The sequence below is a fragment of the Amphibacillus cookii genome (assembly GCF_016908375.1).
GTDB classification, from domain to species: domain Bacteria; phylum Bacillota; class Bacilli; order Bacillales; family Amphibacillaceae; genus Amphibacillus_C; species Amphibacillus_C cookii.
Genome location: NZ_JAFBDS010000001.1, coordinates 173,015 through 403,700, shown reverse-complemented (window position 1 = coordinate 403,700; position 230,686 = coordinate 173,015). Strand labels below are relative to the sequence as shown.

The window sequence follows — 230,686 nt, the reverse complement described above, 5'->3', positions numbered from 1 at the left end:
CTACATCTAATAGATCAAGAAGGGTTGGCGCCAAATCACCTAGGATACCACCATCTCGAACGGATCCCCCTTGTTCTGTAACAATAACAGGTACAGGATTCGTTGTATGTGCGGTCATTGGCTTTCCATCTAGTGAAACAACTTCATCAGAGTTACCGTGATCAGCGGTAATGATGGCTTTCCCACCTTTTTCAATGATCTTATCTACGATCTTACCTAAACATTCATCAACAGCTTCAATCGCTTGAATAGTTGGCTCAAGCATACCTGAGTGTCCTACCATATCCGGGTTAGCAAAGTTTAAGATGATTGCATTTTGATTACCTTCATCTAATTCTTTAAGCAATGCATCTGTGACCTCATAAGCGCTCATCTCAGGCTTTAAGTCATAAGTTGCCACTTTAGGTGAATCAATTAAAATGCGTTTTTCACCATCAAATTCTTGCTCCCGTCCACCACTCATAAAGAAAGTGACATGTGGATATTTTTCCGTTTCAGCAATACGCAGTTGATTTAACCCGTTATTTGCTAATACTTCACCAACTGTGTTCGTTAATTCAGCTGGAGGATAAGCAATTTTCCCTGACACCGTGTCACTATACTTCATTAAACAAACAAAATAAATATCTTTCGGTGCTACTTCACCACGATTGAATTCAGAGAAATCATTATTAGCAAATGCTTGAGATATTTGAATCGCACGATCTGGACGGAAGTTAAAGAAAATAATGGCATCTTCTGATGCAACTTTTCCTATTGGCTCCCCGTTACTATCAACCATAACGGTTGGCAGCACGAATTCATCATAAATATCTTCAGCATAAGCCGCATCAACAACCGCTAATGGATCTGTTGCTTGTGGTCCTTTACCATAAACCATTGCATCATATGCTTTTTGAACACGATCCCAGCGTTTATCACGATCCATCGCATAATAACGGCCAGAAATAGTAGCAAATTGACCGACGCCCATCTGATCCATTTGTGCTTGTGCTTCTTTGATATATTGTTTTGCCGATTTTTGACCGACATCACGTCCATCTAAAAAGCCATGAACAAAAACGTTGGTAAGTCCTTTATCTTTGGCTAACTTTAGGATCGCATACATGTGCTCAATATGACTGTGTACCCCACCATCAGACAATAATCCGAAGATGTGTAATGCTTTATTATTGTTTATCGCATGATCAACCGCATGAACTAATTGTTCGTTGGTGAAAAAGTCACCCTCACGAATCGATAAGTTTACACGAGTCAAACTTTGATAAACCACTCGACCAGCACCAATGTTTAAATGGCCAACTTCAGAATTACCCATTTGTCCTTCTGGCAGACCAACAGCCTCACCAGAAGCGATCAATTGATTGTGTGGATACTGTTTCCAATAACGATCAAAGTTGGGGGTATTGGCTAATTTAACTGCATTACCTTTTTCTTCATCTCGTATTGCATAGCCATCTAGGATAATAAGTGCAGCTAACTTATCTTGGCTCATTGTGCACCAGCCTCCACGAGTTTCAAGAATGAATCAGCTTCTAAACTAGCACCACCAACAAGCGCACCGTCAATATCTGACTGTGCAAGTAGTTCATCTATATTTCCAGGTTTGACACTACCACCATATTGAATACGGACAGCTTCTGCTGCATCAGCAGAAACAGCTTCTACAACTGTTTGACGCACATGTGTACATACTTCATTAGCTTGTTCAGAAGTTGCTGTCTTCCCAGTACCTATCGCCCAAATTGGCTCATATGCAATAACAACTTGTTTAACCTGTTCTTCTGTTAAACCAGACAATGCTTTTTTCACTTGATCTGCTACAAGTGTCATCGTTTGATTTGCTTCGCGTTGCTCAAGTGTTTCACCAACACAAATAATTGGTGTCATTCCATATTCAAATGCAGCATGCGCTTTTTTGTTTACTGTTTCATCTGTTTCAGCAAAGTATTCACGACGCTCCGAGTGACCTAAAACAACGTACTTAACACCAAGATCCTTCAACATTGCTGGACTTACTTCACCAGTAAATGCTCCACTTTCTTCAAAGTGCATATTTTGTGCGGCAATGGCAAGATCAGTACCTTTCGCTTTGCTAACGAGTGCTTGTAAATACGGAAAAGGTGCACAAACGATCGAATCAACTTTGTCTTGTGCTGGCACTTTGTCTTTCGTATCAGCTACAAAAGCTTCAGCATCTGCTAATACTTTATTCATTTTCCAGTTTCCTGCAATAATTGGTTTACGCATAATCTGCTCCCTTTCATGTCTCGTTTATTAAAAATATTAGACGTCTTAGTTAAGAACGCATAAATATTTTAATTAAAACATACAAATTCATTCATGTTTTGGGGATTATTTGTTACTAATCGCTGCTAGTCCAGGTAACTCTTTACCTTCTAAATATTCTAATGATGCCCCACCACCAGTAGAAATATGTGAGAATTTTTCCGCAAAACCTAGTTGCATGGCAGCAGCAGCTGAGTCACCACCACCAATAATCGTTGTTGCATCATCTAAATTAGCAATGGATTCACAAACACCGATTGTTCCTTTGGCAAAATTAGACATTTCAAACACACCCATAGGCCCGTTCCAAACGACTGTTTTTGCACCTGTTAATTCCTGTTCAAATTGCTTAATCGATTCTGGACCAATGTCTAATCCCATTTGGTCTGCTGGAATTTCATCTACTGAAACAGCTTTAATGTCACCGTCATTAGAGAATTCTTTATTAATCATTGCATCTACAGGTAAAACAATCTTACCGCCTGCTCGCTCTAATAACGTTTTGGCTAAATCTACTTTGTCAGCTTCAAGTAGTGATGTTCCAATTTCTTTTCCTTGTGCTTTGAAGAAAGTATAAGACATACCTCCACCAATAATTACCTTATCAGCTTTTTCAAGGAGGTTTTCAATAACACCGATTTTATCACTTACTTTAGCCCCACCCAATATCGCTACAAATGGGCGTGTAGGATTATCAACGGATTCTCCAATGAATTTAATTTCTTTCTCCATGAGAAAACCTGCAGCTGATTCTAAATTAGACGCTATTCCAACATTAGAAGCATGTGCACGGTGGGCTGTACCAAACGCATCGTTAACAAATAAATCGCCAAGGCTTGCCCAGTACTTCCCTAATTCAGGATCATTTTTGCTTTCTTTTTTACCGTCGATGTCTTCAAAACGCGTGTTTTCAAACATTAAAACATCGCCATTGGCTAAATTGTCAATCGCGCTTTCAAGTTTTGCTCCTCTTGTTTCACTAACAAATGTGACATCTTGAGCTAATAATTCACCTAAACGATCGGCAACAGGTTTTAATGATTTGCCTTCCTTATCTGCTTCTTCAGCCACACGGCCTAAGTGTGAGAAAAGAATAACTTTAGCCCCTTCAGAAATTAAATGTTTAATGGTTGGAAGGGCCTGAACAATACGATCATCATTGGTAATATTTCCATCTTTCATCGGGACATTAAAGTCTGCACGTACAAGTACTTTTTTTCCTGTTACATCTAAATCAGTTACAACTTTTTTCGCCATTTCATAATCCTCCATTAGATAAATTTAAAAACAACAAGCGGGAAGCGCGATCGCTTCCCGCTTGACTGTTATTACTATCAGATTTAACTAATTATAATGTTGAATTATAATTTAGCAAAGTATTCTAGTGTGCGCACAAGCTGTGCAGTGTAAGACATTTCGTTATCATACCAAGAAACAGTTTTCACTAATTGTTTACCATCTACACTCATTACTTTAGTTTGTGTAGCATCAAATAGCGAACCATAAGTCATACCGATAATATCTGAAGAAACGATTTGATCTTCAGTATACCCGTAAGATTCGTCCGCTGCTTTTTTCATTGCTGCATTAACTTCATCAGCAGTTACTTCTTTATCTAAGACGGTTACTAATTCAGTTAATGAACCTGTAGCAACAGGAACACGTTGTGCAGCACCATCTAATTTTCCATTTAATTCAGGGATAACAAGACCAATTGCTTTAGCAGCACCCGTAGTATTAGGAATGATATTTTGAGATGCAGCACGCGCACGACGATAGTCACCTTTAGGGTGTGGTGCATCTAATGTATTTTGGTCACCAGTAAAGGCATGGATAGTTGTCATAAGACCTTCAACAATACCAAAGTCTTTATGAAGAACGTTAGCCATAGGAGCTAAACAGTTAGTGGTACAAGAAGCACCAGAAATTACTGTTTCTTCACCTGTTAAAATGTCATGGTTTACATTGTAAACAACTGTTGGTACATCATTACCACCTGGAGCAGAGATTACGACACGTTTCGCGCCACCTTTAAGGTGAAGCTCAGCTTTTTCTTTAGAAGCAAAGAAACCAGTACATTCTAATACGATTTCTACACCTAAGTCTCCCCATGGTAATTCTTCAGGGTTACGGTTTGAAAGGATTTTTACATCTTTACCGTTAACAGTAAAGTAACCATCTTTTACATCAACATCACCTTTAAAAGGTCCTTGTGTAGTATCATATTTAAGCAAATGAGCGAGCATGTTAGCATCAGTTAAATCGTTAACCGCTACTACTTCAATCCCTTCTACTTCTTGAATACGACGGAAAGCCAAGCGGCCAATACGACCAAAACCATTAATACCTACTTTTACAGTCATTCTTGTTTCCTCCTTATGTTTACATAAATTTATTTAAAGGGAAAATCCCTTTATTAACGCTTTTGCTGCAGCCTCATCAGTAATGAGGACATTACTTTTTCCTTGTCTAAAATAGGAATCAATTGCTTTAGCCTTAGATTCCCCACCAGCTATCGCAATTACTGTTCTTATCTTTGACAAATCTTCCAATTGCATACCTACGGTTCGAACTTTATAGACCACTTGGCCATATCGATCAAAATAATAGCCAAAAGCCTCACTTACTGCTTTACCCGATTGTAACTTTGCTAAAACATCATTGGTCGCTTTGCGACGTTTGGCCATTGTTATTGCATCACCAATGCCGTGCATGACAATATCTGCTTGTCTAATGATATGTAAAATTTCCTTAACACCAGGCTCTTGAATAATTGAATGATAGGTTTCTTCACTCAAAGGGTCTGGCACATAAAGCAGTCGGTAATCGCCATGTACTTTCTTAGCCATCTCAGCACAAATCGTGTTCGCCTGATTCTCAACGCGCTCTCCTAAACCACCTCTAGCCGGAACAAACATGCAATTCACCGTCTTGACCATAGGTTTCATCATCATAGCTGCAGCTGCCATTGATGTTCCGCCTGTTACAGCAACGGTTGCATGTGGGGTAAGACGCGATTGTAAGAAATCTATCGCTCTACGCCCTAAATCATGTTTAACCCATTCTTGCTTATCGCTGTCCCCGGGAGTAATTATAACATGATCAAGGTTTAATGTCTGCTTGATTTGATTTTCTAATACACGGAAATCGTTAATTTCTTCAACGTATGATGTTAATTCCATCATAATTTCTCTACCCGTTGCGGTTAAAGAAACACCTTTTGTACTAACAACCAGCATACCTTGTTGTGTTAAATAGTCTAATTCACTACGAACAACACGTTCTTTCAAATCAATTTGTTCTGATAAGCTACGTCTCCCAATCGGCTCTAGCAGTTGTATTGTGTGTAGGATTTGGTAACGTCTTAGCATGACTTCAAGTAGATCGGGGCATAGTAATTTTTGCAAATCAATTAGCGTCGGCATGCTTTGCCTCCCTCACTCTTTTATCAACGGGGTGATTTTCGTCCCGGAAGAACGTTTTTTGTCCCACATACAATAAAAAAATTCCAACACAGTAATTGTAGCAGATCAATAAGCATTGCTCAAGTATTTCTTTTTTACACGGCAGGCTGCATCTATTGTGCAGCCTGTCCCCATAGCTAGTATTCAATGTCTTCTACCATTTTCTTTAATATGCTAGAAGATTCTTCGAGTTGCTTTTGTTCGCGATCTGATAAATTAAGTCGTAATATTTCTCTAACACCAAATTCGTTAACAACAGCTGGGATGCCTAAATATACCCCGTCTAGTCCATATTCTCCTTCAAAGTAGGTTGACACCGTTAAAATAGAGTTCTCATTGTATAACAATGCTTTGGTTAGTCTTGCTAAACCCATCCCTATCCCGTAATAGGTCGCACCTTTACGTTCTATAATATGATAAGCGGCATCTCTTACATTTTCAAAGATCTCTTGCATATCACGGTCTTCATAATAATTTTCAATTCGACCATATACATTTAATGGAAGTCCACCTACTTGGACATGACTCCAAACCGGCAATTCTGAATCGCCATGTTCTCCGATAATATAGGCGTGAACATTTCTAGAATCCACTTGAAAATACTCACTTAATAAATAACGAAAACGTGCTGTATCTAATATTGTACCAGAGCCAATCACACGCTCTTTTGAAAGTCCTGACACATCATAAGCGACTTGTGTTAACACATCAACAGGATTAGAGGCTACAACGAGAATACCCTTGAAACCCGCCTCCATAATTTGTTCGACAATCCCCTTCATAATCTTTGCGTTTTTCGAAGCTAGGTCGAGTCGTGTTTCCCCAGGTTTTTGGTTTGCACCAGCCGTTATCACAACAAGATCTGCATCAGAACACTCCTCATATTCACCTGCTCTAATACGCATAGGCGAACCAAACGGCATACCATGATTAAGGTCACGCGCCTCACCATCTGCTCGCTTGTAATCAAGGTCAATTAACACGATTTCATTTACTATTCCTTGATTTAATAAGGAATATGCATAGCTAGATCCAACAAAGCCTGTACCTACAATTACAACTTTTCGTGTTTTTGTGTAACCAATTGTCATGCTAAACACCCCTTCTGTAAAAATGAAAGGCTACCTTATCAAAAGCTAAGCTCTTGATAACATCCCTTATATAGATCGTAACATAATTTAGTATAGCTATCATTTTATAGCATTTAATTTCGTTTCTCTTTACCATACCCTTTATCGTCAAAGATTATGTCTAAATCTGTTTTTTATCACAGATAACTGTCTGTAACAAAATAGAGCGTAGAATTCACCCACTTAAGCGGGAGTTAACGGACGCTCATGTCCGGATTCACTCAACGACCAATCAGCGGGAGAATGACGAAAACCTCCACGAATTGAAGACTACCGTTGTTGAATCATGGTAATTCACTTAAAGTAATTGCGTTCTATGTGTTTCTGTTACTAAAATTTTATAAATCCGCATTATCCTTCCTTTAGTGAGTGGGCGGGGCTCAGAATAAGAAACTTCTTATTTCTAGTCGTGTCACATCTTCTTCACTTTATTTCGTGCGGTTGGGCTTACGCATTCAGTATGAACCCTCAGTCTATGTGGAGATAAGAGCAAGGGGTGAGACTTCTTCGGGAATAGCATGAGCTGAAGATCCACTTGAGGAGTGTGCGACTCAAGTTAGCTGAAACCCATCCCCATAGCCGTCAAGCTAAGGATCAATTACAGAAAAAGCAAGTCTAGAGTGAATAATTTTTACACAAAATTATATTATTTTCCAATTCGGTGCATGATTAGTAAAAACCACTTTATTGCTTTTTTTTTAATATTACGCTGTTAAAAGTGGCTGTTGATTTGCGATCCAGGCATTTCGCTTTCCGCGGGCTCGCGCTGAGCCTCCTCGTTCGCACAGAACGCTCACTGTGGGGTCTCATCGTCTTCGCTTTTCCCGCAGGAGTCGAATGCCTTCCTCTCCAATCAACAAAGTTAAAAAACAATAAGCTTTGGCAAAACCCAAATATTAATCTATACTGCTTTGAAAGTTCGTTCATAAGTAAGATTTAAGATATCAAAAGGACTCATATGCTCATAGCGATGATCTTTCCTTCCATGTCGGTATACATTTTGATAAATATTCTTCATCAGTGCACGAAGTGAAGAGATATCATGCAATGGCTGTCCTTTCTCATCTTCAATGGCGCTTTTTGCAAGGTCGATACACTTGTATTCACTACCTTCGATCTGATGCTTCTTATGGAGATAATAACGACATTGAAAAGCAATCATAGACGAAAGAAGAATATGAATTAGCGTACCGTATAAATGACACTCAAACCGCTCTGGATTCACAGCTCGCACCTTATCGATATCAAATAATGATTTCCATGTTTTAAATAGAATCTCCACTTGCCAACGCAAGGAATAGATCGGATACAACGCTTGCATATCCAATTGTTGCCGTGTTATATTGGTGGCAAGAATTTGGATTTGATTCTTTTTTGTGGCGGATTGGGTGTGACCCCCTTTCCGCCTTCTTCTTTGTAAATAGCCTTCCCGTTTCTCTTGTTGTTTTTCAGTCAATTGTTGAACAACTAGACGTGTTTGGCGTGTGTTTTTTCCCTTCTTACCCATTTGAATATGTCCATAATCTATCATTTCTCCTGATTCCAGTTCTGTTGCATCTTCTTCTGGTTTGATTTGTATCATTCGATCTTCTTCATTCCGTTTCCAACTATTTTCAGTCGAAAGTTGAGTAACAGTTTAAAAACCTTAGTCCATTTACAATTCTTTGTGAAAATTTTATACTCTTTTCATTATGTAAAAAAGGATTCTACATGGCCACCATGCAGAATCCTTTTTAATTTATTGACCTTTTTTGCTGACTATATCTCATTAATAATTTGTTCCATTTAATATCTATATTTAATAAATAAGCAAAATAGACAACGAAAATGACATTAGCTAAATATTGCCAAAAAGCAGAAAATCCAAAAATATCTTGTAATGCATTTGTTTCCCACAACACTAATATAGACAGAAAAAACCAGTAAACATATTTCACAACATCACCTCCACTAACATTCGTGAAATAGTGTTGCACATATTATAGCCTATTTTCTTTAATAATGAAATATTAAAATTGTGTAAATATCGATATAACGATAACATCCCACAAAGGTTAGACCAAAAGACATAGGCTCCTTCAAAATAATGGGGTAATTACCTGATCATTCTCTTACACAGCTAGGATTTTACACATGTTTAGTCAGATATTAATGTTCGGTTTCCCTATCTAAATTTAATTTATAAATAAGCGATAAATGTCGTCGCTATAGTAAAATAAATAATTAATCCTAGAATATCATTAACGGTCGTAATAAATGGACCTGAAGCAATCGCCGGATCTAATTTCAATTTATTAATGACAACTGGAACAATAGCACCAATCACTGTAGAGAAACTTAATGTTAAAAATAGTGAGGCAGCAACAATAAAAGATAATGCAAAATTGCCATACACTATCGGAACTAAAATCAATAATACAACTCCAGTAATAACACCAAGCATAATACCTGTCCCAAATTCTCGCTTAACAGCATGTAATAAACCTTTCTTTTCAAAGGAATCTGTCGCAATTGCACGTACAACAACCGCTAATGATTGTGTTCCTGCATTTCCTGCTGAATCCATGATTAAAGGAATAAAAGCGGCAAGGATGACAACCTGCTCTAAGGACTCTTCAAATGAATTGATCACACCACCGGTAATAAAACCAAAAAATATCAACATAACAATCCATGGCGCACGTTTTTTCGCTGCTTGAAAAGAACTTATATTAATGTCAATCGCCCCTTTAGCTGCGATAAATTCATCAAAGTCTTCTGTAACTTCCTCATCCATTACTTGCATAACATCGTCAACGGTAATAATACCGGTTAAGACATCTTCTTTCGTAACAACTGGGACAGCCAAAAAGTCATAACGTTTCATCAGCTTCGCAACATCTTCTTGATCCATATCTGTTGTGACGGTAACAATATCTGTTCCCATAATATTTTCAACCGTTTCAAACGCCGGTGCTATAATTAAATCCCGCAAGGATAATACACCTACAAGTCTTGACTTTTGGTCGAGCACATATAAGTAGTATATCGTTTCTGCATCAGGTGCTGAAAATCTCAAATTATCAATAACCTCACTGACTTTGTCAGTAGACTTTATCGTGACGAATTCTTTCGCCATGATCCCACCAGCTGTTTCAATAGGATAACTTAATAATTCACGAATAATAATCGCACGCTCTTTATCCATTGAATTCAATATTTTACTCGCTTCAAAAGTTTCTAATTCAGCGAGTAAATCAGCTACTTCATCAGTAGGAATGGCATTAAATAGTTCAGCAATATATGCTTCATCTAATTCTAAGATGATTTGTTTTTGTCTTTCTAAATCTAGTCCTTCAAATAATTCAGCAAATTCTTCACCTGAAATTAATACATACAAACGATCTCGCAATTGACGATTCAACTGAACAAAAATATCAAGTTGATTCGTTGGATGGAGTTCCAAAAAAAGTTCTCTAAATTTATTTTTATTTTCTTTTTTTAAATAATGTAGCACATCAGTTGCATAATCTTCTCGATTTAATTCTTCAAACTTGACCATATTATATCCTCCTCATTTAGAGACCGATACCGACAAATACAGTAGGGGCCTTTTTATACTGCTCTGCCTATAACTCGAATCAGAATCTGCGCAACTTCCCATACCGTATTCCCCCTTTTTTAATATGGTTAAATCATTAAGTTTTACCCTTATACTTCCCTCAGACATAGGAAAAGCCCACCTTTGAATGAAGGTGAGCTTTAATTATTTAAGTGCATCCCAAATAACCTGATCGCCTCCATTCGTAGAGCTTTAGCACTGTGCGGCATAGGATCAAGTCCAGCTACATTAAAAACCACCTTAATTCGATAGTCTCTGTTGACCCATTGGCGTCTTTGGACGTTTTTGGGCAGTAGCATATCTCCAGCACAGGAGCCTCACCTAACGAGGAATTATAATATACATTCACCATCATAAAGTATCGATCTTGTAATGTCAATTCCTAAATTTCGACTAGCGAACCATAATAAAAAATGTTAAGCTATTCTAAAGTTTTTTTAAAAAGTGAGGTTTACTATGTTACATTCTACCAAGATAATCGTGATTTCACTTATTATCTTTTTATATACGGCAATTGCAACAACTATTTTACCCTGGCGTTTATTGGATACTATTGGTGTTAGGATCACGGAATTACTCAACAACTTTTCACTTATATATGTTGTTAGCCACTTATCATTTCTTGGTGCTATTGAATTTGTTCTTTCCATTTCAATTATTGTAGTTATTAGTCTCATTTATAAAAAGCGATGGGACTTTGCTATTTTGTTTACGGTTATGTCTATCGGTGGAGTGTTTTTGAACTATCTGCTCAAAGTATTATTCCAACGTACACGCCCAGGTTCAGAACGGATGATTCAGTTTTTTAACATTGAATTTGAACTTGTCTCCTATAGCTTTCCAAGTGGACATACGATGCGCACGACCTTATTATTTATGTTCATTATCTTTCTTGTCTATCATTTGCAAGCGAATAAACGATTAAAAGCAGGTGTTCTATCACTCGGGATAACAGCTATTACAGGCGTGGCATTAAGTCGAATTATTTTAGAGGCACATTACTTAACAGATATTGTAGCTGCTATAAGCATATCGATCTCATGGTTGGCGCTATGTATAAAAATTTGGATCAACAAAAGATCCAAATTTCAAATTAGAAGCATGTCTTAAAGAGCATCATTTCTCCAATCATAATTCGTACTTCTTGCTTCTCAAAAGATGCTCTAATCGATCAAGCCTCTACTGTCTAGTAATCCTTTACATGCATCAGCGCACGCATAACAAGCTTTAGCACAATCCTGGCAGTGATCATGTTCATGTTTAGCACATTCATAGCCACATACCTGACATGCTTCAATACACAGTTTTGCGTAGCTCTCAATAAACTGTGTATCAAAGAATAAAGCTTGCTCAAATTGAGCACAAATCGTTGCGCATTCTTGACTCATTTGGATACATTTAGCCATATGATTTGCATCTTCTTTGAAACAAGATCGATAACAGTGCAAACACGCCTCTCGACAATTTTGTAACGCAATCACTACGGATTGATATTGCGCATTATTCATTATTTATCACTCCTTATCATTGATTTTCTTTTCCCACTTATGTAAGTTTTTAAACGATATTTATAGAAAAGGCCTCTCTTTAAAGAGAAGCCTTTTTAATTAGCATTTTTTCGGTATTTTATTTCGATCGAGCTCCACTGGTGTCATCGGTTCATTGGCAAACTCATGATCAAAGCGTCTTGGCGATGTCTCTTTAATTGTTTCATGATCATTGCGCCCTTTACGTTTACGTTTTTCAGCTTTTTTCTCATGACTCATTACTATCACCTCCACAACCATTAGTTTGTCCCATTATAAACCGACTATCCCTACAGCTATATGGTTAACTTTCCATGTCATGAACAGCGACTTACAATATCTAGAATTTTAAGATTAATTTTTTAAACAAGCTTGATATCAATTAGCATGGTAACACTTTATAATTAACCAGCATTTGCTTCGATCAATCACGCAAAGCATATTAATAGAGTGAACCAACAATAGCAGTGGTTCACTCTATTTTTAAAAAAGAAGCTTTTTACAATGGAAACTACCTATTTTATTCCAACCTTGACGTCACGCTTACTTTTTATATTCAGCATGATTCTTATTTCTTCTCGGATGGGATATTAATTCATCAGCAAATTCATGTCCGTAATCTCTTGACAATGTTTTATCCACTTCTCGATGATCACTTTCACGCTTTGCACATTTACATGAATCTTTTGCTTTATGGTTATTTTCCATCATAAATCACCTCCACTTATATTATGGATGTAAATAAAGAATATATGTGGGGATAATGAATAGTAACTTTATCAATTCAAGGTATTTTAAGTAAAGAAAGAAAACGAAACTTCAATCAGTGGGCGGAGGCCTACAGGATGTAGGTTATGCAGACGTGGGCCTACAGGATGTAGGTCATGCAGACGTTGCCACAGGACGTGGCGGTCTTAGTCTGTAATCCTTCTTAAGGAAGTGGCGATCTTAGTCTGTAATCCTTTTTAAAAATGTGGCGGTTTTAGTCTACGATCTTACTCACCCACTAATTGGTAGTTGAGTCAATCAGGAGATTAGCATCTGTTATCGCCCACCTAAATCGATTGACCTCTGCTCTCTATTTTGTGGTGGCTGTTTACTGACCATTATCTGTGATAAATCCGTTCATATTTTTATAATTTAGTGCATAATAGGTTTGATTTGGCTTAATGGGTTAAGTTTGTTATAGTGGAACAGTAAAAAAATGACCGACCAAACATTGGTCACTATATTTTAGGAGGATTTTATTATATGTCGAACATTCAAGAAAGTGCGAGTGCACTTGAACAAGCTATCCGTGATAGCGAAGAATTTAACAGCTTAAAGGCTGCTTATGATGCAGTGATGAGTGATGAAATCGCAAAGAAAATGTTTGATGATTTTCGTAATACTCAATTAGAACTTCAACAAAAGCAAATGCAAGGTCAAGAAATTACTGAAGAAGAAGTTGATCAGGCACGTAAAATTGTTGAAACTGTGCAACAGCATGATCAAATTTCTAAGCTTATGGATGAAGAACAACGTGTCAATGAGTTAATCAATAATATTAGTCGTACGATTACAAAGCCATTAGAAGAACTTTATGGCGCACAAGATTAATGCTGAAAACCTTAAAAACCATTAGGCCTCTCTAAGGACTAATGGTTTTTTTATATCGACTCTAATAGTAGAGGACAAATAAAAGGCTCTATACTAAATATGATGGTAGTGTTTATCGTATCAAGGCTTTAAAGGAAGTCAAAAAAATACACAGATCCCTCTCTTTTATTACCCTAAATTGCTAAGAGCAAGAGAGAAAGCATGCACATTCATTTTATGTTCATGTAAAAACTACAATATAATGATAAATAGGCGTTTTATGGATAGTTATGCCTTTTAACAAAGAGATGGTCTGGATATGACTATTCTGTTATATCGTTATCCACCGCTCATAAATTTTATAATTTTCTAGACGAAAAAAAAGCTAGCTAATGCTAGCTTTTTACCTTATTTCTTCTCCATCACCTTATCAATTAAACCATATTTTTTAGCTGCCTCTGCTGACATGAAATTATCACGGTCTGTGTCTTTTTCGATCACTTCTAATGGTTGACCAGTTCGATCAGAGAGAATTTGGTTTAATTTTTCCCGCATTTCTATAATTCGTTTAGCATGAATTTGAATATCTGAGGCTTGGCCTTGCGTCCCGCCTAATGGCTGGTGAATCATCACTTCACTATTTGGCAAAGCATAGCGTTTTCCCGGTGCTCCAGCCGCAAGTAAAAAGGCACCCATTGAAGCAGCCATCCCGACACAAATCGTCGATACATCAGGTTTAATAAACTGCACCGTATCATAAATCGCCATACCAGCTGTAATCGAGCCACCCGGTGAATTAATATAAATAGAAATATCTTTGTCAGGACTCTCTGCTTCTAAGAATAAAAGTTGAGCGACAATACTATTTGCAACATTGTCATCAATCCCACTACCTAACATAATAATCCGATCTTTTAATAAACGAGAGTAAATGTCATATGCACGCTCTCCTCGATTTGTTTGCTCAATAACTGTAGGTATTAAATTCATAACTATCTTCCTCCTTAAGGATACACATAATAAAATTTCTTCATTACTTTAATAGTACCTAATTGGTCAATAAAGGTCAAATAAAACGAACCTTCAACCCGTGGACGGATACAGGACATAGATCATGCAGACGTGGGCCTACAGGATATAGGTGATGCAGACGTTGCCACAGGACGTGACCTACGATCTTACCCGCCCACTGCGGTTAATTGAGTGAATTAGGACAAGAGTATCCGTTATCTCCAGCCTTAATAGATGAGCTCTGTTCTCTATTTTGAGGCGGGCCTTTTACGGACGGTTATCTGTGATCGTTCAATTCAACACATTTATTAACTACATCTTCCCCGAACAAATGGAAAATTAAACCTCGTTCATTATTATAACAGACAGCTGACTATTTTTCTTGTTTTATCAATGATTAGGTAAATCTGTAATATTGCTCATTGAAATATATGCTTATATCCGTTATAATATTTCTTGTCCTTTTGTTTCTATTATGCGCTCGTAGCTCAGGGGATAGAGCAATGGTTTCCGGTGCCATGTGTCGGGGGTTCGAATCCCTCCGAGCGCGTTAACAGACAAGATTTCATCATTATGATGAAATCTTTTTTTATTTTAAACCCGTTACAACAAGGAAGCTGAGCGATCGTATAAATAAAACGAACCTTCAATCCGCGGGCGGAGGGCTACAGGATTGTAGGTCATACAGACGTGGGCCTACAGGATGTAGGTCATGCAGACGTTGCCACAGGACGTGGCGATCTTAGTCTGTAATCCTTTTAAAGATGTGGCGGTTTTAGTCTACGATCTTACCCACCCACTAATGGTGAGTGCATCAGGACATGAGCGTCAGTTATCACCTACACCTAGATAGATTTATCTCTACTTTCTAATTGAGAGGGGGTTTTACAGTCGGTTATCCAATTATCATTACCGCTTCATAGGGCAATTTGCTATAATATAAAGAAATAGTTATTAGAGGGGTTTAAAGTATGATCAACCAATTAAAACAACTTTATCCTAGTTTAACCATTATCAATGAGCAGGAAAGTGTGGATTTCTATGCGTATAAATGGTTTACGACATCATCGAATGATGTGATCGGTATTGCAAAAACAGAGCTAGATGATAAAGATTTAACCTTGTTATCACTTATGTTAACACCCTACCATGGTGCACATCCACCCATTACAGCTCGAGAGCAACTTTGGTATCAATTACTATTTGAACAATTTCCAGAAACGTTTAACCTTCTGTCTAAAGATTATCGCTTTGTCTACTTTAGCTTATCTGAATCGTTAACAGATCCAACAGATTTTCGTGAAGCAATTGATGGGTTATATCCCATCACCCCACCACTGATGTGGATTGATCAGCAATCAGGTATTATCATTGAAGAACAGCGTTTTCTCGAGGAAGATAATCCATCATATTTTGAAATGGCTGAGATTTTCACAAGCGATTTCTTAATTGACGTCCATTTTTATATTGGCCCATATATGACTTCTCCTACCGATGCAAAACGTTATTATCATTGGATGAAAGATAGCTTTAATCAAATGAAAGCTTTTAATGTCAAGTCAGTGATGTCTTATGTTTCTGCTGTACCTTATTTATTACCGACATTAAGTGCAGAACACGATTATCATTTTTTAGTTAAAGCAATTTTAAAAGAAACAGCAACTGATGAAGAATTATTGCGCTCCATCCAAACATTTCTTGAATGCAATTCAAACACAAGTCTTGCTGCTAAAGAAATGTATATGCACCGTAATAGTCTACAGTATCGAATTGATAAATTTATCGAGAAAACTGAAATTGAGGTAAAACAATTTGAGGGTGCTATTTCTGTATATTTAATTTTGTTAATAAAGCGCTATCTTGATTGAATGATAGCTGAAAACCATTTTTGTAAGCGTGCACAAACAAAAGATAACTTTTTGTGCATGATTAACATTTACCAATACACCATTTTAAAGTAGACTTAACCCATCAAGTAAAACGCTTACAATTTTGAGGAGGATTTTACAATGGCTGAATTATCATTAAAGAATATTGATAAAGTTTATGAAAAGGATGGCGTCAAAGCGGTTGATGATTTTAATCTTGAAATCAAAGACAAAGAATTCATCGTATTCGTTGGTCCATCGGGTTGTGGTAAATCAACAACTTTACGTATGATCGCAGGTCTTGAAGAAATTACAGCAGGTGAATTTTACATTGATGATAAGCTAATGAATGATGTCGCACCTAAAGATCGTGATATCGCCATGGTGTTCCAAAACTATGCCTTATATCCACATATGAATGTATATGACAACATGGCATTTGGTTTGAAGTTGCGTAAATTTAAAAAAGATGAAATCGAACGCCGGGTTAAAAATGCGGCACAAATACTTGGTCTTGAACCTTATTTAGATCGTAAACCAAAAGCACTTTCTGGTGGGCAACGCCAACGTGTTGCGCTCGGTCGTGCTATCGTTCGTGATGCAAAGGTATTCTTAATGGATGAGCCATTATCAAACTTAGATGCTAAACTGCGTGGTCAAATGCGTGCTGAAATTCAGAAGCTTCACCAACGTCTACAAACAACAACCATTTATGTTACACACGACCAAACCGAAGCGATGACGATGGCAACGCGTATTGTCGTACTTAAAGATGGAGTAATTCAACAAGTTGGGGCACCGAAAGAAGTATATGATAAACCGGACAATATCTTTGTAGCTGGCTTTATCGGGTCACCTGCAATGAACTTTTTCAATGGAACGTTAGAAGAAGCTGGATTCCGCCTTTCCGAAAAACAAACCATTCAAGTCCCTGAAGGAAAAATGAAAGTTCTTCGTGAACAAGGCTATATTGGTAAAGAACTTGTGCTGGGTGTGCGCCCTGAAGATATTCATGATGAACCTGTTTTTGTCGATGCAAACCCTGGTTCAACAATCAAAGCCCAAATTGAAGTGGCGGAGCTGATGGGATCTGAATCTTACTTGTATTCAAAATTATCTGATCAAGAATTCATTGCTCGTGTAGATTCACGCACCGATGTCGATGGTGGCGATAATATACAATTGGCTTTCGATATGCACAAATCCCATTTCTTTGATGTAGAAACAGAGTTAGCCATTAAATAAGTGTTTACCCCCCTTTATGATACAAAGAGAGGCATCGATTATAATTATCGATGCCTCTCTTCAATTTTCTAACTTATAGCTTTACAGATAGCCGTCCTAAAACGCCCACTGATTAAAGTTTTTTTTATTTAAGAACGTGGGCCGATTTGATGCTGTGCTTCTTGGACGAGTCTTTTAGTGATTTCACCACCAACTGATCCATTTGCACGTGCAGTTTCACTCGGTCCAGGTGTAACTCCGAATTCTTGTGCAATTTCATATTTCATTTGCTCTAACTTTTGCTCAACACCGGGAACAACAAGTTTATTTGTTTGATTTCTATCAGTCATCGTTGTTCACCTCCTTACTGCTAGTATGGGTAAAACTATTTACTTTAATAGCGTTAATTACTAGCTCGCAAGGAAAAATCTAGCGCGATTGACTACACATCGCCAATCATTCGTTTAGGATCTACCCATTGATCAAATTCAGCTTCCGATACCAAGTTAGATTGTATCGCGGCTTGCTTTAATGTTAATTGCTCATCAAAGGCTTTTTTAGCAATTTTCGCGGCTTTTTCATACCCTATATATGGATTTAATGCTGTGACTAACATAAGTGAATCATTTAAATAAGCAGTCATTTTCTCTTCGTTAGGTGTTAGGCCCACCAAACAACGTTCAGTAAAAGAACAGATACTGTCTGCTAACAAACGTACCGATTGGAGAAAATTATATGCAATAACAGGTTTAAACACATTTAATTGAAAGTTACCTTGACTAGCAGCAATACCAATCGTGGCATCATTCCCCATCACTTGAACAGCAACCATTGTCAATGCCTCGGCTTGAGTAGGGTTGACTTTCCCTGGCATAATTGAACTTCCTGGTTCATTAGCAGGAATGTCAATTTCCCCAAAACCTGCCCTCGGTCCACTAGCTAGCCACCTAACGTCATTGGCTATCTTCATCAAGTCGGCAGCTAATGCTTTCAAAGTACCATGTGCACGTACCATTTGATCATGGCTCGTTAGTGCATGAAATTTATTAGTAGCTGATTGAAAAGGGCGATTTGTAAATAACGTTAATTGTTCTGCAACGATTTTCCCAAATTGCGGATTAGCATTAATCCCAGTACCAACTGCGGTGCCACCGATTGCCAATTCATGCAAATACGTTAAATCTTCTTTTATCATGATAGTCATTGTTTCAACCATATGTAACCAACCCGTTATTTCTTGTCCAAATGTCAGTGGTGTTGCATCTTGAAGATGTGTACGTCCTATCTTAACGACATGTTTGTACTTCTCACTTTGGTGTTTTAATGTTTGTGTGATCATCAACAATGCGGGTAATAATTCTTCCTCTATCGCTAACACACTGGCTATATGCATAGCAGTGGGAAAGGTATCATTAGAGCTCTGCGATTGATTGAGATCATCATTTGGGTGAAGGCGCACGTCTTGTTGTCGATTCATTAAATATTGATTACCGATATAACTGAGCACTTCGTTTACGTTCATGTTCGTTTGGGTGCCACTACCTGTTTGCCAAACAACAAGTGGAAAATGCTCTGTTCGCTCACCAGATAACAAGCAATCACACGCATAAATAATGGCTTCCCTTTTTAACTTCGATAGATTGCCTAACTGATGATTGGCGATCGCAGCACTTCGCTTTAGCATAACAAAAGCTTCTATCAATCGATCTGGCATCTTTTCATTACCAATCGGAAAATTTTCAAGACTTCGTTGGGTTTGAGCGCCCCAATATTTATTTTGTTCGACTTCAATCGGTCCGATGGTGTCATACTCCGTTCTTTTATCCATTTCCTAATTCCTCCGCTAACCGTTTTTCTTATTGTATCATAATTTTTAAGTTTTTCTTCAGTTAGCTTGACTCAGTACAGGACAACAAGCTATCTAACCTAAAAAAGCACCTGCAAAACTACTTTTTGCAGGTGCTTTTTATTAATAATGATAGCCAAAATATTCTTCTAGTGTTAAATCTTCTTCATAGAGATGAGTGGCAAGTTCCTCACCAAGATAGCGAAGGTGCCATGGTTCAAACTCATAACCCGTAATGTCTGTTTTTCCTTCCGGATAACGAATAACAAAACCAAACTGATGGGCATGCTCAACTAACCAACTACCTTCATCCGTTTGATCAAAAGCTTGATCAAGTAAAAATGAAACAGAAGCCGCACTTACATCCATCGCTAAGCCGGTTTGATGCTCGCTCGTCCCAGGCTGCGCTGAAAAACGATCGGCCTCCTCTTGCCCTTTATTAGCAACATTACTTTGATAAATCGTCTTTTGGCGCTCATAAGAGCGATAACCTGAGACCGCAACAAGATCAATTCCCTGTTCATCAGCCTGTTCAAATAATAACTCTAATGCTTCAGCCGCCTCTTGTCTTAATAAACGACGATTAACACCTTGTTGCGATAAGTGCTCAACATCGGGTTCAACTAAATCATCAGGTTCGTAGCCTTCAGGTAAACGACGTTGTTTATTAACATAAACCTCAATACTGTCAGGGTTATCAACCACATATAATTCTGTCTCTGGATCAATACCTGCGACGTTCTTATCATGATCTTGTTCGTCAGATAATTCAACAATTCCTTTTTCGATTAGAACAGATCCGCGCTTCTGTGACACCATATCAGCATGTTTAGCCGTATCATCTTGCTGTATTTGCTGACAGCCATTAAGAAATACTAGCGTTATTAGCGTTGTCGTTATTAATAATTTCATTGTGAGTCACCTCAATTTATTACACTCCCTACACTATAACATAAATTTATCATTAACAAATAGACACATTTTTCCTCAACTGTAAAGATGACATGATAAAACCTTGTCAGATACTGACAAGGTTTTATCATGTCAATATTCCCAAGCATAATGTTTTTTAGCCTCACTTATTTCTTTAAAACGTTCAACATCGTGTTGGTCAATGGCTTCGTTAATTTGTCGATCAAAATCTGCTTTATTCCAATCTGCAATAAGCGAATCTAACATTAGTTGTGCAGTTAGCTTTATTTCAAATGATAAATCTCGCTTTGCTATCATGTATTTTGCATAATGACGATGGGTGCGTTGCAAACAATAATACACTTTTTGTTTTTTCATGGAATCCAGCCCCTTTTATCCCATTTTAGTTGATGCTGTAGGGTTAATTATCTATATTTATATTTTATATACCCTTTTCCATGATAAGTAAACGGTTTTTTTTTTGCATTATGGGTAAATTATCATAAGAGAAATTGATAGCTGCTAACTGAAGAGCAACCCATTTTTCAAGCGTAATCATCCCGCGTGTATCTTAATCGTTCACTTATAGTCTAAATTGAATCAACATAGGAAAAAAATAGTGTAAGATGTTCTGATTTAATGAACCAGCCATGATTAAAGGTTCGTTGAGTGAATCAAAACATTAGACTCCGTTATCACCCACCTCAATTGATTTGCTCTACTCTCTATTTTGAGGGAGGTTTTACGGACGGTTATCTGTGATAAACTGTTTTTATGCCGTTTTCAGGAAGGAAGAGACGCAATGAATCCATATGATCAATTAAAAAAAGGAGAACGCGGCGCATGGGTAAGTATCTTCTCATACCTTCTTCTCGCTATCGCGAAATTAATCGTATCTTATTTTGCCAATTCCCAAGCCCTTCGAGCGGATGGATTGAATAATACAACCGATGTCATCGCCTCAATCGCGGTGTTAATTGGGTTACGCATTTCTCGTAAACCACCGGATGAGGATCATCATTATGGACACTTCAAAGCTGAATTAATTGCGTCTTTAATGGCCTCTTTTATAATGGTGACGGTAGGTTTACAGGTAATCTTAATTTCCTTTCAAATCATCTGGTCAGGTACTTATACACAGCCAACTGCATTGGCAAGTTGGACGGCTTTAATTTCTACAATGATAATGATTGCTGTCTATGTATTTAACTTACGTTTATCAAAAAAAATAAATAGTAGCTCATTGTATGCAACAGCTCAAGGCAATAAATCAGATGCGTTAATTAGCTTATCCGCATTAATTGGTATTTTAGGCGCGCAAGTAGGTTGGTACTGGCTTGATCCCATTGCCGGTATTTTTGTTGGGGGTGTTATCGTTTATACTGCTTGGAAGATTTTTAAAGATACAAGTCATACGTTAACAGATGGATTTGACGATGATACCGTTGCGGTAATTCGTACATTTATCGAGGAAGATCCCGAAATCATTAAAGTGAGAGATATTAAAGGGCGACATCATGGTAATCAAACATTTCTTGATATTATTATCTATGTGAATCCCTCAATTACCGTTGCGCAAGGGCATGAGATTACTGATCGTATTGAAATTGCTTTAGCTGATCAATATAGTATTCCTCATGCACATATCCATGTAGAACCCAACCTTGAGACCATTGATGATTAAAGCACGAAATAAACAACAACCGAAGCGCCTAAAACCACAAGGACAATATGAACACGGAATAGCGCTAAAATAATAGCTGCTACCCCACCTACTAGCCCTATGTATGGACGCTCAGGAACCACTGTTAAAATACCAGGGAAAATCAAAGCACCTAATGCCGCATATGGAATGACCTCTAACCAGCGACCGATCCATGTTGGAAATTTTACACGTTCAATAATAAAAGCGGGCATAAGACGTGGAATGGCTGTAACTACTGCCATTAAAGTAATAATGAAAAGTGTTGGCATTACTTTTCCCTCCTTATGATAAACGTTCCAAAGAAGCTTGCTAGTATTGTTGCAATTACAATCGCCCAACCTTCTTGTATGAATGGGTTAAAACTGTAATTAGATAACATTGCTAAAATAGCAATTATAGCATAGCGGACATTGGTCTTCACAGATGGTATAAGTAAAGCAATAAACATCGCATAGAGGGCAATGCCTAAACTCTGACTAATCGATTCCGGCATAACGTCACCAAGCATTCCGCCCAATAGGGATCCAACTACCCAAGATAAATAGGCTTCAAGAAAAATCGCTCCATAAAAGTAGTAGCCCTTCTCTTGCTTTGTAGGTTTCACCTCTATCGAAGCCACTGAAAAAGATTCATCTGTTAAGCCAAGTGTCAACGGTGCTTTCCAACGCAAAGGAAAATCTCTTGCTTGATGCATAAAGCTTAGGCTCATAACAAAATGTCGAAAATTCAACACAAAAGTAGCTAGTACAATTTCAATCGAACCCGCTCCAATCGCAAGCATGTTCGTCCCCATGAATTGAGCAGCCCCCGCATATACCAATACACTCATACTGGTTAGTTCAAATAAACTTAACCCCGCTTGTTGCGCTAAAACACCGTATGTGATCGCAATTGGGATATACCCTAACATAATGGGTAAGCCAGCAGTTAAACCTTTTTTGAATTGACTACGAGCTTGCATGACATCCCCACCTTTTTATTTTTTTATCTAAAAGTATAGCATGTATAACAACTATTTGTCGGCGTTTTTTAAAGAAATCAAAAATAATTTCACTCATCAGAATTTTTTAAAAAATGCTAACGCCATTTAAAAAGCTAGCCACTCAATGGCTAGCTTTTTGACGTGTCTTGTTCTGTTAAAATTAATGGTCCGTCTTTTGTTACAATAATAGTATGTTCAAATTGCGCAGAGCGTTTGCCATCTACCGTGCGTGCCGTCCAATTATTATCATCCATTTTACTATGCCATGCCCCTTCATTAAGCATCGGTTCAATGGTAACTGCCATTCCTTCTTTGAGGCGCGCACCTTTACCTGGTAAGCCATAATGAGGAATGTGAGGCGATTCATGAATCGTTGGACCAATGCCATGTCCAGTAAAATCACGAACAACTGAGAACCCCTCAGCCTCAGCATATTGCTGAATAGCATGACCAATATCACCAAGGCGATGACCGACTTGTGCTTGCTCGATGCCTTTATATAATGACGTTTTTGTTACATCCAGTAAATGTCTCGTTTTTTGGTCAGCTTCTCCGACAGCATAAGTCCATGCTGAATCCGCCAAGCCTCCATTCAAGTTAACGACCATATCAATCGTCACGATGTCACCTTGTTTTAGTTTTTCATCTCTTGGAAAACCATGACAAATTTCATCATTAATTGATGCACAAGTTGCATACTCGTAACCATTGTATCCTTTTTGTTCTGGTGTTGCGCCATGGTCAGCTAAATATTTTTCTACAAATTGATCAATCTCTGCTGTTGATATACCTGGCTTTATCATTTTAGCGATTTCTTTATGAACATTTGCGAGTAATTGACCTGCTTTTGCCATCATTTCAATTTCACGCTTACTCTTTCGTTGAATCATCGTTCAAACCCCTTTCTATCCATAGATACTATAACATATTTTCTCTTTATGTGTCTGCTACTATTTATGTTAGTATTTATTGACTATACTCAGGATAAACAGTACATTCAACAAGAATTTAAACGTCATCTAAGCGTCCTAACACCATATAACCCGCCAGCAATCTTTTCTGGTCCAGCCACAAACCGAACTTCAACTTCTGATTTACCCACAGTTAACTGTTCTGGAATAGGATAACAATGACTAATCAGGACTCCGGGTTGTTCTGCCTTTAATTTCTCTGTTACAATCGATTCACCTTCAACCAAAATATTAAATTCTCGTTGATAATTCACACCCTCAATAAACAAATCTGTATCGCCTCCGTAATAAGTGACCATTAAAGTGTTAGATAAATGTGGTTCTACTGTAAGGATATAGCTTACAAATCCACCATTACGTGCATCGCGCCAATGGCGGTCAACAAGATTTAAATAACCAGTTTGTGAGTTTTCAAATTTGATCTTGTGTTCTGTCTCTGGTTGTTGTTCACCCGGCTGAACCACATCAATAGTTTGTTCACGGAGTTGTTTCGTAGTCTGTTTATCTTTATCAACACCCTTTATATAATCTGATTCACTAGTAACTCGCCAATATAACGTGTATCGCTCATGATGTAAGTTGTAAAAAGGAATCAGCTCGATCGTTTGATCACCTGGTTGAGCAATAGGGGCTGTCTCAAAAAGCAGTTGGCTTTGGTCTTTAAGATGTAACCAAGTTTCAATTGGATCTGTAGTTACTAGCGTCGGTACATCAATTAACGGATGGTTATTATAAACTTGATGATCTGCAACGATATCTGTCTCAGGAAACTGTTCTCTACCTAACTTTCCAGCTAAAACAACCGGTCCATATAAGAAAGCTTGATGATCGGGTTTGTCCTTAGCCAGATAACGGTGTAGTGCCATAGGGAGTTGCCATGTGATCATATCACCTTTAAACCATTCGCGTGAGATCACGAGATAACCCTCTTCTAAGTGGTAATCAACCCGTTCACCATTGATACGAAGTTGACTATCTCCTATCAACCAATAGGGTTGGCGAATATGTAACGTTAATGGGCTACCACTCCCTTCATTAACAATAAGTTGACTCACTGGTTCATAAGGAAATCGGGTCTCTTGTGTAAACTGCAACTGTTTATCTTCTAAAGTTATTGTTGCTGGAATAAACAGATTGATATATAACGACTGATCTTGACGTATAAAAATATTTTTTGCATAACGTGCAGGATTTTCCATACCACTTCCTGTACAACACCAGAAAGACTGATCAGGTGTACAGTAGACTTTAAAATGTCCAGGTTCAGTTGAAACAAAATACGTTTTCATACCTGAATCTGGATCTTGCGAAGCTAAAATATGATTGTATAATGCATTCTCATAGTAATCCATGTAACGACTATCGGGAGACCATTTAAAAAGATATTCCGTCAATTTTAACATATTATATGTGTTACATGTTTCAGTAGTAAGTACACCTAAAGGTTCCGTATCTTCTCTTCCAAAATGTTCTGCATGACTATTCCCACCGATAACATAGGAACGGTGATAAACAACGCGATCCCAGAAATATTCCGCGATTTTTCTATAATCTTCCTTTCCTGTTAAGTCATACAATCGTGCCACGCCTATTACTTTTGGAATTTGCGTATTGGCATGTTTGCCAGCAAGATCATCAATTTGGTTACGTAATGGCTGTAAAATTACTTGATGGTTAAAACGTTCAGCTAATTGAAGAAATCTCTTTTCATCTGTTAATTGATATATATCTGCCATCACTTCATTCATACCACCAAACTCACAAATTAACATGCGTTGAAATTGTTGGTTTGTTAGATGACGCAAACCTCTTTCTGCCCAATTGGCAAGCGTTACAACGACATCCTTAGCCTTATTGACGTGTGCAAAATGATAAGCATCAATAAGACCAGCAAAAATTTTGTGAATACTATACCAGGGAACCCATGATCCAGCTAAACTAAAATGTTCAACACGAAATTCACCGGTAAATACTTCCTCGAAACAATCCTTCTTAAACCCACTCACATAGCCGTCCGCATCTAATTTTTGCAGATAAGCCAATTCATCAACTGCATATTCTATTTTCTCTTTTAGCTTATAGTCATGTGTGTACTGATACATCATCGAAGCTGCCGATAACCAATGTCCTGCTGAATGACCTGCGATCTCCATTTCCTCCCATCCACCATAGCGAGGCGCTTTCGCTTCTTTTCCTAAAGCTTCATAACATGGGGCAATCAGTCGATCAATCTCGAGTGCAAGTAAATAGTCCTTTCCTTTTTGTTGCGCATCTTGAAAAAAACCTGAATTTAATTTAACAGATTCCATGTACACCATCCTTTCTAACTCGCATTTTTCTGACATTCACATATTAATGAAAAATACTGTCTATATAAGGAGTTTGCAATACTTTCAAATCAGTAACCATGCCATTCCTTTGGATTGACCTATCTTTTTTTTAGATATTAGGTATATAATAAGGGAGAAGGGAGAGATACCTATTGCATGAAGTGGTTTTACAAGCATACCAACTACCATTACTTAATGAAGTCGGCTATTTAGAAGATGAAAATGGGGAGTTCATTCATCCAAAGCGATTACTAGAAGATTTACATGTCTTTATATTTGTTGAATCTGGTACAATCGAAGTCGTTGAAGAACATATTCATTATGTATTGAAAGCAGGGGACTACCTCTTTTTACATAAAGGCATTAAACACTGGGGAACCACCAGATATCAACCACACACACGGTGGTATTATATCCATTTTTTCACACCAGATCCCATCATCAAACCACACGATGAATATCAATCATCCATTGCACCATCAATTATCCCGAAAGAATTATATGATAAGCAGATTACACTATCAAAGTCGGGGCATGTTGAGCAAATCATTGACATGATGACACGCTTGAACCAAGTGATCAAGAAACAAGATGAAGGACCATTGGCCCAATCTGTTGAGAGTTATCAAATGTTTTTATTTCTATACAACCAAGCTAAAAAAGCCCGTAGAAAACCAAGGCATCAGCAGATTGTTGATGACATCATCGATTTACTTCAGAAAAAGCAACAAAAATGTTCAAGTCAAGAGATCGCTAACTCCATTCATTTAGATTATGCTTATATTTCGACTATTTTTAAAAAAGTAACAGGTAAAACGATCCGGCAATTTCAAAACGAAGTCATGATTGAAAGAGCCATTACAACATTTACCTATTCTAATGCCAATATTACAGAAGTAAGTGACCAATTAGGCTTTCCTAACCCTTATTATTTTAGTCGTGTCTTCAAACAGGTGACAGGTATCAGTCCATCACAGTATATAAAACAACGCTATCAACAATAGGATCAATAAGCTTCTGCTTCATCAATGGAGGATTTTCGAAATGTTTTTCAACATAATAAATAAGAGGACCCGTCTATGGATCCTCCTTTACTAATTAGTAAGCGCCGTAACCCCAAGATGCCCCAATAATGATCAATAAGATGAATAAAACAACAATTAACGCAAAACCTGATCCATATCCATATCCTGCACCCATCTTGAACCCTCCTTTTCATCTCGAGTCAATTATAGAATATGTTACTTCATGAAAAACGGGAGGGTTTAACTAAAAAATGGGTAAATGTCTTCTATCGTCTAAACATAATCCTTTACACTGTAATAATGACCATTGTTAATTTCAGTTGGTTCAATCAATATATTAACGAACACTTGGGCAACAAAGGCTGCATCACGTAACTTGTTTTGCTTTTTATACTGCTTAAATTGTTCAACTTCTTGAAAGGCTTCTTGACCAACAGCACGTATATCTTGTTGCATCTCAGTGTCCATAATACTTGGATCAAATAAAATAATTTTATTTGATGTTCCGAGTTGATTTTCTTCAAGTGCCACGGTCTGGGTATAACGATTCAAGCCAGCTTTAGAAGCCCCATAAGCACTCCAACCATAAGTAGAGCGATCGGCAGCTCCAGAAGAAATATTAGCTACTATCGTTTCCATACCCGATTGTTTCGCTTTCTTTAAGACGAAAGAAGTTGTTAACATCGGGGCAATTAAATTGGTTTGCATATGCGCTTGAATGGCCTCAATTGTATGATTAGCAACGGTATCAATAGGATTGACGGTTGCAGCGTTATTAATAAGATACACACGTGTTGTGTCTTTTTTAAAAATCTGATCGTTCACCTTTTCAAATGTTCGATCAAGTTGATCAACATCAGCAATATCACAGGAAAAATGCTGGTAGGTGACCTTGGATTGATCAGCTAATTGGCTTAAAACCTTATTCTCGTGTCTAGCAATACCAATGACATTTATATCGTTTTTTAGTAATAGCTCTGCAATTGCTGCTCCCAGTCCTTTTGATGTTCCAGTTACAATCGCATACTTCATGATACCTAACCTCCAATTATTTATCTTATTTACTCAACTTTCTCATCTAAATTTTTAGGTTCAGCATATCTCACCTGCGCGTCTAAATCGAAAGTTTTATAATCAATCGAAAATCTTATTCTAATCGTGTCACATCTTCTTCGCTCTATTTCGTGTGTTTGGGCTTACGCATTTAGTATGAACCCCCATTCTAAGTGGAGATAAGCAAGAGGTGAGACTTCTGCGGGAATAGGATGAGCTGAAGATCCACTTGAGGTGTGATCTTTGCGACTCAAGTTAGCTGAAGCCATCCCCGCGAAAAGCGAATCCCTTGCTTTTCGGAACAAAATAACGTGCTAAATGTAATGGGAAGGTCGCATGCGGTGCATCCATACAAAAGTAAAGTCAACAAGCCTATTGAATACCGCGTCTATTGAACACGATCAAGGTTGAATAACTATTTTCAGTGTGCGAAAGTTGAGTTATTATTATAGACGAAATAAATTGGAAATTAAAATAACAATTGATAACGGTTATAATTTTGCCAGCTTAATCGCTTTTGTAAATACTCGAATAATATCGTCAATGGATTCGATACCGACTGAGATACGCACAAGTCCTTCTGTAATTCCTAATTGTTCTTGGGCCTCGGGTGATAAAGCTCGATGTGACGTTGTACGCGGATAAGAAACACTTGTTTCTACCCCTGCTAAAGTTGGCACAATTTTGACCCAATCAAGTCCTTTAAAAAAGGTTTCTGTATGACAAAAGCCGGTTAAATCAATGGTAACAATAGCACCATTCCCTTTTTCAGATGCGTTTGATGGATAATAAACGCATCGAACAGCAGGGTGATCTTTAAGTACATTTGCAAGGTTTTGGGCATTACGAACTTGTCGCTCCATACGAACATCCAAAGTTTTCAATCCTCGGCAGGCTAGCCAAGCTTCAAATGGGCTTAAAGTCGTCCCCAAATTTATTGCTTTTCGCTTCACTTTTTCAATTGATGACCGATCACCAACAACGACGCCAGCAGTGACATCACTATGACCACCTAAATATTTTGTCGCACTGTGAACAACAAGATCAACCCCTAAATCAAGTGGCTGGATAAGGTAAGGCGTTGCAAACGTATTATCAATCATTGTTTTTAGCTGATATTGTTTAGCGAGCTTAACGATAGCTTCGATGTCTTCAACACGCAATAGAGGATTGGTAATCGATTCAGAATAGATCAATGTTGTCTTGTTTGTAATGGCTGAAGCCATTGCTTGTTGATCAGTAAAATCAACAAAACTAACATCAATACCAAAGTCAACCAGTTCTCTAGAAAATAATTCGTATGTACCACCATATATATCTTTGGACGCAATCACATGATCTCCTGCTTTTGCAAGGGCAAGTACCCCAATTAGAATGGCAGCTAATCCAGAGGAAGCAGCAACACCAGCATCTGCATGTTCAAGCAAAGCAACAGCTGCTCCTAGCTCATCTGTATTCGGGTTTCCTACTCTAGAATATAAGTAATCCTTATCTCCTTGATAAAAGTTTTCAATATCTTCGAGATCGTTAAATTTAAAAGCCGTCGTCTGGTAAATCGGCGTAACCTTACTTTCAATCTTTTGTTTATGTTGAGTAGAAAAATGGACCGATTGTGTTGAAAAATGTTCTCCCATCTGAATATCCCTCTTTTCTTTAATTCTAACTTTAACGCAATCAAAGAGAAAAGAGCAAGGTAAATGATTAGAAAATCTTAAGTCTTTTCCGATTAAATTAATCAATTTTTGTGATAAGGATATAGGTCATTTAACCTTTTCCTTATATTTTCTAATGAGCATTGCTAAAGATAAAACCGTTGCCACCGTCAACCCTGTAATATAAGACAAGATCAGATAGGTTGAATTCATCATCTCAAAATCGTAAAAGATATTCGGTAAATTCGTCATCGCTGTTGCTAATAGGATCATACCGAGTGGTACCGTTAAGCTGTGATAGTTTTTTACCTTTAGCATATGTTGTAAGGCTATGGATAGAAAATAGAAACATGTACTCACCTTAAAAAAAATCGTAATAAACCAAATAAAAGCAACGAGTACTTCTATCCGTTCAAAAAATTCAGCGATTTGTATATTTTGACCGAGCACGTAAATAGAATAGGCATGCCTAACTGTACCATCAACACCCAACACCGCAATTGCCGCGAAGGTAACAATAATAATACAAAAACCAGCTAATCCACCACCAATAAGAAAGGCCTTCTTTGCTTGGCGAAGATCATTGACATGTGGAAGGACAACAAGCATTACAATTAATTCCATGTAGGTAAGGGCAATCACCGGTAAAACGCCAACAAAAGTTGCCGCTTGATTAAGCTGCATGACCGGCTGAACACGAATTAATTGAGCTTCCGGCCAAACGAGTAATGCAAGTAGCGTTAAACTGAGCATCGTAAAGGGGAAGAAAATTTCCGCACTTCTTACTATCACTTCAAGTCCGTAACGAACAGCGATTAAGCCAGTAAAAGTTGATATTAATGCCAATACTTGAGGGGGTGTCCCCATTAATATTTGTAACGATACAAACTGTGCGATTGACCAAATGTTAGCAAATGTCGTAAAGAAAATAAAAGAAACCATTAGCAGAATTAAGCAATAACTGATAAGCTTACCTACACGATTATCCATTATTTTAAAAAAGTTAGTATCATCCTCTTGTCCGATTAACGTCGTTAACCATAAAATAAATACCATTCCTAATAAAGTAGCAAATATCACGGTAATCCAACCATTTTCACGACCATACCTTGTTGCAATGGTTGGGATAAAGATGATCGCTGTCCCCAATGTATTCATAAAAACTAATACGGTAAATTGAATGCTACTTATCTTCTGCTCCACTATCATCACCTAATTATTATATTTGAAATTGATCAAGCCAAGCTTGTAATGGTTTTTTTAAAGGAGAAAGTAAGAAATCAACACCTTGTACATATTCCGGTATTCTCCAATCAACAATAGCTGCTAGTAAATAGATACTTGCTAAAGCAAACAACATAACAAAGACATACCGATCGCGACCTTGATAGTGTTTCCATTCATAAATCAGGATGACTATAATAAAGGTTATCAATAACAACACATGAAATAACATGTATTACTCCTCCAATCCATTCGCTTTATCAACTTCTGGATAAATTGGATCAGTAATCATACCTCCGTGACGGATGTCGACCTCTGTATCAAAACGAACCTTACAATCTTCAAAATGATCAAGCCAATCTTCCTTATAATTTGCCTCCCATTCTCTTGGATGATCTCGTCTTAATTGCTCGCCAAACCCAAAGATATCAACATGGAAGTCTTTAGCTGTTTCGATACTAGCTAACATCAATGCTTCAATCGTTTTAGCAAATCGTTGCTCGATCTCATGCAATGTATCTTGACTTTCAAAGGACACATCTGTCTCAACATCTGCAATATTGACAACCATTTTCGAGCTTATCTCAACGATAAGCTCACCATCCAATCTGGTTGATATTTTAGATTGATGTTTAGTAATTTCAAGGCTAATATCATCTGAACCTTTCCAACTAATTGACTCTATTGTATTATCGATATTATTAGTGATAAAATTAAAGCCTTTACTTTCTTCTTCATTAAGCCACCCGACTAATTGATCACCACTGAAAACACTCATATTCTCCACAAATAGGCTTGCATACGGAACCGTTGACTCCACATTCTCTATTGTTTTCCCTTTTTCCTCATCTCCAACAATGGCCAATCCAGTGATCACCGCATCTTTACCCTCTGTTATGATTGCATTTGCCAATTCATTGAGTTTAACCTCCTTACTAGGCGCCCAAAATTCTTCAGATGCCTTAATACTCGTATAAACCCGCTCAGCCGATATTTTTTCAAGCGGGGTCATAATACTTAACACTTCTTCTGCGGTTGCCTCCCTAGCAACCGCAATCATGAAGTCAGCTCTTAACTCATGATCGCGCATTAAGAAATCAAGGGTATCAACAATCCCTTCAATGGCTAACGCTTCTCCAAAGATAACGGTACGAATATGGCTGACAAATATTTTTCTAGGAGAGGTTGCCGTTAGCTTTCTAATCGCTTCAAATAATGTATCACCTTGAATCGTATAATTGGTTATAGCCGTTCGTGATGTTTTCTCCTCATTCCCTGCGACTTCAGCTGGATTTAAAACTTGCAACGTAATAATGATTTGATCATCGACTAAATCGACTCCAATTGCTGTTGCGATTGCCATATCGGACAGTTCAGTAGCACTCCAGCAACCCGTAAATATGATTAAACTTAGTAAAATGATCAATAATTTTTTCATGATCAATCCTCTTTTGGTGGTTTTGGTGGTTTAGAATCACTTCTGACTATATTCTTTTGACTAATTAAATGCGGACGGGTCATTTCTTTCCACAATGGTGCACGTATGAAGATATCTTTTTGACCAGTTAGATTAAATGGTGCTAGTGGAGATAAATAAGGAATACCAAATGATCGCAAACTCGTCATATGCAATACGAGTATAATGATACCGGTAAATATCCCATAAAGACCAAGAGAGGCCGCTAACATCATAAAACCAAAACGAAGGATTCGAACAGTAATTGCAAGATTATATGCTGGAAATACAAAACTACTTATGGCAGTCAGTGAAACGACGATAACCATCATCGCTGACACAATACCAGCTTCAACCGCAGCTTGACCGAGCACTAATGCACCAACGATTGAAATAGCAGAACCAACAGCACTTGGCAGTCTAATCCCCGCTTCACGTAGCAATTCAAAGGTGAGTTCCATGAGTAATGCTTCAATAAAGGCTGGAAAAGGGATCCCTTCTCGTTGTGCAGCTAGACTGATCAATAAAGTGGTCGGTATCATTTCTTGATGAAAGTTCGTTAAGGCAATATAGAGGGAGGGGGTTAATAATGCCAGTAAAAAAGCTAACATCCGCAAAAGTCGAAGCAATGTAGCAATATCAGTACGTTGATAATAATCTTCACTTGATTGCAAAAAATGTTCAAACAAACACGGTATTAATAATACAAATGGGGTGCCATCTACAAAGATCGCAATTTTCCCTTCTAAAAGCCCCCCTGCTATCGCATCTGGTCGTTCAGTATTATAGACAGTTGGGAAAGGCGTATACGTCTTGTCTTGAATAAGCTCTTCAATATAGCCACTTTCAAGAATGGCATCTATTTTAATGCGCTTTAGCCGCCTGTCCAACTCTTCAACCAATTTATCGTTAACCACGCCATTTAAGTAACCAATTGTAACATCGGTTTGCGTCTTCTCACCGATACAATAGGACTTCATCCACAAGTTAGGGTCTTTAATGCGCCGGCGAATTAAAGCAATATTTGTACTAATTCTTTCTGTAAACGCCTCTTTGGGTCCTCTAACTACTTCTTGACTCGTTACGGTTTCAACACCGCGACCTTCTCCACCACGTGTCCCAATCGCAAGTGCTACGCGTTGACCATCTAAAATGATGATTGAATCACCCGACAATAAAACATGGAATAATTCTGCAATCGTATGCAGTTCATTAACATTTCCTATCGACACAAGGTGTTTTTTTATCGTATCAAAACAATTAGCTTTGTAAGTTTGCTCAGCTTCTCGACTCTCTACTACCAATTCATGTAATAAGTCATGTTGAACACTTGCTTCATTAATCAATCCATTAATATAAAAAATAGCAGATTGAATAGGCTCTCTAGCACCTATGACAAATTTTCTAGTAATTAAATCGGAACTATGTCCCAGCATTTCTTTGATAATATCAATGTTTTCATCTAAATCAGAAGAAAGTGCTACATCATGGTCAGCTGATATATTTTCAATAATCGCTTGCTTTTGTTTTTTGGTTCGTCGACGCATCGCTTATCGCTCCATCCAAAAGATCGTGCTATTATCTTAAACAAATTTAAAGGAATTATGTATGTTTTTAAGTTAATCACTCAACTTTCGCACACTGAAAATAGTCATTCAACCTTGATCGTGTTCAATAGGCTTGTTGATTTTACTTCTGCATGGATGTACCCGCCCTGCGTTAAGAATGTTATTTCGTTCCGAAAAGCAGTGGATTCGCTTTTCGCGGGGATGGCTTCAGCTAACTTGAGTCGCAAAGATCACGCCTCAAGTGGATCTTCAGCTCATCCTATTCGAGACTGCTGAAAAAGTGGTATTTTTCTCCCGTAATCATAAAATAAAAAAACGGTTGTATACTATTTGACGTTGGTGAAGGGAATTCTCCATCTCATGCGTTTGTGAAATGGGGGTAGACTTTCGCTAACGTCTTTTCTATTTCTCTAAAAATAGAAATGGGTTCGATCATCCCAGTGATTCGCTTTCCGCAGGCACGGCTTCAGCTAACTCATGTGCGCACCAAACGCGCACATGAGTGGATCTTCAGCTCGTGCTATTCCTGCAGGAGTCTCATCACTTCCTGACCGAACCCGTATGAATTTACGTATAGATAGCTAAGTTAAGATCTATTGAATCGAAATCAGCCCAAAATGCACCTAACCAAACAAACATTCAAGCAGCATAATCCGACTTGAATATTTGTGAAATGCATCTATAAAATTGCCGGGAAAAATTTTGATCAACGTCATTTGACAAGGAATCTATTTTTCTTTTCTATCTGCAATAAAAAAACGCCTTTTACAGGCGCTTTCTTTTAACGGCTCTTCACGAGTAAATTCACCGCTTCTTCTATATAAGCTTTAGGATCCTCTCCGTCACGTTCCTCTGCATGCAATACACACTCCACTAGATTGGAACTAACCACTAAACCCATCGTCCGATCCATTGCTGTGCGGACCGCAGACATTTGGGTAACGACATCTTTGCAATCTTTTCCCTCTTCCATCATTCGGACAATGCCCCTAACTTGTCCCTCGATACGTTTCATTCTATTTCTGACTTGCGGACTGTATTCCATGTCTATTCCTCCTAACCATAAAGTGATAACGTTAACTTACACCCATCTTGTGTACCATTTGTTGCACCCACATGGCTTATCAAGCATGGCATACCCTAATACTTTATGACCATGTCGTTGTAGCAAACGAATCCCTATATTTCTTTCGACTTTATTAGATGCAATGACACAAATATCTATATGAGGCAATTGACCGTGATGCCGTTTAATATAGGCAATCGGTAAAGAGATTGTTCCAGCAATGGTTTCTTTAGCTGCATCATTGTAATCACGAAGATCAATTTTAATCATATGTTCAGGTAAAGATTGAGCATTTAAACATTTGATACCCCTTACTGGGACATAGCGCATATAAAAGAAATAGCTGATCAATAGGACAAGAAATAAGACAGACCCCATTACCATGTACTGAACCTCCAATGCATAACATTTTCATTTCACCCATTATATACCCCAGATCGTATTCAGTCAACGCAAAGGCTATCATTAACCATGTGACTATTATTCTATATTAAAACGAACCTTCAATCCGTGGGTGTTTTCGTTTTCCCCAACTGATGGAACACAAGCTAACGTCTTCGCGTCGTGCGAAAACGCTTGTGTGACCAACATCCTGTTGGCCCGAGTGAATCCAAACATTAACGTCCGGTATCACCCACCTAAATCAATTTGCTCTACTCTCTATTTTGAGTGAGGTGTTTTACGGACGGTTATCTGTGATAAAGTAAGACACCCTTATCTCGTCTTTTGTAAATATAGCGCTCTTTATCCCTCGTTAAGGCTCGTTAAAAAATCAACTAACGTCAATAATCCACGATCAAAGTTTGCTAATGGAAAGCTTTCATTAGGTGAATGTAAGCGGTCATCTGGCGTACCAAAGCCTAATAAAACGATCGGTATATTAAAAATATCGTCTATCCATTCGACAACAGGAATGGACCCACCCATTCGTACAAATACGGGCTCTTTGTCGAAAGTCTTACCATAGCTCAGTGCTGCTTGTTTAATTAATGAATGATTGGGATCAACTTTATAAGCTTTTGCCGATAAAGGCTCACGTTTAATTGAAACCCGCACACCTGATGGTAAATTTTTTTCAATATGATCAATTAATAAATCTTGTATGGTGGTCGGATCTTGCCCCGGCACTAATCGACAAGTCAACTTCGCCGTTGCATACGAAGGAATAATCGTTTTTGTACCTTCTCCCTGATATCCCCCATAAACACCGTTTATTTCCAAAGTCGGGCGTGCCATTGTATGCTCAATTGCACTATAGCCTAATTCAGATGTTGTAGACGGTGAACCGGTTGTTTTTACATAATCTTCTGCGGGAACTTCTGCGATCAATTGACGCTCTTCGTCTGTTAAAGGGTCTACATCATCATAAAAATGGGCGACCTGAACCACCTCATCCTGATCCTTCATCGAACTCAATAGATGCGCCATTGCCATAACCGGGTTGCGAACTGCGCCCCCATACAAGCCAGAATGGAGATCATTATCAGGACCATGGATGGTAAATTCTAAACCTGTAAAGCCCTTCAAACCATATAAAATAGTTGGTTGGTCATTATCGACCATACCAGAATCAGAAATAATGGCAAAATCAGCACTAAATTGCTGTTTTTTTGTTTGTAAAATATCATATAAATGCTCGCTGCCAATTTCCTCTTCGCCTTCTATACATACCTTTACATTTACAGGCAACTTCCCTTCTGTCTTCAGAAAGGCTTCAAAGACAGCTAAATGCATAAAGACTTGACCTTTATCATCACTTGCACCTCTTGCATAAAGGCGCCCATTTCTTACTTCTGGCTCAAATGGTGCGGACTCCCATAATTCCAGCGGATCAGCCGGCTGAACATCATAATGACCATAAACAAGCATGGTTGGTGCTTCCTTACCGGCACCTAACCATTCACCATAAACTAATGGGTGCCCCTCAGTCTCTTGAATTTCAACTTGGTCAAATCCACTATTTACCAAGTGTTGATAGACAAATTGAGCTGCTCTATCAACATCTCCTTTATGCTCAGGATCCGTACTTACACTTGGTATTTTTAAAAAAGATTCTAGCTCTTGTAATTGTTGCTTTCTATGTTGTTGTAAATATTCAATAACACGAGTTGTCAACAATTTCAACCTCCTTTATCTATTCTGAAAAAACGTTAGGCCAACTTGATTTTTTAGCTAACATTGTCTCTGCTATCATTTTTGCTCCCGATAAACTGTGATTAGCTGCCCAACCACATTGTACTTCATTGCATGCAGGGACTTCAGTTGCTTCTAATACATCATTTAATGTTTTATCTAGTGCTACTTGAATCGCTTCAAATGAATCATTATTCAAAACACTTAGATAAAACCCTGTTTGACATCCCATGGGTCCAATATCAAGCACGTGATCAAGGTGATTTCTGATAAGTTCTGCCATTAAATGCTCTAATGAATGGAGACCATCCATCTCCATATGTTCTTGATTAGGCTGGCAAAAACGAATATCATATTTATAGACTTTATCTCCATTGGCACCTGTCGTTACACCAACCAATCTAATGTAAGGTGCCACTACTTTAGTATGATCTAAATTAAAACTTTCGACATTCATTTTTTTCATTTTAAAAACTCCCTTCCTAACATTCTTTTCTAATTAATAAGATACCATAAACCGTTAATCAATCCAATTTAAAAGAGTCCCACTAGGCCTTGGATATATTTGATCAAAAAAAAGCAGCGAACATTAATTGCTCACTGCTTTAGGACTAGCGATTTCGTGAACGATCTCTTGTAGGGAAGATACGTTCAATCATCTCACCAAATTGATCGAAAAACCCTTCTATCGGTTCGCCACGATCAACGTCATTCATATAATTTGAAGTTAAATCAACAAAATCAGGATTTGAGGAAACAAATACTTGATCGATTTGATTGTCTGCATCTTTTACAGCTTCAGTTACTTTGCGCTCAATTCGATCTGATAAATCATCATTATCTCCATTACCTTGATTATTATCTAATTGGCATGCAACATAAGCGGTGTTCCCCATTGTTAGAACATTAGCACGGTCAATTTCATTAACTTCTGATGTCACTTGTTCAGCGATATCTTCTGCAACTTGATATTGTCCTTGATTTCCTTGCTGATCATATAAGCCTTCTCTTGGAACTTGATCTGTAGGTGTTCGACCATCTAGTGGAGCTTGTTGATTTTGATCAAGTCCTCCTCGCCCTGTTGTCCCAGGGTGTTGATAAGTGCCATCGTAAGTTGTATTTTGACGTTGCATTTGATTGGGTTGATTTCGGACAGGTTCAATATTATCCCAGCCTCTATCATTCGCTTGTTGGGTATTATTCGTACCGCAACCGATTAACGTCGATAATGCAACCCCTGTAATGATCATATGTTTGATGCGCATTTTAACGCCTCCTTTTTTTAAAAGTCGTTATTAATATGTGCAATCAACCCTGTGTAATGCAAAGAAATGCTAGGTAATATTGTTAAACTTCACCATGCGTCGAATCATCAAATTCGGATACAATAAGAGGTGTCCCAACTTGTTCTGTAAAAGGAGCGAAACCAATGGGCACACTAGACTACGACAAAGCACTTTACTACACCATGTGGCAACAATGGGATGATCTTTTAGTGATTATGGTGCGAACAAAAGATGATCTATTATCGAAAAAAATCGAAGCCTTTCTTCATGCTTTCCGATTTGAAAAAAATACGAAAACGATCATTCAGTTGCATGAAAACTTGCTTCACTATTTAGATCATGCCATGGAAAATCAAGCTTTTGCCAATTAACTTTTTTAAAAAAACTAAGGCTTTTCACCCATATGTTATGGAGAAAGCCTTAGTTTTTATTATTATCTTTTTTATTCTTGTAATGATGCCGCGGATTGCCCAGCAATACGTCCAAACGTAATAATGTCAGCAACAGCATTACCACCTAGTCGATTGGCACCATGGAGTCCTCCTGTTACTTCACCGGCTGCATATAATCCGGTAATTGGTTGATCTGATTCATTTAGTACTTGCCCTTCATTATTAACTGTTAATCCTCCCATTGTATGATGGACAGACGGAACAACTGGTAGAGCATACCAAGGTCCTTCTGTTAATGGCTCTTCTAAGTTTTCTCTCTCAAATTGCTGATCTTCACCAGCATCAACAGCATCAGCATATTGCGTAAACGTTGCTTGTAACACTTCTTCATCTACTTCCATCGCTTGAGCTAATTCAGCTATTGTTTCACCACTGACTGCATAACCATCTTCAATGTAATTGCTAAATGAAGCATTTTTGTCTTTCATTACTTCATTACCCACTAAAAATGCGATGCTATCTTCTTGTTCAATAATCGCTTGTGATACAACATCTCTTGTCGTCAATTCATTAACAAATCTTTCACCATCTAAGTTAATTAAAATACCGCCATCACCACGAACCGCTTCGGTAAACATATATCCCGTTTCTGGATCTGTTGTCGGGTGTGCCTGGATTTCGACGATGTCAGTATAAGCTGCACCTACAGCTTCAGCCATCAAAAGACCATCGCCCGTTGCACCTGAATGGTTTGTTGTCGAATAGCCTTCCATATCATCGCGATATTCTGTCACTAAATCACTATTTGAACTAAAGCCACCTGTTGCCAAAACGACAGATTCAGCTTCAACAGTAAATTGATGACCAGTGTTATCGACTGCTGTTACTCCAACAACCGCTCCATCTTCTTCAATTAACGTTTCTACCGTTGTATTTAACATAATATCAACATCCAACTCAGCTAATCGCTCTGATAATACGTCAACAACAACAGGTCCTACTGGTGATCCATCAGCGGGACGGTGTGTACGCGCAATAGATTGACCGCCAAAAATAACAACATCTGTCAATCCTGCTCCCATATCATTTAACCAATCGATTGACTCGGCAGCATGATCAACCAATGTTTGCACCAATTCTGGGTCGTTAATCTCTCCACCACCAGTTATTGTATCTTCATAAAATGAGTCGGTAGAATCTTCAATTCCTAATTGCTCTTGAACGCTTGTTTCAGCAGCATTCATACCACCCGTGGCACGATTTGTATTCCCACCTATGATCGGCATTTTCTCTAAAATAACCACTGATTTCCCTGCTTCACTAGCTTCAACTGCCGCTGCCATACCAGCACCACCAGAACCAACAACAACAACATCAACCGAAAAATCATCAACTTGTACTGCGTCTACAGTTAATTTATTATCTGGGTCAAGTAATGCATCAATATCAGCATCGGCTTCCTTCATCGCATTCGTGACCGCTTCAATAATAGCTTCACTAGATTCACTAGCACCAGACACGACATCCACTGCCAAACTTTGTGAGTTTAACATGTCATTAACCAATTGATTGATCGCACCATCTCCAATGCTACCTGTTTCACCATCAGCAGATATGTCGATAGACTCAATCTTATCTTCAGTTAATGTGACAACCGCAACAACCTCTCCACCATGTCCAGTTGACACACCTTCATATGTACCAGGTGTAAAACGATTTGCATCTGATTGGGCCTCTTCACTACACGCCGCTAGCAACATAACAGCTGCCATCACTAATAATAAAACATACTTCTTCATAAAAAACTCCCCCAATATAACTTTTTGCTAAAGTTAACCTTGCTCGTATATATGTGATTTAATGAGCAATACTCCAACTCTTATAATTATAATTGGTAGGGACCAAAAAGCAATGGACTTTTTGTGAATTTTTTCACTATTTTATATAATGAACGTCAAAATAGGAGGGGCGTTCTTCTCCTGCTAATTTAACGTTAAGTGAATCAAAACATTAGCGTCCGTCAGCCTCCTAAATAGATATAACTTCTGCTCTCAATGTTTTCAATATTGAGGCGATGCTTTACGGACGGTTATCTGTATATTTCTTAATCTTCAACTAAGCTGGATGAAATGATATGGTGAAAAGCATCAACCGGTATCGCTAAACCCACACGACCGTACTGTTCATCATTTAGTGTCGCATAAATCATTCCAATCACTTCCCCATCTTGATTAATGACCGGGCTTCCACTATTACCACGATAAACAGGTGCATCAATCATCATCACCTCAGTTGCTAAGCTCATTTGTTCAATAAATCCTGTAATCATACCTTGATTAGCAATACCGTTAAATCGTAACGGGTTACCAATAAAATAGACTTCTGTTTGCTCTATTCCCTCAGTATTTTCTGCTAAGTCTAAAAAAGGCAGATCATCTTCTGCAACCTTTAACAAAGCTAAATCAAGCGCTTCATCTACCTGAACCACTTCTGCTTGATATAGCCCTTGCTCTGGAAAAGACACGGTGACATAACTTTCTTGAGCAACAACGTGTTCGTTGGTCAAAATATACCCATCGTTCGTAATTGAAAATCCTGTCCCCTTGCTATTAGATGTTTCAATGACCACAATTGATTCTTTATACAATTGTATGTCTTCATTCACAGATAACTCAGCCGATGTCGATAAAAACTCTAAAGCTGGGATTGAAAATGTTCTAGGTATTAATGCAATCACATTTAATATTAATGTAAAGGCAACTAGCCAAATGAGCCAGCGTGGAAAAGAAGACTGAGCTGGTTTCTCTTCTTCCTTTTGTTTACTTCTCTGTTCTTCTTCAAGCAATTCCAACATTGTGTCAGGATCCAAATCTTCATATAAATCTTGATCAATTAATTCTGAATCATGATTATTCTTTTTTTGATCCATACCTTTCACCTCAATCGATTGCATATCCTTCTTTCATTCTAACAAAGCAAGGTATGACCTTACAGTGTTGTTGCCTAAGAAATATGTTTGTTACCTGTAATTCAGTGTTTCAAAAACAATTAAGTCAATTAGGTTGACAATAAATTTGTCGCTAAATATAATATAAAGAAGATGGGTAGCCTTAACCACTATTCGTAGAATAAGGGTGACGGAAATCCAACCATAATAAAAAACAAGGTTGCTTTTGTAATCACTTTTTTATAGTGCGTACCAAAGAGACCAACGTTGATGTTTTCATCTTCGTTGGTCTCTTTTTTTATCGTTAGTAAACGCTATCGTTTTGGTGAATATAGGGCAAGCTAAGTATAAGAAAAGTTGCAAAGCAGTGAAAGCGAGGAAGTTAAAATTTTTAAGTACTAAGTATAAGCAAAACTGGACATTCGCTAAAACACAAATGAATGTGAGTTCTTCTTGTACTTAAATTGGGGGAGAGGTTCTAATGAATCGTTGGTTAGTCGTTTTAGGAGCAATTATCGTACAAGTAAATATAGGTGCAGTCTATGCATGGAGTTTGTTTAATCAACCCCTGGCCGAAACATTTGGTTGGGCGCGTGAAGATGTCGTTATTACGTTTTCAATAACGATTGCTGTCTCAGCATTTACCACTATTTTCGCTGGCAAACTTCAAGATAAGATTGGACCTCGCTGGGTAGCAACAGCAGGGGGGTTTTTATTAGCAGCAGGGTTACTGTTAACCAGTCAAGCGACGACGTTAATTGAAATATATTTATCCTATGGTGTGCTTGCAGGTGCTGGAATTGGTATGGTTTATGTTTGTCCACTATCTGCATGTGTTAAGTGGTTCCCAGATAAACGAGGTCTGATTAGTGGGATTGCTGTTGGTGGATTTGGTTTAGGCGGTTTAATTTTCCAACCTGTTATTCGGTTCTTCATTACCAATTATGGGGTCTCAGATACATTCTTATACTTGGCTATCATTTATTTCATATTGGTTATCATTGGCGCACAATTACTACGTAATCCACCGAGTGAAAAGGCAAATGATGCACTGGCGTCTAATAACCAAGTCAAGCGTAATGAAGCAAAACAATTTTCAACCAAAGAGATGTTACGCACTTACCCGTTTTATTTATTTTGGTTTATGTTTTTATTTGGTAGTATGGCAGGGTTAATGGTGATTAGCTTTGCCGTTGATATTGGTGTAGACGTTTTTCAACTCGATGTGGCTAAAGCAGCCAATGCCGTAATGGTGATCGCACTTTTTAATGCAAGCGGGCGAATTGTCCTTGGTAACCTTTCAGATCACATTGGACGAATTAATACGCTTAGACTTATTTATATCCTTACTGCTGCAACGTTAATTTACATGAGTGTTGGCATATTAAATTATCCGATGTTTCTCATTACAACCTCATTAATGGGTTTTTGTTTTGGTGGATACTTGGCTGTCTACCCTTCAGTCACAGCAGATTATTATGGAACGAAAAATATGGGGATTAATTATGGCTTTATGTATCAAGCTTATGGTATATCCTCATTTGCAGGAACCTTTATTCTTAGTTTCTTTCCTTTTTCGCAAGCATTTATTGTGGCTGGGGTTTTATGTATAGTCGCCCTTGTGATGTCAACGTTCATTGTGACACCAGAGAAACATAGACGCGTGAATTTTTCCGTCAAACAAGTTGACGAAGTATAAACGCACCTTCACTCAGTAGGTGGCGTGCTACATGATGTAGGGCATGTTGCCGTGGGCCTACAGGATGTAGGTCATGCAGACGTTGCCACAGGACGTGGTAGTCTTAGTCTGTAATCCTTCTAAAGGATGTGGCGGTTTTAGTCTACCACCTTATCCGCCCGCTGATTGTTAGTTCAGTGAATCAGGGTATTAGCCACCGTTAATGCCCAGCTAAATAGATCATCAGCTCTATCCTCTATGTTGTGACAGACGTTTTGCGGACGGTTAATTTGTGATAAATTAACCGTTTCTTACGGGGCTTCTTAAAAGGTGTGCAATGAACCCCAAAGTTGACAGGCTTTGATATTATCGCTAAAATTCTTAACATATCTGTTTAGGTTCTTTTTTATTGTGATACGATAAGCGTATGAACCTAAGCTCACTGCTGTAAATGTTAGGAGTATGATGATGAGCAAATCCAAAGGTTTTATCGAAGCAGAAATTAGTAAAGCACTGACAAGTTGGGAAAAAGAATATCTAGGTCGAGGTTCCGTTTCTGTAAAGACAAATATTTTAAATGATATGATTATTGTCACATTACAAGGCGTTTTAACACCTGCTGAATACGCCGTTTGTCAAACAAAAGAAGGAAGATATTCAATTAAAAAATTACGCTCTGACTTAGTGGAATCTGGTTATGATTTGCTTAAGAAGCTAATACTGGAAATCACAGGAGAAACAGTGATTAGTTTTCATACCGATATAAGTACGCGCACAGGAGAGCGTATTATCGTTTTTAAACTTCCATTAAATTACGAAGAAACCTTAGTTAGTAAGCAAAAATAAAACGAATCTGCAATCAGTCGACGTTTTTATTCTTTTCCCGCTGATTGGTCGTGGAGTGAACTAGCCCATCGCCCGTTAACTCCCCTTACACAAATCAACTTTACTATCAATGTTGTGGTGGTGATTTATCATTCTCTGTCAAATGTGGTGGTGTAATGTTCATTCCACCATTCATCTTTGTTAAAAGCTCTTTTTCCATAAAGTAGTGCTATTGCTAAGCCGCAGAGGGAAATATACTCGCTTTCCGCGGACGAACGCCCAAGCCTCCTCGCAAAGACCGCTGTGGGGTCTCGGTCGCCCGTTTTTCCGCAGGAGTCTCGCATATTTCCTCTGCTATGTGCTATTTCAAACTAGAGCCTTTTTAACCTCTGATAAGCAAATAATCGAAGGAGACGGTTCGTTGGCATCCCTACCAAGCGAGCTGCAGTACGAAAAGAATGGAAGGCCATGTATGTTAATGCTGTTGTTTTCAAAGCATTTGTACAACGTTGATAATAATCCGCCATTTGTAATCGTTCATAAAAAGGACGACTACAATTAGGACACAAATATCTTCGCTTTTTTAATGATATCTTCACATCTTTATTAGAAAGTACTGGACCTTGAATCTCCTGTCTTCTATAACTATGCACTCGGTTTGTTTTCTCCTTACAGAAAGAACACAGTATAGAGCCTGATTTATGGACGACTACCTCTGATAAGTCTATTAGAAAAGTAACGCCTTCGCTCATAACGAGCGAAGGCGTTACTTTTCTATACTTAATTCTTCGAAACTTAATGGCCCTCAACCATTGGTAACATGTTAGCAATGATTTTAGAGAACGATGAGGGCATATTGCGGTTCATTTAACAGATGGAGTGGTTTAACGTTGCTTGGCAATAGAGTAAATCGTTGAAATCACTTGGTCTGTTGCATCTTGTCGTTGATATTGTTCCATGTTCTCTTTCAGCTTTGGTGCAGCTTGCTTTAACTTATCTAACGATTGAATTAATGCATCTGGATGTAGTTGTTCTTCTTCCAATACGTGAGCATAACCTTGCGTAGCAAACGCCTCTGCATTTAAGATTTGATCCCCACGACTAGCTTGTCGAGACAATGGAATGAGTAGCATCGGTTTCTTTAATGCTAAAAATTCAAAAATTGAATTAGCTCCGGCTCGGGAGATAACTAAATCCGTTGCAGCAAGTACATCTGGGAGCTGTTCGTTAATATATTCAAACTGTTTATAACTCGGAATGTTTAATGCCGGATCTACATTATTTTTCCCACAAATATGTATAATTTGATAGGTCTTAGTTAATTGCTTTACTTTTGCACGAACCGCCTCATTTATCCGTTTAGCACCGGCACTTCCCCCCATAATAAGTAGAACTGGCTTACTTGTCACTAAATCAGCAAACAAAACGCCTTTTTTCTTATCACCTTCAAAGAGTTCGGGACGTACAACCGCTCCGATCCAAGTTGATTTCTTTTCGGGTAGATGCTCGATGGTCTCTGGAAATGTAGATAAAATTTTCTTCGCAAAAGGCATGGCCAGTTTATTAGCTAGACCAGGCGTAATATCGGATTCATGAATAATAGCAGGTATGCCTCTTAATCGTGAAGCAATCAAGACAGGCACAGATACGAATCCGCCTTTTGAAAATATCACATTCGGCTTTGTTTTGCCTAAAATAGAGAATGACTGGCCTATCCCTTTCATGACTTTAAACGGATCCTTCAGATTCTCCAATGACATATATCTTCGCAATTTCCCTGTAGAGATGGGGTGATAGGTAACGGCATTAATCGGTTCTATTAGCTCTCGTTCAATTCCGTTTTTCGAACCAATATAGTCAATTTTCCACCCTTGTTCCTTTAGTATTGGTATAATGGCAAGGTTAACCATCACATGACCTGCTGTACCTCCACCGGTTAACACAATTTGTTTATTCTTCATTTTATTCAGACCTCTTTCATTTCCTATCTTTTCTATAAATATGATTTTAGCATACTTCTCAATCAAACAGATAGTAGCTATGATTAGAAAGATTGATCAACTTCTATTAATTGATCTTTTGATGCAAAAATACCAATAAAACGAACCTTCAATCCGTAGGCGGAGGACTACAGGACGTAGGTCATGTAGATGTTGCCACAGGACATGGCGGTTTTAGTCTAAGTGGAGATAAGCAAGGGGGGAGACTTCTGCGGGAATAGGATGAGCTGAAGATCCACTTTAGAAGCGCTCTTAGCTTCTAAAGTTAGCTGAAGCCATCCCCGCGAAAAGCGAATCCATTGCTTTTCGGAACGAAATAACTTCTAAACGTATACAGCACATCTATGCAGAAGTAATGTCAACAAGCCTATTGAATACCGTGTCTATTGAACACGATCAAGGTTGAACGACTATTTTCAGTGTGTGAAAGTTAAGTAATTAATAAAAGGTGGTCAGTTTTTTGATACGATTATCTCGATGGTGTCTAGCATTAATTCATGCAAGAAGATTAAAAATACATGCGTTCGCTCGAAAATACGAGCAAACGCAAAATATCAAAAAATTATTTTTCATTTAGAAAGTCTAATGCTGCTGAGGCGAGTACTTTTGCTCCGTTTAGCAATGCTTTTTCATCAATATCAAATTTGGGATGATGATATGGATAAATAAAGCCTTTTTCTTCGTTGGCTGATCCTGTAAAAAAGTAGGTCGCAGGAACTTGTTGAGAAAAATAAGAAAAGTCTTCTGCTCCCATATTTGGTTCCATTGATTGAATATTATCTTTTGGAAGCACATCGGCGGCGGCACGTACCATTAACTGATTAATCGTTTTATCATTTTTAGTGGCAGGATAGCCAAATTGATAATCAATGGTAAAATCAGCTCCAAAGGCTTTTGTTGTATGTTCAGTCACCTGCTTGACCCAGTCAGCTATTTTATAGCGTACCTCCTCATCAAACGTACGAACAGTACCTTCTAATTTTGCCGTACCAGGGATAATATTGGCTTTATCACCTGCTTGGAAGGAACCTATAGTTAGGACTGCAGGTTTAAGTGGATCAACCTTGCGACTAATAATCTGATGTAAGCTATTAATTAACTGTGCACCGATTTGCACGACATCCGTGGTATCTTGCGGAAAGGCACCATGTCCACCAACACCCATTATCGTAATTTCAAAGTCATCACTAGCACCTAATATATAGTGGTCACTGTGCCAAATATAATCAACAGGTAAGTAATTCTCCATATGTGTGGCAAAAATAGCATCCACCCCTGCTAAAGCACCATCTTCAATCATCGCCTTTGCTCCCCCAGGATCCTGCTCCTCTGCATGCTGATGGATAAAGACAATAGTACCTTCCAGCTCTTCTTGGACAGCTACCAATGCTTTTGCTATACCTAAAGCAATTGCTGTATGCGCATCATGCCCACATGCATGCATAACACCCGGGTTTTTTGACTTATATGGCACATCATTCTCTTCCAAAATAGGTAAAGCATCAAAGTCTGCACGAATGGCAACCGTTCTGCCTGGCTTACCTCCTTTTAGTGTGGCGACAACACCTTGGCCACCTACCTTTTCACGCACTTCCAACCCGAGTTGACGTTGATAATTTGCTATTACTTTCGCTGTTCGTTCTTCTTGAAAAGAAAGCTCTGGATACATGTGAAAATCACGTCGAATATCAACCATTTCCTTGTATAATTTTTCAATTATTGCAAAAACACGTTGCTTCATTTCATCACTCCTTTAAAAAATCTATGATTACAGCTTGTAAATCTACCCCGTTTGCAGGATTAATCTTTAGTACACTAAAAACGAATGATCCATTCATTGGATAAACGGATCATTCGTTTTTTTGTCTTATTTCTTTTGTTTTTGTCCAGCCTCTTTCATTTTACTTCTTTTACTTGGTATCCATCTTCTTTTTAATTAGCAAATCTTTTTTTGGTTTTCTTTTCAACCAAACCAAGGATTAAGTCAGCTATAATGGCTAATGCTGCAGCTGGTATGGCACCAGCATACAGGTAAATATCATTTTGCAAGTTGATACCACTAATGATTTGACGCCCAAGTCCACCCCCACCAATATATGGTGCAATGGTGGCAACAGCAACTGCGATAACTGCTGCTACTCTTAACCCAGCCATTAGAAAAGGAATCGATAACGGAAATTGTATTTTCACTAATAATTGTAGTGGTGTCATACCAATTCCTTTACCGGCCTCTGTGACACTAGCGTCTACTTCTTTCACCCCAACATAGGTATTTCTGACAATTGGCAATAAGGAATAAAAGAATAATCCAATCACGACGGTTTGCGTACCTAGTCCAAAGTAAAGTAGCAAGATTGCAAGCATCGCAATACTAGGGATCAATTGCAAAATGTTAACTAACGATAAAATTAATGGCGCTAATTTTTCTACTTTTGCAGCTAGAATACCAAGTGGAACTCCGACAATCAATGCCAATCCTATCGCATAGAGCACCATGAAAATATGTTCGATTGTTAGTGATACAAGTTCAGATGAATGATCAGCCATATAGCGACCAAGTTCGATTATAAACTCCATCATTGGATCCCCACTTTATTTATTAGTCTAAAAATCCTTCTTCTTCTAAAAATTCACGGGCAACTTCTTCTGTAGAACGTCCCATCATATCAACTTGACGAATCAACTCTGACATTTGTTCAGTAGAAACGGCACCTACTAAGTCTTCAAAAATTTCATTTACTTCAGGATAGTCATCAAGTACCTCATTACGTGCAACAAGTGATGCATCATATGGAGGGAAAAATTGCATATCATCTTCTAACAAACGTAAGTCATATTCGATAATTTGTGGATCTACAGTATAAGCTGTAACGACATCTAATTCATCTCCAGCAATACCTTCATACATTAACGATACTTCCATCCCACGCACATCACCAAAACCAAAACCATAAGCCTCTTGGAAGCCTCGATAACCATCATTATCTCGTTCAACCCATGTCGTATCTGTTCCTAAACGTAAATCATCAGCAAACGGTTCTAAATCCGAAATGTTTGTAATATTATTCTCATCAGCAAATCCACCTTGAATTGCTACCGCATATTCATTGGTAAAACCAATGGTATCAAACCAAGTCATATCATATTCTGGTCCGAATAATTCTTGAGCATTCTCAATCGTTTCTTGCGGATCAGTTGAATATTCAACTTCATCAAAATGATTATTGTAGACTTCGCCTGAATAAAGCATAGCAAAATCAAACTCTTCACGATCAATTGAAGCTAAAATCTGTGGACTCGCTTGAATATCTTCTGTAATATTTACTTCATGATCTGTCTTTTCTTCAACTAAAATTTTAACGATTTGACCAGCAATTTTTGGATCGGTGTATGATTGAGCACCATATTCAAAAGTTTCTCCACCGTCAGCAGAGCCGCCTCCACCGCATGCTGCAACAAAAATAAGTGTAAATGTTAATAAACTTGCTGTTATCATTTTCTTCATTATAGTTAATCCCCTTTATTTTAATTTTTATATTAAGCTCTTGAGAGTTTCTTCTCAATGAGACCAAATAACAAATCAATTATTAATGCTAATACAATCGCTAGAAATGTACCTGTAAATATCATAAACGTATTATTAGAGCCAATACCAGCCATCACTAAATCGCCAAGGCCACCCGCACCAATAACGGTTGCTAAAGTGGTCCAGCTAATAATATAAACGGTTGTAATTCGAATCCCTGACATGATATAGGGTACAGCAATCGGTAGTTCAACTTTAACTAAGCGTTGAAATTTATTATATCCCATACCCTTTGCCGCTTCGACAATCCCTTGATCAATCGATTCAATACCTGCATAGGTGTTGCGCAATAATGGTAACAGTGCATAAAGGAATAGTGCGATTACAGCGGGTCTAAAGCCAATACCAAAGAACGGAATAAGAATGGCGAATAACGCAATTGTCGGAATCGTCTGAAAAAAATTAGCAAGATTAAATATACCGTTCTTGACCTTTTCGTTTTTCATCTTTGTCATCCAAATCGCTAATGGCAAGGTCAGAATAATCGCAAAAAAGATTGAAACAAAAGCAATCGTTATATGCTCCCATAGATAGGTTAAAATATTTTCATAGCGTATTTGCCAAAATTCAATATATTCTGTTATTAAATTCATGACTTCACACCACTTTTAGCGTCGAACTTATCATGCAGGTTTTCCAGCAACAAATCCTGATCAAGCACACCGATAAATGTATCATCAGCTTCGACGATCGGTGCTATCGTATCTTTACTTGCAACAAACTTTTCAACCTCTGCAGAACGACGATAAGCGATAATATCTTCATTTAGTAAATCTTGTACGGTTTTATCTGTTGCTCTAACGGCACGATATAAAGATATAATCCCCAAATATTTATCTGCTACATCAACTACTGGTAATTGATCTTTTTTATGATCAACCATTAACGTAATAACATCTTCTACAGATTGATCAATTTTTGCATAAGGAAAATCTTCATCTACAAAAGCAGTCATTGGTGGTAAACCACGTGCTTGCTCTAAGCGATCAGAACCAATAAATTCTTCAACAAATGCATTAGCTGGACTTGTTAGTAATTGATGCGGTGTTCCTTTTTGAACAACTTGTCCGTCACGCATTAAAATAATTTGATCAGCAATTTTGATTGCCTCATCCATATCATGTGTCACAAATACAATGGTTTTATTAATTTCCTCTTGAAGTTTAACCAATTCATCTTGTAATTGTTCACGGCTAATCGGATCAAGTGCGCTAAATGGCTCGTCCATTAATATAATTTTAGGCTCTGCTGCAAGTGCACGAATCACACCGATCCGTTGTTGCTGCCCGCCACTTAATTCATTAGGATAACGCTTCTTATAAACTTCAGGGTCAAGGTCAACCATCTTCAACAATTCATCAACCTTTTTATTAATCTTTTGCTTGTCCCATTTTAAAAGCTTTGGTACAGCTGCAACATTATCATATATCGTCATGTGTGGAAATAAACCAATACTTTGGATCACATACCCCATCTGACGACGTAAATCAATCGGATTAATATCTGAAATGCGTTTACCATCAATGGTTAACTCACCATTCGTGTAATCTATTAAACGATTTAATAATTTCATCGTTGTGGTTTTGCCACAACCACTTGGCCCAATCAGGACATTAATTTTACCTTCTTCAAAGGTAAGGTCAATATCTTTTAAGGCGTGAAAGCCATCCTCATAAATTTTGTTGATCTTCTTTAATTGAATCAAACGGAGTCCCTTCCTTCATTCGGTCATTTTGTTCTAAACTTATTGTAGCTGACTTTAGTCAAGAAACAAAATCCGATATAAACTTTTTATTGTACAAACTTTATACAAAATAAAGTGTATGAATTGCATAAACTTTTAATACTTAAAAATACGGCAAATTACTTCGAAATCCTACTAAATCGTTAATTTCTATCTATTTCCTTTGTGTGTTACACTATAACAAAAATGGAAAAAGAGCTGATAATCTATGAATCATGAGGAACAACTTGAACAGATTAAACATCGTGTGAGTGAGCAAATTGCTGAAAATATGAAATCTTATGGTTTCCCAGGTACGATTGGTCGTGTCATCGCTGCTATCTATTATGAAGGTAGAGCGCTTGATCTTGACGAACTTGCTGAGCGAACGAGCATGAGTAAAACAAGAATGAGTCAAGTTTTGCGTGAAATGGTCCATTATAATATTGCCGAGAAAGCATTTGTTCGCGGATCAAGAAAAGACCATTACACAGTTGAAGAAGACTATTATCAAACCTTCATCTCATTATTCACCTCAAACTGGCGTGATGTCATTACACGGAATCGAAAAATTGAAAGCCGAATTATGCATGAGTTAAAGGAGATCATTAACGATCCAACAGCCACAGAAGAGATCAAAGAAAAAGCTCAACTCTATATTGCTGATTCTAAAGCATCGATGGCTTATTATAATTGGATTGAAAAGCTTGTTGAACTCTTTGAATCACAGCAAATTTTTGATATCGTTCCTAAACCTAATCCAGACCAAATAAAAAATGAAGGCCCTCGCTTTAAATAAGTGAAGGACTTCATTTTTATTTGTAGCCATTTAGCTACATCTATTCTTTTTATGTTTAAAACCGCTTTATTTATCACAGATAACCGTCCGTAAAACCCCCTCAAAATAGAGAAAGAATAGAGCAAATCGATTGAGGTGGGTGGTAACGAACGCTAATGTTTAGATTCACTCGGGCCAACAGGATGTTGGTCACACAAGCGTTTTCGCACGACGCGAAGACGTTAGCTTGTGTTCCATCAGTTGAGGAAAACGAAAACACCCACGGATTGAAGGTTCGTTTTATATACTAAGATTTCCAAGGTTTTCAAAACAAAAACATACTTGATTGTCTTATTAATGCATATTAGGAAAACCTTGTTGTCTCAATACATCGTAAACCAGAATAGCAGCAGTATTGGACAAGTTTAACGATCTGACTTTATCATTATCAGCCATATGGATGCGTAAACAGCGATCTTCTTTTCCAATCAGTAATGACTTTGGAATTCCATTCGTTTCTCGACCGAAAACGAAAAACAAATCTTGGGTACGATCACTAAAGTCGTAATCTGTATAGTATTTCGTACCAAAGTTCTCAATATAATAATATTCACCTTGTTGATATTTTTCATATAGAGCCTCAATCGAATCATGATATTGAATCTTCACATCATGCCAATAATCAAGCCCTGAGCGTCTTAACATTTTATCCTCCGTTGAAAAGCCAAGTGGACGAACTAAATGCAGTGTCGCATTAGTCGCTAAACATGTCCGTGCAATATTTCCTGTGTTTGCTGGAATTTCTGGTTGATATAAAACTACATGTATGCCCAAAATCTTTCACCTCTATCTATTAATTCCACCATTATTATAGCATATCACTACCAATCCGAAAGAATTTATATTGGCAACTTGGTGTCCATGCTGCTGAATCTTGGTAGTCCCAATAGCGCTGACGACTATTATTTGTATGGGCATTTACAAGTGGTTGCTGATGTGCATCCTTTGCTACGACGATGGTCGTATGATTAAAACGTCCATCACCTTCAAAATCATAACAAATCACATCACCAGGCTTTAATTTTTCTGGCGTATCCACTTCAAAGCCACGCAAACCCTTAGTTGAGCCACTTAGATACCACCTAAAAGCATGAGCAACTGACCAGCTAAAGCTCCAATCATTGTTTTGATACCACCAACCTGTAGACCGATTCGGCACGCCTCGCATCGGTGCACCTCCCGCATGTAAACATTGTGAGATATAATTGGTACAATCATTCTCCTCAAAAAAACGGTAAGCCGGATTGGCATCATTCCACCACCGTTCTGCGTATTTCACTGCCGCTCTGCGATCATAAGCAAAACGCATCGTTTCTTGAATAGGCGTTAACTCAATGATTGGATTGCTTCTTTTCTTAGAAGATAATGTTGATTCAGAATAAATTTCTTCATGATCGATTAAACGTTTATTCTTTAAAAAACAGGCCCGGTGTAGTCGAGACTGCTCCTCTTGATAAAATACTTCATCTTGTCTAACCAAAAAAATAACCTTCAAAACATAGTGGTATTGATAGTCTTGATTAGACGTGGTTTGTCTACTATAAATTTGTCCATCACCAGTTATCCGCACCACAACATTTCCCCGTCTCTCATGACATTCACGGACACGATTCACCCAATTATCTTCACGGTTTATCAATTGCTTGTGCCAATATTTATTTAGAACCACTTCGCATCTCCCCTTCCCATGATACTTTATGAAGGGAAGGGGTACGATTATGCGTTGATGCTTTCAAAAGCGAGTCCTTTTTCCATTTCTGTTAATACCTCTGGATCACGTTCATTTGCTTGAGCTTGGCGAATAGCTTGATAGCCATCTTCACGACCAATTTTCCCAATTGCCCAAGCTGCTGTACCTCTAATAACAGGTCGAGGATCCTCTCTCATGAGTCGAATTAATTCATCAACAGCTGTAACTTCTTTATAATGAGCGAGAGCAATAATCGCATTTCGTTGAATCGGTTTTTTACCCCGCCATGATCCTGCCATCTTACCAAATTTCTCTTTGAAATCACGATTTGAAAGAGAAAGTAGTGGCAATAATTCTGGCTTAACCAAATCGGGATCAGGTTCGAGTTCTGGGTGTAAATGCGTATCAACTCCTTTATTTCGTGGACATACCAATTGGCATGTGTCAAAACCATAAAGTTGGTTACCGATCTTGTCACGGTATTGATCAGGCATAAAACCTTTGGTTTGCGTCACAAAAGCAATACAGTTTTGAGCATTTAGTCGCCCTGGCGCAACAAGGGCACCAGTGGGACAGGCTTCAAGACACAGATTACAATCTCCACAATCGTCATCAACAGGCGTATCAGAAGGAAATGGAAGGTTGGTAATCATCTCACCCAGATAAACATATGAGCCAAATTCCGGTGTGATGATTGCACAATTTTTCCCACTAAACCCAATACCCGCACGTTCAGCTACAGCTCGATCAGATAACTCACCTGTATCGACCATTGATCTTGAATAAAAACCAGGCACTTTTGAAGCAATAAAGGTTGCTAATCGGTCTAACTTCTCATTTAAAACATGATGATAATCATAGCCCCAAGATGCACGGCAAAAGTTACCGCGTCGTTTACCTCGTACATTTTTTGGCCGTGACTTCATTCGAGATGGGTAAGCTACCGCAATCGCAATAATCGATTCTGCATCTTCTAAATGTAACTGGGGTTCAGTTCGTTCATCAATGGTTCCTTTTTCAAAACCCGATTGATATCCTGCCTCTTGTTGCATTTTTAAACGCGCCTTCATTTCAGCAAAAGGGTTAGCAGCAGCAAAGCCAATTTTATCAATACCGATGGTTTTAGCATAAGCAATAATTTCCTGTTTTAATTGTTCATTAGCCACTGATCTCCCCCCTTTTTCTTATACTTTGAACTTTAAAATTTCAACGTCGTCGAGGATACTTCTGCGCTGAAATTTTATGAAACATAACGTATTAGAAAAACGACATGTGCTGTGTTTTGCACATGTTCCTTTTTTCTTATACTTTGAACTTTAAATTTCAACGTCGTCGAGGATACTTCTGCGCTGAAATTTTATGAAACATAACGTATTAGAAAAACGACATGTGCTGTGTTTTGCACATGTTCCTTTTTTCTTATACTTTGAACTTTAAAATTTCAACGTCGTCGGTGATACTTCTAAGCTGAAATTTTATGAGACATAACGTATAAAAACGCAACATTTCGTTGTCTTTTAAACGAAACACTGCGTTAACCTACAAAATGTAATATTAAGTATTATAACAAGCACACCAAAAAGAAGCAATAGCTCGGTCAAATGAACTATTTTTCAAGTCATATTGTTTAAATCTAATAGACGCGGGTATGTTATTACTAAATCTAATTGAAAATTAGTAATATTTTCAAAAACTAAAATAACATTAATCATTTTAGTTTATCTATTAATCACAAATCAACCGAATGATTTAGCAAAGGAGGGTGTTCGCAATGATTTGGACCATTATTGGTATTCTAATATTGGTTTGGCTACTAGGTTTAATCTTTGAAATCGCTAGTGGTTTCATTCATATTTTACTTGTTATTGCCTTGATTGTGTTCATTTTCAATTTAATAACAGGACGCAACAGAGGTGTTTAACAACGAGCTAAGGAGGGGCATTTGATGCTTTGGACGATTATTGGTATATTACTGATCGCCTGGTTAGTCGGGTTCTTATTTAATATTGGAAATTTAATTCACATTTTACTTGTTATTGCTCTGATCGTCTTTATTGCGAGAATGATTAGAGGCAGATAAGGGACTGACTAATGAGAAAAGAATAAGATTTTAGCATAAGTCATGTTAAGTGATTAGTTTTTTAACTAAGACTTTATTCTTTTTACTAACATAAGAAAAACCGGGGAAAACCACCCGGTCCTTTAAGAGCTTAGTGTACAGCATGGACAATGATAGAAAAACGTACCGCTATGGAAATACACTGCACTTTCCGTGGGCCCAGCTTCAGCTCGCGCTTTTCCAACAGGATAAGGAAAGCCTCGTCGGTCATACATCGCACGAAGAAAATTGTTCTTTATTTTCGAGGAGTCTTCGTGTATTTCCATAGCTAGTTTTATCGCTTATCTCGGAGTGACAAACGCTTACTCCAAGAAGGCTCTTAACCCATGGTATATCAGCAAATTTTTTATGCTTTCTTACTCTTTTAAAAAAGCACAGATGTGTACTCGCCTTAATTAATATTAAGACCAGTATCGGACACATCTGTGTTTTCCTATTTTGCTAATGCTTGTAGCCATGTTTGTGCCATCAATCGATTACCTGTGCTACTCATATGCACGCCATCTACCGTTAATGGTAAGGGGCCTGATCGATGTAAATAATTTAAAAAAGCTTGATGAGTGGGAACGACAGTTAACTGATATTCATCAGCCAGTTGATTAACAATTTCCACATAAGGTTTCAATAATTGATTTCCTTTAGATTGCGGATCTTCATCAATAATAGTAGGTTCCATCAAAACGATTTTCTGTGCTCTGGTTTGTTCGATTAATTCACGATAAAGCTTGGCATAATCACTAGGATAAACATGCTCCATATCCGAATTATCTAGTTGTCGCCATACATCATTTATGCCGATAGATATCGAAACAAGATCAGGCTGATTGGCAATCACGTCAGTTTGCCAACGTTCAACAAGATCCGTTATTCGATTACCACCAATCCCTCGATTAATAAACTCAGGAAAGGAATATGGCAAATGAATCGCTAGATCATCACGAATCATCCGAACATAATTATCTCCTAGTCCTTCACTATCTTCAAACCTGCCCCATTCTGTAATACTGTCACCAATAAATAGATACTTTGCATGATCACTCATTTGTTATCCTCCTCTGCCTAAAACAACCTTTATCCTTCTATTATCCCATATATATTTGAAATTGTCTTGATATTTTTTCCTAAACTAAATCAAACAAAGTAGATATAGTACATATTCAATATGGGTAATACCTCTCTTCTATCAGTCGGAACATTGCTGATCAGATTGAATGCAAGGCCTACTTTATCACAGATAACCGTCCGTACCCCCCTCAAAATAGAGAGTAGAGCAAATCGATTGAGGTGGTCGCTAATGTCCTTGATTTACTTAACTAACAATCAGTGGGTAGGTAAGATCGTAGACTAAAACCGCCACGTCCTGTAGCCCTCCGTCCACTGATTGAAGGTTCGTTTTATGTTTGTATAAGTCACTTAAAATTGCACATCGATAATCGATTTGTTTTTACCTGTGCGTTTCGCGCGATAGAGAACCTGATCTACTTTTGAAATGACAGATGAAGCTGAGATATGCCCTTGGCGCAACAAAATAGCCCCTAGACTAACGCCAACTTGAAACGTATTCCCTTTTAGTCGATAAGCGGCTTGAAGTGTCCGCTCAATCCGCTCAATGATATGAATTAAATTAGCTTTCGTCTCAATCTCTGGAAGAAGAACAATAAATTCATCCCCACCTAATCGGGCAACTGTGTCCATGTCTCTAACAGCTTGTTTTAATCGTTTGCCTAGCTTCTCAATTACATAATCACCCGTATCATGCCCCATCTGATCGTTGATTCCTTTAAAATCATCCAAATCAAGCATCATCACAGCAAACGCTTTTTGGTTTCTTTCATATAAAGAAATCACCTGCTCAAGACGGGCATTAAACAACCTTCGATTAGCTAAGCCTGTAAGTGGATCATGATAAGCAAGACGCTGAAGTTCATGTTCATATGTTTTGCGTGCTTCAATATCACGAGCAACAACAATCGAATGCTTAAAAATACCAGCATCAGAAAAAACGGGTTCCAATTGTAACTCAAACCAACAATAATCTGCATTAATATTCTGAAAACGCACTTCAAATTTTTGCGCTTTGTTATAAGTTATGGCCGTCTTTAAATGTTGGTTAAAGCTATCATGATCATCAGAAGCCATAATATCATAGATATGTTCCCGTTCATCACCGATTAATTGTAGCCCTAATACTCGTTCGTGTGAAGGAGATAAGTAGACAAAATAACCATCTTGATCAAGTAATTGAATTAAATCAGATGAATGTTCAGCAATAAGTCGAAATCTCTCTTGGCTTGCAAGAAGTGTATCTTTAGCAAAGTGTTCAGCTGTCATGTCTTTTAAAATAGCATAGACTCCTTGCACATGTTGCTCAATAATCATCGGAATAAATTTTATTTGCAAACGAATTTGATACTGGTCTTGACTGTTAACGGTTGTATCCGCCGTGTGAGCTTGTCCCTTTAACGTTTCATCAAACGTTTGTTTAATGAATTGAAGGTCTTGTTGACTGATTAAATCAAAGATATTTCTTCTGTCTTCTGTTCGATTAATTTGCTTGAGTAATTGTTCACATGCACGATTCATACGAACAATCTTACCAGATAAATTTAAATAGCTAATCGCATCTGTATTCTCATCAAATAACGATTTATAACGCTGACGACTATATTGAAGGCGTTGACGACTTAACAAACTTTGTGTTTCTACTTGTTTTAAATTGGTTATATCTCTCGTTACAGCCACAATATGGCTTACCTTATTTTCACTAACTAGTGGTGTAAGTATTGTTTCACTTATCTTCTGACCGGCATTCGAAATAAAATAATTATCTTCATACGTATGCGTTTGCTTGCTTTGCACGACTTGTTGGTATTGTTGTGTCAAGATAGTAGCCATAGTAGATGGAATAACTTCATTTAATTCTTTGCCCACCATTTCACTCGTCAGGTTTAAAGCCTTTTTGGCTATGTGATTAACTAACTCATAATAGAATTTTTTTCCATCGTCACTGACACGCATAACAAAAACCATATCCTGCATTCCATCAATCAGAGCTTGCTTCGTTAGGTCCATGCGTATCCCCTTTTCCCGAAAAATGATTCTCTATCATTATAGCACTTTAGTCTCAGTATATATAGCACTGAAATAAAACGAAACTTCTATCAGCGGGCCTTCTCGTTCTTCGCCCACTGATTGCAGATTCGTTGAGTCAATCAGGACATTAGCGCCCATCTTAATAGATTGAACGCGGCGGGCGATTTACGGACGGTTATTTATGAAAAATTAACAGATAGCTCATAAGCTACCTGTCAATCCATAACTTTATTATTTACGTAAACGTTGATAAAATACCTTTACCATTTCCATAAGTATGACAGCACCGACAGCAAGTCCAGTTGCCATCAGCCATTGGATCAAATTAAAATTTGTCGGGATAGAGAAAATCACGCGCAAACCAGGTAATACCGTTAATAAATATAAACTGAAACAAAGGGCAACCGCTCCTAGTACATACAAATTAGATCGTAAGCCGACACTGAAAAAAGTTTGACGATTAGATCGTGCTGAGAAGGTTTGTAGTGTCCGTGCTAAAATCAAGGTGGTGAATGCCATCGCTACACCGGTCTCGACGCCATCTTGTAAACCAATTAAGTGTGAGACAATGACCATCGCCCCAATAATCGAACCACGGGTTACGACCGCACGTAGTGTCTCACCTGCAAAAATACCTTCATCAATAGAACGCGGGGCGCGATTCATCACATCTGGCTCCGATTTTTCCATCCCTAGAGCGATAGCTGGCAATGAATCATTAACTAAATTAATAAACAGTAATTGTAGTGCAGTGAAAGGATTAGGTAGCCCTAACACAACTGCAAATAGAATCGCAATGATGGCACCTAAATTACCTGAAAATAAGTAAGCAATCGCTTTTTTAATATTATCAAAAACCGTTCGACCGACTTCAACAGCATTAACAATCGAGACAAAATTATCATCAGTTAAAATCATGGCGGCCGCATCCTTACTTACATCTGTACCACTGCCCATCGCAATGCCGATATCCGCTTGTTTTAAAGCGGGCGCATCATTGACACCATCCCCAGTCATGGCAGAAATTTGGTTTTTACTTTGCCACGCTTTGACAATCCGAATTTTATTCTCGGGTGAGACACGTGCATAAACCGTAATATGCTTCAATTTCTCATTTAACTCTTGATCACTCATCCGATCAAGTTCCTGTCCAGTAACAGCAAAATCACCTTCCTCTACTAAGCCGATATCTCGACCAATCGCCTCAGCTGTCGTTTTATGATCACCAGTAATCATCACTGTTTTAATACCCGCTGCTTTTGTTTCTTTAATCGCATTATAGACCGCTTCTCGAGGTGGATCGATCATGGCAAGTAAACCGACTAAGACAAGATCATCCTCATCATCAAGACTCAACTGATTTTTACTTTTATCATACTTTTTATAAGCGAAAGCCAATACACGTAGCGCTTGAGCTGAAAATGCTTCATTTTGCTCGGTTAGCTTCCGCTGCCATTGGTCATCTAAAGGCAATTCTTCACCGTTAACAAGGATAAATTTAGCTAGTCTAAAGATCACATCAGGACCACCCTTTGTCAGTAGCATGTGTTGCCCATGCATATCATGCAAGGTTGACATTCGTTTGCGATCTGAATCAAATGGCAGTTCATCAAGACGGGGATACTGTTGTTTGATGTCTTGCTCACTTTGCTGATGTTGATTGGCATAATGAAGCAATGCTACCTCAGTCGGATCACCGACTTCATCACCCTTTGCATTGAGATAACTATCGTTACATAAAACAGCGATATCAATAAGTAACTGTTCAGAGGATAATCGATCTGTCTCTTTCGGATTAAACGCTTTTTCCTCTATTGTTGGTAAATAACTATCTGTTACGGTCATTTTATTTTGCGTTAACGTCCCTGTCTTATCTGTACAGATTACACTCGCCGAACCTAGCGTCTCAACGGCTGGCAATTTACGAATAATCGCATGCTGTTTAGCCATCTTGTTGGTGCCCACAGACAACACAATCGTGACAATCGATTGAAGTGCCTCAGGTATCGCAGCCACAGCTACAGCTACAGCAAACATTAAGGCTTGTAATAATTCTGTTGTCAAATCTACAGGCTGATCACCAAACCAAATTCGTGCCGCTTGGACAATAAAAATACCAACCGACAATAAGAAAATCCAGATACCTAACTTTTTACTAAAGGCATCAAGCTTGCGCTGAAGTGGTGTTTGTTTTTGTTCAGCCTCATTCAACAGATTGGCAATCTTTCCGATTTCTGTTTTTGCTCCGGTATCTGTCACCACAAATGAAGCACGACCATTCGTTACCAGTGCACTGCTAAACACCATATTAGTCCGGTCACCAAGGGCAACCTCCTCTGTAATGGCTTCCTCTGTTTTATTGACCACATGCGACTCCCCTGTGAGCATGCCTTCATTAACTTGAAGAGATCCGCTTTCTAGAATACGACCGTCAGCAGGTATGTAATCCCCAGCTTCAAGGTAGACAATATCCCCTCGAACCAGTTCACGTGCTGGAATTGTCTGCTTATCTCCTTGACGAATCACTTTCGCTTCAGGAGCTGACATTTCGCGCAAGGCTTCAAGGGAACTTTCTGCTTTCTTCGTTTGAATCACACTAATAGCAGCATTCATGATTAACACAATTAGAATAACAATCGTTTCAATATATTCACCAAGCAGCAATTGTACCGTTGCCGCCACTAAAAGTACAATCACCATCGCATCTTTAAATGATTCGATAAATAACTGCCATGTTGATGTCTGTTTGCCTTCCTCTAATTCATTGAACCCCTGTTTTGACTGACGTTGTTCAACTTCTGTTTGTGCCAAACCGGAGTGATCAGCTTGAAGTTCCTCCAAAACCTGTCGTTTATCTTTTTGATAAGCATTCATTCCACTATCATCTCCTGACTTCATCTATAGTTATAACCAATCCTGAATCATTCCACTCAAGCTTTTGTTCATTGATTAAATTCCATTTTTTTCTATTTATCACACAAAAAAGACCCTTACCGATAAACTCCCGAATAAAAAATTCGGAAATCTATAGGTAAAGGTCTTGCTAACAACAGATCGTTGCCAATAATGCCGGAGATATTAATTCTCGTAATGACGACACTATTGCTTGAGCTACTCCCCTTTATGCTATTACGTATTTTACGCTTCTAATTAGGAAAAGTCAAGCACTAGCTTAACAGATCAACGATTAGCGTAGTAATTGTAAAACAGACTGTGGTTGTTGCATAGCTTGTGCTAACATCACCTGTGAAGCTTGATTAAGAATATTATGACGCATAAAGTACATCATTTCTTTTGCGATATCAACATCACGAATTCTTGACTCTGCTGCTGTTAAATTCTCAGCAGATACACTTAAATTTTGAATCGTGTGATGTAGCCGATTTTCCTTTGCTCCTAATTTTGACCGCTCACGAGACACTTGCTGAATGGCTGCATCAAAACGACTGATCGCTGCACTTGCTTCTGTCAGTAATGATAATGGTTGACCATTATCAACAATATCGAGCGCTTCAGCCCCCATATCGTCGATTGATAGCGAAAAAGACTGCCCAGCGTTTGCACCAATTTGAAATCGTCGATCTTGATAACTACCATCTAATAAGTTGATTTTGTTAAATTGTGTACGGGTGGAAATATCGGTTAATTCTTCTGTAAGGTGGTTGATCTCATCCTGCATCGCTTTTCGATCCTTGTCGTCATATACACCATTAGCAGCTTGAACAGATAATTCTCTCATCCGTTGCAAGATCGCATGTGATTCGTTTAAAGCACCTTCAGCCGTTTGAATTAAAGATATTCCATCTTGAACATTAACCATCGCCCTATTCAATCCCCGAATTTGACCGCGCATTTTCTCAGATATGGTCAAACCAGCTGCATCGTCAGCAGCACGGTTAATCCTTAGCCCAGACGCCAACCGTTCAATCGACAAATGTAATGCTGAATAATTTCTTGATAAAGCTCGGTAAGCGAGCATTGCACTTCCATTATGAAGAATACGCAACATTTCCACCTCCAATGGTAGTAAAAACTTTACATTCACATGATTATAAAAGGATTATAGCACCATATGTCAGCGTTTGTCACGTTTTATTTTATTTAAATTCACAAAATATTGCATGAAAATTAAGCGGATCGGAAAAGAATTAACATAGGATAACTTTATTCATTAAATAGGGGCAGGGACTAAAGAGTAATTAGATAAGAAAAATCCGAACATTAATGTCTGATACATGTAGCGCTTCGGTAAAACACTTCGCTTTTACTCTCCCAAGCACAAGGGAGACATCTTGGTAAACGCAGTGTCTCCCTAGCCGTGGGCACGGCTTCGGGCCTACAGGATGTAGGTCAGTTAGACGTTGTCCCAGGACGGGAACGGGATTAGTCTAACATTCCTCCACTGTGAAGAAGAATACTTCACACAGTGGATCCTCAGCTCGTGCTATTCCCACAGGATAAGGAAAGCATCCTCGATCATACATCGCACGAAGAAAATCGTTCTTTATTTTCGAGGAGTCTACATGTTTTTCCTACGCTTTGTTCAGAATGTTCGGATACGCCATTTCATTATTTAGTTATCTCCCAGCCTCTATAAGCTCTAGTCTCGCTTGATTGAAGGGCAGGTACAGGCCATTAACGACCGTTATCTCCCACCTAAATGAGATGCGCACTGCTCCATAGTTTGCGACAAGCGTACTACGGACAGTTATCAGTAATAAATGGTCTACTGGGACGATACACTAAGCTTGCATATCAATCGATTGTCCTAAGTATGGATGTGTTGATTTTTCCATCATCTCAATCAGTCCGTCACCTTGCATTTCGGCTTGATCCATCGTCTTACTCATTACACTTAGCGAAACTTGTTGTTGAACATTCGCTTGGCTCATTGCTGTTGACAACCTTGCAATATCCATCTCTTGTTCACCTCACTTGTTGGTTTGACGTGTTATAAAAAGTGTAACATATAGTACTTCTTCTGACGATTGGGTAAAAGGAACTTAATCTCAAATGCACTAACCGCCCAACTCCGTTAAAAGTAGAGAGGGCGGTTATTAAATGGTTTGCTACATTACTAAACTTTTTTTCATCCAAAAGTACGTTGTTATAAAAGAAAGTAACACTTCTCATGTCGGTATTTACAAATCGGGGGACTTACGCCTACGAGTCGACACGATTAATACAATCTATACAAAAGGTTAATTCAAGTAATTAATTGTTGGTATTGCTTCTGCGCCACTAGCATAATAATAGTTTAGCACACTAAAAAAATCTATTGTTTGATTCGTATCTAAATCATATACGAGAATGTGGTCTCCCCAGTTTGTTAAGTCGTCTGCGTCCAATCGTCTTGGCGTTACTTTACCGATCGTATCAACAAAAGAGTTTTCATACTGTGTCGGGGGACCTGATCGGAAATAAGCTTCAAAATGGGTAAATAGTGTCTCTCTATCTAAATAGATAAGTATTGCATTATTTGAACTAGCATAGCTTGCTTGATAACTTACTGGTGCAGAGATGCTCTTAATTTTAACACTTGATACTTTATGCAGCCGTCGATTGTAATTACCATCCCATTCAAAAACAAAATTGCGCTCCCAATCTAAATGATCATTAGCTTCCAATTCATTAAAAACATAGGAACCATTAGCATAAACATCGCCATTTCCATAGCTCAATACAAGATATTGTAACGATGTTGAAGCCGACACAATGCCGGTTGCACCTTGTGGATTAGTGGCATTCATTCTAATCGTATATGGCTGACCTACCTCACCTTTTGAGTTAACAACTAAAGCCCAATCACCTTCAGGAAGTGAACTATGGGCGACTGTTTCACCAGACTGCCCCTTCAGACCCATAGGAGTAGCCGTACCATTACTCCAATCAACTCGATACAATTCAACAAAGTAGTCACTATTGTCTGAATCTAATTGAAATATGATCGTTCGATTACTATCGACTGTAAAAAACCATAGATCATTTTGACTAGCATCTGTTAGCGAACCACTATCTATAAACCGATCGGAATCAGTTGCGATAGAGCCACTTGTTGTATACTGTTTATCCTTTACTTCTATAGCTTGTTGTTTGTTTGCTTCCAATTTAATATCACTAAAAGTTATGTCAATCTCAAATATATTCGATTCAAGCTCAAACGCTTCTAAATCAACTTCTTTTTCAATAGGTTCAACGAGAGTATCCTTTGCTATTAATGTTTTCATGGTGAAAAAACTGGTCAAAATAAGCAATACTACTGTCACCTTGTAAAAATGTTTTGGTTTACCAATTCTCATATGATCACCTCACGTTTTTTAATGTATGCCGATAGCAATGTTGATTAAGCTCATTCTTCATGATAAATCTCTTTTGACTACTATCATTTTCCTCCTCTCTACAGAACAAAATGAAAGACAGCTAAAATATAACATATTAAATGTAAAAAAATTGTCGAAATTAGGTGATTATCTAGAAATTTCACTAAAGGTTTTGAACTAACTTCTTAACATATAAACACGATAATGTAAGCGTTAAATTACTTTTGGAAACTAACTATCTTTTATTAACCAATCTGCTTTGATTGAGAGAACAGTAAATTTAACGAATAACTTTAATCATACTTAATCATAACTACCTAAACATATGATGTTTTATCAATTTCTAAAATCATATTTAGAATAGAATAGATTAAAAAAACCAGATAACTTTTATTTAAGATAGGGAAAGCAATTTAAAATTGCAAAGGAGCTTTTGAAGCATTGCTTTCATCATAAAGCATCTAAAAACCCTAGATCTATTGCGAATCTAGGGTCATAAATTGTCTAACGTGTTGATATACGCTATACCTTATCGGTAAATAATGCTCTCATTTTCTTATAAACGTTGGAATTGGCATGCCCTCCAAATCCAGTAATAAAGAGTAAAAGCCCAGTCTCATCATTAACACCATTATCAGGTTCAGAAAATATAGTTTTAAGTTACTCTCACTATAATAATTATGGATATATGGATGACCATAATTATTTAACTCATAACTTTTTACATAATAATAGTTTTCAGCTTCCATAACTATTAACTAATTTTTGAGACCTCTTATTATTTCTCATACTGATGAAGTCTCCCTATCAATATTAGAATTATCTTTTTTACCAACTTTTGTGTATATAAATTCCTTAATCAGATCTTATCGAATTTATATTTCCTTTAGTGAAAATTTAATCGTTATATCCGAAATTGATAGCGTAAAAGACTGCCCAACGTTTGCTTGAATTTTATAATATCCGATTTTGATAGATACCACCTAACAGGCTGTTCTATTAAATTGTGTACGGATGCAAATATCGATCCAAGATTTCGTTAGCTGAGAATTTTCATCCTGGATCATCTTGTCAACCTTTATCATCATCATAAGCTCCATTCGCAAGCTTTAACAACAAGTTTTCTTAGTCAGATTTGATCAAACCCGTTGAAATTCTTTCATAAATGAAGGATGACTACCTTTGAAATTAGTCTGCATAATTATTGGTGAATGATACGCTTCTGTTAGTTGTCCACAGTGTGTGTCGAATACGCCTTTGTCAAAAGCAGCCTGCTCTTCTGTTGAGCGTGCAGCATTTGGGTAAGCTAGTTGCTTAATTGGTAGTGGTGGAAATAAACTATCCGAAGCACTATTCCATTCATTACCTAAATAAAAAGTTAGCTTACCACATGTTGGGCATTCTCTAAAACCATGACAACCATGCGGGAAATAAAATTCACCAATTCTAACTCTTCTTTCAGTAGAATGATCAGGATCATTTAACCTTTGCACCGCAGTTTCATTCATTGGGAACCATGGCGATGGACTATCTCCCTCAATTTGTCTTACCGCCATAAAATGAGCCATATCATGAAATAACTTCATCGGTAAATTCGGCTCACCAATATAAGGGAGGGGCTTGATTCACTTTCTTATGTGCATTAAAGATAAGCCATAAAAAAATGGGATCCCAATTCATGGATAACACACTGTAACTGAATAAATAAAATGCTCTGTCATCAAATGCCGTTTGTTCATTTGCCCTCATTAAGCCTTCTTGCTGCATTAAAAGAGCTAATACTTCAGTAAATTCAGTATATTGATCAAGTATATTTTTATGATCACGTAACATGTTCTGATATGATGTTGAATGGAATAAAACCGTCAACAAATTCAATAGATTTCTAGCAGCGATCATCCGCTCAGGTCGTATCGGATTCTCTTTATTCCCTGAGAATCCATGTCCAGTTTGCAAGTGCATATCAATCAGATTGTAGGCATCTTCTATATGTATAATTTGATGTTTATCTTTAGGGCATCTCGTTAAAATTTGCATAAGCGCATCCCAATCATAAATGACTCTTAACTCATTTATTCTTTTCGGAGAATAATCAGACTGATCAGGAGTTTCCCCTTTTAGTATTTTAATAAATTGATGGATGGCTTCGATCACTTGATCACTTGTGTCAGAAAATACTTGTTTTAAAGATTGATCACTTCCGCTTGTTTCACCAAGTCTACTAATAGCTTTAGCGATTTGATAAGTTGATTTTATCTTTAAATTTATTGATGCATCAGCTCCTATAATGAATAAATTTTCAGGCCAATAAGGCGTATACCTTTCCATTTATGATAGCTCCATTTTCTTGATCTCGATCATTTTAATTTTTCCTTGATCGCTACTCTGAGCCTCTTGGTTCTTGATGCCGGTTTCTTTGTTCTCATCTCTATCTATATAGACAACAAGGGGCTTCTTTTCTTTTAAAATACTAAAAAGAAGATCAGTTGAGAAGGAACTCATATCAAATTTATAATCATTAGCAAATAACCCCATAGGAAATTGATCTAAATCGTCTGTTTTGGTATCATCAACAAATATAGTATATTTTTTAGCCCTCACCTGAATTGCATAATCTGAAGTAGGATTAATCAATACGTCTACTCTTTTATCTTTAATAATTTTTTTCAAGTACTACGAGCGTGTAACATTTGCTACATCCTTACTAATTTATATTTTGAACGATCTGACAAAATTGTTGATTACTTAAATTAAACATTGAAGTGTAAAGTGCTCGCTTTCATCAATATGTCCAAATTTGAGAAGAAAACGGATAAAAAAGAAAGGGCTTACTCACAAAATGTTATTTAATTTAAATTCATTTCCGTTTTCTCATAGTATTGCATTGCAATCAACTTATACATATCATGATAACTACTATAGTTTAATTTTTCTTTACTAATTCCCAGTGTTTAGATCTAGTTCCTTGGCACTTTAAATTTTCAATATTTTTACATCATTTTTTGATAAATTGTTCTAAATATTTGTTTGCTTTTAAATTGAATAATTTGGAATCAGATTATACTTGAATTAGATAACATAACCTAAGATGTAGATTATCTTTATCTTCAAGAATATTTTTAATTAAAGTAAACCTTATTATCTTTATCCATTAACATGTCTGCAACCTTAAAATCTAACTCTTCATCAATATCTACAGAATGCTTCTTTGACATAATATATGCATATGAATCCTGATTGTATAAGCTTTTCCCCTCTAAAACATCTTGGACATACGTAAGATAAATAGCTCCATTCAACCGATAATACACTTCTAATTCCTGCCTTCTTAAATCAGTGTGTGCCTTTGAAATAAAAGTTTCCATTGATAGACTATCAGGCAAAACATTTGATAGTACGGGAGAATGATCTACTTCGCAAACGGATACCACAGACCTTGCCTTCTTTTTATCAAACAAATCAAATGCACTAATGATATCATCAGAGGTGCGTAAAGGAGAAGTGGGCTGCAGTAGTCCAACTAGATTAAAATTTTCTCCTTTATTTAGATAATAAGTTAAAACTTCTCTGACAACGTCCCAAGAAGACGCGGTATCGGTTGCTAAATGCTCGGCTCGTAAAAAAGGCACTTTTGCTCCATATTGTCTAGCGATGCCTGCATATTCTGACGAGTCCGTCGATACGATCACTTTACTAAATTTTCTGGAATGAATAGCTGCTTCGATCGTATAAGCAAGGAGGGGTTTTCCATTCAATAAGCGAATATTTTTATTAACCAAACCTTTCGAGCCACTTCTTGCTGGAATAACCGCTAAAGCTTTCATGTTATTTCCCTCCACAATCATAAAATGTTTTCTTCAATTCTATTTTATCATTTTTTAGAAAATCGTTTATTTTTGTTACAATCTTTTCCGATGTATTTCCATCACCATAAGGATTAATCGTTTCTTTTGCCTTTTGCCTAAATTCGGGACTGAGCGCTATTTCAATGGCTTTTTTTATCTCTAACTCACTGGGGTGACAGGTAATAACACTACTTGCTTCCAATCTTCCTCTTTGACGGTCCCCTATATTGATCGTTGGAATGCCAAAACTAGGCGCTTCTAATAAACCACTAGAGGAGTTTCCGATTACACATGTTGCATAACGTAAGCCACTTAAATATCTTCTTAACCCAAGTGAGGTGAAGGCTACCGCATGATGATGCTCTTCCACGTATTTATCGATCATGGCATTAATAATCCGCCCATGAGCATCTGCATTGGCTTTTGTGAAAACAAATTGCATCTTTGGATAAGAGGCAATCGCATTCAGTAAAGCTTGACATTGCTCTTCTACTCGATTATCTTCTAAGGTGACCGGATGAAAGGTAACCATAGCATACGGACGATTTAAATTAAAGTTGATCGCGTTGACTAACTCTTCTTTTGACATAAGATCGTACTGCAAGATATTCTCTACCCCTAAACCACCAACCGTATATACTCTGGTTGGGTCTTCACCTAATTGAATCACACGGTCCCGATAAGCTGATGTGCTTGTAAAATGTAAATAGCTTAACTTCGTAATCGCATGGCGAATCGACTCATCGATTGCTCCCTCTGTCGTTTCTCCTCCGTAAAGGTGTGCGATGGGGATACGTTCGTTCATTGCGACTATTGCCACGGCTAAGGTTTCATAACGATCCCCTAACACAACTAGAAGATCAGGTTTATTTTCTGAAAAATAATCTGCAAAACCCATCATCGCAAGTCCCATGGATTTTGAAATCGATGCTGGTGAATCGGCACTTACTAAGATTTCTATTTTTTTATCTATGCAGAAACCATCACTTTCAATATCGCGATAGGTTAATCCGAACTCTGGCGAAAGGTGAGCGCCTGTAGCCACAATTTTTAAATCTATACTCTGTTCATTTGTCAATCGATCAAGTAGCGGCTTTAATAAGCCATACTCAGCACGAGTTGCCGTTAATATACATATCCGTTTCATTGTTCAATCAACTCATCTTCTAAGAAATCACGTGTAGCCTTGGTTCCAAGGATATCAAACCATTTCATCGGACTGATACCATGGCCCGGTCGTTTGACCGTAAGGTTCTCATCACTAAATACTTCTCCAGCTTGAATGTTTTTTTTAGCAACAATACTCTTTCTTGCAACAGTCATATTTTTCTGTTCTGATGGACTTGGCTCTTTTACGCCATCACCTAAAGCCGTCTCAATGTGACGAATCGACTGAACCATTTTAGCTAATTCATTGGGTTCTAGGCTTGCTTGGTGATCTGGTCCTTCCATAGTACGATCCAACGTAAAATGCTTTTCAATCACCTTTGCTCCCATCGCTACTGCGGCAACAGGAACTTCGATTCCCATCGTATGATCAGAATACCCAACAGGGACTTTAAATTGATTACGGAGCGTCTCCATTGCACGTAAATTGACTTCTCCGTATGGAGTTGGATATTCTGTGGTACAGTGCAAGATCGTGAGGTCTTCCACACCATGTGTTTTTAAAACACCAACGGCAGCTGTCACATCGTCCATGGTCGCCATTCCTGTCGATAGGATAATCGGTTTGTTCAACGTTGCAATTTTCACTAAATAAGGTAAGTTCGTTATTTCACCAGAAGGAATTTTCCATCTACTCATGCCCAGCTGATCTAAAAAGTTGATACTATCAAAATCAAAGCCAGTAGAAAGAAATTCAATTCCCCGTTCCATACAATAGTTGTGTAACTCAACAAATGCCTCAAAAGATAATTCAAGCCTTTTCAACATATCTAATTGGCTTTCTACTTGTCCCTGCTTCGACTGATATGTTGCTGTTTGGGCTTTCTTTGAAGCTAATTTTTTAGAAACAAACGTTTGAAATTTAATACAGTCGACACCAGCTTCTTTTGCTTTGTCTACTAATTCTTTTGCTATTTCAAGATCACCGTTGTGATTAACACCAGCTTCGGCAATAATATAGACACTCATTTCGATGATACCTCCTTACACGGATTACCATACGCGATTACGCCGGCTTTCATATGGCGTAATACAACACTTCCCATACCGATCATGACATCTGTTCCGATGGTTACTTGTTGTCGGATGACACTATTTGCTCCGATATGTGTTCGATCTCGGACCTCTACTCCCCCACATAACACACTACGGGGAGCAAGATGAACGAAATCACCAATCATACACTCATGTTCTACTAACGCACAACTATTGATAATGGTGCCTTCTCCAACTTTAACATCCGCATTAATTACAGCTTGCTTTCCAACATATATCCCGTCAGATAACTCACTATAAGTACTTACCGTGGCGGTTTCATCTACAATGTTAGGTAAGCTAAACCCAATTACTTTTAATTCTTTTGTTAATCGCACCCGTAATGAAGGATTACCGACGCTTCCTATCGTAACAAAGGCCTCTTTATATCCCTCGCTAAACAATTTCGGTAAATCTTCGTCTGTACCGATAATTGGTGTCCCTAAAATAAAGCTACCAACTTTCTCTTGGCGATCAATAATAGCTATTTCGTCAAATTCTTTATTCTCATAGAGACTATTTAAAACCGACTTACAATGGCCTCCACCACCAATGAGCAATAAATTACGCGTCATCTCTCTCTAACCTCTTCCGCATTTTTTCCATCTCGTCTATTTGCCCCATATCTAACCATGCTTCTTCACTAATAGGAAACACACCAATCTTTTCTCCTGCCTTTTGGTGTTTTTCAATAATATCAGGGAACCCAATCGACTGATTATCCTCTAACTCTTCAATAACTTCCGGTTCAACAATATACATGCCTGTATTAGTGAAGAAAGAAAATTCTGGTTTTTCCTTCATCGCTTCAATGTTCCCCTGCTCACCGATTTCAATGACGCCATATGGGATTTTAACGTTTTTTAATGAACAAACCATAGTCACAAGGTTCTTATGTTTTTTATGATATTGGTATATTTTATCATAATCTTCTTCAATTAAAATATCACAATTGGTTAATACGAACGTTGAATTTATTTTATCCTTAAGCAGACTCAACCCACCACCTGTTCCAAGTGGGACCTCTTCATCTGCATAAAATACGTTATACTGACGATCAATTTCATTAAAATAAGCTTTAATCATATTTTTTTTATGATTCACAATCAAATGAAATTCAGAACTACCAACTTCGTGAAATCGATTAATGATATGCTCAGCAATCGGGATATCTCCAATCGGAATTAAAGGCTTTGGTAAAATCCGCGTGTATGGATAAAGCCGTGTTCCAAACCCACCAGCCATCATCACAACAGGAAGATCGAATTTTGTCCTGTTTTTCACTTCATCATTCCATAAAACAACAGAAGTAAGTTTCCCCTCTTCAGACAGCACGGGTAAGGCTTCAATCGATAATGCTTTCATCTGTTGTCGAGCAGTAGAACGATCTTTTTCATAAATATATTTTGGATTATAATTAGCAATTTCCTTCACTTGTGCATCAAGGTTTCCTTTTTTGAGAATCCATCGCCGAATATCTCCATCTGTAATGGCTGCAACAAGCTTATTATTCCGTTCTATGAATAATACTTTTTTTGCTACTTGATCCAATACTGCCATTGCTTCAAGCATAGTTGAGTTTTCACTAATTAAAAAATCTCTCACATTCATGATTTGTCCTCCTCAATGCCTGCACTAAGCCTTTTTAAGGTAGCTACAATAAAACTCACATCATTTTTGGCTAGATTTGAGCTACACGGTAAATTAATCACAGATTCTAAATATTTAGGGGCTGTTTCAATTGTATAAGCACAGTTTTTTTTGTATGGGATTTGTTGGTGTATCAAATCCCATATTGGACGCGCTTGAATATGATGATTCCCTAAAAGTTCAATCAATTTATGACGTGAATGTCCAAAACTTTTATCTACCTCTATTGCATAAAACCAATAGTTTGGACGTGTATCTTTTCGGAAGGATAAAAGGTTAAGGCCATTTACTTCTGCTAGTTCTTTTTTGTATTGGAAATAGTTTTGTTTTTTTGTTTCAATAAACGTTTCCAGTTGCTCTAACTGTGCTATCCCTAAAGCTGCCTGTATATTGGTCATCCGATAATTAAAGCCAATGTCATCATGAATATAATAGAGTGAGTCACGCTTTGCTTGTGTCGTTAAATAACGTGCGCGGTCGATTAACTTGATGTTGTTTGAAACGATCATCCCCCCTCCACCCGTTGTGATAATTTTATTACCATTGAAGGAATAAACACCTAGTGTCCCAATTGTCCCCGCATACTGTTGGGCGTAGCGACCACTGGTGTAATAACTGCCCAACGCTTCTGTGGCATCTTCAATGACAGGTAACTGGTAGCGCTCCGCAATTTTCATAATACCTTCCATATCTGCAAGGTTACCAAATACATGAACAACAACAATTGCTTTTATGGTCTTGTCTGTTGATTTATTTCTCAAAACACCATCTTGAAACACACATTCCTTTTCAAAATAAGCTTGCAGCTTATGAGGATCGAGTCCAAGCGAATCATCACAATCCATAAATATAGGATCTGCACCGCAATATTTTATTGGGTTAACAGCCGCAATAAAAGTTAACGTCGGAACAATGACTTCATCAGCACTACTTACACCTAATAACTGAAGCGCAGTATGTAATCCTGCCGTGCCGTTTTGGACAGCAACGGCACCTTTCGCCTTCACATATCCAGATACCTTCTCCTCAAACTGTTGAATGTAAGGACCCGCAGTTGACACCCATTCTGTTTCAATAGCTTCTGTAACATACTTCAACTCATTCCCCTGCAAACTGGGTACAGAGAGCGGAATAAAAGGTTTACGCATAACAGCCCTCCTAAATGTTATAAATATCGGATTTGTATTGATCTAGATGGTTTCGGAAAAACTCAATCGTTTCTGCCAATCCTTGTTCGAAAGAGTAATCGGGTTTCCAATTGGTTAAACGCATGATTTTTTCATTAGAACCTAACAAACGATTCACTTCACTATTTTCAGGACGAAGACGTTGCTCATCACATGTAATTTGTGCCTTAGGGTTAATTTGTCGAATTAATTCTTCTGCAAGTTGTCCAATTGAAATTTCATCTTGAGTCGCAATATTAATTTCTTCACCAATGGTTTTATCAGACTCAGCTATTTCTATAAACCCATTGACTGTATCTTTCACAAAATTAAAATCACGCGTTGGTGTTAGTGATCCGAGTTGAATCTCTTCTCGTCCGGCTAGAAGTTGCGTAATAATGGTTGGAATAACAGCTCGGGCTGATTGACGAGGACCGTAAGTATTAAAGGGACGAACAATACTAATTGGCAGATCAAAGCTCCGATAAAAAGATTCAGCCAAACGGTCGGCTCCTATTTTTGTCGCTGAATAGGGGGATTGGCCTTGGTAAGGGTGATTTTCATCAATCGGCACATACTGTGCTGTCCCATAAACTTCAGATGTGGAAGTTATTAATAAACGCGAGGTTTCTAATTCGCGCCCTGCTTGTAATACATTTAAAGTTCCTTTGATGTTGGTATCAACATACGTATCTGGCGAATGATAGCTAAAAGGGATGGCAATAAGGGCGGCTAAATGATAAACTTCATCCATCCCTTTCATGGCTTCTTTCACACCATTTGGATCTCTGATATCTCCAGTAAATACCTCAACATCTTTTATGATTTCTTTTGGTAATGTATCTAGCCACCCCCAACTATTAAAGGAGTTGTAATAAGCAAATGCTTTTACTTTATATCCTTTTTTTACTAACGCTTCGGTTAAATGACTTCCTATAAAACCATCGGCACCGGTAACTAAGATTTTTTTCATTTATTAATTCACCCTTACTATATTTCCCCTTTGTAGTGGATGTCAAAATATTACATTGACATAAATAAACTTCTTAGTGACAAATGGGATAATATTTTTAAAAAAAATTTAACCTGAAACACTGCTAATTTGGGAATCATTCATGATTTTTTATTTGTTCAAGCATCTCCTTATAGTAACGAGAGATATAATGATAGCTTTTCATAACATTAGTTATATAATTTCCATAGTGCTTGTTGATTAATGCAACTTTTCTCTGTTGATCATATTCAAAACTTATTTCCTTACTGTTTCTTACCAATACGTCGTAATTCACCTTTATAGTTGGTAAAATAAATGATAGATAAAACGTATTTCCTGTAATAGATTTGAACGTTTTTTCAAATTGGTTAATTAATTTATTAATTGATTTTCCGCTTGAATTTGCTTTTAAGTTCATTCTCTTTAATATGTTTGAAATGGTCTGTAAATCTTCATTTAATTTCACTTCATTTTCAACCATAAAATTGACCTGTTTTTTTGTATAATCAAGATCATAGTTCGGTTTTTCATTTAACCACATAGAGTCTACAATGTCTTTATCGACTAGTTTTGTCTTTATCACATCTGTTAACCTTATAAAAGGAGCACCAGTAATTTTAGCCCCACCTGTTGTCGTGTTTAAAATCTCAGCACCCTCATTATTAGCAATATAATGCTCTAAACTTTTCTTCATTCGAAGAAAACTCTTACTCGTTAGTAGTTCACTTCCGTCTACAGATTCTACCGTTATCAAATTTTTCTTTACTTCATCCGAAATATGATTATATTTTTCATTATAATCAATTCCCTCAGCGTAACTTTTCTCATTTTTGTATGCGAGGTTCTGACCCACTAAGATAATTTTTGAAAACCCCAATCTCATCAAAAGTTGAAGGGTAATGATGGCAATTGATGGAGAATCTACCACAACTTCATGTGCTCTTTCTCGATTTTTCAGTAGTGTTGGAGAAATGTTATCTTGATTTGTAACCATATGAATCAATGCGCCTGGATAGTCCTCTAACGTTTCAAACCCTACTGAACTCCCAAAGATTAAAGGTATTTCCTTAATATTTCTCTCTTTAAGTTTATCAAAAACAACCTGGTTCTTTTCTGTCGGATCATAGGTGCAGGCTGCATCAGGATAAATATCATAATCAATTAGTGTATTAATCGCTGATCCTACTGAAAAAATATAAGCTAATCCTTTCTGCTTTATATATCTTAGATTATCTATTTCTTCAGTCAATGAAGGACCTGCCGATACAATAATAGCAGGTTTATTAGAAAAATACTTATTGTTTACATCCAACATAATATTGGGTGTTTTCAACAGTAATGGAAGATTCTTCACAGCGTTTAATGTCCAACGCACTTGATAAGATAAGTTCACATGTAAAGCCATTCTATTGTTTGTAACTTTTTCTTTAAAATCATGAATAAATTCAAGGTAGCTATCGTTAAAAATTCTCTCATAACTTGGTAATGGAACTAACAAAACTTTTTTGTTTAGTCTAGAAAAAAAGCGAGTTAAAAACTGCAATCTACTGTTTCTATCTTTTTCAATATGGATCGTATCCAACTGTTCAAGAGGTAGTTGAGCTAGTTGTTTTTCTGATAAATAATGATACATTATTTCAACATTTGGTTCATATAATGTAAAGGTCTTATTTGGATACTTCTGCATTAATACCTCAACATGATAGGCTAATCCAATCCCATAAAAAAAGATATGATCACACGCTTCGACCTTTTTGATATACTGTTTTATGAGTCGAGTAGCTTCATTTACTGGATCATACTTACTATGCAAATAATAAAAATCATCATCACTACTAACCTGTAAGGTTACCTTCCCACTTTTTGAATTGACTTTTTTCACCTCGGTGGCACCCTGATTTTCTTCAAAGTCGATCAACATTTCTCGTATCTGGGGAAACCTTTCTTTTAATAAAACAATATTATCAATTAACATCTTTTCTTTCACCTTCTTGATCTATGCATGCAGTAAATACTAATTTGAGTTCTTCCATTATTGGCATGACCTCATAATTTATAATGTCTGCAATTAACGTTTGATCTCTCATTTTTATAGCATCTTCTAAATTAACCAATTCCATCCGAAGTTTTGTATAAATAAAAGTAAATTTATCCCAATTTAATGGTTGTTTCCTTGCTTGGTCTATCGCCTCATATAGCTGGTCAAGCCAAGTTATCCCTTCGATTAGCTGTTCTAGCCCTCCCCAAGCCTCTTGATCAGGCGTCTGATAAAATTTCTCGGTTAACTTTTCTATTTCTGGTAAAGCTCGAATTAAATAGGCTTCTCCAGACAAATACAGCTCATTTAAAAGTTCTGATTCCGTCTTTAACACAACTTCTATCTTTTCAATTTCAGTAATTTTATCGGAAATAACGAGATCAAATTGTTCATGCACCTCTTGATCGTCAATAAGTAAATGACTAAAATGCTTGTCTGATTCATTAACCACTTCTTCAATCCATTTTATTAACGGAGTTACCGATTCTATATGATTTTCAAATGTTTTTTGTTTTGTGCCAATCGTCACGATCATTGTATAAACCCCATTCATTATATTTTTATTCGTTATCTATTATATCGACAAAACCATCCGAAGTTCAATTCAATCCGACAGATTGACAACTTTTACTCAAAAAAAAGCTATCTCAGTAGAGATAGCTTTTTAAAAAAATTATTGTAATAATTGTAATACACCTTGAGGTGTTTGGTTAGCTTGTGCCAACATAGATTGAGAAGCTTGAGTAAGGATGTTATTCTTAGTGAATTCCATCATTTCTTTCGCCATATCTACGTCACGGATACGTGATTCAGCAGCTGTTAAGTTTTCTTGAGAGGCACCTAAGTTGTTGATTGTATGCTCAAGACGGTTTTGTACCGCACCAAGTGCTGAACGTTGAGAAGAAACTGCTTCAATTGCAGAATCAATTTTAGCAACAGCATCGTCAAAATCGCCACCTGACCCGAATTCTGTTACATCAATATCATCAACTCCACTGCCTAACTCAGCTGCTCGCATATCTTCAATATTAACGGTTAATTGCTGCCCTGAATTTGCACCAATTTGGAAAATCAAATCAGCTGTTCCTGAAGCGAAATCACCCGTTAATAAATTTTTACCATTAAACTGTGTACGTTCAGCAGTATCATCAATTTCTGCAATAAGTGCAGCTAATTCATCTTGAATAGATTGTAAATCTTCATCTTGTTGTGTACCCAGGTTACCTGCTTGAACAGTCAATTCACGCATACGTTGAAGGATCGCATGTGTTTCAGTTAATGCACCTTCAGCTGTTTGGATTAAAGAAATACCATCTTGTGAGTTCTTAGTAGCCATTTCAAGACCACGGATTTGACCACGCATTTTTTCAGAGATTGCAAGACCAGCTGCGTCATCTCCTGCACGGTTAATACGAAGACCTGAAGATAATTTTTCTAATGAACTTTGAACACCATTTTGGTTTCCTGTTAGTTGGCGGTGTGTGTTTAACGCCGCAATATTGTGATTAATTCTCACGATAAATTCCTCCTTGAGTTATATAATTTGCCACATCCTTATGGCGCAAATACAGAACGAAAGCGGCCGTCTTTCATTCTGTTGTTTGCTTACAATAGTAATATCGGATCAGGAAATGAAAAGTTAAGTGTTTTTTTTATCTTTTTTTAAAAAAATTTAGTAGATTGATTTCATTATTTGTTGCTTTGCTATTTTCCTGTTGGATATCGAGGTAGATTTCCTTGCGATGAATGTCGATATTTTTAGGGGCAGAGATCCCTAACTTAATTTGATCACCATCAATGGCAACTATTTTCACTTCAATATTATCACCGATTTTAATCGATTCGTTTAGCTTTCGTGTCAGAACAAGCATCTTATACCCCCTGCTTTCCAACAGGCACGATTGGGGCGCGTGTTGCGTAATTTGGATCGTTAGTAATATACTGCTTAGCCAAATGTTTTTTATCATTTAAAATGATTGGTGCTTGTAAATTAATCGTACTTTTCTCAAAATCGTCGTTTAAAGTTAAAATACCATAGACACGAACGTCTTCCGGTCTTGTAATTGATAATTGTTCAAGAATGCTATCATCTAAATCAATGTGATAATCTTGATAAAATTGATAAGGACTTGCTAAGACAAAAGCTACCGTTTCTTGCTCAATCGATTGTAAAATTTGAAACACCGGATTATCAGGTAAATCCATCAGAATAAATTGTTTCTGATTTTGAAACCCTGGTAAGCCGTTTGGGAAGGTCATGATGTGTTGTTCATTAATTTCTACTTCTCCGAAATATTTGGTTTGTATCTTCATAATTCAGCCCTTCTTCATTAGATTGACATTTCAAATTGAAAATTGCGAAAAACAAGCGGTTCAAAATCAACTTGCAGATCATTTTCTTGTCTGATTCCCGTTCGCGCATAGCCTGGTGAATAGGACATGATTGGCTTATTCGGTGTATTGCGAATCATCGGTGCATTAACATTAACACGAATATCGACCTCTGCTGGCTGATAATCCGTCTTAACTGCAAATGTCGATGGAATCCAACCAATGTTAAATTGCTTTTCTGGCTTGTACGCATGTCTCACTGCTTGAGTAATTAACGGGGCCCCACCATTTTCGATCTTCATTTGCTCATTACCATCATTAACGCGTCGTGCAATGCCTTCTAGTACCTTTTGATAGCCACGCTTCGCCTCATCTTGATGGGCTTGTTTAACACTTTTCAACCCCATATCATACCATGCTTGAGACTGATCAATGGTAAGGCGAGATGGCGTCGTGTTTATCGTCACCTCTGCTTGTGGCTGTTGAATCTCTTGTGTTGCTTTTGGTTGTTGCATCTGTACTTGTGCGCGCTCAGTCTCAATTGAAATTAATGCTTGTTGCGATTGCAATCGCACTTGTGGTAAACGCATATCATCACTTCCTGTGTCATTGATATAAAAACAAATGAACAATCGTGCAAAAAAGCTCGTCACATCAGTGACAAAGCTTTTTTATCGCATAAAGTCGAGTAGTGAAGGTTGTAGAACACGTGCACCAGCGCTTAGTGACGCACGGTGAACCGCTTCTTGCATTACTAAGTTCATAATCACTTCTTCAAGATCAATGTCTTCATTATCTGACATCATACTTTTCGCACTAATATTCTGATTCTTTAGTCGATTTTCGATCAAGTCAATCCGATTCATCCGACCACCAATCGTTGCTCGCTCATCTAATACCGTTTGAGTGTGCCCCTCAATCATATTAAGAAATGGGGAAATATCTTCATCTGGTGTATTTTCATCATTTAATGCAGTAAATAGCTCTTGCAAATCGTCAAAGAAATCCTCAGTAAATACATTAGTAGGGTTTGAATTAGCTTGGAACTTCACACCCGATGAGACTTCAATTAAAACCTGACCATCATTGTCGGAAACTTCGAACGTCCCATCATCATTGCGAATAAATGGTTGAACCCGATTGCCATCACCATCAACTTCACCGGTTGTATCTGTCCCATTAAAAATGAATTTTCCATTAACACGAGTATTAGCGACATCAACCAATTGGTCAATTAGTTGATCGACTTCTTTAGCAATATTGGCTCGATCATCACCATCATAGGTCCCATTACTGGCTTGAACGGTCAATTCATTAATACGATGTAGGATTTGGGTGGTTTCATCCATCGCATCGTCTGTGTTATTCAGCCAATTATGAACTTCACCTAAGTTACGCTCATATTGCTCAATATTAGAAAGTTGTGAACGATAACCCATCCCTTTCATCGCGACAACAGGATCATCTGATGGACGAGTAATCTTCTTTCCTGACGATAATTGATTCATATACTTACTTAAACTACCATAACTACTGCCAATATTCTTTAACATATTATTTGAAATCATACTTTGTGATACGCGCATGTCTCTCACCTACCTCCCTACTAAGCCCATTTGATTGATGATCCGATCAAGCATCTCATCAACTGCAGTCATGCTTCTAGCTGCTGCATTGTAGGCGTGTTGGAATTTAATTAAATCTGTCATTTCTTCATCAAGTGAAACAGAACTGACTGACATGCGGTTTTCTTCAACTTGTTGGCGAAGGACCGCACTATTGTCCATCATTCGGTTCGCTTCTTTTGTTTTAACTCCAAGTTCACCAATTAAAGATTGGTAAAAGCTCTTCACTGACGTTCTTGTGCCTAAACCGACATCTAACTTATTGTAAACTTCAGCCAACTCAATTGCATTGGTACCATCACCACTGTCACCATTTAGGCTTGCTGCAATTAAATCAGGATCATCGATAATCGCTTGGTTAACTGCAATCGTAGCTAAAGGATCGTCTGGATCATAAACAAAAAACTCAATGCCCGGATTATCTTCTAAATCTCTTCCGTTTTGATGGGTGGTATTAAATTCATCAGCATAAGTGACTAGCATTAATTCAAGATCTGCTAGGACATCATTATAATAACCAGCTACTTCACCACCACCATCGATATAGCCGTTCATTTCCATCAATGCTTTGATGGAACCATTTGTATTAAAATCATTAGCTGCTATATCATTAACTTCTCCCGTTTCAGCATTTGTAAACGTGAACGATTCGACATTATTATCATCATAATTGACCTCGACTTGACTAACCGATCGAGGTGTCTCACCACGAACGAGAGTGACATCATCGCCTACATTTTTAAGTTTTACTGTTACAATACCTTCAGCAATCGGGCTTGGTTGACCACTACTTTTATCATAGCTGACATCAATATCAACCATGGTTGATAGACTGTCTAACAAGCGGTCACGCTCATCGTAAAGATCATTTGGAACTAAACCATGTGGTTCTATTTTAGCAATTTCATTGTTAATGTCGTTAATTTGTCTAAGAACTGAATTCAAATCATCAGCTGTGACGTCCATTTGATTTTTCAAATCATTTTGGACATCGCGAATTGAGGACGCTAAATATTGAAAGGTCTCCGTTAAAGCTTGGGCATTTTGGACGACAACAGAACGTGTTCCTGTGTGATCTGCATCCCCGTTCAAATCTTGCAGACTGTTATAAAAATCTTCCATAATAAAAGCTAATCCTTCTTCACTCGGCTCATTAAGTAAATCTTCAATTTGTTTTAGCACCTGGGCCTGCGTTTGATAAAAACCATGCTTACTATTTTCCGTTCGGTATTGGACATCTAAGAAGCGATCGCGAATGCGCTCAATTGAACCGGCTTGAACGCCGCTACCAATACCACTTGTCACACCACCTGGTTCACGACTAGCTGTTAAGGTATTAATCTGTTCAAAATTAACACGTTGACGCGTATAGCCAGCGGTGTTCGCATTAGAAATATTATGTGATGTGGTATACAAAGCAGATTGTTGCGTGTTAAGCGCACGCTTCGCCATTTCTAAACCATGAAACGTTGAAGTCATTAAAACTCCTCCTATGCTTTTGAATCAAAAACAGACCGTTTACTTTGAGGATCGTTTTGATTTTTAATATTTCCATAATTCATTTGTTTAATTGATGGAGCTATCATATCTAGATTCATCTGAACAAATTGTAAAGATTGATTGGCTAATTGCTGATTCAGTCCTTCTTGTGCTTTCAATTGCACAAGCGTTTCAGCTAGCTTTGTGGTTAATGATTCGAGTTGGTTGCGCTCATCACCATCGGGCAACGCTTCTAATATTGTCGTAACAGTTACATCATCACTAACCATTTGATGTGCTTCAGACCAAACCCTTGTACTGTCAAGTCTTTTTTTCTCCATGGTGTCTACAGCTTGGATATGCTTCTGCTCAGTCTTTAATAGTTTTTGTAAGGTCGTGATATCACCTTTCTTTAATAACTCCGTCTTTTCGAAAGATAACTCTAGTAAGCTTTGGTGGAGTTGTAACAGTCGCTCAAGCGACGACATGATCGACCCAATTGACATAAAGCAAAATCCTCCTTCGTTCATTTCTTAAACAGTGCTCTGGTCAGGTCATTCTTTTAAAGAGTAACACAATATATAAAACGAGCCTTCATTCAGTGGGCGCTTTCGTTTTCCCCAACTGATGGAACACAAGCTAACGTCTTCGCGTCGTGCGAAAACGCTTGTGTGACCAACATCCTGTTGGCCCGAGTGAATCCAAACATTAGCAGCCGTTATCACCCACCTCAATCGATTAGCTCTACGCTCTATTTTGAGGCGGGTAGTTTACGAGCGGTTAGCTGTGATAAATAACATAACCGTCTAAATAGCTGTTTGTTTTCCTGCTTATTTGCGCCAGAATGCGAGCATTTTCTTGGCAACTTGTTCTGCTTCTACTTTATATTGACCAGCATCTATTTCTTGTTTAATTGTATTAACATGCTGCTCTCTCGCAGGATGAACACCATTAAACTCTTGCATTTTCTTCGCTTGGTCCGAAATTTGCAATTGATCTGCCTTCTTCTGCTGTTCAGAACGAATTGGCGTTTGGCGATGCAATTGCTTTTGATATGGGTTCACGTTCGGTTGATTTGTGCCATTAATTTTCAAGACCGTTCACCTTCTTTCTTAGCCGCTTGCTTTTACTAATATTTATATCGGCGAATCCCTTAAATTGTTTAATCTTTTTTATTTAATTTATCAACAGCAAAATAAGTCTTTTGTCTAGCACGTTCTTCAGCCTTTTGTCGATCTTTTAATGTCTCAATTTCTTCTTGCTTTTTCAAATCTTTTGTTAAATCTGTTGAGCAGTCTGAACAAAGTTTCCCTTCTTTTATCTGTTGTCCACAACGTTCACAGGGGTATGTTAAATTAGGAAATTGACTTGCTCTCAAACGTTTTTCTCTAACAAACTTAATAATGAGTTCTTCCTCTACGCCTGTGCCTTCGACAATTTCCATCACCGTTGCTTGACGATTCTCTCGTTTCTTCATAAATTCATAAACAATCTGAAATTTTTTCTCTTCCTCTTTATAACAATCTTGACAAACAGGGCGTGTTAGTCGAACAAACAATTTGCCACAATTTACACAGTTTTCTAATTCACCCATGATCAACCCCACCTTTTTTATCTTAATCTTGTCCTCATTATAGCATAAAAAGAGCCTTCAATCAGTGGGCGTTTATGTTCTTCTCTCACTGATGGGTCATTGCGCGAATCAGGACATTAGCGGCCGTTAGCCCCATCTTAATAGATTGAACGCTTCACTCTATTTTGCGGCGGCGATTTACGGACGTTTATCTGTGATAAATATCGACTATTTTCGTTGGTTTTCAAGGGCTATCTTACTAAAGTAAAGCTAGAAATATTTCGATAACCATTTTCCTTTAGTATTTGTGCAGCATGATGAATGGTGGCACCTGTCGTATAGATATCATCAATTAATATGATCAACTCTGCATCTACTTGATCCATTAGTTCAAAAGGATTTTTCATCGTTAATCGTTGTTTGCGATTCTTCTTTGCTTGTTTCTCTCCTTCCGTTCGTCTTAGTAGCTGGACAGTAGGATAAGGGAGGCATTTGGCGATCGCTTCTGCCTGATTAAAACCTCTATTTTGAAGGCGCTTACTACTTAAAGGAATCGGAACAAGCACTGTTTTTTTGGGTAGTTTGGAATAAGCCGTTATGAATGTCTGCTTGATCATTAAAGACAAGGCTTCAATCAATATATAATCCCCGCGATATTTAAAACGCGTGATCAAGTCTTTTAAAAAAGGATTATAACGATAAACTGCACGATTTTTATTAATAAGCATGTGTGGACGCCAACGGTTACAGTCGTTACAAACACCGAGATCATTACGTCCGCAGTAGTCACAAGTCGGCTCTTCGATAACGTGCAATTGCACCTGACAATCCGAGCATAATGACTTGTCATGATTAAAATCAAATAAATGACACCATGTTATCTGGTGTTCAATCTCATGATCGCAATTCACACAATAAATAAAGCATCACTCCCTTACTAAAAACCCGCTTTTTTGTTCATACGTTTAATCGCTCTTACAGCATGAGCGATTGCTCTAGTTTTTCCACTATAAATAAAAATGACATCACCGTTAGGGTCTTTCGGATCTCGGCCTGCTCTTCCAGCAATTTGTACGAGTGCTGCTTGATCAAAAACATGGTGATCAGCCTGAAGTACAACCACATCAACTGAAGGAAAAGTGACACCACGTTCTAATATTGTTGTTGTTATTAAAATATCCAGTTGTTTGTCTCGGAACTGACGCACTTTATCTATGCGCTCGGCATCGTTAGCGTGGACAAGCATGACTCTCTGATCAGGGTATCGGCGTTTTATAACCGGAAATAGTTGGTTAGCTTGTTTAATCGTAGCTGTAAAAATGAGTAATTGTCGGTTTGGATCGGTACGTCCTTTATACCACGTCCAAAGGGAGGTTAAACCGTGGGAGTGATCAAACAGTGGGACGATTTTCAATTGGGGGATAGGCAACGGATAACCATGATAACGAACCGGGACAAAAATGGTAGGTAGGCGTTTAAGTCGCTTTTCTCTAGGTGTTGCCGTTAAATATATCGTTGTCGCCTGTTGGGTTTGCGCACGCTTTGTTGCATAAGGGAGGCTGGGATCAGCATGATATGGAAAAGCATCAACTTCATCAATAATCATCACGTCAAATGCGTGTTGATAACGTAACAGTTGATGCGTCGTTGCAATGGTCAGTTGACCTGTCTGTTGATGTGCACCATTTCCACCATATAACCCAACAATCTCGACGCCTAAAAAGGCTTGTTCAAAACGTGGGAGGAGCTCTCTAACAACATCGGCTCTTGGTGTTGCTAGGCAAATCCGTTTTTGACTTTTTAAAGCAAACGCTATACCTTCAAACAACATTTCAGTCTTCCCTGCTCCACAGACCGCATGGATAAGTAAGCTAGCTTGACCCGTTTTTATTGCATGATAAATACAATTAGAAGCTTTCTGTTGAGCTGGTGTAAGTTGACCCGACCAGACCATTGGATGAGCTAATTGGGGCCAGACAGGTTTTGGACCTGTCCACCAATAAAGGGGCGTACATGCCATCACTCGTCCCATATTAATACATTTTCGACAATAAGCGTGTGTCTTCTTGCAATTGGAGCAGGGCATTTCACCAAATAAATGTCGTTGTTTATTGCCACATCGCCGACATTGAAGAGATAGGAAGTTTTTTAAAAAAGGAGAGAGAGCAGTGAGTTTATTTGTTGCAAGATAATGGGTCATTTCAGGCTCTGAAAGCTGAAGTTCTTCATGGAGCAGTAAGCGTCCAGCCAATCTTTGCGCTTGATCATTCACATCTTAACACATCCTTTCCAAAGAGATTATCTATATTTTAGCATAGAACCCATTATAAAACGAACCATCAATCAGTGGACGGAGGGCTACAGGACGTAGGTCATGCAGACGTTGCCACAGGACGTGGCGGTCTTAGTCTGTAACCCTTCTTAAAGGCGTGGCGTTTTTAGTCTGCGATCTTACCCACCCATTGATTGTTAGTTAAGTAAATCAAGGAGATTATCACCCACCTCAATCGATTTGCTCTATTCTCTATTTTGAGATGGGGGGTTACGGACGGTTATCTGTGATAAATAATACACTAACCACACCAGAAAGGGATGTTGTTTTTCTTGATCATTAGAAAAATGGAGATTCTTAACATCCCATTCTTTGGTGAGATTTGATGGTCGGGAAACCAACCTTAGCTTACGTTGAAGAGAGGCTCTTTATCGTTCGCGCTTGAGATTCTATGTAACCTCCGACATAGCTAGGGGGGTTCATAGACCATAATAAAGGCTGTTAAGATTTGTCATCTCAACAGCCTTTTCCATTTCTATTTTAAGTACCAGCCTAAGCCAATTGATCCTTCTCCTAAATGCGTTGTAATTACCGCACCAAAGTAACTCATTGATAACTCTACATTTGGATAGCGTTTCTGTAGATCTTCAGCAATCTCTGCTGCCAATGACGGACAATTCGCATGAATCACAGTTGCTCGTATTGGTGCACCCGTTTTTGCATCTTGATCAAATAAGTCCAACAATCGTTTGAGTGCTTTCTTTTGTGTGCGAATTTTTTCAAATGGAACAATTTTAGTATCAACAAAATGGAGAATAGGTTTTACCTGCAACATGCTACCCACTAAAGCTTGTGCACCATTTAGCCTTCCACCACGATGGAGGTGTGTTAAATCGTCTACTAAGAAATAAGCACGCATCGATTGTTTCATTTCATTTAATTTGGCTAAAATCGTTTCTGGTGCTTCTCCCTCTTGAGCCATTTTAGCAGCTTCTAAAACATAAAAACCTTGAGGCATACAGCTAATTTCCGAATCAAATACATGAACATCAATATTGTCTACCATATCGCCTGCCGTTTGCATCGATTGGTAGGTTCCACTGATACCACTAGATAAATGAATAGCTATCACTGCATCATAGTGTTCAGCAAGCTGATTTAACCTTTCAGTCATATAACCTATCGAAGGTTGGGATGTCTTTGGGAATACTTTTGAATCTTTGACTAATGGATAAAATTCTTCTGCTTTTAATTCAACTTCTTCTTTGTAAGACACATCTCCAAACGTCACACTTAAAGGAACCATCTCAATCTGAAACGTCCGCCTAAGCTCTTCGGGTAGATATGCTGTACTATCTGTTAGAACCGCAACTTTCATTTTTATTACCGAACCTTTCTCTCACGACTATATTTGATTATGATAAAACGAAACTTCAATCAAGGGGGGTTTTGTTCTTCACCCCCTGATTGGTAGCTGGGTGAATCAGGACATTCGCGACCGTTAGCGCCCACGTTAATAGATTGAACGCGTCGCTCTATTTTGAGGGCGGGTGATTTACGGACGGTTATATTGTGATAAAATATTATTGCAATAACTTTATTCTAACGAATTCGTCGTTAAAATCATAGTGGTAACCTCAACATTTTTTGTGGAGTTGTGGGCGATGTATAGTCTGTGTGAATTGACTCAACCTAGTGAAATAAAAAACAATCTAGTAGTACCTGACACTAGATTGCTTTCTAAATGATTATATAACTTCTACCCAACCATTACGGATCGCTAAAACGACCGCCTGTGTTCGATCGTTAACACTCATTTTTTGTAAGATGTTGCTCACGTGATTTTTAACTGTTTTTTCACTAATAAATAATGTTTCTGAAATTCCACGATTACTTTTTCCATCCGCTAACAATTGTAATACTTCACACTCTCGACGTGTCAATAAATGGAGGGGCTTACGATACTCAATGTCTTCCAATCCTCCGTTTTCAACTTTTGTTAACCTTTGGAATTCCTTCACTAAATTATGCGTTACCTTTGGATGCAAATAAGCACCACCATCACTAACAATCTTTATCGCATCGATTAAAGCTTCTGAATCCATTTCTTTTAATAGATAGCCTTGTGCTCCTGATTTAAGTGCATGCGTAACATAGTTCTCATCGTCATGAATCGATAGAATAATAATTTTTACAGTTGGATGTTTGGCAAATAAGCGTTTCGTAGCTTGTACACCATTAATATGTGGCATATTTATATCCATTAATACAACATCCGGCTTGTGTTCTTCAACAATAGCAAGTGCTTCGTCACCATCGTCTCCTTCTGCTACCACTTCAAAGCTTTCTTCGAAGTCCAAAATCCGTTTAACACCTTCCCTAAACAAGACATGATCATCAATTAAGGCTATTTTCTTTGTCATTTCTTTCCCTCCAATTCAGCTCAACTTCTAATTCCAATATTGAAACCATTTTTCACATCTATTAGTCTATCTGTATCATCGGCTATTTGTCTATTTTGTGAAGTATTTGACATCAATAAAATAATGTTGAATCAAAGCATTTAAAAGAGTTATTTTTTTGTAACTTTTTCATCTAAGATCACTTATGATTTTATTATTTTCATTAATTGATCATTTTACTCATCGTTTGACGATTTGCCGAATTCTACTGTGCTAACTATGTTAGCTTTTCTTATACTTAGACCTTTGAGATTTTAACTGCGTTTTTTCTACTTCTTAAGCTAAAAATTTTTGCTAATGTGTAGAAATGGCGAACTGTCCTGCTTTTTTGACAATTCAAAATCCTAGCTTCATTATACATAAATATTAGTAAAATACATTAACAATTGGAATTATTAATGTAAATTTAATCAATTTGTCCTAATTTTTTAATGGGATTTTAATATAGATCGATGTACCTTTTCCTATTGTTGAATTGAGTTCCAAATCCCCATCTAACATTTCCACCCGTTCTCGCATCCCAATCAATCCAAAAGATTTATCTTTTTTTTGATGGACGTCAAAGCCCACACCGTCATCACGGACAGAGACACTTACATCTGTTTTATCAACATAGATATTCACTTGAATAAGCGTAGGACTTGCATGTTTGACTGCGTTCTGAACAGACTCTTGAATCATGCGGAACAACGCCACTTCATACTTAGACGCTAGACCTTCAAACTGACCCTGTTCTGATAATACAATCGTAATTTGATTGTAATCTTCCATATTGGCTAAGTACTTTCGAATCGTTGGAATTAAGCCGAGGTCATCTAAAGCCATCGGGCGAAGGTCATAGATAATACGGCGCACTTCGTATAACGATGATCGAACCATTGTGCGCATACTTTTAATTTCTGTCATCGCCTCTTCTCGACTCCGCTCTCTAAAGGTACGATCGACTAGATCAGCCCTTAATAAAATATTAGCTAGCATTTGAGCAGGGCCATCGTGGATCTCTCTGGAGATACGACGGCGTTCTTCCTCTTGCGCTTCAATAATCTTCAAGCCAAACGATTGTTTTTGATTGGCATCTTGAATGAGATCACCAATTTGCTTAAAATCATCTGTTAAGTATGTAGATATAATTGAAACCTTACTAACTAAGCTTGTCCCACGCTCAATCATTTGTTCTAAAGATTTTAATCGACGTTCAATATAATCACGACGATGGCGCAAGGATAATTCACGTTCACGCTTCATTTTTAACTCGGTTTGTAAAGCATGCGTCTTTTCATAGACTTCTCGTATCTCTTCTTCTGAATAAATATTAAAATTCTCACTCACTTGCGCGAGACGATTACGTGCTAGGCGCTCTTTTTTCTCTAGTTGCTCAGAATCTGTGATCAATTGTTTTACTTTCAAACGGATTTCTTCTAATTGTTCAGAAAGCGTCTTGTACTCTCTACGAGATTCTTCCGTTATCTCATATATTTCATCTTTACTATGCTCAACAACTTCTACCATTTCATCAATCACTTGGTCAAGATTCTTATGATCACTTGGCTTCATTTTAATTCCCCTATTTTCCCTTTTAACTATTCCTATCATACCATAACTGCTGAATTTTTGTTTACCATTCGTTTTAAAAACAACCAAAGAAATAAGAAGAAAAGCTAATCATTTTACCTTGGCACCGACTATGTAAGCGTTATAATGTAAGAGAGATCTTAATACGAGGGAGGCTAGTTATGAATCGGTTATTATTTCAACTAGCAGAATGGATCACTAGGTTAGCCTTTCTAAATTTACTTTGGTTAACCTTTACCTTTATAGGTTTTGTTATATTTGGATTTTTTCCTGCCACTATTTCAACCTTTGCTATCATAAGAAAATGGATCAAAGGACAGACTGATTTACCTATTTTCAAAACATTTTGGTCCATATTTCGTCAAGAGTTTGTCAAAGCGAACGGATACGGCCTTGTCATTGCGACCGTTGGAGGGATTAGTTATATCCATTTAGTTTTCTTATCTTTACATCGCGATTCAAGTTTATTGTTCGTTCAATTACCCTTATATTTATTTTTATTTTTTGCTTTGTTAACACTACTATATTTGTTTCCCGTTTACGTGCATTATAATCTTGGTTTCTTTACTGTCATTAAACAAGCATTTTTATTAATGTTAATCCATCCACTTCATAATATGGCAATGTTAGTTGGTATTAGCCTAACCATTTTTGTTTTTAATTATATACCAGGTCTTACTTTTTTCTTTGCTGGCTCATTTATTGCATTTTTATTAATGGGTACTTGTTACCAAATATTTCAATCCATCGAAGAAAAACAACAAAGCCGAACAGCTGCTTGAAAATGATGCTGTTCGGACATTTTTATCACAGATAATTCCTCTGTAAAGCGGCTGCAAAATAGAGCGATGCATTCAATCTATTAAGAAATTTAGTTCTAAGCATACAAGAAGCTATCCTCTTTCGTTAAAAGACACGCGCCATGCACGTGTCTTTTACTAATATGTTTTTGGTTATCCTTTGACTGATCCTGCTGCAATACCTTCAACAATCCGATTACTTAAAAAGAAGAAAGCAATCAGAATAGGAACAATACTAATCATAAGCGTCGCACCAATGGCACCCCAGTCTGTCAAATATTGACCAACGAAATTTTGAATACCTACCGTTAATGTCTTGTATCGGTCAGAACTAATAAACGTGTTAACAAAAACAAATTCATTCCAATTGTAAATCATATTAATGATCATTGTCGTTGACAATACTGGTGTAGTTATTGGTAAGGTAATTTGGAAGAAGATACGATGTACTGAACAACCGTCCATCACTGCTGCTTCTTCAATTTCCCTAGGCAACGTTCGATAAAAGCCGATTAAAATCATGATTGTTAACGGCATATTATATGCCGTATAAGCCAGTACAATAGAAACAGGATTATCTAATAAATTTAGATTCAAAAAGAATTGAAATAATGGAACAAGTGTTGAATGAATCGGAATCATATAACCTACCATAAACAAAAGTAAAACAAATTTGTTTAATTTCCAATTCATACGTGTAATCGCAAAAGTAACAAAGCTAGCTAATATCACGGTTAAAACAACGGCTGACACAGTAATGAATACACTATTGAAAAAGTAAGTATTCATATTCCCGCTCGTCCAAACTCTCGCATAGTTTTCCCAGAGCCAACCTTCAGGTAATGCGAAAGGAGATCGACCAAAAATTTCAGCATTCCCTTTTAACGAAAAGAAAAACAACCAAATTAATGGGTAAATTTGAAAGACTGCAATCAACCCTAATACAAGGTACAATATCGCATATCCAATCCGTTTCAAGCTATTTTTTTCTCCAACTGCGGACAAAACTGTCATGATAGATCTCCCCCCTTAATATTGAATGTCATCTTTAGTTGCCATGACTTTTTGAATGACCCACGTCGTTAACAAAGCAAGAATAAGTAATGCGAAACCAAGCGCACTACCATAACCGAAGTTGTACCGTCCAAATGCTTCTTTATACATATAAGAGGCAATGACCTCACTTGCTCCATTTGGACCGCCACCTGTCATAACAAAGATAAGATCAAAGTACTTTAAAGAACCAACAATCGCTAATATAACAGTTGTCTTAATCACGCCAGAAATAAGAGGCACCTTGATCTTCCAAGCAATTTGTAAAGGCGTTGCCCCATCTATTTCAGCAGCTTCTATAAGTGATGAAGGAATACCTTTTAAAGCAGCACTGTAAATAATGATATAAAAACCAGCATATTGCCAAATAATCGCTATAAAAATCGCTATTAAGACAGTGCTTCGATCAGATAACCAGGCAGGGGGATTTTCTACTCCGATTGTTCTTAATAAACTATTCAACATCCCATTATTTGGATCATAAATTTTAATCCATAGTTGGGCAATCGCTACTGATGAAAGCAACATCGGAATAAGATAAATTTTTCGTAATAAATCAGATCCTTTTATTTTCCCTGATAAAACTAAGGATACAGCTAAATACATAATTAAGCTTAATGTTGAAAATAGAGCAAGCAAGAAAGAGTTGCGCGCACTAAACCAAAAAGTTGAATCTTGTAATAAATGAATATAATTATCTAAGCCGATAAAGCTCATCTCACCAATACCATCCCACTGCATCATTCCATAATAACCGGTCATAACGATCGGGATATAGACAAGGGCTCCTAATAGGATAAGGGAAGGTAAAACATATAATGCAATGATCCATTTATTTGACATCACTTTATTCATGATGATCGCTCCCTTCATAATTATTTTTTCTCTTATTTGCAAACACAGCATGTCTTTATCTCAATTGATTAACGGGTAAAACAATGTGCGGTGAGACAAAAGAGTAATTAGAAAAGATAAAACAAACCTTCAATTATTGGGCGGAGGGCTACAGGACGTAGGTCATGCAGACGTTGCCACAGGACGTGGCGGTCTTAGTCTGTAATCCTTCTTAAGGACGTGGCGGCCTTAGTCTGTAATCCTTCTTAAAGATGTGGCGGTTTTAGTCTACGACCTTCCCCACCCACTGATGGGTTTTTGCGTGAATCAGGACATTAGCGTCCGTTAGCTACCACCTAAATAGATGCCCACTTTTCTCTATTTTAAGGCGGGCGTTTTACGGACGGCTATTCGTGACAAAATCCTAACATTAATATCTAGGCATATATATAAGTACTTAGGCAAAACACTTCGCTTTCACTCTCCCAAGCACAAGGGAGACATCTTGGTAAACGCAGTGTCTCCCTAGCCGTGGGCACAGCTTTAGCTAACTATGTGAAGAAGAACACTTCACACAGGCGTCTGCATGTTTTGCCTACGTTTTGTCCAGATTATTCAAATTTTTATTCTTTCTTTTTACCTATATCTCAATCTCATTATTTACTCTCTTCATTAATCTTCATTTGAGAGGGCTTGTTCTTGTCGTTCAGCAAATTCTTCAGGTGTCACTTCCCCTCCAAAAATAGCCTGAATCATATTCAAGTGGACATCAGCAGTGCTAGCGCTCATTTGTACATCAGCATATAATGTCAAATTAGTTGCTTCATTTAAATCGTCCAAAATGTCAATATACATTTGTGGTAAATCTAAGCCCTCTGTGTCAACTGTCGTTGCTGGGATAACACCTGCATCAGTAACTGACATCTCGCCCCAGCGTTCAACAAAGTAGGAAACAAATTCAAGGGCTTCTTCTTTCACGTCAGATTGCTCACTTACAAATAGCCCAACACCTGGTCCACCTACATAACTATTAATCTCTCCTGCTCCGCCTTCTACTGTTGGAAATTTGAAATAACCTACAGAATCTCTGAATTCCTGTGGATTGTCGTCATTTGTTGTCCATTCTGGTAAATCCCAAGTCGCCATTAAATACATAGCTGCTTGTTCATTAATAAAGTAACCCTTCGCTTCATCATTACCTAAACCATTGTAACCATTAATAAAGGCATCCATTTCAACAAGTTCTCTAATCTGAGCAGCTGCCTCAATAAGAGCAGGATCTTCAAAGCTACCTTCTCGGCTAATTGCATCATTTAATGCATCTGGTCCGCCGATACGATCTGCCAAGTACATATACCACATTGAACCTGTCCAAGCATCACGATTACCTACTGTAATTGGTGTCACATCATTATCAACAAGCGTTTGGACGACCTCTTTAAATTCGTCCCAAGTCTCCGGAACATCTAAACCATGTTCCTCAAAGATCGCTTGATTATAATAGACAGGTGTAATATTCAGTTCAAGTGGTAATCCATAAATACCACCGTCCACCTCATAAGCTTCAGCGGTACCCGGAACAAAATCATCTGTTACTAAGTCGCTTAAATCTGTAAACATATCTCCTCTTGCATACGGTTCAATGAATCCCCCTGCCCAGGTCATTCCGACATCCGGCAACTCATTAGCAGCACCAATAACACTCAAGTTTTCACGATATTGTTCGTTACCTAGTATTTCCATGTTGATTGTTACACCTGGATGGTCTGCTTCAAATTCATCAACAATTTCCTGGACAATCTCATTGTGCTGACGAGAACTTCCTGCTGGCCATAAATGCATAAAATCAATAACAACATCGTCGTTTGAACCGCTTTCATTTTCTTGGTTGTTAGCATCTGAGGCATCATTACCACAGGCAACCAATCCAATTAATAAAACCGTTAAGATAAGTAAAAAAGTATGTTTTCTAAACATGACCTTACCCCCTAAAAATTGTAGTATAACGAACTTGCATTGATAGTTTATCACGTAAACAAAGATACGATAAGGTCACAGTATTCAGCTAAAATTCCATTATTTTTAGAAAGCGTTTTCACTATCTTTCCTAAATGAACTTGGTGTTTTTTTCTCTAATTCTTTAAAGACTTTATTAAAGTACTTTGGTGTATGGTAGCCTACTTTTTCAGCAATTTCAGTAACATTTAAATCCGTCGTTAATAATAATTGCTTAGCATGTTGAATTCGTATTCTCGTTAAGTAATCTGTGAAAGAAACATTTAATTCTTCTTTAAATAATGTACTTAAATAACTTGGATTTAAATGGACATATGCGGCCACTTTCTTTAAAGTGATTGCTTCAGCAAAATGGTTCTCAATAAAGGTTACAGCATGTCTAACAGAACGCGAATATGTCTCATCGGTATGGAGATGAATAATTTTATCATCAACAATCTTAGCTATCACTTCCGATTTTTCTTGTTGCTCTTGTTTCCGCAATGCTTCACTTACAGATTCGATCAGCTTCTCTTTTCCAATTGGCTTGACTAAATAATTGATAACACCTAATCTTAATGCTTCTTGGGCATATTCAAACTCAGAATAAGCCGAAATAATAATAACGGTTGGTTTAATAGCTTGTTTCTCTAAGGTGGTTAGTAATTTGAGTCCAGTCATTTCAGGCATACGAATATCAGTAATAAGTAAATGGATCGAGTGTTTTTTTAAATATTCCATTGCAGCATAAGCATCATTTAAGCAGATAATATTAAATTGACCTTCAGACCATCGTTCTAACGTACGCTTCAGTCCTTCTCTTGTTCTTGGTTCATCATCTACGATTAAGATCTTCTTCGTATTCATTACACCTCATCCTTTATCATTGGGATAATAAAGCTAATTTCAGTTCCTTTGTTTAATTCACTACAAATCTGAATGCCTCGGGTTTGGTCAGGGTTAAAATAAAGTTGCAAACGTCTTTCTACATTAACCAATGCCATCCCATTTCCTGATGAGTGCACGCCATTACGTGCTCTAATTGATTGATAGATTGATTGAACCCTTTCTTCTGACATCCCACTTCCATCATCTTTTACAGAAATAAACACCGTTGAATGGCTTTGAACTTTAGTAATTGTTAGACTAATCCTTCCTTTACCTAATCGATTACCAATACCATGTAAAACCGCATTTTCAACTAATGGTTGTATTAATAATTTAGGAAGCCGTATCGTTAGTAGCTCTTCTTCAACATCAAATTGACAAGTTAATCGATCACCATAACGCATCTTCATGATCTGCATATAGTGCTTAATGTGGGCTATTTCTTCTTTTAAATACACCCATTCTTCATCATTTGATCGCGTAATCGTGTAGCGAAACAAATCGGACATCGATAAAACCATCTCAGCTAATTCAAGCTCATCATGCTCCTCTAACGACCAATATAGTGAATCTAGTGTATTAAATAAAAAATGGGGATTAATTTGGGCTTGTAATGCTTTTAGCTCTGTCCGACTTTTTATCAATTCTCTCTCGTAAACCATTTGAATTAAATAGTTGGTTTGTTCAGCTAATTGATTGTATGTATCGTTCAATTCATTAATCTCATTTGATGCTGTGCTTTGAGGCGTGAGTGTCAGTACTCCTTCTCCAGCTCGACGCATTGTATCTGTCAATTTATGTATCGGATTGGTGATATATGTCGATAAAAAATACGAGAGGATAAAAAAGATAATAAATCCAACTAACCCTGAAATGACAATAACTGTTCTTAACACGGGTAGGCCTTCTGTTAAGCGACGCATAGGTGTTAACATGGTGACATTCCAATTTGTTTCATTAGATGTTTCACTAATACGAAGATAACTTTCTTGATCGATTATTTCATTAACATTTTCAGCATCCCAATCCACCTGGCCAGTAAATTGGGGATAGTTAGAAGAGATTAAACGACCAGTTTGATCAGTCACGATCATTAATGGATCTTGCTCGTTTGTTTGTTGCGTTTGAAAATAATTTTTATTAACACGAATTAATAAATAACCCCCATTCGTAAAATACTGATCAATTAAGCGAACGCTGCGAATCAATAAAAAATAATTCGGATTGAGTTGATCTTCTCCAATCCAAACTAACCGCCCACGTGCTTGATCCGCAAGCTCAACCCACTGCATATCAATTTGAGCAGCTAGTCCAGGTCCGTCAAGAGGAATAATTTTTTGATAATCATTATTAAACAATTCAGTTACATAAATGCCCTCTGCATTCGCTTGCAATCGACTCGTAATCGTAATCAGTTCTTGCTTATCGCTAAAGCTTGCTGGTAACCCATGCCATTCGTTATACATGATTGATTGGAGCGAATCATTTGTTACCATTTGTTTCGTAATAAGGTTAAGCTGTTCAAACAGCGAATCATAACGACCGATGGCTTCGTTAGCCGTTTGTTGAATCTGTTCTTCCGCGTTATCTTTTAGCATCGTCGCTACTTGATTAAAGATAAGATAACTAACCGTAAATAAAACAAGTAGCAAAACAAATAAATAGACGGCAAGAATTTGATTTCTTAATGTATTCCATTTTCGCGCTAAACGCATAAGACGCGCTCCTTTTTCCAATAAAATGACCCTCCAATCAAAGAGGATTCTTCTATGCTTTGAGTTGGGATGTTACCACCAATCTGTTCCATAACAAACCATTTCGTATCCGCTTCCATAATATCAAGTTTGTTAGTCTTTGTCCATTCGGTATACTAAGGAAATCGCTGACTTTACTCAACTTTCGTAGTTAAAAAACGCGAATACATTTTATGCTATAGCAAAAAGCCTGTGGTTAAGTATAGACTTGACTATGCTCCATATATAACGAACCTTCAATCAATGGGCGGAGGGCTACAGGACGTGGCGGTTTTAGTCTACGATCTTACCCACCCACTAATTGTTAGTTAAGTAAATCAGATAGTAAGGGTTCCCTAAATCTGCAAATCCCCAGTTTATAATTTTACGGTTTATGTTGTCTATCATAATATTCTTTTCACGAAAATTTCATCATCCATCAGTCACAGCACAAAATGCCAAGGAGGCTAACAAAAAAGCTTGGGGTGAAACACTAAAGTTTTTGGCTGAACATTTGCGTATACTAACCTTCTAAACGCTTGATTTTACTAACTATTTCGTTACTACCGTTTCCACATACTTTGAGTTGATGGCATTGATGTTAGAGGTTGATTTTTGAATCCAGCGTATGGGTAAACATCACAAAAAAGGAGAATGAAAAACCCAATTATTGAATCCTCATTCACCTTTACCTTCATCATATTTACTTTTGTCTCACCCTTGCAAATACGTTTTATATCATTTCAAATTGATTTTCATTTGCTATCTATCACAAAATCTCCCGTTAGAACCATTTAGCTGCAACATGAGTTATTTTCTTACTTTGTTTTTTCACTATCATTTTCATTATCGCTTTTCTCTTCTGCAACCTCTTCCAGCTCGATATTACAGCAACCATCTTTTTCTTTATTAGATCCAAACAAGCCTGCAAGTAAACCTTTCTTCTTTTCTTCATTTTTCATTATAGCATTCCCCTTTCAAATTTTGATAATTCTTCACTCAATTAAATCAAGTTGAAAACAAATCCACCAATGACAGCTGTGAAAAAGATTACTGTAACCACTGCACCAACTAGCTTCTTCTTAAATATCCCTGCCAGCATGCTCATTTCAGGTATTGCCATTCCTGCTCCCCCTATAATAAGCGCGATTACTGCACCAGTACTCATTCCCTTTTGCATCAATGCCAAACCTATTGGTATCGCTGACTCAGCTCGAATATATAATGGCACGCCAATAAGGGCTGCAATTGGAATGGCTAGTGGATTATCAGGACCTGCAATTCTAAGCACCAAATCTTCCGGAAGATAACCATATATTGCTGCACCGACACCCACTCCAATAAGAAGATACACTAAAACACCTCTGAAATCTTCCCAGGCTTTCATAAATGAGACTTTTACTTTTTTTCTGAAAACATCAGGAATTTCTTCTTTCTCTTCTGAACCACCAGATTTTAATCTTACATTCTTGACAAGATTTAATCCTCCTGTTTTTTCAAGAATGATTCCAAATATAACTGATCCGATAAACGTAACTAAAAAATAAACGATCGTTATCTTCATTCCCATCAGCGCAACCATCATTGCTATGATGATCGGATTTAACAGTGGAGAGGCAATAACAAATGACATTACCACACCAAATGGTATTCCTATCTTCAAGAAGCCAAGTGTCATAGGAATTGTAGAGCATGCGCAAAATGGCGTTAATGAACCAAATATTGCTCCTACAATATTGCCTAAAACGCCTTTCCCTGCCATCCATTTTTTTATTTTCTCATCAGGTAAGTACATAAGTACCAGCGCCACAATTGTACTTATACCTAAAAATAGGACGGTTAACTCAAATGTAATAAACAAAAAAAACTTGATTGTTTCGAATAACGTGTTCAATACACTCCCCCCCATCTTAATTTGATTTTATAAAGCCTTTATCTTGTATTGCTTTAAATAGTAATTCCAGCGTATCCTTAATGTTTTGTAGTGCTTCTTCATCTACAGCTCCAAGTATCTCATCCAAATATTCACTGTAACGATTGGATATCTTGTGTATCGCATTATTCCCTTTTTCTGTCGGCAATACACAGCATATTCTGCCATCAGATGAAGATTGATGCCTGGATACATAGCATTTTTTTTCAAGACGATCTATGATTTTACTAATCCCGCTTTTAGTAATATTTAGTGAGACCCCCAACTCCTTAATTGTGATATTTTGTATATCGTACACCTTCTTTAATGCCATATACTCTGCCAAAGATAAGTCTTCACAGCATTCGTCATCGAACCCTTGATTACCAAAGTACCATGATAAATCTTGTAATAAATCATGTATATCTGGAATGTCTTTATTCATTGTATTCCCCCCCCTAATTCATTTGGTTTCCATTGTCAACTATAATTTTAATGCATTTAGTTTCCATCGTCAACTAATTTGCAATACGATGGATAATAAATGCTGTGCATTCTAAAATTTATAAATCATAAACAAAGTTAGCGTGTCAAAAGTAAAATTGCAAACCCAAAATCTGAAATTCATTCCACTGCTAATCAGTAGTGGAATCAGCCTATATCATTGATATAACTGGAATAAAATACTCTATTAAACTATACTTCACACTCAAAAAGGTGGGGTAATATGAAATTTGAGGCAAATGCATCTCAACAGACAACACGTGAAGATAGTTTTTTAGCACTCAACCCACTTACAATGAAGTTTATTCTTAACTCATGGGCAAAGAGCTTCTAAGAGATTGTTTTTCTAGCGTTGATTACACTACCCAGAAGTATGGTCTAAGAAGTTGTTTAGTAAGGCTATCCATAGTGATGGTTTACCATTCCACTGCCCATGAGTGATGATAAATGAAACGCCATAGGGTCCTGATTTAGATAATGGTAAACTGTGTTCATTAATTCTTATCTTCATATGTTAATCACTACTTCAAAGTATTGAAACAAAAACAGCAAAACCTTCCTAGCTCAAAAGCTTTGGAAGGTTTATAAGTATCACAATATAAATTAGGTTTATCATAAAAAAAGCTGTTCAACAAAAACAACTAGTCATTTCTTAATGAATATAACTAAAACGATACAATCATAATCCTATCCAAAACTTTTGCAACAGTATATGGCATGTCATTAAACATCTCGTGTATAAATAACTAAAGATGCTTTGAATTTGCCAATACCACTTTAATTGTTTTTATAATAGATAAGATTATTTGATCATTTTAGCTAATCACCTCTGTATAATTTTGACTGGATTATAGCATTGCAAATATTTCATGTCATGTCTCACTTTTAAAATACTCTAAACTTACTATTAAAATATTTCGTATACACTAGCGTTGTTTTTGCTCAACTTCGCTTTACCATTAGAATGGTATGCACGCCTAATGGTATCAAAATCTCCCTTACCTGCTTGTTTTCCAAAATATGGACCTATTTGAGCACGTATTGTGACAATATACCTATATCTAGTAATTATAGTAAAGAATTAATAAATTCTGTGTTAAAAAGACTCGAGCCTCCCTCAACCGAGACAGTGGTTGATCTATCAGAAGAACTAGGGATACCATCCTCAACCATTTCTTTGTCTAGGAAGGTATAAAAAGATTTGAAGACATGTAATGAGTCAAGTATGTTTTATGTTTCCTAAGACTGATGGGGTGAAACGCCTTTAGGTTGTAAAGGTTTTATAAAATTTATCATTGACCTGACTATAGCTTTATAGTTTAACCTAAGTATTGGAGGGGGATCGATCATGAATTATTCTGTAAGTCAATTATGTAAGCAATTTAGTCTTTCTCGAAGTACATTATTATATTATGACACTATTGCTCTTTTAAAACCGTCTAGTAGAGGCCACAATAATTATAGGAGGTATTCACAGGAGGATGTAAAAAGATTGGAACAGATATGCACATATCGACAGACAGGTTTATCCTTAAAGCAAATTAAATTTTTATTAGAAGGACCTGAAGATAGAATAAAAGAGACTCTTGAAAAAAGATTAGAGGAACTAAATAGGCAAATAAACAGGATTAAAAATCAGCAACATCTAATTCTTAGTATTTTAAAAAATGAGGAGTTGTTGAAACGGCTTCAAATTTTAGAGAAAGACACACTAGTTGAAGTTCTAAAATTGTCTGGTCTGGATGAGGATGAAATGGATAAGCTTCACACAAAACTAGAAGAAACCTCTCCAGAGGGACACCAAATTTTTTTAGAAGCATTAGGCGTTGATAAGGAAGAGATTAAAGAGATAAGACAGTACGCTAGGAATATTAATACTGAAAAACAAGAAAGTCAGCCAAATAAGAAGGAGGAAATGCAATCATGTTAAGTTTTCACGAAAGCATAATATTAAGTAGTCCTGAAAATTTTTTTGAGGTTCGTCACTTGACTCTAAAGGGGACTAATTATGAAATTGGAAGAAAGCTAGGAGAAATAGCAAAAGAAATACATAGCATAGCAAAAGAGCCTACGGAGGATATGTTACAAACCCGTTGCCAAAGCGTTTATTTAGAAAAAAACTATCCCATTTTCTATGAGAGAATGAGAGGTATAGCAGATGCATACAATGCAAATATGAGAAAAGATTTAATTGACTTCTCATTATTAGGGGAAGCAATTTTAAGTACAGGTTGTTCAGCGGTCTACTATCCCCCTAGCAGAACAACATTAGGGCATGGCATCATCAGCAGGAACTTGGACTTTTATATGCCCAGCAGTATGCCTGCTTTATCAAAACCATATATTATTGAAATGTATCCTGATAAAGGCTATCCTTCTATTTCCATCTTGAGTTTTCAGTTACTAGGGGAATCACTGGAGGGAATAAATGCAAAGGGCTTAACGGTAGTTCACTTAGCTGATGATGAATCAACATCAAGATATCACACGGAGCCAACCTATTGCAATGCCGTAGGTCTAAATGAGCTTAAGAGTGTACAATTGTTGCTGGACACCTGTGCTACTGTGGAGGAAGCTAAAGAAGCTCTTTTAGTGAATAAGCATTTTTACATGTTTCAGCCCATACATTTGTTAATTGCCGATAAATCTGGCAACTCTTTTGTATGGGAATATTCACATACACACAATAAAGAATATATTATTGAAGGTAAAGACGACCCACAAATTATTACAAATTTTTTATTGCACCGTTATGAATCAATAAAAGATATTCCTAGGGTAAGTGATGAAAAAACCTGTCCCTACAATAGGTATAGAGCTCTCTATCATGCTATTAAAGAACATGATAGAAAGGTTACTTTAGACTTTGTCAAAGAAACCAATGCTTTGGTCTTTGTAGAAAAGAATTCGTATAAAAACCCTCCAGAGATACCCGTGCGCACTTTATTGCACAGTGTATATGATATTGACAATAGAAGTGTAGAGGTTAGCTTCTATTTAAAAGATAACTTTAATGTAGAGAAGAAAGAATACGAGCAATCCATTCGATCCCCATACTTTAAATTCTCTTTACAAGCCAAAGACACATTTTAACTATTATATATATTCTTCTATCTTTAATCTTCAGGATCTTCAAAACACAATAACTGACTTACTTTTTCAGCTTATTCAGATTTACAGAGTTGTTCTTATGAGTATCATCTTTTTATCAAAAACCATGTGGAGTGCGTTGTATTGATGTCAAGGGTGAAGGTAAATACGATGTTTAGAGGAGGTTTTAGAGACTGAAAAAGACCATAAAAAAAGGATTCCCAGACATTGAGTTTCTAATTGACTCTCCTCCGATATTTATTGAATCAAGTTTATATGACCTTAACGAATCTGTCCAACTAAGTGCAACCTATCCAATACTCCGTTTACACATATAACTCTTTATTAATAAAAGAGTTCGCTAAATCTACTGCGTTAAGGAAAACAAAAACTAACAAGAAAGATGCTAAATTAATGGCTAGAAAGTTAAGTGTGACTACTAATTAGAACGCTTCAATGCCCATCAAAAGTTAATATTTTTAACGCGTAATAGGACTCGATTAGGTCAGTATCAGTCCGAAGCGAAAGGACAATATGTTCGTATTATTGACCTGATATTTCCTGTGTATGTGACATCATTACATCATACCTATATCTATCGCTTATTAAAAAAATATCCTTCGGCTCAATCTATTAGTAAAGCGCATCTGACGGCTTTGACTTCTACACTATCTTCTGCTTCTCAAGGAAAGATTGATAAGAAAGAAGCCATAGAAATTAGAGATCTAGCTAGACATTCTATCACCAAGTTGTCTCCCATGCCGAGCGCACAACGAACAAGGCACTCTACGAAATTGCAGCGTAGGATGCCTTGCTCAGTTAGTTCTACCAAAAATAAAACCAAGTAAATTAGGAATTATGTCCTTCAGCGTAATTATTTTTTCTTAACAGGGATCCAAATCTCGCTGTAGTAGTTTTCATCCTGATTTCCTTTAAGATAATCATCAATATTGGTATACATTTCAATATTGTAACCTGCTGCAATTTCATAATCCTTGCAATTAGGAAGCCATTCCGAAAAGATTTTTTGGTTTACATCTTGCAGAGATTTCGGCATTGACCCTTTGCAGGCAAATATAGCCCAAGTGTGTTTTGGAATAATTTTTGTAACAAATCCATCTGGCACTTCTGAGGATGGGTCGTAATTATCTGCAATCAAATAGTCAAACTTATCGGAACCCAAATTCTCATCAATGCATACTCCATACATTCCGCAAACAACTTTGCCTTTTCCTGTTTGATAATGATCTGTCCAGAACCGTGGAATCTCTGTTTTAGCAGTACCGTATTTGAATATCCTTGATGCACCAATGATCGTAAATGAATCTTTTTCTACAATTTTGTAATCCATAACATAACCACCTTCCAATAAGATTTTGATTTTTAGAGGAGCAAAGGATTTTATCATTGCTCCATCTTTTCGTACAGCGGTAGGCGTTACACCGTGGAAACGAGTAAAAGCTTTAGTGAAACTATCCGGCGAGTCATAATCATATTTTAATGCAATATCGATAATTTTTTCATCAGTGGAAACAAGCTTACTGCCGGCAAGGGTAAGCCTGCGTTGTCTGATATACTCTCCGACTGTAAAACCACAGAGCATTGCAAATCCTTTTTGAAAATAAAACGGCGAAATAAATGCCTGTTTTGCAATGTTCTCTATTGTGAGTTTTTCAGTTAAGTTGTCTTCAATGTAGTTGATAGCTTCGCCGATACTTTCAATCCATCCCACAATCACTACCTCCCCTCTGTGTTTCTATTTTATCTATTTCCATACGGTCATACCCGATTTTTTATGTTTTGTTTTGTCTGACCAAAATATGAATCAATTACATAGAGATCGCTTCTAGTAAATTCACTTGTTTTTATCGTGTCCTCCAAGGATAGCGGCAAATAAAAAGGAAGAGTATGCTCTTATAGAGTTTTTATCTCCTTCCCCTAGCAATTTCATTTCCATATCTTCTAATGCTTTAATTCAATCTCTCTCTGCCTTTGAAACATTACTTATATTTTAAGTTTTATATTTATTATACTCTTCTTTATCCTTAAGTTCAGCAGTCTTAGCACTAAGTGCTTTGATAAAATTCTTTCTAGACGGAAATACTCGCTGGGTTTACCTAGCTTGTGAATCTATTTATAATAAAAGTTAGAGAGGGGTAACGATATGCTTAAATCTTATTTAACGGTCAATCCTGAGGGACAGGGTGAGATTGATATCCAAAAATCACGCTTTATCGGTTATGTTAAACGTGTAGAAACAGAAGAAGAGGCTCATGCTTTTATTCAAAAAATTAAAAAACAACATGCACAGGCGACTCACAATTGTTCAGCCTACTTAATTGGCGAACACGATCAAATCCAAAAAGCAAATGATGATGGCGAACCAACAGGAACTGCTGGCATCCCGATACTCGAGGTCTTAAAAAAGAAAGAATTGAAGGATACGTGTGTAGTCATCACCCGCTACTTTGGCGGGATTAAACTTGGTGCTGGCGGCTTAATTCGCGCTTATTCAAGTACAACATCTCAAGCCCTTAACCAAACGGGCATTGTCGAACGTAAATTAATGAAACAAGTGACCATCACACTAGCCTATCCTTTATTAGGAAAAGTAGAAAACGCACTTCATCAAAAGCAATATCAGATTGAATCGATTGACTATCTGGAACAGGTTCACTTTCATGTCCTCGTCGAAATTGACAATCTTGAGTTGTTTTACGATTGGATGATTGATTTAACAAGTAATCAAGTAACGCTTATTAACAAAGGCGAAGTCTACATAGAATCACCTGTTTCTTAAACACGTTAGGACACAGTGCCTGCATTTGAAAATACAAGCTTCTCTACTGCTGATAGCATTAATATGATATGATTTTGATATAGACATAATGATTAATGACATATATATAGAATATGTAAAGCTAAGGAGGATGGAAAATTGAGAAAACTTGCTGTTCTATTTATTTTAATTGGTCTTGTTTTCTTATCGATTGGTGGCTATCATTATTTTCGAATTCAAGCCGCTGAAAAGCAAGCATTAAGAGATGTTGAAGATTTGCTTGGAACATACGCGAATGGAGAAAAAATCGATATCACTGCATTTGATCCTAATCATGGCGACACGGTTGGTTTATTAGAGATTGAAACAATTGAAGCAACGTTACCCATTATTGAAGGCACAGATCCAGATGACTTGGACAAAGGTGTTGGTCATCATGCTGCGACAGCTTATCCTGGACAAAATGATCAAATTTTGTTATCAGGGCATCGTGATACAGTCTTTACTCGGTTAGGTGAAGTTGAAATCGGCGATCAATTAAAAATCACCTTACCATATGGCGAATTCTATTATCAAATGGTCGATTCAGAGATTGTCGATGCTGATGATCGTACCATCATTGGCTCAACAGCACCAGATGAACAATTAGTGATCTCAACTTGTTATCCATTCGGTTACATCGGAAGTGCCCCTGATCGTTACCTCATATATGCTGTTCCGATCGAACAATAGAATTATAGCTGAGGAGGTTAAACATGAAAAAAATCTGTTTACTATTTAGTACCCTTTTTATCATCACTTTAGTGGGATGTTCAAGTGATGAAGAAGTATTACCAGAACAGCGGTTTGAGACCTATGTTTCTTTCTGGGAAGAACAAGCCTTTAACGATATGTATAGCATGCTAACGGAAGAGGCCCAAGACAACTATGGCACTGACGGTTTTATTGAACGTTATCAAAAAATATACCAAGACTTGGCGATTGAAGATTTAACCATTACTTATAACCTTGGTGAAGAGAACGAAGAGGAAGCGTTGCAAACGACGTTTCCTATTACGGTAAGTCAAGATTCCGTCGCTGGAGAAATAACATTCGATGCGGAGATTGAAATGGTTGAATACATTAATGAAGAGGAAGAACGTGATTGGCTTGTCAATTGGCACCCTAGATTAATTTTCCCAGAACTTGAGGAAGACGGTAAAATTGCAATTGAAACGACTGAAACAAGCCGCGGTGAGATTTTCGATAGAAATGGAGATGGCTTGGCGATCAATGACACCGTCTATGAAATCGGTATCGACCCTGGACAATTTGGTGACAATCGTGACCAAGAAATCGAAGCGATTGCTGATCAACTCACCTTAAGTGTTGATACGATTGAGGCGACACTTGAACAAGATTGGGTAACAGATGGTGTGTTTGTTCCATTAAAAATTTTATCACCAAGTGATCAAGACCTACTTGAAAGCGTGACAAGCATACCTGCAGTGCTTCAACGGGAAGCAACAGGAAGGGTATATCCCTATTCAGAAGCATTTGCTCACTTGATTGGCTACATCGGCAACATTACCGCTGAAGAAATCGAGCAAGCAGACCCTGGTGTTTATGGGACTCAGGACCAAATAGGAAAGCGTGGTTTAGAGCAATTATTCGAAGAACGATTACGAGGAACACGAGGAGTCCGAATTGTTGCTGACAACAATGGCGATCGAATTAGCATTGCTGAAACAACAGGTGAACCCGGTGATGATATTCACTTAACTATAGATGCTGAACTCCAAGTTAGTCTGTTCGATCATTTTGAGCAAGACTCAGGAACAGCAGCAGCGCTCGAGCCTCAATCAGGTGAAACACTTGCACTTGTTTCAAGTCCGTCATTTGACCCACATCAGTTCACGTATGGCATTAGCCAATCCGAGTATGATGAATTAAATGAAGATCCTAATGAACCAATGTTAAATCGGTTTGCTGCTACGTATTCACCTGGCTCTGCATTTAAACCGATCACCTCAACCATTGGTTTAAATGAAGGGACGATCACCCCGGATGATGCCGTACAAATAGATGGATTAACATGGAGCAAAGAAGGTTGGGGGAATTACAGTGTGAGACGAGTGTCGGAATCAACCGGTCCAGTCGACCTCAATGATGCCCTTGTTCGATCAGACAACATCTATTTTGCACAAAAAGCTTTAGCGATTGGAAGTGAACCATTCATTGAAGGGCTGAACACATTTGGCTTTGGTGAAGACGGGTTTAACTACACTTATCCGATCCAGCCTAGTCGTATATCTAACAGTGGCGAAATCGATCGTGAAACCCTTCTTGCAGACTCAGGGTATGGGCAAGGAGAAATTCTAATGAGCGCGCTCCATCTAGCTGCCGCTTATACACCTATCATAAATGATGGCACGATGATTCAACCGATCTTAGATCAAGAAGAAGAACATGGGCAAGCTTATGCAGAAAACTTAATAACAGCTGAAGATGCCAATTATATTCAGGAAGCTTTGCGTCATGTTGTATCAAGTTCAAATGGAACAGCACGCCAAGCAAACATTGATGCAATAGAATTATCGGGCAAAACAGGAACAGCTGAATTAAAGCAATCTTTAGAAGAAGAAAACGCCGAGGAAAATGGCTGGTTTGTTGCCTATCCTAATAACTATGAGCTAATTATTGCGATGATGGTTGAAGGGGTCGAAAACAAGGGAGGAAGTGGCTATACTGTAGAAAAACTCACTGCTGTATTCGATGATCTATATCAGTAACCGTCTCAGCTGTAAAACGAATCTTCAATCAGTGGGCATTTTTGTTCTTTGCCCACTGATTGGTCGTTGAGTGAATCAAAACATTAGCGTCCTATCCCCCACCTCAATTGATTTGCTCTACACTCTATTTTGAGGGGGGTTTTACGGACGGTTAGCTGTGATAAATTTAAATAAAAGCGCACAGACTTTCAAGAGATAAAAGAAAATCCTTCATCTTGAAAGAATTTTCTTTTTTAGCTTTTCAATCAGAAAATGAAGTGATCAATGATTCCATAGACCATCTATTAATAGCCGTTACTTGACAGAGAAGGAGAGCACTATGAGACGCCTTATACAATCTTTTATTGGCAGTCGTATTATCAAAACTGGACTGGCCGTATTTATTACATCTACTATTTGTTTATCATTCAACTTGCCAGCTGTATTTGCTGTCATCACATCGATTGTTACGATCGAACCAACGGTAAGTCACTCAATTAAAAAAGGATTAACAAGGTTTCCTGCTTCTGCAATTGGTTCCTTTTATGCAGTTACGTTTATTTCTTTATTTGGGCAATCACCGATCACCTATAGTGGTGCGGCTATTTTGACTATCGTCACTTGTTCAAAGTTAAAATTGTACGATGGATTACTTGTTGCAACCTTAACATCAGTTGCGATGGTTCAAGTGATTGAAGGTGATTTTTTTATAGCTTTTCTTAGCCGTTTGGGTACAACATCGATTGGAATTACTGTATCTACATTAGTTAATTTCTTTGTTTTGCCGCCAAATTATTTAAAACAAATTGACTCTGCTATTAATATGAGTCTCAACACAGCAGCAAAAGAGTTAAAACTATTTGCACACGCACTATTTAAAGAAAATGATCGTTCTCAAGCACTATCCCAATCTGAAGAGATATTTGAACAATTTCATTATAAAATAAGTGATATTGAGCGATTACTCTCTTTTCAGCGCGCCGAATCCCAATACCACCGCCAATCGGAACGAGCAAAAACTAAGGTTGAGAGCGAGACAAAACAATTACATTTAATAAAATTGATTCATTATCATATTGGTAATTTAAATGCGACACTTTTGACAGAATTATCATGGAATGAAGAGAGTGTTAAGTTGGTCAATCAAGCAGTTGACACACTCGCTTCTTATATCACGGCTCCGCATACATTTGATCACAACAAACAATATGCTTTATTGGAAAAGTTACATAAACGCTTTTCAACGCTATCTTTGAAAAGGTCAACTAAACAGCATTATTTCCATGCAGAAACCATTATATTATATGAATTAATTGCTTTATTTCAATTGACTGAGAAATTGGCTAATTATCATATGAAAGCCTTAGCTTCCGACTCAGACAAGTAAGCGATCCCTTCAGTTTCCAAAACAAAACTGAAGGGATCGCTTATTTATTTACTCCAATTTAGGGTACGAGAATTAAGTTATTAAATAAAGAAGATGAATTAGTCTTTAAAATGAGATAAATGTTCCTCTATCTCTGCCGCTTCATGAAGCGATTCTAAGCGTTCGTCCAATGCCAACTGAATCTCATTTTCAAGCATTTGTTGTTCAATTTCATTGCGAGCATCTTCTAATGCAGGTGCTTGATCCATTTGCTCTCGAAGAAGCTCATAGAACAACTCGACATCTTCAGCTTTCACTTCAATATCTGAGAACTCTTGATTAATATAATACTGTTGAATTAATGACTGACGCAGTACTTCTTTAAAGCTTTCCTCAGTATAAGGTAGCTGAGCTAACACAGCCTTAAATGACTCCTCTGTGTCAAACTGGGCCTTCGTTTCTTCATACGCCGCTTCAACCTCTTCTTGAGTCACGGTTATTCCTTTTTCGCTTGCATCCTGTGTTAAAACGGTTCGATTAACAAGTGATTGGATCGTTTGCTCATGAACAAATTCTAAATCATCAACATCATAATCATTGTTCACCATATAGCTTTTTGTCTCATGATAAATAATATTATATTGCTCTCCATAAATCGTGTCACCATTCACTGTAATCACTCTTGCATCTTCAGCTACTAATTCTTCTTCGCTGACTAAGTCTTCTTGATCAGGTAAATCCTCGACTTCATTTGATCGTTTGATAACTTCCCTATCATTATCCTGATCTTGGCTGCATGCCGTTAACATAAGACTGAATAAAACTATCCATACTAATGCCCCCATTTTTCTCAACACATTAAAACCCCATTCTAAAATTTTTCAGTTGTTAAGTGGATGACTGCATTCCTATATAAATAGAAAATATTCACTACCCACTATCATGCTGCATATGGTTGTTACTTTTTTAAGAAAGGTAATGTTTAACCTTCTGAATTGTTTTTGATATTCTAGGGGAACGGCTATTTTACCAAATAATAAACAAACTATGACAACTTTGGCAATACACGAATCTCCTCAATCATTTTTGATTGACATAATGGACATTCAGGGTTTGCATCAAAAGCATAATCAACACGCATCCAGCCTGCACATGAATCATTTGTGCAAGACCAAACTTTTGTTTCTACTTCTTCTACTGGTTCTTGCTTATTATTATAAGCCATTAAACCCCTCCTTTATTCATTATTATACGCTTCTTTTCACTTGAAAACAAAGGTGGTATTTTTACTGTATTATTATGTAATAAAAATAGTTCTTTTGTATGATTCAAAACCACTAAAAAATATTTTATAATGTAACCGGTTACAATTTTTGAAATGTATATCTCATACTGACTTGAATAGCTATATTCATGCTTTCAGCAGAGATTGCGTATTTTTCAAATTAGATTGTCCCCCTTATTGGCACCCAATTTTTAATTGGGTGTATTTTTTACGTTCGGAAAGCCTTAAATTTTAATCATGTGAAAATCAATAGTGTTAAAATTCGCAAGAACGAGCAAATCCGAATCGTCTAAGACTAAGCATTAGCCTCTTTCATTTTCGTACTGGATACCGATTTGAACCTCCTATTTTTTCCACTTTATGATAATCTCATGTTGAATCAAAAGATAACTAGTGAAACACGGAGATTGGAAAGCCATTTGTTTCATTGACGTTGTGAAATATGCTATCCTTAATTAGGACAATACAGAAAGGATGAATAGCATGCAATATCGAAAAATAGGTCAAACTAGTTTAGATGTTTCTGTTATTGGTTTAGGAACATGGCAATTTGGGGGTGAATGGGGCGTTGATTTTACCCAAGATCAAGTCGATGCTATTCTTGATCAAGCTAAGCAAGAAGGGATCAACTTATTAGATACAGCAGAATGTTACGGTGACCATCTTTCCGAAAAGTTTATTGGTGATTATTTAAAAAGAAACTCACGTGAAGATTGGATCATAGCAACAAAATTCGGTCATCATTTTCATGCGCCCTTTGAGCGCACACGCCATGTTGATGCAAAAGATGTCCTTAAACAGTTAGATACTTCCTTAAAAGCACTTAATACCGATTATATTGACCTTTATCAATCACATTCATTAACAGACGAAGAATTCAATAATGACGCACTTTGGACGATGCTAGATAAACAAAAACAAGCAGGTAAAATTCATACGATCGGTTTATCTCTACAAAACAATCCAAGTGTTTATCAAACAAAACAAGCTAAATCGGTTGGAGTAGATGCTTTACAAATCGTTTATAATCGACTAACCCAAGAGCCTGAGCAAGATATATTTCCTATAGCTGAAGCTGAACAATTGGGGGTTTTAGCTCGTGTGCCATTAGCGAGTGGCTATTTAAGTGGCAAATATCAACCAGGGGCAACATTTAAAAAAGGGGATGTCCGTTCGAGACATAATCAAGATGAACAAGCGCGTAAGCTAATGGAAGTAAGCAAGATCGCTGAAAGTGAAGTGCCTAATGCGGTTCCAATGGCAACATGGGCCTTGGCTTGGTGCTTACAACACGAAGCAGTAACTGCAGTCATTCCAGGCTGTAAAAGCCCTGAACAAGTTAGTAAAAATGCAGCAGCTGTTCAATTAGATCTCGTCTCAAAAGCTCATCCACAATTCATTAAATAATGTAAAGCTGTCGAGATTGTGCTAACCTCGACAGCTTTTAATGTCTAAATCTTCAGGTTCTTTATCAATAAAACGAAACTTCAATCAGGGGCGTTGACACGATTTTACAAGGTGACTCACTTGATTAGGACAGCCTTATTTAAAAGCACGAGTGGCTTGTACTGCTTTTTTCCAACCATCATACAACTGGTCACGTTCACTACGATCCATTTTCGCTTCAAATGTCCGATCGTGTTGCCAGTGGTTAATTAATTCCTCTTGACCTGACCAAAAGCCGATTGCTAAGCCCGCCAAATAAGCAGCGCCAAGCGCCGTTGTTTCATTAATTTTCGGTCGTTCCACCGGTACACCTAACAAATCACTTTGAAACTGCATCAAAAAGTTGTTCTTTACGACACCACCATCTACACGCAATCGTTTCACCTCAAGGCCCGCATCTGTCACCATCGTATCCAATACATCTTTTGTTTGATAGGCGATCGATTCTAAAGTTGCCCTAACAAAATGCTCTTTCGTGGTCCCACGAGTTATACCAAACATTGCCCCACGTGCATCACTATCCCAGTATGGTGTACCTAAGCCGACAAAAGCAGGGACAAAATAAACACCTTCAGTAGACATAACGCGTTCCGCATAATGCTCACTTTCATGTGAATATTTTATTAGTCGAAGTCCATCACGCAACCATTGAATAGCTGACCCTGCAACAAAAACGCTCCCTTCAAGTGCATAATGAACCTCACCATTCAGCCCCCAAGCAATCGTCGTTAATAACCCATGGTTAGAGTTAATGGGTTCTTGGCCTGTTAACATTAGCATAAAGCAACCTGTGCCATACGTATTCTTCACCATACCTTGTTGAAAGCATGCTTGTCCAAATAATGCTGCTTGTTGATCTCCTGTTGCAGAAGCAATTGGCACCTTTTCACCAAAAAAATGATGACGAATGGTATGCCCATATATTTCAGAGGACGAACGTACATCAGGCAATATCGATCGCGGTATATTTAGTAAATCTAATAACTGATCATCCCACTTTAATTCGTAAATATTATATAACATCGTTCTTGACGCATTTGAGTAATCTGTCACATGGACCTCCCCACCGGTAAATTTGTAAATAAGCCAACTGTCAATCGTCCCAAATTGAAGCATGCCTTTTGTCGCCTTTTCTTGTGCACCTTCAACATGATCTAAGATCCATTTGATTTTACTTGCAGAAAAATAAGGATCGATCAATAATCCTGTTTTATTTTTTATCATGTCACGATGTCCTTGTTCACGTAATTGTTGGCAAATCGCTTCAGTTTGTCGTGACTGCCACACCACCGCATGGTAAATCGGTTTACCTGTTTGTCGATCCCATACAACCGTTGTTTCCCGCTGATTTGCTATCCCAATTCCCGCGACTTGACTTGCATGGATATCTGCTTTTCTTAAAACATCTGCCACACAAGCTAACACGGATGTCCAAATTTCGTTTGCATCATGTTCTACCCAACCCGGTTGGGGAAAAAATTGTTCAAATGCATGCTGAGCACTCGCTATAATATCTCCTTTTTGATTGACTAGAAAAGCCCTTGAACTTGTTGTCCCTTGATCAATCGTTAACATATATTTCGCCTTCATTACTCATGCTCCTTTTTGATTTTCTCCAAAATTACCTTATATAGATGAACCCTACTCTCTATTTTGAGACAGGCATTTTACGGACGTTATCTGTGATAAATCATGTCATTAACTTAATTACACCTTACTATAACCTGGTTTGATAACGCCATTATCTCAAATACTCAACTAACTATGATTGAATTTTTCACTTTTATCAAAAGGCCAAACTTCCAGATGGAAAACTTCAGAAACTAAAGACCTCTTCTCTTCATATTTTAAAATGCGTAATTGTTCACACCGATCGTATATGATTTATAGAATAAAAAAACACCCACACCATGTTTATGGTATGGGCAAAGACTTGCGAAGGGATGCAGCTCGCTTGCTACTTTTATATCATAACCAATTTTGAAAGCGTTATCAATACTTTTTTGTAAAAAATTAAATTTTTTCTATCTTCCATAGGATAATAATCGCAACTTGTTATAATTTATGATAATATAAGTTAAAATCATTGCTCTTTTTATATGATAACGCTTTATATTTACCGTTTTGAAGATTTTTTAAGTGATTTTTCAGAAAAATTCATGTTATTATACCATTAGAGCTCTTAGCTTCAGATAATCACGCGCATCCACCTTCCCCCAAAAAATCAAACACTACCCACGCTATAAGAAAATTCTGAAAGGAAGTGATAACATGGAACAAAAAGAAATGCAACTTAACAAAATTACATTAAATCAAGATGTTGATTACTTAAACATGATTTTAGATGAAGTGTTGCGTCATGAAGGGGGCGAAGAACTTCTTGGAACAGTTAAACATTTCCGCGCCTTATCAAAAGCACTTCGTGATGATGAAAGTCCGAGTAATTTTGATCAATTCAATCAAGAAATTTATAAGCTCGACCCTGATTTACGTGAGAAAGTCATCCGTGCTTTCTCTGTTAATCTACAACTTTACAATATTGCAGAACAAAATTATCGCGGTCGACGTCGTAGACAATATCAAATGCAAGATGATAACACCCTTCAATCACGCTCTTTACAAGAAGGGGTCAATCAATTATTTGATCACAACATATCGATTGATCAGGTTGAAAAGGCGTTGGAGGACTTATCGTTAGAATTGGTGATTACAGCGCACCCTACAGAAGCTACACGTCGGACGATGTTAAGAGTTCATCAACGCATTGCTAAGCTCTTAAAGCAATGGGAATTCTCTTATACACGTTATGATAAAAAAGTTATCCAAGAAATGGTTGAAAATGAAATTACAATTCTTTGGCAAACAGCAGAAATTCGTGAAAAGAAACCTTCTGTAATGAAAGAAGTATCAAATGGCCTTTACTTCTTTGATAAGGTCCTGTTTAATATATTACCTGTTTTACACCAAGACTTGGAAGATTTATTAAAGGAAAAGTACAATCATGATTTTCATGTGCCAGCTTTTTTACGTTTCGGTTCATGGATCGGTGGAGACCGAGATGGTAATCCAAACGTTAAAGCCAAAACCACTTATAAGACATTAAAAGAACATCGTAAACTTGTGCTTGAAAAATATATCGATTCAATTGATAAATTGAAAGAAAAATTAAGTCAATCGACAAAGAAAGTGACGGTTAGTGAAGCATTAGTTGAGTCCATTGCTAATGATCAAAAAGAACTCCAATTTAGCGGTTGGCACAAGACTGATGAAGTTTATCGTGTTAAACTCGGGTTAATCTTGCGTCGTTTAAAATTAACAGCTAAAGATCAAGATGGGGGATATCGTGACGCCCATGCCTTACGTGATGACCTTTTACTTATTCAAGAGAGTCTCGATTGCCACCATCCTAAAGGGAATCCAATTAAATTGTTACGCCATGTCCTTCGTCAAGTTCAAATTTTTGGTTTTCATTTAGCTACTTTAGATATCCGTAACCATAGTGGTGAACATGAAAATACCATTACTGAAATTTTACGACAAGTAGGTATTGCCGATGACTATAAAGCGCTTGACGAAGAAGAAAAATTAGCTACATTAATTAAAGTTCTTGAAGATCCACGACCACTGATATCTATTTATGATGAATTTTCGGAATCCTCTCAAGAAATGATTGAAACATTTAGAACGATTAAAGAAGCAAAAGATACATTTGGTGAACGAGCGATTGAGGTTTATTTAATTAGTATGACACAGTCTGTTAGTGATATCCTTGAAGTACTTGTACTTGCTAAAGAAGTTGGTTTATATCGTGTTTATCCAGATGGAAAAGTCCATAGCCGCCTTCACGTGGCACCATTACTCGAAACGATCGATGATTTAAAATTTGGCCCTAAAATGATTAAACGTCTCTTTGATATTCCCCTTTATCGTAAGCACTTAGAAGCACGTGGTGACTTACAAGAGATTATGTTAGGCTATTCGGATAGTAGTAAAGATGGAGGAAATCTAACAGCAAATTGGGAACTCTATAAAACCCAGGATGAAATTCACTCTATCGCTTCTTCCTACGGTGTTAAATTAAAATACTTCCACGGGCGTGGTGGTTCACTAGGGCGTGGTGGTGGCCCATTGTATTCAAGCTTATTATCACAACCACCAATAACTTTAGGTGATGGCGTCAAAATTACTGAGCAAGGTGAAGTTTTATCTTCTCGCTATTTATTACCTGATATTGCTTATCGTAGTTTGGAACAAGCCACAAGTGTATTGCTAACATCTATTGCTGGTATTACCCAAACCGAAAAACATGCAGACATGCCTTCCGAAGAAGCAAGAAAAACAATGGCATACATTTCAGAAGCTGCTTTAAAGAAATATCAAGAACTTGTATTTGGTGATCAAGAATTCTTAAAATACTTCAATCAAGGTACGCCTTTAAATGAACTTGGTGCTTTAAATATCGGTTCACGACCAATGAAGCGAAAAGGAAGTGATCGTTTTGAAGATTTACGTGCGATCCCATGGGTTTTCGCATGGACACAATCACGCCAGCTTCTTCCAGCATGGTACGCTGCCGGAACAGGGTTAAAAACTTATCTTGATGAAACAAATAATTTAGCTTTACTACAAGAGATGTATCAACATTGGCCATTCTTTCAAGCAACGATTAATAATTTACAAATGGCTTTAACGAAGGCTGATCTTGAAATTGCAGATGCCTACACTGATATGATTGAAGATCAAACAATGGCGGTACGTATTTTCGATCAAATTAGAGATGAGCATGCGTTAACGAAAGAAGTGGTCTTAAAAATCGCACAACAAGACGATCTCATGGATCACCAACCAAATATTAAGGAATCCGTTAGATTACGAAATCCATTAGTCGATCCATTAAACCTAATCCAAGTTCAGTTAATTAACCAATTAAGGTCACTGGATGACAATGACGAATCAACACCATTGTTAGAGGAAGTATTGCTAACAATTAACGGCATTGCCGCTGGCTTACGTAACACAGGTTGATGCTATTGTTTAAACACCTAAAGGGAGCTCCTTTAGGTGTTTTCCTGTTAAGAATAACTGTTAACTCCTCCTATTGATGCAATCCCTGATAGCTAAATCTATATGCAACTGAAATGTAATCGCAATCATACAAAATTAGACAAAATCAGTCAATTTAACCCCGTTTACATAAGCTACCAATTTCATTAAACTATAATAGGGCAAAGGCACAGAGGAGGTGTAAGAAATCGAAGTAATTTATAACAAAGCTGGGCCTTTTTTAAATATGAATGCTGAAATAGAAAAGCTCAGATATGAAATGTACGATGTATATCAAGATACAAACGATCCAGAAAAGGTCGTTGATATTTCTCAAAAACTTGATCGACTTCTTAACCAGTTTTATTTTTCTAAATCTCCCAAAAAGAATCAATAAAACTTCGTGTTTGTCAGTCCTCCATTCATATCACTCGGCTCAATTGACTTTCACCTGTTAACCTACTTTTAATATAGTAGGTTTTTTTATATGTTTGAGGTTTATAAAACGAAACTTTAATCAGGGGGCCGTTTCGTTTTTTTCCCACTGCTTGTTAGTTGAGTCAATCAGGATATTAGCGGCCGTTAGCACCCACCTCAATCGATTGACCACTGCTCTCTATTTTAAGTGGGTGGTTTACAATCGTTTTACCTGTAGTGAAGGAATTGGTTTATACATCCCTCATTCCGGGCATTATCATAGTAAAAGTCACGCGTTTTTTAGATCTGTAAAGCTTCGTATTGATCGTTATTGATTATTTTTGATAAAAAATGATTGAAAATGATTGATTTATGAAAACGTTTCATTTATGATAGAAGTATAAACAGGTTATATTAAGGAATTATATTTTATACTCCATTTTTCACCTGTTTACTTTCTAATCCAATCAAGGAGGGTTTGAACAATGAAAATTACCGATTTATTAGGAAAAGACACGATTAACCTTGAATTATCAGCTGATTCTAAGGATCAGGCCATTGATCACTTAATAGACTCATTAGAACAGGCCAATAAGCTCTCAGACAAACAAGCCTTTAAAGCAGCTATTATCGAACGAGAGCAACATACTTCAACCGGAATTGGTGATGGTATCGCTATTCCCCACGCGAAATCAAGTGCGGTTAAGCAACCTGCCATCGCATTTGGCCGCTCACGTTCAGGAATTGACTACCAAGCACTAGATGGTCAGCCCAGTCACTTATTTTTTATGATTGCTGCTTCAGAAGGAGCAAACAATGAGCATTTGGATACACTTGCTCGATTATCAAGTATGTTGATGGATGAACAGTTCCGCGCTACACTTTTACAAGCAACGTCAGCTGATCAAATATTACAAGCAATTGACGAAAAAGAAGTTGAAAAACAAGACAACGCTGCAACTAATGGAAATAGTGATAAGCAACTTTTAGCTGTCACTGCTTGTCCGACTGGAATTGCCCACACCTTTATGGCTGCAGACGCCTTAAAGGCAAAAGCAAAAGAATTAGGCATCGATATTAAAGTTGAAACACGTGGATCAGGTGGAGCAAAAAACGTCCTCACAGATGAGGAAATTGCTGCTGCTGACGCCATCATCATTGCTGCAGATACGAAAGTAGATATGGATCGATTTGCCGGTAAAGTCGTTATTGAAGCAGGGGTTACTGACGGAATTAGAAGACCTGATGCCCTTATATCACAAGCATTAGCCGATGACGCCCCACGCTATCAAGGTTCAAGTCAAACGAGTGAACGTACAAGCAAAGCCGGGAAATCTGGAAATGCCTTTTACCGCCATCTCATGAACGGGGTTTCACATATGTTACCATTCGTTGTTGGTGGAGGGATCTTGATTGCACTTGGATTCCTGTTTGGGATCGAAGCCCATGTGCCTGGTGACGCTGATTATAACCGATTCGCTGAGGCGCTAAATACGATCGGTGGCGGAAATGCATTTGGTTTGATGATTCCTGTTTTAGCCGGTTTTATTGCAATGAGTATTGCTGATCGACCGGGCTTAGCCCCAGGTATGGTTGGCGGCTTTATGGCTGCACAAGGAGATTCAGGCTTTCTTGGTGGTTTAATTGCAGGGTTCTTAGCGGGTTACATTGTTGTTGCATTAAGAGGTGTATTTGCAAATATGCCGAAGTCATTAGAAGGTATCAAAACCATCTTAATCTATCCAGTGCTCGGTATTTTTATCACTGGAATGTTAATGTTCTTTGTTATTGAAATCCCAGTTAGTTGGTTTAATAATGCTTTAGGTGATTGGTTACAAGGCATGGGAACGACAAACGCTATCCTACTCGGTATTATTCTAGGTGGAATGATGGCCATTGACATGGGTGGTCCAATTAATAAAGCTGCTTATACATTTGGTATTGCAATGATCGCAGAAGGTTTCTTAACACCTCATGCTGCGATTATGGCTGGCGGGATGGTCCCACCACTCGGCATTGCTTTAGCTACATTCTTATTTAAAAATAAATTTACAGGTGAAGAGCGTGACGCAGGGAAAACAAACATTATTATGGGGTTTAGCTTTATTACAGAAGGCGCGATTCCTTTCGCTGCTGCTGACCCCGTTCGTGTGATCCCTTCATTAGTCGCAGGCTCTGCTGTAGCTGGTGCATTATCGATGCTGTTTAATATCGGTCTTCCTGCACCGCATGGTGGTATTTTCGTTATTGGCTTAGTTGAAGGTAGTGGTTTCATGTATTTACTTGCAATTATTATTGGCGCCATTGTTTCTGCACTGTTATTAGGCGCCTTGAAGAAACCACTTGAGCAATAAAACGAAACTTCAAGCAGTGGGGGTTCTTCGCCCACTGCTTTTTAGTTGAGTGAATCAGGACACTATCGACCGTTACCACCCACCTCAATCGATTGACCTCTGCTCTCTATTTTGAGACGGGTGGTGAATATTGAATGAACGAAAAGATCCTCCTACTTACAGTGACGTATGGATGTTAGAATATCCGGCTCTTGTTGGAGGTTCTTTTATTTTACCGACAGATTAGCAATTGCTGAATAATATCTGCCTGCAGCTCCATTCCATTTGCTTTCACACATGTCAGTGCTTGTTTCGTCTCTTCTTTATTCATTATATCTAACTTTACCTCTGGATAACGCGATAAATAATTAGGATCAAAATGAACCCCTTCACTTCCTTCAAAAACGGCTGCATAAAAAATATTCGATTCAACCATATCTTGAAAAAAGTGACTTCCATATGATAATTCAGGTTCAAAACCTTTTTCGGGTGAAGCAACCTCGCAAATGACATCAACATGTTGAATCTCACTAAAATGAACAGGAACACCTAAAGAAGGCGTGGATGTTCCCCAACGCCCCGGACCAATTAGCATAAGGGTCTTGTCTTTAAAATAACGTGTTAACTGACCAATTTGTCTTGCGACAGCGTATTTATTTTGTTCCATCAAATCAAGGTAACGCTCAACATCAACATGGATAATATAATCAATGGGTAGACGTATGTTACCACCCATAAAGTGTCCGGCTGTTTCAATCAAACAATCTTCGTCAGCTAATCGCTGTTTGATCGGAACTGTTTTTCCTAATCCTCGTGTTTGCAAAGGACGACATTGAACAAGATTTATCTTAAAAACATCTTCTGATGTAAAATTTCCTGTGAATTCAATATCAACGGGATAGGCATAAACATCGGATAAACGTTTAAGCATATCTTTCATTAATTGGGGAAAAGCTGTTTTGTTCAATAATCGCTTAAAATCTATAATATGAGGATCAGGGTGATCTTGATAACCTAATTCTCGTAGGCGCATCCCCGCTAAATGATCTATCGTTGCAAATAAACGACGATCTACATTTAATACTTGACTCAATACATGATCAGCTTTAACACTTGTTAATTGACACTCCCGAAGACTTAAAAGGTCAACCGCTTGTTGTGAATATTTCTTCTCATCTTCTTTGTGCACGAGTGGTTTTCGAGTTGGCTTATCAAGTGTGACTATTCTCGCATAATCGTCTACTGTTCGATCAACCGCACGTGTTCCTAAGCCGAATACAAGTCTTAACATGCCTGCTTGCATATCAACGTCCTTATCCCACACATATAAATTAGATGAATTCCCGACACCAGCAAGGTGTGGAAAGAAATAATCCTTATATTGATCACCTGATACACGTTGCACCAATATTGCCATTTGTTCATCCTTCATAGCAAGTCCACGATTGAGGCGATATTCTAATGCTTCCGGATTCATCGTGCTTGCATACACTTGGCGAATCGCATCCTCAAATGCTTGATAACGTTGCTCTGGTGTACCTTGGTTTATACAAAACACACTGTCATATTTCCCTGCAAAAGCATTACCAAAATTATCTTCTAGTAATGAGCTTGATCGAACAATAATCGGTGACTGTCCAAAATAAGCAAGCATTTGCGTAAACTGTTCTTTAATATGATTAGGAAACATACCCCTTAGTAACTTTTCCTGAAGCTTTTTTGCAAAAGGATAATAGCCTGCTTCTGTCTTTTGGTAAACACGATCTTTCCACCAACCATTTTGTACGATGTAAGTGTAAAAGATATCCGAACCTATATAAAACGAATCATGTGCTTCTAGATATGAAGAGAATCGATCTTCCGGGTCTGTTACTAATATTTTTCTTGCTAATAGCATCCCAACACTTTTTCCACCGATAAAGCCCGTTCCAATTTCCCGTTCGGCAATACGGAGAATATCAGCTAAAGTAAAATAACGATCACATAATTCAAACATACGTGATTGTTCACCAATTAATAAAGACATCAACTTACGCTTCATCTTATCTTTTTCACCATCTTTTACCGTTAAATACGATGCTGCCTCTTGAAACAATGCATCCCAATAATCGGGGCGCTCTTCAATTCGATTAATATGGCTAAATAATGCAGCAGCTTCTGAACTTGAAGTGATGCTTTTCACTTGATCTCCCTTAATTAAATGCGGAAAAAACATCGTTGGTGAGTAACGCTCCCAAACTTTTATTGGATGAATATAATGATGTTGATCAACTGAATAAAGATCAAGCAACACTTGTGTCGTTTCACGAATACGTGCAATCGTTGAATACGTATGCACATTACGAATCAAAGCAAAATAAGCAACGGTGTCTAATTCATATAAATAAGGACAACATACTTTAAAAAAATTTCCAATCATTAAATCGGAACACCATTGCTCTAATAAATCCGTTAAACAGTCAAATACATAGAAAACTTCAGGACCTTCTTCTTCAATTAAACGATGAACTTCAGTAGCAAAATATTCAAAACCTTGCGAAGCATCAACATGATAAACCGGAACAAATCCTTCTTCTAATAAGGGTTCATGTTGACCAAATCGAACATAGATAAGACGCCGTTGATCTGATAAAGCTTGATCGACATAAGATCGAACAACACGCTGATAACTGTCGATATGATCAACTTGCCAGACGACGTTATCCCCTAACCGAAGTCCATCAATCGTATGATCAAAACCCTTAATACCAGTCGACACCTTCTGAACCATAACATACGCCTCCTTATATATCTTATCTCTTCTTCAACTATACCTTTTTCTATTCCACTTTTTCTATGTTAAATACAGAATGTTATCATATAACATTGCGATATGAATTTAAGATGACGATAAAGTTGAATGCGGTAAATTTTTTCAAGGTGGGGCAAAATTCACTCCGTCATCTCTTTATAAAAAACGCTATCAAAAATAAAAGGGACCACAGAGGAAATACACTTGCTTTCCGCAGACGAATAGCCGAGCCTCCTCGCAAATCCCTCTGTGGAGTCCCGCAGGTGTCTCATCTATTTCTTCTGCTAATAGAAAAAACGACTTCCATACTGATTAATGAAAGTCGTTTTTGAATTAATTTAAGAAATCATCGACACGAGCCATGACTTCTGTTTCAATTTTATTTAACTTAGCTTTTGTTTCAGCTTCTGTTTCTCCATTAACAGCAAAATAAAATTTAATTTTTGGCTCAGTGCCTGATGGTCGGACACAAAACCATGAACCATCTGCTAAAAAGTATTTTAAAACATTCGATTTTGGTAAAGTAATCGGCTCAGTAGTTTGGCCGAACACATCGATGCGTTCACTCATGTGATAATCTTCAATAGTGACGATTTCTTGATTAGCAATTGATTTAGGTGGTCTTTGACGAAAATCAACTAATAAGGCATCAATTTGTTCAGCACCATCTTTCCCTTTTAATGTCAATGATTGTAACCCTTCATAATAGTATCCATATCTCTTAAAGACATCCTGTAAGCCTTGGTAGAGTGTTTTTCCTTGCTCTTTATAGTAAGCAGCCACTTCAGCTACTAACATACTAGCTTGTACAGCATCTTTATCTCGAACAAAGTCCCCAACTAAATAGCCATAACTTTCTTCATAACCAAATAAGAAACTACGTTCTCCGGTTTCTTCGTACTGCTTGATCTTTTCGCCAATAAATTTAAAGCCTGTTAGTGTATCAATCGTTTCTAAGCCATGCGCCTTTGCGATATCTCTTCCTAATTCACTTGTTACAATGGTCTTAAATACGGTTGCATTAGCTTGAAGCGTTCCTTGCGCTTTTTTTGCTACAATTAAATAGTCAAGCATTAAAGCACCCACTTGATTTCCAGTTAACACCACATAATGTCCTTCATTATTCTTTGTCGCAACACCAACACGGTCAGCATCCGGGTCTGTTCCAATCAACAGGTCTGCTCCCGACTTCTTACCTTGTTCAATTGCAAGCGTAAATGCTTCATGTTCTTCAGGATTTGGTGACTTTACCGTACCAAATGTTGGATCGGGTTGCTCTTGCTCTGGTACCACATCAACATGTTGAAAACCCATAGATTGAAGTGCGCGTAGTACCGGGATGTTCCCTGTACCATGAAGTGGTGTGTAAATAATCTTGAGTTGATCAGCGACTGCTTCAATCATTTCGGGTTGCTGAACAACCGTTTGTAAATGTGTTTGATACGCCTGATCAACATCAGCGCCAATCATTTCAATCAGACCATTTGCTTTTAGTGTTTGTTCTTGTTCGACTTGAACGGTCAACTCATTTTCTACTGCATTTACCTTCGCGATAATATCTGCCGCCATATCAAGACCAACTTGTCCACCATCATCATTGTATACTTTAAAACCATTATATTCAGGTGGATTATGGCTTGCGGTTACCATAATGCCACTAAACGCTTTAAGATGTCGAACCGCAAACGATAGTTCCGGCGTTGAACGTAAGGATTCAAACACATAAGCCTTAATACCATGTGTTGCTAACGTTTTAGCAGCTTCCATTGCAAATAGTGGTGATTTAAAACGACAGTCATAAGCAATGGCTACGCCACTATGCTTAGCTTGCTCACCTTGTTCTAAAATATATTGTGCCAATCCATAGGCAGCTTTACGAATCGTATAAATATTCATTCGGTTTGGTCCCGGTCCTAGCTCACCACGCATACCACCTGTTCCAAATGCCAAGTTTTTATAAAAGCAATCTTCTAATTTTTTTTGGTCAACTGCTAGCTCATCTAACTGCTGTCGTAACTCTTGGTCTAGATCTGTGTATTGATGCCATTGTTTATATGTATGTTGCCAACGCATTGAATCGCCTCCGCTTCGAAATTTCCTTTTAAATTGATACCCTTTTCATTATAACAAAAATTTATGTCTACTTGGTTAAAAAATTTAGAAAAACTTGTCTTATTATAAGGTTCTTCGTTTTGCTTTGATCATATAAAACAAGCCTTCAATCAGTGGGCATTTTCGTTCTTCTCCCACTGATTACAGGTTCTTTGAGTGAATCAGGGCATTACCGGCTGTTACCGCCCATCTAAATAGATTGACCACTGCTCTCTACTTTATGGTGGGCGGTTTGCAGGCGGTTATCTGTGAATTAGCTAACAACAAAGCAAATCCGAACTTGATTCAAATATATTTGAACCGAGCTCGGATGATAGTATGCTCATCACTTTTGATTAGTGTTCTTTTCTTACTCGATAATGAGTATGCCCTTACATTCTCGACCGCTCTAACACTTTAATCGAATAGCCTTCAAGTAAAATTGAACCTGTAATCGTCTCATTTGTTTTAACATCTTTATAATCATGATCATCTAGGGTAACCACACGGACCTGATCAGAATAATTTTGCACAAATACGAAATCTGTTGTTTCATTTGAACGTTGTTGAACGGTTACACCGTCTGGTAATGCTTGATCAATCACAGGTTTTAAATCCAGTTGCTTTGCTAAAGCACGGTAAAAATCACGATTGAAATCAAGTGTTTGTCTAGCAGCCATATAGTATGCCTTTCCTGTACCCAATTGATTTACCGTTAATGCAGGGCGACCTTGATAAAAATCATCTTGATAATTAGCTAACGGAGTCGCACCCTCTAAATGAATTAAATCACATAGATCTCGCACTTGATAGCGCCCTGATAACCCCAGTTGATTTGCCTTATTAATTTGAATAGCATTGGTTTCATGGGCGTACAATGCATCAATTTCTTCCGACCAGATACCTAACGTTTTACGAAGTGGACCTGGAAAACCATTTAGGAAACAAAGATCAGTCTCATTCACAATACCCGACCAATAAGTCGTTACGAATGTTCCGCCAGTCTCAACAAACTGCTCAATTCGTTCCCCCACACCTGCTTTGACCATATAGAGCATCGGTGCAATGACCAACTTATATGATGATAAATCTCGCTCCATTCCAATCACATCAACCGGGATGCCTTGTTCCCAAAATGCTTGATAATGTTCTTGAACGGTACGCTCATAATGAATACCAATATTCCGCGGACCTTGAGCATCATTTATCGCCCAACGGTTTTCTGTATCAAAAATAATGGCTACTTCTGGCTCCACAGAGGCACCAACAAGACCATCTAATTTAGTCAATGTTTCACCTAATTCTGCAACTTCTTTAAAAACACGGGTGTGTTCATGGCCAGCATGGTCGACAACTGCACCGTGAAACTTTTCACTTGACCCGCGACTTTTCCGCCATTGAAAATACTGAACAGAGTCCGATCCATGAGCGACTGCCTGTAATGACGACAATATGTGCATGCCAGGCTTCTTTAATTTGCTAATATCTTGCCAATTGGTGAGACTTGGTGTACTTTCCATCAACAAAAATGGTTGTCCTCCCTTTAGCGAACGGAACCAATCATGATTCATCGCTGTATAAGCAGCAACACCACGTTGATCTTTAGCATCATGCCAAGTTGGATATGAATCCCAAGACACAACATCTAGATCATCTGCAAATTTATCATAATTTAACCCCTCAAAGAGCTCCATGAAATTAGCTGTAACGGGTAAATCAGGATTTTTTACTTTAAGTGGTTTGACTTCATGACGATAAAAATCTAATGTTTGGTCGGTGACGAAGCGCTTCCAATCCAGGTTTTGACCATGTACCATAGTCTCGCCGTGTGGAGCTGGTGATTCAACTTGAGACCAACTGGTATAAGTATGACTCCAAAAGGTTGTCCACCACGCATGATTTAGTGCATCTAACGTTTGATATTTGGCTTTCACCCAATTGCGAAAAGCTTCTTGACAATAATCACAATGGCATTCACCACCATATTCATTAGAGATATGCCAACCTAACACACCTGGATGATCGCTATAACGCTCCGCTAATTTCGTATTCATAATCTCCGTTTTCTCACGATAAACGGGTGAAGTGAAACAATGGTTATGGCGCATACCATGTAAATTACGAACACGATTTTTCTCTACTCGTAATACTTCTGGGTACTTTTCTGACATCCAAGTTGGACGTGCACCACTGGGTGTCGCCAAAAAGACTGATACCCCATTGTCATGGAGCCGATCAATGACTTGATCTAACCATTCAAAATCAAAGACCCCTTCTTCTGGCTCTAATTTCGCCCACGAAAAAATGCCAACTGACATCACATTACAATTAGCTAATTTCATAAGACGCAAATCTTCTTCAAAGACTTCTGGGTAAGCAAGCCATTGTTCTGGATTATAATCTGCACCATGTAATAATTTCGGTAATTTGTTACTGATCGGTTTAAACATTTCAATCATCCTAACTGAGAATTCTAGTATTTAAAAATATAACAACAGTTAATTAATTAAATTAACTAACTGTTGTTATTGTACTATATTTCACCATAAAATTAAATTGCTTTATTCAAAAAAACTATAAACAATAGTATGCATAACATCACTAATTAACTTTATAAAATTTTACATTGTCTAGGTTTATCCAATTACCTGCATTTGCATAGGAGATGACCCCTATTTCACATTGTCCATTCGTTACTTGAATATTATTTATCTCTACTTTTTTCCAACTATTTGGACTAACAGGCAAAATGGTTTGTCTTTCTATACCTCCATAATTCTTCGCATAAATATATGCCGCATCCTGCCCCCCACTGTTTAGCATCCATGCTGTAAAATTATATTCTCCATCTTCTAAATTTGTGATCACTTGATAGGTCGAAACTGCGTATGGATTATTCTTCCAATGCGTTAATTTATAGTCACCTTTCACAGCTGGTCCTTCAACGAACACTGCATCACTATCGTTTGCATCTTCGGCCCATACTCCCCAATTGGTTGGGTTATTTGTCCAACCATCTTGCTCAAAGCTATGATTACTAACTAAATTTAATGGAGGATTTTCACTAAATACAGCAACACTACTAAGAAGATTACCTTCAAAATCGAATAACGTCTGATTATCCCATGGATTTGATAATAGTCCCGTATCATTATTATATAGCTTACCAGCTTCTGTACCCCAATGGGCCCCTTCTACAGGCAACCATGTAGGTTCCCACCAAATAATCCCTCTTCCTCTATTATTCGGAACATCTTCGATAATTTCCCTTAAATCTCTTAAAAAATCCGCCTGACCATTTGGTGTGGCTGGATAGCCGCCTATATTCTCTTCATTGACATAAAATGAATTGCCGAAACCATCCCCATCTTCTAACGTGAAGGCATAAGAAGTTTCTACAATCAACACATCTTTTTGATATCTTCTACTTATATCGTTTAGATTGTAATGAAGTTCTCCCATTGTCCCATGCCAAAACGGATAAAAGGATAGACCTATAATATCAAAGTCTACATTTTGTTCAGTTATTGAATCAAACCACCATCTATATAATTGATTATCACCCCCATGATCAATATGCAATACGATTTCAATCTCATCACTTTGAGGTGCTGCATCTTTAATGCCGGCAATTCCTGCCGATAATAATTCCCCTAATTGTGTAAAATCGTCTAATCCATCTCCTACTTTGCCCTCGTCCCATAGCATACCAGAAGTAATCTCATTTCCAACTTGTACCATACTCGGCATAACACCTTCATTATACATGGTTTCTATTACACCACGACTATATTGGTATACCTCCTGCAGAAGTTGACTGTATGATAATCCTTGCCAAGCTTTGGGCTTATTTTGTTTTCCAGGATCTGCCCAAAAATCACTATAATGAAAGTCTAGTAATATATTCATTCCTTCTGCTTTAGCCCTTTTTGCTAAAGCAATGGTAGTTTCTAAGTCATTAGTACCTCCACCATACGGATTACCTTCACTATCATAAGGATCAACCCATAAACGTAAGCGAACATAATTCATTCCATTGTCACTCATTATTTCTAGTGGATCCTTCTCAATACCGGCTTCATAAAATACCCCACCCAAGCTTTCCACTTCTTCTAGCATAGACACATCCCCACCAAAGATAAATGGATGATCAGCAGCTAGAACACTCTCGGTACCTTGAACAAAAAAATGTTGATATAGAGGTGAAAAGAAAATCATTAAAGCACTAACCGTCACCAAAAGGACCAATTTCTTCCACTTTCTCATTTACATCTTCTCCTTATTTAAAATTTATCTAATCTCATTAGTATTTTTAAATAAGTTATTTACAAGTTGTCATTTACTAAGAGAGATTATTTGATGCCAAATACATTTAATGATTCTAATGCGTTCCCTTGAAAGTCAAATAACCCTTGATTAGCCCAATGATTGCCTGGCTTAGCCACATCATCACCATATAACATCCCTGCATAGCTAGCCCAACTTGTCTCGCCTACTGGCAACCAAGCAGGCTCCCAATATATGATGCCTAAACCTAATTTATCTTTGTATTTAATATTATCTATTAATAATATTAAATCTTTTAAAAAAGTAAATTGTCCTTTGACAGTTGGTGGGTATCCAGCTTTATCAGATAAAGTAGAATTAAAGATACTATCTTCTCCTTTAGGTACTTTATCAGTAAAAGCATAAGCCGTTTCAGCAATTAAAATGTCTTTCTCGTACCTTGCAATAATATCGTTAAGGTTCAATTCTAAATCTTGTAAAGATCCATGCCAATAAGGGTAGTAAGAAAGTGCAATAATATCAAAATCTAAATGTCTTTTTATTATTTCATCAAACCAACCCCGATAGAGATCATTAGCACCTCCAAAATCCAAATGAATAATGATTTTTAGATCTTTGGCTGGTCGCATTTCTCTAGTGGCAGAAACACCCGCATTTAATAGTTTAACTAAATGATCAAATGCTTCCTCTTTAGCAGGTAACGCTATATCTTCAAATTTTCTTTCTTCAAATAAATAAGTAGGTGTTCTTCCGTCTGGCCAAAGCATTCCATTTGTGATTTCATTACCAATTTGAATATACTCAGGCATCAAATCTAGTTCATTAAGCGTTTGAAGCACCTCTCTCGTATATTGATAAACACGTTTTTCTAATGCTTCTCCAAATATATTCGTCCATTTCTTAGGCTTTTGCTGTTTTTTAGGGTCGGTCCAAAAATCACTATAATGTAAATTTAAAATAAATTTAAATCCATGCATCTTCAGTCTTGTAGCCAATTTAATCGTTGTATCTAAGTCATTTGTTCCACCTAAGTAAGGTTTTCCTTCTTGATCGTATGGGTCAACCCAGACTCTTAATCTAATCGCATTAATACCTTTTAATTGTAAAATTTCAAAAAGATCCTTTTTTTCACCATTAAGATAAAAAGCACCTCCAAAAGATTCAACTTCATTTAATGAAGAGATATCTACACCTTTAATTTGTAATGTCATCAGTCTTTCTTCCCTTCCTTACTTAAAAGTAATACTTCCGCTAACCTTTAGTTCCACCAGAAGTTAATCCGGAAATTAAATATTTCTGTAAAAATAAATAGATGATTGAAACTGGAATAGCGATTAACATTGCTCCAGCTGCAAATCTAGTAAAATTATTTGAAAATTGATCATTAATGAAATTAAATAATCCTAGCGCAATTGTGTAGTTTTTTTGACTGTGTAATATAATAGACGGCAATAAAAAGTCAAACAAAGGGGTCATAAAATTGAATAAAGCGACCACTGCAAGGATTGGCTTAGCTAGTGGTAGAATGATTTTTACAAACACTGTTAAATGCCCCGCACCATCTATACGTGCTGATTCATCTAATTCTCTTGGTATCGTATCTAAGTAACCTTTGACAAGCCAAGCATTAAAAGGAATTTGCCCACCAACATATATTAAAATCAGCCCAGATAAAGTATCCAGAAGTCCGATTAAATTTAATAATATATAGAGTGCTACCATTGCCATCATTGCCGGAAACATTTGCAAAATAAGAAACGTGTATAATCCTGCTTTTCTCCCAACAAATTTATATCTAGAAAAGGCATAAGCTACTAAAGACGTCATGATCACAGATAAAATCGCATTAGAGCCAGATACAATCATACTATTTTTATACCAATTCACATAATTGCTATTCGGATCAGTGAACAGCCATTGATAATGGACCAATGACCAATTCTCAGGAATGATTGAAGAAGAATATAAACTTGTGCCCTCATTTAAAGACATCCCCAAAGCCCATAACAGAGGGTACAATATCATAATGGACATAAAACCAAAGACAGAGTAAACCCCTATCATTTCTATCGTGTTTTTAAGTTTTCTATTCATTAAATTTGTCCCTCCTCTTTAAATGAGCTTGTTTTTCTAAACTGAAATATGGCAAATAAGGAAATTAGTATACCTATAATCAACGAGATTGCAGCTGCCATGCTAAAATTATTTGTTTCGAATGTTAATTTGTATACCCAAGAAATTAATATATCCGTACCTCCAGCATTTTGCCCTTTTACAGCTGGGCCTCCTTCATTAAATAAATAGATGACATTAAAATTGTTAAAATTTGTTGTATATTGAATAATTAGTAATGGTGCCGTAGCAAACAAAACGTGTGGTAAAGTAATATTTTTGAATTTTTGCCAACGTGTTGCACCATCAACTTCAGCTGCCTCATACCAATCTTTCGAAATACTTTGTAAAACACCAGAGAATAAGGCAAAAATAAATGGGTAACCTAGCCAAGTTTGGATAAATATTAACGCTATTCTTGTATAAAAAGGATCTGACAGCCAATTTATGCCGCTACCTCCGAACAGCGGTATAATGATGTCTCTATTAATTGTTCCAAAATCATCATTAAACATAGCTGCAAAAATCAAAATAGACACAAAACCAGGTACTGCCCATGGCAGAATTAAAATGGTTCTAAAGAATTTCTTGAACTTTACTCTACTGTCGTTAGCTAACACAGCTAGAAATAAACCGAGAGCAATTTGAAAGGAAGTAGCCACTAATGTCCAAACAATCGTCCATGAAAAAACTGAAAAAAAAGTATTTCTCCATAATGGGACTGTTAAAAGGGATTTGAAATTTTCAAAACCTACCCAATCTAATAAATTTCTAGGTGGAGAGTTGTATAGATCGTAATTAGTAAATGCTAAAGATACTGCAAACAATAAAGGTAATACAACAGTAAATACAAGTAATATTAATCCAGGAGTTGTTAATAAGTATACAAATGATTTATCATAGCCTTCTTTTACAGAGTCAAATAAACTTGGTGCTTTCCAGCCCGCTTTTATTTGTTTCGCCTGCTTTCTTGCATCGTGAACATTTAAAAAATAAAACAGAACTGCAAATAAAATAATAATGATTGAAATCAAACCATACACTAACAAAAATATCGAATGATCTGTAACGGGTATCGTTCCTAATGTTATAATCCCCCACAACCCTAGCCCAATAAAGTCAATTAGCGTAATGATAAAAGCTATTTCTAATATAATAAAAATAAAACCTTTTAAATATCTCTTATTGTAAAGTTGGCCTAGACCTGCAAATATAATAGATAGAATCATAGCTAACTTAGGGTTATGCTTTTTATTAATATTTCCTGTTACTAATTGATCATCTGCCATTGCCATCCCTCACTTATAATAGGTTTTGAGCAGAACACAAATTCTGCTCAAAACCACTTCATTAATACAAATCTATTTTATCTTTGATATTTTGTACTGTTTCTTGTAGTACTTCTTCTATGTCCTCACCATTGATAATTAATTGAATCGCATCGTCCATATCCCAAACTGCTGACATTTCTGGTATATTGGGCATCGGCGTACCAAATTCAATCTGTTGCGTGTAACCATCATAAATAGGATCGTCTACGATATCAAACACATCGGGCCTAGGCGGTAGTTCCCCACTTATTTGATAATTTAATTCTGCACTCTCATCGCTTGTTAAATATTTTGCCAAGTCCATTGCCCATTCAGGATTTTCAGTATATGACGATATTAGCCAAGACTTCACACCAACAAAAGAAGGCGCATGCTCACCACCCATTTTAGGTAATGGAGCAGTAGCTAAATCTTCACCTAATGCTTCACGGTAAATCGGGATGTTCCATGGTCCGTTTACGACCAGTCCAACCTTACCTTCAGTAAATAAACCATCCAACACATCTACTGTTACTGTTCTTGGTAAAACACCTTCATTAATAAACTGCATATAATCTTCAAACCCTTGTATGGCACCTTCATTATCAAGACCAATATCTTCTATATCGTATACACCCTCTTCTTCACCAAAGATATAACCACCATTACTGTTAATAAATGAGTATAAGTAATAGAATTCTGGTGAAATGAGAAAACCATACTCGTCATTGTCTCTATTTGTAAGTTCTAGGCTCATATCAAAAACTTCATCAATTGTTTCTGGAACTTCATCGATCAATGATTTATTGTAATAAATGAAATAGGTTTCAATTGCTACTGGTGCTCCATAAATTTCACCTTCGTAAGTAAAAGCATCAATCGCTGCTTCACTATATTGTGATAATTCTTCATCAGTAAAAGTGATTGGCATGGACAAACCTTGCGCCACGACATCTCCTAGGCGGTCTTGGGGTTGGAAGAATATATCTGGACCGTCTCCTGCAGGTCCAGCCAATGCTAAACGTTGAACTTGATCAGGCATGGGTACCGTCTCCATAACAACCTCAATTCCTGTTTCATCAGTATAATTCGCAAACATTTCCCGAGCAGCTTCTTGCGCAACTTCTTCATCATTTACCCAAACAATCAATTCGTCTGGTTTTTCGGGCATTTCTCCTTCTGAAACTTCTTCACCAGAAGTTCCTTCCCCTCGATCAGGTTCACACGCGATCATTGTTAGTGCTGTCATCAATAGTAATGTCATTAAAAATAAATGATTTCTTTTTTTCATCATATAACCTCCTATTTCATAAATTAAATTAACTTATAAACTCATTATAAAGCGCTTACATAATTATTGATATATAATAATATTCTATTTAAAGTTCATATTCTTAAAAAAATGACCCTCCAAATCAATGAGCATTTTTGTTCTTCCCCCACTGATTGGTCATTGAGTGAATCAGGACATTAGCCGTCCATGATCTCTACTCTCTATTTTGAGACGGGTGTTTTACTGTCGGTTATCTGTGATAAGCCTAACCAGATTGATTAGAACTAATCTTTCTAGCTAAGTTTATCACTGTCAATAGTTTAGGAAATGCACACCTCTATTTAACATGCAAATCACGATATTGCTTTGGTGTTATTCCTTCACGGTTTTTAAATGTGGTTACAAAATGGCTAACTGCGTTAAAGCCAACTTGCTGCGCAATATCTTTCAACGTTAAATGAACATCTGTGAGCAATAACCGTTTTGCTTCCCGCATCCTTAATTGAACCAAAAACGAATACGGACTCATTCCAAACGTATCATGAAAGAGCTTATTTAAATGTTGAGAACTAATATTAGCTTGTTCAGAAATTTCAAGTAACCCTATATTTTCAGGGTATACACGCTCTAGCCATTCAACAATAGGACGAATTTTATCATAAGATTGGATCGTTGATAGGCGATCATCTAACTTACCATATTTCTTTATTAAAATCATAAACTCATAAAGTTTAGTTGACAAATCGTAGTCGATTAACGTGCGGTATGGCTGTTCCGCTTCAATAAAAGTAAAGATCTCTTTAATAAAGTGATAGAAAAGATTTGATTCTGTCTCACGGTAAACGGCAGAATAATTCATCTGCAATGCATTAAGAATACGATCAATTGCCGCTCCACTAAAAGTCAAATAAACAGTTGACCATTGACTCGTTTTATCATAATTCGGATGATACTTATGTGGTGTGTAAGGTGCTAATAATACACCACGGCCTTCTTCAAGGATCAATCGCTGATCTGCAAACTCTAACAACCCTTCTCCTTTGATGGTTTGGAGCCAATGATAATATGGATAACCTTCAGGTCGATCAAAATCAAGCTCTTGATGATTATAGCCGATGCTATCCATATAAATGGGCAATGTTTTCTCTGAAGATGAAAAAGTATAACGTATTTTCTTTTTCAAATAAACCCCAACCTTTGCATATTTGACTTCATCTATATTATAGATAATTTTATCTATAGTGAAAAGTTCCTACTTTAATTTAAGTTAAAATCGAGGGGGAAAGCAATCATGATTTATTCTTAAAGTGGAAGTAACATAAAACGAATCTTCAACCAATGGACGGAGGACTACAGGATGTAGGTCATGCAGACTTTGCCACAGGACGTGGCGGTCTTAGTCTACGATTTTACCCGCCCACTGATGGTTAACTGAGCGAATCAGGACATTACCGGCCGTTATCACTCCCCCTCAATCAATCGATTTGCTCTACTCTCTATTTGAGGTCGGTGTTTTACTGACGGTTATCTGTAATAAAGTCTTCTTTTTTCAAAATTAAGTGCGAGTGAGCTAGTAAAATTCAACACATTGTTTTACAATAGTAGAGGATTTAATTATTCTAAATAAGACGAGCCTTCAATCATTGGGTGGACGGCTACAGGACGTAGGTCATGCAGACATTGCCACAAGACGTGGCGGTTTTAGTCTACGATCTTATCCATCCACTGATTGGTAGTTGAGTAAATCCGGACATGAGCGTCCGTTATCACCTACCTCAATCGATTGACCTCTGCTCTCTATTTTCAGGTCGGTGTTTCACTGCCGGTTATCTGTAATAAAATTACCTAAATTCACCTTCTTGTTACCAAGTCAATCTATATTTTATGTATTAATTATGATAGTAAATGTAAAAGGGAGCGATTGTAAGTGTCAACAAACGATTTAAAAGATGAAATCAAGGTGTTCAGCCTTAGTTCAAACAAAATTTTAGCTAAAGAGATTGCTAATCACATCGGAGGAGAGCTAGGTAAATGTTCAATTAAAACATTTAGTGATGGTGAAATTCAAATTAATATCGAAGAAAGCGTCCGTGGTTATGACACCTATATTATTCAATCAACGAATGACCCGTCAGATCAACATATTATGGAACTTCTAATTATGCTTGATGCCTTTAAAAGAGCTTCCGCTAAAACGATCAATGTTGTTATACCTTATTATGGATATGCTCGTCAAGATCGAAAGACGAAAGCTCGCGAACCCATTACCGCTAAGTTAATTGCTGACCTTATTGAAAAAGCAGGTGCGAGCCGTATCATATCGATGGATCTACATGCAACTCAAACACAAGGCTTTTTCAACATTCCAGTTGATCATTTAAATGGGATACCTATTTTAGCCTCATATTTTTCAGACAAAAAACTTGAAGATGTGGTTGTCGTGGCACCTGACCATGGCAGTGTAAAACGCGCACGTCAATTTGCTGATCGCATTCATGCGCCTATCGCCATTTTAGACCGACGTGGGCCGCGCGATGTCGAGTACTCAGAATTATCTGTTGTTGGTGACATTGAAAACAAAACAGCTATCTTGATCGATGATATTATAGATACAGGAAGACGTTTTTCAACGGGAGCGACAGCTTTAGTCGCCAATGGAGCGAAGGACGTTTATGCCACTTGCACACACCCTGTACTTTCTGGGATTGCAACCCAAAATATTAACCGTTCACCCATTAAAGAACTTGTGGTCACAAATACAGTTGTCATTCCAGAAGATAAATGGACAGACAAAATCACGCAACTCAGTACAGCCCCACTGTTTAGTGATGCGATTAAACGCGTCCATAACGAAGAGCCTGTCAGCCCATTATTTAACTACTAATTAGTAGTAGCCGTTTATTTGAAAAGACTGAGACATAACTAGCCAAAATAATAAGAAAAGGTTCCCCCTCATCATAAAAAGAGAGTCGGAACCTTTTTTCTTTGGACTATTTTTAGGGTCTATTACACTGTTCGCAGACTTAATTGATTGACCTAAAAGAATCTGAGATGTGGTTTTAAAGTTTTTCTACTTTTGTTTAAAGGTTAAAAAGTAATGACCAAACCAAAATAATAGTATCCCTATTATCGTATTAAGTAAACTTTTAGGAATCATAGTACCTAAGTCAAGAATAATCTCATTAAAAAAGAAAACATGGTACCACGGCATAACTTGACCGGCACTTAAAAGTTCTGTAACAACATAAACAGCAATAAAAGAAATGGATATTCCTATGTCTTTGAAAAATGTCATTAGAGAAAAAGCTAACCCTGAAAAAAATATAACTTGTGGTGCTAATTGGAGAATCAGGTTTATAAAAACTTCTTGCTGACTGTTCAAAGCAATTGCCGCCACAACCATTAATAATAATATATTGTAGAATAAAACAAAGATCATTACTCTAGCTATTCCCAGATTGATTACCGATACAGGGTAACTAAATAAAATCTCGCCTCCATCTTCCTCAAAATAATCATAAAATAAATAGATGACCCACCAGCTTGAAAATGGTACAAAAAGAAATTCTATTAATTTCAATGCAATAACAAGGCTTATTTCTGGCTGACTAATTGAAAACAAATAAATGGTTATAAATAATGTCAATATAATGGGGACGTAAAAAGATACACCCATCGACTTTATCTCAAAATTCAAGTCAATATTAGCGCGCTTCACTTTCATCATTCCTTATTAGAGATAGGTAGCCATCTTCAAGTCTTGGCTCAACTAGAATAGCACTACTCAGCGGTTGTTTATCAGATAATAATCTTACTGTATACTTATTTTTAATTTGCTGACTTGAGATAATTGTGAACTTATTACTAAGTACTTCTATCTCTTCAATAGGTATTTGAACTTCCCATGTATGACCTTTAGCAAATTTAGAAATATCTTCTATTCTCCCCTCAGCAAGAACCCTACCATTTTTTAAAACACCAATGTTATCACATGCTAACTCTAAATCTTCAACAATGTGTGTGGAGATAATTATAATGCGATTACTACCAATCGACCTTAATAAACTTCTAAAACGGACACGCTCTTCAACATCAAGGCCTGCTGTAGGTTCATCAATAATTAAAATCTCTGGAGATCCTATTAAAGCCTGTGCAATGCCCACTCTTCGTAGCATTCCACCGGATAAATGCTTTATTTTTTTATTCTTATGATCACATAGGTTAACCTGGTGCACAATTTGTTCAAGTTGTTCGGTTCTATAAGCTTTATCGCTTACTCCCTTTAAAACAGCTAAATGATGCAAGCATTCCATCAGCTTAACATTTTGATACATGGAGAAATGTTGTGGTAAATAGCCAATTCGCTTACGCACCTCCGCGGACTGATCCCAGCTTACTTGGCCATAAGTAATCTTTCCCTTTGAAATTGGTAACAACGTAGCAATGGTCCTCATAAGCGTCGTTTTTCCAGCTCCATTGGGGCCTAATAAACCATATGTTCCTTTAATATTTAAAGAAATATTATCAAGTACAGTTTTTCCCTTAAAGCGCTTGGTTAAACTGTTTACAACAATACTATCCATTTATATGCATCCCCTTAGCTATAATTCTATTCTTTGTTTCAAAGACTCCCAATCGGCATTTCCGGATCTCAATTCGCTATACCATTCTCTAAAAAATAGTTCATCAATTTTGCCACTTGTTACTCCTCTATAAAGTTTTTCTGCAATTTTAGCTTTTAAAATTAATTCTGTATCTTCTTTTTCAGAATTTTGTTGATTAAAGTCAACCTGTCTTTTTAGATCGTCAACAAAAAAGTCAAAAAATGAATAGTTTGTTTCTATATCTTTGTTTTGGTTATACCAATATGAAAAAGATGCATCAAACAGTTGAGCATACGTAAGATCTTCAAAAATAACTCCTTCATATTTCCAAGTTACAGCTGGTACAAGTCCATAAGTTAAGTAAGGATTGCTCTCTTCCAAAGCACGCTCATTATTTTGAAAATAAATATTTGATGAAATAATTAATTGATCTTCACTAGCCCAAACAAATTGCTCAGGAATATTTAAATTTGAAAAGGTTGGCCTAAAGATTATTTGTTTTATGTTAAATGTTTCCTTTATATCTAAAATTCTAGTTATTTCAGTAATAGAGTTGCTAATTACACTGTTAAATTGATCAAATTCACCAAGCATAATTTCCGAAGTTAAAGGGTATATAATTTCTACGTCGTCTATTGTTTCCTTTCCCACACTTCCTGCAATTAAGGTAATACCGTTTTTTGTTTTACCTTCCCAAGTGCCATTAGGCATTTTATTTAAATTCGTATATAGTGGTTCAGGTCCGGTATAAGAGAGAGAATACTCTATTTCAGCATTTGGATGCAACGGAAGCCAAAATATATCGCTATCATAAATTTTCATCGCCGGACTCTTCTTTGTAGTTGGAAGCCACGGAAAATAAAAAGGCAAATTTACAGCTTGCTCATTTGCAAAGAAAGAAGGTGAACTAACCCCTACATAGTCAAAAGATAAAGTTAGAACTTCCTGCGGTCTTATGACTGACGGCAGATTTACTGAAATCAGATCTCCTTTTTGTTCATAATTTAATGGATTATCTCCATTCGAGACCTCGTTTACTTTTAAATTGTGATACAACGAAAATGTCAACATATCCATTGCGGTTTCACCAATATTCTGCAAAGTAACATCAACTGAAGCAGTAATCTTTCTGTTCGTGCTTAACACTATATCGTATGCTTGTATGATAATATCATCACGGTCTTTCTCCGGAAAAAGGTCATGATAGTCTTCATAATAATTATAGTCATACTCAAAAACCGCATCTGCTTCTCTATCAAATACCAGAACCTGATCCTCCTGATTAAGGGCATAACTGAAAGGCATACTAACTAGGAAGATTACTAAAGCAATAATAAAATTATGTATTCGACGTGTTTTAAATCCAATAGATAAAAAAATAAGAGCAAATAGAAAAGTTATCCACAGCCCTTTCTTTAGCCACTGTGCAACTTCAAGAGAATAACCATATAGAGCATGATAAGGTTCGTAAGGGTTGGCCTGTCCTAAATTAAACAGGTTGGATAATTCTAATGTGTGCTCTATATTAAACAAAAAGCCTAATTGAATCATGAAGGGCGTATTAAGTGGACTAATGAGCAACCAAACTAAAATTATGAAAACGTAAAGTAATTTACCTTTAATCCAAAATGCAAATAATGACCCAATTATTCCTCCAATAAGAAAACTTAACGACCAATACAGTAAAATATAAAGCGCTGCACTCAAGTAAAAAGAAGAAATCGATAAACCACTAATATAGAGCATTAAAAACAACGAAAAGATAGAAATTAGCGAGAAAACTAAAATAAGAGATAAAAAAAACAAAGCTTTACCGAGCATCTTGTGTAGTGTACCCCATTGAATTGAGCTCAATAACTCATCAAGCTTTACTTTTTCTTCTACTCTAATAATTTGAACTCCTAACATCATTGAAACAATAATCCCACCCTGAACAACAAAGCTTGATCTGGCTAATGTTTCTCCTGGATCATAATCCAAAAAGAGATAATGATAAAACAACGTTTCTACATATAAAAATGCTAGGACGAACACTAATAAAAAAAATTTATTACGATAAAATATTTTCCAAATGATTTTAAAAGAATCCCATATCATTGTATTAATACTCCTTATACTGTTAATCTATTTCCATTATAGCATTAATTTTAACTAAAAAAATGGAGTGAACGGATACGGTTACGTTATTAAAGACTGGAGTAAGTAACTGAATTTAGTGCAAGCTTATCATCATACCATCACTACCTATAATTAAACGATCTCGAATATTATTTTTGAACGTAAAAACCCCTCAAAGGTATACAGATTTCTTATTTTTAATCTGCTATCCTAAGGGAGAATAACACCATCGGAAATTTACACCTTTGCAATCAGTCGGCATTTTGTTTTTCTCCACTGATCGCAGGTTCATTGGGTGAATCAGGACATGAGCGTCCTTTATCACCCATCTAAATGGGATTTGCTCTACCCTCTATTTTGAGGGGGGATTACGGACGGTCATCTATGATAATTTTCTAGATAACAAAGGAAAGCTGTGACATGAGCTCAGCTTTCCTTTTAATTTAAGTAGCTTTATTTAAGTGGGTTGTATGTAGTCAAATATTAATGTTAAGCTTTCACTCTCCTTACTATAGATACTCGTTTTTTAATAGTAGGGATTTAGAAACGCTTTCGATTATTAGAAATCCATCTTTAACCAATTGTTAAATCTACCTAGCTAGCATTTAATACTTAATCATAGTTGTCACAACTCAGTTTTGAATTAACCGCTCGATAACTTTTGCAAACGTAATCGTCTGTTCTACAAACAAATCGGCATCAATTTTATCAATCTCACCATTCTCTCCTGCTGCACATAAATAAAGAGGCGCAGGTACAAAAGAAAGCGAAGGAATTCCTGCTTGATATAATGGTTCACCCTCTCCAAAATAAAAGCGACTCTCAGCTTTAAATGTCGATGAACGCAACCTTGTTCGATCTTCAGTGGCCTCCCAGTATAGTTCATTCAGCTTATCATTTGAAGCATAAACAATTTCACGCTCTATGTTATCTGTCGCTTGATATAAACCTGAACGATTTTGGTCAGACCACTCTATACATCCCAAGTGTTCAATGGTAATTCCAGCAATAGCTTTAAAATGGTCTCCTTTACCATCCCACCACTCACGATGGGCGTTCAACCATCGCGAAGTTGCCTGTTGCTCACCAATCCCAAACTGCGGAAGTTGAAAGTGTCCCGTTACAAATACAAACACTAAAGTTCTTTTTCGCTGAGATATAGACATTTTACTAAAAAAATCAGCAAGATGAAGTAAAGCAATGGCTCCATTTTCTTCAATAGCGTTTGGACCATCCGTATGGGTGTTGATAATAACCGCTTCTTTCCCTTCATCTTGTCCTGGAAGTATCGCATATACAGTTTCTGATTCTGTCTTTTCTTCTTCAGCTGTAAGCGTTAAACAAGCAGATGTTTTTTCTTTTGCTTGCTTTTTTAGAATTGCCCCTTCTGTATGACTCACCCACACCGTTGGACACTGATGCTGAGGTTCTGTAAACGGCAAATATTGACCAAAAGAAAGATCAGCGGATTGATTCTCAAACACACAAATAACTGCTTTCACACCAAATTTCTCAGCAACGCTCAAGTCTGGTCCTTTAATAGCAGCATTTATCACTGGGTGTTGGATAAGGAAAGGTAGTTTCGATTGTTTATCCCCAAACCCTCTCCATTTTTTAAAAAGATACATGGACGGTATCTTGACGTTCTTTACTGGGAAAACAGCTATTTTACCCGCAGCTTTTTCTAAATCCTTATTTGATCGGCAAAGAAGCAACTCCCCTTCTACCCCATCTGTCGACCCAGAATAAGGATAATAATAGGATAATGGAACATCTTTCGTTTCTGATCCATAACGGATTGAAAGTTTGAATGCCTTCGCTTCCCAACGATTCATCTTATAGCTATCGGTAAAATACTGAAGTCCCATTTTTTCTAATTCTTTCTTAATAAATTGTATATACTGTTTATGTGCTGCATTTCCCGTTAATCTCGGACCTAGATCATTCATGAATAATTGATTTTCCCATATTTTGTTCTTTTTCATTTTAAAATAAGCTTCTAGTTGATTTGACATGGTAAGTGCACACCTACTTTGAAAAATTGAATGCGTAATAGTAAAAATAATTAATTTATAAACATGCTTAACATGCTTATAAGTAAAAAAGAAAGGTTGATCCAGTAAGATCACCTCTCATTTTCAAGTTAATGTTAACCCTATTATTTATCTAATTCTTGAAGAAGACTACGCATCCCTTCTTCGCTTAAAATCACTTTACCGCCACATAAAACATAGTTATCATCACTAATTTCACCTGTTACCATACACTCTTTGACAGGTTTAAACTTCTTTAACACTATACGTTCACCATCAATAAATATCTCTAGTGGGTCTTTGGTTGCAATATCAAGTGAGCGACGTAATTCTTTTGGTAGAACAATCCGTCCTAAATGATCGGTTTTTCGAACAATACCTGTACTTTTCATGATATGCATAACTCCCTACTATCTATAATTTTAAGTTATATACAGCATACCATAATTTACAACTTTTGCAATTACTATCATTCATAATATATTTGTCTTTTTGACATATATTCAAGTTTTGTTAGACTATAGTAAGATGCAATGAACACGTTCATAAAATTAACATGTTCATTATAAAGGAGGGCTGAAAGTTGAAAAAAGACCGGAAAACATTGCAACGCACAAGAATGTGGCAATATTTCATTGAAGCAGCCACCGATTTAATAACCGAAGAAGGGATGGAAAAGCTTACAATACGAAAAGTAGCTGAATTAGCGGGTTATACAAGTTCTACTGCATATAACTACTTTACGGACTTATCTCAACTAAAATTTTTTGCAGCTTTGCGATTTACGAAATCGTATAGTGCTGATTTACCTACTTTTTTAGCGAAAGGAAATAACACGATCGAAAAATGGCTTTATTCTTGGGAGTGTTTTTGTAAACATAGTTTTAAACAACCTTACATTTATGCGGTTATTTTTATTGAAAATGTAGGGAGTTCAGCACAATCACTTTTAGATAAATATTATGACGTTTTTCCAGATGACTTGATAGCTATTCCTCAAGAAATAAAAGAGTTATTGATGGACGAAAGCTTTGCGCGTAGAAGCTCTAAATTTATTGAACCTGCCATTGAAGAAGGCTTTATTGACGATAAGCATATTGAACACCTAGCTGACATAACATTTATGATTTGGACGGGTGCGATGACAACTTATATGAACCAAAGAAGGGGTTGGACAGAACGAGAGGCTATTCAATATACACTTGAAGCTGTTCAAGATGTCATCATTCAATATATTAAACCAGACAAAAGAGCACTAGTGCAATATACAACAACACATTAGGGGGACAGCAAGATGGTTTTTAACATTCAAGAATCAGATAAAAGACGAAAAAAGGTTAACTTTCCGCGTGATGTTGAAAAGCGCGAACATATTTTCATTCCAATGTCAGATGGTAAAAAATTAGCGGCAACGATTTGGCTTCCAACAGATGCAGAAGACAAGCCAGTCCCTGCACTGCTTGAGTATTTACCTTATCGAAAAAATGATTTTACAGCCATACGAGACTCCGCCCGTCATCCATACTTCGCCGGTCACGGTTATGCAAGCATACGTGTCGACATTAGGGGTGCTGGTGATTCAGATGACCTATTACTTGATGAGTACTTGAAGCAAGAGCAAGATGATGCCCTTGACATCCTCGATTGGATTGTTAAGCAACCATGGTCAACAGGGAAAGTCGGGATGTTTGGTAAGTCATGGGGTGGGTTCAACAGCCTGCAAGTTGCTGCGCGCCAACACCCTGCACTGAAAACAATCATCACCTTGTGCTCGACTGATGACCGCTATCGTGATGATGTCCATTATCGCGGTGGCAACATTTTAGCTTCTGATATGCTTTGGTGGGCATCAACGATGTTTGCATACAACGCTCGACCACAAGATCCTGAAGTGGTCGGTGATCGTTGGCGAGACAATTGGATAGATAGAATTGAAAACACCCCACCATTTGTTGAGGAGTGGCTTCGTCATCAACGTCGTGACGATTACTGGAAACATGGCTCTATTTGTGAAGACTACACAGATGTTAATATTCCCGTCTTTGCCGTTGGGGGCTGGCAAGATGCCTATACCGATCCCATTTTTCGTATGTTAGAGCATTTACCTCAAGCGAAAGGTTTAATCGGACCTTGGGCTCACGAGTATCCTGAGGTTGCCACACCAGAACCTGCAATTGGTTTCTTACAAGAGGCCTTACGCTGGTGGGATTATTGGTTAAAAGATATCGATACCGGAATTATGGACGAACCAAAGCTTACCGCATGGGTTCAAAATAGTGAGAAGCCAGAAGTAAGTTACGATGAGCGACCTGGACGATGGATCGGAGAAGTACAATGGCCATCGCCCGCTGTTGATTTACAAAAAAGCTACCTTATTGAACAACAGTTAGTGAGTGAACAACCAAGAGAAACAGCGATTTTGGTACCAAGCGTACAAGAACATGGATTTTATGCCGGCACTTTTTGTCCATTTGGTCAACCTGGAGACTTACCTGCTGATCAACGCTTGGAAAATGGGAAGGCCATCACATTTACATCTAAACCATTAACTGAAACAACTGACTATCTTGGTGAACCCATTTTTCATGGTCGAATAAGTGTCGATCAAGAAAATGCAATGATCGTCGTTCGATTGATGGACAAAGCACCAAGCGGTGAGTCCACTTTAATAAGTTGGGGGATGCTGAACTTAAATCATTACCAATCACATGAGCACCCTGTAGCATTAGAGCCTGGTAAGCAATATGACATGGCAGTTAAATTAAATGCTTTAGGACAACAAATTCCTGTGGGACACTGTTTAGAAGTGGCAATCGCACCCACTTACTGGACAAAGGCATGGCCATCACCTAAACCGGTCAACCTAACTTTATATACGGGTGAGGGCACATACATTGATATGCCTGTTAGGAAGGAACACGAAGCGGATAACCAAGTCGCTACTTTTGATGCACCCGAAACGGCAGCAATCATGGAGCGTGAAATATTAAGGACGGAAGAACGCACCTATGATATTATTCATCAGCCTATTGATTCGACATGGAAAGTCATTGACTATTCTGACGAGGGTAGCCGTCGTTTACCAACAAATGGACTTGAGTATGGCAGTATTAACAAAAATACGTATACTATTCGTGAGAACGATCCACTAACGGCTAAGGCGCAATGTGAGTGGGAATTAACAGTGGGCAGAGGCAACTGGCAAACGAAACTCGTCACGTATAGTGAAATGACTGCCGATTTGGACCATTTTTACCTTGTCAACACGATTACTGCATATGAACATAAACAAGAGGTCACCACAAAAACATGGAAAACGACTATCGCTCGAGACTTTAATTAACAATAAAACCAGTGCACATAGACAACCTGTGCACTGGTTTTACTTATTTAAAATTATAAGCTGTAACAATCGGTTCTCTTGATTGACTGCAATCATTAAAGTACTCATATAAAGAAATACCCAAAAATGAACCTGAGATGTTATAAACGTGATCATAACCAAGTTGTTGTAGCGCAGCAACCATATTATAGCTTCGTTGCGCTGATCGACAATGGATATAAACCGGTTGATCTTTTGGAATATCATCAAGGCGTTGACGGAACTGACTTAGTGGAATATTAATCGCATTTTTCAAATGTCCACGTTCAAATTCATTAGGCTCGCGCGCATCAATAATAAAAGCATCCGTTTCTACGAGTTTGCGCACTTCGGTTACTTTAACTTGCTTAACGACATGATTTAGAACATTTAAGCCAACCAAAGCAGCAAAGTTAACAACATCTTTTGCTGTGCCAAAAACAGGAGAATAGCAGAGCTCAAGTTCTTTCAAATCTTCCAACGTTCCATTCATCATAATCATCGTTGCAATCACATCAATCCGTTTATCAACATTCCCTTTTCCAATTGCCTGTGCCCCCAAAATCCGCCCCGTCGGCACTTCAAAAATGAGTTTAAAGTGAAGTGGGTTACTTTCAGGCATGATCCCCACCCTATCTGTAGGGATAACATAAACAAAATCGTAATTAAACCCCATTGCTTTGGCTAGTCGTTCGTTAATCCCGGTAGTGGCTGCATGAAGATCAAAAACTTTAATAGCAGATGATCCAATCACACCTGTATGTTGATGTGGAATACCATACATATGACCAGCAGCTGCTCGCGCTTGCCGCTGTGCTGGACCCGCTAAAGGTAACCGTGTTTTTTGACCGGTGATTTTATGATGAACCTCAATCGCATCGCCAACCGCATAGATGTAGGGATTAGAAGTTTGATAGTTGTGATTGACTTGAATCCCCCCCGTTGCACCAAGTTCCAGTCCTGCCTGTTTTGCTAAACCAATTTCTGGACGAACGCCAATCGCCATCACGACAGCATGTGCTGTTATCTTTTTCCCAGACTGGAGCACAACGTGATCGGATTCAACGGCTTCAATACCATCATTTAAAACAAGCGTCATATCATGATCAACAATTTCTTTGTGTAAGATCTGAACCATATCATGATCAAATGGAGCCATCACTTGGTCTTGTGCTTCAATAAGCGTCACTTTTTTTCCTGCATAAACGAGGTTTTCAGCAACTTCTAAACCAATAAAGCCACCGCCAATAACAGCGACTTCCTCAATCGATTCACCTTGAAGATATTGATTCAACTTCTCAATATCAACGACATTACGCACCGTAAAAACATGATCAGATTCAACACCTTTTAATTTAGGAACAATTGGACTCGCACCAGGAGACAAGACCAAAAAGTCATATTTTTCTTTTTTTACTTCATGGGTAAGTAGATTTTTAACTTCAATCGTTTTTTGATTAGGGTAAACTTCAATCACTTCTGTATTCGTCTTTGCATCGATACGGTACTGCTTCGCAAATTTTTCTGGGCTCATTAAAACAAGCTTATCGCTCGTTTCAATCTCCCCACTCAGATGGTAGGGCAAAGCGCAATTTGAAAATGAAACATGTGGTCCCCGTTCAAACATAACAATTTCTGCATGCTCATCAAGACGGCGAACACGTGCAGCGACCGAAGCGCCACCCGCAACACCACCTACTATTAATATGCGTTTACTCATAAAATACGCCTCCTTAATTTCACCTTAGCTCTCGACTAATATTCGTGCATAACTTCACAACAACTATAATACCATTAGGGGTATATAAAAGCAAGTCTATTATGCTAGTTAATAAAACGAACCTTCTATCAGTGGTCGGAGAGCTACAGAATGTAGCTCATGCAGACGTGACGGTTTTAGTCTACGATCTTACCCACCCAATGATTGGTAGTGAAACTGACACAAGACATTAGCGTCCGTTATCACCCACCTAAATAGATTTATCTCTTTGACGGGCGTTTTTACGGATGGTTATCTGGTGATAAAAGCTTTTAACGCGCTTTGATATAAAATACCTTCTATTCATTCTTTCTTAATTTATCTGATGGATTTTTAACATCGCAGATCGCACCGATATAACTTTACTGAAACCGTCTCGATTCCTCAGAACTATAATCTTTAGCTCCCATTTAGGTGGGGGTAATTCCTAGTAAATAATAGGATGTCAATCTAATGTTGATCGATTAATTAGTAAATAATGTTGAATTTTCAATAAATTTATGTATAATTGATAATGATTATCATTATTATCACTAAAGGGAGGTGCTTATTATGCCAACTCTTGCTATTGATCAAGTTAAGGTAGGCTACTCAAACCTTATCATTCTTGACGACTTAAGTGTTGAAATACCCGAGAAAAAAATGACAACAATCGTCGGGGCAAATGGTTGTGGAAAATCGACTTTATTAAAAGCAATCGCACGGATATTAAAGACACAGAAAGGAGCAGTGTATTTAGATGGTAAAGCCATTCAACTGCTCTCAACCAAAGAAGTGGCGAAAAAAATGGCTATTTTACCTCAATCGTCTCAAGTTCCTACTGGTCTCACCGTATACGAACTGATTTCTTATGGTAGATTTCCTTATCAGACGGGCTTGGGTACATTAAAAGTAGACGATCTGAAACATATTAATTGGGCGATTGAAGCAACGGGATTAAATGCGTTAAAAGATAGATCTGTTGAAGCTTTATCAGGTGGACAACGGCAACGGGTTTGGATTGCTATGGCACTCGCTCAAGATACAGAGATTCTTATACTGGATGAGCCGACAACCTACTTAGATTTAGCACATCAACTGGACATTTTATTGTTGCTTCAGAAATTGAATAAAGAACAAAAAAGGACAATTGTCATGGTACTCCACGATCTAAATCATGCATCGAGAGTCTCTCATAACCTGATTGCTATGAGAAATGGAGCAATTATCGAAGAAGGGACACCTAAGCAAGTGATGACCCGATCTAATTTGAAAGCCATTTTTGACATTGAAGCAACAATGTCAACCTGTCCATTTAGTAATAATCCTATATATCTATCTTATACATTGAATTAATCAGCTGAACACACGTTAAAGAATAAAAAATCAGGGTGAAATAAATGTCAGAATACGTAGAACAATCATTAGAAGTAAAGAAAAAGGGACTAGCGTCTCGTCCCGTCATAGCCACCATCATTCTTATTGGTGGAATCATTGGATTATTACTGGCAATTGGAATATCTGTTTCTATGGGAGCAGCAGAAATTGATGTGAGGACCGTCTGGTCAGCTGTGTTCCAATATGATTCTACACTTGTACCCCATCAAATCATTCAAGAAACTCGTCTTCCGCGAGTTATTGGCGCAGCACTCGTAGGTGCAAGCCTTGCTGTTTCCGGATCAATTATGCAAGGTATGACACGAAATCCTTTGGCCGATCCAGGACTACTAGGTTTGAATGCTGGAGCAGCTTTTATGCTAGCTATTTGTTTTGCTTTCTTCCCTGGACTGTCTTATCTGTATATCATACTCTTTGCATTTGTCGGTGCAGCTCTTGGCGCGGGGCTTGTTTTTGGTGTAGGATCCCTAGCTAAAGGGGGATTAACACCTATGCGGCTTGTGTTAGCCGGTGCGGCTGTAACTGCTTTGCTTGTCGCATTAAGTGAAGGCATTGCCATCTATTATCGCATCAATCAAGATTTAGCATTTTGGAATGCAGGTGGCGTTTCAGGTGCTAAATGGGAAAATATAAAAATTATGTCACCATGGGTCATACTAGCTATTCTAGGAGCAATCGTTCTATCCAAATCAATTACACTTCTTAGCCTAGGTGAAGAAATAGCGGTGGGACTTGGTCAAAAAACAGGAATGATTAAACTTTTTGGGACCCTTATTATTTTAATTTTGGCAGGTTCAGCTGTATCCGTTATCGGTGCAGTAGGTTTTGTCGGTCTGGTTATCCCACATATCACCCGTTTTCTTGTCGGTTATGATTACCGCTGGATCATACCATGTTCTGCGGTTTTAGGAGGGGTATTAGTCGTACTAGCCGATCTAGCAGCCAGAATGGTTAACCCACCTCAGGAAACACCCATTGGGGCTTTAATCGCTGTCATTGGGGTTCCGTTCTTTCTTTATTTGACTAGAAAAGGAGGGCAACCCTTGTGATCAATAAACCGTATATTTCCACGTACCAAAAAAATAGACATAAGCGTAAGGTTTATACAATATTGATCATCCTTTTTTTCATCTTTGTCTCATTTATCATTAGTATGAATACAGGGTATATTAGACTTTCCCCTTTACAGTTGCTTGAAACACTGATTGGAATGGGAACAGAGCAACAAAACTTGACTTTGTTTGAATTCCGTCTACCAAGAATCGTGATTTCAATTTTGGTAGGAATGGGACTTGCCTTAGCTGGTTGTGTCCTGCAGGGTGTTTCAGGTAACCCATTAGCAGACCCAGGGATATTAGGGATTAACTCCGGAGCAGGATTGGCAGTTGTTCTGTTTATTTCTTTTTTCCCTTCAACATCCGATGTTCCTGTTATGTTTCTTCCACTTTTAGCCTTCATAGGGGCTGGCGTAACAGCTACTCTTATTTACGTGCTCTCTTATAAGCGTGGGGAAGGCATATCACCCACAAGATTAATGTTGACGGGTGTGGCTATCGCAGCTGGGATTAGTGCTGCCATGATCATATTAACCTTACGCTTGACTCCAGAGAATTATCAATTTGTTGCGGTGTGGTTAGCCGGAAGTATCTGGGGATCGAACTGGATGTTTGTCCTTTCATTGCTTCCATGGTTATTAATCTTGATTCCTTATATTTTTGTAAAAGCTCGTGTATTAAATATCCTCAACCTTGGTGAAGTCACAGCAACAGGACTAGGCGTTAATATTGAAAAAGAGCGATTGTTCTTACTTGCTGCTGCAGTGGCATTGGCAGGATCAAGTGTATCGGTAAGCGGTGGCATTGGCTTTATCGGACTGATCGCTCCACATTTAGCCCGTCAGTTAGTCGGCGGAAAACATCAATTCGTTATTCCGGCTTCTGCAGCACTAGGGGCATTGTTACTGCTAATTGCAGACACAATTGGTCGCTGGTTTATTCAGCCATCTGAAATCCCAGCAGGAATCGTTGTAGCGGTAATTGGTGCGCCTTATTTCTTATATTTACTAGCAAAATCAAAAGCGTAAAACGAACGTTTCAATCAGTAGGGTTTCCGTTCTTCTCTCACTGATTGGTAGCTAAGTGCATTATGGCTTGAGCGGGTGTTATCTCCCGCCTGAATAACTTCTCTGCACTCTATTTTTCAACGGACGTTTTACAGAATTTACAGACGGTTATCTATGATAACTTTTTATTACTATTTATAAAGGAGTAGATCGTATGAATTCAGAACAAATATATGATGTAACGATCATTGGTGGTGGTCCAGCTGGACTATATTCAGCTTTTTATAGTGGATTGAGAGAAATGAAGACTAAAATTATTGAGTATCACACATTTCTAGGTGGGAAAGTTCATGTGTATCCAGAAAAGCTAATTTGGGATATAGGTGGTATGACGCCGATTACGGGTGAACAGCTTATTGAACAGATGGTTCAGCAAGCGAAAACCTTTGATCCGGAAATTGTTTTAGGTGAAAAAGTAACAGCGATTGAAAAAGATGATCAAGATCTCTTTCTTATTGAAACAGCAAGTGGTGAACAGCATATTTCTAAAACAGTGATCTTAGCCGTTGGGGGCGGTATTATTACCCCATCACGGTTAGAACTGGAAGGAGCAAATCGTTTTGAAGTTAGCAATTTGCATTATACCGTGACATCCTTGTCTAAGTTTCATGGAAAAACGGTGCTTATTTCAGGTGGTGGTAATGTAGCCATCGATTGGGCAAATGAACTAGAGCCTATTGCGAAAAAGGTCTATCTTACGTATCGAAACGAAGCGTTGAAAGGGCACGAAGCAGAAGTGAAAAAATTACAAAACAGCTCGGTTGAACTGTTGTTAAAAACATCGATTAATAAATTGATTGCAGATCATGCTCATGATCAAATTACCTCTGTTGAGTTGATCAATAAGGAAGATGCGTCTATCTTCAATATTGAGGTTGATGAAGTCATCATTAATCATGGCTATGAGCGCGACACAGCACTTCTAACCCAAAGTGGTGTGGACGTGAAGGTAACAGAAGAATATCGTATAGCTGCTTCCCCAATGTGCGAAACCTCTGTTCCAGGTCTGTTTGCTGCGGGTGATATTGTCGACCATGAAGGCAAATTCAAGTTAATTGCTGGTGCTTTTCAGGAAGCAGGTAATGCCGTAAACATGGCTAAACTTTACATTGATCCAGATGCAAATAATAGAGGACGGGTCTCGTCTCATAATGATTTATTTCAAGAAAAAAACCGTGAATTGATTAAACATCTCTACACAAAAGAGTGATGTACTTAAAGCCATTTGACATGATCAATTTTGGAAAAACAACAGGAATTCCACCATATGAAGGAGTGTAACTAACAATGAAAAAAAGCAATGCTTTATACTTTTGGTTTAGTATGTTATTCATCGTTTTAACATTATTCGGTTGTAGCAAGGATGACTCAACCGAAGCATCTTCCGATTTAAAATCAAATAATGGTACAGATGCAGAAACACAGTTAGTAACGCATGAATTAGGGGAAATAGAAGTACCGAAAAACCCTGAACGCGTCGTCGTTTTAGGTCTTGAAGATATGATGTTATCGCTTGAAGCACCTATACTAGCCACAGCTTCGACAAAGGGACAATATCTACATGATGAGTTAATAGACTACGATGCTGAAATCATCGAAACGACCGGAATGAGTTATAGTTTTGAAGCCATACTTGCACAGGAACCCGATTTGATCTTAGTCGATGCAAGTCATGCAGGTACGGATGATGTTTATGAAAGATTAACCGACATAGCACCTACCCTTGCTTTCGATCGTGAAGATTGGGAAACATCGATACAAAAAATTGCTGAAATCTTTGAAAAAGAAGACAAAGCGTACCAAATAATCGAAAACTTTAATACAAAGCTTGCAGAAGCAAAAGAACAAATTATTGATCAAGTCGGCGAGAACAAGACCGTAGCCTTTATTCGACCTTCTCAAAAAAACGTACAGGTACTATTTCCAGGATTCGCTTATACTCGTGTGCTATATGACAACCATCTAGGCCTAGAAGCAGGTCCCTTAATCCAAGAATTACAAAAACAAGAAGATGATGATGCATGGGGAATCGTGATGTCCTTAGAGAAGCTACCTTATTTAGAGGCAGATTATTTATTTGTAACCGCAGGTATGTCATTAGGAAACGAGGAAGATAATGAACAGGCTTGGGCGATGCTTGAGGAATTAACAGAAGATACGCTTTGGCAAAGTATTCCTGCTGTTAAATCAGGCCATGTCTATACCGTATCATCACGCCATTGGATGCTAAATGGTCCGATCGCAGATTCGAGAAAAATAGACGATGTCCTTCATGCGCTCACCAATCAGTAACTAGAAAAGGAGACGGAATCATGAAACAACTAAAAAAATTTTTAATACCATTCATTCTCCTTCTTTTTGTTTTAAGTGGATGCGATCAGAATAATCAAACAGATGGAGCATCAGAAACAAGGATATACACAGACTCAACTGGAGTAGAAGTTGAAATTCCTCAGCAACCAGAGCGAGTGGTAACGACTCAATATTTAGATGCTATGATTGCTCTAGGGCAAAAGCCTATTGGCGCCTCTACACACGTACTAGATAATGATTATTTAGAAGAACAGCAGGAAGGTGTGATAGATATTGGTCACCCTGTTAATGTGGAAAAAGTATTGGAATTGAATCCAGATTTAATTATTACTTCAAATCCAGACGATGTTCAGCAACTTAGCAAGATTGCCCCGACGGTTGTTATTGACTTTAGTGCGGTCGATGTTTATGGTCAATTAATTGAAGTAGGTAAAGTGTTAAATAGAGAAGAAGAAGCTGAGAATTGGATTGCCGCTTATAAGCAAAAAGCGCAAGAAGCGCAACACAAGCTAGAAGGCGTCATTGATCAAGATGAAACAGTCAGCATTTTTATGACCTACAAAGACATTTTACGTGTTTATGGCGGTCGAAATATCGGGCACATCTTTTACCGGTCTCTGGATTTAACTCCACCACCCTATGTACAGGAAAAAATGGAGGCTGATCCTGAATTTGTCGAATTTAATACTGAAGAAATCTCCATGGAAAAACTGCCAGAACTTGCTGGAGATCATATTATCATGCTTAACTATGGACCTGAAACAACTGAAGAAGGCGGTATGTTTCATGATATCGAGCGGAGCGCTTTATGGCAAAATCTTGACGCTGTTCAATCAGAAAATCTTTATGTGATTCAACAAGATCCTTGGTTTATCTATTCTCCACTCGCCTCTGAAAAATCATTGGAGTTGGCCGTTGATTTGCTGACAAAATAAAACGAACCTTCAATCTATAGTACCCCCAAAAAGTTAGACTTTTTTGGGGTACTATAATCAGTGAGCGGAGGGCTACAGGACGTAGGTCATGCAGACGTGGGCCTACAGGACGTAGGTCATACAGATGTTGCCACAGGACGTGGCGGTCTTAGTCTGTAATCCTTCTTAAAGATCTGGCAGTTTTAGTCTACAATCTTACCCACCCACTGATGGTTCGTTGAGTAAATCCGGACATTAGCGTCCGTTATCACCCACCTCAATCGATTTGCTCTCCGCTCTATTTTGAGGGGAATGGTTTACGGACGGTTATCTGTGATAAACAAATTTTCCTACAAACTCTAAACCAATAAAGCCAACACCAATAACTGCTATTTCCTCAAGGAAGATAGAGAACTGTTGGTGTTTTTTTATGGATGTTTGTCTTCTGAAACGGATCCACAATGGGGATTTCTCGATAACTATCATAGTGTTGAATAAATGGATTATAATAATTTTTAGAGATATGACCTTTTCGATGTTTAACTTCAATACTGAAGATTACAGTTGGGATAGCAATGAGATGGTCAACTTGAAAATAATAAATATTTCCCAATAGACGTAGACCCAAGATATTTTAGTTATCTTAGTGAAGACTATCCATTATGTTATGATAGATTAGTAGAAAAAGGAAGGTGGATATATGAACAAAAAAGCTTGGCGATTTATCTTAATATTTACGACCGTCTCTGTCCTTAGTTATAGTCTTTATCTATATATAAAGATTAATGCGTTAAATACAGCGATTTCCGATCAACAAGAGACAGAACAATTAAATAATCGTCCACATATTGTGATGATCGGTGAGGTTTATGACCATGACTATTGGAACTTTGTCCATGACGGAGCTAGAGCTTATGCCGATGAACATGGTCTATATTTAGATTATCGCGGGCCTAGACAATCTAATCCTGATGAACAGCTAACTTTACTTGTCGAAGCGATCGAAATAGGCGTAGATGGTATATTAGTACAAGCTTTAAATGAACAGTTTATTCCTTATATTGATCAAGCAATTGAACGAGATATCCCAGTGATTACGATTGATACTGATCAACCAGAGAGCAACCGCATAAGTTATGTAGGAACAGATAATTATTTGGCGGGTCAGTTGGCAGCTGAGGCTGTCCTTGAAAGTCAATCGTCTGCCGAAATTGGAATTATTACTGGTAGTTTTACTAATCATCATCATCACTTACGCTTAACGGGATTTAAAGAAACCATTGAAAAAGAAACCGGATTTCATGTCGTAGCGGAAGAGGCATCAGACATTAAACAGATCAATGCTAGAGAAAAAGCCTATGCCATGCTAAAGGACTATCCAGAGATTAACGTATTATACGGAACAAGTGCGCTTGACGTTTTAGGAATTAATAAAGCGTTAGATAGTTTAGAACGTGAAGATATTTATGTGGTTGGTTTTGATACATTACCAGAGAATGTCGAGTTATTCGAATCGGGTCAAGTGGATGTATTAATTGGTCAAGAACCCAAACAAATTGGCTACCTAGCGATGGATGTATTAGAAAAGGTATTAAAAGGTGAAAACTATCAAGCTATTAATCATACAGATATAAAGGTATTAAAGTAGGTGAAAATCCGTGTTTAAAACATTATCGATAAAAAAGCAATTACTTTTTTATTTTGTAGCGATTCTTACCATGGTTTTTATTTTAATCGCTTTTCAGTCTTACAGCCATTGGCATATTAATGACTTATATAAAAAACAAAACGCAGAAACACAAACCCTTAATCAGCTAAACCACTTAACGATGTTAACGACAGAATCGTTAGACCAATATGTTCAAGAACCAACCGATGAGCAATACACACTTGTTTATGAAGATATCGAGAAACTTAGACAAGCCTCTCTTCTTTTTGAACGTGATAAACACGACATTGTTGATTATTTATCTTATCTTGGCTTTTTAAACCGTTACTTGACGGTAACAGAAGAGACGATCATTGCAGTGAGCGAAACGCCAGTTGATGTATACTCTAGTCTTTACCGAGAAAGCGAAAAACTTAGCGGGTTTATTCGTGAAGAAACACTAACTTTGATTGATGAAGTGATCACAAAGCATCAAGAAATCATTGCATTGGAAGAATCAAGGATTCAAATGATTCGTATAATTATTACACTAGTTACAGGATTATTACTAGTTTGGGCGATTTATAGTGCTCAAAACATTGCCGATAAAATCACCAAACCCATTGACCAATTAACCTTACAAGCAAAAGAAATCGCTGTGGGTAATTATAAAGTTGGTGACGTGAAGCCAAGCGGGGCTACTGAACTTAAAATGCTAGCAAAGACGTTTAACCAAATGAAAACAAACATAGACGAAGCGATTATTGAGATGAAAGAAAAAGGGAGAATGCGAGAACGCTTAAAAGAAATGGAATTCAAAAGTCTGCAAAATCAAATCCAACCCCATTTTCTTTTTAATACACTTAATGTGATCTCAAGAACAGCTTATATTGAAGGTGCTGAACACACCGACAAACTGATACATGCCCTATCTGGGCTCTTTCGTCATAATATTGGTGACTTAAAAGAACAAACGACACTTTTAAAGGAAGTCGAGTCTGTAAAAAAATATTTTCAAATACAAAACGCAAGATTTGGTGACCGAATCTCCTTTATTGCTGATGTGGATGAGACGGCACTCGATCTAGACATTCCCCCCTTAACGTTACAACCCCTCATTGAAAATGCATGTATTCATGGTATAGAATCCATTGAAGAAGGGGGCTTCATCCTTTTAGCAGTGCGTGACTATAGTGATCATGTACTGATTGAAATTACAGATAATGGAGATGGAATGGATCAACAAACCGTTGATCAATTACTAACTTTTGAAGGAATCAGCCGACAAGTGCGTGGGCATTCCACACGTATTGGAGTAAAAAATGTGCGAGAGCGTCTGAAGCTATTTCAAATTGACCATACCTTTATGATTGAATCCACTTTAGGTCAAGGTACGACCGTAAGCATACGATTAAACAGATGAGGTGAAACCTATGCGCGTTATTCTAGCCGATGATGAAGCTATTGAACGTAAAGTAATTGAACAAATGCTAATAAAAAAAGAAGATGGATTAACGATCCTTCATGCTAAAAATGGACGAGAAGCTGTAAAGCTACATGCGGCACAACATGCAGATGTTATTTTTATGGATATTAAGATGCCCGGGATGGACGGACTCATGGCCACTGATCAAATAAAACAGATGGACCCTAATGTAGAGATTATTATGGTTAGTGCTTATGATACTTTTCATTATGCGAAAAGAGCAATTGAGTATGGTGTAAAAGCCTACTTATTAAAACCAACCTCTGTTGATGAAGTTTACCAAGTATTTGATAAGGTAACGAAACAGCTTCATGAAAAAATGGATAAAAATCACGAGATGACCCAACTGAAGCGCCGCGAATGGTTCGTGAGTCATTTATTATCAGAATTAGGTGATGAAGAAGGTAACGAATCTGTCGCGGTTGCGATAGTAGATAGTAAAGAAACAACAGAGGAAGCACTACTTAGTTGCTTTCAAGCGGACGAAGACAAAGTGATCGTGGGTCCAAAGATGGCTAATTATATTCCAATCGCGATTATGGGGCTATCTAATCTAGAAGAAGGACTTTCATTATTAAAGAAACGGTTATTGAAAGATTCCAGCTATCGTTTTGGTTTAGGTGGCCTAAAGCATGATTCCTCCCAACTAATTAAGAGCTATGAAGAAGCTCTTATCAGTTATTTAGATGTGGCTAACCATGAAAGCGCACGATTTAGTTGTTACAAAGAAAATAGTGATAGCTCAACTGAAAGCATTAAAAAACAGTTAGTCGCTTATACGCATCAATTGATCAATGCTATGGATGAGCTTGATAAAGCTAAATTACTTAAAGCTCTTGACAGCTATTGTTTTCTATTAGCTGAAGTTTCACAACATAAAGTAACCATGATGAAACGACAGGTTTACCCCCTTTTATACCGGTTCGAAACAATAGGCATTGATCCATTTAGCGTCATTGACACAAGAGCCCTTGAAGCAATAACACATAAAGAAGGTTTTAGACGTTATCTTAAATCAAAGTTGATTAAGGTATTTGACTTACTTAGAGACAAAAGAAGTCATCAATCGCCATTAGACAAAGCCAAAAGGTATATTGATAACCATTACTCTGATACACACTTATCACTTGAGGAGGTCGCATCTGAAGTTAAATTAAGTGTCTATTACTTAAGTAAATCATTGAAAGATTATTTAGGCATGTCATACGTCGATTACATTCGAGATAAACGCATGAAAGCGGCTAAAGGCTTGCTAAAAGATACAAGTATCCCACTTAAAGCAGTTGCCATTCAAGTCGGTTATAGTGATCCTAACTACTTCAGTCGCTTGTTCAAAAAACAGTTTGGGCTAACACCAACCGCATACCGTGAAGCTGATTAAATGAGATAGGACAAATTTGTCTAGTCAATCGCAAAAATATCATGAAAGCGCTTCGTGAAAACGTTTTAAACCATGCTAAAGTGAAGTCATAAGCCAGTTAATATGTTTAAGAAAGTTTATAAAAAAAGATGGGGGAAAACATAATGAAAAAAAGACATTCACTTTGGTATGTGATTTTGGTTGCATGTGCAGCAGGAATGGCCGGTTTGTTATATGGTTTTGATACCGCTGTCATATCAGGAGCGATCGGTTATTTAGAAGAGATTTACCAACTAAGTCCAGCGATGAAAGGTTGGGTTATTTCTTGTGTCATGATCGGTGGCGTAACAGGAGTTGCAACTTCGGGTTACTTTAGTGACAAGTTTGGTCGCAAGAAGATTTTAATGGTATCCGCGATCTTCTTTATTCTCTCTGCGGCAGGAAGCGCCTTTGCAACAGGGGTAACAATGCTTGTGTATGCACGTATTTTAGGCGGGTTAGGCATTGGCTTTGCTTCTGCTTTATCGGTTACTTATATTTCTGAATGCGCACCGCCAGATATTCGTGGTCGGTTAGGTTCACTATATCAATTATTTACCGTTCTAGGTATTTCAGCAACATTCTACATCAATTATGGCGTCGCAAACAGTGGCACATATGAATGGGGATTAGAAGCTGGTTGGCGTTGGATGTTAGGTTACGGGATTATTCCTGGCATTATTTTCTTATCATTACTCTTCTTTATTCCAGAGAGTCCACGTTATATGGTTCAAAAAGGGAACGATGAAGATGCCTTTAAAACGTTAACTCGAATCAACGGAAAAGAGGTAGCTAAAGCTGAACTAGCTAGTATTAAACAATCAATTGTGAATGAAACCAATTCCTCTACAAAAGCGTTGTTTAAACCAGGCATGCGTAAAGCGATGGGGGTTGGGATTTTCTTAGCTCTATTTAATCAAGTGATTGGCATGAATGCGGTGACATATTATGGTCCGGAAATCTTTAGAAGCATTGGCTTTGGAAACAACACAGAGTTTTTAGCCACCACGGTAATAGGTGCAGTACAAGTAGCCTTCACCATCGTTGCGCTTATCTTAATTGATCGTTTAGGTCGTAGAAAACTAATGGCCATTGGATCAAGTTTAATGGCGCTATTTATGTTAGCGATTGGTAGTATCTACTACTTCCAACCTGCCAATTCCGGTATCTTACTTTTAATTACAATTGCAAGTTTTACCGCTAGTTTTTGTATTTCCATGGGACCTATTCCTTGGATTATGATTCCAGAGATCTTCCCAAACCATTTACGCGCAAAAGCAGTTGGTCTGGCGACTATCTTCTTATGGGGTGCCAACTGGGCAATCGGACAATTCACCCCGATGCTATTTAGTACAATTGGAAATGCAAATACGTTCTTCATGTTTGCCGTGATTAATGTCATTTGCTTTACTTTCGTAATGACCATCGTACCTGAAACGAAAAATAAATCACTTGAAGAAATTGGTGAACTTTGGAAGGTAGAAGAACAAGGAAGCGCTGTTTTAAAACATTCAGTATAAGACGACTACGTTATGCAAAAGCGTGCGGTTGTTAATACATTATAGCTAGTATTTAGAAGCTCGATCAAAAACCATGTGATAATAAAATCCGGATGATAAGGCAACCTGTTATCATTCGGATTTACATGTCGTACACCACAATCAGCAGATGAAATATGTGACACTCCTCGAAAGTATAAATCAGATTTCGTTTGTGCAATGTATGGCTACTGAAACATTCCTAATCCAGTAGAACAGCAGGCGTCTGAAGAAACGCTAAGTGGAATTTCAGACTAAAGCCAGCACATCATGTGACAACGTCTAACTGACTTACATCTTGTAGCTCCGAAATCAGCAACTTGAGAAGCACGGCAAAGACCAACCTGTTGACTCAGAGCTGATTTAGCTCATGTACTAGTGAATAAAGTAAGTATATGATAAGTTGCAGCGATAAGGTCATTTCTTTCTCAGCGGATTATTCCTATTTAAAACAATCCGTTTGTACAAAGTAGTTTAATTTCAATTGATAAAGTCGTTCTTTTTTTGTCACATCAAATAGTGGTTTAGAAGCTAAAGGTTAGCTAGATATTAGCTTTAACAAAACACAAAAAAGCTCAAAGCATGCTTTACTCTGAGCTGTAAGTATAATACATTATATTTGGTGTTAGACTACTTGAAAACTTACCCATGTTTCATGCGCATCTTTGGGTTCGACAATAATTAATTCATCCTGATGTCCCAATTCACCAGTCTTGGCAGTCCATGGTTCTACACAGACAAATTCTTTGCCTTGTTCTGACCATAAAACCGTGTAGCGAAAATCTTTACCCATTTCGATATGAACATCAACGTCATCAAACTTAGCGTCCACAGCTGCTCGCTTATTCTCTAAAACAACCGCTTCCTTCAATTTCTCCAAATCAATCTGACCCGTAAAGTCCTTTGTCTGATCATCGTTGTAATCATAATAGGTTTTAGCATCGGTGTCGATCGATACTAGCTTTGAATTTGCTTTAAAATAAGGATGTAGTCCGGGATAAATCGGCATTGGAGCTGAGCCTACATTACGATAGGTTTGATAGATAAAGAGTTGATCTTCCTTAAGTGTATATGTAAAGATAACCTCGAAATCAAACGGGTAAGCTTCTTTTGTTCCAATGCTACTCTCAAATAAAATAGAAATAAACGCTTTCTCTTCATCCGCATATGTCTCAATAACTTCCCATGGATGAATACGGGCAAGACCGTGATTGGGCATATGATAATGCTTATCGTCCCACTGATACTGACCATTAGGTAATTGACCAGAGATCGGGAATAAAATTGGAATCCCGCCACGAATATTTTGCTTACGATCATACAATGTTTCTTCATTTAAATATAACTTCTCTTGACCTTTGGTACCATAGCCAATAATAATTCCGCCACGTTCAGGGCAAACGGTAATCCACGATGTGCCCTCCTCATTGCTTAGTTGATACATCGCAAACATTTGTTTCTCAAAGCTTTCAATTTTATACATATGTTAGATATCCCCTTAACGATTTTTGTTATCTCTATCTAATTATGTAGTCTAAGCCTAACCTAACATTTAATTAAATACTAGGTCAAATCACACCTACTCTATTATACTAAAAATCGTCGAAATTGAATATCTATTTTTTTATTTTGTCGAACGAAGACGATAAGTTGCCCCATTCATCTCTATTAATTTTGTCTCAGGACTATTAATGACAAGTTCAGAGAGCTGTGCCTTTGTTGCTTGTTTAAATACAAATACTTTATCCTCAAGCGTTAAACAGGTGGCATTCTTTTTTTCTATAGGAAAAATCATCGACCAGTGATCGACCATTGCTTTTGGATCTGGTACGTAAAAAACGGCTTCCGACATAGAGAGGTCCCCAAGTGGATGTTCAGAAATAATGCCAGCTTCTCGTAATTGTTTATATCTTTCTTGATCCGTTACCAACCATTCAATGACAAATGGATAAGGAAGCCCTTGAAAATCGCCTGCTATCGTCATCATCTTCCACTCAATCAATTGATTTTGTGCATTATACCGCTTGCCCTCCATAATAGGGGAAACATCAATTTGATGCTCGATTAATTGTTCTCGAATCGCTTCTATATTATCTGTTCGTAATGCCACTCGACTAAAACCTTCATGATCGGGCAAACATTTAACTGCATCTTTTACCACTTGATTTGGCTCTGTAATCGATTCAGCTAGTTGACGATTCTCAACCCCAAGGAATTCCAAGTAAGTTAAGCCAAAATAACTTAATACGTTATACGTTCCCCATTGCTTATGTGAACCACCGCGAAATGCGGTAATACCTTGTTTTTCAAAAGTTTGACGAGCATCTTCTAAATCATTAACATAATGGACGGTATGATCCCAAATTAGATTTGCCATCTTTACTCTCCTCCTACTGATTTGCTAATTCTGTTGTTCGTTTAACCGCTTTAAGCACACTGCGTTGTAAGCCAGCAGCAAAGTCAGATCGATTTAATTCATGCAAAGCATTGATCCCAACACCAGCAGGTGAATTGTTAATATCTAATAATTGACGAGGATGCTTGCCAGATTTTTGGAGCATCTCAACAGCACCTACCATATTTTCTAGAGCGACTTCCCAAGCTATATCACGAGGTAGACCAGCAAGAACACCAGCATCCGCTAAAGACTCAATAAAATAATAAATGTAATTAGGACCAGCTACACCATAGCCAGTAAATGTATCAATTAATTTCTCATCAATGTATTTTACTTTGCCAAATCCATTTAAAAATTGATCAACATCTGCTTGATTAGCATGTCCATTTAATGCGACGCCACTATACCCTCTTCCGGTGTCGGTTAACGTATTTGGGATAACACGGGCAATTGCGCGTCCTTGATCAAACCACCGTTCAAATTGTTCAATCGTCACTCCCGCTACAATTGAGATGACAGTTGCAGCTTTTGAACCATAGTCATTAATCACTTGACAGACAGATTGAAGATCATCTTGTGGTCTGACACCAATAACGATAAGGTCAGCATCAGCCAAAAACTGCGCTTGCTGTTGATCAGTCTCAATTTGATATGTCTCAGTTAAATAGTTTTGACGCTCTTCACTAATGTCGGTCACCGTAATATCTTTTGTTGTTAACACGTTATTCGCTAAAATCGCACGAATCATCGCTTCAGACATTTGTCCGCCGCCAATAAAATGCACTTGATTTCCCACTTTCATTCACTCCTTCTTTTTACGAACAATAAATTTTTTTACAAACCACGTCAAACTAAACTTATCAAAAAATCAGTAGAGCCATTATTGATCTCTACTGATTTTCTTTAATCAGCTCTTACTTAATTGTTCTCCCAGGCTTCTGGTAAAACAAAACCATCATATTTTGATTCACCAGTAATGTATGCTTCAAATTCTGCTGATTCGTACGCCGCTTTTAAGTCTTGAGCCCATTCTTCGTCTAAGTCTTCTTCTAATACGGTAACAATAATGCGATGTTCCTCAGGTGTGTCTTCAATCGCTAAGCCATCAGCAATACGCATCCCTGCTTCAGCAATATAATTCCCATTAATAATACCGAAATCTACATCTTCTAATGAAACGAGAATTTGTGCTGGATCTAACACTTGAAAGTCAATATCATAGTCTGCTGCTGATACACTACTTAAATTAAAATCAGTGGTTCCTGCATCATCTGCAACCGTCACCCAACCTAGATCTTCTAGAATACGGACAGCGCGTTCTTGATTAACTGGGTCATTAGGAAGGGCTACTGTTGAACCATCTTCGACCGCATCCAGTGAATCATGACGTACAGAATGGAGCGACTGCGGTGCTCCAGGCGCAAACGCTAATCGCGTCATTTCAATCCCTAACTCCTCGTTAATTCCTTCCATGTACGCTGTACTTTGAAACACACTTGCATCAATAGCTCCCTCTGCCATGGCAGGGTTTACTTGCATATTTTGTGAAAATACTTGGATTTCTACTTCATATCCTTGTTCTTCTAAGATTGGTAAAATACCTTCTCTAAATTGCTCTTCGTAAGTTCCAACACCGAACCCGACAGTAATCGTATCCGTGTTATCTTCTCCACCACAAGCCGCTAATACAGCTACTACAACTAACATTAACAAAAATATTTTTTTCTTCATTTCTTTTTGCCCCCTATTGTCTAATACTATCTCTTAAAGATTGAAGTGCTTGATGTGTGGCATCAGGAGATACCGCACAATTTGGCACTAATAAAAATGGTTGACCTTCCATAATGGATAAAGCCTGTTTTGCTTGTAATTGAATCGATGTTGGATCATCAGTATCAAATATATGATGATCCACCCCCGCTACTTTAACCTTCTCAAGCGGTACCGATAAATCAGGATTTCCAGTAGCATCAGGATCCCAGCTTATCCCCTCAACAGGGTAATCATTAAAACGCGCTGGATCAGCATAAGCACCACAAGTGTGCAAAATCCGCCCCCCCGGATTAATCGCTTGTAATACGATCGTATCATAAGGACGTGAGAACTCATTAAATTGCGCTTCAGTAAATAAATCTGGGTGTGCCGTACCGGTTGTCGCATAAAATAGGCCATCAACACCGCTTTTTTCGAGCTCCTTAATGTAATCTGCCATGGTAAGTGCAATTGCATGTAACGCTTGATGAACCTCACTACGGTGTGTGGTAAGCAGGCGGTGAAAATCAATTGGTTGCTCACTGCCATACATCGTTTGATCAACGTAAGAAATATGTCCTGCTAAAAACATTAAAATGGTTAGTGGGGAAAACACCGTTTGGATAATTGGCATATCATCTAACCCTGCTCTTATTTGCTTAGCCGCATCAAGCTGTTCTTGCAGTGGCGCAGACTTTGAGATATCAAGTCGAGTGATTTTACTCAAATCACATGGTGTTTGCACGATAGCTTTTACTTGTTTAGGGAAAACCCATTGATAGTCAGTAAAATCATAGACGTTACCAAAGGCTTCCGCTAAATAGGTTGCTCTTGGGTTTATTTTAATCCAATCCCAATCGTATTGTTTAGCAAAATTAACCGTTGCTTCGGCTAAATCATTAGCGGTATGCTCTTTATCTAAAAAATGATGCCAACCACTGACCACTGCACGATCGCACACTTCCTGTGATAGAGTTTTTTTAAATCGTGTTTTTTTATTATATGACATGTGTATCTCCCCTTTTGTCACAGATAATCGTCCGTAAAACACCCACCTCAAAATAGAGAAGCGTTCAATCGATTAAGATAGGCGCTAAACGGACACTAATGTCCTGATCCACTCAAACCTGCAATCAGTGGGCGAAGAACGAAAAGGCCCCTGATTAAAGGTTCGTTTTATCGCCGACGTACCCAGCGCGCTAATGTATTTCCAGTCGACTGGATTAGTTGAACAAATAGAATAAGAATAATGATGGTTGACACCATTGCAAAGGTATCATAGCGCTGATAGCCATAAACAATAGCAATATCGCCGACACCACCACCACCGACTGTTCCAGCCATTGCCGTTGCCCCAATTAATGAAATCGTCGCCGTGGCGAGTGATAAAATAAGTGAGCCAAATGCTTCTGGTAAAATAAAATACCGAATAATTTGAAACGGAGTTGCCCCCATTGATTCAGCTGCCTCTACGATCCCTGGTCCTACTTCAAGTAATGAATTTTCAACAAGTCTAGCAATAAATGGGGTGATAAAAATAATTAAAGGGACAATTGCTGCGTTTGTTCCAATGGATGTCCCGACAATACTACGTGTTAAAGGGATAATGGCCACCATTAAGATAATAAACGGGACAGATCGAATAATATTAATGATAATGTTCAAAATCGTATAAATAATTGGAAAAGACAGGATACCATCACGTCTCGTAACAACAATAATCACACCCAAGATGGAACCAAAAATCGTTCCAATTAACAGCGACATACCAACCATATATAAAGTGTCCCCAATTGCATCTAAAAATTGCTGCAGAGTAATATTTGTATCAAACATTATATAGACACCTCCTCAACTCGAACACCTTGCGCTTCTAAATAGGAGAGGGCATTGATTTTATCTGCTTCTTTTCCTTGAATATCCAAATACCAAATCGCTAGTGTTGTATCTTGTATTTCTGTCATATTGGTAAACACAGCACTTACTGTCAACTCAAACCGTTGCATTAATGTTGCGAGTATAGGTTGAGTCGCATGCTCACCAACCATTTCTAGCTTCGTTAATACATGCACATCTTGTTGATTTAAATGGTCTTTAATTCGCCTTGGAATATCAGTTTTAACTACTGTTTGAACAAAATTACGCGATGTTTGATGCTTGGGATGGCCGAACACATCAAGAACCGAACCCTGTTCAATAATCTTACCTTCTTCCATGACAGCAACTTTATTACAAATTTTTTGAATCACTGACATCTCATGAGTAATTAACATAATCGTAATCCCATATTCTTTATTCACACGTTGTAATAAATCAAGAATAGATTGTGTCGTCTGAGGGTCTAAGGCGGAGGTTGCCTCATCACATAATAGTATTTTCGGATTTGTAGCAAGTGCTCTAGCAATACCGACACGTTGCTTCTGTCCACCTGAAAGTTCACTTGGATAATTGATTGCCTTATCTGCTAATCCGACAAATTCCAGTAATTCTGAAACACGCGCATGTATTTCTTTTTTTGACTTCTTTGCCAAGATTAACGGCATTGCCACATTCTTATAAATAGTCTTTGATTCTAGTAAATTAAAATGTTGAAAAATCATCCCGATTTGTTTTTTTATTTGACGAAGTGCGTTCGGTGATTGTTCAGCTAAATATGCCCCGTCAACAATAACGTGTCCCTCTGTCGGCTGTTCTAGATAATTGACCAACCGAACTAAAGTGCTTTTTCCAGCACCGCTGTAACCGATCACCCCAAAGATATCTCCTTGTTCGATCGTTAAGTCCACCCCTTTAAGGGCATGCACCTCTGTATCTTTTTTTTGATAAACTTTATGAATGCCGCGTAGCTCAATCATGATGGACCCCCCCTTTTTTCAAAAACATGTTAGAAAAACGCATATTCACTTGCTCTCTAGCGAATAGGTTAGTTTTTCTTATACTTCGTTCTTCAAAATTTTAACTACCTTTCTTCTTGCTACTGTGATAAAATTTTGCACTTCCTATCTTAACACAAAACAAAGCTCACTGAATAGATCGGAATAATATGCATTACAAACAAAAAATATGACTTAGCACCTTTCCATAAGGCAAAAGTCGTTGTCCTTCTTATCCTTTAAGCTTGAACTCCCTCGCTTCCATGATTAAGCTATCTCGGTGAAATTTTATCACGGATAACCATCCATAAAGCGCCCGACTCAAAATAGAGCGGAGCGTTGAATCTATTTAGATAGGCGCTAACGGATAGATACTAATGTCCTGATTCACTCACTGTCCAATCAGTGGGAAAAGGATGAAAATGCCCACTGATTGAAAGTTCGTTTTATGCTTAATTAAGTGTATAAATTAAAAAGCAAAAAAGTGCAAGCTTTTTTGCTAAAAATAGCTTGATGTTAATCATAGATGGCTCACATATTTAGTTACTTATTACTTTACCAAACGAACGAGTCTACTGTCTATTTTTTTACTTTGATGAAATAATGAATACAAAATTCAATATATACGTTCTATAATCACACCGACATGTAAGCATCTCTTGCTAAAGAGATTCACTTTAACCCCAGACTTCTTTTGCAATCTCAACAACATGTTTAAGCTTATTCCATTGATCTTCTTCAGTTACGAGATTTCCGTGATGTGTAGAAGCAAAGCCACACTGTGGACTTAAACACAATTGATCAAGAGGAACATATTCAGTTGCTTCTTTAATCCGTTTTTTAATTAAATCTTTATCCTCAAGTTCTGCTCGCTTTGATGTAATTAAGCCAAGAACAACATGAGGTCCACCATTCGGTATGTGTTGTAATGGTTCAAAGTCACCTGAACGATCATCATCATATTCCAAGAAAAAACCATTTACTTTTTCTTTAGCGAAAAGCGTAGGAGCAATTAAGCCATAACTACCGCCAAATGCATAGGTTGATTGATAGTTCCCTCGGCAAATATGAGTGGTTATCGTCAAGTCATCTGGTTTGCCTTCAAGGACGCCGTTAACGACCCGAAGTGCTAAATCTATTAAATAATCACGTGAATATGGCCCGCTATCAAAATCAATGTCTGGTGATGATAACGCCGCTAAATAGACATCATCAATTTGCAAATAACGGACACCTGCCTGATAAAATGCTTGCACTGCATCACGATATGCTTGAATGATATCTTTAGCATATGACTCATAGTCTGGATAAATATCATGATTAATGATATCCGCATGAAATAATTGGTTTGGACTTGGGATGGTTTGTTTTGCAGTGGCTCTCCCATCAACAATCGCATGAAATTCTTTAAAGTCTTTTATAAACGGATGATCTGGATTGAAAGAGATCTTGCCCACATTACGGACATTGTATGGTTCTGTTTCAACACCTTCAAACGCATAACCATGGTCTGGAACATAACCTTCAAATCCATTTAAATTTTCCAAGAAATCAATATGCCACCAATCTCTCCGGAATTCTCCGTCTGTGACTACCTCTAAACCTGCCTCGATTTGCCGATTAACAATGCGATTAATTTCTTCTGTCTCCACTTCTCGCCGTTCAACTAAACTAATTTTACCTTCTTTGTAATCGCGTCTTGCTTTTTTCAATCGTTCTGGTCTTAACAAACTTCCTACGTGGTCTGCATGAAATGGTGCTTTAATTGTCATTTAAATCCCCTGCCTTTTTTTAAAATTTATTTTAGTTTTGATAAACTCGTTTCTAAATCTAAGATAATGTCTTCTATCGCTTCTATTCCTATAGAAAACCTTAATAAAGTTTGGTCAATCCCTCGAGCAATCCGTTCTTGTTCCGGAATATCTGCATGAGTCTGTGTCGTCGGATAGGTAATCAAGCTCTCAACACCGCCGAGACTTTCTGCGAAGCTAATGATGCGAAGTTGTTCTAGAAAGGGTTTAACCCAAGCCTGCTTTTTCAAATGAAAAGATAACATTCCCCCTTTTCCAGGATAAATAACGGTTGTGATCTTATCGTGACTTTGCAAATAGGCCACGATATGCTTTGCATTTTCTTGTTGTTGTTTAAGACGAAGCGGCAATGTTTTCATCCCCCTAATCACAAGCCATGCATCAAAAGGAGATAAAGTTGCGCCGATGTTGTTATGCAACACCTCCAATCGATCAGAAATTTCTGAATCTTTAGATACAACTAAACCTGCTAACACATCATTATGCCCGGCCAAGTACTTGGTTGCACTGTGAATGACGATATCTGCCCCAAGCGTTAATGGCTTTTGTAAATAGGGGGTATAAAATGTATTATCTACAATAACCTTGAGATCAAATGATCTCGCCATACTACTCACTTCTGCAATATCCAATTCTTCTAGAAGGGGGTTTGTGGGCGTCTCAAGAAAAATTGCTTTTGTTGTTGAACGAATCGCTTGTTTTAGTGCAACTGTATCTTTAAAGTTCAAATAACTGATCTCGATTTGATACTGCTGTGAAAGGTGATCAAATAAACGATAAGTCCCTCCATATATATCTGTGGGCACAAGAAGATGATCTCCCGCTTGGAACAATGAAAGAACTAATTGGATAGCAGCCATACCAGAACTACAGGCAAAACCGTGCGTCCCTCCTTCTAATTCAGCAATTCCCTGCTCTAAAACATATCGCGTCGGATTCTTTGTCCGGGTATAATCATAGCCAGTTGATTCAGCTAAAGTGGGATGACGATAAGCCGTTGAAAGGTGGATCGGCAGGCTAATCGCACCTGTCTCATGGTCGACGCGATTCCCTAATTGAGTCAAAAGTGTTTCATCTCTGTACATCGCTCTTTCACCTCTTTTTTTCAAAATATGTTTTGCTTCCTTACACCCACTTTAAAGATGCTCATTTCTAAACAATCACTCAAGCTTTTACGGTGGGCATTAAAAAAAGACCTCCTAAGAAGAAGGTCTTTATCACTAACAGAACCGTCTTCTTATCTTCTAGGCATTGCCTATTGGAATTAGCACCGTACCTTATCGCATAAGGTGGTTGCTGAGACTTCATCGGGCCAATCCCTCAGTCTCTCTGGATAAGAATTATTTAATTAAGTCTATTATACAAGTTTGTAAAAAGCAATACTTTTTTTATTTTCCCATTTAAAAATTACCATGTTTCCTTATACGAAAGTACAAATCGCTGTATAACTGTTTATACGACTATGCATTTGAAGCCTTTGCTGCTTTATCAGCAGCCACTTCAGGGTCTTCTCCTTGTTCAACTAAAAGAGCTTCTCTATCTAATGAACGAAAGAATGGATAAAAGAGGGCTAAAGAAACAAGTAATAGCACTAACTGTAAAATCGGGACACGCCATCCACCCTCTAAAAAGCCATTTATAAAAATGGGTGTGCCTAATGGGACACCTATCCCTCTCAAAGGTTCAACTAGACCAATGGTTGTTGCAAGCATAGCAATTATACTTGTCGCTAAAGGGGCAACAATTAACGGAATAAGTAATTTCATATTTAAAACAAGTGGAACACCGAACATAATCGGTTCGTTAATCCCTGTTAGTCCTGGAACAATAGCCAATTTCCCTAACGTTTTGTAGCGTTTTGACTTGGCCATTAATAGTAAGACTGCTAGCCCAATCGTTGCACCGGTCCCCCCTATTGCTGTGTAGGTCATAAAGAATGCACCACCAGCTATCGTATGTGGCAATTCTACACCTGCTTGATAGGCTTCTAAATTTTCTAATCGCAAACTTGTCCATATTGGCAAGATCACCCCCATGACGACAATCGTACCGTGAATACCGAAAAACCAAAGTAAACTCATTACAAAAACGACTATTAAATAAGCCCACCAGCTGCCACCTAGATTAACAAGAGGAACTTGAACTAAAGTATAAATAAACTCATGTATATTTCCAAAGGGTGTTAATTCAAAGATCCCTCTAACCATTAGCATTAGAATAATTGCCATAAAAGCAGGAGTTAATGCTGCAAATGACTTTTCAATTGTTGGTGGCACGCCTTTAGGCATCTTAATATAATAACCATTGTCAATAATGAGTGTTGAGAGTCTGCCAATCAATACACCGATCAATATTGCCACAAATAACCCAGTTGACCCCAACCATTGATAACTTAAAGCTAGGGTTGCCTCGTCACTTAGCACCCCTAAAGGTGTAACGATGAAGAAGCTCATTAGAGCGACAACACCAGCAGAAAAGGCATCACTTTTAAATTGAGTTGCTGTTGTATAAGCAATGGCAAATACAGCATATAAAGCAAGTAAATCAATTGTTATCATCGGCGGTATTTCTGTTAACGCTTTCAATCCTGTGTTAACTAAAAAAGTTTGATAAGCTGGAATATTAATTGTATCAATTAAAGTGAAAATAGCACCACCTAAAATAACAGGCAAAATTGATGATAAGCCATTCGAAACACTATTAATATATTTATTTTTTTGAATCGCGGAAGCAAATCTTTGAACTTTAACACGAAAACTCGTTGTTTGACCCATGATAAGACCCCTTTATTTTTTTTATAATCAATATTCATCATCCGATAATCAGCCATGCCTATAGTCGGAACAGGAACATTATGATTAACCAAGCCTTTCACCCCAACTACTATATGACCTATCGGTGACCCTAACATCATAATCTCAAAAGGTAATGATCTTCAATTTCACTCTCACTACAAGCATCAATGGCTAAGTTTTCTCAGCTATTTAACGCAGAATCTTTCATTTTTTTCAACTCACATACTCGTGCTCATAATTTTTTTCACTCAGCTTTATCCTCTCCCTTTAGTTGATTTTCTAATTGAATACGACACTTACTTTCTTCGACCATCTCAATCGCCAGCTCTTTAATTGTCAAAGCATTCATCAAATGATCCTGCGCATGCACCATTAATAAAGATATGGCTGTTTGAACACCTCTAACTTCAGCCTGAATTAATTGGGTCTGCACTTGATGTGCGATGTTCAAACTATCCTTTGCTTTATTAAGCAAAGCTTCAGCCTTGGTTATCTCACCACTTCTTGCCTCTCTAATGGCTTTTATACTATTTGCTCTTGCATCTCCACCATTTGTAATAATTTGCATAATTTCTTGTTCTAATTCCATTATAATCCCTCCACATCAGATCAGCAGTTCAAGTTCTGCCATAAATTGACGGAAATTTTTTGTTTGGATTAATCGTTGTCGTATATAGTCATGATCCATTAACCGCATTAATAAACGACTTAATTCCTTATGCAAAAACAAGTGACCAGCCTTCAAATTAATTAAAAAGATAATTTGAATCGTTCGATCATTATAATAGATTGGCTCTGGTAATATCGTTACACTAACCGCATCTTTCATAGCATCAAGTTTCATAGCATGCGGACCAGCTACACCATTTCGATAAATGGTTGTAAATTTTTTTTCTCTCTCTAAAACAGAGTTCGGAAAATAATCAACGGCGTATCCTTTAGCAACCAGATCATCCGCTCGTAACTTTAATAAACTTAAATAATCGATATCACTTTTTTCTCGATAAAAGATATCTTCGTTAAATAAATCTTTTAAACCTGTAATTTCTTGATTATCTAGTTTGTGATGAATTTGAAAAGAAATAATATCTTTAATTCTTCGTATTTCATCTTCATCTATCCATTCATTAATCTGAATGATTGGGACCTGAGCATAACTTGCTTCCATAGGAACAGTACTTAAGAATAAATCCGGTGGATCATCTTTATACTGTTTAAAATTGTTAATAGAAGCTGTTGAAATGTAAGCATTCGAAAAAATATTCTCTAAGTTTAATCTTAACAATTCAGCACTACCACCACCTGTTGTACAAATTACAACAATGCGTTTATACTTTTCTAACGAGACACTTTTTATCCGCTCTAAATGTGCAGCAAAATGAATCGCTACATAGCCCACTTCATCTCGTGACATCTGATAACCATATTTCTTCTCAATTAATTCACTAAATCGAAAGGCAATAACAAACACATTTGCATATTTACTATATATTTCTTCAACCAGAGGATTTTCCAACTGCATATTATAATACAGTCGCTTCATCAAAGGGAGCATGTGAAAGAGTAAATCATTTCTAAGCACGGGATCGTTAGTAAAATACGTAGAAAATGCACTATCCAACGTTTGCAAAATCTCGCCTAGTTGATTATCTATTTCAGCCTTTTCCTGATCATCAATTTTGGCGATAGAAACTTTACCTGAAATATGTGCAGCTAAAAACATCATTTCACTTTGTGGTAAAACAACATCATATTTTTTATTTATCCAAGTTACGATCTGTTCAGCAACCTGGTAGTAACCTTTCTCTGGTTCAACTTTCAAATGCTTATATGAAGAGACAAAGTTACTTTTTAGCGACCTAAAAATTAAAATCCGAATGTGTCGCACGACATTTTCAAAAGCAACATCACTCATCTTTAAATCATTAGCCATTAAAGCTTCATTGACAACCTTCCTCAATTCATCTAAATTGAACAAGCTTCTAAATGTCTTAAACTCTTTAACTGGTGTTAAATAGTAGTCTGTTAAAACATATTTTGAAAATGCTCTGCGATAATCGCTTTCTTCTCCTAAAACGCGTAAGCCGTAATGTACCTTCTTTTCTAGAAATAGATCAGAAGCTGCAACTTTCTTTTCCACTTCTTTCAAGTCTTTCACAATTGTATTACGACTCACATCCATATGTGTTGCAATCTGGTCGATCGTTACGTAATTTTCTGCTTGCAATAAAAACGAAATAATGAAATTAACACGTTGCTCAGGGTTATACATCTCACTCCTGTGCGTTTCGTTGACTACAAATTGATCGTATCGTTCACGAGAAGTAATATGAAGAACATATCCTTGTCCACGAATCAATTCAATTTGAAAGCCATTTTTTTCTCCGATTTGATTTGAATCGCGAACGACATTGCGTATAGAACTTTCTGATAAGTTCATTCTCTCTGATAGTATAACTTTTGTAACTGGGCGATCGTACTTTTCTAAAATACCCAGTAATGTCATCGTTCTCATATTAGTTCACCTCTACAACTAAAAGCATTTATCTCAAATCGACAGAAAGCCAAAGGGCTTAGTGAAAATACCAAGCCCTTTCACCATTAACTTACTGACGCGCTATCACTTGATGTTGAATGATTGGATTCACTTTCAAGACGAAGTGCGTCACGGTCTAAACTGCGTAAAAATGGATAATACATTACAACCGATACGACGACCAATACGGCTTGTAAAATAGCCACTCTTACGCCACCTTCTAGAAAACCATTAACGAGTAGGGGGGTTCCTAATGGTAAACCTATTCCTCGCAACGGTGGTACAATCCCAGTAAATGTAGCCACGATAGCAATAACTGATACGATAATCGGGGAAACTATCAATGGAATTAATAGTTTCATATTTAAGACAATAGGTATACCAAACATAACCGGCTCATTTATGCCAGTAATACCCGGAATGATCGCAAGCTTTCCTAACACTTTATAACGCTTCGATTTAGCAAATAACAAAACAAGAGAAAGACCTATGGTCGCACCTGTACCCCCTAAAGCTGTATATACCATAAAAAATGATCCACCAGGAATCATATGAGGCAATGGTTCTCCTGCCCGAAAAGCCGCCAAATTTTCTAAGCCTAAACTCGCCCAAATCGGCATAATGACACTCATAACGACAATGGTTCCATGAATACCAAAGAACCAAAGCACACTCATTGCTGCAATAATAATAAGATAGGCCCACCAACTACTTCCTAAATTAGTTAATGGCACTTGTAAAATAGAATATATAAATTCGTGAACATTACCAAATCGGGTCGCTTCAAAAATCCCTCTAATCACCAGCATGATAAAAATAGCCGTAAATGCTGGTGTTAAAGCAGCAAATGATTTTTCAATTGTCGGAAGGACCCCTTTTGGCATTTTGATATAGAGACCTTTCTCTAAAATAATCGGAATTAACCTTCCAGTAAATACACCAATGATAATAGCGACAAACAGCCCTGTTGCTCCTAACCATTGAAAACTTAAAGCCATGGTCGCATCATCATTGAGAATGCCAATTGGTGTAACAATTAAAAAACTCATCAAAGCGACAATACCACTAGAAAAACCATCACTTTTAAACTGTTTCGCTGTATTAAACGCAATTGAGAATACAGCATATAACGATAGTAATTCAATAGTAATAGCTGGCGGTATTCCTGTTAGCGCTTTCAAATTAGTGCTCTCTAAAAAGTTCTGGTAAGCTGGAATATTAATCGTATCGATTAATGTAAAGATTGCCCCACCCAATATGACGGGTAAAGCAGATGCTAATCCATCAGAAATACTATTTACATAACGATTTTTTTGAATTTTGGAAGCAAACTTTTGAATTTTTATTTTCATATCTCCGTCTTTTCCCATTCCTCCAACCTCCTAACCGTTATTTATTAATTCTAATGCAACATCAAGAACTTTCTCGCCGTTCATCATCCCATAGTCAGCCATATCAATGGTCGTCACTGGAACCTCATTGTTTACAAGATCCTTCACTTCATCTTCAATATGTCCCATTTGCGGACCTAACATAATAATATCTGCCGGCAAGTTTTCAGTAATTTTACTTTCACTACATGCATCAATAAAAACATCCTCTCCTCTTTTTTTAACTTCTTCTTTCATCTTTTCAACCAACATACTTGTCGAAAAACCCCCTGCACAAGCTAACAGTATTCTTTTACTCATTATGAAGCCTCCCCTTTGGTCATATATTTTTACGAAATGCTTCTGCTTTATTGTAAACGTATACATTAAAGAAAAAAAGAACAATAATTATCACTAAAAATGCAAAATATGGACTATTAAATCTTTAGACGACTCCTCATATCTAAAATAAAGCTGTAAATAAAATAGAGATGGAGAGCAACTTTTGGCTCCTTTCTTCCCTATTTATTCTTTAAAGTAAATTTAAAAAAAGGCCGGGACATAACAAAAAAATGCTCTCTAAATACGAATAATGTAGCATGTGTAGGTTTATCACATACCCGCAGAGGAAATATACTCCCTTTCTGCGGGCACGGCTTCGGGCCTACAGGATGTAGGTCAATTAGACGTTGTCACACGAGGTGACGGGTTTAGTCTAATATTCCACTGTGTGAAGAAGGACGCCTCACACAATGGATCTTCAGCTCATGCTGTTCGAGACTGCTGAAAAACTAACCCATGGAGGTGTTTTATAATTAAAGTATGGTGTATTCCACGCCAGTTACAGACGATCGCTTTCCACGGGCACGGCCCATAGCCGTCAAGCTAAGCAGTAAGATTTAAAACAACAGAAAAATACGGTACCCTAACAGAAAAGAAATATTTATTTGGAGGGGTTTACGATGCATTTCACGAAGAAAATGGAGCCATTTATTCAAGCTGTTCATCAGGTGTTATCTGTTTCTGAGGTACGTCAATGGGCGCGTGAAACAGGTTTTGTTCAACGTGAAAATAAATTAATGCCAGAGGATTTCTTAAGTATCTGTGCCTTTTTACAAAAAACAGTAGGCGCTGAAGGATTGAGCAAGCTTTGTGCAACAATCACGCGATTATCTGGTACGGATATTTCGAAACAAGCCTTACATCAACGTTTCAATGAGAAAGGTGTTGCCTTTTTGAAGAGTATTTTTCTTCAGTTAGCTAAGCAGCAAAATCTTGTTGCCCATCCGTTATCTATCGATGAATTATTTACTCGTATACGTATCTTAGACACTACTTCTTTTGGTGTCCCTACAAAGGATTCTTCTTACCCGAATGGCGCTAAAATTCAATTAGAATATGAACTATATCAAGGGAAATTTCTGCATACATTGCTTTACTCTCATAGAGATAGTGACCAGTATGCTGCACGCGAATTAGCTGATACGATTGAACCAGGAGATCTTATCTTGCGGGATCTTGGTTACTTTTCTGGAGAACACTTGAAGAGAATAGAAAGTAGAGGTGGTTTTTATATCACGCGCGTTCCTTCCAATATGACGTTTTGGACATGGAATGAAAAAGGACAAAAGCTACAAATCAAACCGGAAGAAGATGCGAAACAACTAAAAGGAGGAGAAACGATAGAGTATGGGTGCATTCAAATTGGCAAGAAGGGAAAAAACACACTCCAAGCACGTCTAATTGTTCAACAGTTGACGGAAGAACAACAAGAGAAACGGGAAGGTTATTTACAAAGAAGAAGGCGGAAAGGGGGCCACACCCAATCCGCCACAAAAAAGAATCAAATCCAAATTCTTGCCACCAATATAACACGGCAACAATTGGAGATGCAAGAGCTCTATCCGATCTATTCGTTGCGTTGGCAAGTGGAGATTCTATTTAAAACATGGAAATCATTATTTGATATTGATAAGGTACGAGCGATGAATCCTGAACGATTTGAGTGCCATCTATACGGTACGCTAATTCATATTCTCCTTTCGTCTATGATTGCTTTCCAATGTCGTTATTATCTCTATCAGAAGCATCAGATCGAAGGAAGTGAGTACAAGTGTATTGATCAAGCGAAAAGCGCTATTGAAGAGGGGCAAGGACAGCTGTTGTATCATATCACTTCATTTATTGCATTAATGAGGAATATTTATCAAAATGTATACCGGCATGGAAGAAAAGACCATCGCTATCAGCATAAGAGTCCTTTTGACATCTAAAATCTTACTTATGAACGAACTTTCAAAGCAGTATAGATGAATATTTTGGTTTTGCCAAAGCTTATTGTTTTTTAACTTTGTTGATTGGAGAGGAAGGCATTCGACTCCTGCGGGAAAAGCGAAGACGATGAGACCCCACAGTGAGCGTTCTGTGCGAACGAGGAGGCTCAGCGCGAGCCCGCGGAAAGCGAATGCCTGGATCGCAAATCAACAGCCACTTTTAACAGCGTAATATTTTTAAAAAAGCAACAAAGTGGTTTTACTAATCATGTACCAAATTGGAAAATTATTCGCTCTAGACTTGCTTTTTCTGTAATTGATCCTTAGCTTGACGGCTATGGGGCACGGCCTCGGGCCTACAGGATGTAGGTCAATTAGACGTTGTCACACGAGGTGACGGATTTAGTCTAATATTCCACTGTGTGAAGCTAAGAGCGCTTCTAAAGTGGATCTTCGGACGCGTGCTGTTCTCGCTGGAGTCGTCGTCTTTCACTGCCGTTTTATTAGCGATCTTATCTCACTAAACCCATTATAATAAGCAGTTTTCGTCTCTTTTCTTTGGTATAATAGAAAGAGAAAGGAATAAGAAAAGAGCGGTGAAAATGATGTTAAAACAACAAACATCCCTTTCGTTAAGTCCTTATACGCAAGGGTATGAAAATGCGATTACCTCAGGTCTGTTTGGCATGAAAATGCAAGGAGCGGCCACCCTTTTCGTCGTTAATATGAAACGAATGATCAAGCTAATCAATGAAAAAGAGATAAAATAGAGGCTCTATAGTCTGAAAAACAAGCGTAATTTCTCACTTTTATGATGAGGATTACGCTCGTTTTTTTATTTTATGATTCCGGGAGAAAAATACCACTTTTTCAGCAGTCTCCGTGCTGTTCCCGCTAGAGTGTCGCATATTTCCTCTGCTATTTGGTATCATTTGTTTTAATATAATAAAGACGAATAATCCATTCACTAAACAAACGGATCATTCGCAATTGATCTTATGTCTCTTACTTTTGTCCCAACCTCTTCCATCTTCTTTCTAAAACGAAATCGTCACTCTTACATAAAACAAACCTTCAATCAGTGGGCATTTTCGTTCTGCTCCACTGATTGATCGTTAAGTGAATCAAGACATCAGCGTCTGTTAGCACACACCTAGATAGATTTGGCTTCGCACTCTATATTGAAACAGCGTTTTACGGCCGATTATCTGTGATAGAGCCATTTTATCTCGTTTTCATAGGTTCAACTTCGCACGCTTAGTCGTCAAACCAATGTCTCGTATGATTAGCTATTTTAACAAGTAAGAGCATAACGGGAACTTCGACAATGATACCAACCGTTACGGCTAATGCTACTGGAGACGTCACCCCAAATAGCGCAATAGCAACAGCTACAGATAATTCAAAAAAGTTCGACGCACCAATCATCCCAGCAGGTGCGGCTATATCGTGTGTCAATTTTAATTTCTTTGATGCATAATAAGCAATAAAGAAGATCAAAAACGTTTGAATAATTAAAGGTACGGCGATTAAGCCAATATGGGCTGTGTTTGCTAGGATCGTCTCACCTTGGAATGAGAAGATGATTAGTAATGTCAAAAGCAAACCGATCGTCGTCGTCTGATTAAACTTAGGTAAAAATTGTTGTTCAAAGTAATCAATACCTTTTTTATTAACCATCATTACTCGTGTTGCCAGACCTGCTACCAACGGAATAACAACAAACAAGACAATCGATAAGATTAATGTATCCCACGGCACAGAAACACCAGTTACACCAAGTAATAAGGCAACAATTGGCGTGTAGGCAAATAAGACAATCAAATCATTGGTTGCCACTTGAACAACCGTATAAGCTGGATTTCCACGAGTTAAATGACTCCAAACAAATACCATTGCCGTACAAGGTGCTGCACCTAGAATAACCGCACCAGCCAAATAGTCTTGGGCTAATTGATCTGAAATAAATGGGCTAAAGACAACATAAAAGAAAAATGCCGAAATACCATACATCGTAAACGGTTTAATTAGCCAATTGACCACCCAAGTCACATATAAACCTTTGCGATCGCGACTAACATTTTTCACACTCTTAAAATCAACTTTCATCATCATCGGATAGATCATAACCCATATTAAAATTGCAATTGGGATTGAGATTTCTGCATATTCATACTGACTAAGAAAGTCCGGAATCGCTGGTATGAAGCGCGCAATAAGCACACCTCCCACCATACATAGTAATACCCACACGGTTAAATACCGTTCAAAAAAACTAATGCCCGAAAGCTTTTTTTCACTCATTAAAAATCGCTCCTTTTCTGTTTATTGGTCACAGTTAATACGCTTGCCTGATTCAATCAATTGCTGAATTTTATCATCTTGAGTTTCCATTTCTGCTAGGATAAGCATAATGAGTTGATTAGCAAAATGATCATTATTAAGCGCATAGAAGATCCATTGTCCCTTTCTTTCTTCTCGAACAATTCCAGCATCACGAAGCTTTCTTAAATGCTGACTAATTGCAGGTTGACTCATTTGAAAAATATCAACAAATTCACAAACGCAACATGCATTGGTTTCTAATAATTTCAGCATCGTTAGTCGGGTTTTATCACTAAGTAATTTCAGAATGATTGCTGTTTCCTCAATGTTCATTGCAATTTTTTCCATAATATAGCCTCCTGCTATTTGACTCTCGTATAATCATATAATGATCTAATTATATAATCAAGTGCTTATATATAAAATTTACACCAAATTTACACTTTGAAAAGCTTGCATTCTTATATCAGACTCTTCATAATAACATAATAAAGTGACCTCCTTTAAAGGAGATACCGATAAACGAACGAAAGAGGTTATGATAATGGGAAAAACGCACCGCTTCACATTAGGAGAAGAAGTTGCTAATGCAATTACGCATGGGATTGGAGCCTTATTAAGCATCACTGGACTTGTACTGTTAATTATCTATTCTTCATTAGAAGGTTCAGTTTGGCATATTGTTAGTTTTACCATCTTTGGGGTAACCATGGTTTTTTTATATACATCGTCGACCTTATTACACAGCTTCCCAGAAGGGCGAGCTAAGTCGTTTTTTGAAATTTTGGATCATTCGTCAATCTATTTCTTTATCGCTGGGTCTTACACCCCTTTTATGTTAATCGTTGTTCGTGGCACCATGGGGTGGACGCTGTTCGGTGTGGTATGGGCGCTAGCGATTGGCGGTACGGTCTTTAAAGTATTCTTTGTTAGACGTTTTGTGCTCGTGTCAACGATCCTTTACGTTTTAATGGGATGGCTAATTATTATTAGTTGGCCCTCATTAGTTATGAACTTCTCGGCGACAGGGGTGACATTACTCGTCCTAGGCGGTATTTTCTATACGTTTGGTGCCATTTTTTATGTATGGCGTGGATTCAAGTTTCACCATATGGTATGGCATCTATTTGTATTAGCCGGAACGATTACGCATTTTTTTGCGGTGTTACTCCACGTACTCCCAGTCGAAGTCTAATATAGAAGACATACATTAAAAAACATGGCTAAATTCAATTAATGTAGTGATCTCCAAGATACTAAGATTAGTATGTTGGGAAACTACTTATGAATAGCCATGTTTTCTTTATAAGCACGACGGTATCTGTGATAAATGTAAAGGCCGTTTTCAGGCATTTCCATCCTAAAGAAAAAGCTGTATCACGCTCCCGTCATTGTCATTCGTCTGACATCCCATCGACCATCACACGTTGGCCCTCAATCAATTGCGCACGATTTAACACTAAATCCAACTGATTAGTCAACTTCTTCAGTTGCTTTAACTCATTCGCGGTTACAATCGATAAAACTTCTCCACCTTCTGATCCCAGTCGACCCGTTCGACCTGCTCGATGCACATATTGGTCAACCTCTCGTGGTACATCTAATTGAATAACCGTATGTAAATGTTTTATATCCAATCCGCGCGCCGCCACATCTGTTGCCAGCAGCACATCTAACTCGCCTTGATTAAATACTCGAATCGCTTTTTCACGCAACTGTTTAGTCACCTCACCATGTAATGAAGCAACTTTTAAACGGTGATGTGTTAATTTTTCAGAAAAAACGTTTAAAGCGCTAATATCTTTAAAGAATACAAGCGGCTTGATCGATTCATTTCTAATTAACTTTCTCAATATGTCGACCTTTTCTCTCGCTTCACAAATAAGATACTGGTGAGTGACTTTAGGTGTACCTGCATCTTCTCGATTTATATGAACAATCTTTGGCTGATCGACATACTTGCTAATCCTATCGATAAACACATCAGATATTGTCGCAGAAAATACAGCGCGCTGTGATGATTTGGGAGCAGATTTGATAATCATTTCAATCGTGTTTTCATGTTCAGCAGTCATGAATTGATCTGCTTCGTCTAAGATAATGGCTTTAACTTGATGCATCTTCAATTTTTTTTGCTGAACAAGCTCTAAAATACGTCCAGGTGTTCCAACAACGAGTTGAGGCTTCTTTTTTAACTTTTCAATTTGACGTTTGATATTGGCACCACCAATTAAAGCCAGGGTATTGATACGACTATCTAGAGTAAAAGTTTGCACAACGTGATAAATTTGCATGACCAATTCATGTGAAGAGGCAAGGATAAGTACTTGCATTTGTTTTTGTTCGGGATCTATTTTTTCTAACATCGGCAATAAGTAAGCCAATGTTTTACCACTCCCAGTCGGGGAAGAAGCAATCACATGATGATCAGCTAATAATAATGGCATCACGCTTTCCTGAATCGGCGTCATGGTTTGATAATCTTGGTTCTGCCACGCTTGCTTAATAAAAGTTTGGAAGTTATCGATTTGCATAAGTGTTCTCCTTTATTGTAAATATTGCTAAGACAGTATAACATATATCATTCCTTTAACTTATTAATCGATTCTAGAATTAATGAATCATTTGACCTTTACACATTACAGATAACAGACCATTAAGAAAAAACAGTTCACGGTTATTACGTGCCATCAGCTAATAAAGTGGACCTTCAACTGATTTGTGTTCCCTAGTGCTTCGGTCATTCACTCTCCCCACTCCATATGGCCTTCTAATTAATAGAATGCGCACCATATGAAATTTTTATAAAACTTAACTATTCACGCTCAGTGAATGATTCATTAAATAAATGATTTATACCAATCGTTTTCTCCACCTCTAATACAAAAGCAATCCCCTTACCAGGTTGTTTTAAACCGACATCTTCATTGATGATGCGTAAGACTTCTGCTGTCTTTTTTCGATCAATTAAAGTCAGTACTAACTCTTTCTCAGGTTCTATCATAATGTTAAACAATTTTGCCTTTTCGTGGATACCCGTACCACGCCCATGGATAATCGTGCCACCATCTGCCCCCGCACGTTTTGTAGCATCAACAACTTCTTCTGAATCGCCATTATTAACGATGGTTACAATAAGGTCATGCCCTATCTCTCGTTCATTCATATCGTTGATATCCTCCTCTCGACTACAATCGACAATTTGATCACCTAATAGATGCGAAATACCTAACACTTTCTTTATATCAATAACGATTGCAATCCCTGGTGTCTTCTTGTCCAACTTAGCCGTTGATTCAATAGCGGTCAATACATCTACATATATCATTTCTGATACAAGCGTAAAAATCACTTCACGTTCTCGGTTTACAGGGATACCTAAAAAACGTTTTCGTTCTTTAAGACGTAAACCCGTTCCTTGTACGATCGTTCCACCTTGAGCACCGGCCAATCGCGAGGCATGAACAACTTTTTTTGCTTCTTCTTTCTTTACAATCGTCACAATTAACTTATGATCCTGAATTCTTTCAAACAATCTTATCGACCTCCCGTCTGCTGAAACAACTTACCAAGTATCAATACAGATAATATTGGCGCGAGCGCAACTAATGCGATCATACCAAAGCCATCAATCAAGGGATCGCGTCCTTCTGTTACAGAAGCGATGCCAACAAACATCGCTAACATAAAGGTAGCAATCATCGGTCCTGTCACAATCCCACCAGAATCAAAAGCAATCGCAGTAAATAATTTGCTCGAACCTCTAGTCAAAATAAAAACCAATAAATATCCCGGTAAGACATAATACCAAATCGAAAAACCCACTAATACTTTAACCATCGATAAAGCAATCGATAGACCTACCCCAATTGAGATCGTGTATAATAAGAGTTGCTTTGGTATGTATCCCCCTGAGACTTTATCAACTTGATGGATTAATACCGTTACCGCCGGCTCTGCATAAGCAGCAAAAAAACCAAGTACAAATCCGATCGGAACAAGTAACCAGGTCTGCTCCAACTGTCCCATTTGCTCACCCATCATCTCACCAACCGGTAAGAAACCAATATTGACCCCTTGTAAAAACAACGATAAGCCGAGATAAGTTAAAGCAAAGCCGACTAATGTATCGATCACTTTTCTTGTTTTTAACTTTAAGAAAAACAACTGGAATATACAAAAGAATAGCAAAAGTGGTATTAAGGCTAAGGCGACATCAAATAAAACAGATGTAAAACCACCCCATATCTCATTACTCATCCATACACCACCCCTAAAAGTAGCACTGAAATAACAGGCCCAATGGATGCAAGTGCAATCAGACCAAAGCCGTCTCCAGTCCGAGCACGGCTACGTAATACAGATGATACACCTACACCTAACGCGAGAATAAATGGAACAGCCATCGGTCCCGTTGTCGCCCCTCCTGCATCAAGCGAAATGGGAACAAAAGTCGTTGGGGTGAACAAAGCTAATATAAAGATTAAACCATAGCCAATAGCCAATAACTTAATTAAAGCTATGTTAAAAATAATTCTAGCAAGGGCAAGCGAGACAAACACCCCAACACCTATTGCAACAGCACCAACAAGTGCGATGGCTGGCACCTCACCACCAGAAACAAAATCAACTTGATTACTAAGTACTTGTACACCTGGTTCTGCCAATGTTACAGCAAACCCTAGTAAAAAACCAAACAATAAAATAAGACTCAACTTCTGTGTTTTGGATAATGAAGAACCAATCATTTCACCTACTGGTGATAAGCCGACTTGAACACCGAGTAAAAACAAAAAAATACCTATACTCACTAATATAGCACCCGCAATAAAGCGCCAAAAGATTTCGATCGGCAATGAAATAAGCGTAAACTGTAGAAGTGTAATAATGATAGTAAGTGGTAGTATTGAACCTAGAACTTCAAAGAACGTCTCTTTCAAACTTTCCATTCTATAACTCCTCTCACTAATTAGTATAACAATTATTTTAAACGAAATCGATGAATGGGACGCCAGATATGTGATTACTTTAAATAAAGTACACCTGCTCCTCTTGAGGCACGACATCATTCACTTCATTATATAATGTGATTTGCTACTACATGCTAAATAATACGTCATAGAGCAATCGATTTCTTTTTTTATCCGATTCTGACAAAACAATTATTTAAAACTACAAAAAAATACATTGAAAACGTTTGATTTATAGATTATAATACTTGTGTATTTCATGCGCAATCGTTAGCACAAATTATTTAAAGTTAGGAGTTTTAACATGAAAAAATTTGGTTCTTTTGACTTTTGGCAAAAGCTTGGTAAGGTGTTGCTTGTTGTCGTTGCGGTCATGCCAGCTGCTGGTATTATGATCTCATTAGGTAAAGTCGTTTCTATGTCTGGAGGGGATGTTTCATTTATTTTAACGATCGGCCATGTCATGGAAGAAATGGGTTGGGCAATTATTGGTAACTTGCACATCTTATTCGCTGTTGCGATTGGTGGATCATGGGCAAAAGAACGTGCCGGAGGGGCATTTGCCGCTCTACTTTCATTTATTTTAATTAATCGAATAACTGGTGCAATCTTCGGTGTTAATGCTGACATGGTTAATGATGCGGAGGCTACCATCAATTCTTTGCTTGGTCACGAACTTATTGTATCCGATTACTTTACACTCATTTTGGAAGCGCCTGCATTAAATATGGGTGTGTTTGTTGGTATTATTTCAGGATTTATTGGCGCACTTGTATTTAATAAGTATTATAACTTTAATAAGTTACCACAAGCATTAGCATTCTTTAATGGAAAGCGCTTTGTTCCATTTGTGGTGATTTTTTGGTCCGTATTAGTAGCATTTGGATTAGCACTCGTTTGGCCATTTATTCAGGGTCTTCTTAATAATTTCGGTCAATGGATCGCCGGCTCACGCGATAGTGCACCAATTGTTGCACCGTTTGTATTTGGTACGCTCGAGCGATTGTTGCTACCATTCGGTTTGCATCATATGCTAACCGTACCTATTAACTACACAGAACTAGGCGGCATCTATACCATTCTAACGGGAGGTAATGCTGGTTCTGTCGTAGCAGGGCAAGATCCGTTATGGCTTGCTTGGGTATCCGACTTAAATAATTTAAGAGCGGCTGGCGATACAGCCGGATATGAAACGTTATTAAATGAAGTAACCCCTGCCCGCTTTAAAGTGGGGCAAATGATTTTAAGCTCTTCCACATTAATGGCGGCTGCACTTGCTATGTATAAAAATGTTGACCCAGCCAAAAGAACGAAATATAAATCCATGTTCTTATCAGCAGGATTAGCTGTATTCTTAACAGGTGTAACAGAACCGATTGAATTCATGTTTATGTTTGCAGCTCCACTATTATATGGGGTATATGCTGTGATTGCTGGTCTAGCTTTTGCTATGGCTGATATTATTAATTTACGCATTCACACCTTTGGTAATATTGAATTATTAACACGCTTGCCCATGACGATAAACGCTGGTTTAATACTTGATTTAGTTAACTTCCTTTTAGTGAATGTTGCATTTTTCTTCTTAACCTACTTTATTTTTAATTATATGATTAAGAAATTTAATATTCCTACACCCGGTAGAGCTGGCAACTACACCGATGAAGAAAGCAATGATAAGCAAACCGAAACATCTAATAAAGCTGACAGAGATCATAGTACAGCTGCTGAAATTGTAACGTTGTTAGGTGGCGAAACTAACATTGTTGATGTAGATGCTTGTATGACCAGGCTGCGCGTAACGGTTAAAGATCGAGAGCATGTTGCCGATGAAAAAGCATGGAAACGAAATGGTGCATTAGGTCTCGTGCTTAAAGATAAAGGGGTGCAAGTTATCTACGGCCCGAAAGCAGACATCCTAAAATCAGCAGTTCAGGACTACCTTGGTGATTAAGTCGTGAAGCTATTGACATTAAATGCCCACAGTTGGCAAGAGGATAATCAACAACAAAAAATAGTAACATTCGCTAATGTTATAGCAGAACAGCAATACGATGTCATCGCTCTTCAAGAGGTAAGTCAATTGATCCACTCAACGCCTTTAGGAGAAAACTCGACGATCCATCAAGATAATTATGGTTACTTGCTACTCAATGAACTAAGAGCATTAGGGTGTCATGATTATCAATTTTATTGGGCCTTTGCCCACATTGGTTATGATATTTTTGAAGAAGGGGTAGCAATCCTATCAAAGCATCCAGTTATCAATCAAGAGATGATCACCTTAACAAAACAAGTAAATTCAGACTCTTGGAAGAGACGGATGGCACTAAAATTAACTCTATCATACCACGAGATAGTGATTGATGTTTATTCATGTCACTTAGGTTTTTGGGAAGATACAGAGGAGCCATCAAGACTTCAAATTAAACAGTTACTGACATCTACTACCTCTGAACGGCTAACCTTTTTACTCGGTGATTTTAATAGTGAAGCGAGCAAAACAAATCAAGGTTACAGCATGATTAAAAAGCAGGGGTGGTTTGACACCTTCCTATTAGCGAATAAAAAAGATCAGGGCATAACTGTACCAGGTGCAATAGCTGGCTGGAGCCAAAATCATACAGACAAACGGATTGATTATATCTTTACTAACCAAAAATTAGATGTTTCTCAATCGCAAACTATATTTAACGGCATTAACAAACCGATTATATCTGACCATTTCGGAGTTGTCGTTGAGATCAATCTGTAATATGTAAATTATGAAATTGATTTACTCAGATGATTTTAAAAAACGGATTGCTGGCTGGTTCCAGCAATCCGTTTTTTATTAAGATTCTATCATTTCTCGGACCTTAACGATTTCTTGATCAGGAACAATGTAATAATAAACATTATTAATCATCGTTCCAGAACCTTGTATTTGATAACTTTCAAAATTACGGCGCGTATTTCGGTAATGTTGAAGTAATGTTAACATATCGTTAAATTCTAAATTCGTACCCATATTGTTACCTAAAATATCTGTGAATTCAACAATTCGAGTTGCATTAGAAATCGTTGCACCTTCATTAATAATTCCTTCAATTACTTTACGTTGCCTTTCCGTTCGACCAAAGTCACCATCAGGATCTTGTTTTCGCATACGAACATAATTCATCGTCATATCGCCATTGAGTTCAATTGGACCAATTGGAAAATGATGCCCACCCTGATTAAAGTCAAGCTCATTATTAATTGTTATTGTACCTAATTCATTAACAAGTTCCTCTAACCCTTCCATATTAATACGTACAAAGAAGTCAAGATCAATGTCTAGAAAATTTTCAACTGTCTCAATTGCCATATCTGGCCCACCGAAAGCAAAAGCGTGATTAATCTTATCTTCAGTCCCTCGTCCAATAATCGTGGTTCGCGTATCACGTGGAATGCTGATTAATGTCATTTCGTCATTTTCAGGTTTTAAAGACATGACCATCATCGCATCTGAACGACCTGATTCTTCAGATTCAGCATCAATACCTAATAATAATATATTTAAATTCTCTCTATCGCTCAACTTCTTTTGCGTTAAATTGGAATCGATAGCCGAAACAGATTCATACATTTTACCATCTATATTATTTTTAACACCAAAAAAAACATAGGCTGCATAAGAGCCAATTGATACAATTAAAATAAGCAAAATAATAAGCGGGGTTAGTATCCACCAATTCCGTTTCTTTTTGTCTTTTCTATTACGCGGTTTACTCCGATTCATTCGCCATCGTCCTATCTATAAGAAATTAAAAATGATTCTCTTTGTAAGTATATCAAAAAAGCTAAAATGTACAAGCTAATCAACAAATTCCATGCAAAATATGACAAAATTTTCAACCTTCCTTTTAAGTGATCCATCCAACAGCTAGGCTTTTGATTTCATTATCACTAATCGTATATGCTTATTTTTAAAACATTTAGGTTTCACTCTCAATAAAACGAAACTTCAATCAGTGGGCGGAGAGCTACAGGATGTAACGCGGGCCTACAGGACGTAGGTCATGCAGACGTGGGCCTACAGGATGTAGGTCATGCAGACGTTGCCACAGGACGTGGCGGTCTTAGTCTGTAATCCTTCTTAAAGATGTGGCGCTTTTAGTCTACGATCTTACCCAACCACTAATTATTCGTTGAGTGAATCAGGATATTAGCGGCGTTAGCGCTCACCTAAACAGCTTCACCTCCGCACTCTATTTTGAGCAGGACGGTTTACGGACGGTTATCTTTGATAAACAACAGGGCGGAAATGATGTAAGCGTTAAGATTTCAATCATTACAGTTATTTTACACCTTGATTAAATCACGTGTTTTTATGCTTATTATGTTTTATCACGGGGTAGAGAATAGTGTACTACTTATAAAGGAGGAAAAATCTTTTATGAAAAAATTATTAAGTGTTTTCAGTATAACATTCGTTTCACTAGGATTATTAGCGGCTTGTGATGGAGACATAGAAGACCCCGTTGAAGATCCTGCAGTCGATGACCCTGCTGTTGATGAAGATGTTGACGAAGGATTGTAAGTGTTTGCTTTAGCTTTTGCTAGACTGAAAAATTAAAATAAAGATTAAACTTAATTCTCAAGGAGGAACAAATCATGAAAAAATTATTTAAACTCTCACTCGCATCACTACTATCAGTTGGTATTCTAGCCGCATGTAATGGTGAGGTCGATGATCCACCGGCTGAAGATCCCGTTGAAGACCCTGTAGAAGAACCAGCTGATGATCCGATTGACGATCCAATCGAAGAACCTGGTGATGACCCTGCTGACGATCCAATCGAAGAACCTGGCGAAGAACCAGCTGATGACCCAATCGATGATCCTGATATGGATGAAGATTTTGAAGATGAAGAACAGTAAAAATATATTTAAGGCTACTCATTCGAGTAGCCTTTTAATGTGGCAATAATATGTTGAAAAATATCCTTTGACACATCAACACCGGTGCAGTCATAAATATTTTTAATATGCGCGTTGGAATTTACTTCACAGATGATGGGATCACCTTTTTCGCCAATAAGGAGATCAACCCCTGAGAAATCTGCCTTAACCGCTTGCGATGCCTTTACTGCTAAATCTAGAAATGTTTGTTTCGGTTCCACTTGATACATCTTACCGCCACTGGTTACATTTGCTCTAAAATCATGTTCTGAAACACGCTTCATTGCTGCGACCACTCGATTGCCTACAACATGGAGACGAATATCTTGGCCATTACTTGATTGAATATATTGTTGATAAAGATGTGGCGTATGAAGCAAGTGTCTCGCCTTTTCTTCAAGTTGACCACGGTTTTTAATGAAATATACTTGCTCTCCGAACGAACCATACGCTTCCTTAATGATAAGCGGGTACAGTAGTTTATCCTCAACATAGTTTAAAAACTGCTGATCTATTTCCTGTTTATCTTGAAATAACATCGGTGCAAATATAGTTTTAGGTTGTGGAAGTTCATGGATAGCTAAACATTGATGCATGAAAATTTTACTATCACATAGCTCAATTGCTTCAGCTTTATTAAAGACAGGAATGGCTAATCGCTCTAAATGTTGTGCGAGTCGAATATCCTTATCTAAAAACAAAACAAAGTCAGGTCGATTGTTTTTATTGTCCAAACTGAGTTTATTTTGATCAACACCAATATAGAGATCAAGATTGGATACGAGTTCGAGTTTTATATTAATTTTTTTTGCTGTTTCAATATACCATTGATGAATGTCACTAAATTTCCGATTATTGATCCCACCGTTATAAATAAGCCACGCTTTATAAAGCAAAATGATCATCTCCTAAATCTACTATCTTTAATAGTATAATACTTTAGTCACTATTTTTCGTGTTTTTTTACTTTTTTTCAAAATATCAGACTATTGTTCTACATATTTTAGTGAAAAGTACGAAAATAATGAAAAGAGAGAAAAAAGTAAGACGAAGGAGATGCGAAAAATGAACAAATTTACTAAGATTAAGTTTTTATTACCTTTTTTTATGATCACGTTATTGGTTGTACCCGTTGTAACTTCAGGTATCTTTTCCTACCAGAATACCGCAATTGTTGAACGTGCAACCATTGAAAAAGCTGAGCTAGAAGCATTAGGTACAAAGTATCGAAATGCTTTTACAGAATATGAGGCATTAATTGAATCTTTTAGTCAGCAAGAGGAATTTCAAATTGAAACGATTGACACTAACGTTAGTGGCGATGCTGATCTATCAAATATGCCGACAGCTAACCAACCGAGTCTCACTTATTATTATAAAGACTTACTTAGTGAAATAGCTAATGACGATGCTTATATTTTGAACTTGTTTATCGGAGCAAGAGATGGGGCACTTTATTTAGATAATATTCCAGAAGTCGATTTGCAAGGCTATGATCCACGAGAAACTGAGTGGTACCAACTAGCTTACGATGCTGAAGACGAAACGATTTGGACATCACCGTATATTGACACCGCCACAGGCCAACCCGTTATTACGGCTGCTAGAAGAATTAGCGATGAACAAGGAAATATTATTGGTGTTGTAGGTCTGGATTTTGATATGGCTCATTTAGCCGGTATGGTAAGAAGAGATATTTTAAGAGATACGATCATTATTACGGTTGTCTCCTTAATCATTGGATTAGCGATTGTCTTATATTTTGTTCGGGGCATGCTATTCAACCTTAATACAATTCGTAGCGAAATGGATCGTGTCGCCAATGGGGATTTATCCGGTCAAGACGTGCAAACACGTGGGAATAATGAATTTAATGACTTAGCAAACGCAGTCAATCAAATGCGAAAAAACTTAGCGACGATTGTTAATCGCGTAAAAACAGCAACAAATAAAGTCTCAAATCAGAGCCAGGTCCTATCACAAGCTTCTGGTCAAGTTAAAGAAGGTAGTGAACAAATCGCCACAACAATGGGCGAACTCTCTTCTGGTAGTGAAGAACAAGCCAATAGCGCCTCTGAACTTGCAACGATGATGGAACGATACAGCGATAATGTTAAGAAAGCCAATAACAGCTCTAACCATATTTCCAAAGGAACAAATGAAGTCGTTAATTTAAGTGATGAAGGAACGAAACAAATCAATCAATCCGTTACACAGATGCAGCATATCAATCATATTGTTAAAGATTCCTTCACTAAAGTAAAAGGCTTAGATCAAAAGTCACAAGAAATCGGAAAAATCGTGACTGTCATTAAAGAAATAGCTGAGCAAACCAATTTATTAGCACTTAATGCTGCTATTGAAGCAGCCAGAGCAGGGGAAGAAGGAAAAGGCTTTGCGGTCGTTGCAGATGAAGTTAGAAAGTTGGCTGAACAAGTCAGCCAATCCGTCGCCGATATTTCAGGCATTGTCCATACCATTCAAGCTGAATCAACAGATGTAGCAAAATCATTAGAAGAAGGCTCACAAGAAGTCGATTCAGGTTCTAACCAAATTGAACAAACCGGTCAAGCTTTTAATAAAATAAATCACGCTATTTCAGACATGGTCCACAGCGTACAATCAATCGTTGATGACCTTACAGACATTGCTAATGATACAGAAAATATGAGTCGTTCAGTCGATGAAATTGCCTCCGTTTCTGAAGAATCTGCTGCTGCGGTAGAAGAAACCACTGCTTCTGCTGAAGAAACAAGTACCTCTATGGACAATGTTGCAAAAAGCGCTGAAGAGCTCGCCGAATTATCCGCAATTTTAGAAGAAGAAATTAATCGGTTTACACTCTAATAGGTTATACAAGAAAAACTACCTTTCAGCGAATCGGGTAGTTTTTCTTATACTTAGCATTTATTAAGTTTTCACTTCATCGTTTACGCTAGCTTGCAAAAAATTTATCACAGATAACCGTCCGTAAAAAAACCACCTCAAAATAGAGGATAGACCAAAGCGTAATGGCCTGATTCTCTCAACGAACCTGCAATCAGTGAGCGAAGAACGAAAATGAACTGGCACCCATCGCTTATGGTTCATTTTATCATTCCCTTAATCGATTAAAAAACAATACCCTGACAAGCTTTTTAGCTGGTCAGGGTGGTTTAATTAATATTTAGCCGTATGTGTACCCGCTTCAATTTCTTTTTGATAATGGCATGCAGCCATATGTCCCTCTTTCATATAGTCTTCACTACGAAGTTCCGGGACATCCACCTTGCACTTATCGGTGGCAAATGGACAGCGTGTATGGAATCGACATCCAGTCGGTGGGTCGATTGGCGAAGGGACATCCCCTTGCAAAATCACACGCTCTTTTTTATGCTCGGGTTCCGGATCTGGGACAGGAATTGCTGATAAAAGAGCTTTTGTATAAGGATGTTGTGGATTGTCAAAAATTGAAGTTGTATCACCAATTTCAACAATCTTACCTAAATACATGACAATAACACGATCCGAAATATGTCGAACTACACCTAAATCATGGGCAATGAACAAATACGTTAAACTAAATTCACGTTGTAACTTTTTCATTAAGTTAATCACTTGTGCTTGAATAGATACATCAAGGGCAGATACAGCTTCGTCAGCAATAATCAATTTAGGATCAACAGACAGCGCCCTAGCAATACCAATTCGCTGACGTTGTCCACCACTAAATTCATGCGGAAAGCGGTCAGCTTGGTGGGCACCTAGACCAACGGTTTCCATCAGGTCAGCGATTTTTTTACCGCGTTCAGCTTTTGGAACAACGTTTTGAATATCTAATGCTTCTTCTAAAATTTGTCTTACTGTTTGACGTGGATTAATCGAAGCGTATGGATCTTGAAAGATCACTTGCAAGTCTTTCCGCTTTTTACGCATCTTTCTCTTGCTTAAAGCAAGCAAGTCTTCACCATCAAATTCTACTTCACCACTTGTCGGTTCGTCTAACCGTAAAATTGCTCGTCCTGTTGTAGATTTACCACAACCTGACTCACCTACAACACTAACGGTTTCACCTTCATAAACATTAAAGCTAATACCATCGACAGCTTTTACATGGTTAATGGTGCGACCTAACATTCCACCTTTTATTGGAAAATATTGCTTTAAGTCTTTTACTTTAAGAAGTTCTTTCGCCATTAACATTCACCTCCGGATCGCCATCCCATTCGTCTGTGTAAATCCAACAACGGATCTGATTTCCATCTTCACTTTGCTCTAAATGAGGTAAACGCTCATGACAAATATCACTAGCAAACGGACACCTTGGAGCAAAACGACAACCTTCAGGGATCTGATCTGGTGCAGGTACAGAACCTTGAATAACCGTTAAATCTTCCTCACCTAAATCGATATCGTGTCGAGGTAAAGAATTCAATAAGCCTACTGTATATGGGTGTTTCGGATTTTTAAAAAGATCTTTTACTGTTGCATACTCTACCACTTTCCCCATATACATAACAGCAACATAATCACATGTTTCTGCAACAACACCTAAATCATGAGTAATCATAATGGTTGACATACCTAAACGATCTTGTAAATCTTCCATTAGTTCAAGAATTTGAGCTTGAATGGTTACATCTAACGCCGTCGTTGGCTCATCAGCAATTAACAGTTCAGGATCACAAGCAAGTGCCATCGCAATCATCACGCGTTGTCTCATCCCACCTGAAAGTTCATGAGGGTATTGCTTAACACGTTGCTTTGGAGAAGGGATACCAACTAATTCTAGCATCTCTACTGAACGTAACATCGCTTCTTTTTTACTCATATTTTGATGAATAATAAAGGCCTCACTTATTTGTTGACCAACAGTATAAACAGGGTTTAATGAGGTCATCGGTTCTTGAAAAATCATTGATATTTCATTACCACGTATTTGACGCATCTGGCTTTCTGTTTTATCAAGGAGATTCTCACCTTTAAAGATGATCTCTCCACCCTTTATTTTACCAGGATTTTTAATTAAGCGTAAAATGGAAAGGGAGGTAATACTTTTTCCAGAACCTGATTCGCCTACAATCCCTAAGGTTTTCCCTTTAGGTACAGCAAAATTAACGCCATCAACTGCTTTAACTTCAAATTCTTTAGTAAAAAATGAAGTTTGAAGGTTACGAACTTCTAGAATCGGTTCTTCTACTAGAATATCAGTTGTCTCAGCCATTATGTTCACACCTTTCCTTTCCTATTAATTAAGATCAATTCGTTTATTTAACAGTCGATAAATGACATCGACAGCAATATTTACAAAAACAAATAATAAAGCAAAAATAAGCACGCCACCTTGGACAATTGGGAAATCTCTAGCTCTTATCGAATCTACAATTAATCTGCCGAGTCCATTAATAGCAAATACTGTTTCTGTTAGTACTGCTCCACCAAGAAGGGTACCAAACTGCAACCCTACAACCGTGACTACAGGAATAAGGGCATTTTTTAAAGCATGACGATAAATAACGACACGTTCTTTGACACCTTTTGCGCGAGCCGTTCGAATATAATCTTGATCAATAACTTCAAGCATACTTGAGCGTGTCATCCGAGCGATAATCGCTGCACCAGCTGTTCCTAACGTTAAAACAGGTAGCACTTGTTGTTGCCATGTTCCCCAGCCTGAAGCAGCAAACCAACCGGTATTAATACCGAAAATATCAATACCAATGGCTAAATATTGAATAAGCATTAAACCTAACCAGAAATTAGGTAATGATAAACCAAACAATGCGACGATCATAACAAGAGAGTCTGATAAGCCACCCCGTCGAACTGCTGCAAATACGCCAGCAATTAATCCAATAAATACAGATAAAATGGTACTATATACAGCTAACTCTATCGTTGGTCTTAAGCGAAGAAAAACTTCACTAGAAACGGCTCGACCACTTCTAATAGAATTACCTAAATCACCTGTAACTACACCTCTTATATAATCAAAATATTGAACGGGTAACGGATCATTTAAACCAAGTCGTTCCCTCATTAATTCAATTTGTTCAGGAGATGCACTTTCACCTGCTATAATTTGAGCTGGATCACCAGGAATGAGGTGCATCATACTAAATGTTAAAATCGTTACACCAATTAAAACGGGTATCGTCTGGATAATGCGACGTACGATAAATGTAAACAATGTTTTGTACCTCTTTTCTAGTTTTTCATTTTTGGATCTAATGCATCACGCAAACCATCTCCGAAAAGATTGAATGCCAGTACAACCACGACAATAGCTAAACCCGGTATGGTTGCCACATGTGGAGCATCCCACATATAGTTCCGTCCATCACTAAGCATCGCTCCCCATTCAGGTGTTGGTGGCTGTGCCCCCATCCCAATAAATGAAAGACCACTCGCTGTTAAAATAGATGTCGCGATACTTAAAGTTGCTTGAACGATGATAGGCGAGGTCACATTAGGTAAAATATGAAGGAAAATAATTCTTGCATCATTAGCCCCTAAAGCTTTAATCGCATCGATATACTCTAATTTTCTTACTGCAAGTGTTGATCCTCGCACAATCCGAGCAAAAACAGGGATCGAGAAGATTCCGACTGCAATAATTAGGTTCTCTGTGCTACTTCCCAATACACTAACAATAGCAAGTGCTAGTAAAATGCCTGGGAACGCCAGTAAAATATCCATTAATCTCATAATGATCGTATCTACTTTACCACCGTAATAACCTGAAATAATTCCAAGTACCACACCGATTGTTGTTCCAATTAATACCGAAAAGAAACCAACATATAATGTAATACTCATACCGTGGATAATACGACTGAAAATATCTCGTCCGAGGTGATCCGTACCAAACCAGTGTTCAGCAGACGGCGTGGCAAGTCTGTTAACCGTATTTTGGGCATTTGGAGAAAATGGTGTGAAATGTGGTCCGATGAAAGCAATTAGAATAAATAAAAGGATCATTATTCCACCGATAACAGCTGATTTATTTTTAATTAATTTCTTCCACAAATTTGTCAATTTAACCACGGTTGGGTTTGGGGCTGTTTTAGATATTACTGCACCAGTATTAACTTCTTCCCTCATAATTAAATTCCTTTCTCTTGTCTTTTTTGTATAGATGATGATGCACGTGTTTCAATGTATGAAACACGTATTACTTAACTAAAATGGCTAACATTCAGCTTGCAAAAAATAAGTTCAATTAACTACAATTTGTAATTATAGCATGGATTAATAAATATACAATATGAAGAATTTTACAGATACTCGTGCCGTTACCCCAATTTTCAGATAAAACGGTTATCGGTATAAATATACATACAAGCAAGCATCTGTTTCCTCACTAAATAAGTAAGTTTTCTATAACAATTGGGTATATTTATCGATATATAACAAAAGTTAAGCTTATTTTTTGAAAACTAAACAGCTACAATCCACAATTTTGTCATACCCTTCTACATTTTTCAACAATTTAATAAAAAATTGAAAAATTAAATTAACTCTTAATATTTTGAATTATATAACTATATCCCTTGAAGTCAAGAGAATATCAGATAATCATCATAATAGTAGATGAAAAATTGTAAATTTATAAATTTTTTAGATAATTTAAACTTGTGTTATTTTTTAATCTGTTGTATAGTAAAAACAGTTTTCACCATACAGATTAAAAAAGGGGAGTGTAAGTTGTGAAACAATTTAAGAAATCCGTTCTACTTCTGCTATTACTTGTTGCATCCGCTTTATTTGTTGTAGCATGTGGTACAGATGATGATGCACAAGAGCCTGGAGAAGACCCAGCTGGCGAAGAAACTGATGAGCCAGCAGCTGAAGGTGGCGACCTTGTTATTGCCCAACTATCAGATGCCGTATCATTAGACCCACACGGTTCAAATGATACACCTTCAAGTAATGTCGCATATAACATCTACGAAGCATTGGTTGTTCAAGATGAGAACATGGAACTTCAACCTGGCCTAGCGACAGAATGGACTATGGTTGACGATCTAACATGGGAATTCACTTTACGTGAAGGTGTTACATTCCATGACGGTTCTGAATTCAACGCTGATGTTGTCAAAGCGAATATTGATCGTGTATTAGACGATGCGATCGCTTCACCACGTTCTTTCCTATACGATATGATTACTGACGTTGTTGTCGTTGATGATTATACCGTTCAATTTGAAACAGAATATTCATTTGCGCCATTACCTGCACACTTAGCACACAATGGTGGCGGTATGATTTCAGGTGAATTAATCGAAGCCGATTATGAAGCAATAGAAGATGGCGAAGAACCTGGTAGCGTAATTAGCAATGGCCCTATCGGTACAGGTCCATTCGTCTTTGAAAGCTGGACTTCAGGTAGCGAAATCGTTCTTCATAGAAACGATGACTACTGGGGTGAGAATGCGCATTTAGATTCGATTACGTTTAAAGTTGTACCAGAAGATTCAACACGTATTGCTGAATTAGAAACAGACGCTGCACATATTTCAGATCCATTAAGCCCATCTGATGTAGCACGCGTCGAAGGTTCAGATGGTATGCACGTTAATCGTCAACCATCTGTATCATTATCATACATTGGTTTTAATGCGGAGAAAGAACCGTTTGATGATCCATTGGTTCGTCAAGCCATTTCAATGGCGATTGACAAAGATGCGATTATCGATGGAATCTTCGATGGTGCGGGTATCCCAGCAATTGGACCTATCGCACCTGACGTATTCGGTTATGACGATTCGATCTCAGGTTTAGAATATGATGTTGAAGAAGCAAAAGCTTTACTTGCTGAAGCAGGTTATGAAGATGGCTTCTCAACCACATTATGGACAAATGATCAACGTGAGCGAGTTGATATGGCGACTTACGTACAAGCAGAACTTGAAAACATCGGTATCGATGTTGATATCGAAATCATGGAGTGGGGTGCTTATTTAGAAAATACTGCCGCCGGTGAACATGATATGTTCGTTCTTGGTTGGACAACCGTAACTGGTGATGCTGACTATGGTATGTACCCAATGTTCCATTCAGATAACTTTGGTGAGCCTGGTAACCGTACATTCTTAGCGAATGACGAATTAGATGATATTCTTATCGAAGCACGCCAAAATCCAGATGAAGACGAACGTTTAGCTCTTTATCGGGAAGCACAAGAAATCCTTGTCGATGAAGCACCAATGCTTTACATCCACCACCAAGAGTTCCTTCTCGGTGTAAGAGATGAAGTGCAGGGATTCTGGCAACATCCAACACAAATATTAATGTTAAAAGATGTTAGCCTAGCTCAATAATATGATTAAAAAACAAATCAGATGCAATGCATCTGATTTGTTTTTTTATTATGGTAAGAGAAAGCGAAGTGTTTTGCCGAAGTGGTTCTACAAGCTAAAATATTGCTACTCGGATTTCACTTCTTTTATTTTTGTCCCGCTCTCTTAGCTAATTCCATCAAAACGGTATGTAGCGACTTGTCCGCTTATCGTTTTTAATTGTTCTACATAAAATTTAGTTTCATATTGAAGCATTCGATACTTCGGTCCCACTATACTTAAAGCGGCTATCACTTCTTGATCAACGTTCCTAAGTGGCACAGCGTAACTTAATACACCGTCTGGGCTCTTATCTTCACCAACTGCATACCCTTTGCGTTTAATTTGTTTAAGTTGTTCTAAAAAGATTGTTTTCGTCAAATTGTGTTGTTTTAGGATGCGATCTGAAAGATGCTCGGCTATAACGCGATCACGCAATGACGAATTTAAGTGTGCTAACATAACCTTCGCTCCTGCATCAGTTAAAAAAGATAACCTTTCCCCCACTGTTATCGTTACATTTAATGTGTGAAAACCTCGAAAGCTTTGGACACAAACGTGATCCGTTCCCGATAAATGACTAAGAACAACACTCTCATTCAAACGATCTCTTAACTGTTCCATGAAAGGCAATATTAATGTCGGTAATCGGTTGTCCTCGTTTACGATAGTAGCCAAATGTAAGAATCGATTTCCTAGTCGGTAATAGTTATCGGTTGTTTCTATTAAATAGCCTTCTTCTTTTAATAACTTTACATGTCGATACAAGGAACTTTTAGGGTAGGCTAGTTGTTCAACCATATCGTCAATCTTTAGCTTTCTTTGTTGCATTGAAAATAGGTTGAGTATCTTTAATGTTTTCCCCGCGCTCATTTTAAACCACCTTCTTTTGATAATAAATTATCGATATGTAATATTCGTATTTATGTATAATTATTTTTAACCATTACTTTTTTACTTATATTTTACTGTATTACAGCATTTTTTACTATAAAAAAATACAATTACATGCAAAATCCTACATATTCAACTTTACATTTCATACTTTATGGTAGTATATTAGGGATTATTATCATAAAATAAGGTAGGTTGATGTGACTATGAATCGGTTTAAAAAGCTTCAAAATAGCTTATTCAATTTTGATGCAAAAAGAAATAATAGTACTAAAGAACTGTATAATTTAGATAATAATGATAATAGCTTATTAGATAGTGATACCACTACGAAAGAGAAACAATTGCATCAAGCTGAGCAAATAGCGAATATCGGACGATGGCAGTATCACTCTGATGACCTTACCCTCTATGTATCAACTCATTTTAAAACCATCTGTGGTTTTAAAAATGACGAAACGATTGACTTAAATACTTTTCTTGCCCTTGTCCATCCAGATGATCAAGCATTATTTACCAAAAAGAATATCAATACTGACTTTTATATTTCTTTCCGCGTCTATCACAAAGACAATCATAACCTTATCTATTTACAAGCATCAGGGGAGTTAAAGCAAAACGATGATCATACCAGGCAATATGTTGGGATTATTCAAGATATAACCAAAGAAAAACAATTAGAAAAACAGTGGCTATCTCGTGAAACGAGTATTCAATATTTACATCAGCACGCAAATAACAGTTTTTGGATTTATGACGTTGAATCAGAGAAAATGACTTATTTATCGCGAGCTGCCGAGACGTTATTCCAACAGCCGATCGAAGTCATCCTTGAGAATCCAAAACTTTTTTTCACTTATATTAATGAGGATGAGCACCAACAACTGATTAATGGGCAGAAGGTAGAGAAACAACATAAGCTAAACTTAGTAAATGACCATAACAAGTGGGTACACCATACTTTTGTACCCACATTAAATACAGAACAGCAGCTCACTCAAATTTATGGTGTGATGATCGACATAACAAGTGATAAAGCTTTAGAACAACAATACAATTTCTTAAAATATCATGATTGGCTAACCAAACTTCCGAATCAAATCCGTTTAAAGCATCAAGTGAATCATTTAATTAGCACCAAGAAACCGTTTACCATCTACCACCTTGACCTTGATCGTTTTGCCTTTATCAACGATTCACTGGGATATCAGACCGGAGACCTTGTTTTAAAAGAAATTGCAAAGCGACTAAAGGAAACCTTAAGTAAACATTTATATCTCTATCGGCTCGCTAGTAATGATTTCATCATTATTGATTCAAGCACAACTGAACAAGAGATTATTGAACAACAAGCACAGGCTATTATTAGAGCGATTAACGAAAAGATTTGGATAGATGGCTATGGATTATTTTTAACGACAAGTATTGGCATTGTTACTTTCCCTTATCACGGCAAAAGCAAAAGGCAACTGCTTGATAATGCACATTACGCTTTAAATGAAGCAAAAAATAAAGGTAAAAATACATATCAAATCTTCTACAATTCACATGAAATTGACTCGTTCAAAAGATTTATTCTTGAACAAGATTTAAGACAAGCCATTAAAAATGAAGATTTCACTTTATATTATCAACCTAAAGTTAACGTCATGACTGGGGAAGTTGAATCTATCGAGGCTTTAATTCGTTGGCATCATGAAAGTTGGGGGGTTGTTTCACCTAGTGAATTTATCCCATTAGCAGAAGAGAATAATTTAATTGATAGCATTACAGATTGGGTCATAAAAGAAGCGATTGAGCAATTATCAAGATGGAAGCAAGCTAACATGCCATTACGACCGATATCAATTAATATTCCACCATCACGATTTTTAAAAGCGGACATTGTCCTTTTAATCAACCAATTGCTGATTCAAGCAAATATTCCAGCGACTTACATAGAATTAGAGATTACAGAGCGCACATTGATTAAAGATGTTCATGCTGTCATTGAAACGATTAAAAAGTTGAAAAATCTAGGTATAACGATTGCTCTCGATGACTTTGGTACTGGCTATTCATCATTAAAGTATTTAAGGACCTTTCATATTGATATATTAAAGATTGATCAATTATTTATTCGGAATATCGAGAAATCGAATAATAAAGATGCGGCTATTATATCTGGGATTCTTCATTTAACTAAATCAATAGGGGTAAAAGTAGTAGCTGAAGGGGTAGAGACATACACACAGTATCAGTTCCTTAAGCAGAAAGAGTGTGATTTGATTCAAGGCTATATTTTTTCAAAGCCTGTTCCTGTCGAGAAAATCGAACCGATTATAAGAAAAGGGAAATTAACCTTACCTATCCACCATACCAGACAAAAACCAGAAATTGAAAAACGGAAATTCTTCAGATGTGAGTTGCCGAATTTTTTAATTGGTGAAATGACAATCATCGAACTGAATCATCGTCGGCTAAACCTTGGGAGTGCAAAAATTTTAATTGAAAACATTAGTATTGGAGGACTTAAAATTTTATCTTCCTTGGATTTACCTGCTCGATCCAAGCTAAGATTAGCCTTTTATTTTAAACTAGCTGGAGAATCCTTTTATTTAATTGGTGAAATCGTTTGGAAAAACGATACGCTCTTTGATACCGTCTACTACGGTATCGAATTTGCCCATATCAGCGAACAAGAACGGGACATGTTAGCATCAATTATTAATAAACTAACGGTAGCCATACGCAATAATAAATCAATTGAAGATGAGCAATTTTTAAAAGGAAATCCTCACCATTACTTAAAAAAAGAGAACTGATGAAGGTGAAAACTCGTATGTGCTCCGGTGTCAAATCCTACACCTTTGTTCTTTCCTAACGTATCAAACAAGCACTGCCACAATATTATAGAGTGGCAGTGCTTAGCATCAAATAAGATCTTGAAAAACTTGATAGAGGTGATCATTAATTTTATTCTCAGTAGCAAAAATTTCGTCAAAAGTATGATAGGTAATTTTATTACTTTCAATGCCAAGTGCCACTCCAACAATATCTTGTTTAATTAAATCGATCACTTCATGACCCATTCGGCTTGTAAACACACGATCAAAGACACTTGGAGTACCTCCACGTTGAATGTGTCCAAGTACGGTTGGACGTGTATCAAGCCCCGATAACGTTTTAATTTCCTTCGCGATATCTTCGGCTTTACCTGCTCCTTCAGCTACAATTACCATACTATGTGACTTCCCACGTTCAAAACCAGCTTTAAGATCTGCAGCTATTTTGTTTATATCTGCTTTGACTTCTGGAATAATGATCGCATCAACACCACTTGCAATGCCAGCTTGCAATGCAATATCACCACAGTTGCGTCCCATCGCCTCTATCACGCTAACCCGCTCATGACTACTCATTGTATCACGTAAGTTTCCGATCGCATCTGTCACTACATTTAAAGTCGTATCAAAACCAATCGTATAGTCAGTTAATGGGATATCATTATCTATTGTTCCTGGAAGACCATACGTCTTTATTCCTTGACGTTGTAAAGCCTGAGCGCCTCGATAGCTACCATCTCCACCGATCACAACCACATAATCAATGCCTTTATTTTTCAAATGCTCAATCGCTTTAGCTTGTCCCTCTGGCGTCTTAAAAGCTTCTGATCGTGCAGATTGTAAAAAGGTACCTCCACGGTATAAAATATCACTAACCTCTTTTGAACCCAACTTAATAAAATCATTATTCATTAATCCCTTAAAACCTTTTCTTACCCCAAACATTTCAAAGCCATTAGATAAACCCGTGCGAACGACTGCACGAATGGCGCTATTCATTCCTTGTGAATCGCCACCCGATGTTAATACTGCAATCTTTTTCATTGCTATCACCTTCCTCTGTTGTCTATCTTTCCACATTTCGGTTATTTAATTATACCATAAACAGATGGACAGATATAAAAGAAAAAGGTGATTTCCACTGATAAAACGAAACTTCAATCAGCGGGCGGAGGACAACAGGACGTAGGTCATACAGACATTGCCACAGGACGTGGCGGTCTTAGTCTGTCATCCTTCTTAAAAATGTGGCGGTTTTAGTCTACGATCTTACCCACCCACTAATTATTCATTGAGTGAATCAGGACATTAGCGGCCGTTTAGCACCCACCGATTGAACGCTCTCCTTATTTTGAGGTTGGCGATTTACGAACGCTTATCTGTGATAAAAACCGCTAGTAATCAGTCAAGCAAATCAGGACTAATTAGATTTTGCTTTCTGAAATAATAATGTCGCTATACCTAATAAAACTAGTATGACGCCAACTCCGAGTCTATGATAGATAGCTGAAGATGTATCGGGTAATCGCACATTCATTTGCTGATCTAAACCTTCACTACTATCTAACCAGACAGCATCTTTAGTTTTTTCATCATCCTCCTCATTACTTTGATCACCGTCTAAAATAGGCAGATCTTCATCATTTAAGTTGTCTAACAGAGGAATGTCACCACTATACAACGCTTTTACATCTTGATCGGTTAACGTATAAGATTGGTAAAGAACAAGCTCATCAATTAACCCTTGGTATGGTGCATCCCAAAAATTAACCCCTAAAGCAAATACGCCATTTAGATCTGTCAATACATGATTGAAATTTTGAAAAGTCATGGCTTGTTCGCCATTTAAATACAGCGTCAGCTCGCCATTATGATTCGTTAACGCAAGATGACTCCATACATCCGCTTCTACATTTTCTTCTAGATAGCCATCAAACCAATTTCCATTTTCTAATGACCACAGCATCGTTTCACCATTATGTCCACGAGGTGTAAAGCTGAACCAATTGTCTTGATCATGAGCTGCAAAAAAAGCAGTGGTAAAGTCAGTTAGTCGTTCCGGCTTTAACCAAAAACTAATTGAGTAATGCTCGCCAGACAGCAATCCGTCGGGCAAGCGTACACCTGAAGTGCCATCTAAATATAGCGCTTGACCAAATTGCCCTTCTTGATAACTAATTTGACCACCTGTGTTACTAATCAAACGACCTGTTACCTCTCCATCATCTACCTGTTGTGTATAGTCGTTTAAACCATTGTCAAACGGATAATAAGCAGCAAGATGCTGATCAAATTCTGCAAGAACAGTAAATTTGAATGTCTTCGTTTCACTGTATTGATCATTTGTTGCCGTTACGGTTAGTGTCACCTCTCGATTGCTTTCCTCTTTCATTGGCCGCTTAACCTCGCCTGCTTCATTGATGACATTTGGATCAGAAGATTGCCAAACCATCGTCGTACCACCTACACCTGTCTTAGGTAGTGATAAATCAGCAATGACAATTGAATCCTGAAATGTTATATGTGCAAGTGATTCTTTAACAGCTGTTTCAGGATTATAGGCAATGGTTTGACTACCAGCAATGCTGATATTATTAGAACCTACTGCAGCAAATGTTAAATCAAACGATTCAGTTACCTCATTCCATTGACGTAAGACCATTCCATGATACGTGACATTATCAATCGTTAAAGCAATATCGTAATCATTTGTCATCTCCCAGCTACCTTGAATAACACCAGATATCGTACCATCTGCTTGAAGGCTTATTTCTTCTGAGGAAAACAGGTCAGAAGAAATGTCTAAACCATGATTAATGTACTTATAAGTCCCTACCACTTGATCAGCTGAAATAGCCTCTAATTGTTCGCCGCTGTAACGGTAAGGCGCAATCACCGGCCACCCCTCACTGTTGATAACAAGTCGATGCACTCTAAGTTCATGTGCCTCGCCTCGATTAGGAAAGCGGGTATGGAAGAAAATAAAACTTTCACCACTATCTGTCGTATACACTGAATTATGCCCTGGAGAAATATAACCGAGTCCAGCTCCACTTCCAGTCTCTCCTAAGCGTCTTTCAAAAAGGAAATTCCCCATCAACTTTACACCATAAGGTTCAATAGCCTGATCATCAAAGAATGATCCCTCAGCTCCTTTGACTTGATTCATCTGTTGACCCGTTGCATCTACAAAAGGACCATCAGGATTTTCTGAGCGCATAACACGCATATTATAGCCCCCTGAAGCATCCAATCCACCATAGGTTACATGCAAATAATAGAAACCTGTCTGCTCGTCATATTGCATATATGGACCTTCAATCCGACTATGATTACCCCCTATTAAATGGGTGCCATATCCTTGACCCTCATAAGGCATACCTGTTTTTGGATTTAATTCCATAATAAATATTCCACCAGAATATGAACCATATAACAACCAAAACTTACCTTCCGCATCAAAAAAAGCATGTGGATCAATCGCATTTGGATGAATAGTTGGATCGTAAATCGTTCCATCTGGGCTTTCCTGATCCCACATACCTGATTTCAGGAAAATCCCATGATCAACATAGGGCCCTTCTATGTCATCAGCTACTGCAAGTCCCATTGCCGAACGTGGTGAGGACCCTTCACAAGCATTGTAATACATATAGAATTGATCACCGATCTGAATGACATCCGCTGCCCACAACGTATCGGAATTTGCCCACTCAAAAGCTTCTGACAACTCATCAAATACATTTTCAAATAATGGGTTTTGATTTGAGACTGTTGAACTGATTTGCTCCCAATTGAGTAAATCTCTTGATTTGGCAGCAGCTAGATGCGAACCAAAAACATAATATGTGTCATCAACTTTAATGACTGAAGGATCATGAACACTTACTTCATTAAAAACAGGGGGTTCAAATGTTTCAGCGCCTGTTCTAACTGGTAAAAATATGGCATTGGACAATAATAAAATACTTATAATAAACAGAATATATGGAAGTAACGGTTTCATTTCTTTTCCCCTTTCACTTCAAAAAATATAAAACGAACTTTCAATCAGGACATTAGCATCCGTCACCTCCGGCCTAAATAGATGATCTCTGCTCTCTATTTTGAGGCGAGCGGTTTACGAAAGGTTATCCGTGATGAAATTGTTACGTACATTTCTACAATTGTCATTAAAGATATAATTAAAAATTAATCAGAAGTAAATAAAGTTTTGTTATCACCCCATTCAATCCCATAAATCACTTATACGTACCAATTATACTCCAATCATGTAAGCGCTTCAATATAAATTTACATTTTTTTGAATACGTCTGTACTGGCTAACACAAGTTAATCTTCAGTTGCTAACCTAATGCTTATATAATTCGCCAAGTCCAATATTTTTCTTTACCAACCTTAAAATTACCAAATCATAAGTTAGCTCATAAAACGAACCTGAAATCAGTGGACGCTTTCGTTCTTCCCCCACTAATTACAGGTTTGTCGAGTGCATCAGGACATTAACGTCCGTTAGTATCCGCATAAATAGATTTTGCTCTCCTTTCTATCTTGTGGTGGGCGCTTTACGTACGGTTTATCTGTGATAAACAAAAACACGCACCAATAGATAAACGTCCTTTATCCTTGAAGCGTGCTTGATATTTGCGCTATTCCTTTCATTATCCGTTAACAATCACACCACCATTGACGTGAATCACTTGCCCTGATACATAACTTGCATCTTCACTTGCTAAGTAAACATAGGCTGGTGCTAGTTCATAAGGCTGACCAGGTCTACCCAATGGATTATCCGAACCAAACTCACTCACTTTTTCCGCATCAAATGAGGCAGGGATTAGCGGTGTCCATATCGGTCCTGGAGCGACGCCATTAACACGAATTTTTTTCTCTATTAGTGAAGAGGCCAATGATCGTGTGAAAGATGTAATCGCACCTTTTGTACTTGAATAATCAATTAAACTTGGATTTCCAGCATATGCAGTGATTGATGTACTATTAATAATCGCACTTCCTTCATTTAAATAAGGTAATGCGGCACGGGTCATGTAAAAGTATGAAAAAATATTTGTTTTAAACGTTGTCTCTAATTGCTGGTCGGTGATAGCTAAGAAATCTTCTTGCGGATACTGAACTGCTGCGTTGTTAACAAGAATATTCAAGTGACCAAAAGAGCTAATTGTTTGTTGGACCGCCTTTTTACAGAAACTTGAGTCCCCTACATCACCACTTATTAATAAACAGCGTTGCCCTTGTTCCTCAACCAGTGCCTTTGTCTGTTCGGCATCTTGATGTTCGTCTAAATACACGATAGCAATATCTGCACCTTCCTTGGCAAAATATAAACTAACAGCTCTCCCAATGCCACTATCACCACCAGTAATCAAGGCTACTTTATCCTTTAATTTGTAACTCCCTTGGTACCGATTGTTGTCATAAATGGGTAACGGGTCCATATCACCCTCTATACCTGGCTGCTTATCTTGATGCTGTGCAGGTTGGATTTTTTTCTTTTCCATTTGTTAATCACTCCTCATTTATCTGTTTAACTACTATTTACCCGATTTCAATGAAGTTATGCATCTTTCCATTTTATTGGTTCACTACCCTGGAATAAAACAAAACCTCAATTAGCAGGAAGCAGCGAGAGACTTCCTGCTTTGTTAGTTGAGTGAATCAGGACAAACGCTCCTCTCCATTTTGTGTTGGCGCTTTATGGGTAGTTATCTGTGGTAAAATTGTCAAATCACACCTTGAGCCGTATTAAGTCATGATTGAAATGACATGATACAAATAATGATTTTCTTACCTATTAAAAACCTCCAGCAAGGTTATTTTTCCCTACTGAAGGTTAATCATACTGAACATTCTCTATGTCAAACCAATGATTACTCTTTCTAACATTTATTAGTTAAAATTATCCTTCACTAATATCGTGACAAAACAGGACCCTGCCCCCAGCGTTTTTTTAATTCAATCGCTCGACTAGGAAAGTCAGTAATGATACCATCAATACCAAGCTTGAACAGTAACATTAATGTTGCTTCATCATTAACTGTCCAAGCTCTTACTCGTGCTAAATCAAGCTGATTTACAAAATGGCGTTCCTTTAACAATGAAGCTTCAACATGCAAATAATCCATATTATAACAATAGTAATAATCCATAACCTGTGGTATTGGTTGATGAATCAGCCAAGCAATAGTAGCGTCAGGATCGATTGTCTTTAAACGTGTTAAGGTTGGTAAATGAAAAGAGGAGTATGTGATTTCAACCTGATTCATGTAACCTTGAACACAATCGATTAGCTTTTGTTCAATACCTTCATATCGATTAAAAGCAGTTTTTAGTTCAATATTTAATTTAACACGCTTTGGTTCGACTAAATCTAAGACCTCACTTAGCAATGGAATGCGCTCTAAATCCCAAGAAGCATCATAGTTAGTGTATGTTTGATAAACTGAAGAAAGTTTCATTTTTTTAAGTTCTGACCAATTATAATTATTAATGAAACCATTGCCATTGATGGTCCGATCTAACGTTTCATCATGAATCACAATAAGATGATCATCTTTCGTTAAATGGACGTCTAACTCCACCCCGTCCGCACCTTCATGAATGGCTTGACGCATACCTAACATAGTGTTTTCAGGATACAAACCTTTACTGCCACGATGACCATAAACATCTACCATTCGGTCTCACTCCTTCATCTTCACTATTTGTTTTACTTTTAGAAAAGCTCATTCACTCAAGAAATAAGTAAATACAAACAACAAATGATTATTCTCCTCTAGCACGATTGGCTTGTTCAATTGCACCATTGATTTGTTCGACCACTGTTTGATAAGCTTGATCAATATCTCCACCATTATAAACAGTTTCAAGCGCCGTCTCTGTTATACGCCGGGCCTCTGGAATCATGTCCATCAGTGCGCCCTCCGTCGCAAATGACGGTGTAGTCGTTTGAAGTTGATCGACGGTCACCTTTAATTGTGGCATGGCTTCGTAAGCATCAAGAACGACTTGTTCTTGATAAGCAGCTGGGTTAATCGCGAAATAGCCAGTACCTACATGCCATTCAGCTTGTACTTCTGGTGTTTGCAAATATTTCATAAAATCCCATGCCGCTTGTTGTTCTTCTTCAGGCTGACCATTCATCATCCATAGGCTTGCCCCACCGATCACTACACCATGCCGTTGTTTTTCCTCTGGGTAAGGTAAAAAGGCAACCCCTACTTCAAACGGTGCCTCATCAACCACATGACGCACATTGGCAGATGAGGCTAGAAACATAGCTACATCTTCAGCAAAAAATCCGGAAATCATATTATCACCATTCGTCCCGTAGTTTGCAAATGTATCATCCGCCATCATCCGTTCCACCCATTCAAACACAGACTTACCTTCTTCCTCAGTAAAACCTACTTCAGTTGGTGTCTCGGAACGACCGTTATCATTATTCATAAGAAGTGCACCTTGATTGGCAAGCAATTGCTCGTACAGCCAACCATAAGCTTGAAGAGCAAATCCTTTCATATCCGGATTATTTGCAACAATTTGTCGACTCGCTTCCTCTATCTCTTGATAAGTGGCTGGTGGTGTATCAGCATCTAATCCAGCTGCTTCAAACGCCTCTTTATTGTAATACATCACAGGTGTCGACGAATTAAACGGCATAGAATAAAATTGATCCTCTACACGGTAATAATTAATAATGTTCTCCTCTAAATGATCCATATCATAACCATCTTGATCAACAAACGTTTGAATTGGTTCAATCCCACCACTATTAATCATTGACTTCGTCCCAATCTCAAACACTTGCATCATGGTTGGCGCACTGTCTGTTCCAGCAATACTATTAAACTTTGTCAGTGCTTCATCATAAGTACCTTGATATTCAGCTTTTACTATCACTTGGTCTTGGCCTTGATTATACTGATCAACAATTTGATCTAATGCATCCTGTAGAGCGCCACCCATTGCATGCCAGAATACCACTTCAACAGGCGCTTCACTTTCACCTTCATCAGAATGCTCTTCTGTGCCATTCGATGAGTCATTTTGCGCTTCAACGTCTTGATTTGTTTCATTAGTTTGGCAACCCACTAGAAATAACATTAATACAAAGCATATCAACCATACCTTCTTCATAAAAAGATCCTCCTCATTTTTCCTTATTTTATTTGAATCAAACTTCACTTGATCGTTTATTTTAAGGCACCCTCTGTCAGACCTTGTTGCAACTTTTTCTGACCGACAAACAGCAAAACCAAAGTTGGAATAACAACAATCACAGCGCCTGCCATAATCACTCCCCATTCATTTAATTGTTCTTGCGTTTGTAATTGTCTCAACCCAATTTGCACTGTTCGAAAACGATCATCAGTTGTTGCCAGAAGTGGCCAAAGGTACATATTCCATGATGTTAAAAAGCCATAGACACCGAGCGTGACTAGACTCGATTTAGCAACTGGTAAAACCACTGTTAAATAAAATTTAAAATCACCAATACCAGAGATTTCGCTTGCTTCTTTCAATTCTTTTGGGATCTGTTTAAAATGCTGTCTGAGTAAAAATGTACCAAATGCCATTGCGAAAAATGGTACAGACAGACCCGGATAGCTGTCAATCCAATTTAAATCTCTAATGGTATGAAAGTTTGGAATGATTGACGCTTCAAACGGCACCATCATCGTTGCTATAAAGATAAAAAAAATTAAATCACGTCCTTTGAAATCAATAAAAACAAACGCATAGGCCGCCAAACTAGAGATGACTAATTGACCGACCATGATCAGCAAAGATACGATTAAACTATTAAGTAAATATTGCATCAATGGAAAGCGCTGAAAGACCTGCACGTAATTATCAAATGTTAATGAGCGAGGAATAATTTGTCCTGTCATTATTTCTTGGTTCGACATGAAGCTCATCATGAACGCAATAAAAGTGGGTGCAAAAACTAGAAAAGCTGTTAACGTTAGCAATGTATAAAAAACGACTTTACGGCGAAGGGACGTGGTCATTGGTAATGCACCTTCCTTTCACCTAATTTAAACTGAATAATCGTTAACACTAAGATGAAAACAAACAAAATAATGGCTTGTGCACTAGCCGTTCCAAATTGATAATTCATAAATGCTTCTTGATAGATAGAATAAACCATTAAATGGGTTTCATTTTGAGGACCCCCTCGTGTTAACATATCAATTTGCCCAAACGTCTGAAAGGCATTGATAAAAGTAACAGTAATAACAAAGAACAAGGTTGGCGACAACATCGGTAATGTAATACGCCTTAGTTTATAAAAATAGCCAGCCCCATCAATATCAGCACTTTCATAAAGATAGTAATCAATCGATTGAAGACCACCTAATAAAACCAGAAAGGTAAAGCCGATATTCATCCAAACCGTTGAAATAGCAACAGATATTAAGGCCCATTCCGGATCGGTTAACCATCCAATGGGTGCGACCCCGATGACATTTAACAATTGGTTAAGCCAGCCGATCGTTGGGTGAAACAGAAACAACCAAAACACCGAAGCGGCTGCTGTTGATATCCCCATCGTTGAAGCATACATCGTCCGAAAAAAGCCAATACCTTTTAATTTCTCATTAGCTATAATCGCTAAAAATAAGCTTACCAATATGGCACCCGGAACGGTGTATAAGACGAATAGAAATGTCGATTGCAAGCTTTTTAAAAAAATCGGTGATAAAAAAATATTTTGATAATTTTCCAATCCTACAAATACTGTTGTTATACCACTACTGTTCGTTAGAAATAAACTTAAATAAATCGTACGTCCTAAAGGATAAAACAGAAATAGGCTGAACAATAACACCGATGGCGCTAAAAAAGAAAAACCTTTAAACGTTTTTATTCGTTTTTGTTTTTTAGTCATACGTTCTAAATCATTAGCTTCTATTTGTTTAAATGGCAGCGCTACTTGATTCATAGTGCAACGACCTCCAAATGTTGATTCTCTGTAGGTGCTTGAATCAGAGCGCCAGAATCACGGTTGAAAAAACTAAAATGTTTAATCGATACTGACAAGGGAACACGTTCACCAACTTGAATTAACCATTGACCAAGCCACTTGGCTGTCCACAATTCCCGGCCTACTTCAAATGTGAGCAGGGTTTCGTTTCCTAAATGTTCAATATTGATCACTTCTAGCCATAGATCCGCTTCTTCTGGCTTGGCATAAGCAAGATGTTCTGGCCTAATCCCCACAATTAAATTCCGTCGCTGGATCACCTGTGGAATATCACTCATACTTAGTGGGAGTTGAAGCGTCTGTTCTATCGTGAGTTGCTGGTCCTCAATCGTTGCTTCTCCTAAATTCATCTTTGGCGAGCCAATGAATGACGCAACAAATAGATTAGCTGGCTGATTGTAGAGTTCAATCGGCTGTCCAATTTGTTGGATAGTCCCATCATTTAACACCATAATACGATCGCCCATCGTCATTGCCTCAACTTGATCATGCGTCACATATATCATGGTCAACCCTAATTTTTTCTGAAGTCTACGAATTTCAACACGCATATGTGCTCTTAATTTGGCATCTAAGTTAGACAGAGGCTCATCCATCAGGCATAACGGGGCTTGACTAACCACGGATCTTGCCAGCGCTACACGCTGTCGCTGACCGCCTGATAATTGCTTCGGTTTACGATTAAGCAAGTCGGTTAACCCCATCATCTCAGCTGTCTCATAGAGCCTCTGTTCTTGTTCGGCTTTTTTTACCTTTTTAGCATGAAGACCAAATAGAATATTTTGCTTGACAGTCAAATGAGGGTATAGGGCATAATTTTGAAATACCATTGATAAGTGACGATCTTTTGGAGGCAAATGATTAACCATGTTACCCTTCAGTCTTAGTTCTCCACCTGTAATACTTTCCAGTCCAGCAATCATTCGTAGTAATGTACTCTTCCCAGATCCTGACGGGCCAACCAAAACAAAAAATTCGCCTTCTTCAATAGTCAAATCAATATGTTCCAGTACCTTAGTTGTTCTGTCATAAGATTTAGACACAGCTATCAATTCAACTGGATGCATGCGGATTACCTCCTCATTAAGATTTAGATTTCTGCAATTACATCCACAATGTATCACAAGAAATGCACCAGTATGGCGTTTTTACCAAAACATTACATTTGTTTTACATAAAACATAATGTGCATTTATATGATTAATAAACAGGCGGGCGTTTTACGGACGATTATCTTAAAAAGTTCATAAAAAAATGAAAAAGGCAACAGTATGAGAACGTTACTGTTGCCTTTACTTCTGTATGGTTGTGCCGCGCATGCGACCTCAACATTTAAACGTTATTTCATTCCGATAAGCAATCGATTCGCTTTTCGTGGGGAGGGCTTCATGATCTACACGGCGTAAATCTAATTTTCGATTTATTATAAACCATTCGTTTAGATTCGCAGGTGAGATATGTTCCGCTTTCCGTGGGCGTGGCTTGAGCTAACTTTGACAAGTAAAACCCACTTGGCAAAGTGGATCTCAAGCTCACGTTACTCCCACAGGAGTCTACACATATCTCATCTGCTAAATAGTAACATCTATTGTTGTCTTTCAAAATCTCATCAAGCGATATTTCAATCAGTGAATATTTATATTCAAAGTCAACGCTTATATTTAATCTAAGATTTACCCTCAGATGGCTTATTCCACTCATTTTTTCTTGCTGAAAACAGTCTTTCTCCACACTTGTTGTGCCAAATTCTTTACAGACTTTATTGTACACCATCTCATTGCATGGTCACCAACCGTATTTTTTATTTCCCCACTCTTTCTCAATATGCTCTTCTTTCTTTATCACAAGCGTTTCATGGGATACATCTTTTTCAATATTTAATCCTGGATAAAGTGCACATTCACTTCCTACTTTCACTCCTGGAAAGAAAACATTGTTTACCCCTGTCCGAGTATAATCGCCAATGAATATTGCATTAGAATATTTATCCGAGTAACTTCTTCCGTTTATTCGATGTGTTTGACTTGCATCATTAAATCGCAAAATTCCACAAACACATGCTGCTGCAACGTCTACATATTGACCAAGCACTCCATACATTTCACTATAATGAATGGCAGAAATACCTCTCATGGTCACACCTTCAATCTCAGCATTATGTCCAATTCTATTTTCATCACCAATCACCGTATTGGCTTCAAGTTTAGCATAGTCCTTAACGTAAGAGTGATCCCCTATCAACACTGGACCATTTATGATCGCTCCAGTATCAATTTTTACATTATTTCCAATAATCGCATTTCCATTAATCGTTACATTTTTCCCTATGAAAGAATTTTCGCCTAAGACAACATGTCCATTTACCGTTGCTTCTTCAGAGATAAATGAATGATCACCGATAGTCGTTTCTTTGATCTCTTGAGCATATTTTTCAAGGTAATCACTATTTACATTTAAAATATCCCAAGGAAACTGCAAATGGTGTACTTTCTCTTGAGCAAATATAGCTTGAATCTTATTCCCTTCTTCCAAATAGTCATTCAAACCATTTTCAAGGAATAACCGATTAGGAATCATTGAACCTGTTACACGTTGGTTAAAACCGTAACTCGCATATGCAATAGAGTATAGAGCCTGTTTATCCAACTTGTAAGCCCCTGAAACTTCAGCAGTCACATAGTGGTCTCTCGCATGTGCTAAAAATTTTACAACCTGATTATTCTGCACTTGTGCACCAATCATATCAATGCTTTCTTGTTTTTTTTGCGTCAATAGAACACTTGAAGCCGCTTTAGATGCTATAAGAGAAGTTATATCATTCGATGTCATAAGATAATTACCCTTTTGGATAATTACCCCTTCTTCAAATGATTCATTATTTGTTCTTAAAAAGCTATCTAGCCCTATATTGGATTCAATCTGTTGAATATTTTTATATTTCTTCAACAAACGTCTGGTTTGATCTGCTTTATAGTTTAGAAATACATAGATATTCGATTCTGAAATACCCGATTCTAGTAATTGTTCAATCTGCCAAAAAATTATTTCCTTATTTAAAAGGGGAAGACTATTTATTTGATAGTGTTTATCAAACGGAAACATTTTATCCTGTCGGTCATTACATAGTAAAAAAGCTTTCATCTCTATCTCCCTCTCATCTTACTATTTTTATCCCAAATAACCGTCCGTAAACCACCCACCTCAAAACAGAGAACAGAGGTCAATCGATTGAGGTCGGAGATTACGGACGCTGACTCAACGAACCGGCAATCAGTGGGGGAAGGGCTACAGGACGTGGCGGTTTTAGTCTGTAATCCTTCTTAAAGACGTGGCGGTCTTAGTCTACAATCTTACCTACCCACTGGTTGCAGGCTCGTTTTATGCTTCAAAGAAATCTGAGACAAGGGCGTCTAGAGAACGTTCCCCATTTACTTATAAACGGTATGCATTAAATAAAAACTTTCAGTTTGATAGAGTGCATAACCTATATTGAATGGTTTTCCATTCTCTAAACAAGCAATATTTTTTGTATCAATAAGAGGCGCTCCTTCTTCAACATTTAAAAAGTCACCCATTCTAGAATTAGCTAAAGTTGCACTAATTTTTTGATCTACAAATTCATATTCAATACCTTGCTTACTTAGATGCTCGTATATAGATTTTTCACAAATTTCTATGTTTAGCTCCTTAACAATTTGAACATCAAAGTACTCTATCTCATACGAAACAGCTACCTCGTCTGCATATCGAATTCTTTCCACTAACCACATTTCTTCTCCCACAGCAATTTTCATGTCTTTTGCTTGTGTTTCATTTGCCTTTACCTTTTCTAGCTTTAATAACTTAGTTGAAGGCTTCATTCCTCGACTTTTCACTTCTGACGAAAAACCAATTCCTGCTTTAAACCCAAAAAACTTGGGTAAAGGATTAACGAAAGTTCCTACTCCTTTTTTCTTGGACAGTATCTTTTCATTAACGAGCTCTTCAATCCCACGTCTAACTGTAATTCTTGATACCGAGAGATGATCAGATAATTCTGCTTCTGATTCAATCATTTGGTGTGGCTGATAAATGCCTGCTTTAATCTGACTCAAAATATAATTTTTCACTATTTCATACTTCGGAACTTTACTTGTCATAATAACTATCCTCTCTATCTGTTATAACTTGTTATTATTATAACACTAGAAAAGACAGAAAACCCACTTTGACTTATTTCGAATAGCCATAGTATTGATTAAACAGTCTATCATTATACGCATCCGCTCCGTCTAAATTAGAACTCTTAAATACTGGAATATCTAACCCAGCGTCTCTTAAGCGTGAAACGACTCCAATGATAATAGTTTGTGCTATCCCTATACCTGTAAAATCAGATGTTGGACCTAAATCAGCTTCCACGCCTTCTATGTGGTAAGCAGCATCCCCTTTAGGTGCATGACTATCAATCGTAACATCTGCAATTTCATAAATATTTTTTCCTGACTTGTGACGAGAAGATACTGATTGAGAATGTTCCATAGAGGTTAACGCTATAACATTTGCCCCTATTTTCTTCGCTTCTAGGCACATTTCAACCGGGATATTATTTCTTCCAGAATTAGAAACCACCATGAGTGTGTCTCCAGCTTCAACCTTATAAAGCGATAGCATATTTTTGGCATATCCGTCTAACCGCTCCATATACGTACTTTTATTTGGCATTTGGTGGAGCATTAATTCTGGTGGTAAGATACCTTTCACATACGCCAGACCACCTGCTCTGATATAAATCTCTTCTGCTACCATATGCGAATGACCAGAACCAAACACATAAAAACGACCATCATTTTTGCAACTTTGAAAAATCAATTCTGACGCTTGATTGATCGACTCGCCTTCATTTTCTATCACTTTATTCCATTTCTCACCTAAATACTTTAAAAACTGTGTAATCTCTTGCTTAGAAGTTGTCATTAGTATGCCTCCATTTCATTTTATGATTACATATTATCATAACATGTTATAACATGTAAAGTTATTTATTACAGATCTCCGTCCGTAAAGCGCTTGTTGCAAAACAGAGCACGCGTTTAATCTATTAAAATGGGCGATCATGTTCGATTCACTCAACAAACAATCCGTGGTCTATTTCGTTTTTGCCCACGGATTGTTAGTTCGTTTTATATTTTCATCTATCTTTTTTGCCAGTTGCTCAGACTCACCACACGTTTATAAAACGAGTTTGGACTCTAAAGGGAGCGTTATAAACTAAAATAAATAATAACAGCTAACAAAATAATGATTGCACTGACAAAAAAAAGGGCGATAACCCGAGATGTATTCGCGACTTGCACCTCTTGCCAATTGATCGGCTTGATGCCTGTTAACCAAAATACAATAATCGCCGATAACACAATAGCATGAACATTTACCAATACGAGTAACAGTGGTGTTATCGCCATCCCCCATTCACCCGCGCCCAAACTCATTCCTAATACGACAGTTGGTGGTAATAATGCAACCGAAACCATCACACCAACTAAAGCTTCTGACACGCGTTTCACAAAAGATAAGGCACCTGCCGCACCTGCCGCCAATGCCAAAATAATATCCATCATGCCGACATCTGTGCGCGCAAGAAACTCACCACTATTAATCGGTACATCAAAAAAGAAACCAAATACCATCGCGATTAATAACGGAACGAATAAACCAATTAACGATGTTCCTGAAGAACGTTGCATTAGCTTATAATCACCCAACAACGTTGAAAAAGCCAATGAAGTAAAAGGACCAATTAACGGTGCAATCACCATTGCTCCAATAACAACTGCTGAACTATCTTTAACAATCCCCGCTGTCGCTACAATAGAAGACAAGACGAGCATCCAACGGAAATTTATCGTGAAATGACTTGAAGCTTCCACCACATGGTAGAGCTCATGGCGACTAGCCCTTGCCATTTCCGTCTCCGCCTTGGTCTGTCTCTCTTCCGCTTCTTCCTCATCCATGTGAGGAAGGTAAGTGGATACATTGAAAAGTAATGCCTCCATTTGATTATCATCATTGGTTTTTGCCTCCAGAAAATCCAAAATCTCCTCAGCATATTGTTTTTCAACTAAGAGCTTAAATACTTGTTCTTGATCTGAGACACAATATTGCCACTGCGAAACGATTTGAAAAGAATCTAGCTGCACTAAAAAATGAGGAACTCTCTGATTCGATAGGTATACTTCAACTAATTGCAATTCCATAATTGTCACCTCAATTTGAATCTATGCCTTGCCAATCCATCAGAATCTTTCCTTACTTAGAGCATATCCGAATATTTTAATATTTATCAATTGATCGGATAAATCCACTTAAAAAGACACAGACTAAATTGATTTATTACAGATAACCGTCCGTAAAACTCCCCCTCAAAATAGCGAGTAGAGCAAATCGATTAAGATGGGGAATAACGGACTGATTCACTCAACTAACCTGCGATCAGTGGGTAGATAAGATCGTAGACTAAGACCGCCACGTCTTTAAGAAGGATTACAGACTAAAACCGCTACGTCCTGTAGCCCTCCGCCCACTGATTGAAGCTTCGTTTTATTTTAATTGAAAGGATGACATTAATGGTTAATAACTGGACTGCTCTGATCCCCTTTTTACTCGTTATTCCGATTGCAATTTATACACGTCAAGTATTGCCCGGACTCATTGTGGGATTATTAGCAGGCTCTTTTCTTGTTGCTCCTCACCCTATCCAAGGGATGCAAGCGATGATTACTTATCTTGTCCAAGCACTAATCGACGAAAATAATATTAAAATTATTTTATTTCTATATGTTTTTTCTGGGATGATCGGAATGATCAAATTTACTGGGGGAATAAATGGTTTCGTTATTAAGGCATCAGAGCGTATTTCAACGAAACGTGAAGCGCTAATTTTAACTTATATATCGACAATTGGCACATTTAGTGCGCCTACCTTTCGATTTGTTACAATCGCACCTATTATGAAGGCACTATTAAGTAAAGTGAAAATGTCAACAAAAGAACTAGGCTTTGTGATTGAGACAACGGCGACACCTGTAATTGTGCTTATTCCCGTTGCTACAGCGTTTGTAGGCTATATGGTATCCGTTATTCAAGTTGCCACTGAATCGAGCGGTATTGAAATCGATCCTTATCAACTTTTCATTCAAAGTATCCCATTCAATTTTTTTGCGATCGTCATCATATTACTTGGCTTTTACTTAAGTTTCTTTCATCATAAAAAAATTCAATCAGAACGTCGGGATCACGTTAAAGGAGAAGTTCAACAATGCCCACAAGACATGGGCCCTATTCCTAGTAAACCGTTAAATTTATTTATTCCAATTATTCTTGTGATTAGTTTAACGATTTTTTTAACTTGGTGGGACGGAGCTACTCAAGGTTATGGTTTTTTTGAAGCTTTTATAAACGCTGACGTTTTAGAAGCCATGGTCGTTGGCTTAATGATGACCTTTCTATTAACAACGTTCTTCTATTTGATTCAACGCTTTAAACTTGGGGATCTCGTAACCCATTTTATTGAAGGGGGAAATGAATTGATGAACGTGATTGTATTGTTATCGATTGTATGGGGACTATCCTCTGTTACAAGTGATTTAGGTTTTTCAGAATTTGTTACCTCATATACAGATTGGATTCCTGATTCACTAATTGCCCCGCTTTTATTTGTTTTTGGCGCGGCGATCTCCTATTTTATCGGTTCGGCTTGGGGGACATGGGGAATTCTTATGCCACTTGGTATTTCACTGGCAGCTTCTGCTGGTGTATCTTTCCCTTTAATTGTAGGTACCGTTTTCGCAAGTGGTTCTTTTGGTGCTTTTGCCTCACCTTTAAGTGATGATACTAATACACTTGCCAATATATTGGGGTTGACCGTTATGGACTATGCTAAATTTAAATTACGTCCTGCTTTAATAGCAGCATCAATAACCACTGTTCTTTATTTTGTCTTTGGCCAGTTTTTTTAAAAGAAAAGCTCCCCTACTTCAGGGAGCCTTCACCTATTATACAAGATCACAGGCATCAGCTGGCATCCAATGCGGATCTTCACCGTTCCATTTAACATTGCAGCCGATTGGATTCGTTAATGGTTGGCTAATCGTTTCACCAGCTAAATGCTGATCAAGTGCCTGTTCTAAATCATTAGCTGTTGCTTTCTCTGGTTCTCGCGGATTATCCAAAGCTCTACCTGTATAAACAAGCGCCCGCTCTTTATTAAAAACAAAAAAATGAGGTGTTCTCAGCGCTCCATATGCTTTTGCTACGGATTGAGACTGATCACGGAGATAAAGCCAAGGAAAACGTTGCTTTTCCATTCGTTCAACCATACCCTCAAAAGAATCCGATGCATGGGTTTGTTGAGAATTCGAATTGATAGCAATAAAACGGACGCCTCGTTCTTGAAATTGCTCTGCGCTTCGTCGGGTCACCTCATCAGACCCAATGACAAAAGGGCAATGGTTACATGTAAAGAACACAACCAACGTGTCTTCAGTGAAATCGGATAGCCGATAAGTATTTCCGTTAGTAGCTCGCAATTCAAAATCTGGTGCTGTTTCTCCTAACTGTAAAGTAAATGCCATTATCTTTTCAACCTCCTTTTCCATTATTGTAAAGCGTTTTCAAAACAAAGTCGAGTATCTTGCTGAAGAGTGACGCTATGAACCTTAGCTACTCGCAGTATATGATACTATTTACAGGCGATAACTTTCTCTATAAAGGAGCATTATTGGCTGGATAATAGGAGGGGCGAGCGAAAGTCGATAAATAGCATTTATTGCATTTTTCACTTGAAAAATCCATTAAACTTCATTTAGTATTAAAATACATGCTAAATCTTAGGAGGATATAAACACATAATGAAAAAAATTTATTCTATCGTAACTCTATTCATGCTTATTACATTACTTACAGGGTGTGCTGAGAATGAAGAATCACAAACGGATTTAAACGATGATTCAGCTGCTCAAGCTGAAAAGAAAAGTGAAGACGTAAAAAAGAAAGAATCTGATTTTGCTGACGAATCCTCAGAAGACAATGATAAAGAAAGTGATGAAACCAACACAGAATCATCAAAAGAAACGAATAGCAGAGAAACAAACGCTTCATCTAAAAGCAAAGAAGATGATGCCTTATCTAAATTCTCAGCAAAAGAGATTGAATATGCTCGTGTATGGTTGCAAATTGGTGAAATAAAAGACGTAGATGAATTAAATGTAAGACATATTACAGCTGGGACACCTATTAACCCTAATGATGAAACTAGTGCTGCGTATCCTGAAGATGTGATTCAATTATCTGGCAGTCGTTTAGTAGCTGGTTCAGTAACATACAGTGGTAATGGAGATGGGACGATCAATGTGTATAATGTACCTTTACGTTGGGATGGCAATTACCCTGCTGGGGAAAAGTTCTACAGAGATATTATTGAAAGTACAGAGCTAGTCTCTGTTGATCCTAGAAATGGTGAAGAAATGATTAGCCTCATCAGTGTAATCTCAATTGAATAATCCAAATCTCTTTATTGTTCAGAAATATACTCTTGAAACCGAGTAGACGTCGCCATCACTGACAAAAAGTCTGTCTGATTGGTTTCCCTCAGAATCGAGTGCGTGGCTTTCCAACATCGGGTCTTCAGAGGTTTCATTACAGTATTGTGTGCGTACATTTTAATCTTGTACATTGAATTAAAAATAAAAGGGAAATCACTTTCATTTCAATAAACGCCACTTGCTAACTTTATTTATGCAACACTAGCTAACTAGGAGGTAAAGATGCATATCTAGCCTTTTCTTTCATATACATAAGATGGTGTGAATTGATGGAGGTGGGAACCATGGAACAACTGATTTACTTTGCCAGCGCACATACTGCCAAAGGTTATCAAGATTTATTAGCAAGTAATCTGTCTGGAATTGATTATATCTTTCTTATTGAGGGGGCGACCAAGCATGAACGCTCACATTGCATCCGGCATTTTTTCGAAAAATGGCGAGCAAAGGGAGAACAAATTGAATTGTTATTAAATTGCCTCGATCGATCCTATTTTACTGGGGTCATTAATAGGCGTAGGCGCTGCGCGATCATCGATCGAAGTGCACATCCGCACTATACCCCGATTGCTGTTGGTTTAATTGAACATATTGTTGACTTAAGCGGTAAGGTTGATGAAAAATCATGTTTAAATGATCGAGTAGATATTCAGCAATTATACAGACAGCAGCGAGAAAAAGTGAACGCTGTTCATCAAAGCTTTGCTATTGGCTTAGATATTCATGATCAATTAGAACAAATTTTCATTGATGCGATTGACTTTCGTAAAGCTGATCACGTTGCTCAGCAGTTAATTGGAAAGCTATTTGATCATCAGATGAGCAACAAGGCGACGCCTACCGTTCACCATCGCTTTCTTGGAGCTTCAACAGCTACTGGGGTAACGGATTATATCGATCAATTAACAGAACAAGTTAATAAACGCTATCTAATTAAAGGAAGAGCAGGTTCAGGAAAGTCAACTTTGTTGAATAAGGTTGTAGCTGAAGCTGAGGAGCGACGGTTTACGGTGGAATGCTATCATTGTGGATTTGACCCTGATAGCTTAGATATGGTTATCATTCGTGAGCTTAACACTGCTATTTTTGATAGTACAGCACCACATGAATATCAACCCTCTCGACATGGCGATGAAATTATTGACCTTTACCAAACGACAATTGCCCCTGGTACAGATGAGAAATATCACGAACAAATTGCTAGTTTAACCGTGCAATATAAATATCACATTCAAGACGGTATCAGAGGATTAGCAGACGTACTAGAGATTGAAAATACAATAGAAAAGAAACTTAAAAATTGTTTAGACCAAGTACACTTTAATCAACAGGTTGAAACGTTTATTAAACAAGTAGAAACATGGATTCATTCATGAACCCATGTTTCTTAAAAACTAATCTGCCAAAGGGTGAATCCTGACAATACAGACAAAAAAATGAACAAACTCGGTAGAACAAATTCCTTCCAATTAAGCTTCCTCGGTGTCTCGCCGATAGGAAGCTTAATTTTCGTTAAGATAGCCAAGGCGAACATAAAGATATTCCCAACTAACAATTGGCTTATGCCCATTAAGACTAAAAGATGCCCAGCCTTTCCATTTCGTAGTCGTTCTTCAAATTCAATAAAATAAAATAGATAGCCCCACCAGACACTGACCCCACTAATTAACATCATCACAACAAAGATGGGTTCTTCTGCAACTAACATGGCTAACTCCGTTTTATTTATCCGAGCGAGTAAAAAAAGATAACTAAAGAAAAATACTGGAATTAGAAATGAAACAACGATAATGGCGTAATACAAGCGTGTTGCAAGTTTTGACATCTAACATAACTCCTTAAAAACATTTTTCAATAAAACGAACCTTCAATCAGTGGGCGGAGGGCTATAGGACGTAGGTCATGCAGACGTTGCCACAGGACGTGGCGGTCTTAGTCTGTAATCCTCCTTAAGGACGTGGCGGTTTTAGTCTACGATCTTACCTCCTCACTGATTGCAAGTTGTTTTAGAGAATCCGAACATGAGCATCCGTTATCACCCACTTAAACAGATTTACTCTACTCTTTATTTTGAGGGGGGTTTACGGACGGTTATCTGTGATAAATACATTTAACCGTAGATCATGGTTAATAGCGATTTTTTCATTAGATAGCTATAGCAAATTAACCAATAATGGCAACACTGATAAACCAAGTAATATAGTGATGATCCCCGCAAAGATCATCGCTAAGGTTGAGAACGTCGTTGCTTCTTCTCCATATTCAAGTGTACGATTGGTCCCTACTGCATGAGCTCCCATTCCCAATGCTAATCCTTTAGCCATTGGTGATTTAATCTTTAATACCTTAAATACCATCGGACCGATAAGCGCACCTAAAATCCCAGTAATAATAACAAATACGATCGTCAGTGCAGGGATACCACCAATTTCTTCTGATACCTCCATAGCAAGTGGTGTTGTAATTGATCGAGGTAACAAACTAATTAATAAATGATAATCCAAACCAAACAGTAAACCTAATAAAAAGGTGGATAAGATGGCTACAACCGATCCACTGATGACGCCAAGTAATATCAAGACAACATATTTCCTCAAAACTTCCACATGTTTATACACTGGAATAGCAAAGGCAATCGTTGCTGGTCCTAGCATATGTGTTAAAACAACTGCCCCTTGATCAAATGTTTGAGGAGAGATACCCATTAGACTTATAGTGATAATAATAAGTGCTGGCGTGAAAATTAATGGATGAAATAAGAGGATCGGGTAGCGCTTAGCTAATTTTTTTGTTAACACATACAAACCACAAGTTAAGAGTGTTACCAACAAAATAGTCACTGTTGCTTCACCTCAAATCGATCAACAATCAGCCCGGTGATACCGACCACGATTATCGTACTTATTGCAATAACTAAAACAATGACTAATCCCTGAACACCTGCTAATTCATCATAATTGACAATGCCAACCGCTGATGGAATAAAAAAAAGTAAAAGCTCAGCCATCAACCATCTTCCACCTTGCTCAACCCATTCCAATTTAATCAGATTAAAGAACAATGCAAAAAACAACAATAAAAGTCCCACAATTGAAGTCGGTAATGGGAGAGGCAATAGCGCTTTTAATCCGATTGCCAAAAATAAAAAAATATGAATAATTGCTACTTGTACACTAATAATTCCTATCCTTCGCATCTACTATCTTTCCTTTTATTATCTATTTTCGTTTAAAATCGCCAATCTTCTCAAGGAATATGATACACTTTCTTTAAACAAATTGCCATAGGGGGACATGAAATGACTGCGCTTAAACTCTTTCAAGTCGATAGCCAAGAGCGTCATAACTTTCTTGAACTTTTAATGTTAGCCGATGAAAGCAAAGAGATCGTCCTTTCATACATTGATCAAGGTGAGTTATTTAGCATTAAGAAAGCAGATTTAGTTGTCGGGGTCGTATTATTTACTTTTCTCAGCAAAAATACGGTTGAATTAAAAAATATTGCCTTAAAAGAAGCTTACCGCAACAAAGGACTTGGCAAACAGATCGTCAACCAAGCTGAACAATATTATCGAGATAACGGCTATGATCATATCATTGTATGTACAGCTAATTCAAGCATTGCTAACATTGCCTTTTACCAAAAAGCAGGCTTTCGATTGATTGATATAGAAAAGGACTTCTTCAACCAGTATCCTACACCCATTTATGAATATGGAATTTTAGCACAAGATAAATTAATTTTTAGTAAAGCGATTTTATAATATCTCAACTTTTGCATACTGAAAATAGTCATTCACTCTTCTCACACGTCTAGGAAGTTATTTCGTTCCGAAAAGCAAGGGATTCGCTTTTCGCGGGGATGGCTTCGGCTCATCCTATCCCCGCAGAAGTCTCACCCCTTACTTATCTCCACTTAGACTGGGGATACTTCATGCGATTTCTCCATTTGGCATGCGATCGAAGCTAGCTTTTATTTCCCAGGAAATAAAAGTGATTTTAGAACATCTTGCAGGAAACGGGCTAATTTTATCGAATTTTAACTTTTATGAAGTAACTGATCAGCATATATACAGCCTCGTATATTTTTGGTAAAATTAGGACAGGTCCGACTGACTAAAGGAGGGAGGCAAGGTATGATTAATAAAGATTCTCCGATCCCAATTTATTATCAATTGGAAGAAATTATTAAGCAAAAAATGCAATCAGAAGAACTCCAACCAGGGGATTTACTACCATCTGAAAGGGAATATGCTGAAGCTTATCACATTAGTCGTATGACAGTGAGACAAGCCATTAACAATATGGTTAATGCGGGATTGCTTTACCGACAGAAAGGGCGGGGGACTTTTGTTGCGGAACAAAAATTCGAGCAAGATCTATCTGGGTTAACAAGCTTTAGTGAGGATATGAAAAAACGAAATCTCAACCCTTCTAACCAATTGATTAGTATTCAATTGATAAATAATATCCCTCTGATTAATGACAGATTAAACCTTAATACAGATGATTTTATTTATGAAATTAAACGTCTACGTCTAGCAAACGAAGAGCCCATTGCGTTAGAAACCATCTATACACCTGAAAAAATAGTTGGAGAAATTGATCAAGCACATGTAACCAAATCGTTCTATGACTATATAGAAAATCAACTCAATCTCAAAATCAAACATGGAATTCAGACCATTGAAGCCGCTTTAGCAAATAAAGATGAAATAAAGTATTTAAACATAAAAAAGGGTGATCCCATTCTCCTTATGCAAAGAACTTCTTTTTTAATAGGGCAAGAAGGGACGCCGATTGAATATGTAAAAAGTGCTTATCGCGCAGATAAATATAAATTTAATATGCAAATGAAAAGATAAAACAAAACTTCAATTAGAGGCATCCTTTCCCACTGATTGGTAGTTGAGTGAATCAGGTCATTAGCCTCCATCAGCGCCTGAAACGGATTTACATTTACTTCAGCTCTCTAGTTTGAAGCAGACGTTTTACGGGTGATTATCTGTAATAAAGGAGGGACATCAACATGTGATGTCCCTCCTCTGCACTTAAAACCGATAGTGAATGGTGTCTTTATATTGTTGAAACAGCGCTTTATTCAATTGATCCCCGCCATCTAAGTTAGCGCTATAAAATATAGGTGGCTCAGTATGACCTAACTCAACTAACTTCTTAACAACTTCAGCTACAATCGTATTGACAATCGTTGCTCCGATCACGGTAGACGTTGGTGCTACCTTTTGATCTATACCTTCAATTTGTACAGTCGCATCGCCTATATCACCATGATTATCAATTACGACATCACAGTATTGATACAAATTTTCCCCACTAGGGTGTCTGGATTTAACATTTTTAGAATAAGATAAATTTGTAATTCCAACAACGTTCACACCTTTTTCCCTAGCTTCGATTGCCATTTCAATTGTAACAGGGTTCCGACCTGAAACAGAATGTAGAATTAATACATCTCCTTCGGTAAATGGTGTTTTATCTGCTAGTAACTTACCATAGCCAACCATGCGTTCCATTTGACTTGTATGGGTAATTGGCTCAGTATCTAGCATCACTTCCCTACCAAAGATCGGATTGATATTAATAAGACCACCCGCTCTAAAATAGAGTTCTTGTGTTATAATACCTGCGTGACTTGCCCCAAACGAAAAGATGGCATGCTTTTTTATAATTGCCTCTGTTATCATGGCTACTGCCTGATTTATATGATCATGTTGTTCGTTTTCAACTTTATTTAGTATATTGCGTATATTGTTAAAATATGAAAACATATTATCCGAGTACTCCTGATATTAAATCAGCTAGCCATTTAGCAATAGGACCAAATAACGAAAAGTCATTTCCTCCAAAAACGAGCATCCAATTTTGAATGGTAGAACTATAAATGATAACAGAAACACCCATTAAGGCAACCATAGCAATTGAGG

The 230,686-nt window shown here is 37.6% G+C and carries 202 protein-coding genes, 1 tRNA gene and 2 riboswitches (2 of these 205 cut by a window edge); of the genes, 53 read left to right on the top strand and 150 right to left on the bottom strand.

Going from position 1 to position 230,686, the window contains the following annotated elements; all coding sequences use genetic code 11:
* The 9 genes from gpmI to mgtE all read right to left on the bottom strand — a co-directional run.
* Positions 1 to 1,495, bottom strand: the 5' portion of a protein-coding gene (gpmI, locus tag JOE23_RS01710) for a 2,3-bisphosphoglycerate-independent phosphoglycerate mutase (protein ID WP_204435563.1). 41 nt of this gene lie to the left of the window's left edge; 1,495 of the gene's 1,536 nt are visible here — the first part of the coding sequence; the start codon lies at positions 1,493 to 1,495; its stop codon lies beyond the left edge, outside the window.
* On the bottom strand, positions 1,492 to 2,250 hold the full coding sequence (tpiA, locus tag JOE23_RS01705) for a triose-phosphate isomerase (protein WP_204435562.1): 759 nt from the start codon (positions 2,248 to 2,250) through the stop codon (positions 1,492 to 1,494). Before tpiA ends, gpmI begins: the two co-directional genes overlap by 4 nt.
* 105 nt (positions 2,251 to 2,355) lie before the next feature.
* Positions 2,356 to 3,546, bottom strand: a complete 1,191-nt coding sequence (locus JOE23_RS01700) for a phosphoglycerate kinase (protein ID WP_204435561.1) — start codon at positions 3,544 to 3,546, stop codon at positions 2,356 to 2,358.
* 104 nt (positions 3,547 to 3,650) lie between these two features.
* On the bottom strand, positions 3,651 to 4,652 hold the full coding sequence (gene gap, locus JOE23_RS01695; protein WP_204435560.1) for a type I glyceraldehyde-3-phosphate dehydrogenase: 1,002 nt from the start codon (positions 4,650 to 4,652) through the stop codon (positions 3,651 to 3,653).
* 33 nt (positions 4,653 to 4,685) lie between these two features.
* On the bottom strand, positions 4,686 to 5,714 hold the full coding sequence (locus tag JOE23_RS01690) for a sugar-binding transcriptional regulator (RefSeq protein WP_204435559.1): 1,029 nt from the start codon (positions 5,712 to 5,714) through the stop codon (positions 4,686 to 4,688).
* A gap of 176 nt (positions 5,715 to 5,890) precedes the next feature.
* A complete protein-coding gene (locus JOE23_RS01685; protein ID WP_204435558.1) occupies positions 5,891 to 6,844 on the bottom strand; it encodes an L-lactate dehydrogenase in 954 nt (317 codons plus the stop codon).
* Between the two features lie 940 nt (positions 6,845 to 7,784).
* Entirely contained in the window at positions 7,785 to 8,465 is a 681-nt protein-coding gene (locus JOE23_RS01680; protein ID WP_204435557.1) for a transposase, read from the bottom strand.
* 151 nt (positions 8,466 to 8,616) lie between these two features.
* On the bottom strand, positions 8,617 to 8,820 hold the full coding sequence (locus JOE23_RS01675; RefSeq protein WP_204435556.1) for a hypothetical protein: 204 nt from the start codon (positions 8,818 to 8,820) through the stop codon (positions 8,617 to 8,619).
* A 242-nt stretch (positions 8,821 to 9,062) separates the two neighbouring features.
* Positions 9,063 to 10,424, bottom strand: a complete 1,362-nt coding sequence (mgtE, locus tag JOE23_RS01670) for a magnesium transporter (protein ID WP_204435555.1) — start codon at positions 10,422 to 10,424, stop codon at positions 9,063 to 9,065.
* Positions 10,425 to 10,653: 229 nt separating this feature from the next.
* A riboswitch (M-box (ykoK) riboswitch) is annotated at positions 10,654 to 10,820 on the bottom strand.
* 120 nt (positions 10,821 to 10,940) lie between these two features.
* On the opposite strand from mgtE, the gene JOE23_RS01665 reads away from it, so the two are divergent.
* Positions 10,941 to 11,594, top strand: coding sequence for a phosphatase PAP2 family protein (locus JOE23_RS01665; RefSeq protein WP_204435554.1), 654 nt, complete (start codon positions 10,941 to 10,943; stop codon positions 11,592 to 11,594).
* Between the two features lie 53 nt (positions 11,595 to 11,647).
* Here JOE23_RS01665 and JOE23_RS01660 read toward each other — a convergent pair whose 3' ends face one another.
* The 3 genes from JOE23_RS01660 to JOE23_RS01650 form a co-directional block, all read right to left on the bottom strand.
* Entirely contained in the window at positions 11,648 to 11,992 is a 345-nt protein-coding gene (locus JOE23_RS01660) for a four-helix bundle copper-binding protein (protein ID WP_204435553.1), read from the bottom strand.
* Between the two features lie 99 nt (positions 11,993 to 12,091).
* Complete coding sequence (locus JOE23_RS01655) at positions 12,092 to 12,250, bottom strand: small acid-soluble spore protein O (RefSeq protein ID WP_204435552.1); 159 nt, start codon at positions 12,248 to 12,250, stop codon at positions 12,092 to 12,094.
* Between the two features lie 303 nt (positions 12,251 to 12,553).
* The gene (locus JOE23_RS01650; protein WP_204435551.1) at positions 12,554 to 12,718 is read right to left on the bottom strand and encodes a hypothetical protein; all 165 of its coding nucleotides are present in this window, start codon (positions 12,716 to 12,718) and stop codon (positions 12,554 to 12,556) included.
* A 543-nt stretch (positions 12,719 to 13,261) separates the two neighbouring features.
* On the opposite strand from JOE23_RS01650, the gene JOE23_RS01645 reads away from it, so the two are divergent.
* Positions 13,262 to 13,609 (top strand): YlbF/YmcA family competence regulator, encoded by a 348-nt coding sequence (locus JOE23_RS01645; RefSeq protein ID WP_204435550.1) that lies wholly within the window; start codon positions 13,262 to 13,264, stop codon positions 13,607 to 13,609.
* Between the two features lie 387 nt (positions 13,610 to 13,996).
* Here JOE23_RS01645 and clpP read toward each other — a convergent pair whose 3' ends face one another.
* Positions 13,997 to 14,578 carry an ATP-dependent Clp endopeptidase proteolytic subunit ClpP gene (clpP, locus tag JOE23_RS01640; protein ID WP_204435549.1) on the bottom strand — a complete coding sequence of 194 codons (582 nt, stop codon included), beginning with the start codon at positions 14,576 to 14,578 and terminating at the stop codon, positions 13,997 to 13,999.
* Between the two features lie 498 nt (positions 14,579 to 15,076).
* On the opposite strand from clpP, the gene JOE23_RS01635 reads away from it, so the two are divergent.
* The 4 genes from JOE23_RS01635 (at position 15,077) to JOE23_RS01620 (ending at position 17,712) form a co-directional block, all read left to right on the top strand.
* Positions 15,077 to 15,149: transfer RNA gene (locus JOE23_RS01635), tRNA-Arg, on the top strand.
* 162 nt (positions 15,150 to 15,311) lie between these two features.
* Positions 15,312 to 15,452 carry a hypothetical protein gene (locus JOE23_RS01630; protein ID WP_204435548.1) on the top strand — a complete coding sequence of 47 codons (141 nt, stop codon included), beginning with the start codon at positions 15,312 to 15,314 and terminating at the stop codon, positions 15,450 to 15,452.
* A 118-nt stretch (positions 15,453 to 15,570) separates the two neighbouring features.
* Entirely contained in the window at positions 15,571 to 16,467 is an 897-nt protein-coding gene (locus tag JOE23_RS01625; protein ID WP_204435547.1) for a PucR family transcriptional regulator, read from the top strand.
* 141 nt (positions 16,468 to 16,608) lie between these two features.
* Positions 16,609 to 17,712 carry an ABC transporter ATP-binding protein gene (locus tag JOE23_RS01620; protein WP_204435546.1) on the top strand — a complete coding sequence of 368 codons (1,104 nt, stop codon included), beginning with the start codon at positions 16,609 to 16,611 and terminating at the stop codon, positions 17,710 to 17,712.
* 128 nt (positions 17,713 to 17,840) lie between these two features.
* Here JOE23_RS01620 and JOE23_RS01615 read toward each other — a convergent pair whose 3' ends face one another.
* The 4 genes from JOE23_RS01615 to JOE23_RS01600 all read right to left on the bottom strand — a co-directional run bounded on the left by JOE23_RS01615 (position 17,841) and on the right by JOE23_RS01600 (position 20,827).
* Complete coding sequence (locus JOE23_RS01615) at positions 17,841 to 18,041, bottom strand: alpha/beta-type small acid-soluble spore protein (RefSeq protein WP_204435545.1); 201 nt, start codon at positions 18,039 to 18,041, stop codon at positions 17,841 to 17,843.
* A 92-nt stretch (positions 18,042 to 18,133) separates the two neighbouring features.
* Entirely contained in the window at positions 18,134 to 19,519 is a 1,386-nt protein-coding gene (fumC, locus tag JOE23_RS01610; protein WP_204435544.1) for a class II fumarate hydratase, read from the bottom strand.
* 141 nt (positions 19,520 to 19,660) lie between these two features.
* Positions 19,661 to 20,449, bottom strand: a complete 789-nt coding sequence (locus tag JOE23_RS01605; protein WP_204435543.1) for a M15 family metallopeptidase — start codon at positions 20,447 to 20,449, stop codon at positions 19,661 to 19,663.
* Positions 20,450 to 20,581: 132 nt separating this feature from the next.
* A complete protein-coding gene (locus tag JOE23_RS01600; protein WP_204435542.1) occupies positions 20,582 to 20,827 on the bottom strand; it encodes a hypothetical protein in 246 nt (81 codons plus the stop codon).
* 424 nt (positions 20,828 to 21,251) lie between these two features.
* On the opposite strand from JOE23_RS01600, the gene JOE23_RS01595 reads away from it, so the two are divergent.
* A complete protein-coding gene (locus JOE23_RS01595; protein ID WP_204435541.1) occupies positions 21,252 to 22,133 on the top strand; it encodes a cation diffusion facilitator family transporter in 882 nt (293 codons plus the stop codon).
* Here the strand turns inward: JOE23_RS01595 and JOE23_RS01590 are convergent.
* The 4 genes from JOE23_RS01590 to JOE23_RS01575 form a co-directional block, all read right to left on the bottom strand.
* A complete protein-coding gene (locus JOE23_RS01590; RefSeq protein ID WP_204435540.1) occupies positions 22,130 to 22,423 on the bottom strand; it encodes an AzlD domain-containing protein in 294 nt (97 codons plus the stop codon). The genes JOE23_RS01595 and JOE23_RS01590 overlap by 4 nt on opposite strands.
* A complete protein-coding gene (locus JOE23_RS01585; protein ID WP_204435539.1) occupies positions 22,423 to 23,115 on the bottom strand; it encodes an AzlC family ABC transporter permease in 693 nt (230 codons plus the stop codon). Before JOE23_RS01585 ends, JOE23_RS01590 begins: the two co-directional genes overlap by 1 nt.
* A gap of 149 nt (positions 23,116 to 23,264) precedes the next feature.
* The gene (gene map, locus JOE23_RS01580; RefSeq protein ID WP_204435538.1) at positions 23,265 to 24,026 is read right to left on the bottom strand and encodes a type I methionyl aminopeptidase; all 762 of its coding nucleotides are present in this window, start codon (positions 24,024 to 24,026) and stop codon (positions 23,265 to 23,267) included.
* Positions 24,027 to 24,151: 125 nt separating this feature from the next.
* Positions 24,152 to 26,416: a glycoside hydrolase family 127 protein gene (locus JOE23_RS01575; RefSeq protein WP_204435537.1), complete on the bottom strand. Its 2,265-nt coding sequence runs from the start codon at positions 26,414 to 26,416 to the stop codon at positions 24,152 to 24,154.
* A 182-nt stretch (positions 26,417 to 26,598) separates the two neighbouring features.
* Between JOE23_RS01575 and JOE23_RS01570 the strand changes: the two genes are divergently transcribed.
* A complete protein-coding gene (locus JOE23_RS01570; RefSeq protein ID WP_338021882.1) occupies positions 26,599 to 27,441 on the top strand; it encodes a helix-turn-helix domain-containing protein in 843 nt (280 codons plus the stop codon).
* Positions 27,442 to 27,535: 94 nt separating this feature from the next.
* Here JOE23_RS01570 and JOE23_RS01565 read toward each other — a convergent pair whose 3' ends face one another.
* From JOE23_RS01565 to JOE23_RS01510, 12 genes are all read right to left on the bottom strand, one after another.
* A complete protein-coding gene (locus JOE23_RS01565) occupies positions 27,536 to 27,637 on the bottom strand; it encodes a YjcZ family sporulation protein (protein ID WP_017470709.1) in 102 nt (33 codons plus the stop codon).
* Between the two features lie 98 nt (positions 27,638 to 27,735).
* Positions 27,736 to 28,494: a (S)-benzoin forming benzil reductase gene (locus tag JOE23_RS01560; RefSeq protein WP_204435535.1), complete on the bottom strand. Its 759-nt coding sequence runs from the start codon at positions 28,492 to 28,494 to the stop codon at positions 27,736 to 27,738.
* A 512-nt stretch (positions 28,495 to 29,006) separates the two neighbouring features.
* Positions 29,007 to 30,149: a trans-sulfuration enzyme family protein gene (locus tag JOE23_RS01555; protein WP_204435534.1), complete on the bottom strand. Its 1,143-nt coding sequence runs from the start codon at positions 30,147 to 30,149 to the stop codon at positions 29,007 to 29,009.
* 126 nt (positions 30,150 to 30,275) lie between these two features.
* Positions 30,276 to 31,370, bottom strand: a complete 1,095-nt coding sequence (locus JOE23_RS01550; protein ID WP_204435533.1) for an endospore germination permease — start codon at positions 31,368 to 31,370, stop codon at positions 30,276 to 30,278.
* Positions 31,371 to 31,386: 16 nt separating this feature from the next.
* A complete protein-coding gene (locus JOE23_RS01545; protein ID WP_204435532.1) occupies positions 31,387 to 31,623 on the bottom strand; it encodes a hypothetical protein in 237 nt (78 codons plus the stop codon).
* A 3-nt stretch (positions 31,624 to 31,626) separates the two neighbouring features.
* Positions 31,627 to 32,829: a Ger(x)C family spore germination protein gene (locus JOE23_RS01540; protein ID WP_204435531.1), complete on the bottom strand. Its 1,203-nt coding sequence runs from the start codon at positions 32,827 to 32,829 to the stop codon at positions 31,627 to 31,629.
* 2 nt (positions 32,830 to 32,831) lie between these two features.
* The gene (locus JOE23_RS01535) at positions 32,832 to 34,394 is read right to left on the bottom strand and encodes a spore germination protein (RefSeq protein ID WP_204435530.1); all 1,563 of its coding nucleotides are present in this window, start codon (positions 34,392 to 34,394) and stop codon (positions 32,832 to 32,834) included.
* Positions 34,395 to 35,196: 802 nt separating this feature from the next.
* A complete protein-coding gene (locus tag JOE23_RS01530; RefSeq protein WP_204435529.1) occupies positions 35,197 to 35,460 on the bottom strand; it encodes a metal-sensitive transcriptional regulator in 264 nt (87 codons plus the stop codon).
* 36 nt (positions 35,461 to 35,496) lie between these two features.
* Positions 35,497 to 35,865 (bottom strand): hypothetical protein, encoded by a 369-nt coding sequence (locus tag JOE23_RS01525; RefSeq protein WP_204435528.1) that lies wholly within the window; start codon positions 35,863 to 35,865, stop codon positions 35,497 to 35,499.
* A 360-nt stretch (positions 35,866 to 36,225) separates the two neighbouring features.
* Positions 36,226 to 37,596, bottom strand: coding sequence for a dipeptidase (locus JOE23_RS01520; protein ID WP_204435527.1), 1,371 nt, complete (start codon positions 37,594 to 37,596; stop codon positions 36,226 to 36,228).
* Positions 37,597 to 37,615: 19 nt separating this feature from the next.
* Positions 37,616 to 38,080, bottom strand: coding sequence for an S-ribosylhomocysteine lyase (locus JOE23_RS01515; protein WP_204435526.1), 465 nt, complete (start codon positions 38,078 to 38,080; stop codon positions 37,616 to 37,618).
* 145 nt (positions 38,081 to 38,225) lie between these two features.
* Positions 38,226 to 38,879 carry a YhcN/YlaJ family sporulation lipoprotein gene (locus JOE23_RS01510; RefSeq protein WP_239585200.1) on the bottom strand — a complete coding sequence of 218 codons (654 nt, stop codon included), beginning with the start codon at positions 38,877 to 38,879 and terminating at the stop codon, positions 38,226 to 38,228.
* 164 nt (positions 38,880 to 39,043) lie between these two features.
* Here JOE23_RS01510 and JOE23_RS01505 point away from each other — a divergent pair, with 164 nt between their 5' ends.
* Positions 39,044 to 39,271 carry a YhdB family protein gene (locus JOE23_RS01505; protein WP_204435525.1) on the top strand — a complete coding sequence of 76 codons (228 nt, stop codon included), beginning with the start codon at positions 39,044 to 39,046 and terminating at the stop codon, positions 39,269 to 39,271.
* A 71-nt stretch (positions 39,272 to 39,342) separates the two neighbouring features.
* Here the strand turns inward: JOE23_RS01505 and JOE23_RS01500 are convergent, their stop codons facing one another.
* Together JOE23_RS01500 and JOE23_RS01495 are read right to left on the bottom strand one after the other, a co-directional pair.
* Positions 39,343 to 41,091, bottom strand: a complete 1,749-nt coding sequence (locus tag JOE23_RS01500) for a flavocytochrome c (RefSeq protein ID WP_204435524.1) — start codon at positions 41,089 to 41,091, stop codon at positions 39,343 to 39,345.
* Positions 41,092 to 41,396: 305 nt separating this feature from the next.
* Positions 41,397 to 42,221: a S1C family serine protease gene (locus JOE23_RS01495; protein WP_204435523.1), complete on the bottom strand. Its 825-nt coding sequence runs from the start codon at positions 42,219 to 42,221 to the stop codon at positions 41,397 to 41,399.
* A gap of 499 nt (positions 42,222 to 42,720) precedes the next feature.
* On the opposite strand from JOE23_RS01495, the gene JOE23_RS01490 reads away from it, so the two are divergent.
* Together JOE23_RS01490 and JOE23_RS01485 are read left to right on the top strand one after the other, a co-directional pair.
* Positions 42,721 to 43,938: an L-lactate MFS transporter gene (locus JOE23_RS01490; protein WP_204435522.1), complete on the top strand. Its 1,218-nt coding sequence runs from the start codon at positions 42,721 to 42,723 to the stop codon at positions 43,936 to 43,938.
* Positions 43,939 to 44,385: 447 nt separating this feature from the next.
* A complete protein-coding gene (locus tag JOE23_RS01485; RefSeq protein WP_204435521.1) occupies positions 44,386 to 44,763 on the top strand; it encodes a Na-translocating system protein MpsC family protein in 378 nt (125 codons plus the stop codon).
* 350 nt (positions 44,764 to 45,113) lie between these two features.
* On the opposite strand, the gene JOE23_RS17795 is transcribed toward JOE23_RS01485, so the two are convergent.
* From JOE23_RS17795 to JOE23_RS01450, 7 genes are all read right to left on the bottom strand, one after another.
* Positions 45,114 to 45,494, bottom strand: a complete 381-nt coding sequence (locus JOE23_RS17795; protein WP_239585236.1) for a transposase family protein — start codon at positions 45,492 to 45,494, stop codon at positions 45,114 to 45,116.
* 132 nt (positions 45,495 to 45,626) lie between these two features.
* Positions 45,627 to 46,703, bottom strand: coding sequence for an undecaprenyldiphospho-muramoylpentapeptide beta-N-acetylglucosaminyltransferase (locus tag JOE23_RS01475; RefSeq protein WP_204435520.1), 1,077 nt, complete (start codon positions 46,701 to 46,703; stop codon positions 45,627 to 45,629).
* 601 nt (positions 46,704 to 47,304) lie between these two features.
* Positions 47,305 to 48,483, bottom strand: coding sequence for a M20 metallopeptidase family protein (locus JOE23_RS01470; protein WP_204435519.1), 1,179 nt, complete (start codon positions 48,481 to 48,483; stop codon positions 47,305 to 47,307).
* A gap of 191 nt (positions 48,484 to 48,674) precedes the next feature.
* Complete coding sequence (locus JOE23_RS01465) at positions 48,675 to 49,319, bottom strand: ABC transporter permease (RefSeq protein WP_204435518.1); 645 nt, start codon at positions 49,317 to 49,319, stop codon at positions 48,675 to 48,677.
* A gap of 22 nt (positions 49,320 to 49,341) precedes the next feature.
* On the bottom strand, positions 49,342 to 50,247 hold the full coding sequence (locus tag JOE23_RS01460; protein WP_204435517.1) for a glycine betaine ABC transporter substrate-binding protein: 906 nt from the start codon (positions 50,245 to 50,247) through the stop codon (positions 49,342 to 49,344).
* Positions 50,248 to 50,279: 32 nt separating this feature from the next.
* Positions 50,280 to 50,921, bottom strand: a complete 642-nt coding sequence (locus tag JOE23_RS01455) for an ABC transporter permease (RefSeq protein WP_204435516.1) — start codon at positions 50,919 to 50,921, stop codon at positions 50,280 to 50,282.
* Complete coding sequence (locus JOE23_RS01450) at positions 50,918 to 52,033, bottom strand: betaine/proline/choline family ABC transporter ATP-binding protein (protein WP_204435515.1); 1,116 nt, start codon at positions 52,031 to 52,033, stop codon at positions 50,918 to 50,920. The genes JOE23_RS01455 and JOE23_RS01450 overlap by 4 nt, the downstream gene beginning before the upstream one ends.
* 247 nt (positions 52,034 to 52,280) lie before the next feature.
* Here JOE23_RS01450 and JOE23_RS01445 point away from each other — a divergent pair, with 247 nt between their 5' ends.
* Positions 52,281 to 52,850 (top strand): GbsR/MarR family transcriptional regulator, encoded by a 570-nt coding sequence (locus tag JOE23_RS01445; protein WP_204435514.1) that lies wholly within the window; start codon positions 52,281 to 52,283, stop codon positions 52,848 to 52,850.
* A gap of 333 nt (positions 52,851 to 53,183) precedes the next feature.
* Here JOE23_RS01445 and JOE23_RS01440 read toward each other — a convergent pair whose 3' ends face one another.
* From JOE23_RS01440 to queG, 3 genes are read right to left on the bottom strand one after another with little or no spacing between them, the layout of a single operon-like run.
* Entirely contained in the window at positions 53,184 to 53,663 is a 480-nt protein-coding gene (locus tag JOE23_RS01440) for a tRNA (cytidine(34)-2'-O)-methyltransferase (protein ID WP_204435513.1), read from the bottom strand.
* A gap of 34 nt (positions 53,664 to 53,697) precedes the next feature.
* The gene (locus tag JOE23_RS01435) at positions 53,698 to 54,558 is read right to left on the bottom strand and encodes an amidase domain-containing protein (RefSeq protein ID WP_204435512.1); all 861 of its coding nucleotides are present in this window, start codon (positions 54,556 to 54,558) and stop codon (positions 53,698 to 53,700) included.
* Between the two features lie 47 nt (positions 54,559 to 54,605).
* Positions 54,606 to 55,745 (bottom strand): tRNA epoxyqueuosine(34) reductase QueG, encoded by a 1,140-nt coding sequence (gene queG / locus JOE23_RS01430; RefSeq protein WP_204435511.1) that lies wholly within the window; start codon positions 55,743 to 55,745, stop codon positions 54,606 to 54,608.
* 605 nt (positions 55,746 to 56,350) lie between these two features.
* On the opposite strand from queG, the gene JOE23_RS01425 reads away from it, so the two are divergent.
* Positions 56,351 to 56,500, top strand: a complete 150-nt coding sequence (locus tag JOE23_RS01425; RefSeq protein WP_204435510.1) for a lmo0937 family membrane protein — start codon at positions 56,351 to 56,353, stop codon at positions 56,498 to 56,500.
* 24 nt (positions 56,501 to 56,524) lie between these two features.
* Positions 56,525 to 56,659, top strand: coding sequence for a lmo0937 family membrane protein (locus JOE23_RS01420; protein ID WP_204435509.1), 135 nt, complete (start codon positions 56,525 to 56,527; stop codon positions 56,657 to 56,659).
* Between the two features lie 472 nt (positions 56,660 to 57,131).
* Here JOE23_RS01420 and JOE23_RS01415 read toward each other — a convergent pair whose 3' ends face one another.
* From JOE23_RS01415 to JOE23_RS01260, 32 genes are all read right to left on the bottom strand, one after another.
* Positions 57,132 to 57,740: an SGNH/GDSL hydrolase family protein gene (locus tag JOE23_RS01415; RefSeq protein WP_204435508.1), complete on the bottom strand. Its 609-nt coding sequence runs from the start codon at positions 57,738 to 57,740 to the stop codon at positions 57,132 to 57,134.
* 371 nt (positions 57,741 to 58,111) lie between these two features.
* The gene (locus tag JOE23_RS01410; protein WP_204435507.1) at positions 58,112 to 59,770 is read right to left on the bottom strand and encodes a sensor domain-containing protein; all 1,659 of its coding nucleotides are present in this window, start codon (positions 59,768 to 59,770) and stop codon (positions 58,112 to 58,114) included.
* 252 nt (positions 59,771 to 60,022) lie between these two features.
* On the bottom strand, positions 60,023 to 62,665 hold the full coding sequence (locus JOE23_RS01405) for a cation-translocating P-type ATPase (protein ID WP_204435506.1): 2,643 nt from the start codon (positions 62,663 to 62,665) through the stop codon (positions 60,023 to 60,025).
* 313 nt (positions 62,666 to 62,978) lie between these two features.
* Positions 62,979 to 63,797, bottom strand: coding sequence for a flagellin N-terminal helical domain-containing protein (locus JOE23_RS01400; protein ID WP_204435820.1), 819 nt, complete (start codon positions 63,795 to 63,797; stop codon positions 62,979 to 62,981).
* Between the two features lie 736 nt (positions 63,798 to 64,533).
* Positions 64,534 to 64,710 carry a YjfB family protein gene (locus JOE23_RS01395; RefSeq protein WP_017470745.1) on the bottom strand — a complete coding sequence of 59 codons (177 nt, stop codon included), beginning with the start codon at positions 64,708 to 64,710 and terminating at the stop codon, positions 64,534 to 64,536.
* Between the two features lie 282 nt (positions 64,711 to 64,992).
* Positions 64,993 to 66,090, bottom strand: a complete 1,098-nt coding sequence (locus tag JOE23_RS01390) for a hypothetical protein (RefSeq protein WP_239585199.1) — start codon at positions 66,088 to 66,090, stop codon at positions 64,993 to 64,995.
* 1,160 nt (positions 66,091 to 67,250) lie between these two features.
* On the bottom strand, positions 67,251 to 67,697 hold the full coding sequence (locus JOE23_RS01385) for a hypothetical protein (RefSeq protein WP_204435505.1): 447 nt from the start codon (positions 67,695 to 67,697) through the stop codon (positions 67,251 to 67,253).
* A gap of 13 nt (positions 67,698 to 67,710) precedes the next feature.
* On the bottom strand, positions 67,711 to 68,439 hold the full coding sequence (locus tag JOE23_RS01380) for a hypothetical protein (protein WP_204435504.1): 729 nt from the start codon (positions 68,437 to 68,439) through the stop codon (positions 67,711 to 67,713).
* Positions 68,440 to 68,745: a hypothetical protein gene (locus tag JOE23_RS01375; protein WP_204435503.1), complete on the bottom strand. Its 306-nt coding sequence runs from the start codon at positions 68,743 to 68,745 to the stop codon at positions 68,440 to 68,442. It abuts the gene before it with no gap.
* 485 nt (positions 68,746 to 69,230) lie between these two features.
* Positions 69,231 to 69,935 (bottom strand): acylneuraminate cytidylyltransferase family protein, encoded by a 705-nt coding sequence (locus JOE23_RS01370; RefSeq protein ID WP_204435502.1) that lies wholly within the window; start codon positions 69,933 to 69,935, stop codon positions 69,231 to 69,233.
* Position 69,936: 1 nt separating this feature from the next.
* A complete protein-coding gene (neuC, locus tag JOE23_RS01365) occupies positions 69,937 to 71,103 on the bottom strand; it encodes a UDP-N-acetylglucosamine 2-epimerase (protein ID WP_204435501.1) in 1,167 nt (388 codons plus the stop codon).
* Positions 71,100 to 72,092, bottom strand: coding sequence for an N-acetylneuraminate synthase (gene neuB, locus JOE23_RS01360; protein WP_204435500.1), 993 nt, complete (start codon positions 72,090 to 72,092; stop codon positions 71,100 to 71,102). Before neuB ends, neuC begins: the two co-directional genes overlap by 4 nt.
* Complete coding sequence (locus JOE23_RS01355) at positions 72,089 to 72,733, bottom strand: acetyltransferase (protein ID WP_204435499.1); 645 nt, start codon at positions 72,731 to 72,733, stop codon at positions 72,089 to 72,091. The genes neuB and JOE23_RS01355 overlap by 4 nt, the downstream gene beginning before the upstream one ends.
* The gene (locus JOE23_RS01350; RefSeq protein WP_204435498.1) at positions 72,723 to 73,769 is read right to left on the bottom strand and encodes a sugar phosphate nucleotidyltransferase; all 1,047 of its coding nucleotides are present in this window, start codon (positions 73,767 to 73,769) and stop codon (positions 72,723 to 72,725) included. The genes JOE23_RS01355 and JOE23_RS01350 overlap by 11 nt, the downstream gene beginning before the upstream one ends.
* Positions 73,766 to 74,956: a LegC family aminotransferase gene (locus JOE23_RS01345; protein WP_204435497.1), complete on the bottom strand. Its 1,191-nt coding sequence runs from the start codon at positions 74,954 to 74,956 to the stop codon at positions 73,766 to 73,768. Before JOE23_RS01345 ends, JOE23_RS01350 begins: the two co-directional genes overlap by 4 nt.
* Before the next feature lie 10 nt (positions 74,957 to 74,966).
* Positions 74,967 to 75,947 carry an NAD-dependent 4,6-dehydratase LegB gene (locus JOE23_RS01340; protein WP_204435496.1) on the bottom strand — a complete coding sequence of 327 codons (981 nt, stop codon included), beginning with the start codon at positions 75,945 to 75,947 and terminating at the stop codon, positions 74,967 to 74,969.
* Between the two features lie 136 nt (positions 75,948 to 76,083).
* Positions 76,084 to 77,943, bottom strand: coding sequence for a motility associated factor glycosyltransferase family protein (locus tag JOE23_RS01335; RefSeq protein ID WP_204435495.1), 1,860 nt, complete (start codon positions 77,941 to 77,943; stop codon positions 76,084 to 76,086).
* Positions 77,933 to 78,541 carry a hypothetical protein gene (locus tag JOE23_RS01330; protein ID WP_204435494.1) on the bottom strand — a complete coding sequence of 203 codons (609 nt, stop codon included), beginning with the start codon at positions 78,539 to 78,541 and terminating at the stop codon, positions 77,933 to 77,935. Before JOE23_RS01330 ends, JOE23_RS01335 begins: the two co-directional genes overlap by 11 nt.
* 138 nt (positions 78,542 to 78,679) lie before the next feature.
* Positions 78,680 to 79,522, bottom strand: coding sequence for a flagellin Hag (hag, locus tag JOE23_RS01325; RefSeq protein WP_204435493.1), 843 nt, complete (start codon positions 79,520 to 79,522; stop codon positions 78,680 to 78,682).
* 136 nt (positions 79,523 to 79,658) lie between these two features.
* Positions 79,659 to 79,877 (bottom strand): carbon storage regulator CsrA, encoded by a 219-nt coding sequence (csrA, locus tag JOE23_RS01320; protein WP_204435492.1) that lies wholly within the window; start codon positions 79,875 to 79,877, stop codon positions 79,659 to 79,661.
* 1 nt (position 79,878) lies between these two features.
* The gene (gene fliW, locus JOE23_RS01315) at positions 79,879 to 80,319 is read right to left on the bottom strand and encodes a flagellar assembly protein FliW (RefSeq protein WP_204435491.1); all 441 of its coding nucleotides are present in this window, start codon (positions 80,317 to 80,319) and stop codon (positions 79,879 to 79,881) included.
* A 17-nt stretch (positions 80,320 to 80,336) separates the two neighbouring features.
* Positions 80,337 to 80,927 carry a DUF6470 family protein gene (locus JOE23_RS01310; protein ID WP_204435490.1) on the bottom strand — a complete coding sequence of 197 codons (591 nt, stop codon included), beginning with the start codon at positions 80,925 to 80,927 and terminating at the stop codon, positions 80,337 to 80,339.
* An 81-nt stretch (positions 80,928 to 81,008) separates the two neighbouring features.
* Positions 81,009 to 81,923, bottom strand: coding sequence for a flagellar hook-associated protein FlgL (flgL, locus tag JOE23_RS01305; protein ID WP_204435489.1), 915 nt, complete (start codon positions 81,921 to 81,923; stop codon positions 81,009 to 81,011).
* A 9-nt stretch (positions 81,924 to 81,932) separates the two neighbouring features.
* Positions 81,933 to 83,441 (bottom strand): flagellar hook-associated protein FlgK, encoded by a 1,509-nt coding sequence (gene flgK / locus JOE23_RS01300; RefSeq protein WP_204435488.1) that lies wholly within the window; start codon positions 83,439 to 83,441, stop codon positions 81,933 to 81,935.
* An 11-nt stretch (positions 83,442 to 83,452) separates the two neighbouring features.
* Positions 83,453 to 83,947 carry a flagellar protein FlgN gene (locus JOE23_RS01295; RefSeq protein ID WP_204435487.1) on the bottom strand — a complete coding sequence of 165 codons (495 nt, stop codon included), beginning with the start codon at positions 83,945 to 83,947 and terminating at the stop codon, positions 83,453 to 83,455.
* 324 nt (positions 83,948 to 84,271) lie between these two features.
* A complete protein-coding gene (gene flgM / locus JOE23_RS01290; protein ID WP_204435486.1) occupies positions 84,272 to 84,535 on the bottom strand; it encodes a flagellar biosynthesis anti-sigma factor FlgM in 264 nt (87 codons plus the stop codon).
* Positions 84,536 to 84,603: 68 nt separating this feature from the next.
* Positions 84,604 to 85,035, bottom strand: a complete 432-nt coding sequence (locus JOE23_RS01285) for a TIGR03826 family flagellar region protein (RefSeq protein ID WP_204435485.1) — start codon at positions 85,033 to 85,035, stop codon at positions 84,604 to 84,606.
* A 230-nt stretch (positions 85,036 to 85,265) separates the two neighbouring features.
* Positions 85,266 to 85,835 carry a ComF family protein gene (locus JOE23_RS01280; protein ID WP_204435484.1) on the bottom strand — a complete coding sequence of 190 codons (570 nt, stop codon included), beginning with the start codon at positions 85,833 to 85,835 and terminating at the stop codon, positions 85,266 to 85,268.
* 116 nt (positions 85,836 to 85,951) lie between these two features.
* Positions 85,952 to 87,286 carry a DEAD/DEAH box helicase family protein gene (locus tag JOE23_RS01275; protein ID WP_204435483.1) on the bottom strand — a complete coding sequence of 445 codons (1,335 nt, stop codon included), beginning with the start codon at positions 87,284 to 87,286 and terminating at the stop codon, positions 85,952 to 85,954.
* 535 nt (positions 87,287 to 87,821) lie between these two features.
* A complete protein-coding gene (locus JOE23_RS01270) occupies positions 87,822 to 88,664 on the bottom strand; it encodes a DegV family protein (RefSeq protein ID WP_204435482.1) in 843 nt (280 codons plus the stop codon).
* A gap of 370 nt (positions 88,665 to 89,034) precedes the next feature.
* Positions 89,035 to 89,709 carry a response regulator gene (locus JOE23_RS01265; protein WP_204435481.1) on the bottom strand — a complete coding sequence of 225 codons (675 nt, stop codon included), beginning with the start codon at positions 89,707 to 89,709 and terminating at the stop codon, positions 89,035 to 89,037.
* A gap of 459 nt (positions 89,710 to 90,168) precedes the next feature.
* Positions 90,169 to 91,302, bottom strand: coding sequence for a sensor histidine kinase (locus tag JOE23_RS01260; protein ID WP_204435480.1), 1,134 nt, complete (start codon positions 91,300 to 91,302; stop codon positions 90,169 to 90,171).
* 179 nt (positions 91,303 to 91,481) lie between these two features.
* Here JOE23_RS01260 and JOE23_RS01255 point away from each other — a divergent pair, with 179 nt between their 5' ends.
* Positions 91,482 to 92,102, top strand: coding sequence for a YesL family protein (locus JOE23_RS01255; RefSeq protein ID WP_204435479.1), 621 nt, complete (start codon positions 91,482 to 91,484; stop codon positions 92,100 to 92,102).
* 171 nt (positions 92,103 to 92,273) lie between these two features.
* On the opposite strand, the gene JOE23_RS01250 is transcribed toward JOE23_RS01255, so the two are convergent.
* The 8 genes from JOE23_RS01250 to JOE23_RS01215 all read right to left on the bottom strand — a co-directional run bounded on the left by JOE23_RS01250 (position 92,274) and on the right by JOE23_RS01215 (position 100,980).
* Positions 92,274 to 93,134 carry a carbohydrate ABC transporter permease gene (locus JOE23_RS01250; RefSeq protein ID WP_204435478.1) on the bottom strand — a complete coding sequence of 287 codons (861 nt, stop codon included), beginning with the start codon at positions 93,132 to 93,134 and terminating at the stop codon, positions 92,274 to 92,276.
* A 15-nt stretch (positions 93,135 to 93,149) separates the two neighbouring features.
* Positions 93,150 to 94,028, bottom strand: coding sequence for a carbohydrate ABC transporter permease (locus JOE23_RS01245; protein WP_204435477.1), 879 nt, complete (start codon positions 94,026 to 94,028; stop codon positions 93,150 to 93,152).
* Positions 94,029 to 94,679: 651 nt separating this feature from the next.
* Positions 94,680 to 95,984 (bottom strand): extracellular solute-binding protein, encoded by a 1,305-nt coding sequence (locus JOE23_RS01240; RefSeq protein ID WP_204435476.1) that lies wholly within the window; start codon positions 95,982 to 95,984, stop codon positions 94,680 to 94,682.
* 105 nt (positions 95,985 to 96,089) lie between these two features.
* The gene (locus JOE23_RS01235) at positions 96,090 to 96,869 is read right to left on the bottom strand and encodes a response regulator transcription factor (RefSeq protein ID WP_204435475.1); all 780 of its coding nucleotides are present in this window, start codon (positions 96,867 to 96,869) and stop codon (positions 96,090 to 96,092) included.
* Positions 96,869 to 98,626 carry a sensor histidine kinase gene (locus JOE23_RS01230; RefSeq protein ID WP_239585198.1) on the bottom strand — a complete coding sequence of 586 codons (1,758 nt, stop codon included), beginning with the start codon at positions 98,624 to 98,626 and terminating at the stop codon, positions 96,869 to 96,871. The genes JOE23_RS01235 and JOE23_RS01230 overlap by 1 nt, the downstream gene beginning before the upstream one ends.
* A gap of 815 nt (positions 98,627 to 99,441) precedes the next feature.
* Positions 99,442 to 99,585, bottom strand: coding sequence for a hypothetical protein (locus tag JOE23_RS01225; protein ID WP_204435474.1), 144 nt, complete (start codon positions 99,583 to 99,585; stop codon positions 99,442 to 99,444).
* Positions 99,586 to 99,626: 41 nt separating this feature from the next.
* Positions 99,627 to 100,517: a permease gene (locus JOE23_RS01220; protein WP_204435473.1), complete on the bottom strand. Its 891-nt coding sequence runs from the start codon at positions 100,515 to 100,517 to the stop codon at positions 99,627 to 99,629.
* A gap of 16 nt (positions 100,518 to 100,533) precedes the next feature.
* Entirely contained in the window at positions 100,534 to 100,980 is a 447-nt protein-coding gene (locus tag JOE23_RS01215; RefSeq protein ID WP_204435472.1) for a MarR family winged helix-turn-helix transcriptional regulator, read from the bottom strand.
* Between the two features lie 1,407 nt (positions 100,981 to 102,387).
* Between JOE23_RS01215 and JOE23_RS01210 the strand changes: the two genes are divergently transcribed.
* Entirely contained in the window at positions 102,388 to 102,969 is a 582-nt protein-coding gene (locus tag JOE23_RS01210; RefSeq protein WP_204435471.1) for a MerR family transcriptional regulator, read from the top strand.
* Positions 102,963 to 104,132 (top strand): C45 family peptidase, encoded by a 1,170-nt coding sequence (locus tag JOE23_RS01205; RefSeq protein ID WP_204435470.1) that lies wholly within the window; start codon positions 102,963 to 102,965, stop codon positions 104,130 to 104,132. The genes JOE23_RS01210 and JOE23_RS01205 overlap by 7 nt, the downstream gene beginning before the upstream one ends.
* 871 nt (positions 104,133 to 105,003) lie before the next feature.
* Here the strand turns inward: JOE23_RS01205 and JOE23_RS18135 are convergent.
* Positions 105,004 to 105,861: an AraC family transcriptional regulator gene (locus JOE23_RS18135; protein WP_204435469.1), complete on the bottom strand. Its 858-nt coding sequence runs from the start codon at positions 105,859 to 105,861 to the stop codon at positions 105,004 to 105,006.
* Between the two features lie 432 nt (positions 105,862 to 106,293).
* Between JOE23_RS18135 and JOE23_RS01195 the strand changes: the two genes are divergently transcribed.
* The 4 genes from JOE23_RS01195 to JOE23_RS01180 all read left to right on the top strand — a co-directional run bounded on the left by JOE23_RS01195 (position 106,294) and on the right by JOE23_RS01180 (position 111,045).
* Complete coding sequence (locus JOE23_RS01195) at positions 106,294 to 106,929, top strand: YigZ family protein (RefSeq protein ID WP_204435468.1); 636 nt, start codon at positions 106,294 to 106,296, stop codon at positions 106,927 to 106,929.
* A 138-nt stretch (positions 106,930 to 107,067) separates the two neighbouring features.
* Complete coding sequence (locus tag JOE23_RS01190; RefSeq protein ID WP_204435467.1) at positions 107,068 to 107,640, top strand: class D sortase; 573 nt, start codon at positions 107,068 to 107,070, stop codon at positions 107,638 to 107,640.
* Positions 107,641 to 107,663: 23 nt separating this feature from the next.
* Entirely contained in the window at positions 107,664 to 109,679 is a 2,016-nt protein-coding gene (locus JOE23_RS01185; protein ID WP_204435466.1) for a penicillin-binding transpeptidase domain-containing protein, read from the top strand.
* 319 nt (positions 109,680 to 109,998) lie between these two features.
* Positions 109,999 to 111,045 carry an FUSC family protein gene (locus tag JOE23_RS01180; RefSeq protein WP_204435465.1) on the top strand — a complete coding sequence of 349 codons (1,047 nt, stop codon included), beginning with the start codon at positions 109,999 to 110,001 and terminating at the stop codon, positions 111,043 to 111,045.
* Positions 111,046 to 111,143: 98 nt separating this feature from the next.
* On the opposite strand, the gene JOE23_RS01175 is transcribed toward JOE23_RS01180, so the two are convergent.
* Positions 111,144 to 111,881, bottom strand: a complete 738-nt coding sequence (locus JOE23_RS01175; protein WP_204435464.1) for a SurA N-terminal domain-containing protein — start codon at positions 111,879 to 111,881, stop codon at positions 111,144 to 111,146.
* A 188-nt stretch (positions 111,882 to 112,069) separates the two neighbouring features.
* A complete protein-coding gene (locus JOE23_RS01170) occupies positions 112,070 to 112,249 on the bottom strand; it encodes a cold-shock protein (protein WP_204435463.1) in 180 nt (59 codons plus the stop codon).
* A 543-nt stretch (positions 112,250 to 112,792) separates the two neighbouring features.
* Between JOE23_RS01170 and JOE23_RS01165 the strand changes: the two genes are divergently transcribed.
* Complete coding sequence (locus JOE23_RS01165) at positions 112,793 to 113,716, top strand: aldo/keto reductase (protein ID WP_204435462.1); 924 nt, start codon at positions 112,793 to 112,795, stop codon at positions 113,714 to 113,716.
* Between the two features lie 135 nt (positions 113,717 to 113,851).
* Here the strand turns inward: JOE23_RS01165 and glpK are convergent, their stop codons facing one another.
* The gene (glpK, locus tag JOE23_RS01160) at positions 113,852 to 115,345 is read right to left on the bottom strand and encodes a glycerol kinase GlpK (protein ID WP_204435461.1); all 1,494 of its coding nucleotides are present in this window, start codon (positions 115,343 to 115,345) and stop codon (positions 113,852 to 113,854) included.
* Positions 115,346 to 116,026: 681 nt separating this feature from the next.
* Here glpK and ppc point away from each other — a divergent pair.
* The 3 genes from ppc (at position 116,027) to JOE23_RS01145 (ending at position 121,569) form a co-directional block, all read left to right on the top strand.
* On the top strand, positions 116,027 to 118,780 hold the full coding sequence (gene ppc / locus JOE23_RS01155; protein WP_204435460.1) for a phosphoenolpyruvate carboxylase: 2,754 nt from the start codon (positions 116,027 to 116,029) through the stop codon (positions 118,778 to 118,780).
* Between the two features lie 265 nt (positions 118,781 to 119,045).
* Positions 119,046 to 119,195 (top strand): aspartyl-phosphate phosphatase Spo0E family protein, encoded by a 150-nt coding sequence (locus tag JOE23_RS01150; RefSeq protein WP_204435459.1) that lies wholly within the window; start codon positions 119,046 to 119,048, stop codon positions 119,193 to 119,195.
* Between the two features lie 505 nt (positions 119,196 to 119,700).
* Entirely contained in the window at positions 119,701 to 121,569 is a 1,869-nt protein-coding gene (locus JOE23_RS01145; protein ID WP_204435458.1) for a PTS fructose transporter subunit IIABC, read from the top strand.
* Positions 121,570 to 121,780: 211 nt separating this feature from the next.
* Here JOE23_RS01145 and JOE23_RS01140 read toward each other — a convergent pair whose 3' ends face one another.
* The 9 genes from JOE23_RS01140 to JOE23_RS01100 form a co-directional block, all read right to left on the bottom strand.
* Positions 121,781 to 124,318, bottom strand: a complete 2,538-nt coding sequence (locus tag JOE23_RS01140) for a PEP/pyruvate-binding domain-containing protein (RefSeq protein ID WP_204435457.1) — start codon at positions 124,316 to 124,318, stop codon at positions 121,781 to 121,783.
* Positions 124,319 to 124,672: 354 nt separating this feature from the next.
* A complete protein-coding gene (locus JOE23_RS01135; RefSeq protein ID WP_204435456.1) occupies positions 124,673 to 126,412 on the bottom strand; it encodes a phospho-sugar mutase in 1,740 nt (579 codons plus the stop codon).
* A gap of 410 nt (positions 126,413 to 126,822) precedes the next feature.
* Positions 126,823 to 128,889, bottom strand: a complete 2,067-nt coding sequence (locus JOE23_RS01130) for a beta-galactosidase (protein ID WP_204435455.1) — start codon at positions 128,887 to 128,889, stop codon at positions 126,823 to 126,825.
* A gap of 142 nt (positions 128,890 to 129,031) precedes the next feature.
* Positions 129,032 to 130,696, bottom strand: coding sequence for a glycoside hydrolase family 53 protein (locus JOE23_RS01125; RefSeq protein ID WP_204435454.1), 1,665 nt, complete (start codon positions 130,694 to 130,696; stop codon positions 129,032 to 129,034).
* An 86-nt stretch (positions 130,697 to 130,782) separates the two neighbouring features.
* Positions 130,783 to 131,928 carry a glycoside hydrolase family 53 protein gene (locus tag JOE23_RS01120; protein WP_204435453.1) on the bottom strand — a complete coding sequence of 382 codons (1,146 nt, stop codon included), beginning with the start codon at positions 131,926 to 131,928 and terminating at the stop codon, positions 130,783 to 130,785.
* Positions 131,929 to 131,968: 40 nt separating this feature from the next.
* The gene (locus JOE23_RS01115) at positions 131,969 to 132,811 is read right to left on the bottom strand and encodes a sugar ABC transporter permease (protein ID WP_204435452.1); all 843 of its coding nucleotides are present in this window, start codon (positions 132,809 to 132,811) and stop codon (positions 131,969 to 131,971) included.
* Positions 132,811 to 134,118 (bottom strand): carbohydrate ABC transporter permease, encoded by a 1,308-nt coding sequence (locus tag JOE23_RS01110; RefSeq protein WP_204435451.1) that lies wholly within the window; start codon positions 134,116 to 134,118, stop codon positions 132,811 to 132,813. Before JOE23_RS01110 ends, JOE23_RS01115 begins: the two co-directional genes overlap by 1 nt.
* Positions 134,119 to 134,179: 61 nt before the next feature.
* Positions 134,180 to 135,430, bottom strand: a complete 1,251-nt coding sequence (locus JOE23_RS01105) for a sugar ABC transporter substrate-binding protein (protein ID WP_204435450.1) — start codon at positions 135,428 to 135,430, stop codon at positions 134,180 to 134,182.
* Positions 135,431 to 135,749: 319 nt separating this feature from the next.
* Entirely contained in the window at positions 135,750 to 136,595 is an 846-nt protein-coding gene (locus tag JOE23_RS01100) for an AraC family transcriptional regulator (RefSeq protein WP_204435449.1), read from the bottom strand.
* A 744-nt stretch (positions 136,596 to 137,339) separates the two neighbouring features.
* Between JOE23_RS01100 and JOE23_RS01095 the strand changes: the two genes are divergently transcribed.
* Positions 137,340 to 138,296, top strand: a complete 957-nt coding sequence (locus tag JOE23_RS01095) for a ribose-phosphate diphosphokinase (protein WP_204435448.1) — start codon at positions 137,340 to 137,342, stop codon at positions 138,294 to 138,296.
* 186 nt (positions 138,297 to 138,482) lie between these two features.
* On the opposite strand, the gene JOE23_RS01090 is transcribed toward JOE23_RS01095, so the two are convergent.
* The 5 genes from JOE23_RS01090 to JOE23_RS01070 all read right to left on the bottom strand — a co-directional run bounded on the left by JOE23_RS01090 (position 138,483) and on the right by JOE23_RS01070 (position 144,559).
* The gene (locus tag JOE23_RS01090; RefSeq protein ID WP_204435447.1) at positions 138,483 to 139,130 is read right to left on the bottom strand and encodes a hypothetical protein; all 648 of its coding nucleotides are present in this window, start codon (positions 139,128 to 139,130) and stop codon (positions 138,483 to 138,485) included.
* Complete coding sequence (locus JOE23_RS01085; RefSeq protein ID WP_204435446.1) at positions 139,117 to 139,995, bottom strand: ATP-binding cassette domain-containing protein; 879 nt, start codon at positions 139,993 to 139,995, stop codon at positions 139,117 to 139,119. Before JOE23_RS01085 ends, JOE23_RS01090 begins: the two co-directional genes overlap by 14 nt.
* 18 nt (positions 139,996 to 140,013) lie before the next feature.
* On the bottom strand, positions 140,014 to 142,113 hold the full coding sequence (locus tag JOE23_RS01080; protein WP_204435445.1) for a YhgE/Pip domain-containing protein: 2,100 nt from the start codon (positions 142,111 to 142,113) through the stop codon (positions 140,014 to 140,016).
* Positions 142,114 to 142,766: 653 nt separating this feature from the next.
* Positions 142,767 to 144,149: a zinc-binding metallopeptidase family protein gene (locus JOE23_RS01075; protein ID WP_204435444.1), complete on the bottom strand. Its 1,383-nt coding sequence runs from the start codon at positions 144,147 to 144,149 to the stop codon at positions 142,767 to 142,769.
* A 143-nt stretch (positions 144,150 to 144,292) separates the two neighbouring features.
* On the bottom strand, positions 144,293 to 144,559 hold the full coding sequence (locus JOE23_RS01070) for an AbrB/MazE/SpoVT family DNA-binding domain-containing protein (protein WP_204435443.1): 267 nt from the start codon (positions 144,557 to 144,559) through the stop codon (positions 144,293 to 144,295).
* 191 nt (positions 144,560 to 144,750) lie between these two features.
* Between JOE23_RS01070 and JOE23_RS01065 the strand changes: the two genes are divergently transcribed.
* Entirely contained in the window at positions 144,751 to 145,449 is a 699-nt protein-coding gene (locus JOE23_RS01065; RefSeq protein ID WP_204435442.1) for a TetR/AcrR family transcriptional regulator, read from the top strand.
* Positions 145,450 to 145,461: 12 nt separating this feature from the next.
* Entirely contained in the window at positions 145,462 to 147,510 is a 2,049-nt protein-coding gene (locus JOE23_RS01060; RefSeq protein ID WP_204435441.1) for a CocE/NonD family hydrolase, read from the top strand.
* 43 nt (positions 147,511 to 147,553) lie between these two features.
* Here JOE23_RS01060 and JOE23_RS01055 read toward each other — a convergent pair whose 3' ends face one another.
* Positions 147,554 to 149,248, bottom strand: a complete 1,695-nt coding sequence (locus JOE23_RS01055) for an FAD-dependent oxidoreductase (RefSeq protein WP_204435440.1) — start codon at positions 149,246 to 149,248, stop codon at positions 147,554 to 147,556.
* 591 nt (positions 149,249 to 149,839) lie between these two features.
* On the opposite strand from JOE23_RS01055, the gene JOE23_RS01050 reads away from it, so the two are divergent.
* The 6 genes from JOE23_RS01050 to JOE23_RS01025 all read left to right on the top strand — a co-directional run bounded on the left by JOE23_RS01050 (position 149,840) and on the right by JOE23_RS01025 (position 156,034).
* On the top strand, positions 149,840 to 150,622 hold the full coding sequence (locus JOE23_RS01050) for an ABC transporter ATP-binding protein (RefSeq protein ID WP_204435439.1): 783 nt from the start codon (positions 149,840 to 149,842) through the stop codon (positions 150,620 to 150,622).
* Positions 150,623 to 150,666: 44 nt separating this feature from the next.
* Entirely contained in the window at positions 150,667 to 151,713 is a 1,047-nt protein-coding gene (locus JOE23_RS01045) for a FecCD family ABC transporter permease (protein ID WP_204435438.1), read from the top strand.
* A gap of 59 nt (positions 151,714 to 151,772) precedes the next feature.
* The gene (locus JOE23_RS01040) at positions 151,773 to 152,747 is read left to right on the top strand and encodes a FecCD family ABC transporter permease (RefSeq protein ID WP_338021881.1); all 975 of its coding nucleotides are present in this window, start codon (positions 151,773 to 151,775) and stop codon (positions 152,745 to 152,747) included.
* A gap of 193 nt (positions 152,748 to 152,940) precedes the next feature.
* Positions 152,941 to 153,996 (top strand): NAD(P)/FAD-dependent oxidoreductase, encoded by a 1,056-nt coding sequence (locus JOE23_RS01035; RefSeq protein ID WP_204435436.1) that lies wholly within the window; start codon positions 152,941 to 152,943, stop codon positions 153,994 to 153,996.
* Positions 153,997 to 154,073: 77 nt separating this feature from the next.
* Positions 154,074 to 155,078 carry an ABC transporter substrate-binding protein gene (locus JOE23_RS01030; protein ID WP_204435435.1) on the top strand — a complete coding sequence of 335 codons (1,005 nt, stop codon included), beginning with the start codon at positions 154,074 to 154,076 and terminating at the stop codon, positions 155,076 to 155,078.
* A 20-nt stretch (positions 155,079 to 155,098) separates the two neighbouring features.
* A complete protein-coding gene (locus JOE23_RS01025) occupies positions 155,099 to 156,034 on the top strand; it encodes an ABC transporter substrate-binding protein (protein WP_204435434.1) in 936 nt (311 codons plus the stop codon).
* A 376-nt stretch (positions 156,035 to 156,410) separates the two neighbouring features.
* Here the strand turns inward: JOE23_RS01025 and JOE23_RS01020 are convergent, their stop codons facing one another.
* Entirely contained in the window at positions 156,411 to 156,626 is a 216-nt protein-coding gene (locus JOE23_RS01020) for a nuclease-related domain-containing protein (protein ID WP_204435433.1), read from the bottom strand.
* Between the two features lie 87 nt (positions 156,627 to 156,713).
* Between JOE23_RS01020 and JOE23_RS01015 the strand changes: the two genes are divergently transcribed.
* The 4 genes from JOE23_RS01015 to JOE23_RS01000 all read left to right on the top strand — a co-directional run bounded on the left by JOE23_RS01015 (position 156,714) and on the right by JOE23_RS01000 (position 162,066).
* A complete protein-coding gene (locus tag JOE23_RS01015; protein WP_204435432.1) occupies positions 156,714 to 157,661 on the top strand; it encodes a substrate-binding domain-containing protein in 948 nt (315 codons plus the stop codon).
* 10 nt (positions 157,662 to 157,671) lie between these two features.
* Positions 157,672 to 159,084 (top strand): histidine kinase, encoded by a 1,413-nt coding sequence (locus JOE23_RS18130; RefSeq protein ID WP_204435431.1) that lies wholly within the window; start codon positions 157,672 to 157,674, stop codon positions 159,082 to 159,084.
* Between the two features lie 10 nt (positions 159,085 to 159,094).
* Positions 159,095 to 160,528 (top strand): response regulator, encoded by a 1,434-nt coding sequence (locus JOE23_RS01005; protein ID WP_204435430.1) that lies wholly within the window; start codon positions 159,095 to 159,097, stop codon positions 160,526 to 160,528.
* Between the two features lie 143 nt (positions 160,529 to 160,671).
* On the top strand, positions 160,672 to 162,066 hold the full coding sequence (locus JOE23_RS01000; protein ID WP_204435429.1) for a sugar porter family MFS transporter: 1,395 nt from the start codon (positions 160,672 to 160,674) through the stop codon (positions 162,064 to 162,066).
* A gap of 643 nt (positions 162,067 to 162,709) precedes the next feature.
* On the opposite strand, the gene JOE23_RS00995 is transcribed toward JOE23_RS01000, so the two are convergent.
* The 14 genes from JOE23_RS00995 to JOE23_RS00930 form a co-directional block, all read right to left on the bottom strand.
* Entirely contained in the window at positions 162,710 to 163,567 is an 858-nt protein-coding gene (locus JOE23_RS00995; protein WP_204435428.1) for an aldose epimerase family protein, read from the bottom strand.
* 141 nt (positions 163,568 to 163,708) lie between these two features.
* On the bottom strand, positions 163,709 to 164,461 hold the full coding sequence (locus JOE23_RS00990; protein ID WP_204435427.1) for a VOC family protein: 753 nt from the start codon (positions 164,459 to 164,461) through the stop codon (positions 163,709 to 163,711).
* Positions 164,462 to 164,474: 13 nt separating this feature from the next.
* Positions 164,475 to 165,284, bottom strand: coding sequence for a pyrroline-5-carboxylate reductase (proC, locus tag JOE23_RS00985; protein ID WP_239585197.1), 810 nt, complete (start codon positions 165,282 to 165,284; stop codon positions 164,475 to 164,477).
* 116 nt (positions 165,285 to 165,400) lie between these two features.
* Positions 165,401 to 166,213 carry a MetQ/NlpA family ABC transporter substrate-binding protein gene (locus JOE23_RS00980; RefSeq protein ID WP_204435425.1) on the bottom strand — a complete coding sequence of 271 codons (813 nt, stop codon included), beginning with the start codon at positions 166,211 to 166,213 and terminating at the stop codon, positions 165,401 to 165,403.
* Between the two features lie 13 nt (positions 166,214 to 166,226).
* On the bottom strand, positions 166,227 to 167,243 hold the full coding sequence (locus JOE23_RS00975) for a uroporphyrinogen decarboxylase family protein (protein WP_204435424.1): 1,017 nt from the start codon (positions 167,241 to 167,243) through the stop codon (positions 166,227 to 166,229).
* 167 nt (positions 167,244 to 167,410) lie between these two features.
* Positions 167,411 to 168,070: a methionine ABC transporter permease gene (locus JOE23_RS00970; RefSeq protein WP_204435423.1), complete on the bottom strand. Its 660-nt coding sequence runs from the start codon at positions 168,068 to 168,070 to the stop codon at positions 167,411 to 167,413.
* Positions 168,070 to 169,089 carry a methionine ABC transporter ATP-binding protein gene (locus JOE23_RS00965; RefSeq protein WP_204435422.1) on the bottom strand — a complete coding sequence of 340 codons (1,020 nt, stop codon included), beginning with the start codon at positions 169,087 to 169,089 and terminating at the stop codon, positions 168,070 to 168,072. Before JOE23_RS00965 ends, JOE23_RS00970 begins: the two co-directional genes overlap by 1 nt.
* A gap of 695 nt (positions 169,090 to 169,784) precedes the next feature.
* Positions 169,785 to 170,879 (bottom strand): 5-methyltetrahydropteroyltriglutamate--homocysteine S-methyltransferase, encoded by a 1,095-nt coding sequence (locus tag JOE23_RS00960; RefSeq protein WP_204435421.1) that lies wholly within the window; start codon positions 170,877 to 170,879, stop codon positions 169,785 to 169,787.
* Between the two features lie 26 nt (positions 170,880 to 170,905).
* Positions 170,906 to 172,003, bottom strand: coding sequence for a methionine biosynthesis PLP-dependent protein (locus JOE23_RS00955; protein ID WP_204435420.1), 1,098 nt, complete (start codon positions 172,001 to 172,003; stop codon positions 170,906 to 170,908).
* 149 nt (positions 172,004 to 172,152) lie between these two features.
* Positions 172,153 to 172,258, bottom strand: a riboswitch (SAM riboswitch).
* A 120-nt stretch (positions 172,259 to 172,378) separates the two neighbouring features.
* A complete protein-coding gene (locus JOE23_RS00950) occupies positions 172,379 to 173,692 on the bottom strand; it encodes a PTS sugar transporter subunit IIC (RefSeq protein WP_204435419.1) in 1,314 nt (437 codons plus the stop codon).
* A gap of 265 nt (positions 173,693 to 173,957) precedes the next feature.
* Positions 173,958 to 174,302 (bottom strand): PTS sugar transporter subunit IIA, encoded by a 345-nt coding sequence (locus tag JOE23_RS00945; RefSeq protein ID WP_204435418.1) that lies wholly within the window; start codon positions 174,300 to 174,302, stop codon positions 173,958 to 173,960.
* Positions 174,303 to 174,317: 15 nt separating this feature from the next.
* Complete coding sequence (locus tag JOE23_RS00940) at positions 174,318 to 176,228, bottom strand: BglG family transcription antiterminator (RefSeq protein ID WP_204435417.1); 1,911 nt, start codon at positions 176,226 to 176,228, stop codon at positions 174,318 to 174,320.
* Between the two features lie 86 nt (positions 176,229 to 176,314).
* Positions 176,315 to 177,619: a PTS sugar transporter subunit IIC gene (locus JOE23_RS00935; protein ID WP_204435416.1), complete on the bottom strand. Its 1,305-nt coding sequence runs from the start codon at positions 177,617 to 177,619 to the stop codon at positions 176,315 to 176,317.
* 12 nt (positions 177,620 to 177,631) lie between these two features.
* A complete protein-coding gene (locus tag JOE23_RS00930; RefSeq protein ID WP_204435415.1) occupies positions 177,632 to 177,940 on the bottom strand; it encodes a PTS sugar transporter subunit IIB in 309 nt (102 codons plus the stop codon).
* Between the two features lie 641 nt (positions 177,941 to 178,581).
* On the opposite strand from JOE23_RS00930, the gene JOE23_RS00925 reads away from it, so the two are divergent.
* Both JOE23_RS00925 and JOE23_RS00920 read left to right on the top strand, forming a co-directional pair.
* Positions 178,582 to 179,892 carry an IS4 family transposase gene (locus tag JOE23_RS00925; RefSeq protein WP_204435414.1) on the top strand — a complete coding sequence of 437 codons (1,311 nt, stop codon included), beginning with the start codon at positions 178,582 to 178,584 and terminating at the stop codon, positions 179,890 to 179,892.
* 602 nt (positions 179,893 to 180,494) lie between these two features.
* Entirely contained in the window at positions 180,495 to 180,662 is a 168-nt protein-coding gene (locus JOE23_RS00920; RefSeq protein WP_204435413.1) for a hypothetical protein, read from the top strand.
* 487 nt (positions 180,663 to 181,149) lie between these two features.
* Here JOE23_RS00920 and arsB read toward each other — a convergent pair whose 3' ends face one another.
* Positions 181,150 to 182,196, bottom strand: coding sequence for an ACR3 family arsenite efflux transporter (gene arsB / locus JOE23_RS00915; protein WP_204435412.1), 1,047 nt, complete (start codon positions 182,194 to 182,196; stop codon positions 181,150 to 181,152).
* A gap of 21 nt (positions 182,197 to 182,217) precedes the next feature.
* Complete coding sequence (locus JOE23_RS00910) at positions 182,218 to 182,565, bottom strand: ArsR/SmtB family transcription factor (RefSeq protein WP_204435411.1); 348 nt, start codon at positions 182,563 to 182,565, stop codon at positions 182,218 to 182,220.
* Positions 182,566 to 182,761: 196 nt separating this feature from the next.
* Between JOE23_RS00910 and trhA the strand changes: the two genes are divergently transcribed.
* The gene (gene trhA / locus JOE23_RS00905; RefSeq protein ID WP_204435410.1) at positions 182,762 to 183,412 is read left to right on the top strand and encodes a PAQR family membrane homeostasis protein TrhA; all 651 of its coding nucleotides are present in this window, start codon (positions 182,762 to 182,764) and stop codon (positions 183,410 to 183,412) included.
* Positions 183,413 to 183,611: 199 nt separating this feature from the next.
* On the opposite strand, the gene JOE23_RS00900 is transcribed toward trhA, so the two are convergent.
* The 4 genes from JOE23_RS00900 to JOE23_RS00885 form a co-directional block, all read right to left on the bottom strand.
* A complete protein-coding gene (locus JOE23_RS00900; protein WP_204435409.1) occupies positions 183,612 to 184,751 on the bottom strand; it encodes a DEAD/DEAH box helicase in 1,140 nt (379 codons plus the stop codon).
* 281 nt (positions 184,752 to 185,032) lie between these two features.
* On the bottom strand, positions 185,033 to 185,752 hold the full coding sequence (locus JOE23_RS00895) for a P-II family nitrogen regulator (protein ID WP_204435408.1): 720 nt from the start codon (positions 185,750 to 185,752) through the stop codon (positions 185,033 to 185,035).
* 2 nt (positions 185,753 to 185,754) lie between these two features.
* Positions 185,755 to 186,477: a DUF1538 domain-containing protein gene (locus tag JOE23_RS00890; protein ID WP_204435407.1), complete on the bottom strand. Its 723-nt coding sequence runs from the start codon at positions 186,475 to 186,477 to the stop codon at positions 185,755 to 185,757.
* Entirely contained in the window at positions 186,474 to 187,166 is a 693-nt protein-coding gene (locus JOE23_RS00885; RefSeq protein WP_204435406.1) for a DUF1538 domain-containing protein, read from the bottom strand. Before JOE23_RS00885 ends, JOE23_RS00890 begins: the two co-directional genes overlap by 4 nt.
* A gap of 325 nt (positions 187,167 to 187,491) precedes the next feature.
* Here JOE23_RS00885 and JOE23_RS00880 point away from each other — a divergent pair, with 325 nt between their 5' ends.
* Positions 187,492 to 189,141, top strand: coding sequence for a PTS transporter subunit IIBC (locus JOE23_RS00880; protein ID WP_204435405.1), 1,650 nt, complete (start codon positions 187,492 to 187,494; stop codon positions 189,139 to 189,141).
* A gap of 3 nt (positions 189,142 to 189,144) precedes the next feature.
* A complete protein-coding gene (locus JOE23_RS00875) occupies positions 189,145 to 189,942 on the top strand; it encodes an endonuclease/exonuclease/phosphatase family protein (protein WP_204435404.1) in 798 nt (265 codons plus the stop codon).
* 78 nt (positions 189,943 to 190,020) lie between these two features.
* Here JOE23_RS00875 and JOE23_RS00870 read toward each other — a convergent pair whose 3' ends face one another.
* On the bottom strand, positions 190,021 to 190,950 hold the full coding sequence (locus tag JOE23_RS00870; protein ID WP_204435403.1) for an LCP family glycopolymer transferase: 930 nt from the start codon (positions 190,948 to 190,950) through the stop codon (positions 190,021 to 190,023).
* Positions 190,951 to 191,607: 657 nt separating this feature from the next.
* Here JOE23_RS00870 and JOE23_RS00865 point away from each other — a divergent pair.
* On the top strand, positions 191,608 to 191,751 hold the full coding sequence (locus JOE23_RS00865; RefSeq protein ID WP_204435402.1) for a hypothetical protein: 144 nt from the start codon (positions 191,608 to 191,610) through the stop codon (positions 191,749 to 191,751).
* Positions 191,752 to 191,825: 74 nt separating this feature from the next.
* The gene (locus JOE23_RS00860; protein ID WP_204435401.1) at positions 191,826 to 192,092 is read left to right on the top strand and encodes a DNA primase; all 267 of its coding nucleotides are present in this window, start codon (positions 191,826 to 191,828) and stop codon (positions 192,090 to 192,092) included.
* 14 nt (positions 192,093 to 192,106) lie between these two features.
* Here JOE23_RS00860 and JOE23_RS00855 read toward each other — a convergent pair whose 3' ends face one another.
* Positions 192,107 to 193,009 carry an ATP-grasp domain-containing protein gene (locus JOE23_RS00855; protein WP_204435400.1) on the bottom strand — a complete coding sequence of 301 codons (903 nt, stop codon included), beginning with the start codon at positions 193,007 to 193,009 and terminating at the stop codon, positions 192,107 to 192,109.
* A 169-nt stretch (positions 193,010 to 193,178) separates the two neighbouring features.
* Between JOE23_RS00855 and JOE23_RS00850 the strand changes: the two genes are divergently transcribed.
* Entirely contained in the window at positions 193,179 to 194,960 is a 1,782-nt protein-coding gene (locus tag JOE23_RS00850) for a methyl-accepting chemotaxis protein (protein WP_204435399.1), read from the top strand.
* A 312-nt stretch (positions 194,961 to 195,272) separates the two neighbouring features.
* Here the strand turns inward: JOE23_RS00850 and JOE23_RS00845 are convergent, their stop codons facing one another.
* Genes JOE23_RS00845 through nikC form a run of 4 tightly spaced genes read right to left on the bottom strand, consistent with a single transcriptional unit; the run spans position 195,273 to position 199,196 of the window.
* The gene (locus tag JOE23_RS00845) at positions 195,273 to 196,289 is read right to left on the bottom strand and encodes an ABC transporter ATP-binding protein (protein WP_239585196.1); all 1,017 of its coding nucleotides are present in this window, start codon (positions 196,287 to 196,289) and stop codon (positions 195,273 to 195,275) included.
* Positions 196,270 to 197,316 carry an ABC transporter ATP-binding protein gene (locus JOE23_RS00840; RefSeq protein WP_204435397.1) on the bottom strand — a complete coding sequence of 349 codons (1,047 nt, stop codon included), beginning with the start codon at positions 197,314 to 197,316 and terminating at the stop codon, positions 196,270 to 196,272. The genes JOE23_RS00845 and JOE23_RS00840 overlap by 20 nt, the downstream gene beginning before the upstream one ends.
* Positions 197,317 to 197,340: 24 nt before the next feature.
* Positions 197,341 to 198,282 carry an ABC transporter permease gene (locus tag JOE23_RS00835; protein ID WP_204435396.1) on the bottom strand — a complete coding sequence of 314 codons (942 nt, stop codon included), beginning with the start codon at positions 198,280 to 198,282 and terminating at the stop codon, positions 197,341 to 197,343.
* A gap of 17 nt (positions 198,283 to 198,299) precedes the next feature.
* Complete coding sequence (nikC, locus tag JOE23_RS00830) at positions 198,300 to 199,196, bottom strand: nickel transporter permease (RefSeq protein ID WP_204435395.1); 897 nt, start codon at positions 199,194 to 199,196, stop codon at positions 198,300 to 198,302.
* A gap of 605 nt (positions 199,197 to 199,801) precedes the next feature.
* On the opposite strand from nikC, the gene JOE23_RS00825 reads away from it, so the two are divergent.
* Positions 199,802 to 201,415, top strand: a complete 1,614-nt coding sequence (locus tag JOE23_RS00825; RefSeq protein WP_204435394.1) for an ABC transporter substrate-binding protein — start codon at positions 199,802 to 199,804, stop codon at positions 201,413 to 201,415.
* A 144-nt stretch (positions 201,416 to 201,559) separates the two neighbouring features.
* Here the strand turns inward: JOE23_RS00825 and JOE23_RS00820 are convergent, their stop codons facing one another.
* A complete protein-coding gene (locus tag JOE23_RS00820; RefSeq protein ID WP_204435393.1) occupies positions 201,560 to 202,306 on the bottom strand; it encodes an IclR family transcriptional regulator in 747 nt (248 codons plus the stop codon).
* Between the two features lie 227 nt (positions 202,307 to 202,533).
* Between JOE23_RS00820 and JOE23_RS00815 the strand changes: the two genes are divergently transcribed.
* On the top strand, positions 202,534 to 205,131 hold the full coding sequence (locus tag JOE23_RS00815; RefSeq protein WP_204435392.1) for an EAL domain-containing protein: 2,598 nt from the start codon (positions 202,534 to 202,536) through the stop codon (positions 205,129 to 205,131).
* Between the two features lie 108 nt (positions 205,132 to 205,239).
* On the opposite strand, the gene pfkA is transcribed toward JOE23_RS00815, so the two are convergent.
* The 12 genes from pfkA to JOE23_RS00755 form a co-directional block, all read right to left on the bottom strand.
* On the bottom strand, positions 205,240 to 206,196 hold the full coding sequence (gene pfkA / locus JOE23_RS00810) for a 6-phosphofructokinase (protein WP_204435391.1): 957 nt from the start codon (positions 206,194 to 206,196) through the stop codon (positions 205,240 to 205,242).
* Positions 206,197 to 206,572: 376 nt separating this feature from the next.
* Entirely contained in the window at positions 206,573 to 209,158 is a 2,586-nt protein-coding gene (locus JOE23_RS00805; RefSeq protein ID WP_204435390.1) for a family 43 glycosylhydrolase, read from the bottom strand.
* Positions 209,159 to 209,813: 655 nt separating this feature from the next.
* Complete coding sequence (locus JOE23_RS00800) at positions 209,814 to 210,671, bottom strand: SDR family oxidoreductase (RefSeq protein WP_204435389.1); 858 nt, start codon at positions 210,669 to 210,671, stop codon at positions 209,814 to 209,816.
* Positions 210,672 to 211,079: 408 nt separating this feature from the next.
* Complete coding sequence (locus JOE23_RS00795) at positions 211,080 to 211,847, bottom strand: glycerophosphodiester phosphodiesterase family protein (protein ID WP_204435388.1); 768 nt, start codon at positions 211,845 to 211,847, stop codon at positions 211,080 to 211,082.
* Positions 211,848 to 211,935: 88 nt separating this feature from the next.
* On the bottom strand, positions 211,936 to 213,309 hold the full coding sequence (locus JOE23_RS00790; RefSeq protein ID WP_204435387.1) for an ABC transporter substrate-binding protein: 1,374 nt from the start codon (positions 213,307 to 213,309) through the stop codon (positions 211,936 to 211,938).
* 56 nt (positions 213,310 to 213,365) lie between these two features.
* A complete protein-coding gene (locus JOE23_RS00785; protein ID WP_204435386.1) occupies positions 213,366 to 214,184 on the bottom strand; it encodes a carbohydrate ABC transporter permease in 819 nt (272 codons plus the stop codon).
* On the bottom strand, positions 214,181 to 215,065 hold the full coding sequence (locus JOE23_RS00780) for a carbohydrate ABC transporter permease (RefSeq protein WP_239585224.1): 885 nt from the start codon (positions 215,063 to 215,065) through the stop codon (positions 214,181 to 214,183). The genes JOE23_RS00785 and JOE23_RS00780 overlap by 4 nt, the downstream gene beginning before the upstream one ends.
* Before the next feature lie 50 nt (positions 215,066 to 215,115).
* A complete protein-coding gene (locus tag JOE23_RS00775; protein WP_204435384.1) occupies positions 215,116 to 216,228 on the bottom strand; it encodes an ABC transporter ATP-binding protein in 1,113 nt (370 codons plus the stop codon).
* A gap of 718 nt (positions 216,229 to 216,946) precedes the next feature.
* Complete coding sequence (locus tag JOE23_RS00770; protein ID WP_204435383.1) at positions 216,947 to 218,302, bottom strand: DapH/DapD/GlmU-related protein; 1,356 nt, start codon at positions 218,300 to 218,302, stop codon at positions 216,947 to 216,949.
* Positions 218,303 to 218,589: 287 nt separating this feature from the next.
* Complete coding sequence (locus tag JOE23_RS00765; RefSeq protein ID WP_204435382.1) at positions 218,590 to 219,300, bottom strand: GntR family transcriptional regulator; 711 nt, start codon at positions 219,298 to 219,300, stop codon at positions 218,590 to 218,592.
* 73 nt (positions 219,301 to 219,373) lie between these two features.
* Positions 219,374 to 220,117, bottom strand: coding sequence for an SIS domain-containing protein (locus JOE23_RS00760; RefSeq protein ID WP_204435381.1), 744 nt, complete (start codon positions 220,115 to 220,117; stop codon positions 219,374 to 219,376).
* Positions 220,118 to 220,404: 287 nt separating this feature from the next.
* Positions 220,405 to 221,397, bottom strand: a complete 993-nt coding sequence (locus JOE23_RS00755; RefSeq protein ID WP_204435380.1) for a TIGR00341 family protein — start codon at positions 221,395 to 221,397, stop codon at positions 220,405 to 220,407.
* Positions 221,398 to 221,766: 369 nt separating this feature from the next.
* Here JOE23_RS00755 and JOE23_RS00750 point away from each other — a divergent pair, with 369 nt between their 5' ends.
* A complete protein-coding gene (locus JOE23_RS00750) occupies positions 221,767 to 223,158 on the top strand; it encodes a Na+/H+ antiporter NhaC family protein (protein ID WP_204435379.1) in 1,392 nt (463 codons plus the stop codon).
* Between the two features lie 36 nt (positions 223,159 to 223,194).
* Here the strand turns inward: JOE23_RS00750 and JOE23_RS00745 are convergent, their stop codons facing one another.
* Complete coding sequence (locus tag JOE23_RS00745) at positions 223,195 to 223,773, bottom strand: thioredoxin family protein (protein WP_204435378.1); 579 nt, start codon at positions 223,771 to 223,773, stop codon at positions 223,195 to 223,197.
* A gap of 276 nt (positions 223,774 to 224,049) precedes the next feature.
* Between JOE23_RS00745 and JOE23_RS00740 the strand changes: the two genes are divergently transcribed.
* Entirely contained in the window at positions 224,050 to 224,700 is a 651-nt protein-coding gene (locus JOE23_RS00740; RefSeq protein WP_204435377.1) for a hypothetical protein, read from the top strand.
* Positions 224,701 to 225,026: 326 nt separating this feature from the next.
* Positions 225,027 to 226,118: a hypothetical protein gene (locus JOE23_RS00735; RefSeq protein ID WP_204435376.1), complete on the top strand. Its 1,092-nt coding sequence runs from the start codon at positions 225,027 to 225,029 to the stop codon at positions 226,116 to 226,118.
* An 11-nt stretch (positions 226,119 to 226,129) separates the two neighbouring features.
* Here the strand turns inward: JOE23_RS00735 and JOE23_RS00730 are convergent, their stop codons facing one another.
* The 3 genes from JOE23_RS00730 to JOE23_RS00720 all read right to left on the bottom strand — a co-directional run bounded on the left by JOE23_RS00730 (position 226,130) and on the right by JOE23_RS00720 (position 227,938).
* Positions 226,130 to 226,567: a hypothetical protein gene (locus JOE23_RS00730; RefSeq protein ID WP_204435375.1), complete on the bottom strand. Its 438-nt coding sequence runs from the start codon at positions 226,565 to 226,567 to the stop codon at positions 226,130 to 226,132.
* A 328-nt stretch (positions 226,568 to 226,895) separates the two neighbouring features.
* Positions 226,896 to 227,582, bottom strand: a complete 687-nt coding sequence (locus tag JOE23_RS00725) for an LrgB family protein (protein ID WP_204435374.1) — start codon at positions 227,580 to 227,582, stop codon at positions 226,896 to 226,898.
* On the bottom strand, positions 227,579 to 227,938 hold the full coding sequence (locus JOE23_RS00720) for a CidA/LrgA family protein (protein ID WP_204435373.1): 360 nt from the start codon (positions 227,936 to 227,938) through the stop codon (positions 227,579 to 227,581). Before JOE23_RS00720 ends, JOE23_RS00725 begins: the two co-directional genes overlap by 4 nt.
* Before the next feature lie 102 nt (positions 227,939 to 228,040).
* Here JOE23_RS00720 and JOE23_RS00715 point away from each other — a divergent pair, with 102 nt between their 5' ends.
* Both JOE23_RS00715 and JOE23_RS00710 read left to right on the top strand, forming a co-directional pair.
* A complete protein-coding gene (locus tag JOE23_RS00715; protein WP_204435372.1) occupies positions 228,041 to 228,505 on the top strand; it encodes a GNAT family N-acetyltransferase in 465 nt (154 codons plus the stop codon).
* Between the two features lie 372 nt (positions 228,506 to 228,877).
* Complete coding sequence (locus JOE23_RS00710) at positions 228,878 to 229,606, top strand: GntR family transcriptional regulator (protein WP_204435371.1); 729 nt, start codon at positions 228,878 to 228,880, stop codon at positions 229,604 to 229,606.
* Between the two features lie 186 nt (positions 229,607 to 229,792).
* On the opposite strand, the gene JOE23_RS00705 is transcribed toward JOE23_RS00710, so the two are convergent.
* Together JOE23_RS00705 and JOE23_RS00700 are read right to left on the bottom strand one after the other, a co-directional pair.
* Positions 229,793 to 230,530, bottom strand: a complete 738-nt coding sequence (locus JOE23_RS00705; protein WP_204435370.1) for a sugar isomerase domain-containing protein — start codon at positions 230,528 to 230,530, stop codon at positions 229,793 to 229,795.
* Position 230,531: 1 nt separating this feature from the next.
* Positions 230,532 to 230,686 carry the 3' end of a PTS ascorbate transporter subunit IIC gene (locus JOE23_RS00700; RefSeq protein ID WP_239585195.1) on the bottom strand. It continues 1,111 nt past the right edge of the window, so only the last 155 of its 1,266 coding nucleotides appear in the window; its start codon lies off the right edge, out of view; it ends in the stop codon at positions 230,532 to 230,534.

Coding starts and splice junctions, on each gene's coding strand:
- tpiA (WP_204435562.1), bottom strand. CDS start 2,250: ATGCGTAAACCAATTATTGCAGGAAACTGGAAAATGAATAAAGTATTA.
- JOE23_RS01700 (WP_204435561.1), bottom strand. CDS start 3,546: ATGGCGAAAAAAGTTGTAACTGATTTAGATGTAACAGGAAAAAAAGTA.
- gap (WP_204435560.1), bottom strand. CDS start 4,652: ATGACTGTAAAAGTAGGTATTAATGGTTTTGGTCGTATTGGCCGCTTG.
- JOE23_RS01690 (WP_204435559.1), bottom strand. CDS start 5,714: ATGCCGACGCTAATTGATTTGCAAAAATTACTATGCCCCGATCTACTT.
- JOE23_RS01685 (WP_204435558.1), bottom strand. CDS start 6,844: ATGACAATTGGTTACACAAAAACACGAAAAGTTGTAATTGTAGGTACA.
- JOE23_RS01680 (WP_204435557.1), bottom strand. CDS start 8,465: ATGATACAAATCAAACCAGAAGAAGATGCAACAGAACTGGAATCAGGA.
- mgtE (WP_204435555.1), bottom strand. CDS start 10,424: ATGGTCAAGTTTGAAGAATTAAATCGAGAAGATTATGCAACTGATGTG.
- JOE23_RS01665 (WP_204435554.1), top strand. CDS start 10,941: ATGTTACATTCTACCAAGATAATCGTGATTTCACTTATTATCTTTTTA.
- JOE23_RS01660 (WP_204435553.1), bottom strand. CDS start 11,992: ATGAATAATGCGCAATATCAATCCGTAGTGATTGCGTTACAAAATTGT.
- JOE23_RS01655 (WP_204435552.1), bottom strand. CDS start 12,250: ATGAGTCATGAGAAAAAAGCTGAAAAACGTAAACGTAAAGGGCGCAAT.
- JOE23_RS01650 (WP_204435551.1), bottom strand. CDS start 12,718: ATGGAAAATAACCATAAAGCAAAAGATTCATGTAAATGTGCAAAGCGT.
- JOE23_RS01645 (WP_204435550.1), top strand. CDS start 13,262: ATGTCGAACATTCAAGAAAGTGCGAGTGCACTTGAACAAGCTATCCGT.
- clpP (WP_204435549.1), bottom strand. CDS start 14,578: ATGAATTTAATACCTACAGTTATTGAGCAAACAAATCGAGGAGAGCGT.
- JOE23_RS01630 (WP_204435548.1), top strand. CDS start 15,312: ATGCAGACGTTGCCACAGGACGTGGCGATCTTAGTCTGTAATCCTTTT.
- JOE23_RS01625 (WP_204435547.1), top strand. CDS start 15,571: ATGATCAACCAATTAAAACAACTTTATCCTAGTTTAACCATTATCAAT.
- JOE23_RS01620 (WP_204435546.1), top strand. CDS start 16,609: ATGGCTGAATTATCATTAAAGAATATTGATAAAGTTTATGAAAAGGAT.
- JOE23_RS01615 (WP_204435545.1), bottom strand. CDS start 18,041: ATGACTGATAGAAATCAAACAAATAAACTTGTTGTTCCCGGTGTTGAG.
- fumC (WP_204435544.1), bottom strand. CDS start 19,519: ATGGATAAAAGAACGGAGTATGACACCATCGGACCGATTGAAGTCGAA.
- JOE23_RS01605 (WP_204435543.1), bottom strand. CDS start 20,449: ATGAAATTATTAATAACGACAACGCTAATAACGCTAGTATTTCTTAAT.
- JOE23_RS01600 (WP_204435542.1), bottom strand. CDS start 20,827: ATGAAAAAACAAAAAGTGTATTATTGTTTGCAACGCACCCATCGTCAT.
- JOE23_RS01595 (WP_204435541.1), top strand. CDS start 21,252: ATGAATCCATATGATCAATTAAAAAAAGGAGAACGCGGCGCATGGGTA.
- JOE23_RS01590 (WP_204435540.1), bottom strand. CDS start 22,423: ATGCCAACACTTTTCATTATTACTTTAATGGCAGTAGTTACAGCCATT.
- JOE23_RS01585 (WP_204435539.1), bottom strand. CDS start 23,115: ATGCAAGCTCGTAGTCAATTCAAAAAAGGTTTAACTGCTGGCTTACCC.
- map (WP_204435538.1), bottom strand. CDS start 24,026: ATGATTCAACGAAAGAGTAAGCGTGAAATTGAAATGATGGCAAAAGCA.
- JOE23_RS01575 (WP_204435537.1), bottom strand. CDS start 26,416: ATGGAATCTGTTAAATTAAATTCAGGTTTTTTTCAAGATGCGCAACAA.
- JOE23_RS01565 (WP_017470709.1), bottom strand. CDS start 27,637: ATGGGTGCAGGATATGGATATGGATCAGGTTTTGCGTTAATTGTTGTT.
- JOE23_RS01560 (WP_204435535.1), bottom strand. CDS start 28,494: ATGAAGTATGCGATTGTAACTGGAACATCAAAAGGACTGGGAGCAGCA.
- JOE23_RS01555 (WP_204435534.1), bottom strand. CDS start 30,149: ATGGGAGAACATTTTTCAACACAATCGGTCCATTTTTCTACTCAACAT.
- JOE23_RS01545 (WP_204435532.1), bottom strand. CDS start 31,623: ATGTTATTTCATGTGTTGTTATTGATAACCTTTATTATAGTCATCCTG.
- JOE23_RS01540 (WP_204435531.1), bottom strand. CDS start 32,829: ATGAAAAAATTATTGATCATTTTACTAAGTTTAATCATATTTACGGGT.
- JOE23_RS01535 (WP_204435530.1), bottom strand. CDS start 34,394: ATGCGTCGACGAACCAAAAAACAAAAGCAAGCGATTATTGAAAATATA.
- JOE23_RS01530 (WP_204435529.1), bottom strand. CDS start 35,460: ATGGAATACAGTCCGCAAGTCAGAAATAGAATGAAACGTATCGAGGGA.
- JOE23_RS01525 (WP_204435528.1), bottom strand. CDS start 35,865: ATGGTAATGGGGTCTGTCTTATTTCTTGTCCTATTGATCAGCTATTTC.
- JOE23_RS01515 (WP_204435526.1), bottom strand. CDS start 38,080: ATGAAAAAAATGAATGTCGAAAGTTTTAATTTAGATCATACTAAAGTA.
- JOE23_RS01510 (WP_239585200.1), bottom strand. CDS start 38,879: ATGCGCATCAAACATATGATCATTACAGGGGTTGCATTATCGACGTTA.
- JOE23_RS01505 (WP_204435525.1), top strand. CDS start 39,044: ATGGGCACACTAGACTACGACAAAGCACTTTACTACACCATGTGGCAA.
- JOE23_RS01500 (WP_204435524.1), bottom strand. CDS start 41,091: ATGAAGAAGTATGTTTTATTATTAGTGATGGCAGCTGTTATGTTGCTA.
- JOE23_RS01495 (WP_204435523.1), bottom strand. CDS start 42,221: ATGGATCAAAAAAAGAATAATCATGATTCAGAATTAATTGATCAAGAT.
- JOE23_RS01490 (WP_204435522.1), top strand. CDS start 42,721: ATGAATCGTTGGTTAGTCGTTTTAGGAGCAATTATCGTACAAGTAAAT.
- JOE23_RS01485 (WP_204435521.1), top strand. CDS start 44,386: ATGAGCAAATCCAAAGGTTTTATCGAAGCAGAAATTAGTAAAGCACTG.
- JOE23_RS17795 (WP_239585236.1), bottom strand. CDS start 45,494: ATGAGCGAAGGCGTTACTTTTCTAATAGACTTATCAGAGGTAGTCGTC.
- JOE23_RS01475 (WP_204435520.1), bottom strand. CDS start 46,703: ATGAAGAATAAACAAATTGTGTTAACCGGTGGAGGTACAGCAGGTCAT.
- JOE23_RS01470 (WP_204435519.1), bottom strand. CDS start 48,483: ATGAAGCAACGTGTTTTTGCAATAATTGAAAAATTATACAAGGAAATG.
- JOE23_RS01465 (WP_204435518.1), bottom strand. CDS start 49,319: ATGGAGTTTATAATCGAACTTGGTCGCTATATGGCTGATCATTCATCT.
- JOE23_RS01460 (WP_204435517.1), bottom strand. CDS start 50,247: ATGAAGAAAATGATAACAGCAAGTTTATTAACATTTACACTTATTTTT.
- JOE23_RS01455 (WP_204435516.1), bottom strand. CDS start 50,921: ATGAATTTAATAACAGAATATATTGAATTTTGGCAAATACGCTATGAA.
- JOE23_RS01445 (WP_204435514.1), top strand. CDS start 52,281: ATGAATCATGAGGAACAACTTGAACAGATTAAACATCGTGTGAGTGAG.
- JOE23_RS01425 (WP_204435510.1), top strand. CDS start 56,351: ATGATTTGGACCATTATTGGTATTCTAATATTGGTTTGGCTACTAGGT.
- JOE23_RS01420 (WP_204435509.1), top strand. CDS start 56,525: ATGCTTTGGACGATTATTGGTATATTACTGATCGCCTGGTTAGTCGGG.
- JOE23_RS01415 (WP_204435508.1), bottom strand. CDS start 57,740: ATGAGTGATCATGCAAAGTATCTATTTATTGGTGACAGTATTACAGAA.
- JOE23_RS01410 (WP_204435507.1), bottom strand. CDS start 59,770: ATGGACCTAACGAAGCAAGCTCTGATTGATGGAATGCAGGATATGGTT.
- JOE23_RS01405 (WP_204435506.1), bottom strand. CDS start 62,665: ATGAATGCTTATCAAAAAGATAAACGACAGGTTTTGGAGGAACTTCAA.
- JOE23_RS01395 (WP_017470745.1), bottom strand. CDS start 64,710: ATGGATATTGCAAGGTTGTCAACAGCAATGAGCCAAGCGAATGTTCAA.
- JOE23_RS01390 (WP_239585199.1), bottom strand. CDS start 66,090: ATGAGAATTGGTAAACCAAAACATTTTTACAAGGTGACAGTAGTATTG.
- JOE23_RS01385 (WP_204435505.1), bottom strand. CDS start 67,697: ATGAAGTTATTTCATGATATGGCTCATTTTATGGCGGTAAGACAAATT.
- JOE23_RS01380 (WP_204435504.1), bottom strand. CDS start 68,439: ATGGAAAGGTATACGCCTTATTGGCCTGAAAATTTATTCATTATAGGA.
- JOE23_RS01370 (WP_204435502.1), bottom strand. CDS start 69,935: ATGAAAGCTTTAGCGGTTATTCCAGCAAGAAGTGGCTCGAAAGGTTTG.
- neuC (WP_204435501.1), bottom strand. CDS start 71,103: ATGAAACGGATATGTATATTAACGGCAACTCGTGCTGAGTATGGCTTA.
- neuB (WP_204435500.1), bottom strand. CDS start 72,092: ATGAGTGTCTATATTATTGCCGAAGCTGGTGTTAATCACAACGGTGAT.
- JOE23_RS01355 (WP_204435499.1), bottom strand. CDS start 72,733: ATGACGCGTAATTTATTGCTCATTGGTGGTGGAGGCCATTGTAAGTCG.
- JOE23_RS01350 (WP_204435498.1), bottom strand. CDS start 73,769: ATGAATGTGAGAGATTTTTTAATTAGTGAAAACTCAACTATGCTTGAA.
- JOE23_RS01345 (WP_204435497.1), bottom strand. CDS start 74,956: ATGCGTAAACCTTTTATTCCGCTCTCTGTACCCAGTTTGCAGGGGAAT.
- JOE23_RS01340 (WP_204435496.1), bottom strand. CDS start 75,947: ATGAAAAAAATCTTAGTTACCGGTGCCGATGGTTTTATAGGAAGTCAT.
- JOE23_RS01335 (WP_204435495.1), bottom strand. CDS start 77,943: ATGTTAATTGATAATATTGTTTTATTAAAAGAAAGGTTTCCCCAGATA.
- JOE23_RS01330 (WP_204435494.1), bottom strand. CDS start 78,541: ATGATCGTGACGATTGGCACAAAACAAAAAACATTTGAAAATCATATA.
- csrA (WP_204435492.1), bottom strand. CDS start 79,877: ATGCTTGTTCTGACACGAAAGCTAAACGAATCGATTAAAATCGGTGAT.
- fliW (WP_204435491.1), bottom strand. CDS start 80,319: ATGAAGATACAAACCAAATATTTCGGAGAAGTAGAAATTAATGAACAA.
- JOE23_RS01310 (WP_204435490.1), bottom strand. CDS start 80,927: ATGCGTTTACCACAAGTGCGATTGCAATCGCAACAAGCATTAATTTCA.
- flgL (WP_204435489.1), bottom strand. CDS start 81,923: ATGCGCGTATCACAAAGTATGATTTCAAATAATATGTTAAAGAATATT.
- flgK (WP_204435488.1), bottom strand. CDS start 83,441: ATGACTTCAACGTTTCATGGTTTAGAAATGGCGAAGCGTGCGCTTAAC.
- JOE23_RS01295 (WP_204435487.1), bottom strand. CDS start 83,947: ATGTCAATTGGGTCGATCATGTCGTCGCTTGAGCGACTGTTACAACTC.
- JOE23_RS01285 (WP_204435485.1), bottom strand. CDS start 85,035: ATGGGTGAATTAGAAAACTGTGTAAATTGTGGCAAATTGTTTGTTCGA.
- JOE23_RS01270 (WP_204435482.1), bottom strand. CDS start 88,664: ATGAAAGTTGCGGTTCTAACAGATAGTACAGCATATCTACCCGAAGAG.
- JOE23_RS01265 (WP_204435481.1), bottom strand. CDS start 89,709: ATGACAAAGAAAATAGCCTTAATTGATGATCATGTCTTGTTTAGGGAA.
- JOE23_RS01260 (WP_204435480.1), bottom strand. CDS start 91,302: ATGAAGCCAAGTGATCATAAGAATCTTGACCAAGTGATTGATGAAATG.
- JOE23_RS01255 (WP_204435479.1), top strand. CDS start 91,482: ATGAATCGGTTATTATTTCAACTAGCAGAATGGATCACTAGGTTAGCC.
- JOE23_RS01250 (WP_204435478.1), bottom strand. CDS start 93,134: ATGACAGTTTTGTCCGCAGTTGGAGAAAAAAATAGCTTGAAACGGATT.
- JOE23_RS01245 (WP_204435477.1), bottom strand. CDS start 94,028: ATGAATAAAGTGATGTCAAATAAATGGATCATTGCATTATATGTTTTA.
- JOE23_RS01240 (WP_204435476.1), bottom strand. CDS start 95,984: ATGTTTAGAAAACATACTTTTTTACTTATCTTAACGGTTTTATTAATT.
- JOE23_RS01235 (WP_204435475.1), bottom strand. CDS start 96,869: ATGAATACGAAGAAGATCTTAATCGTAGATGATGAACCAAGAACAAGA.
- JOE23_RS01225 (WP_204435474.1), bottom strand. CDS start 99,585: ATGAAAAATGAAGAAAAGAAGAAAGGTTTACTTGCAGGCTTGTTTGGA.
- JOE23_RS01215 (WP_204435472.1), bottom strand. CDS start 100,980: ATGAATAAAGACATTCCAGATATACATGATTTATTACAAGATTTATCA.
- JOE23_RS01210 (WP_204435471.1), top strand. CDS start 102,388: ATGAATTATTCTGTAAGTCAATTATGTAAGCAATTTAGTCTTTCTCGA.
- JOE23_RS01205 (WP_204435470.1), top strand. CDS start 102,963: ATGTTAAGTTTTCACGAAAGCATAATATTAAGTAGTCCTGAAAATTTT.
- JOE23_RS01195 (WP_204435468.1), top strand. CDS start 106,294: ATGCTTAAATCTTATTTAACGGTCAATCCTGAGGGACAGGGTGAGATT.
- JOE23_RS01185 (WP_204435466.1), top strand. CDS start 107,664: ATGAAAAAAATCTGTTTACTATTTAGTACCCTTTTTATCATCACTTTA.
- JOE23_RS01180 (WP_204435465.1), top strand. CDS start 109,999: ATGAGACGCCTTATACAATCTTTTATTGGCAGTCGTATTATCAAAACT.
- JOE23_RS01170 (WP_204435463.1), bottom strand. CDS start 112,249: ATGGCTTATAATAATAAGCAAGAACCAGTAGAAGAAGTAGAAACAAAA.
- JOE23_RS01165 (WP_204435462.1), top strand. CDS start 112,793: ATGCAATATCGAAAAATAGGTCAAACTAGTTTAGATGTTTCTGTTATT.
- glpK (WP_204435461.1), bottom strand. CDS start 115,345: ATGAAGGCGAAATATATGTTAACGATTGATCAAGGGACAACAAGTTCA.
- ppc (WP_204435460.1), top strand. CDS start 116,027: ATGGAACAAAAAGAAATGCAACTTAACAAAATTACATTAAATCAAGAT.
- JOE23_RS01150 (WP_204435459.1), top strand. CDS start 119,046: ATGAATGCTGAAATAGAAAAGCTCAGATATGAAATGTACGATGTATAT.
- JOE23_RS01145 (WP_204435458.1), top strand. CDS start 119,701: ATGAAAATTACCGATTTATTAGGAAAAGACACGATTAACCTTGAATTA.
- JOE23_RS01140 (WP_204435457.1), bottom strand. CDS start 124,318: ATGGTTCAGAAGGTGTCGACTGGTATTAAGGGTTTTGATCATACGATT.
- JOE23_RS01135 (WP_204435456.1), bottom strand. CDS start 126,412: ATGCGTTGGCAACATACATATAAACAATGGCATCAATACACAGATCTA.
- JOE23_RS01130 (WP_204435455.1), bottom strand. CDS start 128,889: ATGATTGAAATGTTTAAACCGATCAGTAACAAATTACCGAAATTATTA.
- JOE23_RS01125 (WP_204435454.1), bottom strand. CDS start 130,696: ATGAGAAAGTGGAAGAAATTGGTCCTTTTGGTGACGGTTAGTGCTTTA.
- JOE23_RS01120 (WP_204435453.1), bottom strand. CDS start 131,928: ATGACATTACAAATTAAAGGTGTAGATATCTCTTCATTAAATGAAGTT.
- JOE23_RS01115 (WP_204435452.1), bottom strand. CDS start 132,811: ATGAATAGAAAACTTAAAAACACGATAGAAATGATAGGGGTTTACTCT.
- JOE23_RS01110 (WP_204435451.1), bottom strand. CDS start 134,118: ATGGCAGATGATCAATTAGTAACAGGAAATATTAATAAAAAGCATAAC.
- JOE23_RS01105 (WP_204435450.1), bottom strand. CDS start 135,430: ATGAAAAAAAGAAATCATTTATTTTTAATGACATTACTATTGATGACA.
- JOE23_RS01085 (WP_204435446.1), bottom strand. CDS start 139,995: ATGGATAGTATTGTTGTAAACAGTTTAACCAAGCGCTTTAAGGGAAAA.
- JOE23_RS01080 (WP_204435445.1), bottom strand. CDS start 142,113: ATGATATGGGATTCTTTTAAAATCATTTGGAAAATATTTTATCGTAAT.
- JOE23_RS01075 (WP_204435444.1), bottom strand. CDS start 144,149: ATGTCAAATCAACTAGAAGCTTATTTTAAAATGAAAAAGAACAAAATA.
- JOE23_RS01070 (WP_204435443.1), bottom strand. CDS start 144,559: ATGAAAAGTACAGGTATTGTTCGAAAAACCGATCATTTAGGACGGATT.
- JOE23_RS01060 (WP_204435441.1), top strand. CDS start 145,462: ATGGTTTTTAACATTCAAGAATCAGATAAAAGACGAAAAAAGGTTAAC.
- JOE23_RS01055 (WP_204435440.1), bottom strand. CDS start 149,248: ATGAGTAAACGCATATTAATAGTAGGTGGTGTTGCGGGTGGCGCTTCG.
- JOE23_RS01050 (WP_204435439.1), top strand. CDS start 149,840: ATGCCAACTCTTGCTATTGATCAAGTTAAGGTAGGCTACTCAAACCTT.
- JOE23_RS01045 (WP_204435438.1), top strand. CDS start 150,667: ATGTCAGAATACGTAGAACAATCATTAGAAGTAAAGAAAAAGGGACTA.
- JOE23_RS01035 (WP_204435436.1), top strand. CDS start 152,941: ATGAATTCAGAACAAATATATGATGTAACGATCATTGGTGGTGGTCCA.
- JOE23_RS01030 (WP_204435435.1), top strand. CDS start 154,074: ATGAAAAAAAGCAATGCTTTATACTTTTGGTTTAGTATGTTATTCATC.
- JOE23_RS01025 (WP_204435434.1), top strand. CDS start 155,099: ATGAAACAACTAAAAAAATTTTTAATACCATTCATTCTCCTTCTTTTT.
- JOE23_RS01015 (WP_204435432.1), top strand. CDS start 156,714: ATGAACAAAAAAGCTTGGCGATTTATCTTAATATTTACGACCGTCTCT.
- JOE23_RS01005 (WP_204435430.1), top strand. CDS start 159,095: ATGCGCGTTATTCTAGCCGATGATGAAGCTATTGAACGTAAAGTAATT.
- JOE23_RS01000 (WP_204435429.1), top strand. CDS start 160,672: ATGAAAAAAAGACATTCACTTTGGTATGTGATTTTGGTTGCATGTGCA.
- JOE23_RS00995 (WP_204435428.1), bottom strand. CDS start 163,567: ATGTATAAAATTGAAAGCTTTGAGAAACAAATGTTTGCGATGTATCAA.
- JOE23_RS00990 (WP_204435427.1), bottom strand. CDS start 164,461: ATGGCAAATCTAATTTGGGATCATACCGTCCATTATGTTAATGATTTA.
- proC (WP_239585197.1), bottom strand. CDS start 165,284: ATGAAAGTGGGAAATCAAGTGCATTTTATTGGCGGCGGACAAATGTCT.
- JOE23_RS00980 (WP_204435425.1), bottom strand. CDS start 166,213: ATGAAGAAAAAAATATTTTTGTTAATGTTAGTTGTAGTAGCTGTATTA.
- JOE23_RS00975 (WP_204435424.1), bottom strand. CDS start 167,243: ATGTCATATAATAAAAAAACACGATTTAAAAAAACTCTATCACAGGAA.
- JOE23_RS00970 (WP_204435423.1), bottom strand. CDS start 168,070: ATGTTTGATACAAATATTACTCTGCAGCAATTTTTAGATGCAATTGGG.
- JOE23_RS00965 (WP_204435422.1), bottom strand. CDS start 169,089: ATGATTGAGCTACGCGGCATTCATAAAGTTTATCAAAAAAAAGATACA.
- JOE23_RS00960 (WP_204435421.1), bottom strand. CDS start 170,879: ATGACAATTAAAGCACCATTTCATGCAGACCACGTAGGAAGTTTGTTA.
- JOE23_RS00955 (WP_204435420.1), bottom strand. CDS start 172,003: ATGTACAGAGATGAAACACTTTTGACTCAATTAGGGAATCGCGTCGAC.
- JOE23_RS00950 (WP_204435419.1), bottom strand. CDS start 173,692: ATGGGTCAAACAACGAGTTTTCGTGTTAAAGTTCAAAGATTTGCTTCC.
- JOE23_RS00945 (WP_204435418.1), bottom strand. CDS start 174,302: ATGGAATTAGAACAAGAAATTATGCAAATTATTACAAATGGTGGAGAT.
- JOE23_RS00940 (WP_204435417.1), bottom strand. CDS start 176,228: ATGAGAACGATGACATTACTGGGTATTTTAGAAAAGTACGATCGCCCA.
- JOE23_RS00935 (WP_204435416.1), bottom strand. CDS start 177,619: ATGGGAAAAGACGGAGATATGAAAATAAAAATTCAAAAGTTTGCTTCC.
- JOE23_RS00930 (WP_204435415.1), bottom strand. CDS start 177,940: ATGAGTAAAAGAATACTGTTAGCTTGTGCAGGGGGTTTTTCGACAAGT.
- JOE23_RS00925 (WP_204435414.1), top strand. CDS start 178,582: ATGCATTTCACGAAGAAAATGGAGCCATTTATTCAAGCTGTTCATCAG.
- JOE23_RS00920 (WP_204435413.1), top strand. CDS start 180,495: ATGATGTTAAAACAACAAACATCCCTTTCGTTAAGTCCTTATACGCAA.
- arsB (WP_204435412.1), bottom strand. CDS start 182,196: ATGAGTGAAAAAAAGCTTTCGGGCATTAGTTTTTTTGAACGGTATTTA.
- JOE23_RS00910 (WP_204435411.1), bottom strand. CDS start 182,565: ATGGAAAAAATTGCAATGAACATTGAGGAAACAGCAATCATTCTGAAA.
- trhA (WP_204435410.1), top strand. CDS start 182,762: ATGGGAAAAACGCACCGCTTCACATTAGGAGAAGAAGTTGCTAATGCA.
- JOE23_RS00900 (WP_204435409.1), bottom strand. CDS start 184,751: ATGCAAATCGATAACTTCCAAACTTTTATTAAGCAAGCGTGGCAGAAC.
- JOE23_RS00890 (WP_204435407.1), bottom strand. CDS start 186,477: ATGAGTAATGAGATATGGGGTGGTTTTACATCTGTTTTATTTGATGTC.
- JOE23_RS00885 (WP_204435406.1), bottom strand. CDS start 187,166: ATGGAAAGTTTGAAAGAGACGTTCTTTGAAGTTCTAGGTTCAATACTA.
- JOE23_RS00880 (WP_204435405.1), top strand. CDS start 187,492: ATGAAAAAATTTGGTTCTTTTGACTTTTGGCAAAAGCTTGGTAAGGTG.
- JOE23_RS00870 (WP_204435403.1), bottom strand. CDS start 190,950: ATGAATCGGAGTAAACCGCGTAATAGAAAAGACAAAAAGAAACGGAAT.
- JOE23_RS00865 (WP_204435402.1), top strand. CDS start 191,608: ATGAAAAAATTATTAAGTGTTTTCAGTATAACATTCGTTTCACTAGGA.
- JOE23_RS00860 (WP_204435401.1), top strand. CDS start 191,826: ATGAAAAAATTATTTAAACTCTCACTCGCATCACTACTATCAGTTGGT.
- JOE23_RS00850 (WP_204435399.1), top strand. CDS start 193,179: ATGAACAAATTTACTAAGATTAAGTTTTTATTACCTTTTTTTATGATC.
- JOE23_RS00845 (WP_239585196.1), bottom strand. CDS start 196,289: ATGGCGAAAGAACTTCTTAAAGTAAAAGACTTAAAGCAATATTTTCCA.
- JOE23_RS00840 (WP_204435397.1), bottom strand. CDS start 197,316: ATGGCTGAGACAACTGATATTCTAGTAGAAGAACCGATTCTAGAAGTT.
- nikC (WP_204435395.1), bottom strand. CDS start 199,196: ATGAGGGAAGAAGTTAATACTGGTGCAGTAATATCTAAAACAGCCCCA.
- JOE23_RS00820 (WP_204435393.1), bottom strand. CDS start 202,306: ATGAGCGCGGGGAAAACATTAAAGATACTCAACCTATTTTCAATGCAA.
- JOE23_RS00815 (WP_204435392.1), top strand. CDS start 202,534: ATGAATCGGTTTAAAAAGCTTCAAAATAGCTTATTCAATTTTGATGCA.
- pfkA (WP_204435391.1), bottom strand. CDS start 206,196: ATGAAAAAGATTGCAGTATTAACATCGGGTGGCGATTCACAAGGAATG.
- JOE23_RS00805 (WP_204435390.1), bottom strand. CDS start 209,158: ATGAAACCGTTACTTCCATATATTCTGTTTATTATAAGTATTTTATTA.
- JOE23_RS00800 (WP_204435389.1), bottom strand. CDS start 210,671: ATGGAAAAGAAAAAAATCCAACCTGCACAGCATCAAGATAAGCAGCCA.
- JOE23_RS00795 (WP_204435388.1), bottom strand. CDS start 211,847: ATGGTAGATGTTTATGGTCATCGTGGCAGTAAAGGTTTGTATCCTGAA.
- JOE23_RS00790 (WP_204435387.1), bottom strand. CDS start 213,309: ATGAAGAAGGTATGGTTGATATGCTTTGTATTAATGTTATTTCTAGTG.
- JOE23_RS00785 (WP_204435386.1), bottom strand. CDS start 214,184: ATGACCACGTCCCTTCGCCGTAAAGTCGTTTTTTATACATTGCTAACG.
- JOE23_RS00780 (WP_239585224.1), bottom strand. CDS start 215,065: ATGACTAAAAAACAAAAACGAATAAAAACGTTTAAAGGTTTTTCTTTT.
- JOE23_RS00775 (WP_204435384.1), bottom strand. CDS start 216,228: ATGCATCCAGTTGAATTGATAGCTGTGTCTAAATCTTATGACAGAACA.
- JOE23_RS00770 (WP_204435383.1), bottom strand. CDS start 218,302: ATGAAAGCTTTTTTACTATGTAATGACCGACAGGATAAAATGTTTCCG.
- JOE23_RS00765 (WP_204435382.1), bottom strand. CDS start 219,300: ATGACAAGTAAAGTTCCGAAGTATGAAATAGTGAAAAATTATATTTTG.
- JOE23_RS00760 (WP_204435381.1), bottom strand. CDS start 220,117: ATGACAACTTCTAAGCAAGAGATTACACAGTTTTTAAAGTATTTAGGT.
- JOE23_RS00755 (WP_204435380.1), bottom strand. CDS start 221,397: ATGGAATTGCAATTAGTTGAAGTATACCTATCGAATCAGAGAGTTCCT.
- JOE23_RS00750 (WP_204435379.1), top strand. CDS start 221,767: ATGGTTAATAACTGGACTGCTCTGATCCCCTTTTTACTCGTTATTCCG.
- JOE23_RS00745 (WP_204435378.1), bottom strand. CDS start 223,773: ATGGCATTTACTTTACAGTTAGGAGAAACAGCACCAGATTTTGAATTG.
- JOE23_RS00740 (WP_204435377.1), top strand. CDS start 224,050: ATGAAAAAAATTTATTCTATCGTAACTCTATTCATGCTTATTACATTA.
- JOE23_RS00735 (WP_204435376.1), top strand. CDS start 225,027: ATGGAACAACTGATTTACTTTGCCAGCGCACATACTGCCAAAGGTTAT.
- JOE23_RS00730 (WP_204435375.1), bottom strand. CDS start 226,567: ATGTCAAAACTTGCAACACGCTTGTATTACGCCATTATCGTTGTTTCA.
- JOE23_RS00720 (WP_204435373.1), bottom strand. CDS start 227,938: ATGCGAAGGATAGGAATTATTAGTGTACAAGTAGCAATTATTCATATT.
- JOE23_RS00715 (WP_204435372.1), top strand. CDS start 228,041: ATGACTGCGCTTAAACTCTTTCAAGTCGATAGCCAAGAGCGTCATAAC.
- JOE23_RS00710 (WP_204435371.1), top strand. CDS start 228,878: ATGATTAATAAAGATTCTCCGATCCCAATTTATTATCAATTGGAAGAA.
- JOE23_RS00705 (WP_204435370.1), bottom strand. CDS start 230,530: ATGTTTTCATATTTTAACAATATACGCAATATACTAAATAAAGTTGAA.